This is a genomic window from Stenotrophomonas sp. NPDC047960 (assembly GCF_043204395.1).
GTDB lineage: Bacteria > Pseudomonadota > Gammaproteobacteria > Xanthomonadales > Xanthomonadaceae > Stenotrophomonas.
The window spans coordinates 114097-341427 of sequence record NZ_JBIDBX010000004.1 but is presented as its reverse complement, the minus strand read 5'-3'; the positions used below and the strand labels follow the sequence as shown (position 1 = coordinate 341427).

The 227331-nt window shown below is 67.2% G+C and carries 195 protein-coding genes, 1 pseudogene and 2 riboswitches (2 of these 198 cut by a window edge); of the genes and pseudogenes, 121 read left to right on the top strand and 75 right to left on the bottom strand.

Annotated elements, in window-relative coordinates; translation table 11 throughout:
• On the bottom strand, positions 1–755 hold the 5' portion of the coding sequence (gene gshB, locus ACGFZ3_RS11435) for a glutathione synthase (protein WP_392920758.1). It extends 196 nt beyond the left edge of the window; only the first 755 of its 951 coding nucleotides appear in the window; its start codon is at positions 753–755; its stop codon lies beyond the left edge, outside the window.
• A gap of 248 nt (positions 756–1003) precedes the next feature.
• Here gshB and pilG point away from each other — a divergent pair, with 248 nt between their 5' ends.
• From pilG to ACGFZ3_RS11400, 7 genes are all read left to right on the top strand, one after another.
• Positions 1004–1405, top strand: coding sequence for a twitching motility response regulator PilG (pilG, locus tag ACGFZ3_RS11430; RefSeq protein ID WP_068853721.1), 402 nt, complete (start codon positions 1004–1006; stop codon positions 1403–1405).
• Positions 1406–1423: 18 nt separating this feature from the next.
• On the top strand, positions 1424–1789 hold the full coding sequence (locus tag ACGFZ3_RS11425; protein ID WP_392920755.1) for a PleD family two-component system response regulator: 366 nt from the start codon (positions 1424–1426) through the stop codon (positions 1787–1789).
• Complete coding sequence (locus tag ACGFZ3_RS11420) at positions 1789–2319, top strand: chemotaxis protein CheW (protein WP_392920752.1); 531 nt, start codon at positions 1789–1791, stop codon at positions 2317–2319. Before ACGFZ3_RS11425 ends, ACGFZ3_RS11420 begins: the two co-directional genes overlap by 1 nt.
• A gap of 43 nt (positions 2320–2362) precedes the next feature.
• Complete coding sequence (locus ACGFZ3_RS11415; protein ID WP_392920749.1) at positions 2363–4399, top strand: methyl-accepting chemotaxis protein; 2037 nt, start codon at positions 2363–2365, stop codon at positions 4397–4399.
• A 94-nt stretch (positions 4400–4493) separates the two neighbouring features.
• Positions 4494–10928, top strand: a complete 6435-nt coding sequence (locus ACGFZ3_RS11410; protein ID WP_392920746.1) for an Hpt domain-containing protein — start codon at positions 4494–4496, stop codon at positions 10926–10928.
• Positions 10915–12237, top strand: a complete 1323-nt coding sequence (locus tag ACGFZ3_RS11405; protein ID WP_392920744.1) for a chemotaxis protein CheB — start codon at positions 10915–10917, stop codon at positions 12235–12237. Before ACGFZ3_RS11410 ends, ACGFZ3_RS11405 begins: the two co-directional genes overlap by 14 nt.
• A 34-nt stretch (positions 12238–12271) precedes the next feature.
• Positions 12272–12742, top strand: coding sequence for a chemotaxis protein CheW (locus tag ACGFZ3_RS11400; RefSeq protein WP_392920741.1), 471 nt, complete (start codon positions 12272–12274; stop codon positions 12740–12742).
• A gap of 196 nt (positions 12743–12938) precedes the next feature.
• Here ACGFZ3_RS11400 and ACGFZ3_RS11395 read toward each other — a convergent pair whose 3' ends face one another.
• Both ACGFZ3_RS11395 and bioA read right to left on the bottom strand, forming a co-directional pair.
• Complete coding sequence (locus ACGFZ3_RS11395) at positions 12939–13673, bottom strand: 16S rRNA (uracil(1498)-N(3))-methyltransferase (RefSeq protein ID WP_392920738.1); 735 nt, start codon at positions 13671–13673, stop codon at positions 12939–12941.
• A complete protein-coding gene (bioA, locus tag ACGFZ3_RS11390) occupies positions 13664–15055 on the bottom strand; it encodes an adenosylmethionine--8-amino-7-oxononanoate transaminase (protein ID WP_392920736.1) in 1392 nt (463 codons plus the stop codon). Before bioA ends, ACGFZ3_RS11395 begins: the two co-directional genes overlap by 10 nt.
• A gap of 62 nt (positions 15056–15117) precedes the next feature.
• Between bioA and nudE the strand changes: the two genes are divergently transcribed.
• The 9 genes from nudE to ACGFZ3_RS11345 all read left to right on the top strand — a co-directional run bounded on the left by nudE (position 15118) and on the right by ACGFZ3_RS11345 (position 21980).
• Complete coding sequence (gene nudE, locus ACGFZ3_RS11385; RefSeq protein ID WP_392920733.1) at positions 15118–15666, top strand: ADP compounds hydrolase NudE; 549 nt, start codon at positions 15118–15120, stop codon at positions 15664–15666.
• Entirely contained in the window at positions 15663–16466 is an 804-nt protein-coding gene (gene cysQ, locus ACGFZ3_RS11380; RefSeq protein ID WP_392920730.1) for a 3'(2'),5'-bisphosphate nucleotidase CysQ, read from the top strand. Before nudE ends, cysQ begins: the two co-directional genes overlap by 4 nt.
• 11 nt (positions 16467–16477) lie before the next feature.
• The gene (gene mazG / locus ACGFZ3_RS11375) at positions 16478–17290 is read left to right on the top strand and encodes a nucleoside triphosphate pyrophosphohydrolase (RefSeq protein WP_392920727.1); all 813 of its coding nucleotides are present in this window, start codon (positions 16478–16480) and stop codon (positions 17288–17290) included.
• 147 nt (positions 17291–17437) lie between these two features.
• Positions 17438–18400 carry an SPFH domain-containing protein gene (locus ACGFZ3_RS11370; RefSeq protein WP_392920724.1) on the top strand — a complete coding sequence of 321 codons (963 nt, stop codon included), beginning with the start codon at positions 17438–17440 and terminating at the stop codon, positions 18398–18400.
• 1 nt (position 18401) lies between these two features.
• Positions 18402–18833, top strand: a complete 432-nt coding sequence (locus ACGFZ3_RS11365) for an NfeD family protein (protein WP_392920722.1) — start codon at positions 18402–18404, stop codon at positions 18831–18833.
• Between the two features lie 116 nt (positions 18834–18949).
• A complete protein-coding gene (gene gcvT, locus ACGFZ3_RS11360) occupies positions 18950–20062 on the top strand; it encodes a glycine cleavage system aminomethyltransferase GcvT (protein WP_392920720.1) in 1113 nt (370 codons plus the stop codon).
• 62 nt (positions 20063–20124) lie between these two features.
• Positions 20125–20520, top strand: a complete 396-nt coding sequence (gene gcvH, locus ACGFZ3_RS11355; protein ID WP_392920717.1) for a glycine cleavage system protein GcvH — start codon at positions 20125–20127, stop codon at positions 20518–20520.
• 115 nt (positions 20521–20635) lie between these two features.
• A complete protein-coding gene (locus tag ACGFZ3_RS11350; protein ID WP_392920714.1) occupies positions 20636–20857 on the top strand; it encodes a hypothetical protein in 222 nt (73 codons plus the stop codon).
• A gap of 583 nt (positions 20858–21440) precedes the next feature.
• Complete coding sequence (locus ACGFZ3_RS11345; RefSeq protein ID WP_392920711.1) at positions 21441–21980, top strand: hypothetical protein; 540 nt, start codon at positions 21441–21443, stop codon at positions 21978–21980.
• Positions 21981–22159: 179 nt separating this feature from the next.
• Here ACGFZ3_RS11345 and ACGFZ3_RS11340 read toward each other — a convergent pair whose 3' ends face one another.
• Together ACGFZ3_RS11340 and ACGFZ3_RS11335 are read right to left on the bottom strand one after the other, a co-directional pair.
• A complete protein-coding gene (locus tag ACGFZ3_RS11340) occupies positions 22160–23557 on the bottom strand; it encodes a serine hydrolase domain-containing protein (protein ID WP_392920709.1) in 1398 nt (465 codons plus the stop codon).
• 142 nt (positions 23558–23699) lie between these two features.
• Complete coding sequence (locus ACGFZ3_RS11335; RefSeq protein WP_392920706.1) at positions 23700–25292, bottom strand: GMC family oxidoreductase; 1593 nt, start codon at positions 25290–25292, stop codon at positions 23700–23702.
• 141 nt (positions 25293–25433) lie between these two features.
• Here ACGFZ3_RS11335 and ACGFZ3_RS11330 point away from each other — a divergent pair, with 141 nt between their 5' ends.
• Both ACGFZ3_RS11330 and ACGFZ3_RS11325 read left to right on the top strand, forming a co-directional pair.
• Positions 25434–26771, top strand: a complete 1338-nt coding sequence (locus ACGFZ3_RS11330) for an NTP/NDP exchange transporter (protein ID WP_392920703.1) — start codon at positions 25434–25436, stop codon at positions 26769–26771.
• 28 nt (positions 26772–26799) lie between these two features.
• Entirely contained in the window at positions 26800–27156 is a 357-nt protein-coding gene (locus ACGFZ3_RS11325; protein WP_392920700.1) for a DUF1304 domain-containing protein, read from the top strand.
• Between the two features lie 523 nt (positions 27157–27679).
• On the opposite strand, the gene ACGFZ3_RS11320 is transcribed toward ACGFZ3_RS11325, so the two are convergent.
• From ACGFZ3_RS11320 to ACGFZ3_RS11310, 3 genes are all read right to left on the bottom strand, one after another.
• A complete protein-coding gene (locus ACGFZ3_RS11320; protein ID WP_392920697.1) occupies positions 27680–28153 on the bottom strand; it encodes a hotdog fold domain-containing protein in 474 nt (157 codons plus the stop codon).
• A gap of 64 nt (positions 28154–28217) precedes the next feature.
• A complete protein-coding gene (locus ACGFZ3_RS11315; protein WP_392920695.1) occupies positions 28218–30695 on the bottom strand; it encodes an acyl-CoA dehydrogenase in 2478 nt (825 codons plus the stop codon).
• On the bottom strand, positions 30692–31612 hold the full coding sequence (locus ACGFZ3_RS11310; RefSeq protein ID WP_392920692.1) for an alpha/beta fold hydrolase: 921 nt from the start codon (positions 31610–31612) through the stop codon (positions 30692–30694). Before ACGFZ3_RS11310 ends, ACGFZ3_RS11315 begins: the two co-directional genes overlap by 4 nt.
• Positions 31613–31788: 176 nt before the next feature.
• Between ACGFZ3_RS11310 and ACGFZ3_RS11305 the strand changes: the two genes are divergently transcribed.
• On the top strand, positions 31789–32391 hold the full coding sequence (locus ACGFZ3_RS11305; RefSeq protein WP_068853700.1) for a TetR/AcrR family transcriptional regulator: 603 nt from the start codon (positions 31789–31791) through the stop codon (positions 32389–32391).
• A 141-nt stretch (positions 32392–32532) separates the two neighbouring features.
• Here the strand turns inward: ACGFZ3_RS11305 and ACGFZ3_RS11300 are convergent, their stop codons facing one another.
• From ACGFZ3_RS11300 to ACGFZ3_RS11290, 3 genes are all read right to left on the bottom strand, one after another.
• Positions 32533–35298, bottom strand: coding sequence for a TonB-dependent receptor (locus ACGFZ3_RS11300; protein WP_392920688.1), 2766 nt, complete (start codon positions 35296–35298; stop codon positions 32533–32535).
• A gap of 368 nt (positions 35299–35666) precedes the next feature.
• On the bottom strand, positions 35667–36491 hold the full coding sequence (locus ACGFZ3_RS11295) for a hypothetical protein (protein WP_392920983.1): 825 nt from the start codon (positions 36489–36491) through the stop codon (positions 35667–35669).
• A gap of 152 nt (positions 36492–36643) precedes the next feature.
• Complete coding sequence (locus ACGFZ3_RS11290) at positions 36644–37537, bottom strand: Hsp33 family molecular chaperone HslO (RefSeq protein WP_392920686.1); 894 nt, start codon at positions 37535–37537, stop codon at positions 36644–36646.
• 83 nt (positions 37538–37620) lie between these two features.
• Here ACGFZ3_RS11290 and mtgA point away from each other — a divergent pair, with 83 nt between their 5' ends.
• From mtgA to ACGFZ3_RS11275, 3 genes are read left to right on the top strand one after another with little or no spacing between them, the layout of a single operon-like run.
• A complete protein-coding gene (gene mtgA / locus ACGFZ3_RS11285) occupies positions 37621–38370 on the top strand; it encodes a monofunctional biosynthetic peptidoglycan transglycosylase (RefSeq protein ID WP_392920684.1) in 750 nt (249 codons plus the stop codon).
• A 39-nt stretch (positions 38371–38409) separates the two neighbouring features.
• Positions 38410–39429, top strand: coding sequence for a glycosyltransferase family 2 protein (locus ACGFZ3_RS11280; protein ID WP_392920682.1), 1020 nt, complete (start codon positions 38410–38412; stop codon positions 39427–39429).
• Positions 39389–39820, top strand: a complete 432-nt coding sequence (locus tag ACGFZ3_RS11275) for a CBS domain-containing protein (protein WP_392920680.1) — start codon at positions 39389–39391, stop codon at positions 39818–39820. The genes ACGFZ3_RS11280 and ACGFZ3_RS11275 overlap by 41 nt, the downstream gene beginning before the upstream one ends.
• A 181-nt stretch (positions 39821–40001) precedes the next feature.
• Here ACGFZ3_RS11275 and ACGFZ3_RS11270 read toward each other — a convergent pair whose 3' ends face one another.
• The 4 genes from ACGFZ3_RS11270 to ACGFZ3_RS11255 form a co-directional block, all read right to left on the bottom strand.
• Complete coding sequence (locus tag ACGFZ3_RS11270) at positions 40002–41984, bottom strand: AsmA family protein (protein ID WP_392920677.1); 1983 nt, start codon at positions 41982–41984, stop codon at positions 40002–40004.
• Between the two features lie 464 nt (positions 41985–42448).
• Positions 42449–43087, bottom strand: a complete 639-nt coding sequence (locus ACGFZ3_RS11265; protein WP_392920980.1) for a hemolysin III family protein — start codon at positions 43085–43087, stop codon at positions 42449–42451.
• Between the two features lie 57 nt (positions 43088–43144).
• Positions 43145–44749, bottom strand: a complete 1605-nt coding sequence (locus ACGFZ3_RS11260; RefSeq protein WP_392920674.1) for a peptide chain release factor 3 — start codon at positions 44747–44749, stop codon at positions 43145–43147.
• A gap of 75 nt (positions 44750–44824) precedes the next feature.
• Positions 44825–45715, bottom strand: a complete 891-nt coding sequence (locus ACGFZ3_RS11255; protein ID WP_392920671.1) for a M23 family metallopeptidase — start codon at positions 45713–45715, stop codon at positions 44825–44827.
• 144 nt (positions 45716–45859) lie between these two features.
• Positions 45860–45979: riboswitch (SAM riboswitch) on the top strand.
• 78 nt (positions 45980–46057) lie between these two features.
• On the opposite strand from ACGFZ3_RS11255, the gene ACGFZ3_RS11250 reads away from it, so the two are divergent.
• Genes ACGFZ3_RS11250 through ACGFZ3_RS11240 form a run of 3 tightly spaced genes read left to right on the top strand, consistent with a single transcriptional unit; the run spans position 46058 to position 49391 of the window.
• Positions 46058–47086: a homoserine O-succinyltransferase gene (locus ACGFZ3_RS11250; protein WP_392920668.1), complete on the top strand. Its 1029-nt coding sequence runs from the start codon at positions 46058–46060 to the stop codon at positions 47084–47086.
• Positions 47083–48327 (top strand): O-succinylhomoserine (thiol)-lyase, encoded by a 1245-nt coding sequence (locus ACGFZ3_RS11245; protein WP_392920665.1) that lies wholly within the window; start codon positions 47083–47085, stop codon positions 48325–48327. The genes ACGFZ3_RS11250 and ACGFZ3_RS11245 overlap by 4 nt, the downstream gene beginning before the upstream one ends.
• Complete coding sequence (locus tag ACGFZ3_RS11240; protein WP_392920662.1) at positions 48324–49391, top strand: homoserine dehydrogenase; 1068 nt, start codon at positions 48324–48326, stop codon at positions 49389–49391. Before ACGFZ3_RS11245 ends, ACGFZ3_RS11240 begins: the two co-directional genes overlap by 4 nt.
• Positions 49392–49418: 27 nt before the next feature.
• On the opposite strand, the gene ACGFZ3_RS11235 is transcribed toward ACGFZ3_RS11240, so the two are convergent.
• Both ACGFZ3_RS11235 and ACGFZ3_RS11230 read right to left on the bottom strand, forming a co-directional pair.
• Entirely contained in the window at positions 49419–50417 is a 999-nt protein-coding gene (locus tag ACGFZ3_RS11235; RefSeq protein WP_392920659.1) for an alpha/beta fold hydrolase, read from the bottom strand.
• A gap of 49 nt (positions 50418–50466) precedes the next feature.
• The gene (locus tag ACGFZ3_RS11230; RefSeq protein ID WP_068853685.1) at positions 50467–51849 is read right to left on the bottom strand and encodes an L-serine ammonia-lyase; all 1383 of its coding nucleotides are present in this window, start codon (positions 51847–51849) and stop codon (positions 50467–50469) included.
• Positions 51850–51935: 86 nt separating this feature from the next.
• Here ACGFZ3_RS11230 and ACGFZ3_RS11225 point away from each other — a divergent pair, with 86 nt between their 5' ends.
• Positions 51936–52163, top strand: a complete 228-nt coding sequence (locus tag ACGFZ3_RS11225; protein WP_392920977.1) for a glutaredoxin family protein — start codon at positions 51936–51938, stop codon at positions 52161–52163.
• A 45-nt stretch (positions 52164–52208) separates the two neighbouring features.
• Here ACGFZ3_RS11225 and ACGFZ3_RS11220 read toward each other — a convergent pair whose 3' ends face one another.
• Genes ACGFZ3_RS11220 through ACGFZ3_RS11210 form a run of 3 tightly spaced genes read right to left on the bottom strand, consistent with a single transcriptional unit; the run spans position 52209 to position 54054 of the window.
• Complete coding sequence (locus ACGFZ3_RS11220) at positions 52209–52784, bottom strand: YceI family protein (protein ID WP_392920655.1); 576 nt, start codon at positions 52782–52784, stop codon at positions 52209–52211.
• A 2-nt stretch (positions 52785–52786) separates the two neighbouring features.
• Positions 52787–53359 (bottom strand): cytochrome b, encoded by a 573-nt coding sequence (locus tag ACGFZ3_RS11215; RefSeq protein WP_392920652.1) that lies wholly within the window; start codon positions 53357–53359, stop codon positions 52787–52789.
• The gene (locus tag ACGFZ3_RS11210) at positions 53356–54054 is read right to left on the bottom strand and encodes a YceI family protein (RefSeq protein WP_392920648.1); all 699 of its coding nucleotides are present in this window, start codon (positions 54052–54054) and stop codon (positions 53356–53358) included. Before ACGFZ3_RS11210 ends, ACGFZ3_RS11215 begins: the two co-directional genes overlap by 4 nt.
• Before the next feature lie 142 nt (positions 54055–54196).
• On the opposite strand from ACGFZ3_RS11210, the gene ACGFZ3_RS11205 reads away from it, so the two are divergent.
• From ACGFZ3_RS11205 to ACGFZ3_RS11190, 4 genes are all read left to right on the top strand, one after another.
• Positions 54197–57775, top strand: a complete 3579-nt coding sequence (locus ACGFZ3_RS11205) for an ATP-binding protein (protein ID WP_392920645.1) — start codon at positions 54197–54199, stop codon at positions 57773–57775.
• Positions 57776–57912: 137 nt separating this feature from the next.
• A complete protein-coding gene (locus ACGFZ3_RS11200; RefSeq protein WP_392920642.1) occupies positions 57913–61419 on the top strand; it encodes an ATP-binding protein in 3507 nt (1168 codons plus the stop codon).
• Positions 61416–64601 carry a two-component regulator propeller domain-containing protein gene (locus ACGFZ3_RS11195; protein ID WP_392920639.1) on the top strand — a complete coding sequence of 1062 codons (3186 nt, stop codon included), beginning with the start codon at positions 61416–61418 and terminating at the stop codon, positions 64599–64601. Before ACGFZ3_RS11200 ends, ACGFZ3_RS11195 begins: the two co-directional genes overlap by 4 nt.
• Positions 64602–64729: 128 nt before the next feature.
• The gene (locus tag ACGFZ3_RS11190) at positions 64730–68251 is read left to right on the top strand and encodes an ATP-binding protein (protein WP_392920636.1); all 3522 of its coding nucleotides are present in this window, start codon (positions 64730–64732) and stop codon (positions 68249–68251) included.
• A gap of 49 nt (positions 68252–68300) precedes the next feature.
• On the opposite strand, the gene mdtD is transcribed toward ACGFZ3_RS11190, so the two are convergent.
• The 5 genes from mdtD to ACGFZ3_RS11165 all read right to left on the bottom strand — a co-directional run bounded on the left by mdtD (position 68301) and on the right by ACGFZ3_RS11165 (position 73010).
• Complete coding sequence (gene mdtD, locus ACGFZ3_RS11185) at positions 68301–69704, bottom strand: multidrug transporter subunit MdtD (protein WP_392920633.1); 1404 nt, start codon at positions 69702–69704, stop codon at positions 68301–68303.
• Positions 69705–69910: 206 nt separating this feature from the next.
• Complete coding sequence (hemE, locus tag ACGFZ3_RS11180; protein ID WP_392920631.1) at positions 69911–70993, bottom strand: uroporphyrinogen decarboxylase; 1083 nt, start codon at positions 70991–70993, stop codon at positions 69911–69913.
• A gap of 42 nt (positions 70994–71035) precedes the next feature.
• A complete protein-coding gene (locus ACGFZ3_RS11175; RefSeq protein WP_392920628.1) occupies positions 71036–71287 on the bottom strand; it encodes a WGR domain-containing protein in 252 nt (83 codons plus the stop codon).
• 74 nt (positions 71288–71361) lie between these two features.
• The gene (aroB, locus tag ACGFZ3_RS11170) at positions 71362–72471 is read right to left on the bottom strand and encodes a 3-dehydroquinate synthase (RefSeq protein WP_392920625.1); all 1110 of its coding nucleotides are present in this window, start codon (positions 72469–72471) and stop codon (positions 71362–71364) included.
• Entirely contained in the window at positions 72468–73010 is a 543-nt protein-coding gene (locus ACGFZ3_RS11165) for a shikimate kinase (protein WP_392920623.1), read from the bottom strand. The genes aroB and ACGFZ3_RS11165 overlap by 4 nt, the downstream gene beginning before the upstream one ends.
• Positions 73011–73104: 94 nt before the next feature.
• Between ACGFZ3_RS11165 and ACGFZ3_RS11160 the strand changes: the two genes are divergently transcribed.
• Positions 73105–73308, top strand: a complete 204-nt coding sequence (locus ACGFZ3_RS11160) for a dodecin family protein (RefSeq protein WP_392920620.1) — start codon at positions 73105–73107, stop codon at positions 73306–73308.
• Positions 73309–73324: 16 nt separating this feature from the next.
• Here ACGFZ3_RS11160 and ACGFZ3_RS11155 read toward each other — a convergent pair whose 3' ends face one another.
• Positions 73325–74155: a kinase gene (locus ACGFZ3_RS11155; RefSeq protein ID WP_392920617.1), complete on the bottom strand. Its 831-nt coding sequence runs from the start codon at positions 74153–74155 to the stop codon at positions 73325–73327.
• A gap of 41 nt (positions 74156–74196) precedes the next feature.
• Here ACGFZ3_RS11155 and pdxH point away from each other — a divergent pair, with 41 nt between their 5' ends.
• On the top strand, positions 74197–74796 hold the full coding sequence (gene pdxH / locus ACGFZ3_RS11150; RefSeq protein ID WP_392920614.1) for a pyridoxamine 5'-phosphate oxidase: 600 nt from the start codon (positions 74197–74199) through the stop codon (positions 74794–74796).
• Positions 74797–74803: 7 nt separating this feature from the next.
• Here the strand turns inward: pdxH and ACGFZ3_RS11145 are convergent, their stop codons facing one another.
• Positions 74804–77332 carry a hypothetical protein gene (locus ACGFZ3_RS11145; protein ID WP_392920612.1) on the bottom strand — a complete coding sequence of 843 codons (2529 nt, stop codon included), beginning with the start codon at positions 77330–77332 and terminating at the stop codon, positions 74804–74806.
• Positions 77333–77436: 104 nt separating this feature from the next.
• On the opposite strand from ACGFZ3_RS11145, the gene ACGFZ3_RS11140 reads away from it, so the two are divergent.
• On the top strand, positions 77437–77658 hold the full coding sequence (locus ACGFZ3_RS11140) for a hypothetical protein (RefSeq protein WP_392920609.1): 222 nt from the start codon (positions 77437–77439) through the stop codon (positions 77656–77658).
• 132 nt (positions 77659–77790) lie between these two features.
• Here the strand turns inward: ACGFZ3_RS11140 and prpR are convergent, their stop codons facing one another.
• The gene (gene prpR, locus ACGFZ3_RS11135) at positions 77791–79398 is read right to left on the bottom strand and encodes a propionate catabolism operon regulatory protein PrpR (protein WP_392920606.1); all 1608 of its coding nucleotides are present in this window, start codon (positions 79396–79398) and stop codon (positions 77791–77793) included.
• Between the two features lie 157 nt (positions 79399–79555).
• Here prpR and prpB point away from each other — a divergent pair, with 157 nt between their 5' ends.
• The 7 genes from prpB to pbpC all read left to right on the top strand — a co-directional run bounded on the left by prpB (position 79556) and on the right by pbpC (position 94429).
• Complete coding sequence (prpB, locus tag ACGFZ3_RS11130; RefSeq protein WP_392920603.1) at positions 79556–80446, top strand: methylisocitrate lyase; 891 nt, start codon at positions 79556–79558, stop codon at positions 80444–80446.
• A gap of 28 nt (positions 80447–80474) precedes the next feature.
• Positions 80475–81632, top strand: a complete 1158-nt coding sequence (gene prpC, locus ACGFZ3_RS11125; RefSeq protein WP_307106561.1) for a 2-methylcitrate synthase — start codon at positions 80475–80477, stop codon at positions 81630–81632.
• Positions 81633–81707: 75 nt separating this feature from the next.
• The gene (acnD, locus tag ACGFZ3_RS11120; protein WP_392920599.1) at positions 81708–84323 is read left to right on the top strand and encodes a Fe/S-dependent 2-methylisocitrate dehydratase AcnD; all 2616 of its coding nucleotides are present in this window, start codon (positions 81708–81710) and stop codon (positions 84321–84323) included.
• A 1-nt stretch (position 84324) separates the two neighbouring features.
• A complete protein-coding gene (gene prpF / locus ACGFZ3_RS11115; protein WP_392920596.1) occupies positions 84325–85515 on the top strand; it encodes a 2-methylaconitate cis-trans isomerase PrpF in 1191 nt (396 codons plus the stop codon).
• Positions 85516–85565: 50 nt separating this feature from the next.
• The gene (locus tag ACGFZ3_RS11110) at positions 85566–87023 is read left to right on the top strand and encodes a bifunctional 2-methylcitrate dehydratase/aconitate hydratase (protein WP_392920594.1); all 1458 of its coding nucleotides are present in this window, start codon (positions 85566–85568) and stop codon (positions 87021–87023) included.
• Between the two features lie 109 nt (positions 87024–87132).
• Entirely contained in the window at positions 87133–92001 is a 4869-nt protein-coding gene (locus ACGFZ3_RS11105; protein ID WP_392920975.1) for an alpha-2-macroglobulin, read from the top strand.
• A gap of 52 nt (positions 92002–92053) precedes the next feature.
• Complete coding sequence (pbpC, locus tag ACGFZ3_RS11100; RefSeq protein WP_392920591.1) at positions 92054–94429, top strand: penicillin-binding protein 1C; 2376 nt, start codon at positions 92054–92056, stop codon at positions 94427–94429.
• A 27-nt stretch (positions 94430–94456) separates the two neighbouring features.
• Here the strand turns inward: pbpC and ACGFZ3_RS11095 are convergent, their stop codons facing one another.
• Positions 94457–95050, bottom strand: coding sequence for a bacterioferritin (locus tag ACGFZ3_RS11095; RefSeq protein WP_392920588.1), 594 nt, complete (start codon positions 95048–95050; stop codon positions 94457–94459).
• 34 nt (positions 95051–95084) lie between these two features.
• Positions 95085–95567 (bottom strand): peroxiredoxin, encoded by a 483-nt coding sequence (locus ACGFZ3_RS11090; protein ID WP_392920585.1) that lies wholly within the window; start codon positions 95565–95567, stop codon positions 95085–95087.
• Positions 95568–95845: 278 nt separating this feature from the next.
• Between ACGFZ3_RS11090 and ACGFZ3_RS11085 the strand changes: the two genes are divergently transcribed.
• The gene (locus ACGFZ3_RS11085; protein ID WP_392920582.1) at positions 95846–96742 is read left to right on the top strand and encodes a DnaJ C-terminal domain-containing protein; all 897 of its coding nucleotides are present in this window, start codon (positions 95846–95848) and stop codon (positions 96740–96742) included.
• Between the two features lie 89 nt (positions 96743–96831).
• Here ACGFZ3_RS11085 and pilH read toward each other — a convergent pair whose 3' ends face one another.
• Both pilH and ACGFZ3_RS11075 read right to left on the bottom strand, forming a co-directional pair.
• Positions 96832–97215, bottom strand: coding sequence for a twitching motility response regulator PilH (pilH, locus tag ACGFZ3_RS11080; protein WP_392920579.1), 384 nt, complete (start codon positions 97213–97215; stop codon positions 96832–96834).
• An 89-nt stretch (positions 97216–97304) separates the two neighbouring features.
• Positions 97305–98300, bottom strand: coding sequence for a YhdH/YhfP family quinone oxidoreductase (locus ACGFZ3_RS11075; protein ID WP_392920576.1), 996 nt, complete (start codon positions 98298–98300; stop codon positions 97305–97307).
• 169 nt (positions 98301–98469) lie between these two features.
• On the opposite strand from ACGFZ3_RS11075, the gene hflK reads away from it, so the two are divergent.
• The 6 genes from hflK (at position 98470) to ACGFZ3_RS11045 (ending at position 104099) form a co-directional block, all read left to right on the top strand.
• Positions 98470–99612, top strand: coding sequence for an FtsH protease activity modulator HflK (hflK, locus tag ACGFZ3_RS11070; RefSeq protein ID WP_392920573.1), 1143 nt, complete (start codon positions 98470–98472; stop codon positions 99610–99612).
• Positions 99609–100472: a protease modulator HflC gene (gene hflC, locus ACGFZ3_RS11065; protein ID WP_392920570.1), complete on the top strand. Its 864-nt coding sequence runs from the start codon at positions 99609–99611 to the stop codon at positions 100470–100472. The genes hflK and hflC overlap by 4 nt, the downstream gene beginning before the upstream one ends.
• A gap of 218 nt (positions 100473–100690) precedes the next feature.
• On the top strand, positions 100691–101983 hold the full coding sequence (locus ACGFZ3_RS11060; RefSeq protein ID WP_392920567.1) for an adenylosuccinate synthase: 1293 nt from the start codon (positions 100691–100693) through the stop codon (positions 101981–101983).
• Positions 101984–102276: 293 nt separating this feature from the next.
• Positions 102277–102534 (top strand): transcriptional regulator, encoded by a 258-nt coding sequence (locus ACGFZ3_RS11055; RefSeq protein ID WP_392920564.1) that lies wholly within the window; start codon positions 102277–102279, stop codon positions 102532–102534.
• A complete protein-coding gene (locus ACGFZ3_RS11050; RefSeq protein WP_392920561.1) occupies positions 102531–103787 on the top strand; it encodes a HipA domain-containing protein in 1257 nt (418 codons plus the stop codon). Before ACGFZ3_RS11055 ends, ACGFZ3_RS11050 begins: the two co-directional genes overlap by 4 nt.
• Before the next feature lie 87 nt (positions 103788–103874).
• Positions 103875–104099 carry a hypothetical protein gene (locus ACGFZ3_RS11045; protein WP_392920558.1) on the top strand — a complete coding sequence of 75 codons (225 nt, stop codon included), beginning with the start codon at positions 103875–103877 and terminating at the stop codon, positions 104097–104099.
• A gap of 27 nt (positions 104100–104126) precedes the next feature.
• On the opposite strand, the gene ACGFZ3_RS11040 is transcribed toward ACGFZ3_RS11045, so the two are convergent.
• From ACGFZ3_RS11040 to ACGFZ3_RS11030, 3 genes and pseudogenes are all read right to left on the bottom strand, one after another.
• A complete protein-coding gene (locus ACGFZ3_RS11040; RefSeq protein WP_392920555.1) occupies positions 104127–104666 on the bottom strand; it encodes a hypothetical protein in 540 nt (179 codons plus the stop codon).
• Positions 104667–104857: 191 nt separating this feature from the next.
• Positions 104858–105028, bottom strand: a pseudogene (locus ACGFZ3_RS11035) (HupB); the annotation flags it as partial.
• Between the two features lie 13 nt (positions 105029–105041).
• Entirely contained in the window at positions 105042–107126 is a 2085-nt protein-coding gene (locus tag ACGFZ3_RS11030) for a catalase (RefSeq protein WP_392920552.1), read from the bottom strand.
• 180 nt (positions 107127–107306) lie between these two features.
• Between ACGFZ3_RS11030 and ACGFZ3_RS11025 the strand changes: the two genes are divergently transcribed.
• Both ACGFZ3_RS11025 and ACGFZ3_RS11020 read left to right on the top strand, forming a co-directional pair.
• Positions 107307–108017: a PAS domain-containing protein gene (locus tag ACGFZ3_RS11025; RefSeq protein WP_392920549.1), complete on the top strand. Its 711-nt coding sequence runs from the start codon at positions 107307–107309 to the stop codon at positions 108015–108017.
• 85 nt (positions 108018–108102) lie between these two features.
• A complete protein-coding gene (locus tag ACGFZ3_RS11020) occupies positions 108103–109497 on the top strand; it encodes an amino acid permease (RefSeq protein WP_392920546.1) in 1395 nt (464 codons plus the stop codon).
• A gap of 282 nt (positions 109498–109779) precedes the next feature.
• Here ACGFZ3_RS11020 and gcvP read toward each other — a convergent pair whose 3' ends face one another.
• Positions 109780–112659: an aminomethyl-transferring glycine dehydrogenase gene (gcvP, locus tag ACGFZ3_RS11015; RefSeq protein WP_392920543.1), complete on the bottom strand. Its 2880-nt coding sequence runs from the start codon at positions 112657–112659 to the stop codon at positions 109780–109782.
• Between the two features lie 85 nt (positions 112660–112744).
• Positions 112745–112846, bottom strand: a riboswitch (glycine riboswitch).
• Positions 112847–113140: 294 nt separating this feature from the next.
• Here gcvP and ACGFZ3_RS11010 point away from each other — a divergent pair.
• A complete protein-coding gene (locus ACGFZ3_RS11010; protein WP_392920540.1) occupies positions 113141–114364 on the top strand; it encodes a multidrug effflux MFS transporter in 1224 nt (407 codons plus the stop codon).
• Positions 114365–114410: 46 nt separating this feature from the next.
• Complete coding sequence (locus ACGFZ3_RS11005) at positions 114411–114797, top strand: hypothetical protein (protein WP_392920537.1); 387 nt, start codon at positions 114411–114413, stop codon at positions 114795–114797.
• A gap of 46 nt (positions 114798–114843) precedes the next feature.
• Here the strand turns inward: ACGFZ3_RS11005 and ACGFZ3_RS11000 are convergent, their stop codons facing one another.
• The 4 genes from ACGFZ3_RS11000 to ACGFZ3_RS10985 all read right to left on the bottom strand — a co-directional run bounded on the left by ACGFZ3_RS11000 (position 114844) and on the right by ACGFZ3_RS10985 (position 121114).
• A complete protein-coding gene (locus ACGFZ3_RS11000) occupies positions 114844–116823 on the bottom strand; it encodes a M2 family metallopeptidase (RefSeq protein ID WP_392920534.1) in 1980 nt (659 codons plus the stop codon).
• 76 nt (positions 116824–116899) lie between these two features.
• Entirely contained in the window at positions 116900–118558 is a 1659-nt protein-coding gene (locus ACGFZ3_RS10995) for a phosphoethanolamine transferase (protein WP_392920531.1), read from the bottom strand.
• Positions 118555–119292, bottom strand: a complete 738-nt coding sequence (locus ACGFZ3_RS10990; RefSeq protein WP_392920528.1) for a phosphatase PAP2 family protein — start codon at positions 119290–119292, stop codon at positions 118555–118557. The genes ACGFZ3_RS10995 and ACGFZ3_RS10990 overlap by 4 nt, the downstream gene beginning before the upstream one ends.
• 109 nt (positions 119293–119401) lie before the next feature.
• Positions 119402–121114, bottom strand: coding sequence for an ArnT family glycosyltransferase (locus ACGFZ3_RS10985; RefSeq protein WP_392920525.1), 1713 nt, complete (start codon positions 121112–121114; stop codon positions 119402–119404).
• A gap of 137 nt (positions 121115–121251) precedes the next feature.
• Between ACGFZ3_RS10985 and ACGFZ3_RS10980 the strand changes: the two genes are divergently transcribed.
• The 3 genes from ACGFZ3_RS10980 (at position 121252) to ACGFZ3_RS10970 (ending at position 124594) form a co-directional block, all read left to right on the top strand.
• The gene (locus ACGFZ3_RS10980; RefSeq protein ID WP_392920522.1) at positions 121252–121953 is read left to right on the top strand and encodes a response regulator transcription factor; all 702 of its coding nucleotides are present in this window, start codon (positions 121252–121254) and stop codon (positions 121951–121953) included.
• Positions 121940–123235, top strand: coding sequence for a sensor histidine kinase (locus ACGFZ3_RS10975; protein WP_392920519.1), 1296 nt, complete (start codon positions 121940–121942; stop codon positions 123233–123235). Before ACGFZ3_RS10980 ends, ACGFZ3_RS10975 begins: the two co-directional genes overlap by 14 nt.
• A gap of 108 nt (positions 123236–123343) precedes the next feature.
• The gene (locus ACGFZ3_RS10970; protein ID WP_392920516.1) at positions 123344–124594 is read left to right on the top strand and encodes a DUF819 domain-containing protein; all 1251 of its coding nucleotides are present in this window, start codon (positions 123344–123346) and stop codon (positions 124592–124594) included.
• A gap of 125 nt (positions 124595–124719) precedes the next feature.
• Here the strand turns inward: ACGFZ3_RS10970 and ACGFZ3_RS10965 are convergent, their stop codons facing one another.
• Both ACGFZ3_RS10965 and ACGFZ3_RS10960 read right to left on the bottom strand, forming a co-directional pair.
• Positions 124720–124944, bottom strand: a complete 225-nt coding sequence (locus ACGFZ3_RS10965) for a YbdD/YjiX family protein (RefSeq protein WP_068853636.1) — start codon at positions 124942–124944, stop codon at positions 124720–124722.
• Complete coding sequence (locus ACGFZ3_RS10960) at positions 124944–127025, bottom strand: carbon starvation CstA family protein (protein WP_392920512.1); 2082 nt, start codon at positions 127023–127025, stop codon at positions 124944–124946. The genes ACGFZ3_RS10965 and ACGFZ3_RS10960 overlap by 1 nt, the downstream gene beginning before the upstream one ends.
• Positions 127026–127228: 203 nt before the next feature.
• Between ACGFZ3_RS10960 and ACGFZ3_RS10955 the strand changes: the two genes are divergently transcribed.
• Complete coding sequence (locus ACGFZ3_RS10955) at positions 127229–128080, top strand: pirin family protein (protein WP_392920509.1); 852 nt, start codon at positions 127229–127231, stop codon at positions 128078–128080.
• 71 nt (positions 128081–128151) lie between these two features.
• Here ACGFZ3_RS10955 and ACGFZ3_RS10950 read toward each other — a convergent pair whose 3' ends face one another.
• The 4 genes from ACGFZ3_RS10950 to ACGFZ3_RS10935 all read right to left on the bottom strand — a co-directional run bounded on the left by ACGFZ3_RS10950 (position 128152) and on the right by ACGFZ3_RS10935 (position 132815).
• Positions 128152–128613: a hypothetical protein gene (locus tag ACGFZ3_RS10950; protein ID WP_392920506.1), complete on the bottom strand. Its 462-nt coding sequence runs from the start codon at positions 128611–128613 to the stop codon at positions 128152–128154.
• A 195-nt stretch (positions 128614–128808) separates the two neighbouring features.
• A complete protein-coding gene (aqpZ, locus tag ACGFZ3_RS10945) occupies positions 128809–129537 on the bottom strand; it encodes an aquaporin Z (protein WP_392920503.1) in 729 nt (242 codons plus the stop codon).
• A gap of 61 nt (positions 129538–129598) precedes the next feature.
• Positions 129599–130462 carry a pirin family protein gene (locus ACGFZ3_RS10940; RefSeq protein WP_392920500.1) on the bottom strand — a complete coding sequence of 288 codons (864 nt, stop codon included), beginning with the start codon at positions 130460–130462 and terminating at the stop codon, positions 129599–129601.
• A 289-nt stretch (positions 130463–130751) separates the two neighbouring features.
• The gene (locus tag ACGFZ3_RS10935) at positions 130752–132815 is read right to left on the bottom strand and encodes a 3-hydroxyacyl-CoA dehydrogenase NAD-binding domain-containing protein (protein ID WP_392920497.1); all 2064 of its coding nucleotides are present in this window, start codon (positions 132813–132815) and stop codon (positions 130752–130754) included.
• A gap of 237 nt (positions 132816–133052) precedes the next feature.
• On the opposite strand from ACGFZ3_RS10935, the gene rpoE reads away from it, so the two are divergent.
• The 9 genes from rpoE (at position 133053) to recO (ending at position 141596) form a co-directional block, all read left to right on the top strand.
• Positions 133053–133673 carry an RNA polymerase sigma factor RpoE gene (gene rpoE, locus ACGFZ3_RS10930; RefSeq protein ID WP_068853630.1) on the top strand — a complete coding sequence of 207 codons (621 nt, stop codon included), beginning with the start codon at positions 133053–133055 and terminating at the stop codon, positions 133671–133673.
• A gap of 8 nt (positions 133674–133681) precedes the next feature.
• Complete coding sequence (locus ACGFZ3_RS10925; protein WP_392920493.1) at positions 133682–134500, top strand: sigma-E factor negative regulatory protein; 819 nt, start codon at positions 133682–133684, stop codon at positions 134498–134500.
• An 89-nt stretch (positions 134501–134589) separates the two neighbouring features.
• Positions 134590–136107, top strand: coding sequence for a DegQ family serine endoprotease (locus tag ACGFZ3_RS10920; protein ID WP_392920490.1), 1518 nt, complete (start codon positions 134590–134592; stop codon positions 136105–136107).
• A gap of 143 nt (positions 136108–136250) precedes the next feature.
• Positions 136251–138041, top strand: a complete 1791-nt coding sequence (gene lepA / locus ACGFZ3_RS10915; RefSeq protein ID WP_392920973.1) for a translation elongation factor 4 — start codon at positions 136251–136253, stop codon at positions 138039–138041.
• Between the two features lie 24 nt (positions 138042–138065).
• The gene (gene lepB, locus ACGFZ3_RS10910) at positions 138066–138860 is read left to right on the top strand and encodes a signal peptidase I (RefSeq protein WP_392920487.1); all 795 of its coding nucleotides are present in this window, start codon (positions 138066–138068) and stop codon (positions 138858–138860) included.
• Between the two features lie 33 nt (positions 138861–138893).
• Positions 138894–139277 carry a DUF4845 domain-containing protein gene (locus tag ACGFZ3_RS10905; protein WP_392920484.1) on the top strand — a complete coding sequence of 128 codons (384 nt, stop codon included), beginning with the start codon at positions 138894–138896 and terminating at the stop codon, positions 139275–139277.
• Positions 139267–139947 carry a ribonuclease III gene (gene rnc, locus ACGFZ3_RS10900; RefSeq protein ID WP_392920481.1) on the top strand — a complete coding sequence of 227 codons (681 nt, stop codon included), beginning with the start codon at positions 139267–139269 and terminating at the stop codon, positions 139945–139947. The genes ACGFZ3_RS10905 and rnc overlap by 11 nt, the downstream gene beginning before the upstream one ends.
• Positions 139944–140840 carry a GTPase Era gene (era, locus tag ACGFZ3_RS10895; protein WP_392920478.1) on the top strand — a complete coding sequence of 299 codons (897 nt, stop codon included), beginning with the start codon at positions 139944–139946 and terminating at the stop codon, positions 140838–140840. The genes rnc and era overlap by 4 nt, the downstream gene beginning before the upstream one ends.
• Positions 140841–140873: 33 nt before the next feature.
• Positions 140874–141596 carry a DNA repair protein RecO gene (gene recO, locus ACGFZ3_RS10890; protein ID WP_392920475.1) on the top strand — a complete coding sequence of 241 codons (723 nt, stop codon included), beginning with the start codon at positions 140874–140876 and terminating at the stop codon, positions 141594–141596.
• A 164-nt stretch (positions 141597–141760) separates the two neighbouring features.
• On the opposite strand, the gene ACGFZ3_RS10885 is transcribed toward recO, so the two are convergent.
• Positions 141761–142486 (bottom strand): response regulator, encoded by a 726-nt coding sequence (locus ACGFZ3_RS10885; protein WP_392920472.1) that lies wholly within the window; start codon positions 142484–142486, stop codon positions 141761–141763.
• A 99-nt stretch (positions 142487–142585) separates the two neighbouring features.
• Between ACGFZ3_RS10885 and rlmD the strand changes: the two genes are divergently transcribed.
• The 8 genes from rlmD (at position 142586) to ACGFZ3_RS10845 (ending at position 148745) form a co-directional block, all read left to right on the top strand.
• The gene (gene rlmD, locus ACGFZ3_RS10880; protein WP_392920469.1) at positions 142586–143920 is read left to right on the top strand and encodes a 23S rRNA (uracil(1939)-C(5))-methyltransferase RlmD; all 1335 of its coding nucleotides are present in this window, start codon (positions 142586–142588) and stop codon (positions 143918–143920) included.
• Position 143921: 1 nt separating this feature from the next.
• A complete protein-coding gene (locus ACGFZ3_RS10875; protein ID WP_392920466.1) occupies positions 143922–144410 on the top strand; it encodes a CYTH domain-containing protein in 489 nt (162 codons plus the stop codon).
• A 91-nt stretch (positions 144411–144501) separates the two neighbouring features.
• Complete coding sequence (gene nagZ, locus ACGFZ3_RS10870) at positions 144502–145509, top strand: beta-N-acetylhexosaminidase (protein ID WP_392920463.1); 1008 nt, start codon at positions 144502–144504, stop codon at positions 145507–145509.
• Entirely contained in the window at positions 145509–146063 is a 555-nt protein-coding gene (locus tag ACGFZ3_RS10865) for a hypoxanthine-guanine phosphoribosyltransferase (protein ID WP_392920460.1), read from the top strand. The genes nagZ and ACGFZ3_RS10865 overlap by 1 nt, the downstream gene beginning before the upstream one ends.
• Before the next feature lie 8 nt (positions 146064–146071).
• A complete protein-coding gene (locus ACGFZ3_RS10860; RefSeq protein WP_392920457.1) occupies positions 146072–146818 on the top strand; it encodes an S-methyl-5'-thioinosine phosphorylase in 747 nt (248 codons plus the stop codon).
• Between the two features lie 88 nt (positions 146819–146906).
• On the top strand, positions 146907–147113 hold the full coding sequence (locus ACGFZ3_RS10855) for a cold-shock protein (RefSeq protein WP_392920454.1): 207 nt from the start codon (positions 146907–146909) through the stop codon (positions 147111–147113).
• Positions 147114–147180: 67 nt separating this feature from the next.
• Complete coding sequence (locus ACGFZ3_RS10850) at positions 147181–148401, top strand: FAD-dependent oxidoreductase (protein ID WP_392920451.1); 1221 nt, start codon at positions 147181–147183, stop codon at positions 148399–148401.
• Positions 148402–148478: 77 nt separating this feature from the next.
• Positions 148479–148745, top strand: a complete 267-nt coding sequence (locus ACGFZ3_RS10845) for a hypothetical protein (RefSeq protein ID WP_392920449.1) — start codon at positions 148479–148481, stop codon at positions 148743–148745.
• Positions 148746–148769: 24 nt separating this feature from the next.
• On the opposite strand, the gene pdeM is transcribed toward ACGFZ3_RS10845, so the two are convergent.
• From pdeM to ACGFZ3_RS10825, 4 genes are read right to left on the bottom strand one after another with little or no spacing between them, the layout of a single operon-like run.
• Positions 148770–149414, bottom strand: coding sequence for a ligase-associated DNA damage response endonuclease PdeM (gene pdeM, locus ACGFZ3_RS10840; protein WP_392920446.1), 645 nt, complete (start codon positions 149412–149414; stop codon positions 148770–148772).
• Positions 149404–151851, bottom strand: coding sequence for a ligase-associated DNA damage response DEXH box helicase (locus tag ACGFZ3_RS10835; protein ID WP_392920971.1), 2448 nt, complete (start codon positions 151849–151851; stop codon positions 149404–149406). The genes pdeM and ACGFZ3_RS10835 overlap by 11 nt, the downstream gene beginning before the upstream one ends.
• Before the next feature lie 14 nt (positions 151852–151865).
• A complete protein-coding gene (locus ACGFZ3_RS10830) occupies positions 151866–153470 on the bottom strand; it encodes an ATP-dependent DNA ligase (RefSeq protein ID WP_392920443.1) in 1605 nt (534 codons plus the stop codon).
• Complete coding sequence (locus ACGFZ3_RS10825) at positions 153467–154474, bottom strand: ligase-associated DNA damage response exonuclease (RefSeq protein WP_392920440.1); 1008 nt, start codon at positions 154472–154474, stop codon at positions 153467–153469. The genes ACGFZ3_RS10830 and ACGFZ3_RS10825 overlap by 4 nt, the downstream gene beginning before the upstream one ends.
• 105 nt (positions 154475–154579) lie before the next feature.
• Here ACGFZ3_RS10825 and ACGFZ3_RS10820 point away from each other — a divergent pair, with 105 nt between their 5' ends.
• Positions 154580–156211, top strand: coding sequence for an acyl-CoA dehydrogenase family protein (locus ACGFZ3_RS10820; protein ID WP_392920437.1), 1632 nt, complete (start codon positions 154580–154582; stop codon positions 156209–156211).
• 31 nt (positions 156212–156242) lie between these two features.
• Here ACGFZ3_RS10820 and ACGFZ3_RS10815 read toward each other — a convergent pair whose 3' ends face one another.
• The 3 genes from ACGFZ3_RS10815 to ACGFZ3_RS10805 form a co-directional block, all read right to left on the bottom strand.
• Complete coding sequence (locus tag ACGFZ3_RS10815) at positions 156243–156647, bottom strand: hypothetical protein (protein ID WP_392920434.1); 405 nt, start codon at positions 156645–156647, stop codon at positions 156243–156245.
• 114 nt (positions 156648–156761) lie between these two features.
• Complete coding sequence (locus ACGFZ3_RS10810) at positions 156762–157103, bottom strand: hypothetical protein (RefSeq protein WP_102944410.1); 342 nt, start codon at positions 157101–157103, stop codon at positions 156762–156764.
• Positions 157104–157227: 124 nt separating this feature from the next.
• On the bottom strand, positions 157228–158403 hold the full coding sequence (locus ACGFZ3_RS10805; protein WP_392920430.1) for a thiolase family protein: 1176 nt from the start codon (positions 158401–158403) through the stop codon (positions 157228–157230).
• A gap of 179 nt (positions 158404–158582) precedes the next feature.
• Between ACGFZ3_RS10805 and ACGFZ3_RS10800 the strand changes: the two genes are divergently transcribed.
• The gene (locus tag ACGFZ3_RS10800; RefSeq protein ID WP_392920426.1) at positions 158583–161426 is read left to right on the top strand and encodes a S8 family serine peptidase; all 2844 of its coding nucleotides are present in this window, start codon (positions 158583–158585) and stop codon (positions 161424–161426) included.
• 70 nt (positions 161427–161496) lie between these two features.
• On the opposite strand, the gene ACGFZ3_RS10795 is transcribed toward ACGFZ3_RS10800, so the two are convergent.
• The gene (locus ACGFZ3_RS10795; RefSeq protein ID WP_392920423.1) at positions 161497–162594 is read right to left on the bottom strand and encodes a Glu/Leu/Phe/Val dehydrogenase dimerization domain-containing protein; all 1098 of its coding nucleotides are present in this window, start codon (positions 162592–162594) and stop codon (positions 161497–161499) included.
• A 293-nt stretch (positions 162595–162887) separates the two neighbouring features.
• On the opposite strand from ACGFZ3_RS10795, the gene ACGFZ3_RS10790 reads away from it, so the two are divergent.
• The gene (locus ACGFZ3_RS10790) at positions 162888–163991 is read left to right on the top strand and encodes an HDOD domain-containing protein (protein WP_392920420.1); all 1104 of its coding nucleotides are present in this window, start codon (positions 162888–162890) and stop codon (positions 163989–163991) included.
• Between the two features lie 23 nt (positions 163992–164014).
• Here ACGFZ3_RS10790 and ACGFZ3_RS10785 read toward each other — a convergent pair whose 3' ends face one another.
• The 3 genes from ACGFZ3_RS10785 to ACGFZ3_RS10775 all read right to left on the bottom strand — a co-directional run bounded on the left by ACGFZ3_RS10785 (position 164015) and on the right by ACGFZ3_RS10775 (position 166942).
• Positions 164015–165595 (bottom strand): phospholipase D family protein, encoded by a 1581-nt coding sequence (locus ACGFZ3_RS10785; protein ID WP_392920417.1) that lies wholly within the window; start codon positions 165593–165595, stop codon positions 164015–164017.
• 55 nt (positions 165596–165650) lie between these two features.
• Positions 165651–166361 (bottom strand): rRNA pseudouridine synthase, encoded by a 711-nt coding sequence (locus ACGFZ3_RS10780; RefSeq protein WP_392920414.1) that lies wholly within the window; start codon positions 166359–166361, stop codon positions 165651–165653.
• Between the two features lie 83 nt (positions 166362–166444).
• Entirely contained in the window at positions 166445–166942 is a 498-nt protein-coding gene (locus ACGFZ3_RS10775) for a YgjP-like metallopeptidase domain-containing protein (RefSeq protein WP_392920411.1), read from the bottom strand.
• Positions 166943–167014: 72 nt separating this feature from the next.
• Here ACGFZ3_RS10775 and ACGFZ3_RS10770 point away from each other — a divergent pair, with 72 nt between their 5' ends.
• Together ACGFZ3_RS10770 and ACGFZ3_RS10765 are read left to right on the top strand one after the other, a co-directional pair.
• Entirely contained in the window at positions 167015–167575 is a 561-nt protein-coding gene (locus tag ACGFZ3_RS10770) for a DUF2058 domain-containing protein (RefSeq protein WP_392920407.1), read from the top strand.
• Between the two features lie 109 nt (positions 167576–167684).
• Positions 167685–167951, top strand: coding sequence for a DksA/TraR family C4-type zinc finger protein (locus ACGFZ3_RS10765; RefSeq protein WP_392920405.1), 267 nt, complete (start codon positions 167685–167687; stop codon positions 167949–167951).
• Between the two features lie 46 nt (positions 167952–167997).
• Here ACGFZ3_RS10765 and ACGFZ3_RS10760 read toward each other — a convergent pair whose 3' ends face one another.
• Positions 167998–168579, bottom strand: coding sequence for a mechanosensitive ion channel domain-containing protein (locus tag ACGFZ3_RS10760; protein WP_392920401.1), 582 nt, complete (start codon positions 168577–168579; stop codon positions 167998–168000).
• A 92-nt stretch (positions 168580–168671) separates the two neighbouring features.
• On the opposite strand from ACGFZ3_RS10760, the gene ACGFZ3_RS10755 reads away from it, so the two are divergent.
• Genes ACGFZ3_RS10755 through ACGFZ3_RS10745 form a run of 3 tightly spaced genes read left to right on the top strand, consistent with a single transcriptional unit; the run spans position 168672 to position 170649 of the window.
• Positions 168672–169256 (top strand): RNA polymerase sigma factor, encoded by a 585-nt coding sequence (locus ACGFZ3_RS10755; RefSeq protein WP_392920397.1) that lies wholly within the window; start codon positions 168672–168674, stop codon positions 169254–169256.
• On the top strand, positions 169253–169753 hold the full coding sequence (locus ACGFZ3_RS10750; protein WP_392920393.1) for a hypothetical protein: 501 nt from the start codon (positions 169253–169255) through the stop codon (positions 169751–169753). The genes ACGFZ3_RS10755 and ACGFZ3_RS10750 overlap by 4 nt, the downstream gene beginning before the upstream one ends.
• Positions 169754–169764: 11 nt before the next feature.
• Complete coding sequence (locus tag ACGFZ3_RS10745; RefSeq protein WP_392920390.1) at positions 169765–170649, top strand: DUF4097 domain-containing protein; 885 nt, start codon at positions 169765–169767, stop codon at positions 170647–170649.
• 46 nt (positions 170650–170695) lie between these two features.
• On the opposite strand, the gene ACGFZ3_RS10740 is transcribed toward ACGFZ3_RS10745, so the two are convergent.
• The 3 genes from ACGFZ3_RS10740 to ACGFZ3_RS10730 all read right to left on the bottom strand — a co-directional run bounded on the left by ACGFZ3_RS10740 (position 170696) and on the right by ACGFZ3_RS10730 (position 172825).
• Positions 170696–170875 carry a hypothetical protein gene (locus tag ACGFZ3_RS10740; RefSeq protein WP_068853593.1) on the bottom strand — a complete coding sequence of 60 codons (180 nt, stop codon included), beginning with the start codon at positions 170873–170875 and terminating at the stop codon, positions 170696–170698.
• A gap of 11 nt (positions 170876–170886) precedes the next feature.
• Entirely contained in the window at positions 170887–171186 is a 300-nt protein-coding gene (locus ACGFZ3_RS10735) for a YkgJ family cysteine cluster protein (RefSeq protein ID WP_392920968.1), read from the bottom strand.
• A 283-nt stretch (positions 171187–171469) separates the two neighbouring features.
• Positions 171470–172825 (bottom strand): Hsp70 family protein, encoded by a 1356-nt coding sequence (locus ACGFZ3_RS10730; protein WP_392920385.1) that lies wholly within the window; start codon positions 172823–172825, stop codon positions 171470–171472.
• 117 nt (positions 172826–172942) lie between these two features.
• Here ACGFZ3_RS10730 and ACGFZ3_RS10725 point away from each other — a divergent pair, with 117 nt between their 5' ends.
• Entirely contained in the window at positions 172943–173278 is a 336-nt protein-coding gene (locus tag ACGFZ3_RS10725; protein WP_068853590.1) for a zinc ribbon domain-containing protein YjdM, read from the top strand.
• 59 nt (positions 173279–173337) lie between these two features.
• Here the strand turns inward: ACGFZ3_RS10725 and ACGFZ3_RS10720 are convergent, their stop codons facing one another.
• The gene (locus ACGFZ3_RS10720; RefSeq protein ID WP_392920380.1) at positions 173338–174471 is read right to left on the bottom strand and encodes a tetratricopeptide repeat protein; all 1134 of its coding nucleotides are present in this window, start codon (positions 174469–174471) and stop codon (positions 173338–173340) included.
• 230 nt (positions 174472–174701) lie between these two features.
• Between ACGFZ3_RS10720 and ACGFZ3_RS10715 the strand changes: the two genes are divergently transcribed.
• The 5 genes from ACGFZ3_RS10715 (at position 174702) to ACGFZ3_RS10695 (ending at position 178927) form a co-directional block, all read left to right on the top strand.
• Entirely contained in the window at positions 174702–175304 is a 603-nt protein-coding gene (locus tag ACGFZ3_RS10715; RefSeq protein WP_392920376.1) for a hypothetical protein, read from the top strand.
• A 45-nt stretch (positions 175305–175349) separates the two neighbouring features.
• Entirely contained in the window at positions 175350–175541 is a 192-nt protein-coding gene (locus ACGFZ3_RS10710; protein ID WP_392920372.1) for an oxidoreductase-like domain-containing protein, read from the top strand.
• Between the two features lie 12 nt (positions 175542–175553).
• Positions 175554–176183, top strand: a complete 630-nt coding sequence (locus tag ACGFZ3_RS10705) for a DUF998 domain-containing protein (protein WP_392920369.1) — start codon at positions 175554–175556, stop codon at positions 176181–176183.
• Between the two features lie 78 nt (positions 176184–176261).
• A complete protein-coding gene (locus ACGFZ3_RS10700; protein ID WP_392920366.1) occupies positions 176262–177626 on the top strand; it encodes a virulence factor family protein in 1365 nt (454 codons plus the stop codon).
• Positions 177626–178927 (top strand): hypothetical protein, encoded by a 1302-nt coding sequence (locus ACGFZ3_RS10695; RefSeq protein ID WP_392920363.1) that lies wholly within the window; start codon positions 177626–177628, stop codon positions 178925–178927. The genes ACGFZ3_RS10700 and ACGFZ3_RS10695 overlap by 1 nt, the downstream gene beginning before the upstream one ends.
• On the opposite strand, the gene mprF is transcribed toward ACGFZ3_RS10695, so the two are convergent.
• A complete protein-coding gene (gene mprF, locus ACGFZ3_RS10690; RefSeq protein ID WP_392920360.1) occupies positions 178890–181457 on the bottom strand; it encodes a bifunctional lysylphosphatidylglycerol flippase/synthetase MprF in 2568 nt (855 codons plus the stop codon). The two genes, ACGFZ3_RS10695 and mprF, sit on opposite strands and share 38 nt — an antisense overlap.
• 193 nt (positions 181458–181650) lie before the next feature.
• Here mprF and ACGFZ3_RS10685 point away from each other — a divergent pair, with 193 nt between their 5' ends.
• Positions 181651–181998 carry a RidA family protein gene (locus tag ACGFZ3_RS10685; protein ID WP_217537731.1) on the top strand — a complete coding sequence of 116 codons (348 nt, stop codon included), beginning with the start codon at positions 181651–181653 and terminating at the stop codon, positions 181996–181998.
• Between the two features lie 36 nt (positions 181999–182034).
• On the opposite strand, the gene rnfB is transcribed toward ACGFZ3_RS10685, so the two are convergent.
• From rnfB to ACGFZ3_RS10660, 5 genes are all read right to left on the bottom strand, one after another.
• Entirely contained in the window at positions 182035–182442 is a 408-nt protein-coding gene (gene rnfB / locus ACGFZ3_RS10680; protein ID WP_392920355.1) for an Rnf electron transport complex subunit RnfB, read from the bottom strand.
• Complete coding sequence (locus ACGFZ3_RS10675) at positions 182439–183029, bottom strand: HAD family hydrolase (RefSeq protein WP_392920351.1); 591 nt, start codon at positions 183027–183029, stop codon at positions 182439–182441. Before ACGFZ3_RS10675 ends, rnfB begins: the two co-directional genes overlap by 4 nt.
• Before the next feature lie 47 nt (positions 183030–183076).
• Complete coding sequence (gene metG, locus ACGFZ3_RS10670) at positions 183077–185155, bottom strand: methionine--tRNA ligase (RefSeq protein ID WP_392920347.1); 2079 nt, start codon at positions 185153–185155, stop codon at positions 183077–183079.
• 58 nt (positions 185156–185213) lie between these two features.
• Entirely contained in the window at positions 185214–185663 is a 450-nt protein-coding gene (locus tag ACGFZ3_RS10665) for a DUF2147 domain-containing protein (RefSeq protein ID WP_392920344.1), read from the bottom strand.
• 110 nt (positions 185664–185773) lie between these two features.
• Complete coding sequence (locus ACGFZ3_RS10660; RefSeq protein ID WP_392920341.1) at positions 185774–186166, bottom strand: VOC family protein; 393 nt, start codon at positions 186164–186166, stop codon at positions 185774–185776.
• 186 nt (positions 186167–186352) lie between these two features.
• On the opposite strand from ACGFZ3_RS10660, the gene ACGFZ3_RS10655 reads away from it, so the two are divergent.
• The 29 genes from ACGFZ3_RS10655 to ACGFZ3_RS10515 all read left to right on the top strand — a co-directional run bounded on the left by ACGFZ3_RS10655 (position 186353) and on the right by ACGFZ3_RS10515 (position 213593).
• The gene (locus ACGFZ3_RS10655; protein WP_392920338.1) at positions 186353–187030 is read left to right on the top strand and encodes a helix-turn-helix domain-containing protein; all 678 of its coding nucleotides are present in this window, start codon (positions 186353–186355) and stop codon (positions 187028–187030) included.
• 3 nt (positions 187031–187033) lie between these two features.
• Positions 187034–188722, top strand: a complete 1689-nt coding sequence (gene sctC, locus ACGFZ3_RS10650; RefSeq protein ID WP_392920336.1) for a type III secretion system outer membrane ring subunit SctC — start codon at positions 187034–187036, stop codon at positions 188720–188722.
• Positions 188703–189830: a type III secretion system gatekeeper subunit SctW gene (gene sctW, locus ACGFZ3_RS10645; protein ID WP_392920333.1), complete on the top strand. Its 1128-nt coding sequence runs from the start codon at positions 188703–188705 to the stop codon at positions 189828–189830. Before sctC ends, sctW begins: the two co-directional genes overlap by 20 nt.
• Entirely contained in the window at positions 189827–191893 is a 2067-nt protein-coding gene (locus ACGFZ3_RS10640; protein WP_392920330.1) for an EscV/YscV/HrcV family type III secretion system export apparatus protein, read from the top strand. Before sctW ends, ACGFZ3_RS10640 begins: the two co-directional genes overlap by 4 nt.
• Complete coding sequence (locus ACGFZ3_RS10635) at positions 191890–192285, top strand: hypothetical protein (protein ID WP_392920327.1); 396 nt, start codon at positions 191890–191892, stop codon at positions 192283–192285. Before ACGFZ3_RS10640 ends, ACGFZ3_RS10635 begins: the two co-directional genes overlap by 4 nt.
• A 2-nt stretch (positions 192286–192287) precedes the next feature.
• Positions 192288–193472, top strand: a complete 1185-nt coding sequence (locus ACGFZ3_RS10630; RefSeq protein ID WP_392920323.1) for an EscN/YscN/HrcN family type III secretion system ATPase — start codon at positions 192288–192290, stop codon at positions 193470–193472.
• Between the two features lie 4 nt (positions 193473–193476).
• The gene (locus ACGFZ3_RS10625; RefSeq protein WP_392920320.1) at positions 193477–193578 is read left to right on the top strand and encodes a hypothetical protein; all 102 of its coding nucleotides are present in this window, start codon (positions 193477–193479) and stop codon (positions 193576–193578) included.
• On the top strand, positions 193562–194008 hold the full coding sequence (locus ACGFZ3_RS10620; protein WP_392920317.1) for a hypothetical protein: 447 nt from the start codon (positions 193562–193564) through the stop codon (positions 194006–194008). The genes ACGFZ3_RS10625 and ACGFZ3_RS10620 overlap by 17 nt, the downstream gene beginning before the upstream one ends.
• Positions 193999–195255 (top strand): hypothetical protein, encoded by a 1257-nt coding sequence (locus tag ACGFZ3_RS10615; RefSeq protein ID WP_392920314.1) that lies wholly within the window; start codon positions 193999–194001, stop codon positions 195253–195255. Before ACGFZ3_RS10620 ends, ACGFZ3_RS10615 begins: the two co-directional genes overlap by 10 nt.
• Complete coding sequence (gene sctQ, locus ACGFZ3_RS10610; RefSeq protein ID WP_392920311.1) at positions 195252–196214, top strand: type III secretion system cytoplasmic ring protein SctQ; 963 nt, start codon at positions 195252–195254, stop codon at positions 196212–196214. Before ACGFZ3_RS10615 ends, sctQ begins: the two co-directional genes overlap by 4 nt.
• Positions 196211–196876: an EscR/YscR/HrcR family type III secretion system export apparatus protein gene (locus ACGFZ3_RS10605; RefSeq protein ID WP_392920308.1), complete on the top strand. Its 666-nt coding sequence runs from the start codon at positions 196211–196213 to the stop codon at positions 196874–196876. The genes sctQ and ACGFZ3_RS10605 overlap by 4 nt, the downstream gene beginning before the upstream one ends.
• A 2-nt stretch (positions 196877–196878) precedes the next feature.
• Positions 196879–197136: a type III secretion system export apparatus subunit SctS gene (gene sctS / locus ACGFZ3_RS10600; RefSeq protein ID WP_392920304.1), complete on the top strand. Its 258-nt coding sequence runs from the start codon at positions 196879–196881 to the stop codon at positions 197134–197136.
• A gap of 4 nt (positions 197137–197140) precedes the next feature.
• On the top strand, positions 197141–197932 hold the full coding sequence (gene sctT / locus ACGFZ3_RS10595; protein WP_392920300.1) for a type III secretion system export apparatus subunit SctT: 792 nt from the start codon (positions 197141–197143) through the stop codon (positions 197930–197932).
• A complete protein-coding gene (locus ACGFZ3_RS10590) occupies positions 197929–199041 on the top strand; it encodes an EscU/YscU/HrcU family type III secretion system export apparatus switch protein (RefSeq protein WP_392920296.1) in 1113 nt (370 codons plus the stop codon). Before sctT ends, ACGFZ3_RS10590 begins: the two co-directional genes overlap by 4 nt.
• 84 nt (positions 199042–199125) lie before the next feature.
• A complete protein-coding gene (locus ACGFZ3_RS10585) occupies positions 199126–199659 on the top strand; it encodes a SycD/LcrH family type III secretion system chaperone (protein WP_392920293.1) in 534 nt (177 codons plus the stop codon).
• Entirely contained in the window at positions 199656–201452 is a 1797-nt protein-coding gene (sctE, locus tag ACGFZ3_RS10580) for a type III secretion system translocon subunit SctE (protein ID WP_392920290.1), read from the top strand. The genes ACGFZ3_RS10585 and sctE overlap by 4 nt, the downstream gene beginning before the upstream one ends.
• Positions 201453–201490: 38 nt before the next feature.
• Positions 201491–202774, top strand: coding sequence for a hypothetical protein (locus tag ACGFZ3_RS10575; protein ID WP_392920286.1), 1284 nt, complete (start codon positions 201491–201493; stop codon positions 202772–202774).
• 7 nt (positions 202775–202781) lie between these two features.
• Complete coding sequence (locus tag ACGFZ3_RS10570; protein ID WP_392920283.1) at positions 202782–203891, top strand: IpaD/SipD/SspD family type III secretion system needle tip protein; 1110 nt, start codon at positions 202782–202784, stop codon at positions 203889–203891.
• A 110-nt stretch (positions 203892–204001) separates the two neighbouring features.
• Complete coding sequence (locus ACGFZ3_RS10565; RefSeq protein ID WP_392920279.1) at positions 204002–205033, top strand: IpaD/SipD/SspD family type III secretion system needle tip protein; 1032 nt, start codon at positions 204002–204004, stop codon at positions 205031–205033.
• Positions 205034–205192: 159 nt separating this feature from the next.
• Complete coding sequence (locus tag ACGFZ3_RS10560; RefSeq protein ID WP_392920276.1) at positions 205193–208339, top strand: hypothetical protein; 3147 nt, start codon at positions 205193–205195, stop codon at positions 208337–208339.
• Positions 208336–208584 (top strand): acyl carrier protein, encoded by a 249-nt coding sequence (locus tag ACGFZ3_RS10555; RefSeq protein ID WP_392920273.1) that lies wholly within the window; start codon positions 208336–208338, stop codon positions 208582–208584. Before ACGFZ3_RS10560 ends, ACGFZ3_RS10555 begins: the two co-directional genes overlap by 4 nt.
• On the top strand, positions 208581–209180 hold the full coding sequence (locus ACGFZ3_RS10550) for a lytic transglycosylase domain-containing protein (RefSeq protein WP_392920270.1): 600 nt from the start codon (positions 208581–208583) through the stop codon (positions 209178–209180). Before ACGFZ3_RS10555 ends, ACGFZ3_RS10550 begins: the two co-directional genes overlap by 4 nt.
• 217 nt (positions 209181–209397) lie before the next feature.
• Positions 209398–210558 (top strand): PrgH/EprH family type III secretion apparatus protein, encoded by a 1161-nt coding sequence (locus tag ACGFZ3_RS10545; protein ID WP_392920267.1) that lies wholly within the window; start codon positions 209398–209400, stop codon positions 210556–210558.
• Positions 210559–210580: 22 nt separating this feature from the next.
• Positions 210581–210907: an EscF/YscF/HrpA family type III secretion system needle major subunit gene (locus ACGFZ3_RS10540; RefSeq protein WP_392920263.1), complete on the top strand. Its 327-nt coding sequence runs from the start codon at positions 210581–210583 to the stop codon at positions 210905–210907.
• Between the two features lie 70 nt (positions 210908–210977).
• On the top strand, positions 210978–211265 hold the full coding sequence (sctI, locus tag ACGFZ3_RS10535) for a type III secretion system inner rod subunit SctI (RefSeq protein WP_392920260.1): 288 nt from the start codon (positions 210978–210980) through the stop codon (positions 211263–211265).
• A complete protein-coding gene (gene sctJ, locus ACGFZ3_RS10530) occupies positions 211262–212095 on the top strand; it encodes a type III secretion system inner membrane ring lipoprotein SctJ (RefSeq protein WP_392920257.1) in 834 nt (277 codons plus the stop codon). Before sctI ends, sctJ begins: the two co-directional genes overlap by 4 nt.
• Before the next feature lie 4 nt (positions 212096–212099).
• Complete coding sequence (locus ACGFZ3_RS10525; RefSeq protein ID WP_392920254.1) at positions 212100–212639, top strand: hypothetical protein; 540 nt, start codon at positions 212100–212102, stop codon at positions 212637–212639.
• A complete protein-coding gene (locus ACGFZ3_RS10520; RefSeq protein ID WP_392920251.1) occupies positions 212623–213309 on the top strand; it encodes a hypothetical protein in 687 nt (228 codons plus the stop codon). Before ACGFZ3_RS10525 ends, ACGFZ3_RS10520 begins: the two co-directional genes overlap by 17 nt.
• Positions 213309–213593, top strand: a complete 285-nt coding sequence (locus ACGFZ3_RS10515) for a hypothetical protein (RefSeq protein ID WP_392920248.1) — start codon at positions 213309–213311, stop codon at positions 213591–213593. The genes ACGFZ3_RS10520 and ACGFZ3_RS10515 overlap by 1 nt, the downstream gene beginning before the upstream one ends.
• Before the next feature lie 43 nt (positions 213594–213636).
• Here the strand turns inward: ACGFZ3_RS10515 and ACGFZ3_RS10510 are convergent, their stop codons facing one another.
• The 3 genes from ACGFZ3_RS10510 to ACGFZ3_RS10500 all read right to left on the bottom strand — a co-directional run bounded on the left by ACGFZ3_RS10510 (position 213637) and on the right by ACGFZ3_RS10500 (position 216982).
• A complete protein-coding gene (locus tag ACGFZ3_RS10510; RefSeq protein ID WP_392920245.1) occupies positions 213637–215550 on the bottom strand; it encodes a DUF885 domain-containing protein in 1914 nt (637 codons plus the stop codon).
• A 141-nt stretch (positions 215551–215691) separates the two neighbouring features.
• Positions 215692–216369: a DUF502 domain-containing protein gene (locus ACGFZ3_RS10505; RefSeq protein ID WP_068853557.1), complete on the bottom strand. Its 678-nt coding sequence runs from the start codon at positions 216367–216369 to the stop codon at positions 215692–215694.
• A gap of 157 nt (positions 216370–216526) precedes the next feature.
• Positions 216527–216982: a DUF4442 domain-containing protein gene (locus ACGFZ3_RS10500; RefSeq protein ID WP_392920241.1), complete on the bottom strand. Its 456-nt coding sequence runs from the start codon at positions 216980–216982 to the stop codon at positions 216527–216529.
• Positions 216983–217264: 282 nt separating this feature from the next.
• Here ACGFZ3_RS10500 and ACGFZ3_RS10495 point away from each other — a divergent pair, with 282 nt between their 5' ends.
• Positions 217265–218509 (top strand): ankyrin repeat domain-containing protein, encoded by a 1245-nt coding sequence (locus ACGFZ3_RS10495; RefSeq protein WP_392920238.1) that lies wholly within the window; start codon positions 217265–217267, stop codon positions 218507–218509.
• Positions 218510–218564: 55 nt separating this feature from the next.
• Here ACGFZ3_RS10495 and ACGFZ3_RS10490 read toward each other — a convergent pair whose 3' ends face one another.
• The 3 genes from ACGFZ3_RS10490 to trxA form a co-directional block, all read right to left on the bottom strand.
• A complete protein-coding gene (locus tag ACGFZ3_RS10490) occupies positions 218565–220205 on the bottom strand; it encodes a CHASE2 domain-containing protein (protein WP_392920235.1) in 1641 nt (546 codons plus the stop codon).
• Positions 220202–221866, bottom strand: coding sequence for a FecR domain-containing protein (locus ACGFZ3_RS10485; RefSeq protein ID WP_392920232.1), 1665 nt, complete (start codon positions 221864–221866; stop codon positions 220202–220204). The genes ACGFZ3_RS10490 and ACGFZ3_RS10485 overlap by 4 nt, the downstream gene beginning before the upstream one ends.
• Positions 221867–222004: 138 nt before the next feature.
• Complete coding sequence (gene trxA / locus ACGFZ3_RS10480) at positions 222005–222862, bottom strand: thioredoxin (protein WP_392920229.1); 858 nt, start codon at positions 222860–222862, stop codon at positions 222005–222007.
• An 88-nt stretch (positions 222863–222950) separates the two neighbouring features.
• Here trxA and ACGFZ3_RS10475 point away from each other — a divergent pair, with 88 nt between their 5' ends.
• From ACGFZ3_RS10475 to holA, 4 genes are all read left to right on the top strand, one after another.
• On the top strand, positions 222951–223562 hold the full coding sequence (locus tag ACGFZ3_RS10475; RefSeq protein ID WP_392920226.1) for a DUF998 domain-containing protein: 612 nt from the start codon (positions 222951–222953) through the stop codon (positions 223560–223562).
• 190 nt (positions 223563–223752) lie between these two features.
• Positions 223753–226407, top strand: coding sequence for a leucine--tRNA ligase (gene leuS, locus ACGFZ3_RS10470; protein ID WP_392920223.1), 2655 nt, complete (start codon positions 223753–223755; stop codon positions 226405–226407).
• A gap of 143 nt (positions 226408–226550) precedes the next feature.
• Positions 226551–227171: an LPS assembly lipoprotein LptE gene (gene lptE, locus ACGFZ3_RS10465; RefSeq protein ID WP_392920220.1), complete on the top strand. Its 621-nt coding sequence runs from the start codon at positions 226551–226553 to the stop codon at positions 227169–227171.
• A gap of 27 nt (positions 227172–227198) precedes the next feature.
• Positions 227199–227331: the 5' portion of a DNA polymerase III subunit delta gene (gene holA / locus ACGFZ3_RS10460; protein WP_392920217.1), read on the top strand. Its footprint extends 905 nt past the window's final position; only the first 133 of its 1038 coding nucleotides appear in the window; its start codon is at positions 227199–227201; its stop codon lies off the right edge, out of view.

Sequence of the window (227331 nt, the reverse complement as noted above, 5' to 3'; positions counted from 1 at the left end):
TCGCGCTCGCTCAGCGGGCGGCCTTCGCCGCGGCCGCCAGCGGCCAGGTTGCCGCGGAACTCGTCGCCCTGCGGAATCCGCGCCAGGCAGTAGTCCACCGGCTCGCCGTCGACCAGCAGGATGCGCTTGTCGCCGGCGGTGATGTCGGGGATGAACTTCTGTGCCAGGGTCAGCCTGCGCTCGCCGTCGGTCAGCGTTTCCAGGATCACGTTGAGATTCGGATCCCCGGTGCCGCTGCGGAAGATCGAGCGCCCCCCCATGCCGTCCAGCGGCTTGAGCACGGCCTGGCCGTGTTCAAGCACGAATGCCTTCAGGTCGGCATGGCGACGACTCACCAGGGTCGGCGGACAGCACTGCGGGAAGAGCAGGGCGGCCAGCTTCTCGTTGTAGTCGCGCAGGCCCTGCGGGTCGTTCGCCACCAGCGCACCGGCCTGCTGGGCCACGTCCAGCACCTGGGTGTCGTAGATGAATTCGGCATCCACGGGCGGATCCTTGCGCATCAGCACCACTTGGCCCGGGCCGAACGTGGTCTGGCAGAATTCACCGAGCGTGAACCAGTCATGCTTGTCGTCGCGCACCTGCAGCGGCGCGGTGCGGGCCACCGCGACTCCGTCACGCAGCGCCAGCCCGCCGGGGCTGACGTAGTGCAGGGCGTGGCCACGGCGCTGGGCTTCCAGCAGCATGGCGAAGGTGGTGTCCTTGGCGATCTTGATGTGGGCGATGGCATCCATCACCACGATGACGTTCAACGGCATGGTCGCAACCTGGCGGGCAGGCGCTGATGGTAGCGGCAATGCGGCCGTATTGCCCGCCCGGAGCGGCGGAACGCAGCGTCCGGCGGTCTTCACGCTTTGCGCAGTTCCGGGCCGGGCCGGTTCGCGGGGGGCGCTCCCGGCTTGGCTTCGGAAGCACACCCTTGATGACGGCCGCGTGGTGGGATATAGATACGCTTTCGCAGCGGCGCCGGACCAAAGCAGAAGCGTCGCGCGCTCGGGGAAAGGTAATGACTGAAAACATGGCTGCGGGTGGGGAACTCGCAGGGCTCAGGGTGATGGTCATCGATGATTCGAAGACCATCCGCAGAACGGCTGAAACGCTGCTCAAGCGTGAAGGCTGCGAAGTAGTGACCGCGACCGATGGTTTCGAGGCGTTGGCGAAGATCGCCGACACACAGCCCCAGATCATCTTCGTGGACATCATGATGCCCCGTCTCGACGGGTATCAGACCTGCGCGCTGATCAAGAACAACCAGCTGTTCAAGGCTACGCCGGTGATCATGCTGTCGTCCAAGGATGGCCTGTTCGACAAGGCGCGCGGTCGCATCGTGGGCTCGGAGCAGTACCTGACCAAGCCTTTCACGCGTGAAGAACTGCTGGGTGCCATCCGCACATACGTAAACGCCTGACCAGGGGGGAAAGGCACAATGGCTCGAATCGTTCTGATCGAGGACTCACCGACCGACCGGGCGGTGTTCATCCAGTGGTTGACCAAGGCCGGGCACGAAGTGCTCGAAGCCGGCAACGCCGAGGACGGCATCAAGCTCGTGCAGGAACACCAGCCACAGCTCGTGCTGATGGACGTGGTGCTGCCGGGCATGAGCGGCTTCCAGGCGACCCGTGCGCTGAACCGCGATGAGAAGACCAGGGCAATCCCGGTGATCATCGTGAGTACCAAGGCGATGGAAACCGACAAGGCCTGGGGGCTGCGCCAAGGCGCGGCCGCCTACGTGGTGAAGCCACCGCGCGAAGAAGACCTGATCGCGCAGATCAACGACCTGCTGGTGTCCTGATGCGTTCTCCCTTCGACATCCTTGAAGCCTACGAACGGCGCAGCCTGGCCCATGCGGTGCAGCTGCCCGAGCGGCAGTTCGCCCAGGACCTGTGGCGCGGCGTCGGCTACCGGGTCGGCAAGCGCCACCTGGTCTCGGACTTCCGCGAGGTGGTCGAAATCGTGCCGATGCCGCCGATTACCCCGGTGCCCGGCGCGCAGCCGTGGCTGCTGGGCGTGGGCAACCTGCGCGGCAACCTGTTCCCGGTGGTCGACCTGAAGTACTTCATGGAAGGCGAGCGCACCGTGCAGCAGGAAGGCCAGCGCGTGCTGATCATGCGCCAGGCCGGCGGCGACGTCGCCCTGACCATCGATGAACTGTTCGGCCAGCGCAGTTTCGAGCTGGACCAGGATATCGAAAGTGGTGACCTGGCCAGTGGCCGCTACGCCCACTTCATCGACCGCGCGTTCCGCGGCGACGGCCACGACTGGGGCGTGTTCTCGCTGTCACTGTTGTCGCGTACCCCCGAATTCAGGCAGGCCGCGGCGTGAACGCTGCTGCCTGCCTCACTGCATTGAAGATCGAGGTTGAACGATGAGTACTTCTTCGGAAACCGCCAAGGCCGGCAAGCTGGGCACGGTAGGAACCAATTTCTGGCTCGGCCTGCTGGCCCTGTCAATGATCGTGTTCGGCGTCAATACCGGCGTGGCCACCTGGCAGGGCAGTCGCCTGGCCGGCGCCAGCACCGGCGCGGCCGACCTCCAGGTGCTGTCGCAGCAGCTGGCCAACCAGGGCCGTGAAGCGGTGTCGGGCAACGCCCAGGCCTTCACTGCCTTCAAGGACACCAAGGCCCGCATCGAAAGCACCGTGAGCAGCCTGCAGGGCCGCTACGGCAGCGAAGCCAACGTGTCCGGTCCGCTCAACCAGCTGACCCAGACCTGGGAGCCGCTCGGCAAGAGCGCCGCCCAGCTGGTGGCCAGTGAACCGGCGGTGCTGGCGCTGGCCGGCAACGCCAACAACTTCGTCAACGGCGTTCCCGCGCTGCAGGCCCAGTTGAACGAAGTGGTGCGCGCCATGTCGGCAGGCGGCGCGCCCGCGTCGCAGGTCTACAACGCCCTGCAGCAGGTCGTTGTGGTGGGCTCGATGGCGCGCCGCGTGACCGAAATGCGCGCCGGCGGCGCCAACGCTGCCGCCTCGGGCGATGCGCTGGCCCGCGACTCGGTGGTGTTCACCCAGGTGCTGGACGCGCTGCGCAACGGCAACGAGGAACTGGGCATCGCGCCGGTCCGCAACGCCGCCGCGCTGGCCGCGCTCGAGCAGTCGCAGAAGCAGTGGGACACCATGAAGCAGGACGCCGACGCGATCCTGGCCAGCTCGCGCCAGCTGTTCTCGGCGCAGTCGTCGGCCGCGGCGTTGACCGGCGGTGCGACCAAGATGCTCGACGACAGCAAGAAGCTGTTCGAGGCGTTCTCTTCGTTCGGTTCGGTACGCGATACCCGCCTGTTCCCGAACTTCTGGCTGGGCGTGATTTCCGGCGCGCTGTCGCTGATCGCCATCATCGGCTTCGTCAGCAGCACCGTGCGCAGCCGTTCGCGCGAGCAGGAACTGCGCTACCAGACCCAGGTGGAGTTCAACAGCCGCAACCAGCAGGCCATCATGCGGCTGCTGGACGAAATCAGCTCGCTGGGTGAAGGCGACCTGACGGTGAAGGCCTCGGTGACCGAGGACATGACCGGCGCCATTGCCGACGCAATCAACTACGCCGTGGACGAACTGCGCCACCTGGTGACCACCATCAACGACACCTCGGCCAAGGTCGCCGTGTCCACCCAGGAAACCCAGGCCACGGCGATGCAGCTGGCCGAAGCGGCCGGCCACCAGGCCAACCAGATCACCTCGGCGTCGGACCGCATCGGCGAAATCGCGTCGAGCATTGAACAGGTGTCGCGCAACTCGGCCGAGTCGGCCGACGTGGCGCAGCGCTCGGTGGTCATCGCCGCCGAGGGTGCCGGCGTGGTGCGCGAAACCATCCAGGGCATGGACCAGATCCGCGACCAGATCCAGGAAACCTCCAAGCGCATCAAGCGCCTGGGCGAGTCCTCGCAGGAAATCGGCTCGATCGTGGAACTGATCAACGACATTTCCGAGCAGACCAACATCCTGGCATTGAACGCCGCAGTCCAGGCGGCCTCGGCCGGTGAAGCCGGTCGCGGTTTCGCGGTCGTGGCCGACGAAGTGCAGCGCCTGGCAGAACGCACCTCCGGTGCGACCCGCCGAATCGAAAACCTGGTCCAGGCCATTCAGGCCGATACCAACGAAGCGGTCAGCTCGATGGAGCAGACCACGGCCGAAGTGGTGTCCGGTGCACGCCTGGCCGAGGACGCCGGTACGGCGCTGACCGAAATCGAACGCGTGTCCAACGCGCTCAACAACCTCATCAAGAACATCTCGATCGCCGCCCAGCAGCAGTCGTCGGCCGCGTCGGACATCACCCGCACCATGGGCGTGATCCGTCAGATTACCGGCCAGACCTCGCAGGGCGCGGGACAGACCGCCGAGTCGATCGGTCATTTGGCACAGCTGGCGGCCGACCTGCGCCGCTCGGTTGCCGACTTCAAGCTGCCGGCGTGAGCCGCGGGCAGGGCGGAGAGGGAAGGAATCAGCAGATGATGCATCGCGATAAAGCACAGCACGACATGCGCGCCCACCTGCCGGGAGACCTGGCATGAGCACGCTGCGCGATGCCATGAGCCACGCCGCCCTGGGCTGGGTGAAGCCGGAGCTGGACGAGACCCTGCGCCAGGTGCGCAACGAGCTCGAGTACTACGCCGAAGATCCTGCCGATGGCAGTCGCATGCGCTTCTGCGCCGGCTACCTGCATCAGGTGCAGGGCACGCTGCGCATGGTCGAGCTGTATGCGCCGGCGATGGTGGCCGAGGAGATGGAACAGCTGGCCAATGCGATCGGCTCCGGGGAAGTGCCCGACCGCGACGAAGCCTGCGCCACCCTGATGCGCGGCAGCGTGCTGCTGCCCGATTACCTGGAGCGCCTGCAGAACGGTCACCGTGACATTCCGATCGTGCTGCTGCCGCTGCTCAATGACATCCGCCTGGCGCGCGCCGCGCCGGTGATCAATGAAAGCGTGCTGTTCGCCTTCGCACCGGACAGCGCCAGCGCCACCGAGGCCGAACTGGACCACGCACGTGGCAGCCTCAGCGGACGCAACCGTGAACTGCTCGACACCGTGGGCAATGCGGTCAAGGAAGAACTGCTGCGCATCAAGGACGCGCTGGACCTGCACCTGCGTACCGGTGGCGAGCCGGCCCAGCTGCAGACCCAGGTCGACGAACTGGGCGCGGTGGCCGACACCCTGGGCATGATGGGCCTGGGCGTGGCCCGCGGCGTGGTCGTGCAGCAGCGCGATGCGTTGCGTGGCGTGGTCGAGGGCGAGCAGCAGATCGATGAAACGCTGCTGCTGGATATCGCCGGTGCACTGCTGTACGTAGATGCGTCACTGGACGACCAGGTCGCCCATCTTGGCGCCGGCGGCAGTGGCGAGGACGATCCAAGCGCTGCCGAAGGTCGGCGTACCGTTGAGGTGCTTGCCCATGAGGCGATCGCCAACTTCTCGGCCGCCCGCGAGCACTTCGTCGCCTTCATTGAAACCAACTGGAACCACGAGCAGCTGCATGAGGTGCCGCGCCTGCTGGGTGAGGTCGCCGGCGCGCTGCGCATGCTCGATCTGTCCACGCCGGCCGATTACCTGCAGGGCGTGCGCCAGTACATCGCGGTCGAGCTGATTGGCCGCCAGCGCGTGCCCAGTGGCCGCCAGTTGGATACCCTCGCCGATGCGATGGCGAGCCTGGAGTATTACCTTGAAGCCCTGCGCGAGCGCCGCCAGGGTCGCGACGACATTCTCGACATCACCCGCACCAGCCTGGAAACGCTGCGCTACTGGCCGCTTCCGGACGAGAATGCCGCCCCGGCCGATGCCAGCGCCGAAGCGCTGCCGGTCGCCCCGGAGCACGTGGAGCTGACCGGTTGGGATGCGCCCGTGGTGACCCCGGTGCAGACGGCAGTGACGCCGGCCGCTCCGGCACCGGGCCAGGTGCCGTCGCCGCCGCTGCCGGACTTCACCTTCGAGCCGCTGCCGGAGGTGGCTGCTGTCGCGCCGGTTGCGCCGGCCGGCAAGCCTGCGCCGACGCTGGTGTTCGAAGCCTCGACCGCTCCGGTCGCCCCGGACGCGCCACAGTGGACGCTGCACGCTGAGCCCGTGCGTACCGATGACGCGCCCACGTTCGCCCACTTTGATCCGGTACTGGCCGAAGATGCCAGCACCGGCACGTCGTGGGAGGCCGCAGCAGCGACCGATATCGCACCGATCGCCCTGGACGGCGTGGATGCGCCGTCGTCCGCCACCGAAGCACCGGTCGCCAGCGGGTTCGACCCGGTCGCTGCCGAACACGATGCGCTGGAACTGAGCGACGAGCCGATCGAATTCACCTTCGACGAGCCGTTGCACAATGCCGGCGATGTGCTCTCGCTGCAGATCGAAGACGCGCCGGCCACCGCCAGCAGCGAGCTGGATGTGCAGGCACTTCCTGCGTTCCTGCAGGAGCAGCCCGAACCGGTTGAAGCCGCCGTGCCCGCCGACGACCGGATTGATGCCGGCGAAGCAGCGGCCCGCGAAGACGAGGTCCCGCTCGACGCAACGGCAGCGGGCAGTGTCGCTGGCGTGCAGGAAGCGGTCATCGGCAAGATCGAGCTGGATGACGAATCCGCGCGCTTCCTTGCCGAACTGGATGCCGCCGCCGCGCAGTTCTCTACCGCCCCCGCCGTCCAGGCGCCCGCCGTGGTCGATGCGCCGCTGGGTGTTGAAGCGCCGGGCACCATTGAAGCCGGCTTCGAGGACGACGGCGAGAACATCGACCAGGACATCCGCGAGGTCTTCATCGAAGAGTTCGACGAGGAGCTGGTCAACCTCGGCAACCTGCTTCCGGTCTGGCGCATGGCCCCGGACAACATGGATCGCCTGCGCCCGATCCGCCGCGTGTTCCATACCCTGAAGGGCAGTGGCCGCCTGGTGGGCGCGCGCACCCTGGGCGAGTTCAGCTGGAAGATCGAAGGCATGCTCAACCGCGTGCTCGACGGCAGCCGTCCGGCATCGCCGGCCGTGGTGGCGATGGTCACCCAGGCCTATGAAGTACTGCCGCAGCTCAATGCGGCGCTGCGCGACGGCAGCCGCGTGAGCGCGGACCTGCAGGCCATGCAGGGCATCGCCGACCGTGTGGCTGCGGGCGAGGAAACCTTCCACGTGCCCTTGCAGCGTCCGACGCCAGCCACTGCGCCGGTAGAGCCGGCGGAGGCGGTCGTGTCGGACCTCGCGCAGGACACCGCGGACGCCGAACAGGGGGCGGGCACCCCGGCCAACATCGACGAAGTGCTGCGCGAGATCCTGGAGGCCGAAGTCGAGGCCCACCACGCGACGCTGCAGGCCTGGTTGGAGCAGGCGCAGTCGGCGCCGCAACCGGTCACCGACACCCTGCTGCGCGCGGTGCACACCATGAACGGTGCGTTCGCGATGACCGACGTGCCCGAAATCACCGCAGTGACCGGCGGCGCCGAGAGCTTCATCAAGCGCTCGCTGGCGGCCGATGCAGTGCCGGGCACCGAAGGCGTGGATGCGCTGGCGGCGGCCGCCGCCGCGATCCGGACCACGATGGTGGCGCTGCAGGCCGACGCTCCGCGTATTCCGTCGCAGGCCGCGCTGGCCGAACGTCTCCATGCGCTGGCTGAAACGCTGCCTGAGGCGCGCTGGCCGGCTCTGGTCGCCGACGAAGGCCTCGACTTCGAGGTCGAGGATGTCGACCCGGTGGATGTGGTTGCCGACGCCGACAACGTGGCGGACCACGATGCCCAGGCCGATGCATCGCAGGCCGCGCATGATGTCACTGCCCACGAGCTGGCGGCCTTCTCCGCACAGTTCGATGAGCGCAATGACCATGCCGTTGCAGACGACAGCGCCGACGCCGCCGATGCCGCCGCCGACCCGCTGGTCGCCGATGAGCTGACCGGCAGCGACGATCTCTCCGCCTACTTCAATGCCGAGCTGGTGACCCCGTTCGATGCGCCGTCCAGCGCGCCGACCGGGGACCTGCCGGAAACCGTCGGGCCGGCGGCTGTCGAGCACGGCCTTGACGCGGTCGAACTGACGGCTGCGGACGACCTGTCGCGCTTCTACGAGCACACGCTGCCCGATCCGGTGGATGCCACGGACGCGGAAGCTGCCGAGCCGTCGGCGCCGGTCGGGGTCGTTGACGAAGACGTGGTGGCCGAGGAAATCGCGGTTGAAGAGCTCCAGGCCATCGAACTGGAGGCCGCGGAGCTCGAGGTTCTTCACGAGGTGATTGCGGCGGAGACCGACGCACCGGCCACCGTCGGAGACGACGACGCGTACAGCCTGGACGCCATCGAAGAAGACGAAGCCGCCGCCGCGCTGGAAGACATCATCCCGTCTCCCCCGGCGTTCGGTGAAACGGTTGAACTGCAGCAGGCGCTGGATGACGGTCTGACCATTGTCGACGGTTCCGAGACGCAGGCGTCGGCCGAGGATGCACCGGTGCTGGGTCTGGATGCCCGTCACGAGGCGCTGGATGAGCGCGATGCGTTCGCCGAGGCCGATGCCGAAGCACGCGTGTCCGATGCTGCAGACGCGTCGCCGCCGGCACCGCTGTTCGAACTCGAAGACGCCCCGATGGCGGCCACGGCCGTGGCAGAGGAGGCCGCCGCCGACGAGGAGATCGACGACGCCGGTTCGCTCGACTTCAGCGTACTGGACCGCGAGCTGGTCGATATCTTCGTCGAAGAAGGCAAAGACCTGCTCGACCATTGCGATGGCCTGATCAGCGAACTGCGCGCCGCTCCGCAGGACCGCGAAGCGATCGCCGGCCTGCAGCGCGACCTGCACACCCTCAAGGGTGGCGCACGCATGGCCGGCATCAATGCCATCGGCGACCTGGGCCACGGCATCGAATCCCTGCTGGAAGCGGTCGCCGCCAACCGTACCGATATCGACCGCAGCGACGTCCACCTGCTGGAACGCGGCTTCGACCGTCTGCACCAGATGCTGACCCGCACCGGTCGCCACCGCGACGTGGCCATGCCGGACGACCTGATTGCCGCGTTCGAAGCGCGCACGCTGGGCCGCGCCGAGCCCGAGGACGCGCCCGTCGCGGCCGCGAGCGCGGTCGATGCCGCGCCGGTGGTCGATACGGCCGTCGCCTCGGCACCGTTGTCCGCACCGGTGCCGTTGGAAGCGTCCAGCGAGGACGACAGCCTGGCCCGTCCGCAGCAGGAACAGGTGCGCGTCCGCGCCGACCTGCTGGACCGCCTGGTCAACCATGCCGGTGAAGTGGCGATCTACCGCTCGCGACTGGAACAGCAGCTGGGTGCCTTCCGCGGCGCGATGGCCGAACTGGACCGTACCAATGCGCGTCTGCGCGACCAGTTGCGCCGCCTGGACCTGGAAACCGAGGCCCAGATCGTGGCCCGTTACCAGCGCGAGCAGGAACAGGTCGACCACAAATTCGATCCGCTCGAACTGGACCGCTTCTCCACGCTGCAGCAGCTCAGCCGTGCACTGAATGAATCGGCAGCCGACCTTGGCGGCCTGCAGGGCGTACTGGACGACCTGTCGCGCCAGTACGACGTGCTGCTGCAGCAGCAGTCGCGGGTCAGCTCGGAACTGCAGGACGGCCTGATGCGTGCGCGCATGGTGCCGTTCGACGGCCTGGTGCCGCGACTGCGTCGCGTGGTCCGCCAGGCCGGCCAGGACACCGGCAAGCAGGTCCATGTGACCCTGGACGGTACCCACGGGGAACTGGACCGCAATGTGCTCGACCGCATGGTCGCGCCGCTGGAACACATGCTGCGCAACTCCGTGGCCCATGGCCTGGAGACCCCGGAGCAGCGCCGCGCCGCCGGCAAGCCGGAGGAAGGCGAGATCGCCATCCGCCTGCGCCGCGAAGGCTCGGAAATCGTGCTGGAAGTGGCCGATGACGGCGCTGGCCTGAACCGTGAGGCGATCCGTCGCCGCGCCGAACAGCGCGGGCTGGTGGAACCCGACGCGGTCCTGGGCGATGCCGAACTGGACGCGATGATCTTCTCGCCCGGGTTCAGCACCGCCGACCAGGTCAGCCAGCTGGCGGGCCGTGGCGTGGGCATGGACGTGGTGCACAACGAAGTGCGCCAGCTGGGCGGTTCGGTGGACATCCACTCGGTGCCGGGCAAGGGCGTCACCTTCACCCTGCGCCTGCCGCAGACGCTGGCGGTCACCCAGGCGGTGTTCGTGCAGATCGGCGACACCACCTTCGCGGTGCCGGTGGCGTCCGTCAGCGGTATCGGCCGGATCTCCCGCGAGCGCTTCGAGTCGGCCAACGGCGGTTACCACTACGGCGGCGAAGAATTCGCGCTGCACGATCTGGGCACGCTGGTCGGTCAGGGCCAGGCCCGTGCCGAAGGGCAGGAGCAGGTGCCGCTGCTGCTGGTACGCGCCGGTGAACTGCGCGCGGCCGTGGCGATCGACCAGGTGCTGGGCAACCGCGAAATCGTGGTCAAGCCGGTGGGCCTGCAGATCGCCTCGGTACCGGGCATCTACGGCGCCACCATCACCGGCGATGGCCGCGTGGTGGTGATCCTGGACGTCGCGCCGCTGGTGCGCCGTCACCAGGCCAACCCGCTCAAGCCGATCGCACCGGCCGCGCAGGCAGCCGACCGCCAGGCACCGTTGGTGATGGTGGTCGACGACTCGCTGACCATGCGCAAGGTCACCGGCCGCATCCTGGAACGCCACAACTTTGAAGTGGCCGTCGCCCGCGACGGTATCGAAGCGCTGGAACGCCTGGAAGAGCGGGTGCCGGACCTGATGCTGCTGGATATTGAAATGCCGCGCATGGATGGCTATGAACTGGCCACCGCCATGCGCGCCGATCCGCGCTACAAGGGCGTGCCGATCGTGATGATCACCTCGCGCAGCGGCGACAAGCACCGTCAACGCGCCTTTGAAATCGGTGTCCAGCGTTACCTGGGCAAGCCGTACCAGGAGCTGGACCTGATGCGAAACGTGTATGACCTGCTGGGGATCGCCCGTGCCCGTGAATGACCTGAACCCGCTGCCGTCGGTGGCATTGCTGGCACGGGTCGGCCCGGCGCGCGAGCGCCTGCGCGAAGCGCTTGCCCAGGCCGGCGCGATCGTGGTGCTGGAAGAGGATCCCAACAGCGTGGATCTGGAAACCCTGGGCGGTGCGGATGCCGGCGCGGTGCTGATCGCGCTGGAGCCGGCCATCGAGGAGGCGCTGGAACGCCTCGACCCCGTATTGGCCTCGCCCTCACTGACCGTCATCTTCGACGAAGCAGAGCTGGCTGCGCGTCGCGAAGGCTGGGAAGCCCAGCGCTGGGCGCGCCACCTGGTGGCCAAGCTGCACGGCCACCAGGACGTGCTGCCGCCGGGCGCCGAGCAGGAAGGCCTGCTGCAGCCCGAACCGGGCCTGCCGCAGACCCCGGCCGAACTGCATGCCGACGCGCCGTTGGAATTCCATGTGCGCGAGGCGTTCGACGCGGCCGGCGACGTGCCACCGGACAGCCTGTACCAGGCGCCGGAAGGCTACAGCGAGCCGATCTCGCTGGAAGAAGCGCTGGCCGCCATGCAGGCGCCTGTGGCCGCGCCGCCGGCCAGCGTACCGCCGCCGGTTCCGACCTCGGTGCCTGCCGTACCGCAGGCGCCACTGGGCGACCACAGCAGCTGGGCGCTGGTGGATGACGACAGCGCCGCACCCGTTGCAGCGCCAGCTGCGCCGGTCAGTGCGCCGGTCGCGCCCGACGCGTTCGACATCGATCGCCTGTCGCTGGTCGAGCTTGAACCCGACGTCGACCCGAACGGCGCCGCACCGGGCGCGGTGCTGGTGCTGGCCGGCATCGGTGGCCCCGACGCGCTGCGCCGCCTGCTGGCCGCGCTGCCGGCCGGGCTGGCGGTGCCGATCCTGGTCTACATGCGCCTGGACGGCGGCCGCTACGGCAACCTGGTCAAGCAGATGGCCCGCGTGTCAGCGCTGCCGGTCGTGCTGGCTGAATCCGACCAGCCGGTGCTGGCGGGCAATGCCTACATCCTGCCCGACGACGTGGGTGTGGCGGTGCACAACCGCGGACTGCATTTTACCGCCGACGCCAGGGGCATCCAGGTGGCCGCATTGCCGCCGGCGCACAGCGCCGTCGTGATGCTCAGCGGCAGCGACGTAGCCCTGCTGGACGATGTCCTGGCGCTGGCCGTGGCCGGCGGCTGGGTCGCTGGCCAGACCGGCGAAGGCTGCTACGACCCGGTTGCCGCCAATGCGGTGGTTGCCGCCGGCATGGCCGCCGGGGATCCGCCGCAGCTGGCCGCCGCCATCGCCGAACGCTGGGGCGTAAGCGAGTAATCGCCGCGCCGCATCACTTTCAGGAAGCAGACTCATGAGCTACGCCAGCAACGACGAAATCCGCGGGGTATTGATCCAGGCCGGCAGCGAGCGCGTGCTGCTGCCCAATGCGACGGTGGCCGAAATGATGTCCAAGGTACCGGTCACCCCCGTGGACAACGCGCCCGCATGGCTGGTCGGTGAGATCCGCTGGCAGGGCTGGGACGTGCCGCTGATGTCGTTCGCACGGCTGTCCGGGCTGGGCGAGGAAGCGGTGGTAAGCAACAACAAGGTGGTGGTGCTCAAGGCGCTGGGCGGCAACGCCAACCGCCCGTACTTCGCGCTGCTGACCCAGACCTTCCCGCAGCTGATCGCCGTGCCGCGCGACGGCCTGCTGGCTGACGCGTCCGAAGAAACCCTGCCACCGGGCGTGCACATGCGCGTGCTGCTGGGTGAGCAGAGCGCGCTGCTGCCCGATCTGGACGCGCTGGAAGCCGCGCTGGATGAAGTGCTCCCGGTGAATTGACCAGGTATCGACCAACGGTCGATACCTACCGGACATTCGAACATCACCGGACATTCGAACATCACCGGACATTCGAACATCACCGGACATTCGAACATCACCGGACATTCGAACATCACCGGAAATGCGAACATCACCGGAATTGCGAACATCACCGGAAATGCGGTAGGTCACGACCGTTGGTCGTGACGCCGCCTTACCCGAGATCCCCCAGCCGCGCCTGCATCGCTGCAATAGCGGCCAGACCAGCGGTTTCCGTACGCAGGATCCGCGGCCCCAGCTGCAACCCCTGGAACCCGGCGGCGGCCAGCGCCTGCCGATCCCGCGGCGACCAGCCCCCCTCCGGCCCGATCGCGACCACCACGCCACCGGGCGCGGCCTCCAGCGTGGACAAGCTGTGCTCGCCCAGCGGGTCCAGCGTCAGCTTGAGCGCTTCCGCCGGCATTCCCTTGGCCGCCTCCTGCACGCCCAGCGGCGCAGCGACCTCCGGCACCCGTGCACGTCCGGACTGCCCACACGCGGACACCACCACGCTGCGCCAGTGTGCCAACCGCTTCGCGGCCCGCGCCGCGTCCAGCTTTACTTCGGTGCGCTCGGCATTTACCGGCACGATCGCGGTGACCCCCAGTTCGGTGGCCTTCTGCAGGATGAGATCCATCTTTTCACCGCGCGCGATGCCCTGCAGCAGCGTGATCGACAGCGGCGATTCGTTGTCCAGCGCCTGCGCGGCGTCGATCCGCACGCGCGCATCGCGCTTGCCCGCTTCCACCAGCGTGGCGGCGTAGTCGTGCCCGTCGCCATTGAACAGCACGCAGCCTTCGCCCTCGCGCAGGCGCATCACCCGCACCAGGTGGTTGGCGACCTCGTCAGGCAGCGAGAGGGTCTGGCCGACGGCCAGCGGGGCATCTACATAAGAGCGGGTCACGCGCATGCAACAGCTTCCTCGATGGCGGCCAGGGTGGTCTGGGCCAGCAGGTCCAGGTGTTCGTCCTCCACGCAGTAGGGAGGCATCCAGTACAGCACGTTGCCCAGCGGGCGCAGCACCACGCCGCGCCGCAACGCGGCGTTGTAGGCGTGCAGCCCCACCCGCGCTTCGGCGGGGAAAGGTGTGCGCTTGTCGCCATTGCGGGTCAGCTCGAAGGCCACCACCATGCCGGCCTGGCGCACATCGGCCACATGCGCATGGTCGGTGAACGGCGCAGCCAGGCTGCGCATGACCTCGGCCGTGCTGCGGTTGCGCGCGATCACATCCTCGCCGGCGAAGATCTCCAGCGTCGCCAGCGCGGCCGCACAGGCCAGCGGGTTGCCGGTATAGCTGTGCGAATGCAGGAAGGCACGCTCGCGGCTGTCGTCCAGGAACGCGTCGTACACGGCCTGGGTGGCCAGCACGGCCGCCAGCGGCAGGAAGCCTCCGGTCAGGCCCTTGGACAGGCACAGCAGGTCGGGCATCACGCCGGCCTGCTCGCAGGCGAACAGGGTGCCGGTGCGGCCAAAGCCGGTGGCGATCTCGTCGGCGATCAGCAGGGCCCCATTGGCGTCGCACAGTTCGCGCGCGCGCTTGAGATAGACCGGGTCGTGCATGCGCATGCCGCCGGCGCACTGCAGGCGCGGTTCCAGGATCACCGCGCAGATCTCGCCCGGGTGCTGGTCGAACAGGTCGGCCAGACGATCGGCCGCTTCATGGGCGCGCGCGGCGGCATTCTGGCCGGGTTCGGCCAGGTAGGCGTCCGGCGAGGGCGCGAACAACGCCTCGGTCAGCAGCGGCGCGTACACGCGGCGGTACAGCGGAATGTCCCCGACCGACAGCGCGCCCAGGGTTTCACCGTGGTAACCGTTCTCCAACGCCACGAAGCGGGTGCGATGTTCCTCGCCGCGGTTGCGGAAGTAATGGAAGGCCATCTTCAGCGCAACTTCGACCCCGGCCGAGCCGTTGTCGGCGTAGAACACTTTGGCCAACGGCGCCCGCCCGGCCTGGCGGGGGGCGATCGCCAGCAGGCGTTCGGCCAGCTCCACTGCCGGTTCGTGGCTGAAGCCGGCCAGCATCACCTGTTCCAGCCGGGTGGCCTGGCGGGCAATGGCCGCGCCGATGCGGGGTTCGGCATGCCCGAACAGATTGGTCCACCAGCTGCTCACCGCGTCCAGGTAACGGCCTCCCGCGTGGTCGATCAGCCACGGGCCTTCACCGCGCGCAATCGGCACCAGCGGCAAGGTGTCCGGGTGCTCGCGCATCTGTGTGCACGGGTGCCACAGCACGGCCAGGTCGCGCTGCCGCCACCGGTCGGCCAACGTAAGGGGGGCTGGGTCTGCTAGCATTTCGAGCTCATGGCCACGTTTTCACCTGCCTGCATTCTATCGATCTCCAAGAGCCCGTTCGCATGACCCGTCCGCTGCCCACCATCCACCAGATCACGGACGAGGAAAGCGGCCCGTTCCAGCGCCAGCATCTGGACCTGGAGTTCTCCAACGGCGAACGCCGCCGCTTCGAGCGCCTGGTCAGCCGTGGCCACGGCGCGGTGGTGGTGGTGCCGATGCTGGATGACGACACGGTGCTGCTGGTGCGTGAATACGCGGCCGGCGTGCACCGTTACGAACTGGGGCTGGTGAAAGGCCGCATCGACCCGGGCGAAACCCCCGCGCAGGCCGCCGACCGCGAGCTGAAGGAAGAGGCCGGGTACGGCGCGCGGCGCCTGGACGTCCTGCGCGCCATGACGCTCGCCCCGACCTATATGAGCCACCTGTCGCACCTGGTGGTGGCACGCGACCTGTACCCCGAGCGACTGGTCGGCGATGAACCGGAAGAGCTGGAAGTGGTGCCCTGGAAGATCGCCGAGCTCGACCAGCTGATGCTGCGCGAGGACTTTTCGGAAGGGCGTTCACTGGCGGCGTTGTTCATTGCCCGCCAGTGGCTGGAACGCGGGGAATGATCAAACTCACCACCGATCTGCGCGAAACGGTGATTGCCATTGCCCAGGACGCCGCCGCCGCCATCATGGCGGTGTATGCCACCCCGTTCGATGTCGAAATCAAATCCGACCGCAGCCCGGTCACTGCCGCGGACCTGGCCGCCAACCAGGTGATCCTGCGCGGGCTGGGCCAGCTGACCCCGGACCTGCCGATCCTGTCGGAAGAATCGGCACACGTGCCGTGGGAGGTGCGCCGGCACTGGGGCGCCTACTGGCTGGTGGACCCGCTCGATGGAACCCGTGAGTTCGTCAAGCGCAATGACGAGTTCAGCGTCAACATCGCGCTGATCTACCAGGGCGCCCCTGCGTTCGGAGTGGTGCTGGCGCCGGTCAGCGGCGTGGCCTGGCACGCCATGCGCGGCGAGCTGGCCTACCGCCGCGACGGCATGCACGACTCGGTGCTGCGCACCCGCACCCCGGCGCTGCCGCCGCTGCAGGTGGCTGCCAGCCGCTCGCACCGCAGCCCGGAAACCCAGGCGCTGCTGGACCGCATGGGCGAGATCGAGGTCGTCGCGCAGGGTTCATCACTGAAATTCTGCCGACTGGCCGAAGGCACGCTCGATGTCTACCCGCGGCTGGGGCCGACCGCCGAGTGGGATACCGCGGCCGGCCAGTGCGTGCTGCATGCCGCAGGTGGCGCGGTGCTCTCGGCCGCCACCGGCAAGCCATTCCGCTACAACCGCCGCGAAACGCTGTTGAACGGCGACTTCATCGCGCTGGGCGACACCCGCCTGCCGTGGCGCACCTGGATTCCCGCCTGACCGGAGCACCGATGTCCGCACCCGCCGAACTGGAACGCCTGCTGGGCATCATGGCGCGCCTGCGCGACCCGCTGCAGGGCTGCCCGTGGGACCTGCAGCAGGACTTCGCCAGCATTGCCCCGTACACCATCGAAGAAGCCTACGAGGTTGCCGATGCCATCGACCGTGGCGACCTGGATGACCTCTGCGACGAACTGGGCGATCTGCTGTTGCAGGTGGTCTTCCATGCGCAGATGGCCAGCGAGCAGGGCGCGTTCGGCTTTGCCGATGTCGCCCGCGCGATCAGCGACAAGATGCAGCGCCGCCACCCGCACGTATTTGCGCAGGTGTCGGTCGATGGGGCTGAAGACGTCAATACCAACTGGGAAGCGATCAAGCGTGCCGAGCGCACTGCCAAGGGCAATCGCGACAGCTCGGCCCTGGCGGGCATCTCGCGTGGGCTGCCCGAGTGGCAGCGGGCGGTGAAACTGCAGGCACGCGCGGCCCGGGTGGGCTTCGACTGGCCCGGCCCGGCGCCGGTGCTGGACAAGGTACGTGAGGAACTGGACGAGGTGGCCGCCGAATTCGCGCGCGGCCCGGTACAGGACAACCAGGCGCGGCTGGAAGAAGAGCTGGGTGATCTGTTGTTCGTCTGCGCCAACCTGGCGCGGCATGCCAAGGTTGACGTCGGAGCCGCGCTTCGCCACGCCAACCACAAGTTCGAACGACGCTTCCGCGCGATGGAAGCCCAGGCCGCCGCTGCGGGCGCATCGCTGGCCGGGTTGGACCTGGAGGCGCAGGAGCGGCTGTGGGAGCAGGCCAAGGCCGCCGAAGCCAAGCCTTGAAGACGTGCTGCCGTTCATGGGGACCGCCAGGGCCGGGATCGTCGGCTGCTGCCCGCCGTTGTCCGCCGCCCCGGAGGCCGGGACCTGAGCGCGGTGAGAGGCGGGAACAGCGCTATATTCGGCATTACCCATGGAGAGGAGTAAGTAATGTTTCCCACCGTGCTGTTTTCGCTGATTCTGGCCTTCGTCGCCGTGGTGATCCTGTTCAAGGCCGTGCGGATGGTGCCGCAGGGGTATGAATGGACGGTGGAGCGCTTCGGGCGCTATACCCACACCATGTCGCCGGGCCTGCATTTCCTGATTCCGATCGTCTACGGGGTCGGCCGCAAGGTGAACATGATGGAGCAGGTACTGGACGTGCCAAGCCAGGAAGTGATCACCAAGGACAACGCTGCGGTGCGCGTGGACGGGGTGGTGTTCTTCCAGGTGCTCGATGCCTCGAAGGCCGCCTACGAGGTCGCCAACCTGGAGGTGGCGATGATCGCCCTGGTGCAGACCAACATCCGCACCGTCATCGGTTCGATGGACCTGGACGAATCGCTGAGCCAGCGCGAGGTGATCAACGCCCAGTTGCTCAGCGTGGTCGACCATGCCACCAATCCGTGGGGAGTGAAGGTCAACCGGATCGAGATCCGCGACATCCAGCCGCCGCGCGATCTGCTCGATGCGATGGCGCGGCAGATGAAGGCCGAGCGCGAGAAGCGCGCGCAGATCCTGGAAGCCGAAGGCTCGCGCCAGTCCGAGATCCTGCGTGCCGATGGCGAAAAGCAGGCCGCCGTGCTTGAGGCGGAAGGCCGCAAGGAGGCCGCGTTCCGTGATGCCGAAGCGCGCGAGCGCCTGGCCGAGGCCGAGGCAAAGGCGACCACGGTGGTGTCAGAGGCGATCGCACAGGGTGACGTGCAGGCCATCAATTACTTCATTGCCCAGAAGTACGTGGAAGCGTTCAAGGAACTGGCGACCTCGCCCAACCAGAAGCTGGTGCTGATGCCGATGGAAGCCAGCGGCGTCATCGGTTCGATCGCCGGCGTGGCCGAGCTGGCCAAGGAAGCATTCGCCAGGCAGGAAGAAAAGAAGACCACCCGCGCGGTGCCGCCGCGCATCGGAGGCTGAGATGCGTTGGGAAGTAGTGGGGTGGGGCGCACTGGCATTGGTGCTGTTCGCCGCTGAAGCGTTGGCCCCGGGCGCCTTCATGCTGTGGATCGGGATCGGCGCGGCCGCCGTGTTCGTGCTGGTGGCCGTGTTCGCCGACATTCCACTGCTCTGGCAGGTGGTGGCGTTCGTGCTGCTCAGCGTGGTCTCGATCCAGTGTTACCGGCAGTGGGGCCGTACGCGTGCGCGGAAGACCGATGCCCCGCTGTTGAACCGGCGGGCCGAGCAGCTCATCGGGCGGGTGGTGGCGCTGGACCAGCCGATCAGGGCCGGTGTCGGCCGCGCCAAGGTTGACGATGCGTTCTGGGTGGTGGCCGGCCCCGACCTGCCGGCGGGCACGCCGGTGCGCGTGGTCGCCGTGGAGGGCATGACGCTGAAAGTGCAGCAGGTGTGAGAGCAGACCCCATGAGATGGCGCACCGCCGCAGGCGCTGCCGGGACGGTTCTGGGATAATCAGCGTCAGTTGCCGGGCAGAACCCGGCACTGCCAATTTTTCTCCGGACCGTGGTCATGACCCAGAAGACGCTACTCAACGATACCCACCGCGCGCTTGGCGCCAAGATGGTCGATTTCGGCGGTTGGGACATGCCCATCCACTATGGATCGCAACTGGACGAGCACCACCTGGTCCGCGCCGATGCCGGCATGTTCGATGTGAGCCACATGACCGTGGTCGACCTGCGCGGCGCGCAGGTGCGGCCGTTCCTCCGCCGGCTGCTGGCCAACTCGGTGGACAAGCTGAAGGTGCCGGGCAAGGCGCTGTACTCGTGCATGCTCAATGCGCAGGGCGGGGTGATCGACGACCTGATCGTCTACTACCTGGCCGACGATTTCTTCCGGATGGTGGTCAATGCCTCCACCCGTGAAAAGGACCTGGCGTGGATCCGCACGCAGGCCGTCGCGTTCGACGTGCAGGTGACCGAGCGCGAAGACCTGGCGATCATCGCCGTGCAGGGCCCGACCGCACGCGAGCGCGTCATCGGCCTGGTGGCCGAGTCCGACCGCGCGGCGCTGCAGAAGCTGGGTCGCTTTGCCGCCATGGAAGCTACTGCCGCCAGCGGCGCGCCGCTGTTCGTTGCCCGGACCGGTTACACCGGCGAGGACGGCTTTGAAATCCTGGTCGCCCAGGACCAGGTGATCGCCTTCTGGAATGCGCTGGCTGCCGCCGGCGTGCGTCCGGCCGGGCTCGGTGCGCGCGACACCCTGCGCCTTGAAGCCGGCATGAACCTGTACGGCCAGGACATGGACGAAGCGATCAGCCCGTTCGAAGCCGCGCTCGCCTGGACGGTCGCGCTGGATGAAGGCCGCGACTTCATTGGCCGCGACGTGCTGGAAGCGCAGAAGGCTTCCGGCGACGCGCGCCAGATGATCGGCCTGGTGATGGACGAAAAGGGCGTGTTGCGCCATGGCCAGGCAGTAACCACCGCCGGCGGCACCGGTGAGATCCTGTCGGGTACGTTCTCGCCGACGCTGGGCAAGGGCATCGCGTTCGCCCGCGTGCCGGGTGGTGAGCTTGGCCAGGTGTACGTGGACATCCGCGGCCGGCAGGTGCCGGTGCGCGTGGTGAAGTTCCCGTTCGTGCGCGAAGGCCAGGCCCAACCCGGCGTGCTGGTCGAAGGCTGATCAGCGGTTGTTTTACACTACCCCCGTTTTCTGACCCCCCTGAAATTCTTCGGAGCAGTCCCATGAGCGAGATCCCCGGCGACCTCAAATTCCTCAAGTCCCACGAGTGGGCACGCGTTGAAGGCGACGGCCGCGTCACCATCGGCATTTCCGACCACGCCCAGGGCCTGCTCGGCGACCTGGTGTATGTCGAGCTGCCCGCCGTCGGCGACGAAGCCAAGGCCGGTGCGCAGATCGCGGTGGTCGAGTCGGTCAAGGCCGCCTCCGACGTGTACAGCCCGATCTCCGGTACGGTGGTCGCGGTCAACGGCGATCTTTCGGACAAGCCGGAAACGATCAACGAAGATGCCTACGGCGAAGGCTGGATCTGCGTGATCGAGCTGTCCAGCAAGGAAGAAGTCAACGACCTGCTGGATCCGGACGACTACGCCGAACTGCTGGAGGAAGAGGACAACTGAGCCTCGCCCGCCTGGAAGGAACGGCCGCCCCGCGCGGCCGTTTTTTTTTTGCCTGCGCCCGCCACCGTCCGCTTGCCGACGTCCATTACGTTATCCGTGCGTGAGGGATGGCGAGATGATCGACGCGCTCGAACCGTCGCTGCCGCGCTCATGCCGGACGGTATCCGGATGCCGACACGCAGGTCATGAGTTCGCGTCGCGGATCCCATCGATGCGCGTCGTCGCACCGGCGAACGGGTCATCGGCGCACGTCACCGGCACGAATCTGGCGACGACTACTGCCCAAAAGTTTGCGCAGTTCTGCAAATCCGGACGCAAAAAGCGTTCGCGGATGTGAAAAGTTTTCGCCCCTGTTTTGTTCCCGTGCGGGAAGCCGTTGCGATGCCGTCGCTGCGGGTGCCGGTTGTGGGCGGCAACGTCGACGAAGCCGCAGTGTCGGATACGAAAGTGCTTCTTTTAAGTGGTTTTCTTTCAGAGCGTCGTCGCTGGAGCGGATGCTCGCGCGCGCGCAACGAGTGTCGAAGGGGTGGCGCCGAGCGCTTGGGGTGGGGTTTGGCAAGGTGCGCTGAAGGGCGTCCATGTGAATTTTTTTCGCGGGGGTTGTTGACAGTGAAAAAAAGCGTGATTAGGTTTCGCCCAGCAGACCTTGCCTGCCAAAACGAGTGAGCCGAATCGACATCCAGTTGCGAAGCACAACCAGAACATCCGCCGCGCGTCCCAAGACGGTGGAGTCGGCTTCGCTACCTCCGGTGAAATGCAAGAGCACCCCGCATTCGATACCTGCCTGGCATCCTGTGGCAGGTATTCCCGTATCCGTCACGACGCGCTCGACGCGACGGCGGTCCCCGCACAGCAGTAACGGCGGGTTTGCTTTACCTGGGCGTTTCAACTCCATAGATCACTGACGAGGAGCCAATCCCATGGCAACCAAGAAAGCTGCGAAGAAAAAGCCGGCCGCCAAGAAGGCCGTGAAGAAGGTCGCCAAGAAGGCGGCTGCCAAGAAGGCCGTGAAGAAGGTAGCCAAGAAGGCGGCTGCCAAGAAGACGGTGAAGAAGGCAGCCAAGAAGGCGACTGCCCGCAAGGCAGTAAAGAAGACGGCAAAGAAGGCGGTCCGCAAGGTCGCCAAGAAGGCCGCCGCCAAGAAGACCGCAAAGAAGGCAGCCAAGAAGACTGCCAAGAAGGCCGTCCGCAAGGTAGCCAAGAAGGGCGCTGCCAAGAAGACCGCCAAGAAGGCCGTCCGCAAGGTAGCCAAGAAGGGCGCTGCCAAGAAGACCGCCAAGAAGGCCGTCCGCAAGGTAGCCAAGAAGGCCACCGCCAAGAAGGCCACCGCGCGCAAGCCGGCAGCCAAGAAGGCCTCGGCCAAGAAGGCAGTGAAGAAGGTCGCCAAGCGCAAGCCGGCGGTCCGCAAGAAGAAGGCTGCACCGGTCGCCCTGCCGGCAACCCCGGCACCGCTGATCTGATTCATTCCCGATAGCCGTACTGAAACCCCCTTCCCGGCAGCCCAGCGGGAGGGGGTTTTTTTTGCCCGCACGAAAAGCCCCTCCCGCGAGGGATCAGCCCCATGTTGATCCCGGCCGGTCATGAAAAAAAGGGCGACCCGTAGGCCGCCCTGTACTGCATGCGGTACACCTCGCTGGCGTTACCTGGGCGACGCCACCGCCCGATCCGACGACACGCCCTTGCGCTTGCCCGGGGCCGGCGTGCGGTCTTCGGTCATCAGGTTGTCGCTGCCGAAATCGGTATCCACGTCCAGCCAGCGCTGGGTGGGCAGGCCCATGGCCGCGTCGAGCACCGTAGGCAGCAGGCCGCTGGGCAGGCTGCTCTCGCCGTTCCACATGATGGCAATGCCCAGGTCGCGTTCGGGCACCAGCGCCACGAGGCCGCGATAGCCCTGCACGGCACCGGCATGGAAGATGACTTCATGCCCGGCGTAATCGAAATTGCGCCAGCCCAGCGCGTAGCCGGCCGAATTCAGGCGCTCGCGACGCCACCCCGAGCGCATCTCACCCGGAGTGTTGATCAGGGTCGAGTGCAGCGTGGCCAGCAACGGCGCAGGCAGCACGTCGGGGCGGTGGCCGGTGTGCGCCAGCAGCCACTGCGCCATGTCGCTGGCACTGGCATTGACGCCCGCAGCGGGGGCCAGCCGGTAGTAAGTCGGTTTCGGGCTCAGCGACACCCAGCCGTTGCGGCTGCGCACGTGCGGGCGCGCCCAGCGCGAGCTGGCCTGGATACCGGCCAGACCCAGGCTTGCATCGTCCATCCCCAGCGGTTTGAACAGGCGGCGTTCCACCGACTGTTCGTAGAAGCTGCCCGACGCGGCGTAGACCACGTCGCCGATCAGGCTGAAAGCGACGTTCTGGTACGCGTAGCAGTCGCCGGGCAGGCATTTGAGCGAGGTCGAGGCCAGCTTGTGGGTGAGCGTGTAGTACTCGGCGTTGGCCTCCACGTCACGATCGTAGGCGTTGTAGGGCAGGCCAACCCGGTGGCTGAGCAGATCGGCCACGGTCAGCCGCTCGGTGGCCTCGGGGCTGCTGAGTTGGAAACCGGGCACGTAGTCGGTGACCTTGCTGTCCCAGCGCAGCGTGCCGTCATTGACCAGCAGGCCGGCCATGGTGCCGGCAAACGCCTTGGACAGCGATGCCAGGCGGAACACGGTGTGCGCATCGACCATCTGGGGGTTGTTGACGTCGGTCACGCCATAGCCGCGCGCGCTGAGCACGCGGCCGCCCTGCACGATGGCCACTGCCATGCCCGGTACGCGCTCGCCATAGGTGAGCTGCTGGGCCATCGACTCGATATTGGCCACGTTGAACCCGGGCGCAGGCGGCAGCACCTTCGGGTTGGCCGTGGTGGCCCGGTACGCGGCCGGCTGCGTGTGCGGAATGGCGGACACGGCGCTGTTCTCGATGTTGACGGGGAACGCGGCCGGTGTCGCAGTGGGCGTCTGTGCGGTGGACGACATCGCGATGGGCATGAGCATGCCCAGCAATCCGGTTGCCGCCGAACGGATCGGTCGGCGCCTGCTGTTCTCTTTCATCGTTTGGGGCCCGTGCGCAACTGCTGGGGCCGATTCTAGCGCTGCTTTTCCTGATTGCACAAACGAAGCGAAGATGAATGCGTATCGCATTGAAAAGGCGCGGTTTTTGCATCGACCGGGCCGCTTGTGTCCGATGCCCTGTTCAGCCGGCGGGTACGGGCGCCCCCAGCCAGCGCGCGGCGCGTTCGGCGATCATCATCGTGGGGGCATTGGTGTTGCCGCTCACCAGGGTGGGCATCACCGAGGCGTCCACCACGCGCAGACCCTGCACGCCCCGAACGCGAAGCTGCGGGTCGACTACCGCATCGTCCCGCTGGCCCATCGCACAGGTCCCCACCGGGTGGTAAATGGTTTCGGCCTTGGCGCGGATGAAGGCGTCCAGTGCGGCGTCATCCAGGTCTTCACGGGCCGGGAAGATCGGCGCACCACGCCAGCGGTCAAAGGCGGGCTGGGCCAGGATCTGGCTGGACATGCGTACGCAGGCCTTCATCATGGCCAGGTCGTGCCCCTCCGCATCGCCCAGGTAATTGGCCTCGATCCGCGGTGCCGAGGAAGGGTCGGCATCGCGCAGCAGGATCCGTCCCCGGCTGCGCGGACGCAGGGCGCACGCATGCAGTGTGTAACCGTCGCCTGGCAGACGGTGGCGGCCATGGTCGTCCAGCATGGCGGGGACGAAGTGGAACTGCACATCGGCACCATCACCCTGCGCCAGCGGCGAGCGGGCGAAGCCGCCGGCCTCGGCGATGTTGCTGGTGCCGGCACCGCGACGCCCGCGAAGGAAATAGTCGAAGGCGATGCGCGCCTGGTTGCTGCGGTCGTAGCTGACACCCGGCCGGGTGTGTACCAGCGTGCAGATGTCCAGATGGTCCTGCAGGTTGCCGCCCACGCCGGGCAGGTCCACGCGGGTGCTGATGCCGTGCGCGCGCAGCTGCCGGTGCGGGCCGATGCCCGAGAGCATCAGCAGGTGCGGGGAGTGGATCGCGCCGGCGCTGAGGATCACCTCGGCGGCCGCCTGTGCATGCCGGTGTGCGCCACGGTGGCGGAAGTACACGCCGCTGGCGGTGTCGCCCTGGAAGCTCAGCGCACGCGCGCGGGCACCGGTGAGCACGGTGAGGTTGCGCCGGCCGCGCGCGGGGCGCAGGTAGGCGGTGGCGCTTGAGCAGCGCACGCCGTCACGCTGGGTGACCTGGTACAGGCCGACGCCTAGCTGGTGGTCACCGTTGAAGTCGTCGTTGCGCGCATGACCGGCCTGCACGGCGGCCTCCAGGAAGACATCGGAGAGGGGATTGTGGTGGCGCAGGTCGGACACCGACAGCGGCCCGGCATCGCCATGCCAGGCGCTGGCGCCGCGGCTGTTGGCTTCGCCGTGCAGGAACCAGGGCAGCACGTGCGACCAGTCCCAGCCGGTGGCGCCGGCGGCAGCCCAGCCGTCGTAGTCGGCCGCCACGCCGCGCACGTAGCACATGGCGTTGATGGCGCTGGAACCCCCGAGCACCTTGCCGCGCGGCCACCACAGCCGGCGGCCGTCCAGTGCCGGCTCGGGTTCGGTATACAGGTTCCAGTTGATGCGACGGTTGTTGACCAGGCGCGCCAACCCGGCCGGCATGTGGATGAAGGGGTTGCGGTCGCGCGGGCCGGCTTCGAGCAGCAGCACGCGGCAGTGCGGGTCGGCGCTGAGCCGGTTGGCGAGCACGCAGCCGGCCGAACCGGCGCCGACGATAATGTAGTCGTACATGTCCGTTCCCCAACGGTGATGGCATGAGCATAAGGCAGTGCACCCCTAGCGATGTTGCGGTGCATCGTTTACCGTGCGCGCTTTGCTGCCCGGAATCCCCACGATGCTGCCGCTTCCACGCCTGTGCGGGACCTGCGCGCGATGAACACCCCGGACCCGACCCCGCCGGCGCAGCCCGGCCTGCGCGCGGCGCTGCGCCAGTCGCCGCCGCTGTTCTGGGCCTGCGTGTATTTCTTCTGCCTGCTCAGTGGCTACTACGTGCTGCGCCCGGTGCGCGAGGCGATGGCGGCCTCGGCCGACCTGCAGACGGTGTTCCCGCCGGCGCTGATCGCGTGGTTCGATGGCCATGGCATCGCGCTGCAGGACTTCGTGCTGCAGGTGCTGTTCACCTGCGTGTTCGTGATCATGGTGGTGCTGCAGCCGCTGTACGGGGCGCTGGTGAGCCGCTACCCGCGGCGGGTGTTCCTGCCGGCGGTGTACGGCTTCTTCATCGTGACGCTGCTGGGCTTCTACGTGCTGTTCGACAGCGGGGTGCCGGGGCGGGGCATGCTGTTCTTCTTCTGGACCACGGTGTTCAACCTGTTCGCGGTGGCGGTGTTCTGGAGCTTCATGGCCGACGTGTTCTCCAACGTGCAGGCGCGGGCGTTCTATGGCTACATCGGGGCGGCCGGCACGATCGGCGCGTTCCTGGGCCCGACGTTGACCTCGACGCTGGTGCAGCGGGTGGGCATCGCCAACCTGATGCTGGTCTCGGCCGGCTTCCTCACGGTCTGCCTGTTCTGCATCTGGCGGCTGCGCCTGTGGGCGGTGGCGCGCGAGCAGGAGCTGCAGCTGGCCTCGGGCGAGGCACCGATGGGCGGCGGGGTGCTGGACGGGCTGAAGCTGATCGCGCGCGAGCCGCTGCTGCGCTGGTTGGCGCTGATGGTCGTGTTCGGGGTGGGCATCGGCACGCTGCTGTACAACGAGCAGGCCTCGATCGTACGCCGGCTGTACACCGACCCGGCAGCGAGCACGGCGTTCTATTCGCGGGTGGACCTGGCGATCAACGCGCTGACGCTGATCCTGCAGCTGGGTCTGACGCGCTGGCTGCTGTCGCGCTTCGGCATTGCGCCGGCATTGTTGATCCCGGGCTTTGCGATCATCGTCGGCTTCTCGGTGCTGGCCGCCTCGCCGCTGCCGATGCTGGTGGCGGTGGTGCAGGTGATGACGCGCGCCAGCGAGTTTTCGCTGGCCAAGCCGGCCCGCGAGACGATCTTCACCCGGGTGGACCGGCAGTGGCGCTACAAGGCGGGCGCGGCGATCGACACGGTGGTGTACCGCGGCGGCGACCTGACCTTCGCGTGGGTGCACAAGGGGCTGTCGCTGTTCGGCTCGCACGCGGTGTTCGCCGGCGGGCTGGTGGTGGCGTGCATCATGACGGCGGCGGCTTTCGGGCTGCTGCGCGAAGAAAAGAAGCTGCCGGTCGAGCGGCCGGAGTAAGCTTCCTCCCTCTTGCTGAGGATTGCCCATGTACTGGACCGCACTGATCCTGACCCTGGTGGTCGCGCTGCTGCACGTGTACTTCCTGGTGCTGGAGATGTTCCTGTGGACGCGCCCGCTGGGCCTGAAGACGTTCCGCAACACGCCGGAGAAGGCGGAGATCACGCGCGTGCTGGCGGCCAACCAGGGCCTCTACAACGGCTTCCTGGCGGCGGGCCTGCTGTGGGGGCTGTTTGATCACCTGCCGATGCTGGTGAACTTCATGCTGGGCTGTGTGATTGTTGCCGGCTGCTATGGCGCCTACAGCGTCAACAAGCGGATCTTCTTCATCCAGGCCGTGCCTGCGATCCTGGCGGTGATTGCCTGGCAGTTCGTGCCGGCCTGACCCGCCCTGCGGTAGGTACCGACCGTTGGTCGGTGCTCTGTCCGCCAAGAGCCAAGAGCCACAGCCCCAGGTCTGCGAACTCGCTCGCGCTGGGCCGGCGGGTGTGGGTTTGCGGGACACGCCGTGAATCCGTCCGTGGAGGCTTGTAGAAAACACCCCTGTTTTCTACAGTCCCGCAAACCCACCCCCGCCGACCCTCGACAGTGGGTTGGGGGCCACGGGAGATCAAGGGCGGCTCCGATCATTTTGATGCGTTACCGGGCGTTGGTGCGTTCCGTGCGTTCGTTCGGGAACCGAACCTACCACCGGCACAGCGTAGGGACACGCCATGCGTGTCTGCTTTTGCCCACCGCACGCGACCACCTGTCGGGGGCGGCCGGCGGGTAGCCCCCGGAGGGACTGTCAAAAACATGGATGTTTTTGACAAGCCTACATGGATGTATTCACGGCGTGTCCCGGAGCGGGGCTACCCGACGGCCGCCCCAGCTCGTATGAAGTGAGACGCTGCCGTTGGCGCAGAAAGTCAACCGCGCTTGACCGGCGACACCCACATATCAATCCGCGCTTCGAACACCACCGTTCCGGCGGTATCACGCACCTGCACATTCACCGGCAACGCATAACCCGCGTCGGCACTGACAATCGCCTGCGCAGGCGTGGCCACCGCATGCTGGGTGCCGGTCGCCTTGGCCAGGTATTTGACCTCCATGCCCTTGGGGATCCAGCGCATGCCCTTGGGCAGCGAGGCATCGACCATCAGGCCGGCGGTGAGTTCGGCCAGGTTGCACAGCGCGATCGCGTGCACGGTGCCGATGTGGTTGGTGACCTTGCGCCGGTGCGCGATGCGGCCTTCGCAGCGGCCCGGTTCGAGCAGGGTGATGCGCGGGGCGATGCTGGCGAAATAGGGCGCCTTGAAGCACACCGCACGCGAAAACAGCCACTGGCCGGCCGGCCAGCGCTGCATGCGGTGGTACAGGTTCAACAGGGGAGCTGCCACGGTGTGTCTCCTCAAAAAAACGGCGGACCGAAGTCCGCCGTTGTCGTTCATGCATGCGCAGCCGTTACGCTGCCTGCGACTGGGCGTCCTTGCGTTCGCGGTCGTAGTAGCTGGCCGAACGCAGTTCGTGCGGCTCGAAGTCGTCTACCGTGATGGTGTCCATCGTCAGCGTACGCAGTTCTTCCAGCAGCGTGCGCTCGTCCTGGGTGATCACGCCTTCGGCCACGGCTTCGTCCAGCTGGGCATTGAAGTCCAGCGCTTCGATACCCTTGGTCTTGAGCGCCTTGATGAACTTGCGCTCCACCGGCTCGGCCATGATCGCCTTGGACAGGTAGCTGTTGATGCGGCCGCCCGGGTTGTTCTCGCACGGGGTCAGGAACACGCCATTGGCCAGGCGGTCGCGGGCTTCGTTGGGCGCCATCAGCAGCGCGGCCACGCGGTGGCCCAGGCGGTCGCCCGGGGCCTCGGCGCGGCGGCCGAACGGGAAGATCAGCAGCCACATCAGCCAGCCGATCGGGCGGATCGGGAAGTTGCGCAGGGCCGCCGACAACGATTCTTCGATCTTGTGCACGCTGTCGTGGAACGCCCAGGCCAGCAGCGGCTGGTCGGCCACCGGTGCGCCTTCATCGTGGTAGCGCTTGAGCATCGCGCTGGTCATGTACACGTGGCTCAGCACGTCGCCGAGGCGACCCGACAGCGATTCCTTGAACTTCAGCTTGCCGCCGAGGGTCATCATCGAGATGTCGGCCATCAGCGCCAGGTTGGCCGAATAGCGGTCCAGCTTGCGGAAGTAGCGGCGGGTGTAGGCATCGCCCGGGGCCGCACCGAAGCGCGCGCCGGTCAGGCCAAGCCAGAACGAACGCACCGCGTTCGAGATGCCGAAGCGGATATGCCCGAACAGGCTGCGGTCGAACGCCTGCAGGCCAGCCTTGGTATCGGGGTCCTGCGCCGCCTTCATTTCCTGCAGTACCCACGGGTGGCAGAGGATCGCACCCTGGCCGAAGATCAGCAGGCTGCGGGTCATGATGTTGGCGCCTTCCACCGTGATTGCGATCGGTGCGGCCTGCCAGCTGCGGCCGGCAAAGTTGCGCGGTCCCAGGATGATGCCCTTGCCGCCGATCACGTCCATGACATCGGAGATCACTTCGCGGCTCATGGTGGTGCAGTGGTATTTGGCGATCGCCGACGGCACCGACGGCACGTCGCCGCGGTCGACCGCCGCAGCGGTGGCCTGGCACAGCGCGCTGATCGCGTAGGCCTTGCCGCCGATCCGGGCCAGCGCTTCCTCCACGCCTTCAAAGCGACCGACCGACAGACCGAACTGCTTGCGGATGCGCGCGTAGGCGCCGGTGACCACCGCGCCGGCCTTGGCACCGCCACTGGCAGTGGAGGGCAGGGTGATCGAGCGGCCCACGGCCAGGCACTCGTTGAGCATGTTCCAGCCCTTGCCGGCCTTCTCGGCACCGCCGATCAGCTGGGTGAGCGGAATGAACACGTCCTTGCCGCGGATCGGACCGTTCTGGAAGGTCGAGTTCAGCGGGAAGTGGCGACGGCCGATTTCAACGCCGGCGGTGTCGCGCGGCAACAGGCCCAGGGTGATGCCGATGTCGCGGGTGGGGCCGATCAGGCCGTCCGGGTCGTACATGCGGAACGCCATGCCGATCAGCGTCGCCACCGGGGCCAGGGTGATGTAGCGCTTGTCGAAGGTCAGCTTGACGCCGAGCACCTGCTCGCCGTTCCACTCGCCCCTGCAGACGATGCCGTAATCGGGAATCGAGGTCGCATCCGAGCCGGCGAACGGGCCGGTCAGGCCGAAGCAGGGCACTTCGCGGCCGTCGGCCAGGCGCGGCAGGTACTGGTCCTTCTGTTCCTGGGTGCCGTAATGCACCAGCAGTTCGCCCGGGCCGAGCGAGTTGGGTACGCCGACGGTGGAGCTGACCACGCTCGACACCGAGGCCAGCTTCTGGATCACCTTGTGGTGGGCCAGCGCGCTGAAGCCCAGGCCGCCGTACTCCTTCGGAATGATCATGCCGAAGAATTTGTTCTTCTTGATGAAGGCCCACAGCTCCGGGGGCAGGTCGGCGTACACGTGGGTGATTTCCCAGTCATTGACCATCGCGCACAGCTCTTCCACCGGGCCATCCAGGAAGGCCTGCTCTTCAGCCGTCAGCTGCGGCTTCGGATAGTTCAGCAGCTTGTTCCAGTCGGGGTCGCCGGTGAACAGCTCACCTTCGAAGCCGACCGAGCCGGTTTCCAGCGCGATGCGCTCGGTCTGCGACAGCGGCGGCAGCACCTTGCGGAACACCTTCATCATCGGCGCGGTCAGCAGCGGCTTGCGGATGAACGGCAGCAGCAGCGGCACGGCGATGACGGCGACGATCGCCGCCGCCACGATCGTGGCAGTCTGGTTGATGTAGGGAACGAACCAGCAGGCAGCCAGCAGCACCAGGCTGACGAGCGTCCAGGTGATCAGCCGCATCCGATGGTAGGCAACGATGGCGCCTGCCAGCAGGATGGCGAGGAAGGGAACGACAATGCTCATGAGCGTGCTCCGGTGACGTGCTCGGTTGTGGCGGACTGTGCCACGGCGGAGGCCGAGGGCAACACGTCCAGGTAGTCCAACACAGTAGCGGTAAAGGCGTTGTTGTCGTCGCCGGCGACCATGTGCGTGGCCTCCGGCAACTGCACGTGGCGTGCGTGCGGCACCAACGCCAGGAATTCGGCCACCGTTTGCGGGGTGACCAGGGTGCTGCGCCCGCCGCTGACCAGCAGCACCGGGCATTTCACCTGGCGCGCTGCGTCTGCAAGCGCGTCCTGGTGCTGTTCGCTGTCGCGCGCCAGTTCGGCAACCAGGCGCGGGTCCCAGTGCCACCGCCAGCGACCATGGCCGTCGTCGCGCAGCAGCGCGCGCAGCGCGTCTTCCGACTTGCGCGGGCGGTGCGGCAGATAGGCCGAGATCACGTCGGCCGCCTGTTCCAGTGAGGCGAATCCTTCCGGATGCGCGGTCATGAACATCAGGATCTTTTCGACCCCGGCGGTGTCCCAACGCGGGGTAATGTCCACCAGCACCATCGCTGAGAACAGACCCGGCCAGCGCGCTTCGGCGAGCAGACCGAACAGCCCGCCCATCGACGCGGCCACCAGGATCGGCGGCTGCGGCTGTTCGCCGGCCAGCACGATCAAGTCATCGGCGAACTGTTCGCCGTGATAGGGCAACGTGGCCGGGTTCCAATCGGAGTCGCCATGGCCGCGCGCATCGTAGGCCAGGGTCTGGTAGCCGGCGGCGGCCAGCGACTGCGCGGTAGCGGTCCAGGCGTGCCGGGTCTGGCCGAAGCCATGCGCGAACAGGACCGTGCCGCGGCGCCCGGGAGCCGAACGGGTTGCCGCCAGGACTGCGTCGTGCGCCGCAACGAGGCGCTCGTCGGTGGGGGCGGGCTGGAAGGGGGCGGGGGTTACCATACTTGCTAGTATGGACCTGGCTTTGGGCATGTCAATACTCTCTAGTATGGTCGGGGTCGCGCGCCAGCCACGCGGGACGTGGCGGCATGGGTACGGCCCGACGGCGCAGGGCTTTTCAGGCCGCGGTTTCGGCCAATTCCACACAAACCGACCCCGGCGTATGGTTAAATCAGGGCATGAATGAACCTGAAGCTTCCGCCGGCGAGCCACGTGCCGGCCGCAACAGCCGCCTGAGCGCGGAAGACTGGGCGCAGGCCGCCTTGGATCTCATCGCTGAACAGGGGGTCGGCGCGGTGGCGGTGGAGCCGCTGGCGCGGCGACTGGGGGTCACCAAGGGCAGTTTCTATTGGCATTTCCCTTCGCGCGACGCGCTGCTGCAGGCCGCGCTGGAGCGTTGGGAGCTGTTCGAGCAGGAGCAGGTGTTCGGCAGCCTGGAAGACGTGCCCGATCCCCGCGCTCGCCTGCGCCAGCTGTTCCAGGTGGTGGCGCACGAAGTGCAGCCGCACATCATCTACAGCGAACTGCTGAAGGCACTGGACCACCCGATGGTGCGCCCGGTGATCGACCGTGTGTCGCATCGTCGCCTGGAATACCTGGTGGCCTCGTTCCGCCAGGCCGGGTTGAGCCGCACCGATGCGCAGCATCGCGCGCGCTTGGCCTATGCGGCCTACGTAGGCTTCCTGCAGTTGTCGCTGCAGCTGCAGCAGCCGAAGCCGGCGCGTGAGGACTTCGAAGCGTACGTGGAGCATGTGATCGAGACGTTGATCCCGATCGGCTGAGCCAACGCTGCCGGCAATGCAGAAGGCCGCGGAGACGCGGCCTTTTTTCATGTCCGCAGGCCGCTGCGCACGTGGCCATGCACAAAAGACAACGGCCCCTTCCGGGGCCGTTGCTGCATCAGGTACCGATCAGTGGATCGATCAGAACTTCTGCTTGTACTGCACGTAGTAGTAACGGCCCGGCAGGTCGTACTGCGGGTCGAACATGTTGTACGACACCGAGTAGGAGACCGGCGGCTGCTTGTCCCACACGTTGTTCAGACCCAGCATGACGGTGCCGTTCCACGGGGTGTTGTAGCGGAACTGGACGTCGTGGTAGGTGGTGGCACCGATGTGGTTCTTCTGGTTGTCCGGATCCGAGCAGTAACCGCGGGTAGCCGGTCCCAGGAAGCAATCTTCGGTCATGCCGGACTTGTAGCGCAGGCCGTAGTTGACGCCGAAGTCACCGAAGGACCAGTCGACGTACAGGTTGGAACGGATGCGCCAGTACGGATCCTGGTTCAGGTAGTCGCCCTGGCGGCCGTCGACTTCAGAGTCTTCGGTAGCCTTGGTTTCCCACTTGCTCAGGTAGGTGCTGTCCCAGCTGATGCTGAACTGGCCGAACGAGGTTTCGGGCAGACGGTAGGCAATGCCCAGGTCCCAGCCTTCCACGTTGTAGGAGGACAGGTTCAGCAGCGGCATGTTGACGTTGGTGATCGCGTAATGCTCTTCCGTCGTGCCGTAGTTCGGGTCGCGGAAGATAAGGCCGCAGTACTCAGCCTGTTCCTGCGCAGTTCCGCTGTAGCAACGGGTCATGATGTCGTCGATCGACGGACGGGTGATCGAGTCTTCAATTTCGATCTTCCACCAGTCCAGCGTGACGTTCAGGCCGGTCACGAAGCTCGGGCTCCACACCAGGCCCAGCGTCTTGCTGGTCGAGGTTTCCGGCTTCAGGTTCGGGTTGGACTGCCAGGTGAACGGCTCAACGGTCTGCAACGGACCCGGTTCGCCATCGGTGTTCGGCTGGACCAGACCAGCCGGAACGCCCTGGCTCTGGCAGATCGCCAGGACCTGGCCGGTCGGGTTGTTGGCCTGGGCGCAGGGATCAGCGTAGGTTTCGAACGAGTCGGTGTCGCCGCGGTACAGGTCGTTGATGCTCGGCGCGCGGAAGCCTTCCGAGTAGTTGCCGCGGATCATCAGGTCGTCGATCGGCTTCCAGCGGAACCCGAACTTGTTGTTGGTGGTGTTGCCGAAGTTGCTGTACTTCGAGTAGCGGGTTGCCACGCTGAAGTCCAGCAGCTGGGCGCCCGGCAGGTCTGCCAGCACCGGGATCGACAGTTCGAGGTAGACCTCGTCCAGGTCGTAGCCACCCTTGGTCGGGCTGGCGCCGTTGCCGGTGCTCAGGCCCGACGCGATGAAGGCGTCCGGATCGAACTGACCGCTTTCCTTGCGGTACTCGTAACCGGCTGCGAAGGCCAGGTCACCGGCCGGCAGCGGAACGATGGTGCCGGAGATGTTGGCGTAGTAGCCCTTCGATACCTGCGACGCGGAGTCATGCGCGGTGAAGGAGGTGTAGTCCAGCGCTTCCTGCGAGATCGAGCCCAGGCCACCCAGCGGGTTGATCGGGGCGCAGCCCGGGATCACCGTGCCGGTTGCAGCCAGCGAGGTGACGCAGACCGGATTGCCGGTGATCGGATCGATACGCGACGGGCCATAGGCTTCCGCCAGGCGCGCCGTGTTGAACAGGCCGTAGGTCAGGTCGTTCTGGTCGGTCTTGTCGTAACGGTAGCCGACGTCCCAGTCGAAGGTGCGGTCAGCGAATTCGAAGAAGCCTTCGAAACCACCATAGAAGTGCCAGTTCTTGACGTTCTGGTTGAACGAACGGCCGCCGGTTTCATTGAAACGACGGTTCACGCCGGTCAGGTCGACGCCGTACGGGTTGTACATGCTGCTTGCGCTGAGACGCTGGCCGGTGACCGGCATTGCGGCCAGCAGCTGCTCGGACTTGCGCTCGTTGTACATCGCTTCCGTACGGAAGGTGATGTTGTCGGTGACGTTGTACGAACCGGAGGCGAACAGCGAGGTGCGCTCGTTCGGGGTCAACAGGTAGTTGTCCGGCGCGGTGTTGTAGCCGTGCACGTTGCTGACGAACGGGGTTTCGACGCCGTTGACGATGATGTAGCGCGAACCATTGCGGACGTACGAGCCCGGGATGCCGGTGCCGCTCTGGCCGCTGAAGAACGGCGGGCCACCGGCGGAGATCTTGCGATCACCGGCCATGACTTCGCGTTCGTTGACGTAGGAGGCGCCGATCATCACCGACGCGCGGTCGGTGGTGGTGCCCAGCACGAAGTCGGCGGCTTCACGCTCGCCGTCGCCCGCGCTGTACTGGCCCTTGTAGAAGTTCGCTTCCGCGCCGTCGAAGTCCTTCTTGGTCACGATGTTCACAACGCCGGCGATGGCGTCGGAACCGTAGATCGTCGAAGCGCCATCCTTCAGCACGTCGATGCGCTCGACCATGGCCACCGGAATGGTGTTCAGGTCGACGCTGCCGTCCAGGCCGGTGGTCCAGCGGCGGCCGTTGACCAGCACCAGAGTGCGCTGGCTGCCGAGGTTGCGCAGGCTGATGCCGGCCGAACCATCACCACCATTGTTGAAGGTGCGGTTCAGGGCGGCGCCGTTGGCGGCGACGCGCTGCAGCACATCGGCGATCGAGGTGACGCCCTGCTTGTCGATGTCCGCGCGGCTCAGGCTCAGCACCGGCTGCGAGGTCTCGATGTCGGTGCTCTTGATGCGCGAACCGGTGACCGAGATGCGGTCCAGGTTGGTCGTATTGGCGGCTTCCTGCGCCTGCGCGGTGGCGCTGCCGGCCGCGACGACCAGTGCAACGACCACTGCATCACGCAGCTTGTTGGACTTAAAGTTCATTGCTCTCTCTCTCCAAGGGAATCTTGGGTATTCACTGGGGTGTTTGCCTCAGGCGGTGCCAATAGAGAGCACCAAAGACCACGAGGCTGACTCGATAGTAACTGCCACTTGAAAAGAATTAAAGTAGCGTTAATGAAGTCTGTGATCTGTGTGAAATTCGGCAAAGTCCTTGTGGATCAAGGCCCTTGGAGGAGTTATAAGCGTCAGATGGCTCAATTGTTAATAAAATGTTAACAAAATAGTTGCAGTTGTTTTGTCACGCTCTGTATCAGGCTGGCGTGTTCAGCGACCCAGGCGGGCAGTCTGGAACGACAAAGGCGCGCCAGTGGCGCGCCTTTTGCGGTCTTGCAGGTCATCGAAAAGCGGACTCAGAGGTCCTGCTCGTACCGCACGTAGGGTACGGTGCCCTCGTCGGTGCTCTCATTGCGCGGTGCGAAAGGGTTCTTGCCGCGGGTGATCACGTTTTCCGCGCCGACCGTGAGCTGGCCGCTCCACGGGGTACGCCAGGTCAGGCCCACGCCCAGCCCTTCCCATTTGCCGGGCTGGCCGGGCACATCGACCACGCGGCCGATGATGTTGCCGCTGAAATTGCCGTAGCCGGCCCCCAGGGTGAGGCTCTTGCTGTCCCAGCGGTCCACCAGGGCCGGGGACACGTCGGACAGCGGCACCAGGCGCGCCTTGGCATACGTGCCGCCGATGGAGACGAAGCCTTCGCGGCCAATGTTCTTCTGGCCGAACACGGTCAGGTCGTTCTGCTCCGCGCGCAGCGCCGGGGACTTGTTCGGACCGGCCAGCCACGCGGGCAGGGTGTCCTTGCCGGTGCCGGCGGTAACGCCGACGCGACCGCCGGGGCGGTTGAACGCAGCGGTACCGGTGACCCGGCGGCTCAATGCGTTGTCGTCCTCGTCACCCAGGCTGGCCAGCATGCAATGGCTGGCCAGTCCGCTGATGCTGGTGCCGCGGCTGCTGTTGCAGAGCAGGCCGAGCGAATCGCCGGAGGACAGCCCGAAGGCGGCATCCAGCGAACTGCGCCCGAAGTGCCAGCGGGCGCCGGCGGCCTGTTCCCCGGTCGGTTCCAGATACAGCAGGGCTTCCACCTTGCCGCTGCCCTTGTTCCAGACCGGAATCACGGTGCTGTCCTGACGGGCCTTGGACTGCGCATAGGCGCCCGGGATCGCGGCGAGGGCGATCATCAGGGCCAGCGGTAGACGCAAAAGGGCGCGCATGGGAACTCTCAGACAGCGGTGATGAGCACAAGTTCCCGCCGGAGCGGGACACTGATCCTAGGGTGTTTATGAATTCTTAACAAGTCTTGGTTCTCCCCAGAACAAAACTCGCCCGGTCGTTACTGAAGCCGTTCAGGTGCCGGCGAGGGAACAGCGGCATCGCGGAACAGTATGTCGAATTCCGTCAACGGAAAGTGATACTCCCGTCCGCAGAATTCGCAACGGATTTCGACCGCCCCGGTGGGCTCGGCGGCAGCGCGGGCCTCGGCTTCGCCCAGTGACTGCAGCATGCCCTCCACCCGCTCGCGCGAGCAGGAGCAGGCAAAGCGGAGCGGGCGCTCGCCCAGCAGCTCGGGCGCCTCTTCATGGAACAACCGGTGCAGCAGTTCATTGCCGGCAACGTCCAGCAGCTCCTGCTTGCCCAAGGTCTCGAACAGCGCACTGGCCCGGGACCAGCCGTCGGTATCTCCCTCATCGCCGGGCAGCTTCTGGAGCAGCAGGCCAGCGGCGCGGTCGCCATCGGCTGCCAGCAGCAGGCGGGTGGGAAGCTGTTCGGACTGGCGGAAATAGTCTTCGAAGGCCTCGTCCAGGCCGGATGCGCCCAGCCCGACCAGGCTCTGGTAGCGCTGCGGTTCGCGCGGGTCCAGCCCCGGGTTCTCAATCGTGATGGCCAGCAGGGCATCCTCTCCCAACGCGGTCAGGTCGCGCGGGGCGTCGCCTTCGCCGGACAGCTGCACGATGCCGCGTAGGGTGCCGATGGCGGTGCACTCGGCAAACAGCGTGCGCATGGCGGTGGCGCTGCGCAGCTGGATCGACAGCCGGCCGTCCACCTTGGTGTGGCCGGTGAACAGGGCCGAGGCCACGGTGGCCTCGCCCAGCAGCTCGGAGGCGGCCGGCGGGTAGGTGCCGTGCGAGAGGATCTGCTGCCAGCTGGCGTCAAGGTGCACGTGTACCCCGCGCACGCCGGCATCGGGAAGCAGGAAACGGACAAGGGAATCGGTCTGGGCGGTCATCGGGTCGGTGGCTGCGCTTAAGTAATGAGGGCGTGTTGCCGGATAATGCGCCGACAACCGTGCAAGCAGAGGATGCACCAGTAATGGGGGCAGAGCGCAGCAACCACAAGGCCGAACCGGGCCTGGAACCGACCCGCCGGCGCCGCTGGCGCTGGAAACATCTGCTATGGCTGCCGGTGCTGTTCGTGGCCGGCAGCGTGCTGCAGGTAGCCGTGCTGCGCTTCATCGACCCGCCGCTGTCGACCGTCATGCTGTGGCGCTATGGCGAAGCACTGGGCCAGGGCGACTGGGGCTACCGGCTTCACTACCAGTGGCGCGATCTCGACCAGATGGCGCCGAGTCTGCCCATCTCGCTGGTAGCCGCCGAAGACCAGCGTTTTCCCGTGCACAACGGCTTCGACCTGCAGGCCATTGAAAAGGCGCGCGACCACAACGCGCGCGGTGGGCGCCTGCGCGGCGCCAGCACGATCAGCCAGCAGGTCGCCAAGAACCTGTTTCTGTGGCAGGGCCGAAGCTGGATCCGCAAGGGGCTGGAAGTCTGGTACACGCTGCTGATCGAAACGCTGTGGCCGAAGTCGCGGATCCTGGAGATGTACGCCAACATCGCCGAGTTCGGTGATGGCATCTACGGTGCCCAGGCTGCATCAAAGCAGTTCTGGAACAAGGATGCCGCGCGGTTGTCGCCGGCTGAAAGCGCAAGGCTGGCGGCGGTTCTGCCGGCCCCGCGCCGCTACAACGCCGCACGGCCCGGCCCTTACGTGCAGCGCCGCGCCGCCTGGATCCAGCGCCAGGCGCGTCAGCTCGGTGGCGACGCCTACCTGCAGCATGAGTAGGCATGCATGTCGGTGACCGCGCACCGCTACAATCCGGGCATGTCAGACGAACGCCTTACCCTGGTCATTGCCGCCCACAACGAAGCCCTGGCGCTGCCGATGCTGCAGCCGCGCCTGCGCGCGGTGCTGGATGGTCTGGAGGGTATCGAGGGCCGGATCGTATATGTCGACGATGGCAGCACCGATGCCACCTGGCAGGTCATGCTGGAACTGGCGGCGGCCGACGATCGCGTGGGCGTGCTGCGCCTGTCGCGCAACTTCGGCAAGGAGGCGGCACTCACGGCCGGGCTGGACTTCGTGGACGGCGGTGCGGTGATGATCCTCGATGCCGATGGCCAGGACCCGCCGGAGTTGATTCCGGAGTTCGTGGCGCTGTGGCGGCAGGGGTATGACAACGTATATGGCACCCGCCAGGTGCGCGATGGCGAGAGCTGGCTCAAGCGCGCCACGGCGGCGGCGTTCTATCGGGTGATAGGCCGGATGTCCAGGATTCCGATTCCGGCCGACACCGGAGATTTCCGCCTGCTGTCACCGCGCGCGCTGCAGGCGCTGGGTCAGCTGCGTGAACGCCACCGGTTCATGAAAGGGCTGTTCGGCTGGGTGGGTTTCCGCCGCGTCGCGCTGCCGTACCACCGGCACGCGCGGATGGTCGGCAACAGCAAGTTCGGGCTGTGGAAACTGTGGAACTTCGCACTGGAAGGGATCACCAGTTTCTCCACGGTACCGCTGCGCGCGGCGACCTACCTGGGGCTGGCCACGGCCAGCGTCGCGTTCGTTTTCGGGCTGTGGGTAGTGGTGAAGGCGGCACTGTACGGCGACCGGGTGGCCGGCTACCCCACGATGATGGCGGTGATCCTGTTCCTGGGCGGGGTGCAGCTGATCGCGCTGGGGCTGATCGGCGAGTACCTGGGCCGGCTGTACGAGGAGTCCAAGCAGCGGCCGCTGTATCTGGTTGACACCTGGCATGCACCGTTCGTGGCAGACTCGGCCGTGCATCCCATCGGTGGAGGGCAGCGAGATGGCCACGGTACGGCAGCTGTTGGAAGGCAAGTCCCCTGAGGTTTTCGCGGTAGGCCCGGAGTCGGCCGTGATCGACGCGATTCGGTTGATGGCCGACAAAGGCATCGGCGCCGTTCTGGTGATGGACGGCCGCAGCCTGGTCGGCATCCTGTCCGAGCGCGATTATGCGCGCAAGATCGTGCTGCATGACCGCTCGTCGCGGTCGACGAAGGTCAGCGACATCATGACCGCCAAGGTGGTGACGGTTGCGCCGTCAGAGCAGGTGGAACACTGCCTGCAACTGGTCACCGACTACCGCATCCGCCACCTGCCGGTGGTGGACAGCGGCGGCGTGATCGGCGTGATCTCCATCGGCGACCTGGTGAAATCGGTGATCGACGAACAGGCTCGGAAGCTGGACCAGCTGCAGCAGTACATCGTCGCCGGCTGAGCTGCCAGTGGCGTGGATGTCGCCGGTAGGCATCGACCGTTGGTCGATGCACTCGAAGAGCAGCGTTTCAGTCGTTCCGTGCTGGGGCGGCCGACGGGCAGCCCTCTACGGGACACGCCGTGAATCCATCCATGGAGGCTTGTCAAAAACATCCATGTTCTTGACAGTCCCTACGCGGGGTTTACTTCGCGTAACGACCACCACAATTCGAATCCTCACCCGGCCCGGTTTCAATCGTGGCCAGCAGCGCCGCCGGCGGGGCAATGCTGCCCAGCGTGAGCGCGATCGCACCACGCAGCCCCAGTGCCTTGAAGTCAGGCCGGAACGATGGATCCTTGAACGTGCCGCCGATGCGCAGCGGCGAACGCAGCGCCAGGATGCTGATGTCCTTTGGACGGGGGCGCAGCAGAAGGTCGAGCTTTTCCTGCTTCAGGTCCACCGTGCCTTCTCCAAGGATCAGCGTATCGGTGGTATCAAACGCCAGCTGCTGCGAGGTCATCAGGCCCTGCTTCACGCCGAAATCTCCCCATGCGCAGCGCAGCGGAATCTGCTTGTCACCGGTGAAAAGGAACTTCAGCGATTCGGCTACGTCCAGGCCGGCCAGTTCCATGATCAGGTTGCCGACGTGACCGCGACCGATGCCCACCGCAACACCGCCATCGGAGCTGCCCAGCATGGACGCGATGGAGTTGCCGCTGCCGCTGAGGTTGATCTCACCACTGATGCCACCGGAGGCCTGCTCGGCAAGCTTCGCGTCGGGGAACAGCCCGCCCAGCTGCACTTTGCGGATGCTGGCCTTGAGTTGGGTGGCGATGGTCGGCTTGCGCGCATCCATGCGGATGGTGCTGCGGATGTCGCCGCCGGCCACGCCGAAGTTGAGCGGTTCCAGACGCAGCAGGCCATCGTCCAGCTTCAGGTGCGCGTCCATGTCGTCCAGCGGCAGCGCCGGGGAGTTGATGCGCTGCGCTTTCCAGTGCACATCGGCATCCATTGCGCGCAGCTTGCTGAGATCATACGGGGTGTCCGGAAGCACGCGCGCCTTCACCGCGAGCGCGGCGGCCTTGGCCTTCTGTTCGGCATTGGCTGATTCGCCGGCGCCGGTCTTGGGCGGTGCGCCGACGAAGCCGGCAAGATCATCGAAGTCCAGGCGCTTGGATACCAGGTCGGCCTTGAGGAAGGGCCGCTCTCCACTGACATCGATCTGCGCGGTACCACCCAGGTCGCTGTCGCCGGCGACCCCGGTAAAGTTCTCGTACCGCCAGACATCGTTGTTGCGCTTGAGGCGGCCTTTCAGGCGATACGGCGGTGTGGAGGGGATGGCCAGGCCGATCAGGGGGTACAGGTCTTCCATGTCCTGCCCGCTCAGCGCGAAATCAAGATCGAAGGTGCGCAGCGCGAACGGGTTGGTCAGGGTGCCGCTGGCAATGGCGCGGGTACTGCCGGCACGGCCATCCAGATGGATGCGGAACGGATGATCGCTGTTGGTCAGTTCCAACGGCGATTCGGTGTTGCCCGCCAGCGTGAACGGGTTGCCCTGCCAGCGGCCTTTGCCGCTGACGAGCAACGGCGGTGCACTGTGGGCAGTGCGCGGCTTGCCACTGGAAATGGCGACCAGGATGTCGGTCTTTCCAGCGGCATCAAGGAATTTCAGGCGGCCATCGTCGACCAGCAGGCGTTGCAGGACGGGCGGCTCGCCATCGCTGGGCCCAAGAAAATCCCAGTTGCCGGGCTGGTCCTTGCCAGGCGCGGTTTCCAGCAGCAGGTCGGGGCGGGTAAGGCGGATTTCGGGAATGCGGATATTGCCGCGCAGCAGGGGCCAGGCGCGCAGGTCGATCTCGGCGCGGTCGGCGCTGGCCATTCGCGGGGTCTTGGACCATTCGGCATTGGCAAAGGTGAGCCCATCGGCGCGCACGGTAAGGGTGCGCCCGAGATCGACATCCAGATTGCCCCCGATATGGAATTCCCGGCCGGTCTTGGCCTGCACGGCGCGTTCGACGGGGCCCTTGAACCAGTTCCAGTCCCACAGCGCGATCACCAGCAGGATCAGCGCGAACAGGAACACCAGGACCGCCAGCCAGCGCTGTCCGCGCTTGCCGGGGCGGCGCAGACGCCAGCGTGAGCGGGAGGAGGGCGTATCAGGCGTAGGCGCGGGGACGGTATTCACTCACCCATCCTTGCCCGTTCATCGTGCAGGTAACGCGAAGCATTGGTAAGGATCGCGTCAGTGTGGCGCCAAAGCCAAAGCCAAAGCTGGAGCGCTTGCTATTCATTGATACATGCTGGGGCGGGCGGGGGTAGCCCATGCCGGGACACGCCGTAAACCCATCCATGGGGGCTCGTTCGCGCCATCCATGGCGCTCTACGGTCCCGGCATGGGCTACCCCCGCCCGCCCCCTCAGCAATTTCTCAGCGGTGGGTAAAGCAGAGCTCTGTGCTCTTGATCTTCCTTGCGTGCCGACCAGAAGTCGAAGGGGTGGTGTGGGTGGGTTGACGGGACCGTAGAGCGCCATGGATGGTGCGAACGAGCCTGCACGGACGTACTTGCGGCGTGTCCCGGCAACCCACCCACACCGCCCCAAACCAGTGAGCAACCGGCAACCAGCTGTTGCTCTTGCAGTTGCAGTTGCTTCAAAGAATCTGCGCAGTAACAGCGACGAAATGACAAACGCTGCCGCCGATGACGAACAGGTGCCAGATTGCGTGGGAGTAGGGGATGGATTCGCGGTGGTAGAAGTAGGTACCCAGCGTGTAGGACAGGCCGCCGGCGAACAGCCAGCCCAGGGTCCAGCCGTCGATGTGGGACCACATCGGCTTGATCGCCACCAGCACCATCCAGCCCATCGCGATGTAGATGATCGTGGACAGCAGCTTGAAGCGGCCGGTGAAAAACAGTTTGAAGATCACCCCCGCCAGTGCCAGCGCCCAGATCGCGGTGAACATCCCCCAGCCCCACGGGCCGCGCAGGCCGATCAGGGTGAAGGGGGTGTAGGTGCCGGCGATCAGCAGGTAGATCGCGCAGTGGTCGAACACCTTCAGGCGGCCCTTTGCGATCGGGTGCTGGATCGCGTGGTACAGGGTCGAGGCCGTGTACAGCAGCAGCAGGGCCACGCCGAATACGATCGCGCTGGCCAGCTGCCAGGCATCGCCATGGATCGCGGCCAGGGTGATCAGTACCGCGCTGGCGGCCAGTGCCGCCACCGCGCCCAGTCCGTGGGTCAGGGCGCTGGCGATTTCTTCACGTACGGAAGCAACAGAGGTCATGGCGATGATCGTCGCGCGGGGAGGGGGAGCCCGCTCCCCCCTATCATCGCCGGTTTCGCCAGGTCAGGCGACCGATACGCTGTGCGCCGCCTCGCGGGTGGCCGCAAAGCGCACGTCCGGCGCGCGTTCCTGCGCGAGCTGCAGATTGACCCGGGTCGGAGCCAGGTAGACCAGCTGGCCTGCCGCATCGATGCTGAGGTTGCCCGCGTTCTTTTCGCGGAATTCTTCCAGCTTCTTTGCGTCGTCGCAGGTCACCCAGCGCGCCGTGGTCACGCTGACCGGCTCGAAGCTGGCTTCCACGCCGTACTCGTCCTTGAGCCGATAGGCGGCCACGTCGAACTGCAGCACACCGACCGCGCCAAGGATCAGGTCGTTGCTCATCAGCGGGCGGAAGAACTGCGTTGCACCCTCTTCGGACAGCTGTGCCAGGCCCTTCTGCAGCTGCTTGAGCTTGAGCGGATCGCGCAGGCGCGCGCGGCGGAACAGTTCCGGTGCGAAGTTCGGAATGCCGGTGAAGCTTACCGCTTCGCCTTCGGTGAACGTGTCGCCGATGGAGATGGTGCCGTGGTTGTGGATGCCGATCACATCGCCCGGCCATGCCTCAGCGGCGATTTCGCGGTCGCTGGCCATGAAGGTCAGCGCGTTGGCCAGCTTCATTTCCTTGCCGGTGCGCACGTGGAAGGTCTTCATGCCGGCCACGAAGCGGCCCGAACACACCCGCATGAACGCCACGCGGTCGCGGTGCTGCGGATCCATGTTGGCCTGGATCTTGAAGACGAAGCCGGTCAGCTTGTTCTCCTGCGGTGCGATCTCACGGCCGGTGGTGGCGCGTGCCTGCGGTGACGGCGCATGCTCCACGAAGAAGTCCAGCAACGGCTGCACGCCGAAATTGTTCACGCCCGAACCGAAGAACACCGGCGTCTGCCGGCCCGCCAGGTAAGCGTCCAGGTCGAACGGGTGGCTGGCGCCCTGCACCAGTTCCAGCTCATCGCGCAGGTCGGCCAGCATGCCCGCGCCGATCTTCTCGGCCAGGCCGGGGGAATCGATCGACGGGAAGATGGTCGAATCCTGCCGGGTGAAATTACGGCCCTGTTCGTACAGGTGCACCTCGCCGCTGATCAGGTGGACCACGCCCTTCAGGCGCTGGCCCATCCCGATCGGCCAGGTGACCGGCGCGCACTGGATGCCCAGCACGCTCTCCACCTCGTCCAGCAGGTCGATCGGTTCCTTGCCTTCGCGGTCGAGCTTGTTGATGAAGGTCATGATCGGGGTGTCGCGCAGCCGGCACACCTCCATCAGCTTGATCGTGCGCTCTTCCACGCCCTTGGCCACGTCGATCACCATCAGCGCCGAGTCCACCGCAGTGAGCACGCGGTAGGTGTCCTCACCGAAGTCGGCGTGGCCGGGGGTGTCGAGCAGGTTGACGATCTTGCCTTCGTACGGGAACTGCATCACCGACGAGGTGACCGAGATGCCGCGCTCTTTTTCAAGCGCCATCCAGTCCGAAGTGGCATGGCGGGCAGCCTTGCGGCCCTTGACCGAGCCGGCCATCTGGATCGCACCGCCGAACAGCAGCAGCTTTTCGGTCAGCGTGGTCTTGCCGGCGTCAGGGTGGGAAATGATGGCGAAGGTGCGGCGGCGCGCAGCTTCGGTAGCGACTTCGGACATGGCGTGACGCGCCCGCCCGGGGCGCTTTTCATGGAGATGAGCCCACCAGTATACCGGGCCGCCCTGTCTGGCGGTTCAGTGGCTGGCCGCTTCACCGCTGTCGGCCTGTTCACGCGCGAAGTGCAGCTCGCCCTGGGGGGCCACGATCCGCACCGGTATCGAGCGCAACTGCATGCCGGCATTGGCCTGCACCACAAAATGCAGGTGCGGGGCGGTGCTGTAGCCGGTGTTGCCGGACACGCCGATGCGCTGGCCTGCCTCGACCCGCTGCCCGCTGCGCACCAGTACCCCGTTTTCGCGCAGGTGGGCGTAGACGGCCATGCTGCCGTCTTCATGCAGCACCCGGATGAAATTGGCGCGCTCACGGTCGCGCGCCGGGTCCTGCCCATTGCCGCTGAAGTTGCCCTGTACCTGCATCACCTTGCCGGCCCGGGCGGCCAGCACAGGCGTGCCCTCGGGCAGGGCAAAGTCCACGGCATCGTGGTTTTCCGCGTCTGTGTGGCTGAACCGCCCCTGCGGTGCCTGGCTCACCTGGAACCGGCGGGCATCGAAGGGCAGCTGGTACGCCACGTCCTGTGGCCGCGCAGCGGGGTCGCCCGGGACCGCGTCCAGCAGCAGGTTCAGGCGTTCGGTATCCGGTGGCAGCTGCAGCCGTGCCACCACCACGCTGGCCGAGCCGGGCAGCACGGTTTGAAGGGGCAGCCCGGGCAGCAGCGCGGCGCCGGCGTCCTGGCGCAGGGCGATCTGCACCGGACCGGTGAGGTGGTTGTCGACCCGCGCCTGCCAGTACGCGGCACCGCCTTCGAGCTTCACAGAGGCCAGCGTTCCGCTTCGGGCCCCCTGCGGCGCCTGGTCGGCCGGGCGCACCAATCCCCAGCCGCCGCGCCAGTCCGCTGCACCGTTCGGTTCAGCGGCCTGTGCCATGAACGGGCACGCCAGCAGGGTGAGCAGCAGGATCGGGCGCATCAGCGAACTTCCAGTAAGGGTGCGCGGACTCTACGCAACCGGGTTCGTTCAGGAAAGAGGGGGCTGCAGGCTGATGAGAAAAAACTATATCGCTTCATCCAGATGAAAGGATTGACATGCCCGGAATGTGCTGGCATCGTGGCTCCACCATCGAGACCGGCAGAGGGACAGGCCCTTTGAAGCCGGGGCAGCCCGCAGACGCGCAAGCGACCTGCGTAGGTGCCAAATCCTGCGGGGACCGTGGTGTCTTCCGAAAGATGGTTCGAACCGTGCACCGTGCGTGCGCTTCGAACGCGAGCTCCGCGAAAGCTCGATGGCCGTTTTCCTCTTCTGGATACCGCCATGAGTTTCGCCACTGCCGCCGCTGCTTCCGACTCCTTCGCCTCCTTGAGCGTTCCCGTTGATGCCGGGCGCAGCGCCGTGCGCGGCGAGATCGCCGCGATCCTGTCGATGCGTCACGGCGGGGCGCGCCCGGTGCGGTTGCGCTACGAACTGGTGGGCCGTGCCGAGGCGCCGGTGGTGGTGCTGGCGGGCGGCATTTCCGCACACCGGCATGTGGCCGCCAACGCCGAGTTTCCCGAGAAGGGCTGGGCAGAGGGCCTTGTAGCGCCCGGTCGCGCGCTGGATCCGGCCTCGCGCCGCATCCTGGCGTTTGATTTCATTGGCGCCGACGGCGCACTGGACCTGCCGATCGACACCGCCGACCAGGCCGATGCGCTGGCGCTGCTGCTCGATCACCTCGGCATCGCCCAGCTGCAGTGCTTCGTGGGTTACTCCTACGGTGCGCTGGTGGGCCAGCAGTTCGCGGTGCGCCACCCGCAGCGGTTGGCCAAGCTGGTCGCGGTCAGCGGCGCGCATCGCCCGCATCCCTATGCCGCCGCCTGGCGCGCGCTGCAGCGCCGCGCGGTTGCGCTGGGCCAGCTGCAGTGCGGCGAAAGCCACGGCCTGGCGCTCGCCCGCCAGTTCGCCATGCTCAGCTACCGCACACCGGAAGAGTTCGGCGAGCGCTTTGACGCGCCGCCCGAAGTGGTCAACGGGCGTGTCCGCGTGGCGGCCGAAGATTACCTCGATGCCGCTGGCGCGCAGTACGTCGCGCGCACCCCGGTTGAAGCCTACCTGCGCCTGTCCGAATCGATCGACCTGCACCGCATCGATCCTGCCGCGATCAGCGTGCCCACCGTGGTGGTGGCCGTTGAAGGCGACCGCCTGGTGCCACTGGCCGACCTGGTCGGCCTGGTCGAAGGGCTGGGCCCCCGCGGCAGCCTGCGCGTGCTGCGCTCGCCCTATGGCCACGACGCCTTCCTGAAAGAAACCGATCGCATCGACGCAATCCTCGCCACCGCATTTCGTACCCCGGGAGAAAACGCATGAGCCAGTCCGCCGGTTCCGAGCCGACCTGTAGCCGTGTCACCGCCGCCGTGCGCGCCGGTATCGATCGCGATACCGCGCATGGGGCGGTGACTCCGCCGATCGTGTTGTCGTCCAACTTCAGCTTCGATGGTTTTGGCAACAAGCGCCAGTACGACTACACGCGCAGCGGCAACCCGACCCGTGACCTGCTCGGCGAGGCGCTGGCAGAGCTCGAGGGCGGCGCCGGCGGCGTGATCACCTCCACCGGCATGGGCGCGATCAACCTGGTGCTCAACGCGCTGCTGGAACCGGGCGATACCCTGGTGGTGCCGCATGATGCCTACGGCGGCAGCTGGCGCCTGTTCAATGCGCTGGCGAAGAAAGGTCATTTCCAGCTGGTCACCGCCGATCTGACCGACCCGCGCTCGCTGGCCGACGCGCTGGCGCAGTCGCCGACGCTGGTGTTGATCGAAACCCCGTCCAACCCGCTGCTGCGCATCACCGACCTGCGCTTTGTCATCGATGCCGCGCACCGTGCCGGTGCCAAGGTGGTGGTCGACAACACCTTCCTGTCGCCGGCGCTGCAGCAGCCGATCGCCTTCGGTGCTGATGTGGTGCTGCATTCGACCACCAAGTACATCAACGGGCACAGCGATGTGGTCGGGGGCGCCGTGGTCGCGCGCGATCCGGCGCTGCACGAGCAGCTGGTGTGGTGGGCCAACGCGCTGGGCCTGACCGGGTCGCCGTTCGACGCCTTCCTGACCCTGCGCGGCCTGCGCACGCTCGGTGCGCGGTTGCGCGTGCACCAGGAAAACACCGCCGACATCGTGAAGCTGCTGGCCGCCAGCGATGCGGTGGCCAACGTCTACTATCCGGGACTGGCCTCGCACCCCGGCCATGCCATCGCCGCCCGCCAGCAGAGTGGCTTCGGCGCGATGCTGTCGTTTGAACTGGCCTCGTGCCCGGGCGATGACCCGCACGCTGCGGTGCGTGCGTTCGTGGATGGCCTGCGCTGCTTCACCCTGGCCGAATCGCTGGGCGGGGTGGAAAGCCTGGTCGCGCACCCGGCCACCATGACCCACGCGGCGATGACCGCCGAGGCCCGCGCCCATGCGGGCATCAGTGAGGGCCTGCTGCGCCTGTCGGTGGGTATCGAAGCCGCCGAAGACCTGGTCGCTGACCTGCAGGCCGGCCTGGAGCGGGCCCGGGCGGTGATCGACCGCCAGGCGCAGCTGGCGCAGCGCAGGCTGGTGGACGCATGAGCGTGGTACTGCCTTTCGCGCGATCGGCGCCACGTCGCTTGGCGTTGCTGGGTACGGGCACCGTTGGTACTGCGTTCGTGCAGCGCTACCAGGCGCTCGAGGCACGAGGCGTCGAGTTGCCGCAGTTCTCGTGGCTGGCCAACTCGCGCACGGCACGCGCCTGCGAACAGCAGCCGGCGCAGGCCCTGGCGCGCGCCAACGATGCCGCGCGCACGGTGCCGGCGCTGCAACCCTGGGCCGAAGCCGAAGGCCTGCAGCGCGGGGACGTGGTGGTGGACGCCACCGCCAGCGACGAGGTGGCCAACTGGCACGAGCAGTGGCTGGCCCGCGGCGTGCATGTGGTCACCGCAAACAAGCTGGGGCAGGGCGCACAGCTGGCGCGTGCGCAGGCCATTGCCGGCAGCGGGCTCGACGGTGGTGCCCGTTACGGCGACAGCGCCACGGTCGGCGCAGGGCTGCCGCTGTTGAGCAGCCTGCGCGGGCTGGTCGCCGGCGGCGACCGCATCCACCGCGTGGAAGGTGTGCTGTCGGGGTCGTTGGCGTGGCTGTTCCATCACTACGACGGTCAGCGTCCCTTCTCGGCATGGGTGCGCGAGGCGGCGGTCGCCGGGTACACCGAGCCGGACCCGCGCGTGGACCTGTCCGGCGAGGATGTGCGCCGCAAATTGTTGATTCTTGCCCGCGCCAGCGGCATCGCGCTGCGCGCCGAACAGGTGGCCGTGAACTCACTGGTGCCGGACGCACTGGCGGCGCTGCCGGCCACCGAGGCCATCAAACAGTTGGCGTTGCTGGATGCGCCGCTCCAGCGACACTGGGAGCAGGCTTCCGCGCAGAACGGCTGCCTGCGCTTCATCGGCGGCTTCGACCACGACAACGCCACGGTAGGCCTGCGTATCGTCCCGCTGGACCACCCGCTGGCCGGCGGCGCCCAGACCGACAACCGTGTGGCGATCCACAGCGACCGTTACAACGTGCAGCCGTTGTTGATCCAAGGCCCGGGTGCGGGTGCGGACGTCACCGCGGCGGCGCTCTTGGACGACGTCCTGCAGATCATCCGGGCGTAGCGACACGCCACGCGTGTCCCTACGAGGTCAGACTCCTTTCAACGCCTTCAACAAGGCGGCGTTGAACCGCTCCGGATCCTGCACCTGTGGCGAATGCCCCAGGTCGTCGAAGCTCACCAGGGTCGCGCCGGGAATGGCGGCAGTGGCGGCCTTGCCCAGCGCCGGGTAGTCGCCCAGTGTGGCCTTCAACGCGGGTGAGGCCAGGTCGCGGCCAATCGCGGTGCGGTCCTTCTGGCCGATGAAGAACGTGGTGGGAACCCGCACGTTGGGCAGTTCGTATACCACCGGCTGGTTGAACACCATGTCCGAGGTCAGCGCCTGGCTCCAGGCCACGGCCTGCTTGCCGGGGCCCGCATACATGCCGGCCTGCATCCGTGCCCAATGCTCGTACTCGGGCGTCCATTGGCCGCTGTAGTAGACGTCAAGCTGGTACTTCTTGATGCTCTCGAAACTGGTGTTCAGTTCGTTGGCATACCACGCATCCACGCTGCGCCACGGCACGCCCTTGGCCTTCCAGTCTTCCAGCCCGATCGGATTGACCAGTGCCAGCTGGCGCAGCTGCTGCGGATACATCAACGCGAACCGCGTGGCCAGCATGCCGCCCATGGAATGGCCGACCAGGTCGACCTTGCTGCTGTCCAGCTTGAGGTGGGCCAGCAGCGCTTCGGTATTGGCGGCCAGCTGGCCAAACGAGTACTGGTAGCGCAGCGGCTTGCTGGACTTGCAGAAGCCGATCTGGTCCGGGGCGATCACCCGGTAGCCGGCAGCGCTCAACGCCTTGATCGTGTCGCGCCAGGTGCCCGCGCAGAAGTTCTTGCCATGCAGCAGCACCACGGTGCCGGCCATCGGCACCCCTTCCGGCGGAACGTCCAGATAGGCCATTTCCAGCGGCTGGCGCTGCGAATCGAAGCTGAAGGTCTTGACCGGCCAGCCGTAGTCGAAGGCCTGCAGGCGCGCATCGTAGGTGTCGGCGGCGAACGAGGTCAGGGGCAGGCAGGCAAGCAGGGCGGCGGCCAGGATGCGCATGGCGGTCTCCGGTAGGGGGAGCCCCGAGGATAACCGCCCGCGCGGCCGATCAGCACTCGATGACGTTGACCGCCAAGCCGCCGCGGCTGGTTTCCTTGTACTTGTCCTGCATGTCGCGGCCGGTATCGCGCATGGTCTTGATGACCTTGTCCAGCGACACCTTGTGCTTGCCGTCACCGCGCATGGCCATGCGCGAGGCGTTGATCGCCTTCACCGCGCCCATCGCATTGCGCTCGATGCAGGGGATCTGCACCAGCCCGCCGATCGGGTCGCAGGTCAGGCCCAGGTTGTGCTCCATGCCGATCTCGGCGGCGTTCTCGATCTGGCTGGGGTTGCCCCCCAGCGCCGCGACCAGGCCACCGGCGGCCATCGAACAGGCCACGCCCACTTCACCCTGGCAGCCGACCTCGGCACCGGAAATCGAGGCGTTTTCCTTGTACAGGATGCCGATCGCGGCCGAGGTCAGCAGGAAATCGAACACGCGCTGCTCGTTGGCACCGGGGCAGAACCGGTCGAAGTAATGCAGCACCGCCGGCAGCACGCCCGCCGCGCCGTTGGTCGGCGCAGTGACCACGCGGCCACCGGCGGCATTCTCTTCGTTGACCGCCAGGGCGTACAGGTTCACCCAGTCCAGCGTGGTGAGCGGATCGCGCATGGCCGCTTCCGGCTTGGACGACAGCTCACGGTACAGCGCCGGGGCGCGGCGCGACACATGCAGGCCGCCGGGCAGGGTGCCTTCCTGGCGGATGCCGCGGGCGCAGCACTGCTGCATGGCGTCCCAGATTTCGCGCAGCTGGTCGCGGATCTCGTCCTCGCTGCGCCAGCACTTCTCGTTCTCGAACATGAGCTGGGCAATGCTCAGGCCACTGCGCGCGGTCTGCGCCAGCAGTTCGTCGCCGCTCTTGAACGGGTAGGGCAGCGGGGTTTCATCGGGCACGATGCGGTCATCGGCCGCGTCATCCTGGTTGACTACGAAGCCACCCCCCACCGAGTAGTAGTCGCGCGTGGCGATCACCTGGTCCTGCGCGTCGTACGCGGTAAAGCGCATGCCATTGGTGTGGTAGGGCAGCTTCTGGCGCTTGTTCAGGCCCAGGTCGCGCTTCTCGTCGAAGGCGATCTCATGGGTGCCCATCAGCCGGATGCGCTTGCTGCTGCGGATCCGCTCCAGCGTGCCGGGAATGATGTCCGGATCGATCAGGTTCGGGCGCTGGCCTTCCAGGCCCAGCAGCACGGCCTTGTCAGTACCATGGCCGCGGCCGGTCAACGCCAGTGAGCCATAGACGTCGGCGCGGATGCGCACCACATCCTGCAGGCAGCCCGGGTCCAGCAGCCAGCGGTGCACGAAGCGTTCGGCGGCCTTCATCGGTCCTACGGTGTGCGAGGAGCTCGGGCCAATGCCGATCTTGAAAACGTCGAACGTGCTGACAGCCATGAGTGCCAAACTGCGGGTATCGGATGGAGCACTATTCTATGCTGTCCGCGCCCGCCACCCTGGCTGCAACGCAACATATCGACCTTATGTTCATCCTTTACCAGCGCGATGACTGCCACCTCTGCGACCGGGCCCTCACAGTCCTGGCCCAGGCCCGGGTTTCCGGGCTGGACAGTGTGTTCATCGACGATGACGCGGCCCTGGAGGCCCGCTACGGCAGCCGCGTCCCGGTACTGCGCGACGGGCAGGGCCGGGAGCTGGACTGGCCCTTCGATGCCGCCACCCTGTCGGCCTGGATGAGCAACCACCGGTAGCGCCGGCGGTTGGCCGGCACCACGGACTGTCCCTCGACCAGGCAGTTACTTCGCCTGGAGCTTGACCACGGTGCTGATCGCGGTGTCATCCGGAATGGTCTTGGTGTCCTTCCAGTCGTCACCGCCGCCAACACCGAAGTCCAGGCGCTTGACCGTGGCCTTGCCGGTCAGCACCGGGTTGGCACCGGGCTTCCACTCGAAGGTGAAGATGACCGGCTTGCTCACCCCGCGCAGCGCCAGCGTGCCATTGGCCACGTACTTGTTGTCGCCGGTCTTGGTGAAGCCCTTTGCGGTGTACGTCGCGGTGGCGAACTTGGCCACGTTGAAGAACTCTGCCCCCTGCAGGGTGGAATCGCGGTCGCTGTTGCCGGACGTTGCCTTGGCCAGCGGAATGGTCACGTCCAGCGTACCGGCGGCCGGGTTGGCCGGATCGAAGCTGACCTTGGTCGAGAAGCCGGGGAAGCTGCCCGCGAACACTTCACCGTCGTACTTGGTGGCGAAGGCCAGGTGCGAGCCGGGGCCGGGCGCCTGCACGTAATCGGCGGCCAGCACCGGCGCGGTGGCCATCAGGCCGGCCAGCGCGGCAGCCACGGCGGCGGGGGAAGTGAGCTTGATGTTCATCGTCAGTCCTTCTGGGGGGAGGCGAGCCAACCCTGCGGCAGCATGCGCGCAAGCGTGGCGTCGCGTTGGAAAAGGTGGTGGTACAGCGCGGCGCCGGCATGCGCGACCACCACGGCGATCAGCAGCCAGAAGCCCCACTCATGGATGGCATGGGAGATGTCGCGCGCATCAGCGCTGGGGGCGACCAGCTTGGGTACGTCGACCAGCCCGAACCAGCGGAACGGCCGCAGGCCGCTGGCCGAATCGTAGATCCAGCCGGACAGCGGCAGCGCGAACATCAGCACGTACAGCAGCCAGTGGGTGGCGGAGGCGATGCGTTCCTGCCAGGTCGGCGTGCCGGGCACCGGTTCGGGCGCGCCCGCGTACAGGCGCCAGCCCAGGCGCAGCGCCACCAATGCAAGCACCGTGATGCCCAGCGATTTGTGCGCGGTGTAGACCCAGAAATACTTCGGGGTGCGCGGCAGTTCGCCCATGGTCAGGCCGACGATGCCCAGCAGCAGGATGAGCAGGGCGATCAGCCAGTGCAGGGCTTGGCTGACACCGCCCCAGCGGTCATGGGTATTTCGGGTGGTCATGGCGAGCGCTTCCGGGCTGGCGAAGGAGATGGGGTGTCCGAGCCGTCGATCGGGTCGGGAGTTCCCGGTTCGCCGACGGACGGTGTGTCCTGCGGATCGGTGGCGCCGCGGTCGCGCAGGGCCTCCGCTTCGATGCGCAGCTGGACCTGGTCGCCGATCATCGACGGCCACGCATCCACGCCGAACGCACTGCGGCTGAGCGTGGCGGTGGCGGAAAAGCCAGCAGTGCGGCGGAACGGAGGCATCGGGTGGCGCTTGACCGCGTTGAGCGTGACATCGAGCGCCACTTCGCGGCTCACGCCACGCAGGGTCAACTCGCCGATCACCCGTGCATGGGTGGCGTCCACCGGCTCGATGCGGGTGGAAACAAAACGCGCCTCGGGATGGCGTTCGGCGTCGAGCAGATTGCGCGCCAGGGCAGCCTTGTTCCATTTGTCATCGCCAAGATCCAGGCGTTGCAGCGGCACGCTGACCGTCAGCGCAGCGCTGGTCCAGTCGTCGGGATCGAAGGAAAGCACGCCTTCGCTGCCCGATACCGTGCCCAACGCCTGCGAGAAACCCGCATGCTCGACCGCAAACAGCACCCGCGTATGCACCGGGTCGAGGCGGTAGGTGTCAGGCGCAGCGCTCACCGCCCAGGGGGCGGTGCACAACATCAGGGCAAGGGTCAGGCGCTTGGTCACGGCCGGCTCCATTCAGGGCTGGGCCGATCATACGCGCTGGTCCGTGATGCCTGGCAGCACCATGGCTGCAACAGATCGTGGTGCGCGCCATGGGCTGCGGCGGGGGCGCTGTGCAGCGCACTGTGTGACAATCCCGGGCAACAGGGAGAACTCGATGGCGTTCAGCACGCGCAGTTGGCGGGCAGGCATCGTGCTGCTGGCACTGGCGTTGTATGGGGTGCCGACGGCGTTGTGGGCCGCAGGGACATCGGCAGAGACACCGCGCATGCGCCGCCTTGGTGCTGCCGAAGGCATGCCCTCACGCATGGTGCTGGCGCTGGCGCAGGACCGGCAGGGCTATATCTGGGCCGCCACCGATGATGGCCTGGCCCGCATCGACGGCGTCGGTCTGCGGGTCTGGCGCAATGAACCCGACGATCCCGGCTCCTTGCCCGGCAACGAGATCGAAACACTGCTGGTCGATCCGCTTGATCGGGTCTGGGTGGGCAGCAACGGCGCTGGCCTGAGCGTGCTCGGACCGGGCCGCGAACGCTTCGAACGGTTTCCCGACCTCAGCGAGCGGTGCGAGGGGCAGTTCTGGTCGCTGGCGTACGCGGGCAAGGCGCTGTGGATCGGTACCAATCGCCATGGCATCTGCCGGCGGGAGGAAGACGGAACGCTGGTGCGCTACCAGGCCAATGCCGCCGATCCAGCCGCGCTCCCCGACGACACCATCTACAGCCTGCTGTCCGATCCGCAGGGACGTGTCTGGGTGGGCACCGGAAGTGGCGTGGCGCGCTGGGATGGGCGTGGCTTCACCCGGATCGCCCCGGCTGTGCTGGGGGGGAAAAGCGTGTTCCGGTTGAGCCGTGACCCCGATGGCACCGTCTGGGCCGGTACCGAAGGGGGGCTGTTCCGGATCGACAGCGATGGCAGCGCCCGCCCGGCACCGTGGACGCTTGGCGCCGACGTGCGCGCCGCATCGGTGGTGCATGACCGGAACGGCGGGTATTGGCTGGGCACGGCCGACGGTCTGTACCGCGGCGACGAAACACAGCTGCGGCTTCTGGCCGGCGATGCCGGAAGTGGTTTCCTCACCGAGCGCAGCGGCGTGCTGGACATGCTGCAGGACCATGAAGGCGGCCTGTGGGTGGCCATGCTGACCCAGGGGCTGGCCTACCTCCCTCCGGACTGGAAGCGTTTCTCCACCTGGTACCAGCTTGATGGCAAGCCATTGGACAGCGTGTACCTGCTCGGCGCTGCCGCGGCAGGCAACGACTACTACGTGGCCGGGGCGCATGGTGTGTACCGGTTGGACGCCGGCGGGCGCCTGCGCCAGATCGCCACGGACAAACAGCTCGGCGTGGGTGCGGTCTGGTCGGTGTCCGCGCGCGCCGATGGTGCGCTCTGGCTCGGTCGGGCCGGAAGGCTGGGGCTGTTCCAGCCCCGCACCGGACAGCTGCGCGAGTGGAAAATCGGGGGCGGTGCGGATGTCCGCCAACGCATCGATCTGATCCGTGAAGCGCCCAATGGCGACCTGTGGCTGTCGATCATGAACTACGGGGTGCAGCGTCGTGACGGGCAGGGCAACCTGCTTGATGACATCCGCATCGGTGACGGCCGCGGTCTGGTCGAGGTGCCGGTGGAGCAGATGCTGTTCGACCCGCGCGGCCAGCTGTGGATCATGGGGGACATGGGCGAGCTGGGATTGCTGCGCTGGCAGGAAGATCGGTTCGAACGGGTGCCGGGCATCACACCCGGCAACATCTACGACATGGCCTGGTCCGGCCCCGATGAGGTCTGGATGGCGCGCAAGGGCAGCCTGGAGCGCTACCGCTGGGACGGGCTGAGCATGACCCTGCGCGAGCGCGTCGGGGCTGCGCAGGGCATGCCACCCGTGTCCGTGGGCGGGCTGATCCTGGGCCGCGACGGCCAGGTCTGGGCCACCACGCCGCGAGGCCTGGTGTGCTGGCATTCGCGCGAGCGCCGCCTGCGCCTGTACGGCGAACGCGACGGACTGCCCGACAGCGAATTCAGTGGACGTCCGCCGGTGGCCGCAGCCGATGGCCGGGCACTGGCGGTCACCGCCACCGGCCTGGTGGGGTTCGACCCCAACGCAGCAGACAGCGTGCTGCCGCCGTCGCAGCTGGTCATCGACAACATCCAGGTGCGCCGCGATGACGCCGAAGGCCAGCAGTCGCTGCCGGTCAATGCGCCACTGGTGCTGGGCCCGGGGGACCGCGACCTGATCATTTCGGCGCGCCTGCTGTCATATGCCAGCCCGATGGGCAACCGCTACCGCTACCGCGTGTCCGGTTACGACCAGAACTGGGTGATGCAGAATGCCGATGGCGAACGGCTGTTGTCGCGGCTGCCATCGGGCCAGTACGCCATCGACGTGCAGGCAGCGACCGCGCATGGAGAGTGGACACCGTCACGCACGATCAGTGTGCAGGTGCAGCCACCGTGGTGGCGCAGCAGCTGGGCCATCCTGGGCTACGTGATGCTGTGGCTGCTGCTGGTGGCAGCGGTGGCGGCATTTGCCCGCGCCCGGCTGCGGCGCCGCCAGCAATGGCAGCTGACCGTGCACAAACAGCAGATCGCCGAACAGGCTTCCCAGGCCAAGAGCCGGTTCCTTGCCACGCTCGGCCATGAGGTGCGCACACCGATGACGGGGGTGCTGGGCATGAGCGAGCTGCTGCTGGCCACCCCGCTGGATGAGCTGCAGCGCGGCTACGCCGCGTCCATCCAGCACGCCGGCACCCATCTGTTGCGGCTGGTGAATGACGCCCTGGACCTGGCCCGGATCGAAGCGGGTCGGCTCGAACTGGACATCCGACCGTTTGACCTGATGTCGATGCTGGCCCAGGTCGAAACCCTCATGGAGCCGATGGCGCATCACCGCGGGTTGGCGTTCGAACGCAGCTTCAACCTGTCCGGCCCGGTGCAGGTCAGCGGCGACGAGATGCGCGTGCGCCAGATCCTGATGAACCTGCTCGGCAACGCGATCAAGTTCACCGAACACGGCCACGTCGGTCTGGGTGTCGAGCTGGTGCCGGGAGGCAGCGGTATTGCCCTGGAGGTCACCGACACCGGGCCGGGCATCAACGAAGACCAGCAGCAGCGTCTGTTCCACCGTTTCGAACAGGCGGACGGCCCGCGTACGGCGTCCCGCTATGGTGGCAGTGGCCTGGGCCTGGCGATCTGCCAGGAGCTTGCCGTGGCAATGGGCGGACGCATCGCCATCGACAGCCAACCCGGACAGGGCGCCCGCTTCACCGTGCACCTGCCGCTGCCGTGGAGTGAGCGCCAGGGTGCCGCCCCGCATGCGCCGCCGCATGGCGCGCCGATTGCGCTGCCGCCGCTGCGGATACTGCTGGTGGAAGATGATGCCACCGTGGCCGATGTCATCGCCGGCCTCCTGCAGGCCCGCGGACACAGTGTCGTGCATGCCCTGCATGGGCTGGCGGCATTGTCGGAAGTAGCTGCCGGACGTTTCGATGTCGGCCTGCTTGATCTGGACCTGCCCGCGCTGGACGGCATCGCCATCGCCGGGCAGCTGCGCGCGATGGGCTACGCGCTGCCGCTGATCGCGGTGACGGCACGTTCCGATGCCTACGCCGAGCAACAGGTCCTGGCAGCCGGGTTTGATGGCTTCCTGCGCAAGCCGGTGACCGGCGATCTGCTGGTGGCGGCGATCTCGCAGGCGTTCGCCAGCCGCCGAAGCCCGTCGGGGACAGCGGCCTCTCCATAGGCTGCGTATCAGAAATCAGCAAAATCAATCCAAAGTTTGATTCGCCGCTATGTGACGTATTTACGGGTGCGCGGATGCGCCCTGGTCGCGATGGCCCTACCGTGGCCGCAATGAGAACGATGACGTTGCGGTAGACGGTGACGCCTCCGCGAGAGGCCCTGCGCGGGCAGACCGTAGCGTTGCTGCTGGCCTTGCTGATGTGGCCGGCAGCGAGCCTTGCGGGTGTCGTACATGTGCCCTCGCCACGCCTGCTGGGCATGGCCGACGGCCTGCACGAGCCCTCTGTGCGTGAAATCGCCGAAGACGCGTCGGGCTATCTGTGGCTGGCGGGCAGCGACGGGCTGATGCGTTTCGATGGACAGCAGTACCGGCTCTGGCGGCTCGAAGAAGGCTTGCCGGACCTGGACCTGCGCGCGTTGCACGTGGATGCCGTCGACCGGTTGTGGGTGGGAACGGCCACCGTGGGGCTGGTCATGATGGGCGCTGATCGCGGTGGCTTCCAGCGGCTGCCGGCATCGGCCCCGTCGGCGCTGCGACAAGGCCCGGTGCGCCAGATACGCAGCAGCGGCGATGGCCGGGTCTGGGCCATTGGCAGCGACCGTCAGCTCTATGGGCTGGCGCCGCACGATCCGCATTGGCAGCTGCATCGCTTTCCGCTGGAGGGGGGCGCGGTGAGGGCCCTTGCGCGGGATCACACGGGCGCATTGTGGGTGGCCCAGTCCTCGTCGCTTTGGCACTGGGAGGGCGAAGCGTTTGCGCGGGTGGCGCTGCCACCTGCATTTACCGCACCCATCCAGTCGCTCTGGGCCGACCCGCAGGGCGGGGTGGAAATCACCTCGGTACGCGGCACCTGGGCAGTGGACATGGCCGCGCGCACCGGTGTGCGGCCGGTGGGCGCCCGCAGCGTGCTGCGCAGCGCTGACGGCACGCTCTGGCAGCAGCAGGGCGCCGTGTTGCTGCGGCGGGAGTCCGGCCCGGGTGTGCCGTGGGCACTGCAGCCACCTCCGGGCAGCGCGCCGGGGCCGGTGGTGATCCGGCAGGCGCTGGAAGATCGCAACGGGGACCTGTGGTGGGTGAGTGAGCAACATGGCGTGTGGTGGCTGTCGGCGCGCTGGCGACAGTTCACGGCATTGCCCGCCGGTGCCGACGGCGGGCCGGGAATCGGCAGTCACCATGCGCTGGGCCTGGCGGCCTCGGGCATGCACCACGCCTGGATTGCTGGCAGCCGCGGGCGCCTGCAGCGTATTGACCTGCGCTCCGGACGCAGTCGTGACGTACTCAGCTACCCGCTGGGCGGCGCCGGTTCACTGCCTGTCGGCGTGGCCGAAGATGCGCAGGGACGGGTCTGGGTTGCCAGTGCCGATCGGCTGTTGCGCCATGACCCGCGTCAGCACAGCACGCGCGACTGGGCATTGGGGCTGGGTACGGAACAAGGGGCCATCACCCTGCAGATGTGCGCGCAGGGGCAGATCTGGCTGGCGCACCCGCAGGCGATCCAGCGGTGGTCCACAGATGGCGAGCGGCAGCACAGTGCGCCCCCGCAGAGCCTTGGCCTGCGGCCCCATGTGCCGGTGCGGCAGCTGTTGTGCACGCGTGATGGCGAGGTGTGGGCCACTGACCCGCAAGGCGTGATGCGCTGGTCTGCCGCGCGTGAGCGCTTCGAGAGGGTCCAGGGCGACGGCGACGGACCGGTATCGGCCCTCGCCGAAAGCGACGATGGGACCCTGTGGGTCAGTCGTCCGGCGGCCCTGGAACAGTACCGTCGGGCGCAGGGGCGCCTGCATGCACTCCACCGCGTCGCCGGTGCCGAGGGCTACCCGCTGTTGCGCGCCAATGCGCTGGCGGTGGGTGCCGACGGCGTGGCGTGGGCGGGAGCCGCGCGCGGTGTGGTGCGGGTGGATCCGCATACCGGCGAGGTGGAGGTGTTGGGCACCGCGCAGGGCCTGCCCGTGCAGGAAGTGCTCCCGCACCGGTTGCTTCGGCTCGGCTCGGGTGCACTGCTGGCGGGTGTACGCGAAGGCGGCCTGCTGGCGTTCGACCCACGCGCCCTGCGTGGCCCTGCGACGGTGCCAATACTGGTGATCGATGCAATGAGCCGTCGTCGTCATGGGCGGGTGATCCAGGTGCCGATTGCGGCGCAGCCGGTCATTCTGGGCACGGGCGACCGCCATGTGCGGGTCGCCGCGAAGCTGCTCGGTCGCGGCGATCCGGATCGCATCCAGTATCACTTCCGCCTGCTGGGCCAGGACCCGTCGTGGGTCGACACCGGTCCTGTCGCGCAACGACTGTTCGCCCGGCTGCCGGCCGGTGAACACTCCCTGCTGGTAAAGGCGCGGCATGCCGGCGGTGCATGGTCGGCGGTGCGCCAGGTGCAGCTGCGCGTGGTGCCGCGATGGTGGGAAACCCGGCCGGGTCGGATCGCACTGGCTGCCGGGCTCTGCGCAGCGATCGTGGGGGTAGCGCGGCTGCATCATCGACGACAGCGGCGACGCGCGCAGCGCCGGCAGGCCCGTGCCCGCCACCAGCGGGCCGAGCAGGACTCGATGCAGCGTACCCGTTTCCTGGCCGAGCTGGGACGCCAGGTGCGCGTGCCGTTGACACCGGTGCTCGGCTGGAGCGAGCTGCTGCTGCAGTCCCCGTTGTCGCCGGTGCAGCGCGAGCAGGTGGGCAGCCTTCAGCAGGCCGGTCACCACCTGTTGCAGTTGATGGACGATGCGCTGGACCTGGCGGGTATCGAATCCGGCCGCCTGCAGCTGCAACCAGCGCCCTTCGTGCTGGCCGATGTGCTGCGCGAGCTGCACGCGCTGCTGCTGCCGGTGGCCCACCGCAAGGCCCTGGCACTGCACTGGACCAGTACGTTGCCGCCTGGCGCGTGCTTCCACGGCGATGTGCAGCGGCTGCGCCAGATCCTGCTGAACCTGCTCGGCAACGCCCTCAAGTTCACGGCGCACGGACAGGTCAGCCTTGGCGCGCGCAGCGCTCCGGATGATCGTGGGCTGTTGCTGTGTGTGTCAGATACCGGGCCGGGAATGAGCCCGGCGCAGCTCCGGCGGTTGTTCCAGCGATTCAGCCAGGTCGACGGCGCCGCTCCGGTCACCCACGAGGCCGGCAGCGGATTGGGACTGGCCATCAGCCGGGAGCTGGCGCACGCCATGGGAGGGCGACTGGACGTCGACAGCCAGCGCGGGCGGGGTACCCAGTTCCAGTTGATGCTGCCCTGGCCGGTGCTGCCACCGGCAGCTGCGCCGGCTACGCCGCACCCCGGCGCATCCCCTGCAGGTCCATCGCGCTCGTTGCGGGTGATGGTGCTGTTGCCCGCGGCCGAGCGCGAGGCCGTCGAGGTGATATGCGCGCTGTTGCGCTCGCACGGCCATCGGGTGGTTGCCGTGGAGGACGCAGACGCCTGGATGCGCGATGTCGATCCGGGGCCCTGGGACCTGATTGCGGCCGATCCGGACATGCTGGTGGCCGGCGGGCGAATGAGCGCGCGGCTTCCCTGGCTGTGGCCGGGGGTGCGGCGCCTGGCGCTCACGCCACGCGCGGATGCCGGCGCCGAGCGCGACGCACGGGCGGCCGGGTTCGACGGATTTCTGCGTCTGCCCGTGACCGGAGCACGCCTGGCGGCCGCCGTGGTGGTCGCATGATCGGCAGGCTGCGGACAGCTACGCGCCTGCCGCAACGCCTGATGGCGGTGGTGCTGCCGCTGCTGCTGCTTGCGGCATCGGCACGCGCGGCGGTCCCCACGGCTCTGCGTTTCACCACTGCCGATGGGCTGCCTTCCAACGCGGTGCACCAGGTGGTGGAAGATCGCGATGGCTACCTGTGGTTCGCCACCGATGACGGCCTGGCGCGTTTCGACGGCCAGCGCTTCCGGATCTGGCGCATCGAGCAGGGTCTGGCCGACAACCAGCTGCTGGCGATGGCCACGGATGCGCAGGACCGGTTGTGGCTGGGAACGGCGCAGGGCCAGCTCATGCGGATGTCGGCCGACCGCAGCCATGTCGAGCGTTTCGACAGCCGGCGTTATCCGGCCTTGGCCGGCACGTCCATCAGCGTCGTGTTGCCGGCTCCGGATGGCGTGGTGTGGTTCGGTACCCGTGATGCCGGTCTGTTCCGGCTCGGACCGGGGCATCGGCTGCGCCAGTATCTGCCTACCGCGAACGCGGACGGCCTGCCCGACCGCCGTGTCGAGCACCTGGCGCTGGCGGCCGATGGCACGCTCTGGGTCGGAACGCCGCGCGGATTGGCGCGCTGGCGGAACGGTCACTTCCTGCCGCCTCCTTCAATGCTGGCGACTGCGCCGGTCAGCGCGCTGCTGGTGGATGCGGAGCAGCGGCTGTGGGTCAGCGGCGCGGCAGGACCGTGGCGATCGTCGGATACGGGACGGCTGGAACCGGTGGATGCACCGGCTGGAACGCGTGCGCTGGGTGTGTCGCGACGCGGTGGGCCGTGGCTCGGCGAAGATGCCACGATCTGGAAGAGTGGGGCCGCGCCGCACTCCGGGTTGAGCGTGGCGCCGTTGGGCAGCAGCGACATGCCCCGGTTCCGCAGCGCCCTTGAAGATCGCCACGGCAGCGTGTGGTTGCTCGGGCGGCATCTGGGCGTTTGGCGGCTGCCACCGCATTGGCAGCACTTTGCAGCGCTTGATCAGACACCGCCTGCGATGCCGGCGGTCAGCGGGGTACATCTGGAGCTGGATGCGCCGACGCAGCATCTGGCCTGCGCCGATGGCAGCCGGTGGCAAGTGGACGCCAGCGGAATCCGGCGATTGCCCGCAGGCGGTGCGGGTGCCCGGCAGTGGCGATGGGATGCGATCGGGCAGGCTCGTCCCCAGGGTCCGCTGGCGCTGCATTGCGATGCCGCCAATGGGGTGTGGTGGGGTGGGCGGCATGGCCTGGCGCGATGGGCCGACGGGCGCTTCGAGGCCGTTTCCGGTGTGGAAGGCGAGGTAAGTGCGCTGCATCTGGCCGCGGACGGTGCGCTGTGGGTGGCTACTCCAGGCAGGGTGCGGCGCTATCTGATCCAGGACGGCCTGGCCCGGCCGGGTGTGCAGATCGACGCACGGCAGGGGCTGCCGTCGCTCCGATTGGCGTCCTTGGCCAGCGACGTCCACGGCGCGCTGTGGGCGACCAGCGCGCGCGGCCTGTTGCGTCTTCGCCCGCGCGAGGGCCAGGTGCGGCTGTACACGCGCAGCGAAGGCGTGCCGGAGGCCGTGTTCAATGCACAGCTGCAGGCCGCTGGATCGACGATGCTGGCCGTGGATGGGCACGGACGTGCAGTGCGCTTCGATCCGACGGGACTGGCGGCATGCAGGGGCGAGCCGGCGCTGGTGGTGGAGCGCGTGCAGCTGCACCGCGACGGCAGCCTGCACCTGCTTCCGTCCGCGACGGTCCTTCCACTGCGGCCGGATGACCGGGACATCCAGGTCAGCGTCCGCCTGCTTGGCGCTCCGGTGCAGGCCCGCCAGCAGTACCGGTTCCGGCTGTGCGGCCTGGACCGGGACTGGATCCGCGTGGGCCGCAGCGGTACCCGCGGCTTCCCGCAACTGCCGCCCGGCGAGCACCGGCTGGAGTTCCAGGCACGCCTGGCCGATGGCAGCTGGTCGCCGACCCGGGCGCTGCTGCTGCAGGTGGAGCGCAGTGGCTGGCACCACCCGGTGCTGGTGGGCGCGCGGGTGACCGCCGGTGCGTTGTTGGTGGGCGGTGGGGCCTGGGCGGCGGTGCGCCGGGTCGCGCGCGGCCGACGGGCGCAGGCGTCGGCACAGCGCCTGTCGCTGCTGCTGCGCTCGGCACAGGCCAAGGCGCACTACCTGGCGACCCTGGGCCACGAAGTGCGTACACCGCTCACCGGCATCCTGGGCATGGCCGAACTGCTGCTGTCGTCGCCGCTGCACGCGGCCCAGCGGCAGCCATTGGAGCGGATACTGCAGGGCGGGCATGCGCTTCTGGAGCGGGTCAATCACGCACTGGACCAGGCGCGGCTGGAGGCCGGCTGTGCGCCCCTCCACGCTGCCGACTTTGACGTGGCGGCGGTGCACCGGCAGTGGGTGGCACGCCAGATCGTACCGTCCTGCCGTCGGGGTACCGCGCTGGCCCTGTGCCTGCAGCTGCCCGGGGACGCACGCGCGCATGGTGATGCGCCGCGACTGGTTCAACTGCTCGACGCGGTCGCACGCGTCGTGGGCAGGCACACAGGTGCCGCGCACATGGTGTTGGAGGTGGCATGGCGGCCGGGCCGCGAGGGCCTGCTGTGGACGTTCAACGCCGGCGGCCGCGCCGCGCACCCGTCCGCGGCCGGCGTCGGCAAGGCCGTGCCTACGCCGTCGATGGCGTCCCTGCGCACGGCATTGACTGCCGCCGAACGTCTGGCCGGGGCCCTTGGCGGCACGCTGTGCGTGCACGCCCTCGGCAGCGGACGGTGGCGCGTGCAGGTGGGATTGCCGATGCCGACGGTGGCGCCGCAGCCCCGCGGCCGGGTGTTGCTGGTGGACGAAGACCGCCAGGCCGCCCGTGAGACCAGTGCGCTGCTGTCGGTGCACGGCTGCGAGCTGGTGCATGCGCCGCACGCGTTGGCCGGCCTGACCGAGCTGGCCGCAGGCCGCTTCGACCTGGTGCTGGTGGACATGGAACTGTCCGGCATCGATGGGCCGACCCTGATCGGCCTGCTGTCTGCGCGGAACGTGACCGCGCCGGTGCTGGCGCTGAGCCGGCGGTCCGCGACAGAGCTGCCTGAGCGGATTGGCGCCGTCGGCGGTGCGGGAATTCTGCCCAAGCCGGTCACCGCCACGACGCTTCGGCTGGCGCTGCAGCAGGCCGGTCTGGCCTGACGGTTCGTTCCGATCAAGCGAACCGTTTACCATCCCTCCGTAACTTGTGCCTTTTGCGACAAGTCCTGCCCGGTATGCACGTCACCGGGTGACCCAGACCCGCTCCAGGAGATTCATTGGTGTTGCCCATGCGTTGGCTGCTCCTGTTCGGGATGCTGTGGATGTGGCCGTCGCTGGCGGCCGCGCAGCCGGTCCCACCAACGCCGCGCCAGCTGACCGTATTCGATGGTCTGCCGTCCAACACCGTCAACCGCATGGCCGAAGACGGGTACGGCTACCTGTGGTTGGCCACCAACGATGGCCTGGCCCGGTTCGACGGCCGCAACTACCGTGTCTGGCGCGCAGAAGACGGCCTTCGCGACAACATGGTCTGGAGCGTGCACGTGGATGCGCGCAACCAGCTGTGGATCGGTACCGAAAATGCCGGGCTGGCGATGATGTCTGCCGACCGCCGCGAGCTGCGCTTCTTTGACCGTGCCAGCAATCCGGTGATCGGCAGCAACACGATCTGGAGCCTGGCTTCCACCGGTGACGGGGCGGTCTGGTTCGGCACCTACGAAGGCGGGCTGCACCGGCTTGACCGTAATGGCGTGATCACCCGCTTCATGCCGGAACCCGGCAACCGGCGCAGCCTGCCGGCTGCATCGGTGACGCATATGGCCACCACCCGGGACGGCAGCCTGTGGGTCGGTACCAAGGCCGGGCTGGCGCGCTGGACCGGGCGCGACTTCGAGCGGGTGCCTGCGTCCAAGCTGCCCACGCCGCTGGTCAACGGGCTGACCGCCGAACTGGATGGCAGCCTGTGGATCAGTACCAACGCAGGCACGGTGGTGCGACGGCCGGATGGCAGCTTCACTCCGGCGCCCTGGAAGGTGGACGCCGGCGACCAGGTGCTGGGCATGATGCTGCGCGATGAGCAGGGCGGGTACTGGCTCGACACCCGGTCCGGTCTTGGACGCGCCTACCAGAACCGGTTCCAGCAGGTTCCGCTTTACAGCGCGGTTGCCCGCGGCCAGGTGCGCCCCAACTGGACTGGCGCGTACGAAGATCGCGAAGGCGGCATATGGCTGGCCAGTACCAACAGTGGCCTGTGGCACCTGCTGCCGCGCTGGTGGCAGTTCTCGGTGCTGTCACGGCTGGAGGACGACCCGGCCTCGCTTCGCAACGGTTACGTGCTGGGCATGGCCGCATCGGCCAACGGTGGTGCCTGGGCCGTGGGTACCCACGGTGCACTTGACCGCTTCGATCCGGTCACCGGCCGGGTGGAACAACACCGGACCTGGGTGGATGGTGCCCAATGGTTGTTGTCCGTAGTGGAAGACGCGCGCGGACACGTCTGGATCGGATCGCATGAGGCGCTGCTGCGCTACGACCCCGATACCGGGGCCCTGCAACGCTGGGGCAGCGATGCGGGCCTTGATGCGGCGATGGAGGGCGACGTGGATACGCTGATGCTCTGCGACGGCGGCAGCGTCTGGAGCGCGTCATCCGGCGGACTGCAGCAACGCAGCCTGGACGGCCGCGTACGCCAGCGGATCGCGGCCGGCACGGCAGGATTGGTGCCCGGACAGCTGGTTTTGGACCTCATGTGTGGTCCACAGGACCATCTGTGGGTGGCAACCAACCAGGGCCTGATGCAGTGGGTGCCCTCGCGTGCGCGGTTCGACGGGGTGCCGGGCGCGGCGGCCGTCGCCAGCCATGCCCTGGCGCGGGCCAACGATGGCACGGTGTGGGTATCGGAAGATGGACGGTTGATCCGCTATCGCTGGACCGGGAAGCGGCTCGCGCGGGAGGCACAGATCGGGCCCGAAGAGGGCTTCCCGCAGCTGTCGGCGACGGGATTGGTGGTTGATGCCCAGGATATCGTGTGGGCCGCCAGCTCGCGCGGCCTGATCCGCGTCGATCCCAACCAGGGCAGCGTGCGCCAGTACGGCGTACGTGATGGGCTGCCCAGCCAGGAGTTCCGCCGCGGCACGCTGGTGCGTACGGCCAGCAACCACATCGCCGGCGGGACACCGGCCGGCGTGGTGCTGTTCGATCCGGACCAGGTACGCCCGGCGACCCGGCGCGCCCCGCTGGTGATCGAGCGCGTGGAAGTGCGCCGAGGCGAGCGGGTGCTGGACCTGACCCATCTTGCCCCGCTGGAGATCGCCGATGCCGACCGCGATCTGCGCATCGTGGCGCGGCTGCTGTCCTTTGCCGACTCGTCGTCCAACAGCTATCGCTACCGCCTGGCCGGCTACGACCCGGATTGGGTGGAAGTGGGACCGGGTGGCGAGCGCGTATTCTCGCGGCTGCCGCCCGGACGTTACCGGCTTGAGGTGCAGGCACGCTCGGCCGACCTGGTCTGGTCGCGGGTACAGGTGCTTGAGTTCCGGGTAATGCCCCCCTGGTGGCGCAGCGTATCGGGGCTGCTGGTGATGACTTCGATCGCCTTGTTGCTGCTGAGCCTGTGCGCCTGGTTGTACCGCCGCCGCGTGCAACGCCGCCACGCCTACCAGCTGGCGCTGCACAAGCAGGAACTGGCCGAGCAGGCATCGGCTGCCAAGACACGCTTCCTGGCCAACCTGGGCCATGAAGTGCGCACGCCCATGACCGGCGTGCTGGGCATGAGCGAGCTGCTGCTGGGGTCGCCGCTGAACGCGCAGCAGCGCAGTTACACCGAATCGATCCGGCATGCCGGCGAGCACCTGCTGCACCTGGTGAACGACGCGCTGGACCTGGCCCGGATCGAATCGGGGCGGCTGCAGCTGCAGACGCAGCCGTTTGCGCTGCAGGGCGTGATTGATGATGCCTGCACCCTGATGGCGGCGCTGGCAGAGCAGAAGGGGCTGCGCTTCGTGGTCGACAACGAACTGCCGGCCGGGCTGTGCAGCGTGGGCGATGCGGTGCGGGTGCGTCAGATCCTGCTCAACCTGCTGGGCAATGCAGTCAAATTCACCAGCAACGGCGAAGTGCGGTTGAAGGTGTATGCGCTGGCGCCGGGGCGTGGGCTGTACTTCGAGGTATCCGATACCGGGCCGGGCATCAGCAGCGACCAGCAGCAGCGCCTGTTCCGGCGCTTCGAGCAGGCCGATGGTGCGCGCACCGCCGCGCAGTACGGCGGCAGCGGCCTGGGCCTGGCGATCTGCCGCGAGCTTGCGCTGGCCATGCAGGGCCAGATCAGCGTTGAAAGCCAGCTCGGCGTGGGCACGCGCTTCAGCGTGACGTTGCCGCTGCCGCTGCAGATGGCCGATGCGACGGTCGGAAGCGCCGGCGTTGCCGAGGGCCAGCCCCTGCCGCCGCTGCGCCTGCTGCTGGTCGAGGACGACCAGACGGTGGCCAGCGTGATCATCGGCCTGCTGAGCGCGCGCGGACACGAGGTCGTGCACGCCGGGCACGCATTGGCCGCGCTGCGCGAAGTGAGCGATGCGCCGTTCGACGTGGTGCTGCTGGACCTGGACCTGCCCGGCCTGGGCGGCCTGGAACTGGCTGGACATCTGCGCAACCAGGGCTATGCGATGCCGTTGCTGGCGGTGACCGCGCGGACCGACCCGGGCATCGAACACCAGGTCCGCGAGGCGGGCTTCCAGGGCTTCCTGCGCAAGCCGGTGACCGGTGACCTGCTGGAACAGGCGATCGCGCGGGTGGTGGTGGAGGGGCGGGGGTAAAAATTTTTTAAAGGTCATCGGACCAACGGTCCGCTGCTACCGAGGTCGCCTATTCGGCGACCTCTTCTACATCGCGGGGGGAGGGGCGGGTGTCGGGCAGCTGCCAGAAGATCAGCGTGGAGGTGAGCGTGATCGCACCCACGCACACGAACGTGGCATGCAGGGCAGCGGTAGCGCCGCGCAGGGTGTCCAGATGCTCGAACGCAGCCAGCAGGCTGCCTGCAGCCGCGGCGCCGAAGCCGGTGGCCAGCATCATCACCATCGACAGCAGGCTGTTGCCCGAGCTGGCGAAATCACGGTCCAGGTCGCGCAGCGTCACGGTGTTCATTACGGTGAACTGCAGCGAATTGACTGCGCCGAATGCCGCCAGCTGCACCACGCGCAGCCCCATCGGCTGACCGGGGACCATGAAGATGAAGCTGGCCATCGCCAACCCGACCAGCACAGTGTTGACCATCAATACCCGGCGGTAGCCGAAGCGTTCCACCAGCTTGACCGCGTAGCGTTTGGACAGCATGCCGGCGGCTGCCACGGGAATCATCAGCAGCCCGGCGTTCATCGGACTCATGCCCATGCCCACCTGCAGCAACAGGGGGATCAGCAGCGGCATCGCGCTGCTGCCGATCCGCGAGAACAGGTTGCCAAGGATGCCGATGCGGTAGCTGGGCACGTGGAACAGCGCCAGAGAGAACAGCGGCGCGGTGGAGTTGGCCGCATGCAGCCAGTAGCCGACCAGTGCAGCCAGTCCGGCCACGGTCATCAGCATCACCAATGCGTGCGGCGTGGCCATGCCGGAAATGCCATCCAGTGCCAGTGACAGCACCACCATGCCGAATGCCAGCATCAGGTAGCCGGCGATGTCGAAGCGGGTGCGGTGTTCGGCGTAGTGGTCGGGCATGATCTTCAGCGCGGCCACGAAGCCGATCACGCCGATGGGCAGGTTGATCAGGAACACCCAGTGCCAGGACGCCACCTCCACCAGCCAGCCCCCCAGGGTCGGGCCGATCAGCGGCCCCACCAGGGCCGGGATGGCGATGAAACTCATGGCCCGCAGGAACTGCTCGCGCGAGACCGAGCGCATCACTGCCAGGCGCCCGACCGGCAGCAGCATCGCGCCACCCACGCCCTGCAGCACGCGCGCACCGACCAGCTGGTGCAGGGTCTGTGCCAGCGCGCAGGCGAGCGAGCCGAGGGTGAACAGGATGATCGCCGCCAGGAAGGTGCGGCGCGTGCCGAAGCGGTCGGCGATCCAGCCCGAGGCGGGAATGAACGTCGCCACTGCCAGCGCGTAGCTGAACACCACCGACTGCATCTGCAGCGGGCTCTCGCCGAGGCTGCGCGCCATGGCGGGCAGGGCGGTGTTTACGATGGTCGAATCCAGCATCTGCATGAAGATCGCCAGCGACACCAGCCACAACAGGGGCCGGAACGAGGCATAGCTGGGGGTCGTCATCGTGTGCACCTTCATCAACGAGGTGCACATGATCGCAGATGCGGGGCAATGCCCGGTGATGGGCACCGCGCTGGCTCGGGCACGTGCGCAGGATCATGGCTTTGACACGCATGGCTCGGGCACGTGCGCAGGATCATGGCTTTGACACGCATGGCGTGTCACTACGATCCTTGGTCGCTCGATCTGGGGGTCGCGCGGTCGTTGGATCAACGGCGGCTGTGGGAATGTACGGCTTCTACCAGTACCTGCACATGTTCAGGGTTCATGTCGGGCGACATGCCGTGGCCGAGGTTGAACACGTGGCCCTCGCGGGAGCCGCCATTGCCGCGCGCATAGCTGTCCAGCACCTGCCCGGCGGCACGTTCGATCGCCGCCGGGTTGCCGTACAACGTGGCCGGATCGAGATTGCCCTGCAGCGCCACGCGTCCGCCGGTACGTGCCACTGCGTCGGCCAGGTCCAGGGTCCAGTCCACGCCCAAGGCATCGGCGCCGGTGTCGGCGAGGTCAGCCAGGTGCAGGCCGGTGCCCTTGCCGAACAGGATCAGCGGGGTGCGCTGCTCGCCTTCACCGCGCTCCAGTTCACGCGCGATGCGGGTCAGGTAGCGCAGCGAGAAGTCGCGGTACATGGACGGGCTGAGCACGCCGCCCCAGGTATCGAACACCTGCAGCACCTGCGCGCCGGCCGCGCGCTGGGCAGCCAGGTAGGCAACCACCGCATCGGTCACCACCGACAGCAGCTGGTGCAGTGCGGCCGGCTCGTTCAGGGCCATGGCCTTGATGCGGGCGAAATCCTTGCTGCCGCCGCCCTCGACCATGTAGCACGCCAGCGTCCACGGGCTCCCGGAGAATCCGATCAGCGGTACGCGGCCATCCAGCTCGCGGCGGATCACGCGGACTGCATCCATCACATAGCGCAGCTCGGTCTCCATGTCCGGTACTGCGAGCCGGGCGATGGCGGCGGTGTCGCGGACCGGGTGGCGGAACTTCGGACCCTCGCCTTCGACGAAATACAGCTCCAGGCCCATCGCATCGGGAATGGTCAGGATGTCCGAGAACAGGATCGCCGCGTCCAGGTCGAACCGGCGCAGCGGCTGCAGGGTGACTTCGCAGGCGATGTCCGGGTTCTTGGCCATGGCCAGGAAACTGCCGGCCTTGGCGCGGGTGGCGCGATACTCGGGCAGGTAACGGCCGGCCTGGCGCATCAGCCAGACGGGCGTGCAGTCCACCGGTTCGCGGCGCAGGGCGCGCAGCAGGCGATCGTGGCGGGGGGGGCTGGTCACGGGATGCATCCTTGGAAACGGGTGGCGCAGGGCCGGGGGAGGCGAGGCCGCTCAGCGCGGCGGCACGCCGCGGGTATAGGTGATCTGGTAACCGCGCTTGAGCTCGCTGTCGCGTGCCTTCTCAAACGCGGCTTCTGCCTGCGCCTGGTCCGCGAAGAACTGGCGGTGCAGCTTGGCGCTCCTGCCGATCTGGCCCGACTCGCGCAGCAGTTCCCAGCCGCCGAACAGGTCCGGTTGCAGGGTGAGCTGGAGGTAGCCGGCCGGATCGGTGCCGCTGGCAGGTTGCTGCAGGAAGATGCGCATGGCCGCGATTGTAGCCGCGAACCGGCAACGGGTCCGTACCGGCCCGCTGGGCGGCCGCGGCAAGCGGTCGCAGCTCAACCCGTGGCCAGCACGCGCAGGACGTCGGCTTCGTCGATGTCGGCGACCACTTCGGCGCGGCCGATGCCCCGCCACAGCACCAGCCGCAGGCGCCCGGCCACGTTCTTCTTGTCAAGCCGCATGCGCGCCAGCAGGGCCTCGGGCGCAAGCCCGGCCGGAACGGCGACCGGCAGCTCGTAGCGCAGCAGCAGTTCGCGCAGGCGGGCGGTGTCCTCGTCGCGGCTCATGCCCAGCTGCGCCGACAGCCGCGCGGCGAGCACCATGCCCACCGCGACTGCTTCGCCGTGGTTGAGGTTGTCATTGCCGGGCGCACCGTAGCCCTGCTCGGTCTCGATCGCGTGCCCGAAGGTGTGGCCCAGGTTCAACAGGGCCCGCTCGCCGCGTTCCAGCGGATCGCGCGCGACGATCTCGGCCTTGTGCTCGCAGCTGCGCGCGATGGCCTGGGCCAGCGCCGCATCGTCACCGGCCAGCAGTGCGGCATGTTCGGCCTGCAGCCACTGGAAGAACAGCGGGTCGCGGATCGCGCCGTACTTGATCACCTCGGCCAGGCCGGCGCGCAGTTCGCGCGGCGGCAGGGTGCGCAGCGCGGCGGTATCGGCAATCACCGCACGAGGTGGGTGGAAGGCGCCCACCAGGTTCTTGCCTTCGGGAATGTCAACGGCGGTCTTGCCGCCCACTGACGAATCGACCATGGCCAGCAGCGAGGTAGGCAGCTGCACGCAGTCCACCCCACGCATCCAGCAGGCCGCGGCAAACCCGGCCAGGTCGCCGGCCACGCCGCCGCCCAGGGCCACCACGCACGCGTCGCGGGTAGCGCCGAGCGCAGCCAGCGCGGTGATCGCCGCGCCGAAGTTGGCCAGTGTCTTCGAGGCTTCGCCGGCCGGCAGCACCAGCTCGCCGATCAACAGTTCCGGTCGGGCATCCCGCAGAGCCTGCTTGACTCCCTCCAGGTATAGCGGTGCCACTGACGAGTCGCTGAGCAGCAGTACGTGGCGGCCGCGTACGTAACCTGCCAGCAGTTCGCCGCGGGCAAGCAGGCCGGGGCCGATATGGATCGTGTAGGGGGTGTCGCCGCCGACGGCGACGGTGCGGGGGGGCGCGCTCATGCGTGAGGTTCCAGTCGCTGCCATTGCGAGGCCAGCCGCAGCACCAGCTGCGCGGTCGCCTCGTTGGGCGTGTACAGATCGGTATCGAGGGTGAGGTCGGCCAGGCCTTGGTACAACGGGTCGCGCACGCCGGCCATCGCGTGCAGCACCTGCTCGCGGTCCGGTCGTTGCAGCAGCGGCCGGCCCCGGTCGCGGGCCAGCCGCTCCAGCTGCGCCGGGACGCTGACCCGCAGGTAGACCACGAAGCCACGCTGCGCGATTGCCTCGCGATTGCCCGCATCGAGCACGGCACCGCCGCCGGTGGATATCAGCTGCCCCTGACCGGCGAGCAGCCGCTGCAGCACCTGGCGTTCATGCTGGCGGAAGCCGGCCTCGCCCGAATGTTCGAAGATGGTGGGAATGCTCGCCCCGGCCGCGTCCACGATGGCCTGGTCGGCGTCCACGAAGTCCAGCGTGAAGCGCTCGGCGAGACGGCGGCCGATACAGGTCTTGCCGGCGCCCATCGGGCCCACCAGAATGAGGTTTGGAGCAGGATTCATTACCCGGAATGCTAACACCTCCATGTCGCGGCCTTTACGCACCGGACCCCATCGTGGGCGGCGCGGAATGTCCCGCACGCACCCGGAGCACCCCATGTCAGTGGCCAAAATCATCGAGATCAATGCCTCTTCGTCCACCAGCGTCGAAGACGCGGTGCGCAGCGGCCTGAAAAAGGTGTCCGAAACGGTCAAAGGCATCCAGGGGGCCTGGATCAACGAAACCAAGGTGGTCACCGACGGCGAGGGCAACATCACCGAATGGCGGGTCAACCTGCGTGTGACGTTCCTGGTCAGCTGAGCGGGCGGGAAAGGCTTCAGCCAGGCGCCGGCACGATCCGGCGCTGGTCGTCCAGCATCACCACCCGGTCGGCCAGCGCCGGCAGCGTCCGCAAGGCCTGCCGACTGACCCGCTCGTAGTACTGCACGAACCGCTCCAGCTGGGCGCGGCTCATGCTGCTGCGCTCGGGTTGGGCGGCCTGCAGGTTCTGCTCCTGCTGCCAGCGCCACCGCGGCACCACGGCGAAATCCGGGGGCTGCAGGAACCATAACAGGTCGCACCGCTGCCACAGCGGCGGGTAGTCCCGGGCCAGGGCCTGGTTGCACCAGCGGCGCCACCGGCCCCCGGCGTCGGCGTCGCGCTCGAGCGCATTGAGCGGGGCGTCCAGTTCGTCCTCCCGCTGCGCCGGGGTGCCGAGGAACCAGCCTTCAAAAACCAGCAGGTCCAGGCCATCGTTGAGGTGCGCCCAGTGCGCGTCCGGCACGCGCTCGTCGGCCAGCTTGTCGAACCGGGGCAACGCCACGGGCTGCCGCGCGGTAATCGCGTCCAGGGTGGCGTGGGCGAGGGCCAGGTCATGTGTTCCGGGTGGCCCGCGGGTCAGCAGCAGGGGATGCACCTGGCGCGCCAGGCGCTGGCGCTGGGCGCGGGTGAGGTAGAAGTCGTCGATGGACAGTGCCGCCGCACGCAGCCCCCGTTGCCGGGCCAGGGCCACCACCTGGGCCGCCAGCGTCGATTTGCCGCTGCCCTGCAGGCCGCTGATCGCCAATACTGGCACCGTGGCCGTGACGGCCAGCGCGTCATCCAGCGCCTGCGCGACCAGTGCATCGGGAAATCCCTTGTTCCGGGGCATGTACGCAGCAGCGGGCATGCGCAGACAATAAACCCAAACCGAGCCGCAAGAAACCGACCATGACCGATCTCTACGCTGAAGCGCTGTCCACCTTCGCCGCCCTGTACGACGAAGCCAGGGGCAGCGCTGAAATCGAACCCAATGCGATGACCGTGGCCACCGCCACGGGCACCGGACTGCCCTCGGCGCGCACGGTGCTGCTGAAGGCGTTCGATGAACGCGGTTTCGTGTTCTATACGCACCTGGACAGCCACAAAGGCCGTGAGCTGCAGGCCAACCCGCACGCCGCACTGCTGTTCCTGTGGCGCAGCCTGCGCGAGGCCGGCATCCAGGTGCGCATCGAAGGCACCGTGGAACAGGTCAGCAACGAAGAAGCCGACGCGTACTTTGCCTCGCGTCCGCGCCTGAGCCAGATCGGCGCGTGGGCGTCGCTGCAGTCGCGCACGCTGGCCTCGCGCGAGGAATTCGATACGCGCGTGGCCACCGCCGAAGCCAGCTTCGCCGGCCGCGATGTGCCGCGGCCGGAGGGCTGGAGTGGGCTGCGTGTGGTGCCGCGCCGCATCGAGTTCTGGTACGGCGCGCAGTTCCGCCTGCATGAGCGCTGGTGCTATGAGATCGACGTCAACGGGCAGTGGGGCAAGCGCCTGCTGTACCCGTAAGCGTCGCTCAGCCGACCACCGGCAGGGTCAATGCGCCGATCAGCGACGACATTGCCTTCTGCCGGGTGGTGATGGCCCCCACCGCCTCGAACAGCGCATACAGCTGGGCGCGCCGGGTCTCGGCATCGGCGGCCTGCTTGAACGCGTCCAGCGTGCTGGTATCGGCGTTTTCACGCCGGGTGGTGGCACCGCCCGTCGTGGTGGTGGGCTCACGCTGAAGCCAGTAGCGCGCTTCGTGCGCGGGGACCGAATCGGGGTCGGTCAGTGCGTTGGCCAGCCGGTCCAGGTCGGCGCCATGCGACTCCAGCAGCGCGGCCCAGGTTTCGGGACGGGGCTGGGTAGCCGAGCACAGCGACAGGTATCGCATCAGGGCACTGGTCAGCGTGCCTTCGCCCAGGCGGTCGTAGCGGGTGAACTGGGTGGAGCGGCTGTGCTGCACCGACAGGGTGGGCGACAGCCCCGGCAGCACGGGGACGGGCACGGTCAGATCCACCGTCTGCGCGGTGCCAGTGGCCACGCGCACTGCGTGCAGGTGATTGCCGCGCGCTGAGGCGGGGAAATCCGGGTCGGTCTGGTAGGACGGCCGGAAGAATCGCACCATGCACTGGGCGGTAGCGTTGACCCCGAGCTCGGCCGACAGCGGGGTAGTGAGGGCTTCCGCCTCGCGCAATGGCAGCGCGCCCCAGTCCGGCAGTTGCCGTTCGACTTCGCTCAGGATCGTGCCAAGCGCGGGTGCGAGATTCGACTCGAAGGTCAGTTCCAGGTAGTAGCCCGCCCGCAGCGGATCGGGATCCTGTCGGACGTGGCGTGCAAACCTCACCCCTCCGGTGGCAGTGAGCAGGGGCAGCGTCGCCGAGAGCGACAGGGTGCCACTGAGTGTGTCGATTTTCTGGATCTGCTCACGGAACGCATGGGTGGCCCGATACACCCACGCGCGGTCGTGCGGCAGGAGGGTGTCGTGGATGCGCCGCGCCTGTGCCTGGACGGTGCGCTGCAGCCGGGTCCAGTCCGCGTGCGCGGCGGGCGAGCCGGGATCGGGTGCGGGCACTGCCTGCAGCCAGGCAAGCGTGTCGAGCAGGGCGATCATCACCGGCTCGGGCGCGGTGCTGCTGCCGCCCCAGTCGCGTGCCAGCGACGCCAGCGGCGCGCGTGCCTGTTGCGGCGCCCGCAGCGACAGCGTGGTCAGCGCCTGCAGGTGATCGAACGCGGCACCCACGTGGTCCACCGCCTCCAGCCGCCGTTCCAGGTTGTCGGGGTCCCGCGGCGCCGCCATGAGCTGCTGGACGATCTGCAACGCGTGTGAACGAGGCTGGTCGCCCACCCGATGCGCCACGCGCGTGTCCAGCACCGTGCGGATGCCAAGTTCCTTGCTGGCGGGCAGGCCGTCGTTGCCGAGTTCGGTCAGCCGGGTGGGCAGTGCCGCGCGCAGCTCGGTTCGGCTCGCCGCGCCGGTGGCGCCGAGCTGGCCAACCCCGTATCCGGCACTTGCCGACAGCGCACCGCCGTGGGTGGTCAGGCCCGCGGTGATCAGCAGGCCACGCGTGCCAAACGCCAGCGGTTGCGCTAGCGCCGGTGCGCCGAGCAGGACCGGCAGTTTCGATTGCCAGGCCATTGCGCGGCTGGCGCGCTCGTCGTAGCGGTCCCGCCGTGGCTCGGTCACACGCTTGAACGCACGCTGCAGGGCGTTGCCGCCCAGCCGGCGGGCGACCGATGCATGCGCCAGCCGCAGCACGCGCGTGCGCATGGACATCGAAATGTCCGCATCGCCTTCGGTGGAGTAAGCGCTCAGTCCGCCTTCCACGCCTACCCGGGGCGCGACGGTGGCCTGGACACTGGCTTCACCCGTTACCGTGGCGCTGCGGATGGTGGCGATGGTCAGGTCATCGAACGTGGCAACGCTGCACTCCTGGCGTGCCCCGGCCGCCGCCCCCGCATGCACGCCACTGGGCAATCCGAAGCGGACGCCCAACATGCCGCCGTTGCCGACGCTGCGCTGCGAACCCGGCAGCACGTTGATGCGTTCGCGTTCGGTATGCCGTGCGATCTGCTCGTGCAGCATCGCCTCGGCGCGTGCTGCGCGGACAAGGTCATACAGCGCAGTGCGCACGGCCTTCTGCCGTTCGGAAACATGGCTGCCACCGGGCAGGCGCTTGATCGCACGCAGCAACGCGCTGCTCTGTCTGCGGGTCAGCGGCCGGCGCGGGTCCAGGGCCAGCGTGTCCAGGGCGTTGGCAAAATCCGCGGGCGCGTCGGCGCGGCACACCGCCAGCAGTGCATGGATCTGTCCGCTCAGCACCATCAACGCATGCTCGGAAGGGCCGGCAGCGCGGGGTGCATCCTCCGCGCCCTGCTCGGTATTGGCGGCGGCCGATGGCATCCGCCATACCCGGGTGGGCGCAGCCTGCGCGCAGCTGGCGTGATTGCTTATGCCGGTCAGCGGGATGGCGCCCGCAGCACCGCGCTGCCTGCGCAGGAGCAGTGCGGTGCCGCGGGTGACGAGGGTGGAGATCGGCCTGGCGTGCGTTGCTGGGAACATGCGGTGTCCTCGGTGATGGGCGGGTCGTCGCTCTGGAACCTAGCGGCGCCGCAGGCCGTTGGACATTGCTGCGTTCGCCGGCAGTTCACCCGGGATTCCCGTTGATGAACCCTCCCGGCGGACGGCAGAACGTTTTCTCTCTTGACCTCATCGATGACATCTATCGGATCGTGCGTCGCGACGCCGCACCGGAACCCCTGCTCTGCTGCGGAATTGCTGTGTTCACCAGACATCTGCTGCCGGCCGTGTCGCGTCAGGGCGGCCCGTATGCAAGGCCCCTGGATGTCCCACGCTGTCAGTTCCTGCCCGCGCACCAGGCAAAATGATGAACACGTTGCACAACCGGATATCCGCATTTGGCTTTAGGAATTTCCCCAATGCGTTGTCGGTTGAAGCCTGAACTGCGTATCAGGGATGTCGTCGCTGGCACGCGGTGCGCAGAGCCCGCGCGCTGGACCTCACCCCGAAGGCTGCCGAAGCCAACGCCATAGCGTGGTGCGCGATACCCCCAACCGGGCGGCCAGCTGCTCGCGGTTGCCGTGGTGTTCCAGCAACCAGTGCTGCAGCGTGGCGGCCGAAGGTCGCGTCGGCAGGGGTCCGGTACGCGATACGGCGGCGTCTGCGGCGGGTGCGTCGGTCGTGCCTGGCAGCAGTTCGGGCAGCCATGACTGCAGCTGTTCCAGGCCCAATACGCCTTGGTCGCTTCGCCAATGGATGCGGAGTCGATCGACCAGATTGCGCAGCTCGCGCACGTTGCCCGGCCACGCGTAGACGCACAGCCGGTGTGTGGCGGCTGCATCGAGCGGTGAAGGGCGCTGCCCCAATTGCTGGAAGAAGTGCTCCAGCAGCAGCGGCACATCCCGAGGGCGCTCACGCAGGGTCGGCAGCGCGATCCGCAGCGCGGCCAGGCGATAGTAGAGGTCGCGCCGGAAGCGCTGCGCCTCTACCAGCGATTCCAGGTTCTGCAGAGTGGCCGCCACCACGCGCACATCCACTGCGGTGGGCTCGGTGGCGCCCACGCGCAGCACTTCGCGCTCTTCCAGCACCCGCAACAGGCGGGTCTGCAGCGGCAGTGGCAACTCGCCGATCTCGTCCAGGAACAGCGTGCCACCGTCGGCCGCTTCGACCAGCCCGACCCGCCCCCCGCGCCGCGCGCCGGTAAAGGCGCCCTCGGTGTAACCGAACAGCTCGGCCTCCAGCAGAGATTCACTGATGGCGCCGCAGTTGAGTGCCACGAAGCGGCCACTGCGGCCGCTGGCCGCATGCAGCTGGCGCGCCACCAGCTCCTTGCCGGTGCCGGTGGCGCCGGTTACCAGCACGGTGCTGTCGTGGGGGGCATACAGCGCGATCCGCTCGCGTACCTGCTGCATTGCCGGGCTGTCGCCGAGCAGGCGGTGTTCGACCGGACGCAGCCGGGTCGGCGCACGCCGGCGCGGCGCCGCAACGCCGGAGCGCGCCAGGGTCTGGGTCAGTTCAAGCGCATGTTCGAACGCCTGGCGCACCGAATCGGCCGAATACAGCAGCACCCCGGGCAGTCCCACGCGCTCGGCGTGGTCGATGGCCATGCCGGTGCCGACGATCACCTCGATGCCGTTGGCGCGCATGTCGGCGATGCAGTCGCGTGCATCTTCACGGGTCACGAAGCGCCGATGTTCGATATCCAGCCCGAAGCTGTGCTGGAAGCTGCCGAAGCTGGGTACGTCGGTGGCATGGGTGACCAGCCCGATCCGCGGCGCGATCCGCCGGGCCCGCGCCAGCGCTTCCATCAGGTCGAAGCCGTTGGCCTGGATCGGTACCAGCGGTACCTCCAGGCGGCTGCGCAGGTACGCCGCGTTCGAGCCGCCGGCAATGACCACGTCGCAGTGCTCGCGGCGCAGACGCTGCCCGATCACGTCCACCGCCTCCTCGAAGCCGAGGTTGATCGGCACGATGCGGGCGCGGCGGTCGAACTCCGGAATGACATCGCCGAGCAGCCCGGTCAGCCGCGACACGCTGACCGTCCAGATCACCGGCAGCGCGCCGGGGTCGGGGTCGGGCAGACGGGGGCGGGGCAGGCGGATCGACATGGACGGTAGCTCTGTTTCAGTTCCATCCATGTTACAGCTGTTTCAATGTTTCAAAGTGAAACAGGCCGGACCGGTAGCCGCGCTAATGAAATCAATCACTTGGGAGTTGGCACGCGCCTTGCGGCTGTTCTCCGTCATCCTCGATGGAATGTTCCCCATGACCACTGCTGTTTCCTCCGCCGGCGCCCGCTTCCGCGCCGCGCTGGCCGCCGAATCGCCCCTGCAGGTGATCGGGGCGATCAACGCCAACCACGCACTGCTGGCCAAGCGCGCCGGCTACCGTGCCATCTACCTTTCCGGCGGCGGCGTCGCGGCCGGTTCGCTGGGCCTGCCCGACCTGGGCATCAACACCCTGGAAGATGTGCTCATCGACGTGCGCCGCATCACGGACGTGTGCGATCTGCCGCTGATGGTCGACATCGACACCGGCTTCGGCCCCAGCGCCTTCAACATCGCGCGCACCGTGAAATCGCTGATCAAGACCGGCGCGGCCGCCTGCCATATCGAAGACCAGGTGGGCGCCAAGCGCTGCGGGCATCGGCCGGGCAAGGAAATCGTCACCCAGGGCGAGATGGTGGACCGGGTCAAGGCAGCGGCCGATGCCAAGACCGATCCGGACTTCTTCCTGATCGCGCGCACCGATGCCATCCAGGTGGACGGCGTGGATGCAGCCATCGAGCGCGCCATCGCCTGCGTGGAAGCGGGCGCCGACGGCATCTTTGCCGAGGCCGCCTACGACCTGGCCACCTACCGCCGCTTCGTGGAAGCGGTGAAGGTGCCGGTACTGGCCAACATCACCGAATTCGGCAAGACCCCGCTGTTCAGCCGCGACGAACTGGCCTCGGCCGGCGTGGCCATCCAGCTGTTCCCGCTGTCGGCGTTCCGTGCGGCCAACAAGGCCGCCGAGAACGTGTATGAGACCATTCGCCGCGACGGCCACCAGAAGAACGTGGTGGACAGCATGCAGACGCGCGAGGAACTGTACGACCGTATCGGCTACCACGCCTTCGAGCAGCAGCTCGACGCGCTGTTCGCCGCCAAGAAGTAACGTCGCACCATTGTTTTCTGGAGGGATCATGAGCGAAGCAACCACCGCCCCCGGCTTCAAGCCGAAGAAGTCCGTCGCCCTGTCGGGCACCGCCGCCGGCAACACGGCGCTGTGCACCGTCGGCCGCAGCGGCAACGATCTGCATTACCGCGGCTATGACATCCTGGACCTGGCCAACACCAGCGAGTTCGAGGAAATCGCCCACCTGCTGGTGCACGGCAAACTGCCGACCCGCGCCGAGCTGGTCGCCTACAAGGCCAAGTTGAAGTCGCTGCGCGGCATCCCGGCGGCGGTCAAGGCCGCGCTGGAAGAGCTGCCGCCGTCGGCCCACCCGATGGACGTGATGCGCACCGGTGTTTCCGTGCTCGGCTGCGTGTCGCCGGAGAAGGACGACCACAACCACCCCGGCGCGCGCGACATCGCCGACAAGCTGATGGCCTGCCTGGGCTCGATGCTGCTGTACTGGTACCACTGGAGCCACAACGGCCGCGCGATCGACGTGGAGACCGACGACGACTCCATCGGCGGCCACTTCCTGCACCTGCTGCACGGCGAGAAGCCGCAGGATTCGTGGGTGAAGGCGATGCATACCTCGCTTATCCTGTACGCCGAGCACGAGTTCAACGCTTCAACGTTCACGTGCCGCGTCATCGCCGGTACCGGCAGCGACATGTACAGCTGCATCACCGGTGGCATCGGCGCGCTGCGTGGGCCGAAGCATGGCGGCGCCAATGAGGTGGCGTTCGAAGTACAGAAGCGCTACGACTCCCCGGATGAGGCCGAGGCCGACATCAAGGCCCGGGTCGAGCGCAAGGAAGTGGTGATCGGCTTCGGCCACCCGGTCTATACGGTCAGCGACCCGCGCAACAAGGTGATCAAGGACGTGGCCCGCGAACTGTCCAGCGAGCAGCAGAACCTGAAGATGTACGACATTGCCGAGCGCCTGGAATCGGTGATGTGGGACATCAAGAAGATGTTCCCGAACCTGGACTGGTTCAGCGCCGTCAGCTACCACATGATGGGCGTGCCGACCGCGATGTTCACCCCGTTGTTCGTGATCGCCCGCACCTCCGGCTGGAGCGCGCACGTGATCGAACAGCGCATCGACGGCAAGATCATCCGCCCCAGCGCCAACTACACCGGCCCGGAAGACCAGGCCTTCGTGCCGATCGACCAGCGCCGCTGAACGAAGGGCCGGCCCCCGGGCCGGCCTTTCCCGTTTGCAGCACGGCCCGCCAAACAGAAGCAGTTATCGCCAGCCATGAATACTGATTACCGCAAGACCCTTCCCGGCACCTCGCTGGACTATTTCGATACGCGTGCGGCCGTTGATGCGATCGCCCCGGGCGCCTATGCCACGCTGCCGTATACCTCGCGCGTGCTGGCCGAAAACCTGGTGCGCCGCTGTGACCCGGCCACCCTGGAGGCCTCGCTGCGGCAGCTGATCGAACGCCGCCAGGACCTGGATTTCCCGTGGTACCCCGCGCGCGTGGTGTGTCATGACATCCTGGGGCAGACCGCGCTGGTCGATCTGGCCGGTCTGCGCGATGCCATTGCCGACGCCGGTGGCGACCCGGCCCAGATCAACCCGGTGGTGCCGACCCAGCTGATCGTGGATCACTCGCTGGCGGTGGAATACCCCGGCTTCGACAAGGCCGCGTTCGAGAAGAACCGCGCCGTTGAAGACCGCCGCAACGAAGACCGCTTCCACTTCATCAACTGGACCAGGAAGGCGTTCAAGAACGTCGATGTGATTCCGCCGGGCAACGGGATCATGCACCAGATCAACCTGGAGAAGATGTCGCCGGTGATCCAGGTGCGCGACGGGGTGGCCTTCCCCGATACCTGCGTGGGCACCGACAGCCACACCCCGCACGTGGACGCGCTGGGCGTGATCGCCATCGGCGTGGGCGGCCTGGAAGCGGAGAACGTCATGCTCGGCCGCGCCTCATGGATGCGCCTGCCGGACATCATCGGTGTCGAGCTGACCGGTCGCCCGCAACCGGGCATCACCTGCACCGACCTTGTGCTGGCGCTGACCGAGTTCCTGCGCAGGGAGCGCGTGGTGGGGGCGTGGATCGAGTTTTACGGTGAAGGCGCCACCGCGCTGACCATTGGCGACCGCGCCACGATTTCCAACATGACCCCGGAGTTCGGCGCCACCGCCGCGATGTTCTCCATCGACCAGCAGACCCTGGACTACCTGCGCCTGACCGGCCGCGAGGAAGCGCAGGTGCAGCTGGTGGAAACCTACGCCAGGACCACCGGCCTGTGGTCGGATGACCTGGACCAGGTCCAGTACGAGCGCGTGCTGCAGTTCGACCTGTCCAGCGTGGTGCGCAACATGGCCGGGCCGTCCAACCCGCACAAGCGCGTGGCCACCAGCGAACTTGCCGCGCGCGGCATTGCCGACGAAGCCAAGCTGGCCTCCGGCAAGCTCGAACAGGAACAGGGCCTGATGCCCGATGGCGCGGTGATCATCGCCGCCATCACCAGCTGCACCAACACCAGCAACCCGCGCAACGTGATCGCCGCCGCGCTGTTGGCGCGCAACGCCAACCGTGCCGGGCTGAGCCGCAAGCCGTGGGTGAAGAGCTCGCTGGCCCCCGGTTCCAAGGCCGTGCAGCTGTACCTGGAAGACGCCGGCCTGCTCGGCGACCTTGAGCAGATGGGCTTTGGCATCGTGGGCTTCGCCTGCACCACCTGCAACGGCATGAGCGGCGCGCTGGACCCGAAGATCCAGCAGGAAGTGATCGAACGCGACCTGTATGCCACCGCGGTGCTGTCGGGCAACCGCAACTTCGACGGGCGCATCCATCCGTATGCCAAGCAGGCCTTCCTGGCCTCGCCGCCGCTGGTGGTGGCCTACGCCATTGCCGGCACGGTGCGCTTCGACATTGAAAAGGATCCACTCGGTTTCCGCGACGACGGCAGCGCGATCACCCTGAAGGACCTGTGGCCGAGCGATGCCGAGATCGATGCGGTGGTGGCTGCCAGCGTCAAGCCGGAACAGTTCCGCCAGGTCTATGAGCCGATGTTCACCTTCAAGGTCGAACATGGCGCGCCGGTCAGCCCGCTGTACGCATGGCGCCCGCAGAGCACCTACATCCGCCGCCCGCCGTACTGGGAAGGGGCGTTGGCCGGCGAACGCGGCCTGCAGGGCATGCGCGCGCTGGCGGTGCTCGGCGACAACATCACCACCGACCACCTGTCGCCGTCCAACGCGATCCTGGCCAGCAGCGCCGCCGGTGAGTACCTGGCGAAGATGGGCCTGCCCGAGGAAGACTTCAATTCCTACGCCACCCACCGCGGCGATCACCTCACCGCGCAGCGGGCAACCTTCGCCAACCCCAAGCTGATCAATGAAATGGCCGTGATCGATGGCCAGGTCACGCAGGGCTCGCTGGCGCGTATCGAACCGGAAGGCAAGGTCACCCGGATGTGGGAAGCAATTGAAACCTACATGGAGCGCAAGCAGCCGCTGATTATCATCGCCGGTGCCGATTACGGTCAGGGCAGCTCGCGCGACTGGGCCGCCAAGGGCGTGCGCCTGGCCGGCGTGGAAGCCATCGCCGCCGAAGGGTTCGAGCGCATCCACCGCACCAACCTGATCGGCATGGGCGTGCTGCCGCTGGAGTTCAAGCCGGGCGTGAACCGCCTGTCGCTGGGTATCGACGGCACCGAAACCTTCGACGTGGTCGGCGAGCGCGTACCGCGCGCGGAGTTGACCCTGGTGGTCAACCGCCGCGACGGTGAACAGCTGCGGGTGCCGGTCACCTGCCGCCTGGACACCGCAGAAGAAGTCTCGATCTACGAAGCGGGCGGGGTACTGCAGCGTTTTGCGCAGGACTTCCTGGAATCCTCGCAGGTGGCATGACATGACCCATCTTCCCCAACTCCGCATTCCCGCTACCTACATGCGCGGCGGTACCAGCAAGGGGGTGTTCTTCCGCCTGCAGGACCTGCCGTCTGCCGCGCAGATGCCGGGCCCGGCACGTGATGCGCTGCTGATGCGGGTTATCGGCTCACCCGATCCGTATGGCAAGCATACCGACGGCATGGGCGGGGCAACGTCCAGTACCAGCAAGTGCGTGATCATCTCGGCGCCATCGGTGCCCGACCACGATGTGGACTACCTCTACGGGCAGGTGTCGATCGACACCGCGTTCGTGGACTGGAGCGGCAACTGCGGCAACCTCAGCACCGCCGTGGGACCGTTCGCGATCAGCAACGGTTTCATCGATCCGACCCGCGTTCCACGCAACGGGGTCTGCACGGTGCGGATCTGGCAGGCCAACATCGGCAAGACCATCCTGGCCCACGTGCCGGTGGTGGATGGGCAGGTGCAGGAAATCGGCGATTTCGAACTTGACGGGGTGACCTTCCCGGCGGCGGAGATCGCGCTGGAGTTCCTCGATCCGTCCGACGACGGCGAAGGCGAGGGCGGTTCGATGTTCCCGACCGGCAACCTGGTCGACACGCTCGACGTGCCGGGCGTGGGCAGCTTCCAGGTAACCATGATCACCGCCGGCATTCCCACGATCTTCCTCAATGCAGCGGACCTGGGTTACACCGGTACCGAACTGCAGCCGGCGATCAACCAGGACAAGGCCGCGCTGGCCCGGTTCGAGGCGATCCGCGCACACGGCGCGGTGCGCATGGGCCTGATCGACAGCATCGAACAGGCTGCCACCCGCCAGCACACGCCCAAGGTTGCTTTCGTCGCCCCGGCGCAGGACTACGTGTCCTCCAGTGGCAAGCAGATCGCGGCGGCCGACATCGACCTGCACGCCCGCGCGCTGTCGATGGGCAAGCTGCACCACGCCATGATGGGCACTGCGGCGGTAGCCATCGGTACCGCCGCGGCCATTCCCGGCACGCTGGTCAACCTGGCTGCCGGTGGCGGGGAGCGCGGCGCGGTGACCTTCGGGCATCCGTCCGGCACGTTGCGGGTCGGTGCCGAGGCGCGCCTTGTTGACGGGCAGTGGACGGTGACCAAGGCCATCATGAGTCGCAGCGCACGCGTGCTGATGGAGGGCACGGTGCGGGTTCCCGCCGATACGTTGTAAAAGGCAGCCGGGCAGGGCCCGGCTCCACCCGTCCGGACAGGAGCGCAGCGATGTCCACAGGCAGTTCTCCTACCAACGACCGCGTTGCCTGGGACACGGTCATGGTCGACATCGTCGACTACGTACGCGATTACACGGTGACCTCGCCGTTGGCGTTCACCACCGCCCGGCACTGCCTGATCGACACGCTCGGCTGCGGGCTGGCGGCACTGGCGTTCCCTGCCTGCAGCAAGCTGCTGGGCCCGCTGGTGCCCGGCAGCCGCGCGGTCAACGGCGCGCGCGTGCCAGGCACCCGTTTCGAACTGGACCCGGTGCAGGCCGCCTTCAACATCGGCGCAATGGTGCGCTGGCTGGATTTCAACGACACCTGGCTGGCCGCCGAATGGGGCCACCCGTCGGACAACCTCGGCGGCATCCTGGCCACCGCCGACTGGCTCAGCCGCAATGCGGTGGCCCTGCGCCGGCCGCCGCTGACGATGCGCGACGTACTGGTGGCGATGATCAAGGCGCACGAGATCCAGGGCTGCCTGGCGCTGGAAAACGCCTTCAACCGGGTCGGGCTGGACCACGTGGTGCTGGTCAAGGTGGCCTCCACCGCCGTGGTCGCGCACATGCTGGGCCTCGACCGCGAGCGGATGCTCAATGCCGTCTCGCTGGCCTGGGTCGACGGGCAGGCGCTGCGTACCTACCGGCACGCGCCCAATACCGGCTCGCGCAAGAGCTGGGCCGCAGGAGATGCCACCAGCCGCGCGGTGCGGCTGGCGCTGATGGCGGCCACCGGCGAGATGGGCTACCCCAGCGCGCTGACCGCGCCGACCTGGGGTTTCTACGACGTCTCCTTCGGCGGGCAGCCCTTCCGCTTCCAGCGCCCCTACGGCAGCTACGTGATGGAGAACGTGCTGTTCAAGATCAGTTACCCGGCCGAGTTCCATGGCCAGACTGCCGTCGAGGCGGCGATGCAGCTGCACGCACGGCTGCGTGCGGAAGGGCGGCGCATCGACGACATCGCGCACATCACCCTGCGCACCCAGCAGGCCTGCCTGCGCATCATCGACAAGACCGGTCCACTGAACAATCCGGCCGACCGCGACCACTGCGTGCAGTACATGGTGGCCATCGCGCTGCTGTTCGGGCGGCTGGTGGCGGAAGACTACGAGGACGACGTGGCCGCCGATCCGCGCATCGACGCGCTGCGCGCGAAGATCCGCTGCGTCGAAGAGCCCCGGTTCACTGCCGATTACCTGGCCCCGGACAGGCGCAGTATCGCCAATGCACTGGAGCTGCAGTTCCTCGACGGTGATCGGCTGGAGGCTACCGTCGAGTACCCGCTGGGTCACGCCCGCCGCCGCGCCGAGGGGATCCCGCGGCTGGAAGACAAGTTCCGGGCGCACCTGGCGGCCACCTTCCCGACCGCCCAGCAGCGTCGCATCCTGGAGGTATCGCTGGACCCGGTTGCGCTGGAAGCGATGCCGGTCCACGAATACGTCGCGCTTTACGTCCCCGATTGACCGAACCCGCCTGGCTGCGCCCCCTCTATACTGGAGCCCTTGTTCAAGGAGTGACGTCATGGCTGCGCACCATCGGGTCGGGCAATGGAGCTGGAAAGGAATCCTGGGCATGGCGCTGGTCGCCGGCCTGGCACTGGGAGTCGGGGGCTGCAAGCGGAACGACAGCGGCCAGCTGCCGACGCCGTCCGGCGCGCCGATTGCCGCCAAGGCCGAAGCCGTCAGCGAGTTCACCCTGGTGCGGGCTTTCCCCGACCAGAAGAGCGACGGCCTGTCGCTGGCACTGGAGTTCTCGCGGCCGCTGGTCGGCACCCAGGATTTCGACAAGCTGGTCCGCTTCGGCGAGAAGGTCGGCACCGAGGACAGCAGCTGGACCCTGTCCGACGACGGCAAGACCCTGCGCTACCCGTTCGTGGAAGCGGCCAAGGAATACACCCTGATCGTTTCGGCGGACCTGCTGGCCGCCGACGGCAGCCGGATCGGCAAGGAATTGCGCCAGAAGGTGTTCAGCGGTGAGCTCAAGCCGGTAGCTGGCTTCGCCTCGCAGGGCAGCGTGCTGCCCGCGCGCGAAAGCCGCGGCCTGCCGGTGGTGTCGGTCAACGTGAACGAAGTGGACGTGGAGTTCCTGCGCGTGCGCGACAAGGAACTCTCCCGCTTCTTCAGCCAGTACCAGCGCGGCGGCCGCCGTGGCAGCTGGGAGCTGGACAGCGAATACGGTGACAAGACCCCCATGTCGCAGCTGGCCGAGCCGGTCTACGTCAACCGCTTCGTGCTGGGCGGCAAGCAGAACGAGCGCGTGCTGACCTACCTGCCCACCCAGGACATCAAGGAGCTGCAGGAACCGGGCCTGTACTTCGCCGTGATGAAGCGCAGCGGCTCGTTCGACAGCGAGTTCGACACCGCCTTCTTCACCGTCAGCGACATTGGCCTGCACACCCGCGCCTACAAGGACACCCTGTTCGTGCACACCGCCTCGCTGCAGAGCGGGGCCGCGCTGAAGAAGATCGACCTGCGCATCATCGACGCCAAGGGCGAGGTGGTGCTCAAGGGCAGCACCGACGGCAATGGCAACGCGCTGCTCAATTACACGCTGGATGCGGGCCATGTGCTGATTGCCAGCAGTGGCGCCGATACCTCGATGCTGCCGTTCAACCAGCCGGCGCTGGACCTGAGCGAGTTCGCCGTGGCCGGTCGCGACAACGCCTGGTTCGACGTGTTCGCCTGGTCCGGCCGCGACCTGTACCGCCCCGGCGAGACCGTGCGCATTTCCGCGCTGCTGCGCGACAACGACGGCAAGCCGGTCAAGCCGCAGCCGGTGTTCCTGCGCCTGAAGCAGCCGGACGGCAAGACCTTCCGCGAAACCCGCCTGCAACCGGGCGAGCAGGGCTACCTCAGCTTCGAACAGACCATCCCGGTGGAAGCGCCGACCGGGCGCTGGCAGGTGGAGTTCCGCACCAACCCGGCCAGCAAGGAAGCCATCCAGGGCATGACCCTGCGCATCGAGGAGTTCCTGCCCGAGCGCATGAAGCTGGACCTGGACAGCCCGCAGAAGACCCTCAAGCCGGGCGAGCCGCTTAAACTGCAGGCCGATGCGGCCTATCTGTATGGCGCGCCGGCCGACGGCAACCGATTCACCGCGCGCCTGGCCGTGGCGGCCGAACAGTCACCGGTGGAATCGCTGCCGGGCTACTTCTTCGGCGACCCGACTCTGGAACTGCCGCGCGAAGCGCGCGATGTGATCGATACCGAGTTCCCCGCCGACGGCAAGCTGCGCCAGGACGTGGAGCTGCCGGCCGAGGTCAAGGCCAGCGCCCCGGTGGCGGTGGTGCTGTCCGGCAGCGTGTATGAAACCGGGGGCCGCACGGTCAGCCGCACCCTGAAGCGGGTGCTGTGGCCGGCCCCGGTGCTGGTTGGCGTACGCCCGCTGTTCAACCCCGAAGACGGCGCCGATGCCAACAGCAACGCGCGCTTTGAAGTCCTGCGCGTGGATGCGGCCGGCAAGCCGCAGCCGGGCAAGGGCCTGAAGGTCACCTTGGTGCGCGAGCTGCGCGATTACCACTGGACCTTCAACGACAACCGTTGGGATTATGACTTCAGCCGCCGCTTCGAGAACAAGGAAAGCCGTACGGTCGATGCCGGCAGCGCGGCGGTGGGCGTGGACTTCCCGGTGGAGTGGGGCGAGTACCGCCTGGATGTGTTCGACCCGGCTACCGGGCTGACCAGCCGCTACCCGTTCCACGCCGGCTGGAGTTGGAACGACGAAAACCGGGGCCTGGATGCACGCCCGGACAAGATCAAGCTGGGCCTGGACAAGACCGGCTACAAGGCCGGCGACAAGGTGCGCGTGACCGTCACCCCGCCGCACGCCGGCAAGGGCGTGCTGATGGTTGAAAGCGACAAGATGCTGTACGTGCAGGAGATCGATGCCAAGCCGGGCAGCACCTTCGACATCCCGGTCACCGCCGAGTGGGAGCGCCACGACGTCTACATCACCGCGCTGGTGTTCCGCGGTGGCAGTGCGCCCAGCAAGATCACCCCGGCCCGCGCGGTCGGCGTGGTGCACGTGCCGATGGACCGCAAGGCACGCCAGATCGCGGTGGGGCTGTCGGCGCCCAAGCAGATGCGGCCGGAGCAGACCCTGCCGGTGACGGTGAGCGCGCCGCAGCTGGCGGGCAAGCTGGCGCATGTCACGGTGTCGGCAGTGGACGTGGGCATCCTCAACATCACCCGCTTCCCGGTGCCGGATGCGGCCGGCCACTTCTTCGCCCAGCGTCGCCTCGGCGTGGATGCGTACGACATCTACAGCCGCGTGATCGAAAGCTTCGATGGCAGCAGCGGCAAACTGAAGTTCGGTGGCGACATGGCCTTGGCCGCGTTGCCGCAGGCCAAGCGCCCCACCGCGCGCGTGCAGACCGTGGACCTGTTCTCCGGCCCGGTGAAACTGGATGCCAAGGGCATTGCCCGGATCGCGCTGAAGGTGCCGGATTTCAACGGCACCCTGCGCGTCTCCGCGCTGGTCTACGCCGATGACCAGTACGGCAAGCGCGATGTGGAAACCGTGGTGCGCGCGCCGATCCTGGCCGAAGCCAGCATGCCGCGCGTGCTGGCGCCGGGCGACCGCAGCACGGTCACCCTGGATGTGCAGAACTTCACCGGCAAGCCGGGCGAGTTCAAGGTGCAGGTGGACGGGTTGGGTCCGCTGACCCTGGGCGAGCCCAGCCGGGCGCTCAAGCTCAACACCGACGCCAAGAGCACGCTCAGCTTCCCGCTGGTGGCGCGCGAGGGCTATACCGTGGCCAAGGTGCGGGTGCGGGTGGAAGGCAACGGCTTCAAGGTCGACCGCCGCTATGACCTTCCGGTGCGTGCGGCGTGGCCGCAGGTACTGCGCGCGCAGACCCGCACGCTGGACCCGTTGGCCGACGTGGAGATGGGGGTCGGCCTGGCCGACGGCCTGATGAGCGATTCGGTCACTGCGCGCATGCTGGTCAGCGCGCTGCCGCCGATTCCGTTCGCCAGTGCGCTTGATGGGGCCTTGAAGTATCCGTACGGCTGTGCCGAACAGACCACCAGCAAGGGCTACGCCGCGCTGATGCTCGATGAGGCCACTTCGGCCATGCTCGGTGCCGATGGCCTGGACGCCAGATCGCGCCGCGAACGCATGGAAGGCGCGTTCGGTCGCCTGGCGTCGATGCAGGTGGCCAACGGCAACTTCTCGATGTGGGGCGATGACGGCTATGTCAATCCGTGGCTGACCCCGTACATCGCCGAGTTTCTGCTCGATGCCAAGGACGCCGGGTTCGCCGTGCCCGATGGCGTGTTGCAGAAGGCGCTCAACCGCCTCAGCGAGGACCTGCTCTCTGGTGGCAACCAGTTCTACGGCGAAGACCGCCGCGAGAACCTGAAGTTCGCCAACCAGGCGTACTCGGGTTACGTGCTGGCGCGGGTCAACCGGGCCCCGCTGGGCACCCTGCGCGCGCTGTACGACAACGAACGCAGCAAGTCGCTCACTGGGCTGTCGCTGGTTCATCTGGGAATCGCGCTGTCACTGCAGGGCGATCACAAGCGCGGCGATGCGGCCATTGCGGCCGGCTTCGCCAAGCCCAGCAGCGAGCGTCCACAGTACTTCGGCGATTACGGCAGCGCGGTGCGTGACGATGCGTTGATGATCGCGCTGCTGCACGAGCGCAAGCTGTCCAAGCCGGCCTACGACGCCCGCGCGGTGGAGCTGGGGCGTGCGCTGGATGCCCGCCGCAACAACGGCTGGATGTGGCTGAGCACACAGGAACAGGTGGCCATTGCCCGCCTCGGCAAGGCGCTGGCGGCCAACCAGACCAAGCAGGTATCCGGTGAGCTGGTCATCGGCGGCGAGGTGGACGCGATCGCCGCGCGCCGCATGTTCGGCCGCAGCTTCGACTACGCTGCGCTGGCCAAGGGCGTGCGGTTCAGCCCGAAGGGCGAGCCGCCGATGTTCGCCAGCCTGGAAGTGGCTGGCATTCCGCGCACTGCGCCGGAACCGGACAGCCGTACCCTGGGTGTCGAACGCAGCTGGTTCACCACCGACGGCAAGCCGTGGACGCCGCGGGCGCTGAAGGAGGGCGAAGCGCTGATCGTGCGGGTCAGCGTCACCCCGAACGTGGACATGCCCGATGCGTTGCTGACCGATCTTCTGCCGGCCGGGCTGGAGATCGAGAACTTCAACCTCGGCGATGCCAAGCAGTGGGCCGACGTGGTGGTCGATGGCCTGCGTGTGGAAGACCGTGGTGAGGCGGCCACGCTGCGCCACGAAGAGTTCCGCGACGACCGCTACGTGGCCGCGCTCAAGCTGTCACGCGGCAGCACCGCCAAGGTGTTCTATCTGGTGCGTGCGGTGACCCCCGGCACCTATACCGTGCCGCCGCCGCTGGTCGAGGACATGTACCGCCCCGACCTGCGCGGGGTGGGGCGCAGCAACCCGACCACCCTGACGGTGGTCCAGCCGTGACCGATGGCGGGTCCCGGCCGATGCCGGGGCCCGCGATGCCGGCCGTACTGGAATGACAATCCTTCGCTCCCGACTGCAGTGGAACCGGTGGCGCCCCTGGCTGTGGCCTGCGCTGCGCTGGGGCACGGCGGCGCTGCTCGCGGTGCTGCTGGTGCTGGACCTGGCGTTCCCGCCGCCGCTGCCGCGGCAGCGCGACACCAGCACGCTGGTGGTCGCTGCCGATGGCACGCCCTTGCGTGCATTTGCCGACGCCGATGGCGTGTGGCGCTATCCGGCCTCTGCCAGCAGCGTGTCGCCGCTATACCTGCAGGTCCTGCTGAACTACGAGGACCGCTGGTTCTGGCGGCACCCCGGGGTCAATCCGTGGGCGTTGCTGCGTGCCGGCAAGCAGTGGGTGCTGGAACGGCGGATCGTTTCCGGCGGCTCCACCCTGACCATGCAGGTGGCGCGCATCCTCGACCCGCACTCGCGCACGCCGTGGGGCAAGGCCAAGCAGCTGCTGCGCGCGGTGCAGCTGGAACTGCACCTGGACAAGGCGCAGATCCTTGCGCTGTACCTGGAGCGCGCGCCGTACGGCGGCACCATCGAAGGCGTGGAAGCGGCCAGCTGGGCGTATCTGGGAAAACCGGCGGCGCAACTGTCGCATGCCGAAGCCGCGCTTCTGGCGGTACTGCCGCAGTCGCCCAGCCGGCTGCGCCCGGACCGCCACCCGGAGGCGGCACGGGCTGCGCGCGACAAGGTGCTCGAACGCATGGTCGCGTTGGGCGTATGGACCCGCGAGGAGGTGGACGACGCCCGCATCGAAGCGGTGGTGACCCGCGCGCTGCAGCCGCCGCTGCACGCGGCCCTGCTGGCGCAGCGGCTGCACGCCGCGCAGCCGCGTGCAGCACGCATCCAGAGCACGCTGGACAGCGGGCTGCAACGCACGCTCGAAGAACGCGTGGCGTCGTACTTTTCGCAGCTGCCCGAGCGCACCTCGGCCGCGCTGCTGGTGGTGGACAACCGCACGCTCGAGGCACGGGCCTACGTCGGTTCGGTGGCGTTCGGCGACAAGCAGCGGCTGGGGCACGTGGACATGGTGCAGGCCTGGCGTTCGCCGGGTTCCACGCTCAAGCCGTTCCTGTATGGCATGGCCATCGATGACGGCCTGATCCACTCTGAAAGCCTGATGGTGGATGCACCACAGAGCTTTGCCGGGTACCGCCCGGGCAACTTCGATGCGGCCTTCAATGGGCCGGTCAGTGCCGCTACGGCATTGCGTTTGTCGCTCAACGTGCCGGCGGTGGATCTGCTGGACCGGGTCGGCTCGGCGCGCTTTGCCGCCCGCCTGTCGCATGCCGGCATCACCCTGCGCTTTCCGCACGGCAGTACGCCCAACCTGTCGCTGATCCTGGGCGGCACCGGCGCGCGGCTGGAGGACCTGGTCGGCACGTTCGCCGCGTTCAACCGCAACGGCATTGCCGGCCGCGTGCGCTATACGCCCGACGATGCGGTGATCGAGCGGCGGCTGATGTCGCCGGGCGCTGCATGGATCACCCGCGAAGTGCTCGAATCCAACCCTCGGCCGGGGTACGGCGCGGGCACCTTCGATGTGACCGGGCGCCCGCGGGTGGCCTGGAAAACCGGCACCAGCTACGGCTACCGCGATGCCTGGGCGATCGGCACCACCCGCCATTACACGGTAGGCGTGTGGGTGGGGCGACCGGACGGCACGCCGCTGCCCGGCCAGTATGGCGCGGTCACCGCATTGCCGCTGATGTTCGAAGTAGTCGACAGCCTGCCGCGTCAGCGTGGCGATGCGGCCGCTGCACCGCTGCCAGCCAACGTTACCCAGGCGGAGGTGTGCTGGCCGACCGGCGAACGCGCGGAAAACACCCCGCCCGCGCTCTGCCAGCGACGCCTGCATGCCTACGTGCTCGATGACGTGGTGCCGCCGACGTTCGCCGAGCGCGATGCCCGGCTGTGGCAGGCCGGCCGGCAGACATTCGACGTGGATGCCCGCACCGGTCTGCGGCTGTCACCGGAATGCGCATTGCCGCACGAGGCGCAGCAGCGTGAAATCGCACGCTGGCCGGCACTGGTTTCGCCGTGGCTGCCACTGGCGCAACGCCAGGCCGCGCAGTTGCCGGCGTTGTCGCCGGACTGCCGCGATGATGGCCGCAGCAGTGCGGGCAGCCTGCATATCGAAGGCCTGAACGACCGCGCCACGCTGGCGCGCGCGCCCAATGCCGAACACGGCGTGCGGCTTCAGCTGCGTGCACTGGGCAGCGAGCAGTCGGTGGACTGGTTGCTGGATGACCGCTGGATCGCACGCAGCGAAGGCGCGCGCAGCTTCCAGCGCGATTTCGACGAAGCCGGCGAACACACCCTCACCGCGCTCGCCGCCGATGGTGCCTGGACCCAGGTGCGGTTCCGGATCCTGCACTAGTGGGCCGCCCGGCGATCGGCGCGAGGCCTACTCGCCGATCCACCCTTCCAGCAGATCAGCGAACTCGTCGGCGTGCTCTTCTTCCTGGGCGAGGATTTCTTCCAGGATCCGCTTGGTGGTGGTGTCCTTGTCGCCCACGAAGTTGATCATTTCCCGATAGCTGTCGATGGCGATGCGCTCGGCGATCAGGTTCTCGCGCACCATGTCGCGAAGATCCTTGCCTTCCTTGTACTCGGCATGCGAACGCTGGGTCAGCGTGGCCGGGTTGAGGTCCGGTTCGCCGCCCAGCTGCACGATGCGTTCGGCCAGCTTGCCCGCATGCGCCTGTTCCTGCTGCGCGTGCTCGAGGAACTCGCCCTTGACCGCGTCGGCCAGCATTCCCTTGGCCATGAAGTAGTGGCGGTAGTAGCGCAGCACGCACACATACTCGGTGGCAAGTGCATCGTTGAGCAGCTTGATCACGGCTTCGCGGTCGGCCGTGTAGCTGTCGGTGATGGCGCCGTCTTCGATGTCTTTGCGGGCCTTGGCGCGCAACGTAGCGGTATCGCTGATGCCCGGCGGCCGACCGCGGCTTTCGTTGGAGGAGGGAGTGTTCGACTGCTGCTTGGCTGGCTTTGACATGGCTGGCCGGGTTCCTTTTGTTGCGTGAAAGGGATCAGCTGGGCAGGTGCGCCAGCACGTACTGCGCCGAAGAGACGTCGAACCTGCCGGGCTCTTCGATGAAGGTGTCGCGCACCACGCCGTCTTCGACATACAGCGCGAAGCGGCGGGACCGCATGCCCATGCCGGAACTGCTGGCATCCAGTTCCAGGCCGAGCGCACGGGTGAATTCGCCGTTGCCATCGGACAGCAGCTGCAGGCCGTCGGGCACCTGCTGGCTTTCGCCCCAGGCCTTCATCACGAACGGGTCGTTGACCGCCATGCAGAACACGTCAATGCCACGGTGGCGGAAATCGGCAAAATGCGCCACGAAGCCGGGCAGGTGCTGGGCCGAGCAGGTTGGGGTGAAGGCACCCGGCACGGCGAACAGAACCGCCTTTCGACCCTCGAACAGGGCATGCGTGTCCAAGGTCTCCATGCCCTCGCGGATGCGCTTGAGGGTGACTTCGGGAATGCGGTCGCCAACGTGGATGGTCATGGGAGCTCCGGGTTCAAGGGCAGGGTAGTGAGGGCGATGGAAGGGCGGCGTCAAAATGTTGAAACCGGCCTGTTCATTCCCATATCGGGAGCCGGCGCGGCCCGTCGGCGATGGGTCGGGACCGGCCGTCGGTCGAATTAATGCCACCGTAGCCAATGAGCCAGACTGCTGCATTGCGCAGGATCATCCGCCCGATCACGGCGACCGGGCTGGCAGCCGCTAGAATTGCGCGACGGCGCCCGCTGGCCCCGGCGGCCGAACTTATTCGAGGTGTATGGATGGAATTCAAGGATTACTACGCCACGCTGGGTGTGGAACCCAGCGCGGGCGATGCCGAAATCAAGACCGCCTACCGCCGGCTGGCGCGCAAGTACCACCCGGACGTGAGCAAGGAAACCGGCGCGGAAGAGAAGTTCAAGGCGGTCAACGAGGCCTACGAGGCGCTGCGTGATCCGCAGAAGCGCGCGGCCTACGACCAGCTCAAGGCCCAGGGCTACCGCCCGGGCGAGGAGTTCCATGCCCCGCCGAACTATGGCGGCGCGCAGGGCTTCGATTTCGAGGAAGTGTTCGGCGGCGGCGCCGGTGGTGGTGGTTTCAGCGACTTCTTCGAGAGCCTGTTCGCCCGCCAGCGCGGCGGCGGTGCAGGCCGGGCCAGCGGCTTTGGCGGCACCGGGGCTGGCCCGCAGCCGGTCCGCGACACCCGCGCCAAGCTGTCGGTGCCGCTGGAGGCGGCCTATGGCGGCGACAGCCTGCGCATCACCGTCAACGGCAAGCAGCTGGATGTGCGCGTGCCCAAGGGCATCCGTCCGGGCCAGGTGATCCGGCTGGGCGGGCAGGGCACCAACGGCGGCAACCTGCTGCTGGAAGTGGAATATGCCGCGCACCCGCAGTTCGAGGTCGACGGCCGCAATATCCTGTACACGCTGGATGTCACCCCGTGGCAGGCCGCACTGGGGACCTCGATCAGCGTGCCTACCCTGGGTGGGGCGGTTGAACTGAAGGTGCCGGCCGGTTCGGATGCCGGGCGCAAGCTGCGCCTGCGTGGCCGCGGCCTGCCGGGCAACCCTGATGGCGATCAGATCGTGGAAATCGAGATCATCGCGCCGGCGCCGACCGATGAGGCGCAGAAGAAGGCCTACAGGGCGCTGGCCAAGGCGTTCGGCGAAAAAATCTGATGGGCACGGGTACCGACCACCGGTCGGTACCTACCCCCGGGGACATCGCGGCAGGTATCGACCGTTGGTCGATACGGCACCGCCCGCGATCACACCGCCGGCGATTCCTTGTTGCTGAAGACCCGCTCCAGCACTTCGGAGAGCTCGTCTTCGGAGAACGGCTTGGTGATGTAGGCCTTGGCCCCCTGGCGCATGCCCCACATGCGGTCGGTGTCCTGGTCCTTGGTGGTCACCAGGATCACGGGGATGTGCCTGGTGGTGGCTTCGCGCGCGAGCGTGCGGGTGGCCTGGAACCCGTTGAGGTTGGGCATCACCACATCCATCAGCACCAGGTCAGGAAGCTCGGCCTTGGCCACCTCGACCCCGGCGGCGCCGTCTTCGGCGGTCAACGTCTCGTGCCCCAGCTTCTCGACGATGCGCTTGATTGCCAGTTGCTGCGACTGCGAATCGTCGACGATCAGAATGCGTGCCATGTTGTTCCCCGTGTGATGCCCGCAGTGTAGAGCGGCGCCCGTGTCATCGTGAAGCATCCGCCGCGCCGTCCGTCGCCCAGCTGCAACGCTCAGTCGATCCGCACCACGGTGCGGCCCAGCGCGCCGCCGGCCAGCATCCGCTTGAACGCGGTCGGCAATGCATCCAGACCGATCTCGCCGGTACAGATCGCGTCCAGGTGACGCGGCTTCCACTCACCGCCCAGCTTCTTCCAGACCTGCTCGCGCAGCACCCGGGGTGCCGAAGACGACGACACGCCCAGCAGCGACACGCCCCGGATGATGAACGGCATCACCGTCATGTCCAGCACCGGGCTGGCGGCCAGGCCTGCGCTCACCACGCTGCCGTAGGGCGCGGTCTGGGCCAGCAGGCTGGCCAGCATCGGCCCGCCGGCATTGTCGAGGCCGCCACCGAAGCGGGCCGACGCCATCGGCTTGGTCGTGGCCAGGCTGTCGCGCGCCAATACCTCGTGGGCGCCGAGCCCGCGCAGGTAGTCGGCCTGGTCGGCCTTGCCGCTGATCGCGTGGACCTCGAACCCGGCGCGGCTGAAGATGTCCACGGCCAGCGATCCGACCCCGCCGGTGGCACCGGTCACGGCCAGTGGACCGTGGTCCGGGGTGAGACGGTTGTCGAGCATGCGCAGCAGGGCCAGCGCGGCGGTGAAACCTGCAGTGCCCACGATCATCGCCTCGCGCGCGCCGAGCCCGGGCGGGCGCGCGATCACCGCACTGGATTGCAGCCTTACGTACTGGCTGTACCCGCCATCGCGGGTTTCGCTGAGGCCGCAGCCGGTGGCCAGCACCGCATCGCCCTCGCGCCAGGCCGGGTCGGTGGAGGCGACCACCGTGCCGGCCACGTCGATCCCGCCCACCAGCGGGAAGCGGCGCAGGATGCGCCCCTCGCCGGTGCCGGCCAAGGCATCCTTGTAGTTCACCGACGACCATTCCGCGCGGACCACCACCTCGCCCGGGTTGAGCTGGCCCAGGCCGATCGGCTCCAGGCCGCTGTGATGGCCCTGCTCGTCGTGGTGGATGCGGAAGGCGGTGAACCGGTCGGGGATCGCCATGGGGGTGGCCTGCAGGATGGGGGGTTCCACCTTACCGTGATGAATCGCGACCTGCGCCGGGTGACCCCTTCCAATCCTGTCGGTCAGCCCCATCTAGTAGAATCGGGCGGGATTCAACGGTTGACGGTGCGGGACTGGCCCGCAGGCAACCTTTACTGATGGAGCGTGCATGGCCTGGAATACACCCGGCGGCAACAAGGGCGGACAGGGTTCCGACGAGAATCGACGAGGGCCGTTTGGTCCGCGCGGTGGCGGCGGTGGTGGCGGTTGGGGCGGGTTGCCCGGACCGCTCAAGGACCTGTTCGATGGCGGCATCCTGCGTTGGGTGGCGGTGGCGGTGGTCCTGCTGCTGCTGTTCTCCAGCTTCCAGCTGATCGGCGAACAGCAGCGCGGCGTGGTGCTGCGCTTTGGCCAGTTCTCGCGCATCCTGCAGCCCGGCCCGAACTTCAAGCTGCCCTGGCCGATCGAGTCGGTGACCAAGGTCAACGCGACCCAGATCAAGACCTTCAGCAGCGAAGTGCCGGTGCTGACCCGCGACGAGAACATCGTGCGCGTGTCGCTCAACGTGCAGTACCGCATCGACGACCCCCGCCTGTACCTGTTCGGCACGATCGCGGCCGACCAGGTGCTGGAGCAGGCCGCACAGAGCGCCGTTCGCGAACAGGTCGGCCGTGCCGACCTCAACGCCGTGCTCAACAACCGCGGTCCGCTGGCCGTGGTGGCGCAGGAGCGCCTGCAGGCCGCACTCAAGGCGTACCGCACCGGCCTGGTCGTGACCGGCCTGACCCTGCCCGATGCCCGTCCGCCGGAAGAGGTCAAGCCGGCCTTCGACGAGGTCAACGGTGCCCAGCAGGTCAAGGAACGCCTGATCAACGAAGCCCAGGCCTACGCGGCCAAGGTCGTGCCCGAAGCCCGTGGCCAGGCCTCGCGCGCCCGGACCACGGCCGAAGGCTTCAAGCAGGCCGTGGTTGCCCGCGCGCAGGGTGATGCCGAGCGCTTCAGCCTGCTGCAGGCCCAGTACAAGGACGCCCCGGAAGTCACCCGCAAGCGTCTGTGGCTGGAAACCGTCGAGAAGGTGCTGGCCGAAAACCGCAAGGTCATCGGCGGCGATGGCCGCCAGCTGATCTACGTGCCCATGCCCGACAACCGTGCCGGCACTGCCGCTGGCAACAGTGCGACCCCGCTGGTGACCCCGGAAGTGATGATGCCGTCGCTGCCGGCCAGCACCCCGGTCGACGGCGTGCGCAACGCCGAGCGCCCGACCACGCGCCCGACCACTCGACCGACCGGTAGCGAAGGAGCCATCCGATGAAGAGTCCGCTTTGGATTGGGCTGGCCGTTGCCGTCCTGCTGGGCCTGCTGGGCTCGGTGTTCGTGGTCCGTGAGGACCAGACCGCCATGGTGCTGAACCTGGGCAAGGTGGTCCGTTCCGACATCAAGCCCGGCCTGCACTTCAAGCTGCCGCTGGTGGAAACGGTGCGGGTGTTCGACCGGCGCTTCCAGGTGCTGGCCACCGCCCCGGCCCGTTACTTCACCGCCGAGCAGAAGGACGTCAGCGTCGACTTCTTCGCCATTGGCTACATCTCCGACGTGCGGGCGTACTTCCGTGCCACCGGCGGCGACGCCAGCGTGGCCTCGGCGCGCCTGGCACCGATCATCACCGACTCGCTGCGCAACCAGATCAACTCGCGTTCGTTGCAGCAGCTGGTGTCCGGCGACCGCAGTGAACTGATTGCCGGCCAGCTGACCGGCATCAACGAGGCGGTCAAAGGGTTGGGGATGCAGATCATCGACCTGCGCATCAAGCAGATCGACCTGCCGACCGACAGCCAGGTGATCAACGACGTCTACGAGCGCATGCGCGCCCAGCGCAAGCAGGAAGCGGCCAAGCTGCGTGCCGAGGGTGAAGAGCAGTCGCTCACCATCCGTGCCCAGGCCGACCGCGAAAGCACGGTGATCGTGGCCGAAGCCGAGCGCGACGCCCAGCGCCTGCGTGGTGCCGGCGACGCCGAAGCGGCCCGGATCTACGGCCAGGCCGGCTCGGCCGACCCGTCGTTCTTCTCGTTCTACCGCAGCCTGGAGGCCTACCGGAACTCCATGACCGACGGCAACGGGGTGATCGTGCTGGACAAGAACGACCCGTTCCTGCAGTACCTGAAGAACGACCGCTGACCGCCGGTTGAATCCGCCCCCCTGCAGGGTGGCGGTCGACCCCGGAAACCCGGATAATGCACAAAAGCCGGACGGGCCTCCCCGTTCGGCTTTTTCCGTGTCTGGGCCTGCCTTCGCCGACCGCTCCCCGATTGGAGCCGTCACCTCCGCGCTGGCCGGCCCTGCTACGGTTTACCCGTCCGCGGCCCCGATGGCCGCAACAATTCGAGGAGCCCGTCATGGGTCAGTCTGTCGTAGTGCTTGGTGCCCAGTGGGGCGATGAAGGCAAGGGCAAGATCGTCGATCTGCTCACCGAGGAAATCGGTGCCGTAGTGCGTTTCCAGGGGGGCCACAATGCCGGCCATACGCTTGTCATCAATGGCAAGAAGACCGTGCTGCACCTGATTCCGTCGGGCATCCTGCGTGAAGACGCGCTGTGCCTGATCGGCAACGGCGTGGTGATCTCGCCGGCCGCCCTGCAGAAGGAAATCGCCGAGCTGGAAACCTCTGGCGTGGAAGTGCGTTCGCGCCTGAAGATCTCCCCGGCCGCGCCGCGGATCATGCCGTACCACATCGCCCTGGACCAGGCGCGCGAACGCGCCGCCGGCGGCAAGGCGATCGGCACCACCGGCCGTGGCATCGGCCCGGCCTATGAAGACAAGGTGGCGCGCCGCGGCATCCGCATCGCCGACCTGCATTACCCGGCCCAGCTCGAAGAGCTCCTGCGCACCGCGCTGGATTACCACAACTTCGTGCTGACCAATTACCTCAAGACCGATGCGGTCGACTTCCAGAAGACCTACGACGAAGCCCTGGCCTTCGGCGAATACGTCCAGCCGATGAAGTCCGACGTGGCCGGCATCCTGCACGATCTGCGCAAGCAGGGTAAGCGCGTGCTGTTTGAAGGCGCGCAGGGCGCGCTGCTGGACATCGACCACGGCACTTACCCGTACGTCACCAGCTCCAACACCACCGTGGGCGGTGCGCTGGCCGGTGCCGGCGTCGGCGCCGACGCGATCGACTACGTGCTGGGCATCGCCAAGGCGTATGCCACGCGCGTGGGCGGCGGTCCGTTCCCGACCGAGCTGGACGACGAGATCGGCCAGGGCATCCGCGACCGCGGTGCCGAGTACGGCGCTTCCACCGGCCGTCCGCGTCGTTGCGGCTGGATGGACATCGTCGCGCTCAAGCGCGCCGTGGCCATCAACGGCATCAGCGGCCTGTGCATCACCAAGCTGGACGTGCTGGACGGCATGGAGAAGCTGAAGGTCTGCATTGCCTACGAATACCGTGGCAAGCGCACCGAATACGCACCGCTGGACGCGCAGGGCTGGGAAGAGTGCACCCCCGTGTACCTGGAATTCCCGGGCTGGAACGAGAACACCCACGGCATCACCGAATGGGACAAGCTGCCGGTGGCCGCCCGTGCCTACCTGCGCGCCCTGGAAGAGCTGGCCGGCTGCCCGATCAGCATCGTCTCCACCGGCCCGGACCGTGACCACACCATGGTCCTGCAGGACCCCTTCGCCTGATCCAGGCGCCGGGCCACCCCCGGCACCCCCCGGCGTAGTGCCAGGCCCTGCCTGGCAACCAGAAGCCCCGCGAAAGCGGGGCTTCTGCGTTTTCGAAGTGCTTCGAAAATGCCCAATTTGGGTAGAGGTCTACCCAATATGGGCATCCCGTCCACATTTCGAAGCTACTGTTTAGTTTTCGATGATTCGCTCGGTGTTTGCCCTAAATTCGAAGCTACTGCTTAGAATTCGTTGCAAATAACCGTATCGCGCTGCATCATGTAAACAACTGCTTAGATTCGGTGGCAACGGCCGTGATCGACATCAAGGTGAAAACCCCCGGGGACATTGGCGAGATCATTCGCCGCGTCCGCCGCAACCAAGGTATCCGCCAGGACGACTTGGCTGCCTACATTGACTCCAGCCACGTTTTCATGCGCGATGCCGAACATGGAAAGCCTTCGGTGCAACTGGGAAGAGTGCTGCGTGCGCTGGACGAACTGGGCATCAAAGTGACCCTGCAGGTGCCCGACGCCTTCATGCAGCCTAAATCCAAGCGATTGGACAAATGAACATCCCCGCCCCACGCCTATTGTGTGTCTGGCTGGATACCGAGCTTGTTGGTCGCCTTTCCGAACAGGGAAACCTGTGGCGATTCGACTACGACCCCGCATGGCAGGGCGGTGATTTGTCGCCTGCGATCCCGCGAGCTCAAGGCTCGATCATCGACGGCGCTTCGCTGCGCCCGATCCAGTGGTTCTTCAGCAACCTCTTGCCGGAGGAGGGCGCAAAGGTCCTTCTGGCTCGCGATGCACGCGTGGATGCTGCCGATAATTTTGGTCTGCTCCACTACTACGGCCGCGAGTCGGCAGGTGCGCTCACGCTGCTGCCAGACGGCGAGGGCATCGCACCGGCCGGCCTTGAGCCCTTGTCAGATGAGGCGCTCTCGCAGCGCATTCGCCGCCTTCCCCAGGTGCCCCTGAGCCACGATGCGCCCAAACGGATGTCCTTGGCTGGCGCCCAGCACAAGCTCGCCGTGACCCTGCGTGATGACCGGCTGTATGAGCCTGTCGGCTCGGAACCTTCCACCCACATCTTGAAGCCCGATCATCCGCAACTCGACCACTACTGGCAGACCACCATCAACGAGTGGTTCGTGATGCGGTTGGCGTCGGCCGTTGGAATGGATACTGCGGAAGCATCCATCAAGCGAGTTCCCGAGCCGGTTTACCTGGTACGTCGCTTTGACCGTACCTTCCGTACGCCCCCAGGCAGATTGCAGGTGCTCGATGGGTGCCAGATGCTCTCGTTGGACGCCCTCTACAAATACAGCGAGGCGACCTCGGAAGCTTTCAATGCCCTGATCGATCTCTGTGTATCCAGGGCCGATACGCGCGCCAGGCTGTACCGGTGGTGGCTGTTCAACCTGGTCACCGGCAATTCCGATGCCCATCTGAAGAACCTCAGTTTCTTCGCCAGTTCAGACGGCTGGGTACTGGCGCCGCACTACGACTTGATCTGTACCAGCATCTACGCAGCTGGCAATGCCTGGGGCGATGATGTCCCGGTCACTCCACCGGGAGGCCTGCCTTACAACAGGCAGGACCGAGGTAGTGCCATCGCGTTTGGCTCAACCGTCGGCATCAACGCCCGTGCAGCAGAACGTGAGCTGGACTTCCTTCTCGAACGCATTAAAGCGCATGTCGGCAGACTCTACGACGAGTATGAAGCCGGCGCCGCTCACGGCGTTGATCCCGGAGAAGCTCGACTGCTCAGGGGGATCATCCATGGCCCAGTAAAAGAGATGCTCGCGCAGCTGCAGTAGGACATGCAGGGTTGAGCTCAACTTCCCATCATGGTTCCATCAATACCCACCGCCAAAGGCGTTGAACAACATAGGCAAGAAGGCCACATGGCTGGCAGGAATTTCGGGCTCACCAACATCTATCTGAAGTTGGGGCTGGGCATGATGCTGTTGGGGGCTGCGATCTTCGCGATTGGGGTAGTGCTGGGCCCGCGTATGGACCAGTTCCCATGGCTGGCAAATCTCGCCTTGGTGCTGATCCCCGGCGGCGTGGTGGTCTATGTGATCGGCCGCATCGCCAAGGCCGTTGCCGGATTGCGCTCAAGTCCCTGACCGGTGGCGCCACGCCGACTGATGCGGTCAGCGCATCTCAAACGAAGACTGCAGCGGAATAGTGACGTTGCGCAGCGTGTCGTGCACGGTGATCGCCACTGTCCAGGTCCCTTTGGGGTCGCCGGCTTCAGCAGTGAACTTCATTCCAACTGAAGACAGATAGACACTGTTGGGATCGGTATCGAGGTGGGTAACGAAGCAGGGCAGGTCATGCTCGTCGCCGCTCAGGCTGCCGTCGGGCCGGGTGATCCGCAGGTCGCAGCGCACCTGCGCCATGCCGGCGGCGTCCAGCTTCGGGTTGGTCAGGAAGGACAGGATGTAGAGCGAGCCGCCTTCCTTGACCTCGGTCGCCAGTTCGAAGCGAGGCACCCCGTTGACCGGGTTCTCCCACTTCTGTTGCCATTCCGGGTCCGCGGTAACCACCATCGACGCCGAGAAGCCTTCGCTGGATTTTGCCGAGGACGTATCGGGCAGGGCATTGCCCTGGCCATCATGGACGGCCGTCTGCGCCAGTGCGGACAACGGCATCAGCAGGGCCAACACGGCCAGCGTGCGTGCAGATTTCATCTAGTGGTTCCCCCTGTCCGCATCCTGCGGTGATGGCCGAGTATCGCCCATCCGCCGCACAGGACGTCAAGCGAAAAACGGGGTGCCGGTGTCTTCCGGCACCCCGTTTCGGGGATCAACGTCTGCTGCGGTTCGAGGTAATGCGTTGTCGGGGGGCTGCTACGAACCCGGTGATGTGGGAATCGCCCTTACCGATGCTTGGCTGAGTGCTTCCTGCCGCCGCCGTCCTGCTTGTTGACGGTGGCCCAGGCAATGCGCTCGGCCGCTTTATCGCTGCGGCCCTCAGCCTTTTCACTTTCCTCGATGTGTGCGGCCTGGCGCTTCTGCTTGTCGGTGTAGCTGGATTTTTCTCCACGGGGCATGGTGGGGTCTCCTTCAGGCAAGGGTGCGGACCTTCGGTTCACGGGTCCACTGGCGGGTGGCGGCGGCGGTGACAAACCCCTTGGCGTCTTCTGCCTCGACTACACCGTTGTCTTTGCCGACGCGGGCGGTCTTGAGGAGCAGTTGCGCTCCTTCGTCCGCAGCGATTGCCTTGAGGTGGGCCCAGGCGTCGGCGGCGAAATCGATCGCGGCCGATTCCTTGGTCAGGCGCTTGGCGGCGTCGGCGCTCAGTACGATCGCCACGGCGTCAAACACCACCGAGGGCGTGCCGGCAAGCTGGCCATCGGCAGGCTGCAGCCTGCCGTCGCTGAGCTTGCCGCCGCCGACCTTGGGCGCAACCAGCTTGACCTTCGCGCCCGCTTTCTCCGCTGCCTTGCGCAGGTTGCCAATCAGCCCGGCGTCGGAGCCCTCATCGAACAGGATGCCGACACAGCGGCCCTTCAGCAGATCCTTGTTGCGACCGATTACGCGGACTTCCGGGGCCTTGGGCATGTCTTTGGCCGGGGTAGCGGTAGGTGCAGGATCGGGCAGGGCGGGCATCGCCAGGCCATCGGCCACGCGCTTGGCCAGCGACTCGTCGATGTTGCGAAGGTGGCTGACAGTGCGTTCGCGCACGGCCACCGTTTCCACCTTGGAAAGCTCAAACACCAGGGCGGAGGCCAGATGGGCCTGCTCCGGTGCTTCCAGGCTGCGGAAGAACATGCGCGCCTGGCTGTAATGATCGGCGAAGCTGGCCGCCCGCACGCGTCCCTTGCGGCCGTCGTCGGCCGGGGTGGCGTGGCTCGGGAATCCTGCGGCGGTTTCACGCGGGCTGTCGCCCTGCAGCGAGCTGGGGTCATACGCCACCCGGCCCTTGGGGATGTTCATCTGCATGTGGCCATCGCGCTGATGGTTGGCGAACGGGCACTTGGGGGCGTTGACCGGGATCTGGTGGAAATTCGGGCCACCGAGGCGGCTGAGCTGGGTGTCCAGGTAAGAAAAAAGCCGGCCCTGCAGCAGCGGGTCGTTGCTGAAGTCGATGCCCGGTGGAACGTTTGCCGGGCAATAAGCCACCTGTTCGGTTTCGGCGAAGAAGTTGTCGGGCCAGCGGTCCAGCACCATCCGCCCGATCACGGTCAACGGCACCAGCGATTCGGGGATGATCTTGGTCGAATCGAGATGGTCGAACGGGAAGGCTTCGGCTTCCTGCTCGGTGAACAGTTGTACTGCCAGCTCCCATTCGGGGAAGTCGCCGCCGGTGATCGCCTCGAACAGGTCGCGGCGGTGGAAGTCGTTGTCGGCGCCCTGCAGTTTTACTGCCTCGTCCCACACGGTGGACTGCAGCCCCAGTTTCGGCCGCCAGTGGAACTTGACGAAGGTGGATTCGCCGGCATCATTGATCAGCCGGAAGCTGTGGATGCCGAAGCCTTCGATGGTGCGCAGCGACCGCGGAATGGTGCGGTCGCTCATCGCCCACATGATCATGTGCATGGACTCGGGCATCAGCGAGACGAAATCCCAGAATGTGTCGTGGGCGCTGGCGGCCTGTGGGAAGGCACGGTCCGGCTCCATCTTCACCGCATGGATCAGGTCGGGGAATTTGATCGCGTCCTGGATGAAGAACACCGGGATGTTGTTGCCTACCAGATCCCAGTTGCCTTCCGGCGTGTAGAACTTGACCGCAAAGCCGCGCACGTCGCGCGGCGTATCGACCGAGCCTGCGCCGCCGGCCACCGTCGAGAAGCGGGTGAACACCGGGGTGCGTACGCCGACCTCGGTCAATACCCGGGCACGGGTGTACTGCTGCAGCGAACGGGTCAGTTCGAAGTAGCCGTGGGCAGCGCTGCCCCGCGCGTGCACGATGCGCTCCGGGATCCTCTCGTGGTCGAAGTGGGTGATCTTCTCGCGCAGGATGAAGTCTTCCAGCAGCGTCGGCCCGCGCGGGGTATCGCGCAGCGAGTTCTGGTTGTCGGCGACCGGGATGCCTTGATTGGTGGTCAGCGCAGGGTGGCCTCCGCCGGCACGCTGGTGCAGTTCGTCACCCTCGCCGCGCGCATCGGCCGAGGGGAGGGACTTGGTACGTTGCTTGCTGGTGGCCATCAGGCGACTCCGGGAGCGGGCAGGGGTTCAATCCCCGAGACTGGCGACCGGCGCGTTAATCGCCGGTCGGAGAATCCGACATGGCTTGCACCTGCGCTTCACGCCGGGCGCCGGGGGCGGAACCGGCCGGCGGCAGGGCGGGTATCCTTGTCACCGTGTCCACCCTCCAGCCGCCCCCGCATGCGCGTTGAACCTGCCGACATCGAAGCCCTGTTCGATGCGATCCCCGACGTACTGTTCTTCATGAAAGATCGTGAAGGGCGCTACACGCACATCAACCAGACCATGCTGCGCCGTCTGGGGCTGAAATCGCGCAAGGAGGTGATCGGGCGCACCGCCGCCGAGATCTACCCCACCGGGCTGGGCGCGGACTACGCTACCCAGGATGCGCAGGTGCTGGCTGGCAAGGTGATCGAGAACCTGATGGAGCTGCACCTGTTCGCCAACCGCGAGCCGGGCTGGTGCCTGACCTGCAAGCGGCCGCTGCTGGTGGACGGGCAGATCCGGGGGCTGATCGGCATCTCGCGCGACCTGGGGCAGAAGGACAGTCTGGGCACCCACTATGAGCAGCTGCGGCTGGCGCTGGCGCACCTGAACGCGCATTACGCCGAAAACGTGCGCATGCAGACGTTGCTGGATATCACCGGGTTCTCGCTGTCCAAGCTGGAACGCACCTTCCGCAGGGTGTTCCAGATGACCCCGCAGCAGGTGCTGACCCGGTTGCGTATCCAGATGGCCGTGCATCTGCTGCACGGCAGCGATACCATCGCCAGCATCGGCCAGGCCTGCGGGTTCACCGACCAGAGCGCGTTCACCCGCAAGTTCAAGGCCGAGGTCGGGGTGTCGCCACGGGCCTATCGCGCCCAGATCGCGGAGCGCGCAGAGGCCTGATTACAGGGGCATGGGCACTGCCCCTATCCCGTCTGCCGGCTGGACAAGGTATGGTGTCGCACCTGTTGCCCGCCAATCGATTCCGATGCCCGCATCCCAGATTCCGGCCTCCGCCGCCGCACCCGCCGACACCCGCCTCGGGAGCTCACTCAAACCCCGCCAGCTGATCATGATGGGCCTGGGCAGCGCCATCGGCGCCGGCCTGTTCCTGGGTTCCGGCGTGGGCGTGCAGGCCGCCGGACCGGCCGTGCTGCTGTCCTACCTGGTCGCCGGTGCGTTGGTGATCATCGTGATGAACGCGCTGGGTGAGATGGCCGCGGCCAAGCCGACCAGCGGCGCGTTCTCGGTGTACGCCGCCGACGCCATGGGCGCCACTGCCGGCGCCACGGTGGGCTGGTTGTGGTGGGTGCAGCTGGTGATCGTGATCGCCGCCGAAGCGGTTGGCGCGGCCGGCCTGCTGGCCACCGTGTGGCCGGTCATTCCGGTACCGATGGCGGCGTTGGCCTTCATGCTGTTCTTCACTGCGATCAACCTGCTGGGGGTCAAGAACTTCGGTGAATTCGAGTTCTGGTTCGCCATCCTCAAGGTGGCCGCCATCATCGGGTTCATCCTGATCGGCGTGGCGCTGCTGATGGGCTGGCTGCCGGACGTGGTCTCGCCGGGCCTGAGCAACTTCACCCAGCACGGTGGGTTCGCCCCCAACGGCCTGGCCGGGATCGGCGCGGCGCTGCTGGTGGTGGTGTTCGCTTTCGGCGGCACCGAGATCGTGGCGGTCGCCGCGGCCGAAACCGAAGACCCCGAGCGCAGCATCGCCCGTGCCATCCGCACCGTGGCCTGGCGCATCCTGGTGTTCTACATCGGCTCGCTGAGCGTGATCATCGCCGTGGTGCCCTGGACCAGCGAAGCGCTGAAGTCGCCGTTCGCCGCCGTGCTGCAGGTAGCCAACATCCCGGGGGCGGCCACGGCCATCACCCTGATCGCGGTGATCGCGCTGCTGTCGGCGCTCAACGCCAACCTGTATGGCGCCTCGCGCATGATGTACTCGCTGGCGCGCCGCCGCGAAGCCCCGGCGGTGCTGGGCTGGACCGACCCACGCCACGTGCCGATCATCGCGGTGCTGGCCAGCGTGCTGTTCGGCTTCGCCGCCACGGTGATGGAGCTGCTGTTCCCCGACAAGGTATTGCCGGTGCTGCTTAACATCGTGGGCTCCACCTGTCTGCTGGTGTGGACGATTTCGCTGCTGTCGCAGCTGATCCTGCGCCACCGCGCCAACCGCGACGGCACCCGCCTGCCATTCCGCATGGCCGGCTACCCGTACCTGACCGTACTCGGCCTGTGCGTGCTGGCGCTGATCTTCGGCCTGCTGCTCTCCGAAGCCCACACCCGCGTGCAGTTCCTGTCGATGGCCGCGCTGACCGCGGTGATCGCGATCACCAGCGAAGTGGCACGGCGGGTGCGTCGGAACCGGCAGGACGTCTAACGCCTGCAGGATGGAAATGACACGGCCCGCGAATGCGGGCCGTTTCGTTTTCAGCGCTCCTGCAGGCAATCCGTTTGATCACCGCCGGATGTTGTGTGCACCATGGGAATCAGCTCAATGCAAAGGGCCTCGCAGGCTGGCGTTGTTCGCGTTGTGCTTCTTGCATGAATCCATCGGCATCTGGCGCCGAGCAGCAGCCACGCAGGGCGTGGCCCTATGCGTCCTGGTAAACAAAAACGGCCCGCTTGCGCGGGCCGTCTTCGTTTCACCAGGCTGGAGGAATCAAACCTCCACGCCCTCGTCTTCCTTGTACGCATCCACCGGGATACAGGCGCACATCACGTTCTTGTCGCCGTACACGTTGTCCACGCGCGCCACCGGCGGCCAGTACTTCTGCTGGCGCAGGCTGGCCAGCGGGAAGGCGGCCAGTTCACGCGGGTAGGCGTGCGACCACTCGCTGGCCGACACCGCCGTGGCGGTGTGCGGGGCGTGCTTGAGCGGATTGTCTTCGCGGTCCAGGCGGCCGTCTTCGATTGCGGCGATTTCCTCGCGGATCTGGATCATCGCGTTGATGAAGCGGTCCAGCTCATGCAGCGATTCGCTTTCGGTGGGTTCGACCATCAGCGTGCCGGCGACCGGGAAGCTCAGGGTCGGGGCGTGGAAACCGAAGTCGATCAGTCGCTTGGCCACGTCTTCCGCGCCCACGCCGGAGGTCTTCTCCAGCGGGCGCACGTCCAGGATGCACTCGTGCGCCACCAGCCCGTTGCGGCCGGTGTACAGCGTCTTGAAGTGCGGGGCCAGGCGCTTGGCGATGTAGTTGGCGTTGAGCAGGGCGACCTGGGTGGCCTTGCGCAGGCCTTCGGTACCCATCAGCGTGATGTACATCCAGCTGATCGGCAGGATCGAGGCGCTGCCGAAGCTGGCCGCGCTGACCATGCCCACCGGGCCGTTGTCGCCCAGCTTGCCCGGCAGGAACGGGGCCAGGTGCGACTTGACCGCACACGGGCCCACGCCCGGGCCGCCGCCGCCGTGCGGAATGCAGAAGGTCTTGTGCAGGTTCAGGTGCGAGACGTCCGAGCCCCATTTGCCGGGCTTGGCCACGCCAACCAGGGCGTTCATGTTGGCGCCGTCGGTGTACACCTGGCCGCCGTGCTTGTGGATGATCTCGCAGATCTCGACCACTTCTTCCTCGAACACGCCGTGCGTGGAGGGGTAGGTCATCATGATCGCGGCCAGGCGGTCGCTGTACTTCTCGGCGTTGATGCGGATGTCTTCCACATCGACGTTGCCATTGCCGTCGGTCTTGGTCACCACCACCTTCATGCCGCACATCTGCGCCGAGGCCGGGTTGGTGCCGTGCGCCGAATCGGGAATCAGGCAGACATCGCGGTGGCCTTCGCCGCGTGAGCGGTGGTAGGCGCGGATCGCCAGCAGGCCGGCATACTCGCCCTGCGCACCGGAGTTCGGCTGCAGGCTCACCGCGTCATAGCCGGTGCACTCCACCAGCATCGCTTCCAGCCCGTCGATCAGTTCCTTGTAACCGGCGGCCTGGTCGGCCGGGGCCAGCGGGTGGATGTTGGCGAATTCCGGCCAGGTCACCGGGATCATTTCGGCGGTGGCGTTGAGCTTCATGGTGCAGCTGCCCAGCGGGATCATGGTGCGATCCATTGCCAGGTCCTTGTCAGCCAGCGAGCGCAGGTAGCGGAGCAGCTCGTGTTCGCTGTGGTGCGTGTTGAACACCGGGTGGGTCAGGAACGCGCTGGTGCGGACCAGGCCGGCCGGCAGGGCGTCGGCAGTGGTCGCGTCCAGTGCTTCCACGTCGACGTCGGCACCGAACAGCCGGCCCAGCGCGATGATGTCGGCACGGGTGGTGGTTTCATCCAGGCTGATGCCGACCGCTTCGCTGTCGATCGCACGCAGGTTGATGCGGGCGGCGGCGGCCTTGGCGTGGATCGCTGCGGCGTCGATGTCCTTGACGTGCAGGGTGTCGAAGAACTGCTCACCGACGTTGACGCCGGCGGTGCGCAGCGCGGCCGCCAGGATCGCGGCCAGGCGGTGGGTGCGGCGGGCAATGCGGGTCAGGCCATCGGGGCCGTGGTACACGGCGTACATCGAGGCCATCACCGCCAGCAGTACCTGCGCGGTGCAGATGTTGGAGGTGGCCTTCTCGCGGCGGATGTGCTGCTCGCGGGTCTGCAGGGTGAGGCGGTAGGCCGCATTGCCCTGGGCATCGACCGACACGCCGATCAGGCGGCCCGGCATCGAGCGCTTGTAGGCATCCCGGCAGGCCATGAACGCCGCGTGCGGGCCGCCGAAGCCGAACGGCACGCCGAAGCGCTGCGAGTTGCCCACCACGATGTCCGCGCCCCATTCGCCGGGGGCGGCGATCAGGGTCAGCGCCAGCAGGTCGGTGGCCACGGCGACCAGGCCGCCACGCGCGTGCACGGCATCGGCCAGTGCCTTGTAATCGCCGATGTGGCCGAAGGTGTCCGGGTACTGCAGCAGCACGCCGTAGGCTTCGGCTTCCATGGCCTCGGCCGGGGTGCCCACGCGCAGCACGATGCCCATCGGCTCGGCGCGGGTGCGCAGCAGTTCCAGCGTCTGCGGGTGCACGGCATCGTGCACGAAGAAGGTGTCGGACTTGCTCTTGGCCGAACGCTTTGCCAGGGTCATCGCTTCGGCCGCGGCGGTGGCTTCATCCAGCAGCGAAGCGTTGGCGATCTCCATGCCGGTCAGGTCGGCGCACAGGGTCTGGAAGTTGATCAGCGCTTCCATGCGGCCCTGCGAGATCTCGGCCTGGTACGGCGTGTAGGCGGTGTACCACGCCGGGTTTTCCAGCACGTTGCGCAGGATGACGTTCGGGGTGAGGGTGCCGTAGTAGCCCTGGCCGATGAAGGTGCGGAACACCTGGTTCTTGTCGGCGATGGCCCGGATCTTGGCCAGCGCTTCCACTTCGGTCAGCGAGCTGGGCAGCGCCAGCGCGGCCGGCGACTTGATGCCCGACGGCACGATGGCGTCGGTCAGTGCGTCCAGCGAGGCGTGGCCGACCACGTCGAGCATCTGCGCGATTTCGGCGTCGTTGGGGCCGATGTGGCGTTCGACGAACGCGTGGTGGTGTTCAAGCTCGCGCAGGGAGGGGGTGTTCTGGGACATGGCTGGCATCCAAAAGAGTGGGCACGCACGTTCGGAAGCGCGGACGGGGGCGTGTCGTGGGCGACAACGGTCCACCAGACCCTGCGGTCTTCCTGGGTGCCCCTCTGTCCTTTTGCCTGAGAGTTTAAAAGCGCGCGGCTGCGTGCTTCGTGCCCCTTCGGCGCCGGCACTGGCCGGTCTCTCCAGAGTTTTGGTGCGGGTGGTATCGGGCCTGAGCGATTACGGGCGTTGCGCCTTCGGCAGCGGGGCTTCAATACAAAGCGCCGCTTCTCCCACCAGTAGCCCGGCGATTATAGCCCAGAGCCCCGCCCATCAACGGCCGTCCGGCAAATGAACAGGGGGTGCAGACCGCTCCATCACCGGCTGCCGGGCATGGTGCCAGGCAGGCGGACGGCCTATCATGGCCTGATCCTCGTATTCATCAGGCGCCACCGCAGGCTGCGGCCGGCGCCTTCCGTGCGTTCACGCGCGGCCGCTGACGGAAGACCCGATGACACCCGCCTCACCTTCTACCCGCCGCCTGGCCCTGCTGCTCGCCGGCCTGGCCATGTTCGGCCCGTTCTCGATCGACACCATTTTCCCGGCGTTCCTGCTGCTGGGCGAGCGCATGCAGGTCGACCAGGTCGCGGTGCAGCAGACGGTCAGCGTGTATTTGCTGTTCTACGGCCTGATGAGCCTGGCGCACGGCCCGCTGTCGGACGCGTTCGGTCGCCGGCGGGTGATCCTGGGCGGGCTGGTGCTGTTCATCGCTGCTTCGATTGGCTGCGCGCTGTCGCGCGACCTGACCACGCTGCTGGTGTTCCGCGCGCTGCAGGGCGTGACCGCCGGGGTGGGCGTGATCGTCGGTCGTGCGGTGATCCGCGACCTGTACCATGGCGCCGACGCGCAGCGGTTGATGAGCCAGGTCTCGATGATCTTCGGGATTGCGCCTGCGATCGCGCCGATCATCGGGGGCTGGATCCTGCTCGGCGGCGGCGACTGGCCGCTGATCTTCTGGTTCCTGGTGGCGTTTGCGCTGGTGCTGCTGGCGGCTACCAGCAAGTGGCTGCCGGAAACGCACCCGGTCGAAGCACGCACGCCGCTGTCCACCGGCGCGCTGCTGCGCAGCTACGTGCAGATGGGTACCAACCCGCGGCTGCTGCGCCTGGCTGCGGCCGGTGCGTTCAATTTTTCCGGCATTTTCCTGTATATCGCCTCGGCGCCGGTGTTCGTGATGCAGCACCTGCAGCTGGGCGAGGGCGGCTTTGCCTGGCTGTTCATTCCCACCATCGGCGGCATGACCACGGGTTCGTTCCTGTCCGGGCGCATGGCCGGGCGGATGACGGCGGCGCGCCAGGTCGGGATCGGGTTCAGCCTGTGCGCGGTATCGGCGTTGGTCAACCTGGCCTATGTGCTGGCAGTGGGCCAGATCGCGCTGCCGTGGGCGGTGCTGCCGATCTTCATCGGCGGCGTGGGCATGGCGCTGATCTTCCCGATCCTGGCGCTGGCGGTGCTGGACATGTACCCGCACCAGCGCGGCCTTGCCTCGTCGATGCAGATGTTCCTGCAGTTGATGATCAACACCGTGGTGGCCGGGGTGGTCTCGCCGCTGCTCAGCCATACCCCGCTGCACCTGGCATTGGGCTACGCCGGCTTCTTTGCCATAGGCGCCAGCTTCTGGTTCTGGGAGCGCCGCTGCGAACGCCGCCGCGAGGCCCTGGCCGGGCTGGCCTGAGCCGGTGCGCTATCCTTTCCCCATCTGTTGAAGTCCGGAAGTCCTGATGTCGACCACCTCCAAGCTGCGCCGTGATCTGCGCAAGCGCCGCGAAACCGAAGCGGCCAATCGTGAAAAGGCCAACGCGTCGCCGGTGGAGCCGCATGCCGAACTGCGCGACCAGCAACGCACGCTGCTGGCCGGCGTGGTCCGCCGCGATGGCGAATGGGTGCTGGGCATGGACGGCCGCATCGCCGGGCAGACCCCCAGCGCCGCCCGCGTGCTGGCGCTGATCATGCAGGCCGCCGAACTGCATGAGCGCCAGGGCACCCCGGTGCGCCTGGTGTATTCGGATGCGCTGAAAGACGCCGCGCACGCCGAGGCCAAGGCCGAGGGCAAGGATTTCGAGCAGTTCAAGACCGAGCTGGCCGCGTCGTTGAAACCGAAGTCCTGACAACCAACCGCGCAAAAAAAAACCGGCCAATGGCCGGTTTTTTCGTTTACGGAGCTTTCGGCGCTGCCGCCGCTGCGGCGGGTGGCTGCCACCCGCACATCTGGCCCTGGTTCTGCTGCTTGAGCCAGTCGTTGACCGGGGTGAAGTACTCGATCATCGGGCCGGCATCGAGCTTGTCGCCCCCGGTGATTTCCTTCAGCGTGGCCTGCCACGGCTGGCTGGCACCCTTGCTCAGCATCGCCCAGAACTTCTGGCCGGCTTCCTTGTTGCCGTAGAAGCTGCACTGGTGCAGCGGGCCCTTGTAACCGGACGCATCGCACAGGCCCTTGTAGAACTGGAACTGCAGGATGCGCGCCAGGAAGTAGCGCGTGTACGGGGTGTTGCCCGGGACGTGGTACTTCGCGCCGGGATCGAAGAACTCCTCGCCACGCGCCGAGGCCGGGGCCACGCCCTGGTACTTGGCCTTCAGGTCCCACCACGCCTTGTTGTACTGGTCCGGGGTGATCGAGCCATCGAACACGCCCCAGCGCCAGCGGTCGATCATCAGCCCGAACGGCAGGAACGACACGCCGCTCAGGGCCATGCGCATCTGCGCGTTGATGGTCGCCTCGCGGCTTTCCTGCGGCTTGTCGACCAGGCCGATCGAGTTCAGGTACTGCGGGGTCATCGCCAGCACGATGGTGTCGCCGATCGCTTCGTGGAAGCCATCGTTGGCACCGCCCTGGAACAACGGCGGCAGCGGGTTGTAGGCCAGGTCGTAATAGATGTGGCCAAGCTCATGGTAGATGGTGGTGAAGTTTTCTTCGTTCGGCTTGATGCACATCTTGGTGCGCACGTCGCCTTCCATGTTCATGTCCCACGCGCTGGCGTGGCAGACCACGTCACGGTCCAGCGGCTTGATGAACTGGGTCTTGTCCCAGTACGACTTCGGCAGGGCGGGCATGCCCAGCGACACGTAGAAGTCCTGCGCGCGTTCGGTCATCTGCTTGGCGGTACGCAGTTCGGCCTCCCGCTGCGCCTTGTACAGCGCTTCCACGTTCGCGTTGCTGCCGCCGGCCTTGGCCAGCGCGCCGCTGAGGTTGGTCTGGTACTGCTTCTCCAGCGCGGCGGTGATGTCCAGGCTGCCCGCGCCCGGGTACGGCTCAAGCTGATCCCACAGGTTGGACCAGTCCTGCTGCCACATGTTGCCCAGCAGGTGCGCGGCGATCAGGCCACCTTCGGTTTCGGCCTTGTCCTTGCCGTAGGTGCCGTCCAGCTTGGTACGGGCGTAGCAATGCAGCTGCTCGTACATCGGCTTGACCTGTTCCCACAGGCGGTCGGTCTCCGGGCCGATCTGCTCGGGCGGCATGTCGTAGCCGCTGCGCCACATCTGGCCGGCATCGGCAAACCCCATTTCCTTGGCCCCTTCATTGACCAGGCCGACGAAGCGCTGGTAATCGGCGCGCATCGGCTTGGTGGTGGCGTGCCAGCCTTGCCAGGCGTCCAGCTGCTTGTCGTAGTCGCGGCTGCTGGCAAGCACCTGTTCGAGATCGCCGAGCTGGCGGCAGGTGGCCGGGTTGGCTTCATCGGTGCAGTACCTGCCCGAACCGTAAGCGCCTTCCATGCGGCTGGCGATGCGGGTCAGTTCGCCCAGCTTGGCCGGGTCGCGCGGCGCCGGCATGGCGGTCATCAGTTTGAGCAGGTGGATCTGGCGCTTGGTGTCCTCGCTCATCGGCTGGCCGTCGTACTTGCCGGCCTGGGCGATCCAACCATTGAGAATGGTCAGCCAGCGTTCGTTGGCCTTGGCCGCCACCCGCTCGGAATCGTCATTGATGTAGGTCGAGGACAGCCACTGGGCCGAGGTCATTTCCGGGTACAGGGCCTTGTACTCGGCGTTGACGCGGGCGATGAACTGGTCCGCGGTTTCGGTCGGCGCGGCGGTGCCTGCGGCCGGAGCATCGGCCGGGGACGGTTCCTTCTGGCAGGCCGCCAGCGTCAGTGCGGCAGCACCGACAGCCAGGGCCAGCAGGAGCGGGCGGTGTTTCACGGGGACATCCTTGGGTGGTGACAGACCGGCGAAGGCTAGTGGGGCCGCCGCCGCACCGCAAGGGCCACAGGTCCCGTCAGCGCCCGCAGCCGGCGAACAGGTCGCGGTCGCGCTGGTACAGCGAGGTTTTCACCTGCATCAGGCCGAGCACCGACGGGAATATGTTGTCATGGTCGGTGTACTGGCTGGCGCGCCGGCGCAAACAGGCCAGGTCCAGGCCGCGGCTGGCAGCGAAGCTGGGCGAGAACCACATCGTCATCGGCACCCGGGTCTGTTCCTGCGGGGCGATCGCGTACGGCACGCCGTGCAGGTACAGGCCCTTCTCGCCGAGCGATTCACCATGGTCGGACAGGTAGATCATCGCGGTGTCGTAATCCTGCATGCCCTGCAGCGTGCCGATGGTGTGGGCCAGCAGCTGGTCGGTGTACAGCAGTGCGTTGTCGTAGCTGTTGGTGATTTCCTGGCGGCTGCACTTGCCCAGGTCCGGGGTGTCGCAGGTCGGCGTGAAGCGGCGGAAGCGGGCGGGGTAGCGCTCGAAGTAGCTGGGGCCGTGGTTGCCCAGCTGATGCAGCACCACCACGCGGTCGCCCGGCCTGGCACGGACCTGTTCGGCGAGTTTGTCGATCAGGATCTCATCCATGCAGCGCCCGTTGGCGCACAGGGTGGGGTGGGTGGCATCGTCCAACGCCTGCATCGGCAGGCCTTCGCACACGCCCTTGCAGCCGGACTGGTTGTCGCGCCACAGCGTGGCGATGCCGGCATGGTCGAGCACGTGCAGCAGCGACTGGTGCGCGCGGATCTTCTTCTCATCGTAATCGTGGCGGCCATAGGGCGAGAACAGGCATGGCAGCGACACTTCCGTGCTGGTACCGCACGAATGCATGTCCGGGAAATTGATCGCACTGGTCTGCGCCAGCTGCGGCGTCGTCTGCCGGGCGTATCCGTTCAAGCCCCAGTTCTGCGCGCGTGCGGTTTCGCCCATCACGATCACCAGCAGCCGCGGCTTGCTGTCGGCCGCGCGCGGTGTTGCTTTGGCATCCAGCCCGATCGGCAGCTTCGGTGCGCGCTGGATCGGGTTGTCGCCGCGCAGCGCCTTGGGCAGGCCCAGCAGGTAGTTGCCGGGCGTGGCCAGGTAACGCACTTCGCGCTGGTTGCGCATCAGCGCCGACATTTCCTGGAACGACAGCAGTGAACCGCCCAGTGCAATGGCCGCCGACAACAGCAGGAAGCCGGCACGCCACAGCAGTGCCTTGCTCCAGCTGCGGCGCAGCAGCTGCACGCGCGACAGCACAACCATGGGCAGCGCCGCCAGCAGCACCAGCGGGGCGATCAGGCTGGGGGTGATCAGCTCGCGGCTTTCCTTGTGGTCGGTTGCCAGCACGTTGCGCAGCATGTCCGCATCCAGGTAGATGTGGTAACTGCCCATGTAATGGGCAGCCATCGCGGTGCCCAGCAGCAGCACGCCGATCATCACCTTCGCATTCCAGCGCCACACCAGCAGGCCCATCAGCAGGCTGTGCGCGCCGACCAGCAGCAACAGCAGCGACAGGGCGAAGCGCAGGCTGCCCGGGTGGGTGGCCATCGCGCTGTGCCAGAACAGGGCGTTGCAGGCCAGCGCGAAGAACACGCTGGTGAGGGCGATCAGGGTTTCGGTGGACCAGGTTGGGCGCCAATGGCGCAGGGCGGACAGCGAAGCAAGGCGCGGCAGGCGCGAGGCGATGGCATTGGCATTCATGCGCGTGCTCCCGCAATGCGGCGTACCAGCAGGAACAACAGCAGCGACACCGTCCAGCAGGTTGCCAGCGTCCACAGGTCATGCGACAGGAAATGCGCGCCGCGCAGCTGCTGCGCGATACCGAACACGCCGCCGGCAACCAGCCCTGCGGCAAGGCCGCGCCAGCGCCACGCCGGACGTACCAGCAGCGCAAAGAAATACAGGCTGACCCAGGCAAAACCGGCGCTGGAATGCCCGGCCGGAAAGCACGCGCCGCGCGGCATGCCGTGCGGGCGGGTGGCGAACAGGCCCACGTAGTCGCGCATGCCGCCGTAGCGCGCCAGGTCCCACGGGCAGTCCATGTTGGTCATCGACTTCAGCAGCGACACCACGCCGGTGCCCAGTGCGACGGCCAGCACCAGATACAGCAGCGGCCAGCGCCATGCAGCGGCGCGTTGGTGGCGCCATGCATGGAAGCACAGCACGATGGCCAGCAGCGTTGCCGCTGCGCTCAACCACTTGCCGCCCTTGTGGATCAGCTGGCTGGTGGCCCATGCATGCTGCAGGAGCCAGTGATGGCCCTCCATGCGATAGAACTGATCGGCCAGCCACTGGTCGCCACCGCCGGCCATGAGCAGTGCGCTGGTGGCCAGCACCGCCAGCAGCGGCCACGCGAGGTGGCTGCGCAGGAAGCGATGGGTGCCGGAAGGGTCATGCGTGGCGAGCGGAAGGGACGCAGCAGGAACGGGAAGCATGAAGTCGGAGCCGGCGGGAAAACCGGCGCCATGGTCGTCAGCGGCGTGTCGGAGACCGGTCGGAGCGATGTTCCCCGCGCGTTAATCGGCCGCGCCGTGCATCTGCGATTCAGTCGCCGTCGTCCACGCCGGCGGCTGCATCCTTGGACAGCTCCGCATGGCAGGCCGCCTTCCACGCGGTGCCGGGCACGAGCCACCACTGGTTGCGGTTGGCGCTGCCGATGTTCACCGCCTGCGCGCGGTCCACGCACGGACTGATCGCCTGTTCCAGTACCAGCAGCCAGCGGTTGTGCGGCGCCTGCGCCAGCCAGGGGCCAGCGTCATGCCATTGCTCGTCCCACGGGCGCTTGAACCCGAAGTCGGTCACCGGCCGGTCGGCCTGCAGCAGGTTCTGCTCGCGCCAGGCGAGTGCGCCCAGCTCGGCCGACGGGCCGATCCGCTCGCCCACCTCGTGCATCAGCGCGGACGACGAGCTGTAAGGCCCCAACGCAGGCATCAGGCCCCAGCCATGCAGGTTCCACAGCAACAACGTGGTCAGCACCGCGAGCGCGCCGGCACGCCGCTGGCGCAGCCATGCGGCCAGCAGCAGCACCACGACGCCGAAGCCGAGCAGCCAGCCGCCCAGCACCGGCAGCAGGGTCTGCGGCATGCCGCGCCGGGCCAGCTGTGCATGCGCCCAGGCGCCGTCGCCAAGCAACTGCGCGCCGATGCCCAGCGCCGCCACGCCCAGTACCAGGACGTAGGCCAGCAGCAGCCAGCGCGGGCCCGGGCGGCGCAGCAGGCCGGGCAGCAGCGGCGCGGCGGCCACGCACAGTGCCGGCAGCATCGGGAAGATGTAGACCTCGCGTTTTCCGGGGCTGGCAGTGAAGAACAGCAGCACCAGCAACGCCCAGCCCAGCAGCAGCCACCAGCGGCCATCGCCCCGGCGCAGGCGCCGCCACCAGCCCGGCAGCAGCGCGGGCAGCAGCAGGCTGCCCGGCAGCCACAGCGTGGCAATCACCTGCAGGTAGTACCAGGCCGGCTGCACGTGGTGCCAGGCATTGGCATAGCGGGTGCCGGTCTGCTTGAACAGCAGTTCGCGGGCATAACCCTGCAGCTCGGGCGAGGGATCATTGAGCAGTGCGATCCCAAGTGGGCCCAGCCACACGGCGGTGCCGAGCAGAAAGGCGGGTATCAGCCACAACAGGGACCGCGCGCGGGGCAGGGCAGTGCCAGGCCGCGGTTGGCCCTGCCAGCGCCACAGCGCCCACGGCAGCAGCACCAGCAGTGGCAGGAAGCCCACGCCCTTGGTGACCGTGCCGAGACCGGCGGCGATGCCGGCCACCCACAGCATCGGCGTGTTCGGCCGTTCCAGCAGGTGGCGCAGCAGCGCCCACAGCGACAGGGTGGTGAGCGCAACCAGCACCATGTCGATCTGCGCGCGCTTGGCCATCAGCCCGAACTGCAGGCAGCTGGCCAGGGCCAGCACCGCCCACCACGCGATGCGCCGGTTCCACAGGCGCCGGGCCAGGTCCCCGCTCAGCCACAGCGTGGCCAGCGCGGCCAGCAACGAGGGCAGCAGGAAGGCCAGGTTCCAGTGGCCGATCAACTGGTAGGTGGCCGCCTGGATCCACATGAAAACCGGCGGTTTTTCGGCGTAGAGTTCGCTGCCCCGGTGCGGCAGCAGCCACTGCCCGGTCTCGACCATGGCCCGTGCGGCCAGCACGAAACGGGGTTCATCCGGCGGGGTAGGGGCGCGCAGGCCGATTCCCGCCGCAAGGGCCAGCAACAGGGCAAGGCAGGTGAGCAGGTGCCACCGATGGCGCGTCAATTGTGTCGGCAAGGAGGGCACGGAGTTCCCGGAAGAGCAGGCACTTTCGCCGAAGCAATGTAAGAAAAGCGTCGAATCGGGGCAATTGCGACTGGATTCCGACATTCCCGGGGCTACCATGGCGGCCATCACCCCCGAGTTCCGGACGCATGCGGCTCCTGGTCATCGAAGACAACCGCCAACTGGTCGCCAACCTGTTCGAGTATTTCGAAGCGCGTGGTCACGTCCTCGACGTCGCCCCCGATGGCGTCACCGGCCTGCACCTGGCCGCGACCCAGAACTACGACGCGCTGATCCTGGACTGGATGCTGCCGCGCATGGAAGGGCCGGACGTATTGCGCCGCCTGCGCGTCGAACACGGCTCGGAAGTGCCGGTGATCATGCTCACCGCGCGCGACGATCTGCCCGACAAGATCGCCGGCTTCCGCGCCGGTGCCGACGACTACCTGACCAAGCCCTTCGCCCTGCCCGAACTTGAAGTCCGCCTGGAAGCGCTGCGCGTGCGCGCGCAGGGGCGCAACCCGCGCAAGGTGCTGGAAGTGGCCGACCTCACCCTGGACCTGGCCACGCTGGAGGCGCAGCGCGATGGGCAGGCCCTGCACCTGTACCCGGCCTGCCGCAAACTGCTGGAAGTGCTGATGCGTGCCAGCCCGGCGGCAGTCACCCGCCAGCAGCTGGAATTCGCGCTGTGGGGCGATGAATTGCCTGACGGCGACCTGCTGCGCTCCCATATCTACGAACTGCGCCGCAGCGTGGACGGCCCGTTCCAGCGCAAGCTCATCCACACCCTGCCACGCGTGGGCTATCGGCTGGGCGCGGCAGCCGCTGAAGGCGCCGATGAAACTGCGTAAGCCTGCGCCGCTGCATCGGCGGCTGGTGTGGTGGCTGCTGGGCTACCTGGCGATGATCTCGCTGGCAGTGTTCAGCGTCGGCAACTACGTGCACGAACACGCCGAGCACTCGGCGTGGCGCGCGCTGCTCAACTCCGAACTGGACAGCATTGTCAGCCACATCGAACACGAACCGCACTACCGCTGGCAGGACTCGGACACCCTGCGCCTGTTTACGGTCGATGACAGTCCCGAGCTTCCGCCGATCCTGCGCACCCTGCACCCGGGGCTGCATGACGGCGTCGAGATCGCCGGTCGGGCCAGCGCGGTGATGGTGCGCGACACCCCCGGGCAGGGCCGTCTTGCACTGGTGCTGGACATCAACGACTTCCACGACCTGGAAGAATTCGCCACCCGCTGGGTGATGCTGGCCAGCGTGGTGATGATCGTGGTGACGGTGGTGATGGCCTCGTTTGGTGTCAGCCGCCTGGTCAGCCCGCTGCGCTCGCTGGCCCGTCATATCGACGGCCTCAAGCCCGGCGTCCCCGGGCAGCGTGTCGAGGTTGATCCGCGCGGCAGTTCCGAGTTGTACGTCATCGCCGCCGCGCTCAACGACTACCTGGCCCGCAACGAACAGTTCGTCGAACGCGAACGGGTCTTCATCAGCACCGCCAGCCATGAACTGCGCACCCCCATCGCGGTGATCACCGGCGCGGCCGAACTGGCGCTGGAGCAGCCTGCGCTGCCGGACCGCGCGCGCCAGCAGATGCAGCGCGTCCATCGCACTGCCCAAGGCGTGGAACAGCTGATCCAACTGCTGCTGGTGCTTGCGCGCGAACCGGCGCGCCTGGCCGCGTTGAAGGAGCGCATCCCGCTGCACCAGCTGGTGCCGGACATCATCGAAGACCACCGCCACCTGATGGGCGACAAGGACCTGCAGATCGCCGTGCAGGGTCTGGCCAACGTGGACATCATCGCGCCATTGGGCGTGGTCCAGGCCGCCATCGGCAACCTGCTGCGCAATGCCATCGAGAACAGCGGCCGCGGCACCATCACCATCAACGTATCCGAACGTGCCGTGGTCACCCTGCAGGACCCGGGCGAAGGCATGAGCCCGGAAGAAATCGCCGCGGTCTACGCACGCCTGGCCCGCGGTGATCGCAACGGGCAGAGCGGCATCGGCCTGGAACTGATCAGCCGCCTGTGCGAACACCTCGGCTGGGCACTCACCATCGAACAGAGCGAACCGCGTGGAACGCGCGTCATCCTCGATCTGAGCGCATCGCTGCCCGGGCACAGCTAGCCATTGCGCGGCAGCGCAACGTGGCGCGAAGCAGGGACAATGTTAAGCTCAGGAAAGCGTCGCCTCATGCGGCGCTTTTTTTTGCCCTTTCGATCGACAGAGGATCGCATGCCGACCGAACCCAGTACTGCCCTCATCACCAACGACATTGTGGGCCTTGGCCTTATCGCTGCCACCCTGGCCTTGATTTTCTGGGCCGCCAGCGGCCCGACCCCATTGCTGAAGAAAATCTTCGCGTGGGTTCCCGCATTGCTGCTGTGCTACTTCATCCCGGCCATCTACAACACCGCCGGCGTCATCGACGGGCACAACACCGCCCTCTACAACCCCATCGCCCGCGACGTGCTGCTGCCCGCCGCCCTGGTCCTGCTCACCCTTTCCATCGACCTCAAGGGTATCCTCAAGCTCGGCCCCAAGCTGCTCATCGTGTTCTGCGCCGGCACCTTCGGCATCATGCTCGGCGCCGTGGTTTCCTTCCAGATGATGTCCTGGATCCACCCCGAAACCATGGCCGGCGATACCTGGGCCGGCATGGCCGCACTGGCCGGCAGCTGGATCGGTGGCGGCGCCAACATGGTCGCCATGCGCGAAGTATTCGGCACCGACGCCACCACCTTCGGCCAGTTCGCTGTCGTCGACGTCGCCTGCGCCAGCCTGTGGATGGCCGTCCTGCTGTTCCTTGCCAACCGCGCCACCCAGATCGACACCCGCAACGGTGCCGACACCCGCGCCATCGACGAAATGAAAGCGCGCATCAGTGCCTACGAGGCCCAGAACGCCCGCATTCCCAGCCTCACCGACCTCATGCTGATCGTCGGCGTCGCCCTCGGTGGCGTCGGCCTTGCCCACGCCATCGCCGCCCCGCTGAGCGCCTGGTTCAAAGCCAACATCAGCTGGGCCAGCCAGTTCAGCCTCGACAGCGCCTTCGTCTGGGTGGTCCTGCTTTCCACCCTGGTGGGCCTGGGCCTGAGCTTCACCCGTGCACGCAGGCTCGAATCGGCAGGCGCATCCCGCCTGGGCACCGTGTTCCTGTACTTCCTCATCGCCTGCATCGGCATGCAGATGAACCTGCTGTCCCTGCTGGATCGCCCGTGGCTGTTCCTGCTCGGGGTGATCTGGATGCTCACCCACATCCTGGTGCTGTGGACCGTCGCCAAGCTGGTCAAGGCGCCGTTGTTCTTCTTCGGCATCGGCTCGATGGGCAACATTGGCGCAGCCGCATCAGCACCAGTGGTGGCAGCGGCGTTTCATCCGAGCCTGGCGCCAGTCGGTGTGTTGCTGGGCACCGTTGGCTACGCCACCGGCACGGGGTTGGCATATGTGACGGGCTTGATCCTCAAATGGATGGCTGGAGCGTAACGACAGCGCCATTGGCGATAGAAATGCAGAGCTAAAAGAAAAGGCGGCGCGAATGCGCCGCCTTTTCGGTTTTGAAGCCGTCCCGACCAACGGTCGAGACCTACCGTTTCAAGAGAACAACCGTTTCAACAGCAGCGACCGCCGTTACGGCCGCCGTAACGCGCTTCCTGACGCTCGCGGAAGAACGTCTTGTAGTCCATCGGCGTGCGGTCCGGATGTTTCTCCAGCACGTGCCGCACGTAGTTGTCGTAATCAGGAATCCCGCAGCACAGACGTGCGGTCTGCACCAGGCGCCGCCAGATGCGGCGGTGCGCCTGGTACTGCCCGACCGGAACCAGACCCGTACTCATCACAGGTCCGCCATCTGGTGCGGCTGCAGCGCCACGTATTCCGTCTCACGGTCCGTGCGTTGCGGCGTACGACGGGCCACCATGATCGTCTTGATCGCATAGGCCAGGATCGCGAACACCACGAACAGGAACAGCACCGTCAGCCCCGTGTTCACGTACGCATTCACCACGATCTGCTGCATCTGCCCCACCGACTTGGCCGGTGCCGTGATCGTGCCACTGGCGATCGCATCCTGGAACTTGTGCGCCTGTGCCAGGAAGCCCTGCGCCGGATTGCTGTCGAAGATCTTGATCAGCCCCGCATACGTCGTGCAGATCAGCAGCCATACCGCTGGCACTGCCGTCACCCACGCATAGCGGTCACGCTTCATCTTGAACAGCACCACCGTACCCAGCATCAGCGCGATACCCGCCAGCATCTGGTTCGAGATGCCGAACAGCGGCCACAGCGTCTGGATGCCACCGAACGGATCCACCACGCCCGTGTACAGCAGGTAGCCCCACAGCGCAACGCAACCTGCCGTCGCGATGATGTTCGCCGTCCACGATTCGGTCTTCTTCAGCGCCGGGATGAAATTGCCCAGCAGGTCCTGCAGCATGAAGCGGCCCGCACGCGTACCCGCATCCACCGCCGTCAGGATGAACAGCGCCTCGAACAGGATCGCGAAGTGGTACCAGAACGCCATCATCGCGTTGCTGCCGCTGGGAATGGCCTGGTGCAGGATCTGCGCGATACCGACCGCCAGCGTCGGCGCGCCACCGGCACGGTGCAGGATCGTCGGCTCGCCAATCGCCGCCGCCGTCGCCTCCAGCTGCTCCGGCGTGATCGTGAAGCCCCACGTCGTGGTGATGTAATGCGCCGCCGAGACCGCATCGGCGCCAATCACCGCCGCCGGGCTGTTCATCGCGAAGTAGATGCCCGGATCGATGATCGATGCCGCCACCAGCGCCATCACCGCCACGAACGATTCCATCAGCATGCCGCCGTAACCGATGTAGCGCATGTGGCGCTCATTGGCCAGCAGCTTGGGCGTGGTACCCGAGGCGATCAGCGCATGGAAGCCCGACACCGCACCACACGCGATGGTGATGAACAGGAACGGGAACATCCCGCCCTTCCACACCGGACCATCGCCGCTGGCCGCGAACTGGGTCAGCGCCGGCATCTTCAGCTCCGGCATCACGATCAGGATGCCGATCGCCAGCGCTACGATCGTGCCGATTTTCAGGAACGTCGACAGGTAATCGCGCGGTGCCAGAAGCAGCCACACCGGCAGCACCGATGCCACGAAGCCGTAGCCGATCAGCATCCACGTGATCTGGATCCCGGTGAAGGTGAAGGCGGGGCCCCAGACCGGGTCTGCCGCCACCTTGCCGCCGTACCAGATCGCCAGCAGCAGCAGGATCAATCCCACCACCGAAATCTCGCCGATCTTGCCCGGCCGGATGTAGCGCATGTAGATGCCCATCAGGATCGCGATGGGCATCGTCGCAATCACCGTGAACATGCCCCACGGGCTTTCCGCCAGTGCCTTCACGACCACCATCGCCAACACCGCCAGGATGATGATCATGATCAGGAAGGCGCCAAACAACGCGATGGTGCCGGGCACCTGGCCCATTTCCTCGCGCACCAGGTCACCCAGTGAACGCCCGTTGCGGCGGCTGGAAATGAACAGGATCATGAAGTCCTGCACCGCGCCGGCCAGCACCACGCCCACCACCAGCCACAGCAAGCCCGGCAGGTAGCCCATCTGCGCCGCCAGCACCGGGCCTACCAGCGGCCCTGCACCGGCGATGGCCGCGAAGTGGTGGCCGAACAGCACGTGCTTGTTGGTCGGCACGTAGTCCAGGCCATCATTGTTGATCACTGCCGGGGTGGCCCGGGTGGGATCGAGCTGCATCACCTTGTCGGCAATGAACAGGCTGTAGAAGCGATACGCGATGAGGTAGATGGAGACTGCGGCGACCACGATCCACAGCGCGTTGATGTGTTCGCCCCGCCGCAATGCGACGGTGCCAAGACAGAATGCGCCGAGCAGCGCGAGCGCCGCCCAACCCAGCTTGGAAAAACCTTTCATGAGATTGCGTCTCCCTGAAGAACTCCGTAAGGGTCCGCCCTGGCAGTGACCGGGTCAATGCGCGTGCGGAGGCTTGCCGCTAGTACTTTGGTCGTACACGGGTACGAAACACCACGCTTGGAACAATCGGTTGCGGGCATGACGGTTGGCGCCTCCGGGCGCCGCGCCCATCTTGTACCCAGTATCCTCTTGCCGGAGTCAACATGAGCAGCCCAACCCCGGTGCGCGTGACGCGCACCATCCGTGGCATGGCCACCTCCGACGGCGCCGGCGTGCGCCTGACCCGGGTGATCGGCGGCCCCTCGCTCCCCGACCTGGACCCGTTCCTGCTGCTGGATGAATTCGGTACCGACCGCGCCGAAGACTACATTGCCGGCTTCCCCAGCCACCCGCATCGCGGCTTCGAGACCGTGACCTACATGCTTGATGGGCGCATGCGGCACAAGGACAACCACGGCAACGAAGGCCTGCTCACCCCGGGCAGCGTGCAGTGGATGACCGCCGGCCGTGGCCTGGTGCATTCGGAAATGCCCGAGCAGGAATCGGGGCAGATGCGCGGCTTCCAGTTGTGGGTGAACCTGCCGGCGCGCGACAAGATGATCGACCCGAAGTACCAGGAATTCGCGCCGGACCGCATTCCGGTGGCGCAGCCTGCGCCGGGCGTGCAGGTCAAGGTGATCGCGGGGCAGGTGGGCGACACGGTCGGCCCGATCGTGCAGCCGGCGACCGATCCGCTGTACCTGGACGTGCAGCTGGACGCAGGGACGGCGTGGGACTACGTGCTGCCGGAAGGGCATAACGCCTTCGCCTATGTGTTCGAAGGCGGGCTGACGATTGGCGACGGTGATGACGCGCGGCCCGTTGACCGGCAGGAAATGGCGGTGCTCGGAGGCGGCGAACTGCTGCAGCTGCGCGCCGCCGCAGGGGGGGCGCGATTGATTCTGGTCGCCGGCAGGCCGCTGCGCGAGCCGGTCATGCGCCATGGTCCGTTCGTGATGAACACCAGGCAGGAACTGATGCAGGCCTTCGTGGATTTCCAGGAAGGCCGGTTCTGAAACACGCTGGTGCCGGCCGTTGGCCGGCCCCGGCGATCGGTGTGCCGGCCAACGGCCGGCGCTACCGGGTGTCACCGCTCCGCAGCGACCGCCGACGGATTGAGGTTCATTCCCTGCGACAACGTCTGCAGCGTCCGCAGTTCGCTGGCGTCGGCGGGGTACAGCGAAATCTGCGCATAACGGTTCTTGTCGAACTTCACCACGGTCATCCGGCGGGTGGCATACCCCGGCGGCTGCTGTCCGCCCAGGTCGGGCTGGTACCAGTACAGGGACTCACCGGCGAAGGCGCCCTTTTCCTGGCGTAGCGGACGCGCCAGCGGAATATCCGGGTCGCGCCCGGTGAGCATCATTGTCATGACCTCGCGCCCGTCTGCCGCGGTCGCCTTGCAGAGCACGTAGGTAGCCTCGGACTGTTCCTGCCATTGCAGGCCGCTGGTTTCGGGCAGGGTCGGGCATTTGGCCACCGATTGCGCCGAGGCGATGCCGGCCGTCAGTGACAAACCAAGGAATATCAAAGCGTGCAGGATCTTCATGCGTTCCCCCAAGTGTGCAAGTAGCCGTGCCGTTCCCTGCGGGCGCTTCCGGTGGCCAAGTGTTCCCTGGCCGATGCGCTGCGCATGCCCCATGCGCGTACCGGAAGGACCCGTCAGGTGACGGCCTGGTGATTTCGACCTTAACGGAATGTGACCGGATCTTCAAATAACCGTTTCAAATGTTCCTGAATCCGGCTAGCGGGGTGGGGGATCGACGCCGATCCACTTATAGGCGATGCCGCCGATCAGGCCGCCCAGCAGCGGGGCCAGCCAGAACAACCACAGCTGGCCGAGCGCGCCGCTGCCGGCAAACACGGCCACTGCAGTGGAGCGGGCCGGGTTCACGGACGTGTTGGTGACCGGGATGCTGATCAGGTGGACCAGGGTCAAGGCCAGGCCGATGGCGATCGGGGCGAAGCCGGCGGGCGCGCGGCCGTGGGTGGCCCCCATGATGACGACCAGGAACAGGGCGGTGAGCACGACCTCGCACAGGAAGGCGGCCGCGACGCTGTAGCCTCCGGGAGAGAGTGCGCCGTAACCGTTGCTGGCAAAGGCACCGGCCTGGCTGCCGTCGATCTGGAAGCCGGGCGCGCCGGAGGCAATCTGCAGCAGGATGAAGGCGGCCAGCAGGCCGCCCAGCACCTGGGCGACGACGTAGGGCAGCAGGTCGCGCGCGGGGAAGCGGCCGCCGGCCCACAGGCCGACGCTGACAGCGGGGTTGAAGTGGGCGCCGGAGATGTGCCCGAAGGCATAGGCGCCGGTCAGTACCGTCAGGCCGAAGGCCAGGGCGACGCCGAGGAAGCCGATACCCAGCGGGTTGCCCTCCCCGCCGAAGTTCGCGGCGAGGACGGCGCTGCCACAGCCGCCAAGGACCAGCCAGAAGGTGCCGAGGAATTCGGCGGCCACACGCTTGCCCATGCTCATTGAAGATCTCCACGGATGCCCAGGGGGAATCACGTCGGAAATCGGACGTTGCGGCGCGCGCTCAGCGATCCGGCAGTGGAATGAATTCCTTGTCGTCGCCGGGAATGGTGCCGAAAACTCCCGATTCCCAATCGTGCTTGGCCTGCTCGATGCGTTCCTTGGAACTGGAGACGAAATTCCACCAGAGGTGGCGCGGTCCATCCAGGGGTTCACCACCGAGCAGCATGGCCTTCAACGGGGTCTTGGCACGCAACCGGCCACGGGCACCGGTTTCGGGGATGACCAGGTGCTGGGCGGGCAGGTCGACGCCGTCGAGCTGGGCCTCACCTTCAAGGATGTAGAGGGCACGTTCGACGTGGTTGGTATCGAGATCCAGTTCAGCGCCGGGGTCGAGGTCGATGGCGACGTTGAGGGTGTCGGCGAACACGTTCACCGGCGACTCTTCGCCGTAGGCGCGGCCGGCGATGACGCGCAGCCAGGCACCGTTGCGGCGCTGCTCGGGCAGGGTGGCGGCCGCATGGTGGTAGAAGGCGGGTGCGGTTTCTTCGAACTCCTTCGGCAGGGCGACCCAGGTCTGCATGCCGTGGATGGGGTGGTCGTGCTCGCGTTCGACCGGCGGGGTGCGTTCGGAGTGGGCGATGCCGCGGCCAGCGGTCATCCAGTTGACGTCGCCGGGGCGGATCACCTGGTCGGAGCCAAGGGTGTCGCGGTGGCCGATCGCGCCGGACCAGAGGAAGGTGACGGTGGCCAGGCCGATATGCGGGTGCGGGCGGACGTCGATGCCGGCGCCGGCACCCATGACGGCGGGGCCCATCTGGTCGACGAACACGAATGGGCCAACGCTGCGCGCCTGGATGCTGGGCACGGCGCGGCGGACTTCGAGGCCGCCGATGTCGTGGACGCGCGGGGCGATGATGGTCGACATGCGGGCTTTCTCGCTGGCGGGGACAGGTCGAAAGGATGGCATGCGGGTCGGCCCGGTGCATGGCCCGTTCGGGTAACAGGTTGTTTCGTTTGCAGTGGCGTTACGACCCCGGTAGGTACCGACCGTTGGTCGGTACTGCTCTTTGCGCAGTCGTGCATCACGCGAACGGCCCTGGTCTGCGAGTGTCCCAGGCTTGGGCCGGCGGGGGTGGGTTTGCGGGGGGCGCCGTAAACCCATCCATACAAAAACGCCACCTTTCGGTGGCGTTTCCGCTTCCATCAATCGATTTTTAAATCACCGGTTCGCGCAGCACCGCGGCGTCCCAGCCCGGGCGCGGGGCGAAGCGGTCGCCGTGGCGCTGCTGGAGCGCCTTCAGGCGTTCTACCAGCGCATCGGCGCCGGTCGCGCGGATGTACTGGATCGGGCCGCCGCGGAACGGGGCGAAGCCGGTGCCGAAGATGACGCCGGCGTCGAGCAGGTCGGCATCGGCCACGACGCCTTCGTGCAGGCAGGCGACGGCTTCGTTGAGCAGGGGCAGGATCAGGCGGTCTTCCAGGTCGGCCGGGGCCTGGTAGTTGGCGGGCACGTCGGGCTTCTGGGCGCGGCCGTTGTCCCACGTGTAGATGCCCTGGCCATCCTTCTTGCCGCGCTTGCCCGGTTCGACGGTCTGCAGGGCCGCGGGGATCTGCAGGCCCAGGAACGGGGCCAGTTCCTTGCCGACCCCGGCGGCGACGTCCAGGCCGACGGTGTCGAGCAGTTCGATCGGGCCCATGGGCATGCCGAACTTGACGGCGGCTTTGTCGATGACCGGGCCGGGCACGCCTTCGGCGTAGGCGGTCGCCGCTTCGAGCATGTACGGGAACAGCACGCGGTTGACCAGGAAGCCGGGGGTACCGGCGACGGGCACGGGGAACTTGCCGAGGGCCTTGCAGAAGGAGGCGAGGCGGCGTTCGGTTTCCGGGGCCATGCCGTCGTGGTGGATGATCTCCACCAGCGGCATCTGCGCGACCGGGTTGAAGTAGTGCAGGCCGGCGAACTGGGCCGGGCGCTGGATGTGGTCGCGCAGCTCCACCAGCGGGATGGAGGAGGTGTTGGTGGTGAGCAGGGCGTCGGCCTTCATGTTCGGCTCGAGCGTCTGGTACAGGCCACGCTTGGCGTCGGCGTCTTCGATGATGGCTTCGATCACCAGGTCGGCCACGGCCACGCCGTCACCGGCGAGGTCGCCCTTGAGGCGGGCGGCGACGGCCGGGCGCTTGCTCTCGTCCCGCACCTTCTTGGCGAACAGGGCCTGGGCGCGTTCGATGGCCGGATCAATGAAGCGCTGTTCGCGGTCCTGCAGCGTGACCTCGAAGCCCTTGTAGGCCGACCAGGCGGCGATGTCGCCGCCCATCACGCCGGCGCCGACCACGTGCACGTGGCGGATGCCGTGATCCTTGCCGCCAAGCGCCTTGAGGCGCTCGGTCAGGAAGAAGATGCGGATCAGGTTGCGTGCGGTCGGGGTGCCGGCCAGCTTGACCACGGCGCGGCGTTCGGCGTCCAGGCGGGCCTGGATGCTGCTGCCACCCGTGCGTGCCCAGGTGTTGATCAGCGCATACGGGGCCGGGTAGTGGTCCTTTTTGGCCTTGCGCGCGACCTGCTTGGCCATCTGCGGGGCGAGCAGCTTGCGCGCCAGCCAGGTGTTGGTGGCCCAGGCGGTCAGGCGCTGCCTGAACGGACGGGTGGTGCCGGACAGGCCCAGTGCGACGGCGGTATCGAGCAGCACGGCCGGGGCAACCACCTTGTCGACCAGGCCGATGTTACGGGCGGCCGATGCCGACAGGTTGCGGCCGGTCAGCATCATGTCCATGGCGGCGGGGGCGCCAACCAGGTGGGGCAGGCGCGCGCTGCCACCCCAGCCCGGGAAGATGCCGAGCTGGGTTTCGGGAAGGCCGATCCGGGTGGAGGGATCATTGGAGGCCACCCGGTAGCGGCAGGCCAACGCAAGCTCGGTGCCGCCGCCGAGGCAATGACCGTGGATGGCCGCCACGGTCGGGCAGGGCAGCTCGGACAGTTTCTGGTATGTGGCCTGGCCGCGGCGGATCGCGTCGTTGACGGTGCCGCGGCGATCGAATTCCTGGAATTCCTTCAGGTCCGCGCCGGCGATGAAACCGGCCGGTTTGATCGACTGCACCACCACCGCCTTGGGCGGGTCCAGCGCCAGGCGTTCAAGCAGATCGCCCAGTTCCAGCAGCACGTCCTGCGACATCGCATTGACGCTGCTGTCGTGGCGGTCGAGGCTGAGCACCACGACACCATCGTCACGGATCTCGGGGTGCCAATGTGAGAAGCGGAGCCCATCGAAGCCTGAGAGCATGGAGTCGTTCCATCCGGTTGTGTATGGAGAAGGGGGCTATGATCCAGAGGTTGTTTCCTCCCCGTCAAATCCCTATAGCTTGGGGGTAGGTGCACCCGGTTCATGGCCGTGATCTGCAACCTTAACGGAACGGTGGTTAAAAGCTGGTACGGCGTGCGGTGATCGGCGCTGAACTTTTCCCGGGATTGGCAGTCTCATTGCCCGACGTCGGTTGGGCTGACAGGAGTGCGGCCCCCCATGGCCGAGGTTGAAACACCACAGGAGCTGGACCTGGAGCTGGTCCGGCGCGTGCAGCGCGGCGAAAGCGCGGCGTTCGATGTGCTGGTGCGCAAGTACCAGCATCGGATCGTCGCGTTGATCGGGCGCTACATCGCCGACTGGAGTGAATGTCAGGACGTTGCCCAGGATACGTTCGTACGCGCTTACCGCGCGATCGGCAGTTTCCGGGGCGATGCCCAGTTCTATACCTGGTTGCACCGGATCGCCGTGAATACTGCCAAGAACCATCTAGCCGCCCACAACCGCCGCCCGCCCACCGATGACATCGAGATCGGGGACGCCGAACAGTTCGACAGCGGCACCCGCCTGCGCGATACCGACACGCCCGAACGCGAGTTGATGCGCCAGGAGCTGGAGCAGACGGTGATGAAGGCGGTATCGGCGTTGCCGGAAGAACTGAGATCGGCCATCACCCTGCGCGAGGTGGAGGGCCTGAGCTATGAGGAAATCGCGCAGAAGATGGGGTGCCCGATCGGCACCGTGCGATCGCGGATTTTCCGCGCCCGCGAGGCGATCGACACTGAACTTCGGCCGCTGCTGGATGTTGGCAGCGCCACCCGCGAGAAGAGCCGCGTATGAGCCACGAGATGCCTGACAAATTCGATGTCCACCACCGCCAGCAGTTGTCCGCGCTTATTGATGGGGAACTGCCGCTGGAAGAGGCGCGGTTCCTGCTGCGCCGGCTGGAGCACGACGAGGACCTGTCCGGCTGCCAGGAGCGCTGGCAGCTGCTGGGCGATGTCCTGCGCGGGCGCGCCTGTGCGCCGGCCCCGCAGGGCTTTGCCGAGCGGATCCAGGCGGCTGTGGCGGCCGAGCCGGCCCCCGTTGCCGCGGCAATGCCGGCGCCGCGCCGGCGCCGGGGCGCTCTGCTGCGTTGGGGCGGCGGAGGCGCGCTGGCCGCCTCGGTGGCCGCCATCGCGCTGTTCATGAGCCGCCAGGAGTTGCCAGGGCAGGCCCCGCTGGAGCAGCCCACCACGATCATTGCCAGCCAGGCGCAGCTCCCGCCGGCCCCGCCGCGTGCGCCGCTGGACACCCGCGGGGTGGCAGATGCCGCCGTGGCCGTAGCTGCCGTGCCGGCGGCCGCCGTGACGGCGCGCCGTGCCAGCGCCACCCGCACCCAGCAGGTGTCCACTCGCCGCGTGGCCAGCCGCAGTGAACCGGTGCGTGCACTGGCCAGCCAGCCTGCACTGGCCCCGGTGGTACCGGCGGCCGCTGCGCGCACCCTCCCGTTTGGTGAGGTCGGCGCCCTGCAGGCGCGACCATGGCCGCGCTCCACGGTCGGCAGCAGCGGCGCGCTCAATACCAGTTTCTCGCCGCAGGAGCCGCAGGCCGCGTTCTATCCGTTCGAGCCGCGCCTGCAGGAAGAGGTGTCCGGCACGCCGCCGGCACGCCGCGGACGCGACTGACGTTTGCCTCGATTTCCGCCATCCAGGCGCTGCATGCGACGCGCAGCGCCCCCATCCCTTGATATTCCTGACCCGGAGGTTCGAGTCTGATGACCGCCCGTATCCGTACGCACGCCATGGCCCTGCTGGCCATCACCCTTCCCTTGGTGGCCTGTGCCCAGTCGCCCAGTCCGAGCGCCCCCGCCGCGGTAGCCGCCGCTCCGCGTGCGCCGGCCACGCCGCTGGTCAGTGGCCTGCCTGACTTCACCAACCTGGTGGAACAGGTGGGGCCGGGCGTGGTCAACATTGAAACCACCATCGTGCGCAGCAACCGCCAGGCGCGCGGCCCCGGTCCCGGCCCCGGCGATGACGAGATGCCGGAATTCTTCCGCCGGTTCTTCGGGCCGGACTTCCAGATGCCCGGCCAGCCCGGCGGCGATGAAGGCCCCAGCATCCGCGGCCGTGGCATGGGCTCTGGCTTCATCATCTCGCCCGACGGCTACGTGCTGACCAACCACCATGTGGTGGCCGACGCCGGCGAGGTGAAGGTCAAACTGGGCGACCGCCGTGAATTCACGGCCAAGGTGATCGGCAGCGACCAGCAGTACGACGTGGCCCTGCTGAAGATCGATGCGAAGAATCTGCCGACCGTGCGGGTCGGCGATTCCAATACGCTCAAGCCGGGCCAGTGGGTGGTCGCGATCGGCTCGCCGTTCGGTCTGGACCACTCGGTCACCGCCGGCGTGGTCAGTGCGGTCGGGCGCAGCACCGGCGGCCAGGACCAGCGCTACGTACCGTTCATCCAGACCGACGTGGCGATCAACCAGGGCAACTCGGGCGGCCCGCTGCTCAATACCCGCGGTGAAGTGGTCGGCATCAACTCGCAGATCTTCTCTGCCTCGGGCGGCTACATGGGCATCAGCTTCGCGATCCCGATCGACCTGGCCATGGGCGCGGTCGACCAGATCAAGAAGAACGGGCGCGTGAGCCGTGGCCAGCTCGGCGCCATCGTCGGCGCCATCACGGGCGACGTGGCACAGGGCTTCAACCTGCCCGACAGCCGTGGCGCGCTGGTCAACGAACTGGTTCCGGGTAGTGCTGCTGCCAAGTCCGGGCTGGAAGTCGGCGATGTGATCCGTTCGGTCAATGGCACCCCGATCAACACCTTCAGCGACCTGCCGCCGCTGATCGGCGCCCAGGCCCCGGGCAGCAAGGTCCGCCTGGGCGTGCTGCGCGACGGCCGCGAACGTGAGATCACCGCGACCCTGACCGAGCTGGCCGAAGACGCGCAGCGCGGCACTGCCGCCCCGGCGGCGGCTGACGCCGCGCCGCAGGCCGGTGCCAATGCCCTGCTGGGCCTGGACGTGGCCGACCTGACCGCCCCGCAGCGCCAGCAGCTGGGGCTGGACGCGGGCGAGGGCGTGCGCATCACCAACGTCAAGGGCGAGGCTGCCCGCGATGCCCGGTTGTCTCCGGGTATGGTGATCCTGCAGGTCGGGCGCACCCCGGTCGGCAGCGTCGCCGCGCTGAACAAGGCGCTGGGGGGCTACAAGAAGGGCGATGTGGTGATGCTGCTGGTTCGCGCCGGCGGCAGCAGTGCCTTCGTGGCGGTCAAGACCGGCCAGTAGGCCCCGCCTCTGCTGCGTTTCCGGGCCCGCTTCGGCGGGCCCGGTCGTATTTGGCCCGCCGGCACGCGGGGAGGGGCCGGCCATGCGATAATGTGCCGTTATCCTGACGACGCGCCGCGCCGCCACCTATGTCCTCTGATTCGATGCGGAACATCCGCAACTTCTCCATCATCGCCCACGTCGACCACGGCAAGTCCACGCTGGCCGACCGCATCATCCAGCTTTGCGGTGGCCTCCAGGCCCGCGAGATGGAGGCGCAGGTGCTCGACTCCAATCCGATCGAGCGCGAGCGCGGCATCACCATCAAGGCCCAGTCGGTGTCGCTGCCGTACGTGGCCAAAGATGGCCAGACCTACCACCTGAACTTCATCGACACCCCCGGGCACGTCGACTTCTCCTATGAAGTCAGCCGCTCGCTGGCCGCCTGCGAAGGTGCGCTGCTGGTGGTGGATGCCGCCCAGGGCGTGGAAGCGCAGTCGGTCGCCAACTGCTACACCGCTGTGGAGCAGGGCCTGGAAGTGGTGCCGGTGATCAACAAGATCGACCTGCCCACCGCCGACATCGAGCGCGCCAAGGCCGAAATCGAAGCCGTGATCGGCATCGACGCCACCGACGCGGTGCCGGTCAGCGCCAAGACCGGCCTGAACGTGGTGGACGTGCTGGAAGCCATCGTGCATCGCATCCCGGCCCCGCAGCCGCGCGATACCGACAAGCTGCAGGCGCTGATCATCGATTCCTGGTTCGACAACTACCTGGGCGTGGTCTCGCTGGTGCGCGTGATGCAGGGTCAGATCAAGGCCGGTGACAAGCTGCAGGTGATGTCTACTGGCCGCAACCACCAGGTCGACAACGTGGGCGTGTTCACCCCCAAGCGCAAGGTCCTGCCGGCCCTGCGTGCGGGCGAGGTGGGCTGGGTCACTGCCAGCATCAAGGACGTGCACGGCGCGCCCGTGGGTGACACCCTGACCTTGGCCGCCGACCCGGCCCCGGCGGCGCTGCCCGGCTTCCAGGAAATGCAGCCGCGCGTGTTCGCGGGCCTGTTCCCGGTCGACGCCGAAGACTACCCGGACCTGCGCGAAGCGTTGGACAAGCTGCGCCTGAACGACGCAGCGCTGCGCTTCGAGCCGGAAAGCTCCGAAGCGATGGGCTTCGGCTTCCGCTGCGGCTTCCTCGGCATGCTGCACATGGAAATCGTGCAGGAGCGTCTGGAGCGCGAATACAACCTGGACCTGATCAGCACCGCGCCGACCGTGGTCTACGAGGTCCTCAAGACCGACGGCAGCATCATCAACATGGACAACCCGGCCAAGCTGCCGCCGGTGAACATGGTGACCGAGATCCGCGAGCCGATCATCCGCGCCAACGTGCTCACCCCCGAGGAGTACATCGGCAACATCATCAAGCTGTGCGAGGAAAAGCGCGGCAGCCAGATCGGCATCAACTACCTGGGCAGCCAAGTGCAGATCAGCTACGAGCTGCCGATGGCCGAGGTGGTGCTGGACTTCTTCGACAAGCTCAAGTCGGTCAGCCGCGGCTATGCTTCGCTGGATTACCACTTCGTGCGTTTCGACGCAGGTCCGTTCGTCCGCGTGGACGTGCTGATCAACGGCGACAAGGTCGATGCGCTGTCGCTGATCGTGCACCGCAGCCATGCCGACCGGCGCGGCCGCGAGCTGTGCGAGAAGATGAAGGAACTGATTCCGCGGCAGATGTTCGACGTGGCCATCCAGGCCGCCGTCGGCTCGCAGATCATCTCCCGCACCACGGTCAAGGCCATGCGCAAGAACGTGCTGGCCAAGTGCTATGGTGGCGACGTTTCGCGCAAGAAGAAGCTGCTGGAGAAGCAGAAGGAAGGCAAGAAGCGCATGAAGCAGGTGGGCCGCGTGGAGATCCCGCAGGAAGCCTTCCTCGCCGTGCTGCAGATGGACAAGTAAGGCTCCCGTTCCCAAGGACACTGCATGAAACTGTTTGAAATCCTGCTGGTCGTACTGACGCTGGCCTCGGGCCTGATCCTGCTGGCCGACAAGCTGTACTTCGCCAAGCGCCGCGCGGCGCGGGCCGGCCTTCTGGACAGCGAACCGGTACTGGTGGACTACTCCCGGGCATTCTTCCCGGTGCTGGCCATTGTGCTGGTGGTGCGCAGCTTCATTGCAGAGCCGTACAAGATCCCGTCCAGTTCAATGATGCCGAACCTGCTGATCGGCGATTTCATCCTGGTCAACAAGTTCGCCTATGGCCTGCGCCTGCCGCTGAACAATGCCAAGATCGTCCCGATCGGCGAGCCGGCGCGCGGCGACGTGGTGGTGTTCCACTTCCCGGGCCACGCGGAGAACGACCCCAACAAGGGCGAGAATTTCATCAAGCGTGTGATCGGCATCCCGGGTGACGAGATCGCCTTCCAGGGCGATGGCGTCATCCTCAACGGCACCCCGCTCAAGTATGAGAGCAAGGGGTTGTATGCTGGGCACCGTGGCCAGGGGGAGGGCGCCTCACTTCTGGTGGAGCACCTGCCGGGCCGCACCCATACCGTGCTGGAGACCGATTACCCGCGTGGCGAGGGCCAGTGGACCGTGCCGCCGGGCAAGTACCTGGTGATGGGCGACAACCGCGACAACAGCGATGACGGCCGTTTCTGGGGCCTGCTGCCGGAGGAAAATCTCCGCGGCAAGGCGTTCCTGATCTGGCTGAACTGCTCGGGCTGGTTCTGCAAGGATGGTTTCGAGCCGTCCCGCATCGGCACCGGCATCAACTGATTCCATGACAACCGCGTATCTGGGGAGAACGCAATGAAGAGAATGAGCACGCAGCGTGGCATGACCCTGACCTCGTTCCTGATCGTGCTGTGCGCGGTCGGATTCGTGCTGTACATCGGCATGAAGCTGTTCCCGATGTACTCGGAGTTCTATGCGGTGAAGTCTGCCCTGAAGGGCGTGGCACAGGAACCGGGCGTGGCCAACAAGGAGCCGGGGCAGGTACAGGAAATGTTCTTCCGTCGCCTGTACATCAATTATTCCGAAACCGTGAAGCCGTCCAACGTCAAGTTCGAACGCGTCAGTGGTGGTTGGAACATGAAGGTCAACTACGAAGTCCGTCGCCCGCTGATCGGCAACCTCGACGTGGTTGGAAAGTTTGAAGCACACCAGGAATTGACCCTCAGCGGTGCCGACTAAAACCTATCAACGTGGTGACCGCATCGGTCACGCTTTCCAGGATCCGGGCCTGCTGCAGCAGGCCCTGACGCATCGCAGTGCCGGCACGCCCAACAACGAGCGGCTGGAGTTCCTCGGCGACAGCATCGTCAACATGATGGTTGCCCAGGCGCTCTACCAGCGCTGGCCGAAGGCTGACGAAGGGGCGCTGACCCGCGCCCGCGCCGAGCTGGTGCGCGAGGGCGCGCTGGCGGTGATCGCCCGCGCACTGGAGCTGGGCGAACGGCTCACGCTGGGCCCGGGTGAAATGAAGTCCGGGGGGCATCGGCGCGACTCGATCCTGGCCGACGCGCTGGAAGCTGTGGTGGCCGCGATCTACCTGGATGCCGGCTTCGCCGCCTGCCAGGCCGTGGTACTGCCCTGGTTCGGTCCTTCCATGGAGGCGCTGCCGGCTACCGGCAAGCCCGAAAAAGACCCCAAGACCCGCCTGCAGGAATGGCTGCAGGGCCGACAAAAGGCATTGCCGGTGTACGAATTGGTGTCAGAATCAGGCGACGATCACGCCAAGACCTTCCGGGTGCGCTGCGGCGTAGCCGATCCCGCTGTCAGCACCGAAGGCGAAGGTGCCTCGCGACGGCTGGCCGAACAACAGGCGGCAGCTGCCGCCCTCGAGCAACTGGATTCCAAGTGAGCGAAGCAATTCCCCATCATTGCGGCAGCGTGGCCGTCATCGGGCGCCCCAACGTCGGCAAGTCGACCCTGACCAACGCCCTGGTGGGCGCCAAGGTCAGCATCGTCTCCAACCGGCCGCAGACCACCCGCCACCGGTTGCTCGGCATTGCCAGCTATCCGGAAGGCCAGCTGGTGCTGGTGGACACCCCCGGCCTGCACCGCGTGCAGAAGCGCGCCATGAACCGGGTGATGAACCGCGCCGCGCGCGGCTCGCTCGAGGGCGTGGATGCGGGCATGCTGGTGATCGAGGCCGGCCGTTGGGACGAAGAAGACACGCTGGCGTTCAACGTCCTCAGCGACGCCGGCGTTCCGGTGGTGCTGGTGGTCAACAAGGTAGATCGCCTGAAGGACAAGGCAGCCCTGCTGCCGTTCCTGCAGCAGGTCACCGAAGGTCGTACCTTCGCCGCCGTACACCCCATTTCCGCGCAGAAGCGCAACGGCCTGGACGCGCTGGTGCGCGACCTGCTCAAGCTGCTGCCCGAAGCCCCGCCGATGTTCGGTGAAGACGAAATCACCGACCGCAGCCAGCGTTTCCTCGCCGGCGAACTGGTCCGCGAGCAGCTGATGCGCCAGCTCGGTGAAGAGCTGCCGTACGCCACCACGGTGGAGATCGAGCGGTTCGTTGAAGACGGCAACCTGCTGCGCATCGGCGCGGTGATCTGGGTCGAACGCGAAGGCCAGAAGGCGATCGTGATCGGCAAGGGCGGCAGCCGCCTGAAGGACATCGGCGCCAAGTCGCGCATGCAGATGGAGCGGCTGTTCGACGCCAAGGTGTTCCTGGAAACCTGGGTCCGCGTGCGCGAAGGCTGGTCGGACGACGAAGCCGCGCTGAAGGCCTTCGGCTACGAGTAAACCCGGCAGGGTTGCTGCTCAACGCCCCTGGCCATGCGTATCGACGACGAACCGGCCTTCGTGCTGCATGCCCGCTCCTGGCGGGAGACCAGCCTGCTGGTTGAGGTCCTGACCGAACAGCATGGGCGGATCGGGGTGCTGGCGCGTGGTGTGAGCAGCCCGCGCAGCCAGGCGCTGCGCGCTGCCCTGCAGCCCCTGCAATGGATCCGCCTGGCGGCCGTGCAGCGGGGCGAGCTGGCCCAGCTGCGCGGGGCCGAGGCGCTGGATGCCGCGCCGCGACTGAGCGGCGAGGCGATGCTGGCCGGCTTCTATGTCAATGAACTGGTGATGCGGCTCGCGCCCCGCCAGGACCCGCTGCCCGAACTGTATGACCACTACGCGCAGGTGCGCCAGCGGCTGGGGGCCACCGGGCCCTTGGCCTGGACCCTGCGACGGTTCGAACGCGACCTGCTGGAGGCGCTGGGGTTTGGGTTCGATCTGGAACATGGCAGCGATGGCGAGCCGATCGACCCTGCCGCCCGCTATGAACTGGACCCCCAGGAGGGGCCGCGGCGGCTGCTCAGCGAGCGCGGCGTGGACCCGCGGCGGGGGACGGCGACCGGGAGCGCGCTGTTGGCATTGGCCAACGACGTCCTGCCCGGGCCGGATGACCTGGCCAGCCTGCGCCGGGGCATGCGCGCGGTGCTGCTGCACCATCTGGGCGGGCGCGGCCTGAAATCGTGGGAGATGCTGGAGGATCTGGCGCGGCGGCGGTGATGAAGGTACCCCGCAGACACGCACGGCGTGTCCCTACGAACCGGGTGCAGCCAACAGCAACGTTCGACCCAAACCCAGGCGACCAAGGGTCGTAGTGACACGCCATGCGTGTCAAAGCCGCGCCCCTGCGCACATGAACCCGCCCATGCGAGTCTGCGGGGTGCCTAATGCAACAGGGACTCTACGGCCGCCTTGAACTGGGTGTGTGCGCCGTTGGATTCCGGGGCCTGGTGCAGCTGGCGCACCGCGCGGGCCAGGCGGGCGGCGCCCACGAAGCCGCAACTGGCCTGGAGCCGGTGCAGCTGGCCCTTCAAGGTGCCCACATCGTGCTGCTGCACGGCTTGGGCGACCGCGTCGCGGACGCCGGGCAGCTCGGCCAGGAACAGCTCACGCAGGGCGATCAGGTGGTTCCGCTGCCCGTTCAGGGCGGCCAGGGCGGTGATTTCGTCCCAGTCTTCACGCTCGCCATCGGTACCGGCACCAGCCGTCGGGGTCGCGCTGCCCGGGCTGTTGACCAGCGCACGGCGCACGGCCTGGAGCAGCTGCTCACGGCTCAGTGGCTTGACCAGGGTTTCGCTGAATCCGTCATCACGCAGGCGGGCGTGGATGCTGGTGTCGCCATCGGCCGTGTGAGCCAGTGCCGGCGTGTGCGGCCGCGACAGGCGCAGGGCATGCAGCAGCTGGCTGCCATTGCCGTCCGGCAGGTTCACGTCGATCAGCCACAGGTCGTGTTCGCCGTGGCGGCCCCGTTCCAGGGCGCTGGCCAGCGAATCGGCGGTGTCCACCTGCGCGGGCAGGGTTTCCAGCGCGGCCCGGAAAAAGCCGCGGCTGACGGTGTCGTCCTCGACGAGCAGGAAACGGGGCATGGAAGCCCTCGGGGTCATCTGCATTGCGGCTGCCTCCATGTCAGCTATGTGCATATTAAACACGATATGGCGTCCTGCAAGCTGCGACAATACGCACCCTTTTTGCCCGCAGCCTGTTGCCACGTGGCCCGATCCCGTTCCCGCCTCGACAAGACCCCGTTCCAGACCGCCATCCTCGACCTCAGCCATGACGGCCGCGGCGTCGCCCGCCGTGAAGGCGAGGGCGGCAAGGTCACCTTCATTTCCGGCGCCCTGCCGGGCGAAGTGGTGCGCGCCGAGCCCACCGCCCGCAACCGCCATTTCGACGAGGCGCGGACCGTGGAGGTCCTGCAGCCCTCGCCGCAGCGGGTCACCCCGCGCTGCCCGCACTTCGGCGTCTGCGCCGGCTGCGTGCTGCAGCACCTGGAAGAAAGCCAGCAGATCGTGGCCAAGCAGCGCGTGCTGCTCGACAATCTGACCCGGATCGGCCACGTCAGCCCGGGCACGGTGCTGCCCCCGCTGGTCGGCGAAAGCTGGGGCTACCGTCGCAAGGGCCGCTTCTCCGTGCGCCGGGTGGAAAAGAAGGACAAGACCCTGGTCGGCTTCCGCGAGCAGGATCCGCGCTTCGTGGCGGATCTGACCCAGTGCCTGACCGTGATCCCGGAAATCGGGCTGAAGGTGTCGGCGCTGTCGGCGTTCATCGAAACCCTGGACGGCAAGCGCGACATCCCGCAGGTCGAGTTCATTGCCGGCGACGACGCGATCGTACTGACCATCCGCCACATGCTGCCGCTCAGCGATGCCGACAAGGCTGCCTGGGCCGCGTTCGGTGGCGAGCACGGATTTGCGATCTTCCTGCAGCCCGGCGGGGTCGAGTCGGTGCACCCGCTGGTGCCTGGCGAGGTGCCGCTGTCGTTCCGGCTGGCGCCCTGGGACGTGGAGCTGGCGTTCCGGCCGCTGGATTTCATCCAGGTCAACGCCAACCTCAATGAAAAGATGATTGCCCTGGCGCTGCAGCTGCTCGACGCCGGCCCGGACGAGCGGGTGCTCGATCTGTTCTGTGGTCTGGGCAATTTCACCCTGCCGCTGGCGCGCACCGTGCGCGAAGTGGTGGGCGTCGAAGGCGAGGCCGGGCTGGTGGCGCGGGCCAGGGACAACGCTGCACGCAACGGCCTGGACAACGCGCAGTTCTTCGCCGCCGACCTGACCCAGGACCAGCGCCAGACCGCGTGGATGCGCCAGGGCTTCGACAAGCTGTTGCTGGATCCGCCGCGCTCGGGCGCGATCGAAGTGCTGCAGCAGCTGCCGCTCAAACAGTTCAAGCGCATCGTCTATGTCAGCTGCCACCCGGGCTCGCTGGCCCGTGACGCCGGCTATCTGGTCAACGAGCAGGGCTTCACCCTGGTGTCGGCCGGTGCGATGGACATGTTCCCGCACACCGCGCACGTCGAAAGCATCGCCGTCTTCGAGAAGCGTTGAGATGGGCATCGAGATCGAGCGCAAGTTCCTGGTGACCGGCGATGGCTGGCGCGCTGCCGCGCACGCGGTGATTCCGATGGCACAGGGCTACATGAACGACGCTGCCTCGATCGACAGCGGTGCCCAGAAGGCCTCGGTACGGGTGCGCATCCAGGGCGACGACGCGTTTCTCAACATGAAATCGCGCGAGATCGGGCACACGCGGCAGGAATTCGACTACCCGATCCCGGTCGAGGACGCCCGCGCGCTGCTGGCCCTGTGCGTAGGGGGCCTGATCGACAAGCGGCGGCACCTCGTCCACCACGGCGGGCTGCTGTGGGAAGTGGACGAGTTCCTGGGCGACAACGCCGGGCTGGTGGTGGCCGAGGTCGAACTGGACCAGGCCGACCAGGCCATCGATCTGCCTTCCTGGATCGGGGAGGAGGTGACCGATCAGGCCCGGTACTACAACCTGGCCCTGGCCGCGAACCCCTACAACCGCTGGCCCTGAATACGCCGCCCGCGCCCGTGGCCTCCGATACGCGCCTTCTGCGACAATGCGGCAGTGCGCCATCACGGCGCCCCGCTTTGGAGATCGACCCATGCTCGTGATCGGCGTTGCCGGGACCGAACTTACTGCCCAGGAACGCGATTGGCTTCAGCACGACGCCGTGTCCGGCGTCATCCTGTTCAAGCGCAATTTCGCCTCGCGCCAGCAGGTCGCCGAGCTGTCGGCCGCGATCCGCGCTGCCGCGCCGCGCCCGCTGTTGATCTGCGTGGACCAGGAGGGCGGACGCGTGCAGCGCTTCCGCGAGGGCTACAGCGCACTGCCGCCGCTGCAGGGTTTCGATACGCTGTACGCGCAGGATCCTGAAGCCGCGCTTGTGCTCGCCGAGCAGCACGCCTGGCTGATGGCCAGTGAAGTACGCGCCAGCGGGGTAGACCTCAGTTTCGCCCCGGTGGTCGACCTGGGCCGCGGCAACCGCGCCATCGGCGACCGCGCCTTCAGTGCCGACCCGCAGGTGGTGGCCGCCTTCACCCGCGCCTACGTGCGCGGCATGCACAGCGTCGGCATGGCCGCCACGCTCAAGCATTTCCCGGGCCATGGCAGCGTGCTGGAAGACACCCACGTGGCGGCCGCCAGCGACCCGCGTGACCTCGATGCGCTGCGCGCGCTGGACCTGGTGCCGTTTGCCGCGGGCATCGATGCGGGCGCCGACGCGGTGATGATGGCCCACGTGGTCTACCCGCAGGTCGCACCCGAACCGGCCGGATACTCGTCGCGCTGGATCCAGCAGATCCTGCGCGGAGAGATGGGCTTCCGTGGCGTGGTGTTCTCCGACGACATCGGCATGGCCGCCTCGTTCTCCGCCGGCGGCGTGCAGGCACGCGTGCATGCGCACCTGGATGCCGGCTGCGACGTGGTGCTGGTCTGCCACCCGGAACTGGTCGATGAGGCGCTGCGCGCGGTCGACGGCCGCCCCCTCAACACTGCTGCGCTGCTCGGCCTGATCGGCCGTGGCGCGCTCGGCTGGGACGGCCTGCTGGCCGATGCCCGCCATGGCACCTCCCAATCCCGTTTGCTCGACACCCTTGGAAGAACCGTCTGATGCCCAACCTCACCATTTCCCAGGCCCTGGCCCAGGCCGACCTGCTGGTCGACCGTCCCACCATCGATGCCGCCATCGCAGCCATCGCCGATGCCATTGCGGCCGACTACAAGGGCGAGGTGCCGCTGTTCCTGTCGATCATGCACGGCGCGCTGCCGTTCGCCGGCCAGCTGGCGCTGGAACTGGGCGCACGCGGCCAGGACCTGCAGTTCGATTACCTGCACGCCACCCGTTACCGCGGTGAGACCACCGGTGGCGATCTGGTCTGGAAGCACAAGCCGGCCACCTCGCTGTTCGGCCGCCGCGTGCTGCTGGTCGACGACATCCTGGATGAAGGGTTCACCCTGCAGGGCGTGCGCACCTGGTGCCTGGAGCAGGGCGCCACCGACGTGCGCATCGCGGCGATGACGGTGAAGAAGCATGATCGCGCGCTGCCCGACGTCAAGGCTGACTACGCGGGTGTGGAACTGCCGGACCGTTACGTGTTCGGCTTCGGCATGGACGTCAATGAAGCGCTGCGTGGCGTGCCGGCCATCTACGCGATGAAGGAATAAGCAGCACCATGGAATCTATTGCCCTGGCCGTCATCGGCGGCACCGGTGTGTACAAGCTGGCCCAGCTCGATGACGTGAGCAGCCACGCGGTCGAAACCCGTTACGGCACACCGTCCGGCCCGATCCGGGTCGGGACGCTGCTCGGCCAGCGCGTGGCGTTCCTGGCCCGGCATGGCGAAGGGCATTCGCTGCCGCCGCACAAGATCAACTACCGCGCGAATCTTGCTGCGTTGCACCAGATCGGTGCCACCCGCGTGCTGGCGCTCAACACTGTCGGCGGCATCACCGAGCACTTTGGTCCGCGCGTGCTGGCCTGCCCGGACCAGCTGATCGATTACACCTGGGGAAGGATCTCCACCCTGAGCGAAGAGCCGGGCACCGAGGTGCTGCATGTGGACTTCGGCCACCCGTACACCCCGATGCTGCGCAGCAAGGTACTGGCGGCGGCCAAGGTCACCGGCGTGCGCCTGCGCGACGGCGGTTGTTACGGCGCCACGCAGGGCCCGCGCTTGGAGACCAACGCGGAAATCGCGCGGATGCGCCGTGATGGCTGTGACCTGGTCGGCATGACCGGCATGCCCGAAGCAGGCCTGGCCCGCGAGCTGGGCCTGGACTATGCCTGCCTGGCCATCGTCGCCAACTGGGCGGCCGGCTGCGGCGACGGCGATGAGATCACGATGGCCGAAGTGTTGGCCAATGTTGACGCGGCTTCCGCCGGATTGCCAGAACTGATTGGCGAATTGGCACGCGGATGATTGTCATTGCCTGACAAGCTTTGCATACTCCGCCAGTGCGCTGGTTGAGCGTACACCACCCATTCATTGAAGAAGGTCTTGCATTACCATGCCGAACGGTACCGTCAAGTGGTTCAACGACGCCAAGGGATTTGGCTTTATCTCGCCGGATGACGGCAGCGCTGATGTCTTCGCGCACTTCTCCGCGATCAACTCCAAGGGCTTCCGCAGCCTGCAGGAAGGCCAGAAGGTCACTTATGAAGTGAGCCAGGGTCCGAAGGGCGCCCAGGCCTCGAACATCGCGCCGGTCGAGTAATCTCCATCGCTGCGCAAGGAGAACCCCGCTTCGGCGGGGTTTTTTTTAATGCGGGACAGGACGTCAGATGAAAAAACGCACGATCGCCATCGTTGGCTACGGCACTGCGGGCCAGGCGCTCTCGATTCTTCTTTCACGTGACCATCACGATGTGCATGTGTTCGAACGCGCGGCCCGCCCCGGGCCGGTGGGTGCAGGCTTCCTGCTGCAGCCCAGCGGGCTGGACGTGCTGTGGCAGATGGACCTGCTGCCCGGCGTGCTCCAGTACGGCGCGCCGGTGCGCCGGCTGTACGGTGAAACGCCGTGCGGGCGTGCGGTCATGGACATGCGCTATGCGGCGCTGCACGCGCACCTGCATGGCATCGGCATGCAGCGCGGCGCGTTGTTCTCGCTGTTGGCGCAGGCCTGGGAGTACCCGGACAACCTGCAGGCCGATACCGCCATCGTCGACGTGGATACCGTCCGGGGCCGTGTGCGCGACGCACGTGGGCACTGGCACGGCCCGTATGACCTCGTGATCGCCGCCGATGGCTCGGCATCGTCGCTGCGCACCCGGGTGCAGGGCACCCGACTGGATCGCGAATATCCCTGGGGGGCCCTGTGGTGTCTGTTGCCGCGCGGCGACTGGCCACACCCTGACGAGCTGCGGCAGCGCTACGTGGCGGCGCGCAAGATGATCGGGCTGTTGCCGGCCGGCACGCGCCCCGACGATGCACAGCCGCGCCTGAGCTTCTTCTGGAGCCTGCCGCGAGCGCAGTTCGACCAGTGGGAACGGGATGGCATGCAGCGGTGGCTCGAGGAGATCGCCGCGTTGTGGCCGCAGGCCCACCTGCGCCTGCAGGACGTGCGCGACGGCGCGCAGCTGGCACGTGCCGGCTATCGCGATGCGGTGATGACGCGCTGGCACCGCGACCGGCTGGTGCTGGCCGGCGATGCGGCGCATGCGATGAGCCCACAGCTGGGACAGGGCGTGAACATGGCGCTGATGGACGCGCTGGCGCTGCGCGATGCGCTGCGCGCGCACGATGCCGCCGATGCCGCGCTGCAGGCCTATCAGGCGCAGCGCAGCGCGCACGTAGGCATCTATCAGTTCTGGAGCCGCTGGCTTACCCCGGTATTCCAGTCCGAGCGCGACCTGCTGGCGCACGCGCGCGATGTGCTGTTCCGGCCCATGGGGCGGCTGCCGGGCGGCCGTGGTCACATGCTGCGTGTGCTCAGCGGAACCCAGCAGGGCTGGTGGGGCAGGTTGGGATTGTCGCCCGGCTTCGTAGCGGCGATGAGTACATGAATGGCCGCCATTGACGGCAGGGTCACTCCGCATGTGGCACAAGAAGACTGCTGAGTTGTTGCCCCAAGGAGAAAGACATGCTGTTTCCGGCCGACGTTCTCGATTCTGAAATCCGCAAACTGCGCGGGTTGCTGCAGATGCTCCACGAGGATCAGCCGGATGTCATGGAAGATGTGTTCGATTTCCATGTCACCAGTCTGATCACCCATGCCGCCCCTGAACACCACGCCCGCATCCGCGCCGCGGCCCGTTCCATGCTGGTCGAGGTGCAGCGTGGCCCGGTCCGGCGTAACCCCGACGGCCCCGAAATCCTGCTGATGGAGGCGCTGCCTTCGGCAGCCTGAGCGCCATACGCCCGCCTGCCGGCATCAACGTATCGGCAGCGCAATCGCGTCGTCTTCGACGCAGGCGACCAGTTGCTCGCCGGTCGCCACGACCGGTGCAATGCCCGCGGTGAACCGCGAATACGCTGGCAGCACGGTCAAGCGCTCGCGCAACCAGAAGGCTGGCCAGCGCCGCTGCATGCCTGGCAGTCGCGCAAGCGGATGCAGGTGGCCGCACAGGACGTGCAGGGTGGGATGCGGCTGCGGATCATGCCGCAGCAGGAACGGACCTTCCTGCACGCGTTCGCCCAGCAGGGTGATGCCCAGGTCGGCCTTGGGCAGCACGCGGTCATGGTTGCCGGCCACTGCGCCTATCTCCAGCCGTGGATGCTGCTCCCGCCAGGCCTGCCATTGCCGGTACCACGCGGCCCGATGCGCGGGGCCATGCAGCACGTCGCCCAGGATCCGCACCGTGCGGACCGGGCGTTCGGCAACCAGTTTCGACAGCCGTGCCAGATCGTCCCCGGTGCCGCCGCTCGGCAACCCGATGCCCGCGCGCCGGAACAGATCGGCCTTGCCAAGGTGCAGGTCGGCAATCAGCAGCGCCTCGCGCGCCGGCCAATACAACGCGCGCGCGCCGAGCAGGTGGACCTGCTCTCCGGCGAGCGCGACCGGGACATCAATCGGCATGGCGTTTCTCCAGCTGGCCAACAGCGCGCAGAACGCGTGTTTTCCAGTCTTCGTTGCTGAGCTGGCCGCGCAGGCGCTCGGCCCACAGCGGGAAGGACAAGGGGCCTAGGGTAACCGGGTGCTGCACGCACACCGTGCGTGACTGGCAGCGGCGCAGCGTGTCGGCAAGGCAGGCCAGGTCGAGCTGATCATGGATGACCTCGCGCTCGGCCAGGCCGAGCAGGATGTGCCCGGGATCATGCTGGCGCAGCACGTCATACAGCAGGCCTGCCGAGGCCTGCAGCTGGCGCAGGCTGCGCGGTGTGCGCCCCGGCAGGGCCGGGATCAGCAGCCCGGAGACGCGCGCGATGTCGCGGAACTGACGTCGCGCCAGCTCACCAAGGTTGAGGCTCTCGCGCAGGTCCTCGAACAGGCCATCCGGCCGAAGCAGCGCCGCAACCTGCACTGCATCCACCTCGACCGCGCGTGCTGGCGCAAGCACGAACCCGTAATCGTTGGCGGCGTAGCCGAAGGTGTTTGCCTGTACCCGGGTCCATCGCATCGCCATGAGCGCGGCCAGCCCCTCGTTGACCTGGCGCCCGGCAAACGGATACACGAACACGAACTGTCCTTCGCGGCGGCGCACGCTTTCCACCAGCAGCAATGAAGGGCCGGGCAGCGCGGACACGCGCGCCTGCAACTGCAGCAGGGGTGCCAGCCACCGCATTTCCGGGCTGTCGGGCGCAGATGCGAGCACGGTTTCCATTTCGTGGCCCAGCGCCTCCGACAGCGGCAGTCGACCGCCCTGCCAGCGCGGCACCACGCCGTCACCGCCACGTGCCATCTTGACGTAGGCGGTGAGGTTCTCCAGCCGCACCAGTTCCAGCAGCCGGCCGGCGAACTGGAAGCGGTCGCCGGGGCGCAGGCGGCCGACGAACTGTTCCTCCACGCTCCCAAGCCTGCCGCCGCGCATGAACTGCACCATGACGCTGCCATCACTGGTGATCGTGCCGATCGACAGCCGGTGGCGCAGCGCCACACGTCGGTCATGTACGCGGTAGACGCCATCCTCGTCGCGCACCACCTTGTGGAAGTCCGGATACTGCGCCAGCGCCTGGCCACCCTGCACGATGAAATCCAGCACGCCCTGCCACTGCGCCTCATCCAGCGAGGCAAATGCGTGCGTGCGACGCACCTGTTCGAGCAGCGCCCCGGCATGGAAGCCGCCGCCCAACGCACAGCTCACGCAGTGCTGCGCCAGTACATCCAGCGACAACCGCAGCGGGCGCCGCGCCTCGATCACGCCGTCGGCCAGAGCGCGACGTGCCGCAGCGTACTCCACCAGCTCCAGCGCGTGCGACGGCACGCAGATGATGTGGCCGGATTCGCCCGGGCGGTGCCGTGCGCGCCCGGCGCGCTGCACCAGCCGTGCGATGCCTTTCGGGCTGCCGATCTGCAGGACCTGGTCCACGGCCGGGAAATCCACCCCAAGGTCGAGGCTGGAAGTGGCCACCACGCAGCGCAACGCGCCGTCGCGCAGGCCCTGCTCGACGATGCGGCGCTGGGCCGGATCCAGCGAGCCGTGATGCAGGGCCAGCGTGGCCGGGTCTTCCGGCCACACCGCTGACAATGCCTGGTGCCACAATTCGGCCTGCGCGCGGGTGTTGGTGAACAGCAGGCTGGTGCCGACCGCAAACAGCTTCTGCTGCACGCGCTGCAGCTGAGACAGACCCAGGTGGCCCGCCCACGGGAAGCGTTCGCCGTGCGCGGGGATGAGTGTTTCCACCTGCACCGGACGCGGTCGCACCCCGGACACCGTCGGCGCGTCGGGCACATCCGGCAGCAGAACTCCGCGCGCTTCGTCCAGGTTGCCCAGCGTGGCCGACAGGCCCCACAGCTGCACCGCAGGCAACGCATCGCGCAGGCGGCGCAGGTTCAACTGCAGAAGCACGCCACGCTTGTTGCCGAGCAGTTCATGCCACTCATCCACCACCACGCAGCGCAGCCTGCGCATGCGCTCGAGCGTATCGGGATAGCTCAGTAGCAGGGCCAGCGACTCCGGCGTGGTGACCAGCACATCAACCCGGCCTTCGCGGGCCAGGCGTTTGTCACGCGCGCTCGCGTCGCCGGTGCGCAGCCCGACCTGCCAGTCCAGCCCAAGCGCCGCCAGCGGTTCACGCAGCGCACGCGCGGTATCGCTGGCCAGCGCGCGCAGCGGCGTGATCCACAGCACCTGCAAGGCCGGCACGGTCTTGCCCGCGCGCGCGCCCGGTGTGCGTGGCAACGGATCGACCATGGCCTGCAGCAGCGGTCCGCCGAACATTGCCAGCGTCTTGCCGCTGCCGGTAGGGGTGTGCAGCAGTCCGGATTGGCCGGCCAGGTAATGCCGCCACATCGTTTTCTGGAACGGCAAGGGCGACCAGCCGCGGCTGGCGAACCACGCGGCCAGGCGCGCCATCGCCTCGCGTCTTGTCACCGCGCCAGCGCCTGCAGCTGGGCCAGTGTGTCGGCTTCGCTGGCCGGCTTGTCGTGGCGCCAGCGCAGGATGCGCGGGAAGCGCACGGCAATACCCGACTTGTGTCGGCTGCTGCGGTTGACCGCTTCAAAGCCGAGTTCGAAGACCTGCTCGCCCTGGACGCTGCGCACCGGCCCGAAACGTTCGATCGTGTGTGCGCGTATCCAGCGATCCAGCGCCATGATCTCCTTGTCATCCAGTCCCGAATACGCCTTGGCCACCGGCACCAGCCGTTCGCCATCCCATACCCCGAAGGTGTAGTCGGTATACAGCGTGCTGCGTCGGCCATGCCCGGCCTGCGCGTAGATCATCACTGCATCGATGGTCAGCGGCTCGATCTTCCACTTCCACCAGTCGCCGCGGCGACGGCCGCTCTGGTACACCGAGGCGCTGCGCTTGAGCATCAACCCTTCCACACCGCGGTCGCGCGCCAGTGCCCGCTGCGCGGCCGCCTCGTGCCAGTCCGCCGCATCCAGGGTGGGCGACAGCACCACCCGTGGGTCGTCGAGCGTGGCGAGTACCTCGGCCAGGCGGGCGCGTCGTTCGGCCAGCGGCTGCTGGCGCAGATCGTTGCCATCGAGCTCGAGCAGGTCGTAGGCGAGCACGCGCACCGGCGTATCGCGCAGGGTCTTCGGACCGGGCTTGCGACGCTGGATGCGGGTCTGCAGGGCTGTGAACGGAAGCGGTTGGGCATCGTCCCCGCGCCAGGCCAGCAACTCGCCATCGATCACGGTACCGTCCGGCAAGGTCATTGCAGCTGCTTCGATTTCCGGAAAGCGGCCATCCAGCCGCTCTTCACCGCGCGACCAGAGTGCAACCTCGCCTTTGCGCCGCAGCAGCTGCAGGCGGATCCCATCCCACTTCCATTCCAGTGTCCACTCGCTGATGGGCCCGAGGCTGTCGACCTCTGCCTCCAGCGGCGATGCGAGGAAAAACGGATAGGGCTGCTGCCGGTCCTCAGGACGTTCCTCTTTGCTGAGCAGGTCGGCAAGCAACCCTGGTGAGGGAACCCATTCCCCCAGCATGCGTTGCGCGATGCGGGCGATGTCCATCCCCGACAGTTCAGCCAGCGCCTGCTGCACCAGCCGCTGCGACACCCCGACGCGCAGCGCGCCGGTCAGCAGCTTGTTGAACACCAGCCGCTCGGCGGCAGGCAGCTGCATCCAGCCCGCTTCCACCGCAGCGCGACGTACCGGTTCGGGCTGGTTGGCCACGGCCAGCAGATGGTCTTCGATCCACTCTGCAAGGGGACGGTCCACCGCGCTCCCGACCGGATCATCCAGCAGCAGGGTCAGGGTTTCGGCCAGGTCGCCGACCTGGTCGTAACTGTCGGCGACCAGCCAGGCCGGCAGGCCAGAGGCCTCGGCGATCCATGCACGCAGCTCGCCGCTGGCTGCGATTTTCCGCCTTGCGCCCCCCACCTTGCCGCCGCTGAGCAGGTACAACGCCCACGCTGCATCATGCGGACGCGCATCGCGGAAGTAGGCCACCAGCGCGGCGCGCTTGTCCAATGTAGCAGTGCTGCGGTCCAGACGCTGGTAGAGCGCGGCGAACGCCTTCATTCTTCGCTCCCGAAATCGGTACGGAAGGCTTCTGCGGCGACGCCACGTTCGCGCAGGAATGGAATCAGCGCATCGGTGTTGCCGTGGGTAGCGATGACCCGGCGCGCACCGGTCTGTTCGATCGTCTGCAGCAGTGCGGGCCAGTCCGCGTGGTCGGACACCACGAAGCCACGGTCGTAGTTGCGCCGCCGCCGGTTGCCGCGCAGCCGCATCCAGCCTGAAGCGAACCCCAGCTGATGCCTGCCGAAACGGCGCACCCACGTGGTTCCTGCCGCAGAAGGCGGTGCCAGGATCAATTTCCCCGCCGCATCGGGCTCGCGGCCCTGTTCGGCCACCGTGCGTGTTTCCAGCATCGCGACGCCGGCCTGCCGATACACCGCAACCCCATTGGCGATGGCGCCGTGCAGCCAGGCCGGCTGATCATCCAGCGGCAGCAATTCGGCCAGCACCCGTTGCGCTTTACCCAGCGCGTAACACAGCAGGATCGCCGCTTCCCCGCGCTGCTCGCACTCGCGCCGCCATGCCACGATCTCGGCGGCAACCTCGCGGGTCTCCTGCCAACGGTAAATCGGAAGGGCGAACGTCGCTTCAGTGATGAACACATCGCAGGGCACCACCTCGAATGGGTCGCAGGTGGGGTCTGACTGACGTTTGTAGTCTCCAGAGGCCACCCACACCTGCTGGCCGTCGTCGATGCGCACCTGCGCCGAGCCCAGCACATGACCTGCTGAATGCAGCGATACCTGCACGCCACCCAACGTGAAGCGTTCACCGTAGTCATGCGCCTCCAGTTCCACATCCCCCAACCGCCAGCGCAGGATCGGCACGCTGCCGGTACTGCAGTAGTACCGGCCCATGCCGCCGCGCGCATGGTCGCCGTGGCCGTGGGTGATCACCGCGCGCGGCACCGGGCGCCATGGGTCGATATGGAAATCGCCGGCAGGGCAGTACAGGCCCTCGGGGCGGAGCACTACCAGGTCACCGTTTGCAGAGCGCGTCGTCATGCCTGTACTGTGCCGCCGCGTTCGTGCACGAGGTGAGAATCCGCCTGAACAGCACGCCGCATGCGGATGCGGCAGAATTGCCGGGTCCGCCAGGAGGCCCGCACGATGACGTCCGTATTGCCTGTATTCGAGACCCACGAGGTGGCCAACCAGCCCCCGCCGTTCGGCGGGCGCAATCTGTGGGCCGACGACGTGGCGTTGAGTGAAGCCGTGCAGCGCGAGGGCGGTGCTGCATTCATTGGCCAGCTGCAGGCGTACGGCGCCATCGCGGGCGACACGCTTTACCAGTGGGGCTTTGACGCCAACCGTGACCGGCCACGGCTGCGCACGCATGACGCGCAGGGGCACCGCATCGACACCGTCGAATTCCATCCGGCGTACCACCAGCTGATGGAGGCGGCCAAACGACATGGGGTGGCAGGATTATCCTGGCAGCAGGGCGGCCACGGCGCGCACGTGGCCCGCGCCGCACTCAGTTTCCTGCACCACCAGGCCGACGCCGGCACCAGCTGCCCGCTGACCATGACCCATGCCGCAGTGGCGGTACTGCGCCAGGACCCGTTGCTGGCGGAGTGGGCCGAAAAGGCCGCGGCGCCGGTGTACGATCCGCGCGACGTGCCAATGGCCGACAAGGCCGGCATCACCCTGGGCATGGGCATGACCGAGAAGCAGGGCGGCTCGGACGTGCGCAGCAATACCACCCGCGCCGAGCTGCGCGAAGACGGCAGCTACGCACTGGTGGGACACAAGTGGTTCTTCTCTGCCCCGATGTCCGATGCGTTCCTGGTGCTGGCGCAGGCGCCGGGTGGACTCACCTGCTTCCTGATGCCGCGCCGGCTGGCCAATGGCAACCGCAACGCGTTCCGCCTGATGCGGCTCAAGGACAAGCTGGGCGACTGGTCCAATGCCTCCAGCGAGATCGAGCTGTGCGGGGCCTGGGCGCGCAGGGTCGGCGCCGAAGGGCGTGGGGTGGCGACGATCATCGGGATGGTGATGATGACGCGGCTGGACTGCATGCTGGGCGCGGCCGCGGAAATGCGCATGGCCTTGGCGCAGGCGCTGCACCACACCCGCCACCGCAGCAGCTTCGGGCGCCGCCTGTGTGAACACCCGTTGATGGCCAACGTGCTGGCCGACCTGGCGATCGAATCCGAGGCAGCCACTACCTTCGCCATGCGCGTGGCCCGCGCGGTGGACCAGGCATCGCAGAATGCGCAGGAAGCCGCGTTTGCGCGTATTGCAACGGCGGTGGGCAAATACTGGATCTGCAAGCGCGCGGCGGTGTTCGTCAACGAGGCACAGGAATGCCTGGGCGGGGCCGGTTACGTGGAAGAGTCCATCCTGCCACGCCTGTACCGGCAGGCACCGTTGAATTCGATCTGGGAGGGGAGCGGCAACATCCAGTGCCTGGATGTGCTCCGGGCGCTGGCGCGTGAGCCGCAGGTGCTGCCGGTGCTGGATGCGGAGCTGGACGCGGTGGCCGGGCGCGATGCCGACTACGACCGCGCATTGTCCTCATTGCGGGGGCTGCTCGCCGCTACGCCATCTGAAGCCCAGGCGCGGGTGGTGACCGAGCGTCTGGCGTTGTTGCTGCAGGCCGCCGTGCTGCTGCGTGCGGGCAGCCCGGTTGCGGCTGCATTCGCGCATTCGCGGCTGGGCGGTGCGCATGGAGCGGCGTTCGGGACGCTGCCGGATGAGGTAGACCTCGGCGCGGTGCTGGCGCGGGCGTTGCCGTAGCGCCGGGCAGGGCCCGGCGCTACGCAACGTCTCAGCGCTTGGCGGCGTCTGCGTTCTGCTTGGCGTCTTCGGCCACGTCGCGCGCCTTGTCAGCCACCTTCTCGGCGGCGTTGGCCGTCGCCTCGCTGGCATGCGCTGCCGCATCGCGCGCGGCAACCTTGGCATCGGCTGCGGCCGCTGCACTGGCGTCGGCGGCACGGTCCAGCGCCGGCTGCACGTCGGCGGCGGCGCGTTCGGAAGCGGCCGCTGCTTCATCGGCGGCATCGCGGGTGGACGCAGCCGCCTTGTCCACGGCGGCACGGGCGGCTTCGCCGGTGCTGTCTGCGGCCTGCGCGGCATCGGCACGCGCCTGTTCGGCTTCCGGGCCCTTGCAGGCCGCCAGGGCCAGCAGCAGCGAGGCGGCCATCAGCGGGGTGGTGATCGAACGAATCTTCATGGCGCTCTCCGTCAGGTCTCAGGGAGGCCGATCGTATTCATCCAGACGTGAAGCCAAAGAAAAAGCCGCTGGCGAACCAGCGGCTTCTTCAGACTTGCTTGAAGAAAGAAGTTATTACTTCTTGGCTTCTTCAGCAGCGTCCTTGGCCTGCTCGGCGGTGGCTTCACCGGCCTTGGCAGCGTCGGCAGCAGCGTCGGCGGTTGCGTCGGTGGCAGCGCCAGCAGCCTGGGCAGCGGCGTCAGCCGAAGCGTCAGCAGCGGTGGTGGCGGTGTCGGCGGCAGCCTGGGCAGCGTCGGCGGTCTGGGCGCCAGCAGCAGCGGCCTGGTCGGCAGCGACCTGGGCGTCGGCAGCAGCTTCGTTGGCCGAAGCGGCGGCGTCAGCAGCCTGCTCCTGCTTCGAGCAGGCGGTCAGAGCCAGGCCCAGGGCCATTGCGATCAGCAGCTTGTTGATGCTCATTTGTGTGAATCCTCGTCGTTAGATTAGGCAACGCGCTATTGCGCGCCCGGCAACATGATGACAAGCCACGTTGGGCTGTCAAGCGATCCCGCATTCAGTTTTGCGAAACGGGTGTTAAAACCAATCAAATCAATTCGATGGCGATGGCCGTTGCTTCCCCGCCACCAATGCACAGTGTAGCAATTCCGCGCTTTGCATCACGCTTGCGCAAGGCATTGACCAGCGTCACCACCAGCCGGGCGCCCGAGGCGCCAATCGGGTGGCCCAGTGCGCAGGCGCCGCCGTTGACGTTGACCTTCGCCGGGTCGAGGCCCAGTTCGCGGATGGGCGCCATGGCGACCACGGCAAATGCCTCGTTGATCTCGAACAGGTCCACCTGGTCCAGGCTCCAGCCGGCCTTGTCCAGCACCTTGTGGATGGCGCCGATCGGGGCCGTGGTGAACCACTCCGGTTCCTGCGAGTGGGTCGCGTGGGCCACGATCCGGGCCAGCGGCTGCACGCCGCGGGCGGCGGCGGCGTCTTCGGCCAGCAGCACCACCGCGGCGGCGCCGTCGGAGATGCTCGACGAGCTGGCCGCAGTGACCGTGCCATCCTTCTTGAAAGCCGGACGCAGGGTCGGGATCTTGGCAACATCCGAACGGCCGGGCTGTTCGTCCTGGGTGTACTCCACCTCGCCCTTGCGACCGGCGACCTTCACGGCGACGATTTCGTCGGCGAAGGCACCGGACGCCTGCGCGGCCTGCGCGCGGCGTACCGATTCGATCGCGTAGGCGTCCTGCTCCTCGCGGCTGAACTGGTACTTGTCCACCGCGCATTCGGCGAATTCGCCCATGGCCTTGCCGTCGTAGGCATTGACCAGGCCGTCGTGAGCCATGTGGTCCACCGCCTGGAAGTTGCCGAAGCGGTTGCCGGTGCGGGAGTTGGGCAGCAGGTGCGGGGCATTGGACATCGACTCCATGCCGCCGGCCACCACGATGCTGGCCGAGCCGGCCTTGATCAGGTCGTGGCCCAGCATGATGGCCTTCATGCCCGACCCGCAGACCTTGTTCAGGGTGGTCGCGCCGGTGGCGTAGGGGATCCCTGCGGCAACCGCAGCCTGGCGGGCCGGGGCCTGGCCCAGGTTGGCCGGCAGCACGCAGCCCATGATCACTTCGGAGACGTCCGCCGCCGGCACGCCGGACTGTTCCAGGGCGGCGGCAATGGCCACGGCACCGAGGGTAGGGGTGGGCACGCCGTTGAACTGGCCGAGGAAGGAGCCGATGGCGGTCCGCTTGGCAGCGGCGATGACAATGTTGGGCATGGCAATCTCGTTATTGCGTGAGCGATTTACGAAAAGGAAACGCTGGGCATGGTATGGCGGCGCGTTTCCCGGCAGACTGCGTGGGGGTGGCCCAGTATAGAGGGTCGGGGTTTGCCACCGGTGCCGGCCGAAACGGCGGGACGCCACGCGTGGTTTCAATTACGTTTTGGGGAGCAGGGATGAAGCAGGCAATATTCGCCAGGAACATGTTGGCCGGTGCGCTGGCCGTGGCATTGAGCGCGTGTGGGGGCGGCGGCGGTGGCAACACGCGGGGGGACCTTCCGGTGGCGCCGGTTGTTCCGCCGGTCACCCCGCCGGTTGTGACGCCGCCGGTCACGCCACCTCCGGTCAAGCCGACGCAGCCGGCAATCGATGCGCATCTTTCCCTGATCAATGGCAAGGACCGGCAGGGTCTGACCGGCGCGGGGGTCAAGATCGGCGTGGTCGATTCCGGGGTCAACCGGGCTCATCCCACCCTGGCCGGCCGGGTCGTCGCCAGCCACAGCTATGTGAATCCGGGCGCCAACAACCTGGCCGTGGACGACGTGGTCGGGCATGGCACCACGGTGGCGTCGCTGGCCGCGGGCCGCGCCTTCGGCAGCTGGCCAGGTGGCGTTGCCACCGACGCGCAGATCGTGTCGGCGCGCATCATCGCCGACAAGGCTCCGGTCGATGACGGTACCGGCAACGGCAACCAGGTCGATGGCGCGCTCGGTCTCGCCGAGGTGCACCAGGATCTGATCGCCGATGGCGTGAAGGTCATGAACAATTCCTGGGGCGGACTGTACTGGACCAACCCGGCCGCCACCGCCTCCATCGCAGCAGAGTACCGACCCTTCATCACCTCCAACAATGGCCTGGTGGTGTTTGCCACCGGCAACGAAAGCAAGCCGGACCCGTCCAACATGGCCGCGCTGCCGAGTCAGGCCGGTCCGAACGGCTCCCGTCCGGCTGCGGACCTGGAGCGTGGCTGGCTGGCGGTGACCGCGATCAATTCCAGCCAGCCCGACAGCCTGGCGTCCTACGCCAATGCCTGTGGTGTGGCAGCCAGTTATTGCCTGGCCGCGCCAGGCGAAGCGGTGTTCGTCGATCCAAAAAGTACTGCCAGCAGCACGCCCAGCTATCTGTGGGGCGGTGGTACGTCCTATGCGGCGCCCCTCGTTTCCGGCGCGGCCGCGCTGGTCTGGCAGAAATACCCGTATTTCAGCAACGACCAGGTGCGGCAGACCCTGCTTGGTACCGCCACCGACCTGGGCGCGGCCGGGGTGGACAGCGTGTTCGGATACGGCCTGCTCAACGTCGGCAAGGCGATCAACGGCCCTGGACGGTTTGATTGGGGCGACATGGTGGTGAACGTTCCGGGGTCGTCTTCCCCAAGCGTCTGGAACAACGACATCAGCGGTGCCGGCGGACTGGTGAAGTCCGGCGCGGGTACGCTTGTCCTGGCAGGCAGGAACACCTACACCGGTCAGACCGACATCCGCCAAGGCGCGCTGTCGCTGCGTGGCGGGGCCTCGCTGACGTCCAACGTGCAGGTCCAGGGCGGCGGACTGCAGTTCCGCCCCGGCACCACCCGCATCACCGGCAACGTGGTGAACAACGGCGTGCTTTACCTGTTCGAAGGCGGCATCAATGCGGTCATCGAGGGGAACTACACCAACGAAATCGATGGTTTCTTCAACACCGCACTCGGCGCGCAGGCGCTGCAGGTAACCGGCAAGGCCACGCTCAACGGCGGCGACGTGGTCATCGACCGGGCCGTTGCCGGTTACGTCCCGCAGGACGGTACCCGGCAGGCGCTGATCGTGGCCGGTCAGGGGCTGACGGGTGCCTTCGACAGCTACTCGCATGTCGGCAGCGTGGTGCTGCTGGACGCGACCCTGTCCTACGACGCCAGCACCGCGTGGCTGAACATCAATCGCGTCAATGTCAGCGCGGCGGCGATGTCAGCAGGGCTCAATGCCATCTCGACCGCCTCGGCCCTCCGCGTGGAACAGGCGTTCGACCTGCTCGACACGGGGACCGGCAACGGCGCGCCCGGGTTTGCCGATGCCGCAGGCGATCTGCAGCGGGTACAGGGCCAGGCCGCGCTTGCCGCCAGCCTGGAAAGCCTGTCCGGCAAGGCGCACAGCCTCGCCAATGGCATGACCTTCGACAACCTGGACATGAATCGCCGCGCGCTGTCCACCCGCTTCGATGCCGTGTCCGCCGCGCCGCGCCTTCGCGGCGCGTGGCAGAGTGCCTTGGGCGAAGCCGGTCAGGGCAGCTTTGCCGGCAGCGGCTTCCAGACCCAGGGCTGGATGATGGGCCAGGACATGGCGCTGGGCAGCAACGGCGTCATGGGCTTTGCCTTTGGCGAAACCCGCAGCAACAGCAGCCGCGAGTGGGGCGGCGACAGCGGTCGTGACCGCCAGTCGCAGGCGCAGCTGTACGCGGGCTGGAACAGCGGTGCGGCTTACACGCTGGCGCAGCTGGGCGCCGGCCAGTTCACCCGCGAAATTGACCGGCAGCTGCTGCTGGGCGCGGGGCAGTACGGGGTCAATGCCCGTTACGGCGGCAACTTCAGTACCGCAAGCGTGGAATCGGGCTACCGCTTCGGCGGCGCTGCGGCATCGTTGACGCCTTACCTGGGGGCGGACTACGCACGCCTGGACAGCGACAGCTTCAGCGAAGACGGCGGTTTTGGCTTCGGCCTTCGCGCCCACAGCCGCGCGTCCAGCCGCAGCCAGGCGCTGGCCGGCCTGCGTGCGGAAACCCGCCTGCGTGGCTGGTCGCTGCGCGGCTACGCCGAATGGCAGCAGACATTGTCCAGCGATGGCCTGGCATTCGATGCCAGCTTCGTTGGCGTCGATGCCTGGGCGCCGGTGGCCGGGCTGCAGCCAGCGCGCTCCGGCGGCCTGTTCGGCCTGTCGGTGCAGTCCTGGCTGACGCGCAACTCGCAGCTCTCGTTCGGCTACGACCAGCGCTTCGGCCCGCGAGGCGACCTGAGCCAGGTCGCGCTGCGGTACGCCGCCGCGTTCTGATCCAGACGCGACAGGCAACAAAAAAGGGCGCGGGATGATCGCGCCCTTTTTCTTCATCTACCCGCTGGGATCAGCCGCCGCGCAGCGTGCCCAGTCGCGGTCGCGCCCGGCCCAGCGGCATCTTCAGCTTGCCGATCGACTGGATGCGGGTTTCGGCGATGCGGTCAGCCGCGCGCTGTGGCGCGATGCCTTCCTGCTGGGACAGCGCGAAGACGCGGCCCAGGTTGTGATAGATGCTGCGGATCAGGCGCATCGCACGCTCGCGGTTGTAACCGTCGATTTCCAGCGATACGTTCATGACCCCGCCTGCGTTGACCGCGTAGTCCGGAGCGTAGAGGATGCCGCGCGCGTGCAGCTCATCGCCGATTTCTGGAGTGGAAAGCTGGTTGTTGGCCGTGCCGCAGACGATCCTGCACTTCAGGCGCGGCACGGTCTGCGCATTGATCGCGCCTTCCAGCGCGCACGGCGCGAATACATCGGCGTTGACATCGTAGATGTCGTCGGGCTTGACCGCCTCGGCGCCGTACTCGGTCACCGCACGTTCGACCAGGGCAGCGTCGAGGTCGGTGACAAACAGCTTGGCGCCACGATCCCGCAACAGCTTGACCAGTTCCATGCCGATGTGGCCAAGGCCCTGCACCGCGATGCTCACCTTGCCTACTTCCTCGTGTCCCAGCTTGTGCTGCATGGCCGCCATGAGCGCCTGCAACGCGCCATAGGCGGTGAACGGGGCAGGATCGCCCGAGCCGCCGTGTACCTGGTGTACGCCGGTGACGTACTCGCTTTCGAGGTAGATGTTCTCCATGTCATTGACATCGGTGCCGACATCCTCGGCGGTGATGTAGCGCCCGCCCAGCGAATCCACGTAACGGCCGAAGGCGCGGAACAACACCTCGGTCTTGTCCCTGCGCGGGTCACCGATGATCACCGCCTTGCCGCCGCCGACATTCAAGCCCGCCAGCGCGTTCTTGTAGGTCATCGTGCGGCTGAGCCGCAGGGCGTCGGCCAGCGCGTCGTCGGTGCTGGCATACGGGCGCATGCGCACGCCGCCGAGCGCCGGGCCCAGCGTGGTGTTGTGAATGGCGATGATGGCCCTCAGACCGGCATCGCGGCTGTGGCAGAACACCACCTGTTCATGGCCGGACGTTTCGAGGGTTTCAAATAACATGGTGACTCCGATGGTGCGAACGGCGGCAAACGCCGGCGAACTTACCAGCAAAAAGAGGGGTGCAAAATAAAAAAAGCGACGTCGTCGGTTCGGCAGGACGGGTCGCGCGGCGCCATTCTAGTGCATTCCGCCGGACGGTGTTGTCAGGGCCGGGTGACCATGACGCGCTAAAGTTGGCCCGTTCCGGGCCGATGCCGTGGCAACGGTGCGCGGTACCGGCAAGCCAGGACGGAACAGGTGGGTGGAGTGGCGACAATTCGGCTGTGGTGCCGCACCGGCAGGGGCGCGGCCCGATGATGGCAATCCTGGCCGGCGCGGCGGGTGTGCTGATCCTGGCGTTTCTGGGCTGGGGACTGTATCGCCGCCCGGCGGGGGCGGGGGCGGCGCAGCCGGTGCCGGGTGCCGCCGGCAGCCGCAGCCGGGCGCAGCCGCAGGCTGCTTCGCCCGCGCCACCGAACGGCGATGGGGGGGAGGTGCTCCAGGCAGGCCTGCATGCGCTGGCGCTGCTGCCGGGCGCCGGCACCGCGCGGGCAACGGGCGTGCAGGACACGGCCCTGCTGGCGGCGGTGACCGCCGCGCTGGACGCGCAGGACTGGTCGGCCCGGCACCTGCCACGCCGGCCGCAGCTCCTGCCGCAGTTGATCCAGACGGTCAACGACAGTGATGCGTCGGCACGCAGCATGGCCTCGATCATTGGCCAGGACGCGGTGTTGACCGGTAACCTGCTGCGCATCGCCAACAGCCCGGTGTACCGGCTGCAGGCCAAGCCGGTGGACAGCCTGCAGCGCGCGGTCACGCTGGTGGGGACCGATGGCATCCGCCAGATCATCAGTGCGGTGCTGGTGCAGCCCGTCATGCAACTGCACAGCGACGCCTTTCCGCAGTTCGGTACGGTGGTCTGGGAGCATGCGTTGCTGGCCTCGCGGGCCGCAGCCGATCACGCCCGCCTGGTGACCCATGAGGACGGATTTGCCGCGCAGTGGATGGGGCTCACCCAGGGCCTGGGCGCGGCCCTGGTGATGCGGCACCTGCTTGACGTGGCCCGCGACCAGGGTGCAGCGCCATCGCCGCCGTTGGCCAGCGCGCTGCTGGATGCGTGGACGCTGCCGGTGGCCAGCCGCATCGCGGCCGCCTGGGAGCTTCCCACGTCGGTGCACGAGGCGCTGCTCCGCGAGGCAGACGCCCCCGGCGGTGGACTGGCCGCCAGCCTGCACTTCGCCCGCGCAGCGGCATCGGCCAGCCTGCTGTGCCGGCATGGCCGGATCAGCCAGGCCCAGGCGCTGGCACTGCTGGAGCAGTTGCAGGACACGCCCGCGCATGCGCTGCAGTGGATCTGGCGGCGTCTGCATGGGCGCGCCGTGGAAACGCTGGAGGCTGACGAACCGGCCGATGCGTAGAGCCACCGCTTGCGCGGCTGCTTCTAGAGCTGTGATTCCAACGGCAACCAACTGATGACGCGCGCGCTGGCGCGCTGCCAGAATGAGGTGTCGGGCTCTTTGTCCAGCAATACCGGCGGCTGCTCCGCCCGGTCCAGCCAGCGCACCTGGTCGTCCTGTCCAAGCGTCACCCAGTAGCTCTGCTTTGGATCGGCCAGGCGCAGGTATTCGGCGCGCAGTTGCGCGGCCAGTTCCCGATCATCGAACAGCACGCCCATCTCGGTGTTGAGATACGCAGAACGGGGGTCCAGGTTGAACGAGCCGACGAAACCGCGCTGGTCATCGATCAGGAACGCCTTGGTGTGCAGGCTGGCGCCACTGCTGCCGAACAGGCCACCGCTGCCACCGCCCGCGCCGCGCGAGCGCAGCTCATACAGGTGCACGCCATCGCGCAGCAAGGGAGCGCGGTAATGCATGTAGCCGCTGTGCACGGCGGCCACGTCATTGGCGGCCAGCGAGTTGGTGACTACGCCCACGTAGGCGCCACGCTCCACCATCGCAGCCATTCCGCGCGTGCCTTCCTCGCCCGGCACGAAGTAGGGCGAGATCAACAGTGCTTTACGGCGCGTGGCTTCAAGCTCGCGTACCAGCCGGGTGACCAGCCAGTTGGCGGGGTCGTCGCGGCGGTGTTTCATCGCCGGATCGGACACGATCTCGACGCGTGGCGACCAGTGCAGGGCTACCGCATCGGTGTAGAACGAACGCGCCGCGGGCGAACGCTCGACGCGCTCCAGGTAGGGTCTGGCGGCTTCCAGCTTGGCTTCGTGCGCCGATTCAAGCATCAGCAGGCGCAGCTGGGCCGGGGTGTGGAAGGCCAGCGCGGCCACGGGTACTGCCGCTTCGCTGTTCCAGTATGCATCGAAGATCGTGTTGGCCTGATCAACGGCTTTGCCGGCCACGATCAGGTCCAGGTCGCGGAAGTTCACATCGCTGCGGGCACTGAAGTACTCCTCGCCGATGTTGCGTCCGCCCACGATGGCGACCCGTCCATCGGCTATCCACTGCTTGTTGTGCATGCGGTGGTTGACGCTGAAGAAACGCTGGACCATCTCCACCAGCCGCCACAAGCCGTCGCGGTTGCGGAACGGGTTGTAGAGGCGGATTTCGATGTTGGGGTGCTCATCGAGCGCCATCATCAGGGCATCCTTGTCCTGCGCGTTCATGTCATCCAGCAGCAGACGCACGCGCACGCCGCGCTCGGCCGCCTGGTAGAGCTCCCGCGCCATCAGGTGGCCGATCAGGTCGTCCTTCCAGATGTAGTACTGCAGGTCCAGGCTGCGCGCGGCATTCCGGGTGATCACCGCGCGGGCGGCATACGCATCCAGGCCCTCGGACAGGAAGGCAACGCCGGACTGGTCGGGATGCCCAGCCTGCAGGCGCACCACCTCCCGGTCGATCGCACTCTGCGCTGGCTGCAGGGGCAGCACGCGGCTGTGCGGCCCCATGGCCTTGGGGGTGAGATGGTCGCCCAGCAGCAGCCCGCTGAGAACCAGCAGGACCATGATCGCCAGCAGGATGCCCGTGCCCCGCACCAGGCGCCGCCAGAAGAGTTTTTGCTTGGTCATGCCGCGATCCTAAGCCGGCCGCGCGTGCACCGCGAGTGCAGGGGCCGCGTGCGGATCAGAAGCGTTCGTCCGGGGCAAGGTAGCGCCACTGGCCCGGGGAAAGCTTGCCCATCGCCACCCGGCCGATGCGCAGGCGGCGCACGCTCACGGCCTCCAGCCCAACCTGCCGGCACATGTCGCGCAGCTGGCCGGGGACCACCGGCTTGATCGCGAAGCGCAGCCGGGTTTCGTTCTGCCAGCTGACCTTGCACGGGGGCAGCGGCCAATTACGGAAGCTCAGGCCGTGGGCCAGCCGCTGCATCCCATACGGCACCAGCTCGCCGCTGACCTCGACCAGGTATTCCTGTTCCAGCGTCGCGCCACGGTCCTTCAGATGCGACACCACCCGGCCGTCCTGGCTGACCACCACCAGGCCGCTGTCTTCGTCGGCCAGCGGCATCACCAGCTGCAGCGCGTGGAAGTGCCGCTGCAGCAGGGCCACGCCGGTGGCATCCAGTTCGCTGCGGCTGTCAGGGGTCACCAGCGCACAGAGTTCATCGGCACGCATGCCGGCCGGCTTGTGCAGCAGCATGCTGACAGTCTCGGCGCGGGTGGCCTCGGCGTTGTCGCGCAGTACCACCTCCTCATCGGTGACCATGGCCTGTGGTTGCTCGACCACCACGCCATTGACGGTGACCCAGCCCCCCTCGATGTAGCGCTGGGCGTCGCCCCGGGAGCAGCCGATCAGGCGGGTCAGGCGTTTGTCGAGTCGGATCGGATCGGTCATCAGGCAGGCAGCACAAAGCGGGACGCGGGCGGGGAGTGTACTGGCTCGGGGCCGGGCCTGCGCGTGACGGGGCCGCGAGCGCGTCAGCCGCTTGCCCGTTCCAGGTGGGTCAGGTACAGGCGCAGGTCGAACTCCAGCTGATGGTAGTCCGCTTCCATGTGCGTGCACAGCTGGTAGAACGCCTTGTTGTGGTCCGATTCCTTCAGGTGCGCCAGTTCGTGCACCACGATCATCTTCAGGAACGGCGCCGGCGCCTCGCGGAACACGCTGGCGATGCGGATCTCGCGGCTGGCCTTGAGCCGGCTGCCCTGCACCCGCGACACGGTCGTATGCGTGCCCAGCGCATGCTTGAGCACCTGCAGCCGGCTGTCATAGATCACCTTGGACAGCGGCACTGACTGGCGCAGATAGCGCTCCTTCAGCGCCTGGGTGTAGTCGTACAACTGACGGTCGTTGCGCACCGTGTGCAGCTCGGCGTAGCGGCGTTGCAGCCAAGGTCCCAGGCGGTCGGCAGCGATCAGCTCGCGCACCTGCTGCTGCAGCGCGTCGGGGTAGCCGGCGAGGTACTTCAGGGCAGTCATGCGGCGGTTGGGGAGCAGCGGTGGGGGCAGTATGATGGCCCCTGGAATCCCGCACCAACAGATGCAAAGGCAATGGCGAAGGCAAATCCCCTGCAGGAACAGCTGCTCAAGGCCGGGCTGGTCAAAAAGTCCCAGGTGTCCCAGGCCGCGCGAGAACAGGTGAAGGCCCGCCACGGCAAGGCCCCGGTGGCGCCCACCGACAGCCAGCGCGAGGCCGAGCGCCTGCGGGCGGAAAAAGCCGAGCGCGACCGCGCGCTGGAAGCCGAGCGCAAGGAAAAGAACCGCCTGCAGGAGCTGCAGGCCCAGGTGCGCCAGATCATCGACAGCAACCGGGTCAAGCGCGAAGGCGAAAGCGAGTACCGCTTCAACGACGGCACCCTGATCCGCACGATGCTGGTCAACGAGATGCTGCGGCGCCAACTGGCCGCGGGCAGCCTGGTGATCGTGCGGCTGGGTGAGGGCTTCGAGCTGGTACCGCGTGCGGCCGCCGACAAGATCCGTGAACGCGATCCGGCCGTGATCGTGCTCGATAACGGCAAGGATCGCGCCGCGTCCGCCGAGCCCAGTACCGGCAATGCCGAGGACGATGCCTACTATGCGCAGTTCCAGGTGCCCGACGACCTGATCTGGTGATGCCGGGCTGAACGGTTCACCGCAGGCGGCGGGTGTTCAGCCCGCCGTAAACCGGCGTCGCCCGGCCGGATCTATGCTGGTGGTCCGGCAACGGCATGGGAGATGCGGCATGGCCACAGGTTGGGCAGGCGACGGCGCCGTCCAGGACCAGATCGATGCGACCGTCGATGACGCCATCCAGCGCGCCCGCGCGCAGCTGCGCCAAGGTCCGGGTCTCACCCATTGCGAGGAATGCGGAGCACCGATTCCGGAGGCGCGCCGCCGTGCCGTGCCTGGGGTCCGCCTGTGCGTGCGCTGCCAGGAAGCCGAAGACGCTGCACACCAGGAGGCCGGCACCTACAACCGGCGCGGCAGCAAGGACAGTCAGCTGCGCTGACGGTTCATCCGCAACGACGAACGGTCATCGCCTGTCGGGGGATGGATCAACCGTCGCCCTGGATGCCGCCGGGTGCCTGCGAAGGGTCGCGCCAGCGGCGCACCGTGCGCTGGAAGAACATGTTGTTTGGAATCTGCAGCACCGTGCCCTCGTGGCCACCGTTGTGTTCCTGCAGCGTGGTGTAGATCAGGTTGACGTCGATCACACGCCCTTTCAGTCCAGGCTTCTCGCCGTTCTCCAGCACTTCGATGTAATCGTGCAGCCGGAACGGCCGGGTGGTGAAGATCAGCAGCGTGCAGAAGATGTTGGACAATACGCTCCATGCGGCGAAGAACGCCACTGCGCCCACGGCGGCAAAGCCGGTGAAGGCCGTCCACAGCACGCTGGCCTGCACGCCGATGATCTGCAGCACCACCAGCAGCACGGCGAAATAGACCACGAAGCTGAACACCCGGCGGGCACCCATGATCATTTCCGGCGGCAGCGTGTAGTGCTCGCCGACGCGGCGCAGCAGCCGGCGTGCGACCAGGCGCAGCAGCCAGGCCACCAGCAGGGTCAGCAGGATCTGCAGGGCAGGGACCCCGTAATGCAACCACTCATGGGTCCAGGCGGGCAGATGCTCTTTCATGGAATACGCGGTTCCTTGCAGCGGTGATATCGGGGAAGCGCAGTTTACCGTGCGGGTTTAAACCTTTTCGAACGCCGCCGCATCCAAGGGATATGCTCGATACGACCATGTCCGCCCTCCGCACCGCCAACGACGCCGACACCCGCGACGAGTCAGCGTGGGTGCGGGCGGCGGTGGCCGGCGACACCGCCGCCTACGAGCGCATCTACCACCGGCACGCGCCGCGCCTGTATGCGGTGTTGTGGCGGCTGTGCGGCGGTCATGCGGCGCGTGCCGAGGATGCGCTCCAGGAAGCGTTCCTGCAGGCCTGGCGCGCACTGCCCGGGTTCCGCTTCGACAGCAGCCTGGGTACCTGGCTGCACCGGCTGGGGGTGAATGCGGCACTGATGGAGCTTCGCGCCAATGCCGCCCGCGACGCGGGCGACAGCGGCGAAGAAGATTGGGACCTTCTGGCGGCAGTGCCGGCAGTGGATCGCTGCGCGGGGACCAGCCTGGACCTGGAGCGCGCGCTGGAGACCCTGCCGCCGCGCGCCCGGGCGGTGCTGGTGCTGCACGACATCGAAGGATGGAAACACCAGGAGATTGCCGACCAGCTGCAGATGGCGGTGGGCAGTTCCAAGGCACAGTTGCACCGCGCGCGCGGCCTGTTGCGCGCGCGTCTGGGAGAACCGGCATGAACGACAACCACGACCTCGATTCCGATCTGCAGTCGCGACTGCGCGCGCTGCCTGCCGAACGATTGCCGCCCGCGGATGCCTGGCAGCGGATCGCTGCGCAGCTTCCGCCGCGCGTGGCTGCGCTGCCAGCCTCTGCGCCGGCTGCGCGCGCGCACCGTTGGTCGCTGCGGGTCGGCCTGGGCCTGGCCGCCGCGCTGACGCTGCTGGCCGTGGTGCCCACCTCCACGCCGCCTGCGCCGCGCGCATCGCCCCTGCAGCGGCAGGCCGACGTGATCGCCGCCGAATACCAGCAGGCGATGGCCACGCTGCCCGAGGTGCCGATCGGCGCGGACTGGCAGCCCGCACTGCATGAGCTGGATACCAGTGCCGTTTACATCCGCGCGGCCATCGCCGAAAACCCGCGCTCGGGTTACCTGCTTGCCCAACTGCAGCGCACTTACGCGCTGCGTCTTGAACTTACCCAGCAGGCCGTCACCGCCGCTGGCCTGCCATCCTGAAGGAGAGTTCCATGCGAAATACCCTGCGTTTCACCGCTGCCCTGGCACTGCTGCTGCCATTGGCCGCGCAGGCTGCCACCCGCGTCGACGAGCGCCATCCGCTGGCGGCGGGCGGGCGCGTTGAAGTCAGCAATATCGCCGGCAAGGTCACCGTGCGCGGGTGGGATCGCAATGAAGTGGCGTTGACCGGGAGCATGGCCGATGGCCTGCGCCTGCAGCAGGACAAGAGCACCAACCGGGTGCGTTGGGAGGTGATCTACCCGCGCAATGGCAACAATGGCAGCGCCACGCTGGAACTGCGCGTGCCCCGCTCGGTGGAAGTGCAGCTGGGCTCGGTCAGCGCCGACATCGACGTGGCCGAGGTGGACCTGCGCCGGCTGCAGGCCAACGCGGTGAGCGGCGATATCTCGGCGGCCGGTCGCACTGCCGAAGCCAGCCTCAGTACCGTCAGCGGCGACATCCGCGCACAGGTACAGAGCCAGCGCATGGCGCTGCGAGCGGTCAGCGGCTCGATCCAGGCCGGCGGCGGCATGGCCGGTGAGGTGTCGGCGGAGACAGTGTCGGGCAGCATCCGCCTGGACACAGCGCAGGTGCAGCGCCTGGCCGCCGAAGCAGTGTCGGGCAGCCTCACGGTTGCATCGTCCGGCCTGGCGCCGGGCGGCAAGGTGACATTGCAGACGGTGAGTGGGTCGATCGCATTGCGTTTGCCGGCCAAGGTATCGGCGCGGCTGGCAGTGAAGACCTTCAGTGGCGACATCCAGTCCGATGCCGGCCAGGTAGAACGGCCGCGTTACGGGCCGGGTCGCAGCCTGGACACACGCCTGGGGGGCGGCGACGGCGATATTTCGATCAATGCCCATTCGGGCAACGTGCGGGTGTCTCTGGGCGGCCGCTGAGTGCGGCCCCCGCACCGGCCTGGGGCCGGTGCGGACGGCAGCGGCGTCAGCCGGCCTTTTTCAGCGCCAGGGTATTGCCGAGTACTTCGATCTTGCCGCCGCTCTTGCGGAATGCAGCCAGATCGGCAGCGATGCTGGCGCTGCTCAGTGCGGTATTGGAACCCTGCTTGCGGTCAACGCGAACGGTGTTGCCTGCCTTGGGGGAGGTCTTTGGCGAACGGGCCATGGATGCTCCTGTCATGGGTGTAACGTGGAAAAAATCGTCGACGCATCATGCTGTTGTCGACGGTAGTCCTGCCGCACGCTGCGGCAGTCATCGCCGCCCATCGCAAACTGGCGGCAGATCGCAGGGCGCTGCGAATAAATCGTGCAGCGCAGGTGATAGGGGTCGATCGCGGCGCACCAACCCTCGTCGTTGCGCGCCATCACGGTGCGGCCCGCTTCGTCGGTATCCAGCAGGTAGCCGGGTACCGCATCGTCGGGCATGACAGTGACCGACAGCCGGCAGCAGACCGCGTCGCAGCGGCGGCAGTCGATGGGGTCGGGCTTGGCGATTTCGCCCAATCGAATCTCTCTTGGCGGCTCAGGGATGCTGCGTGCTGGGAACGAGCCGGATCACAGCGATAGACGATCCCAGCGCCACGGACGGATCCGGACGGCGGCGGTATCGGTGAGGATGATGGCCTCGAAGAGGCTGGGTACGACATGCGCATTGCGCATCAACGCGGAAAGATGATAGCGCTTTCGGCGTAACGTTTTGTTAATACCAAGGTTCCACGGGCTGAATCCCTTGCGCCGCAAGGACTTCGGGATTACGGACTCAGCCTGCGGCGGCCAGGGCCAGGCCGTGCACCACGCCGAACGAGGGGTTGCCGCGCACCAGCGTGGCGCCGGGGAAAGCAGCCGCCACCGCCGCCTGCAGATAGCCGGCGCGCGACATGCCGCCGGTGAGGAAGATCGCCGCCGGATCGCGCCCGATATCGGCGCGGACCTGTTCCAGCAATCCGGTCAGCTCGCCCAGATAGCTGCCGGCGGCGGCTTCCAGGCGGGACGGGTCAACGTCCACGCCGAGGTCGCGTTCAATGAAGTCCAGCGCGCTTGCATGGGTGGGTGCGCTGCTCAGGGCGATCTTGCAGCGCTCCACCTCGCGGTACAGGCGCGCGGTGTTGCCGGTGTCCTGCAGGGCCTGCAGGCGCTTGCCCCATGGCGCCTCGGCCTCACGGTAGTTGTGCTGGCGGAAATCGCGCTGGCGGGTCATGTCCTGCACCATCGCCGCCTCTACGTAATGGTGTGCCGGCACGCGACTGTGGCCGCGACCGAACAGCGGCATGTACGCGCCCAGGCTCAAGGCGAGGTCGATATCGGTACCGCCGCGCGCGATACCCCAGGCGCGATGGATTTTCGGAGCCTGTACCCCGCCGACCCGCGCATGGGCGACATCGGTGGTGCCGCCGCCGATGTCGACCACCACTGCGTCGTGTTCCTGCGCGCTTTCAGCGTGGTAATGCATCGCTGCGGCGGCGGGCTCCTCAAGGAAATCGACGCTGTCGAAGCCTGCCGCGATGGCGGCGGTATGCAGGATGTCCAGCGCCTGGTCGTTGCCGGCCGCGCCGATTGAGCTGCGGAACTGCACCGGGCGGCCCAGCGTGGCGGTGCGCACCGCCACGTCGAGCTGGCGCGAGGCGGTCAACCGGATGTGCTCCAGGATATGCGTGGCGATGCCGGTGATGGTCTGGCGTGCGCGCGGGTGCAGGTTGTAGCCGAGCATCGATTTCGGGCTCTGTACCAGGTTGCCTTCGTTCTCCTCGAAGTAGGCTTCCAGCGCCTCGTCGCCGTAGACCGCGTTCTGCAGCAGCCTGGTCGAACTGAGTGGCGCGCGCATCTGCTCTTCCATCCACTGCCGGCGCACTACGCGCAGGGCCTCGCGGCGCAGCGCGTCCGGCGCGCGCTCCTGTCCGGCAGCACGGGCATCGCGCGCGGCGGCGTCGATCAATCGAGCCAGTTCGTGCTCCAGCGCCGGGGTCAATTCGAAGTCGTTCGGATCACGCATCACTTCCGGGAAGTACACCGTGGTGCGGAACTGTTCGGCGTCACCAAACCGGATCGGTACGACCCGGCCGTCCACTACGGCGGCGGCGGCGGAGTTGCTGGTGCCAAAGTCGATGCCGATTTTCATGCGGGGCCGGGCCGGAGGTCAGGGGGCGCGCACTGTGCGGCAAGCGGGCCGCCGGTGCAAGGCCTGCCCGGGCCGGGCGGTTACAATGGGGGTTGTTCCGAACCTGAAGGCTTCACCATGTCCGCCGCACCCGCCTGCCCGCAATGCACCCTGGAAAACACCTATGCCGATGGCGCGCTGTGGATCTGCGCCGACTGCGGCCATGAGTGGGCGGCCGGCGATGAAGGCGGCCAGGGCTTGGTCGTGCGTGACAGCAACGGCAACACGCTGGCCAGCGGCGACACGGTCACCGTGATCAAGGACCTGAAGGTCAAGGGTTCGTCGATCCCGCTCAAGCAGGGCACCGTGATCCGCAACATCCGCCTGGTCGAAGACGATGCCGAGCACATCGAAGGCAACTCGGACAAGATCAAGGGCCTGGTCCTGAAGACCTGTTTTTTGAAGAAGGCGTAAACGCCTGCGTGCGTGGTTGCCGGCCAACGGCCGGCGCTACCGTTGGCCACCCTGAAGCTTCAATTGGTTGTTCGTTGCCGCCATTTCTGCAGGCTGTCCAGCTTGGCCTGGTAGGTCGCCCGCAGCACGTCGGCATCTTCACCGGCCAGGTCGCGGGCGCGCAGCATTTCCAGTGACGCGCGGCGGGTGTCGCCGGCCAGGAAGTAGGCGCGCGCCAGCCCGAAATGGAACTGGTGCGCGCTGCTGTAGAGGCGCACCGCCCGCTGGTAGTACTCGATGGCCTGCGCATAGTCGTGGCGCTGTTCGGCTTCGTTGCCGAAGCGGAACTGCGCGAACGGATCGCTTTTCTGCACCTGTTCCAGCCGCTTGGCCAGCACGTCAGCCCGGCGCGCATCGCCCAACCTGCGATACAACGCGCTGGCGTTGGTCAGCGCCGCTGCATGCCGCGGTTGCAGCTGAAGGGCCTGTTCGTAATCCTTCCGGGCCTGGTCCAGGCGACCTTCGCGGGTATCGAGCACACCCAGGTTGTTCCAGCCGGCAGGGAAGGCCGGTGCGACCGCCAGCGCAGCATCCAGGTAGACGCGCGCCTGCGCGGTGTCCCCCCCGGCCATATGCTCGGCGCCGCGGTTGTTGTAGAAGTGCGCCATGGCGCGCTCTTCGGTGATCGGGCGCGGCCCGTAGCGGTCATAGAGCACGTTGCGGTCCAGGTCCACCACGGCGGTGCGTCCGTTGAGGTTGAGCCCCACGTTGACGTGGCCCACGTTGTAGATCACGCCCTGGTCCTGGTGCCAGGTGACCACCTGCGCCACCTCCTGCACCCGGGCATCGATGCCCGCCGCGCGCGCCAGGGTGACAAACATCAGGGTGAAGGACAGGCAGTTGGCGCGGTGGGTCTTCCACGTTTCGGCCAGGGTGTGGGTGGCGTACGGGTCGTACTCCAGGTGCATGGCATCTTCGTCGAAGATCAGGTGCACCAGCTGCACCAGCCGCTGCTCGCGCGAGCTGAACGGGGCAATCACCCGTTCCTGCAGCAACGCGCGCAGATCCGGCGGGATGGCCAGGATCTGCTCGGGGGAGGGAATGGGCTCGACTGCCGGGACCTGCGCGGCAGCGCCTGCCGGCCGCGCGGCCAGCGCAGGAAGCGATGCGGCAGCCAGCAGGCCCAGCAGGGCAAGGGATTTCCAGCCGTTCATCGCGTCACCTCGCAGGCATGACGAAGCTGTCGTGCCTCCAGTCTAGGCCAGCGCCCGGCGCCCGGCGCACCGCTTGTCGGCGTGGCGTGCCATCCACAGCGGATGTGGACCAGCCGCGGGTAAACCTGTGGGTAACCGTGCACAGCCCCCGCCGCGCGGGGGACTGCAGCCGGTGGTGAAAGATTCGCCGCTGCTTGCCATTCGCCATGGGGCCGGCCAATGATGCCGCCATGACCTTTTCCCCGCTCTCATTGCCGGCGGCCATGCAGGCCGACCTGGAATCCGCCTACGCCACGCCCCCGCGGGCCTATCACGGCTACCCGCACGTGCGCGCGGTGCTGGTGCACTGCCAGGCGGTGGCGGACGGCCCGGGTTGGGTGCATCCGCGCGAAGTGCAGCTGGCCGCGCTGTACCACGATGCGATCTACGAGGCCGGGCGCAACGACAACGAAGCGCGCTCGGCGGCGTTGGCGCGTGCGCAGGTGGAGCGTTGGCTGCCGGGCGCCGGCGTGGACGTGTCCAGGATCGAACAGCTGATCCTGTTGACCGCACGCCACGGCACCCTGGCCGCCAGCGATGTGGACCCCGAGGCAGCTTTGTTCCTGGACTGCGACATGGCCATCCTGGGCGCGCCGGCCGAGGTGTTCGATGCCTATGACCGCGGCATCGCCGAGGAATACGCCGGCCATGTACCAGGCTTGCTGTTCCGGCTCAACCGGCGGCGGTTCCTCAAGCACCTGCTGCGCAGTCCGCGCATCTTCCTCAGTGATTTCTTCCATCAGCGCCTGGATGCCGCGGCACGGGCCAACCTGCGACGTCGACTTGGGCACTGACACGGGTCGATTACACTGCAGAGGTTGACCGCCGTCCCTCACGCCATGCCCGTTCCCCTCCCGTCCGCCACGCCTGATCCCGATCCGCGCCCGCAACCGCCGGAACAACCCGGCCCCAACGAGTGCTGCGGCAGCGGGTGCCCGTTGTGTGTTCTTGATCTGTACAGCGACGAGCTGCAGCGCTATCGCGCGGCCTTGTCCGCCTGGCGGCTGCGTCATCCCGATGCCGAGCCCTGAACCCTGCCCGCGATGAAGCTTCCTGCCCACGCTCATGTGGCCCGCCTGGCACTGCTGGCGCTGGCCGGGTTCGTGCTCACTGCCTTGTGGACGCAATGGGCTCGCCAGGACCTGGACTGGGTGCAGGCGACGTTGAGCCTGTATCTGCATGGTCCCTGGGGCCTGGCGTTGCGGACGGCGTACTGCGTGCTGGCCGTGGCGATCATGCTGCTGGCCTGGTCGTTGCATGCCGCCAGCCGCTCGCCCCGGCGCAGTGCGGCAGCGCCCCTGCTGTTCTGCGTGGCGGGACTGGGCCTGATGGGTGTGGCCATCGGCGACAGCTGGTTGCCTGAGCTGGCACCGCTGCTGGCGCCATTGGTCCATGGCCTGGCGGCCAATACGGCGTTCCTGTGCGTGAGTGTGGCGATGCTGCTGCAGAGCTGGTACCTGCGTGCCGATCCGCAGTGGACGCGCTGGGCCAGCGCAGCGTGGTGGTGGGCCTGGCTGTGTTTCGCGTTGCTGTGGCTGCACGTGCTGTGGCGCGGCCCGCCGCGCGGGGCCGGGCAGAAGCTGGTCATCGCCGCCGTGGTGCTGTGGCTGGTCGTCGCCGCGCTGCAGCTGTGGCGACATGCACGATGTGAGAATGCTGCCCGTCCGGACTAGGTGCTGCGGCCAGCCTGTGTACATGCCGTTGGCCGTGGACAGGCGTATCGTTGATCCACTTTTCCAGGATGCGTGACGATGCGGCGAGCCAGTGTGGGCAGGGGACTGGGCGTGGTGCTGGGCCTGGTGTCGATGATTGGGGCCGCCGCGGCCCCGGCGGCGCCGCAGCAGGTCAGCCACGGGCGCTTCAACGACGTCCCGATCCACGCGCCGGAAGGCCGCCCGCAACGCGTGGTGGTCTGGTTCGATGGCGGCAGTGAACCCCAGCGCACGCGCGAGCGCATCGAGGCCCTGCGTGCGCAGGGCGCCCTGGTGGCCCAGGTCGATGTGGCCCGGCTGCGCAAGGGACTGGCGCGCGAAGGCGGCGGGACCTGCAGCTTTGGCGCGGGCGACGTGGAGAATTTCTCGCGCTGGTTCCAGGCGTACCTGCACGTGCCGGGCTACCACCTGCCGCTGATCGGCGGCGATGGCAGCGGCGCCGAGCTGGCCTATGCGGTAGCGGCACAAGCGGATGCCCAGGTCTTTGCCGGCCTGGTCACCACCGGCGTCTGCCCCGACCAGGCGCGCGAGCGCGCGGTGTGCGGCGCCGGTGTCAGCCATGGCCGCCTGCAGCCGGCGGAGCTGGCGTTTCCGTGGTTGAACGCCGCAGGTGACCGCAGGTGCGCGGCAGGTGACGCCACCGCGTTCGTGCACAAGGTGGAGATGGGGCGGCAGTTCCAACGTACCGGGCGTGGCGATGACCTGCCAGGTCTGCTCGCCGCCGCCCAGGTCATCGGCGCGCAGAAGGGCGTCAGCCTGGCGCCGCCGCCGGATGACCTGGAGGGGCTGCCGGTGGTGGAAGTGCCGGCGCGGAAAGCAGGCGATACGCTGGCCATCTTTGTCTCCGGCGACGGCGGCTGGGCCGGTCTGGACAAGGATGTGGCCGGCGCGCTGAGCGAAAGCGGCATTTCGGTGGTCGGCCTGGATTCGCTGCGCTACTTCTGGACCGAGCGCACGCCGGAAGGCTTTGCCCGTGACCTGGAACGCATCGCGCGGCATTACGGTAACCAGTGGCAGCGCAAGCGGCTGTTGCTGGTCGGCTTCTCGCAGGGCGCTGACGTGCTGCCGGCCGCGATCAACCAGCTGGATCCGGCCACGCGCGGGTCCGTCGCCCTGATTGGGCTGATGTCGGTGGGGCGCAAGGCCGATTACGAGTTCCATGTCAGCAACTGGCTGGGCGGTGGCGGTGGCGGTCTGCCGATTGCGCCGGAAATCGCCCGTCTGCCGGCCGGGCGCACGCTATGCCTGTACGGTGAACAGGATGACGACGCCTTGTGCCCAGAGCTGCCCAGCAACGGGGTCACGGTGCTCGCCCTGCCCGGCGATCACCACTTCAAGGGCGACTACGACCTGCTGGCGAAGTCGTTGCTGGAGCATCTGCCGGCGTCGCCCCGGACGCCCTGATGGGCCGGAACGCCGACATCGAGGCACAGCTGTTCCAGTTGTTGAGGGCTGATGGTGCCACCGCGCGCGACGCGCCCGCCTCGGCTGCACAGCGGATGGCCGACGCCCTGGCGATGCAGCAGGCGGGGGACGACGCCGACGCCGCAGGCCGGCTGTTCTGCGCAGCCCTGCTGGAGACACTGGCGTGGCTGGTCAAGGAACACGATGTCGAGTTGCGCAGGGCGATGGCCTGGCAGCGATCGGCCGAGGTGCGCCGCTATACCCAGCTGCTTGACGGTACGCCGTACGCGGCAGCGCGGCGCGCGGCAAAGAAACTGGCCGATGTGGCCTACCCGGCCCGGATCGAACGCGAACCGGATCCGGACCGGCAGCAGCGGCTTGTGGCCCTGGCCAGCGCGGTCAACGACGCCCGTGGAGGAGCGGGCACCTGGGCGCAGGTGCTGGCGCGCGCGGCGGCACTGCATGCGGAGTCTGCCGCCGCGTTCGCCCCGCATGTGGCGGTGCTGGATGAGAAGGCGGCGTTGGATCGGGACGCCGCTGTCAGCGCCTGGTTGGCCCTGCGGGCGGCGACCCGGACGGTCAGCGGCGGCGCTGCACGTGGCCGGGACGTGGAGGACCATGTCGGGGCATCGCTGGCGCGGTTGTGCGCTGCCATGAACGAGGCGGCCGGTGACGCCCCCGAAGCGGGGTACCGCATTGCCAGGGGCGCCCATGTGCCTGCCGGACTACGGCCGGAGAACGGGCGCCACGTCAAAGGCGAAATCGACTTCCTGCTGATGCACGGCAGCGAGGTGGTGCTGGTGGGGGAAACCAAGGCGGGTGGCGCGACCGCCATCGCCGCCGATTGCGTGAAGTTCCGCAACGGGGTGGTCGAGATGGCTGCACGTGCCCGCGAGGACATGACCTACGCGTTCGCCGCAGCGAGCGACAAACGCCTGCCACAGGTCCTGCACATCAGTGGCGCGTCGCTCAGGCGGCTGGGCCGGACCCACTCCGCATGGCCCATGGCTGCCCGCTATTTCCTGCCGGAGCCGGTGGCCGCCATCCCGCTCTCGCCCCGGGCGATCGCATACATCACGCAGCAACCCGCGGGTATCGCGGTGGCCGAAAAGTTGATGGCCGGCGAAACGGTGCCATCCGACGCCCTGCTGGACGTGTGGCAGGACCTGACCGGCAGCGCACGGCTGGCGTGGATCCGGGAAGAGCGGATGCTGGCAGCGGAGGCACTGCATGCCATCCATGGCAGCAGCAGCGTGGCGCGGTTTACCGACGTGTTTGCGCGGAGGGCGGCAGCGATATGAGCCGCGTTGCATCCAGCAACGCCGCAGGCAGGTGCATGCCGCCCGGCGCAGCCAGGTAGCGGGCGCGCCACTGCGGTGCGAACTTGGATTTGAAACGGCGCAATCCGCTGAAGCCGTAGAAGCGTTCGCCATGGCGTGCAACCACATTGGCAAAACGGTTCCAGCGTCCGGCCAGCCGATGCTGGGCAAGTCCCGACAGCGGCGCCATGCCCAGCGAGAAACGGTGGAAACCCTGCGCGCGCCCCCACAGGAACAGCTCGATGAACAGGAAATCCATCGTGCCTTTCGGTGCATCGTCGACGTGCCGCATCAGGTCCACCGACAGCTCGCGGCCGGCAGGGGCCTGCCACAGATTGGCGAAAGCGACGATGCGCCCGTCAGCCTCCACCAGGGCCATCGGGAACCGTGCCAGGTAGGCAGGATCGAAACTGCCCAGCGAAAAGCCCTTTTCATCGCCCGCCTTGTCGTCCAGCCATTGCTGCGAGACCTGGGCGAGCGCCGGCATGAGGGCAGGCACCTCATCTGGCGCGGCCACGCGGAAGCTGAGGCCCCCCCGCTTGCCCCGGTTCCAGGCCTGGCGCAGGTCGGCACGTTCGCGCCCTTCCAGCCCGAAATCCTGCAGCGGCACCATGGCTTCCTCGCCAAGCTTCACCAGCGTCAGCCCAAGGTCCAGGTAGGTCTGCCAGTACGCCTCACCGACTTGATAGAACACCGGGCGGAGACCGAGCCGGTCCGCCTCTTCGCGGAAACGCCAGATCAATGCGCGGGCCACATCCGGGGGGCCGACCGGATCGCCCATGGCGATCAACGAACCGCCATAGCGCTGCATCATCACGAAGCCGCCGCCTGCCTCATCGCGCAGCACCGCCTTGTCGGCGGTGAGTACCAGGCAGGCCTGGGTGTCCTGTGCCGCGAGCAGCACCGGTGCCAGTGCATCGAGCGTAGCGGCGTCAGCCGCCGGCAGCGGTGTGCGGGTACTGTGCAGCAGCCGCGCCAGGCCGAAGATGGCCAGCGCGATGGCCACCACCAGCAGCGCCCGCAGTGCACGCGGCGCGTTGCCTTGGGCGGCGAACTGCCACCACAGCTCGTTCTGGTATTCGACATGGCTGTACACGAAGAACAGCAGCCAGATCACCGCCACCAGAACCAGGCCAAGGTTGCGGATCCACGGCCACGACCACGCTTCGTCGAGCAGCGCGCCCTGCCGGTAGAACTCGCGGCGCGACGCCCACAGCGCCATCGCCACCAGCACCGAGGCCAGCGCGATCAGCACCTGCCCGCCGCGCAGCCAGATCGGCAGCGGCGCGATCACGCAGATGGCCATGGCCAGCATCCATGCCGCATGGCTGCGCCGCTGCAGGCCCTGGCCGATCAGCAGCAGCACCACGCCCGCCAGGCTGCCGAGCAGGTGAGACGTTTCCAGGATCGGCAGCGACGCGTGCAGCAGGTGCCGGCGCGGCGTTGGCAGGGTGCCGTCAATGACCAGCGCTGCCCCCACGCTGAACACGGCCAGCGCAATGATCTGCGGCAACCACGGGCGCAGCGCGGTCCAGCCCGCACGGGTGGCCCCCGCGCCCACGCGCAGCGGGCGGCGCAACGCCGGCGCCACGGCCAGCACGGTGGCCAGCAGCAACGGCAGCACGTAGTAGGTGACCCGGTAGATCAGCGCCGCTGCCAGCACGGCCGCAGGTGCTACCTGCGGCAGCAGCTTGAGCAGGCTCCACTCGAAAACGCCCAGCCCAGCCGGCACGCTGGAAATCAGCCCGGCAAGAACCGCCACCAGATACAGGCCGACAAAGCCGGGCAGGCCGGTCGGGGTGTCCATCGGCAGCAGCACGTAGAACGCCGCGCTGGCCAGTACCAGTTCAACCACGCTGAGCACGGTAACGCCCAGCATGGTGCGGCGATCAGGCAACCACAGCGCATGACCGCGGATCTGGAAGCTGCGGCCCTCACGCCCGACCACCAGCACCGTGCCTACGTAAGCAAGCAGGCCCACCGCGCCCAGGACGCGCACGGCCTGCGCCGACACGGGCAATGCAAGCGCAGCGGCGCCCGGCTCCAGCAGGAAGGCCAGCGCCAGCAGCAGCCAGGCACCGAGCACGAAGCCGAGGGTGCTCATCAACACCACCTGGCCGATTTCGGCCAGGCTCAGCCCGGCGCCACCGTAGCCGCGCAGGCGCACTGCACCGCCGGTCAACGCCGCAAAGCCCAGCGTCTGCCCCAGGGTGTGGGCGAGGAAAGCGGTGATGCCCACCCGCGCGGGGTGCAGGCGCTTGCCGCTGCGGCGGAGGCCGATGGCATCGAAGCCGATCAGGCAGGCATAGCTGGCCAGGCCCAGCACCACGGTCAGTGCGATCTGGCCACCGCTGAGCTGGTGGAAAGCGTCGCGAATGGCCCGATAACCATGATCGTCGAACTCGTTGGCAAGGCCGTGCAGGGCCAGCGCCAGGATCCCCAGGCTGAAGATGACGGTCGCCGCGCGGCGCCAGCCGACGCGGGACGGAGGGGCAGGGGCGGGGTCGGTCATCGGGACAGCATGCTCCGGGGAGGCGGGGAAAGAGTCAAAACACCCTGCGGTGCCTTGCGGGCGAATCGTGCGCCTCCGGCAGGCGCTTGCCAAGCAGGGGCGCTGTGCGGTCTGTGGCCGTTTTGATCGGGCGCAACGACGGCACTACCCGGCATCGGTGACAATGGGGCACCATCACAGAGGAGCCATCGCCATGTTGGAACGTTTCGACGTCGGTCCGCGCATGTCCGAAATGACCGTGCACAACAAGGTTGCCTACCTGTCCGGCCAGATTCCCGAAGACACCAGCCAGGACATCACCGGCCAGACCCGGCAGGTGCTGGCCGAGATCGACAAACTGCTGGCACTGGTGGCCAGTGACAAGCAGCACGTGCTGCGCGCGGAGGTCTACCTGGCCGACATCGGCGACTTCGCCGGCATGAACGCCGCGTGGGACGAATGGGTGGTCAGCGGCATGACCCCGGCGCGTGCGACGGTGGAGGCCAAGCTGGCCGACCCGAGCTGGAAGGTGGAGATCGTGATCACGGCCGCGTTGCCCTGATCGTCCGCGCAGCCACGCCTGCGTGGCTGCGCCGTATCAGGCGACCAACACCAGTTCGATGCAATCCACCGGGCAGGGTGGAATGCACAACTCGCAACCGGTACACAGATCGGCAATCACTGCGTGCATGTACCTGGCGCCGCCCACGATCGCATCCACCGGGCAGGCCTGGATGCACTTGGTGCAGCCGATGCAGTCGGCTTCGATCACCCGCGCGACCTGCGCGGGCTTGTGCTCACCACGGCGGCGGTCGAATGGCAGTGCTGGCACACCCAGCACCCGTGCCAATGCACGTGCACCCTGATCACCCCCGGGCGGGCAATGGTCCACGCCCGCCTCGCCGCGCGCCATCGCCTCGGCGTAAGGACGGCAGCCGTCGTAGCCGCATTGCCCGCACTGGGTCTGCGGCAGCAGGCGGTCGAGGCGTTCGATCAGCGTGTTCATTTCAGGGGTTTCCCGCGATACCAGCGTTCCTGCGCCAGCGCCAGCATCGGGCGATCTTCGCGGCTGTCGCCGTAAGCGTGGATGCGTAGATAGCGCGACAGGTCGTAGCGTTCGCGGATGCGGTCCACCTTGTGCGGCGCGCAGTCACCGTCGGCATAGCGCCCGGTCAGGCGGCCATCCAGGCTTTCAAGACGGTTGCAGATCAGGTCCACGCCCATTGCCTCGCACCACGGCCGCAGGTACAGGTCCAGCGAACCGGACACGATCACCACCGTGTGCCGCTGCTGCAGGTGCCAGCGGATCTGTTCCAGCATGCTTGGACGCACCACCTCCGGCAGTACCTCGCGGGAGAAGCCCGACGCCTGCGTGGCGATGTCGTCTGCATGCCGATCACGCAGGGTCAAGCGAGTGACCCGTGCCCGGATCCGTTCGGCGGAAATCAGCTTCAATCGATAGGCCAACAGCCACGGTCCCACCTTCCACCACGCCTGCGCCAGCTGTTCGGGCGTGGCCACGCGGCGCAGGAAGCGCCCGTACGTATCGCAGGTGGTGACGGTATGGTCGAAATCGATGAGCGCCAATTCCACGCCAATTCCCCCGGTAGGCCACGACCGTTGGTCGTGGCCCGTCGCCATCAACGAACCGGCATGCCCGGCAGGGCGCTGCTGTCGGCATCAAGCAGGGCCAGCGCGCCGCCATCGAAACCGGCCGACAGGATCATGCCTTCGCTCAGTCCGAAGCGCATCTTGCGCGGCGCCAGGTTGGCGATGAACACCACGCTGCGGCCAACCAGCGCTTCCGGCTCGCCGTAGCTGGCGCGGATGCCGGAGAAGATCTGGCGCTTGCCCAGTTCGCCGGCATCCAGCTCGAAGCGCAGCAGCTTGTCCGAGCCGTCCACGAATTCGCAGGCCAGCACCTTGCCGATGCGCAGGTCGAGCTTGGCGAAGTCCTCGATGCCGATGTAGGCCGGGCCTTCCGCAGGCGCAGCTGCAGCGGCGGCCGGCGCGGCGGCCGCTGCCGCCGGCTTGGCGGGCTTGGCCGGGGCCGCAGGGGCGGGGGCGGCGAGGGTGTCCTTGGAAGCGTCGGTCATGGCGTCAATCATTTTCGGGTCGATACGGGTGAACAGCGGGCTGTACACGGCGATGGTGTGGGAAAGCAGCGGCGAGGCGATGTCGGTCCAGCGCGGCACCGGGGCGGCCAGGAACGTTTCGGCCTGCGCGGCAGTAGCCGGTAGCACCGGCTTCAGTGCGGTCACCAGCACGCGGAACAGGTTCAGGCCCTGGGTGCACACTGACTGCAGCTGCGTATCGGCGCCTTCCTGCTTGGCGATCACCCACGGCTTCTGCTCGTCGATGTAGCGGTTGGCTTCGTCGGCCAGCGCCATGGTCAGGCGCAATGCGGCGGCCGGATCGTTGCGCTCGTAGGCCTCGCGCACCGGTGCCAGCGCGGCCACGAAGCGCTCGTACTGCGCGGCATCGGGCAGCGCATCGGCCAGGCGACCGTCGAAGCGCTTGCTGATGAAGCCGGCGCAGCGGCTGGCCAGGTTGACGAACTTGCCGACCAGGTCCGCGTTGACGCGTGCGACGAAGTCGCCCAGGTTCAGGTCGAGATCGTCGACGCCGCCCGATGACTTGGCCGCGAAGTAATAGCGCAGCGCCTCCGGCTCGAGGCCGGCATCCAGGAAGGTGCGGGCCATCACGAAGGTCCCGCGTGACTTGGACATCTTCGCGCCATCCACGGTGAGGTAGCCGTTGACGTGCAGGCGGGTCGGCGCGCGGTGGCCGGTACCGTGCAGCACCGCTGGCCAGAACAGGCCGTGGAAGTTGACGATGTCCTTGCCGATGAAATGATGCAGCTCGGTGCTGGTGCCGGCGCGCAGGTGCGCCTCGAAATCCTCGCCGTTCTTCGCGCACAGCGCCTGGAAGCTGGACAGGTAGCCGATCGGCGCATCCAGCCAGACGTAGAAATACTTGCCGGGGTGGCCCGGAATCTGGAAGCCGAAGTACGGCGCGTCGCGGGAGATGTCCCACGCGCGCAGGCCGCCCTCGGCATTGAGCCACTCGCCCAGCTTGGCCTTCACCCCGGGCAGGGCCACGTCGCCAGCCAGCCACTCGCGCAGGAACGCCTCGAAACGGCCCACCTCGAAGAAGAAATGCTCCGAATCGCGGATTTCAGGCGTGGCGCCAGAAATGACCGAACGCGGGTCCTTGAGGTCGGTCGGTGAGTAGGTGGCACCGCACACTTCGCAGTTGTCGCCGTACTGATCGGGCGTGCCGCAGTTGGGGCAGATGCCCTTGATGTAGCGGTCGGGCAGGAACATGCCCTTGGCCGGGTCGTAGAACTGGGCCACCGAACGGCGCGTGATATGCCCTTCCGCCTCGAGCTTGAGGTAGAACGCTTCGGTGAGTGCCTTGTTGCCGGCCGAATTGGTCGAGTCGTAGTGGTCGAACGCGACCCCGAACGCGGCGAAATCACGCTCGTGGCTGGCCTGGATGTTGGCGATGAAGGCTTCCGGGGTCACCCCGGCCTTCTCGGCCGCCAGCATGATCGGCGTGCCGTGGGTGTCGTCGGCGCACACGAACCAGGTCTTGCCGCCACTCATCCGCCGCGCGCGCACCCAGATGTCAGCCTGGATGTAGCCGACCAGGTGGCCCAGGTGCAGCGGGCCGTTGGCGTAGGGCAGTGCGGTGGTGACAAGAGCGGTGCGGGTCATGATCTGCGCGGGTGCGGGGGGAACGCGGGATTATCGCACGCTCCCCCCGGGCCAGCGCTTACTCGCGGATCCAGGTCTGGGCGCGGCAGATGAACGCCACGCAGCCGGACATGTCCAGCTTCTTGCCGCCCGGCTGCAGCTCCAGCTTGGACTTGTAGGTCTTGCCGTTGGCCGGATCCAGCACGGTGCCGCCCGACCACTGGGTGGTGCTGCCCTTGTCCTGCTTCAGGTTCCACAGGATGGTCATGCCTTTCACCGGCTTGCCCTTGTTGGCGCCAGTGCAGTCGTCGCAGACCGGGTTGGGGCCCTTGTCCGAGTGCAGCACTTCCACCACCTTGCCGCTCAGCGTGCCATTGCTGGCCTGGGTGATCTCCACGATCGACTTCACCTTGCCGGTCTTGTCGTCGATGGTCTTCCAGCGGCCCACCGCGCCGTCGGCGGCCGAAGCGGACAGGGCGGCCATCATCAGTGGCAGCGCCAGCAACAGGGTCTTGAAGGTCTTGCGCATGGTTCCCCTCCCAGGGATGTACGTGAATGCCGGCGTGCGGCCGGGACAGCTGGACTGTATACCCATTCGCTCTGGTACGGAACGTAGGGCGCCGCCCCGCCACAACCTATTCAGTTGGATTCGTACAGCTCCAGTGGCAGCCCGTCCGGGTCGGCGAAAAAGGTGAAGCGCTGGCCGGTGTATTCGTCAACGCGGACCGGTTCGCAGGGCACGCCTTCAGCGGCCAGCCGCTCGATCATCGGCTCCAGCGCGGCCACCCGGAATGCCAGGTGGCGCAGCCCCTGGGCTTCGGGGCGGCTGGGCCGGGGCGGGGGCGACGGGAACGAAAACAGCTCCAGCTGGCCACCGTCGGGCAGGGCCAGGTCCAGCTTCCACGAGTCGCGCGCGGCGCGGTGGTGTTCCGCCCTGACCGTGAGGCCCAGCACGCGGACATAGAAGTCGCGCGAGCGGTCGTAATCGGCACAGATCAGGGCGACATGGTGGATGCCGAGCAGCGGTGTCATGGGATCGATTCCTGGTGGCGCCTGCGCGCAACCGTCTGGATGGGGTCGCTACAAATACCGCAACTCGGGGCGGCTTTCTAACTTCTTGTAGAGCCTTGCCCCCCTGTCGTCTCCAACATGCAGCCCTCATCGAGCAGGGCCGCAGACCGCGTCCCGCCTCGGCAGTACCTGAACGGGAGTGGTTGGATGCACGTCATCGTCAATGCAGGGCAGGGCTCCATCGACCTCAACGTCGGCGGGCGGGCCGTTTGCCTGTCGGCCGGTGACCGCCTGCTGCTGGCCGGCCTGCCGCTGCCGCGCGACAGCGGGCTGGGCATCATCGCGCTGGCCGGCGGCGGCATGGCGCGCGCGCTGGCCCACTTTGACCATGCCAGCAACGTGCTGCGCCCGACCGCCGAGCCGCAGCCCGTGTGCTGGGTGGTACCGGCAGCGCTGGAGGACCCGGATGTAGCGTCCGCGTGGCTGATCGACCAGCTGGCCCGCGGTGCCGGGCAGCCTGACGACAGCCAGGCCGCCCACCTGCTGCGGCACCTGGCGCGCAGCGAAAGCTACGGACTGATGCGGTTCCTGCTGGACGAAGGCGGCGAAAACACCGTCGCCGCGCTGGCCCAGCGCTACGGTCTGTCCTCGGCGCAGTTCCACCGCCGTTGTCGGCAGGTGCTGGGCCGCCCGCTCAAACGCGAGCTGCGCATCCAGCGCGCTGCGCGCGCGCTGCTGGCCTATCCCGGCCGCGCGCGCTCGTTCACCTATCTCGCCGCCGATCACGGCTATGCGTCGCTGTCGCACTTCTGCACCGACGTCAAATCGCTCATCGGCTGTTCGCCCCTTTCCGTCTACCGGGCCGTCTCGACGCCCAACGAGTGATCCATGCGTTCCCTGACGTTGTATCTGTTGCTGTTGATCGTCCCCTCCCTTGCCTTCGCCCAGACCCCGCTGGAAGGCACCGCGATCCAGGATCGCGCAGACCTGCCTCACGCCTCCGGTTTCGTTTCCCGCGCCGACAACGCCAGCCACCTGCTCAACGCCCTGGGTGCGCGTGCGCGCCAGGCGGTGGTGATCAGCCCCAAGGCCAACAAGAAGAAAGTCAGCGGCAGCTTCGACCTGGCGCGGCCGTTCGACGTGCTGGCCAAGGTGTCGGCCGAACTGGGCCTGGTCTGGTACAGCGACGGCCAGTCCATCTACGTGTACGACGCCGATGAGCAGAAGAATGCGGTGGGCCGGCTGCGGCATACCTCGATCGCCACGCTGTCGGACTTCCTGCGCAAGGCACGGCTGTCCGATACGCGCTATCCGGTGCGCGGCGGAGGCGCCGACGGCACGTTCTACGTGGCCGGTCCGCCGGTGTACGTGGACATCGTGATGAACGCGGCGCGCTACCTGGACGACCTCTACGAGGGCGCCGATGCCAGTCCACACCACGTGGAGGTGATCAAGCTCGAGCACAGCTTCGTCAACGGGCGTCGCTACGGCCTGCGCAACACCGAAGTCCCGCTGCCCGGCCTGGCCGACGTGTTGGCCAGCGTCCTCCAGCTGGGCGATTTCGGCGCCGTGGTGAAGCAGCCATCGCTGCCGGCTGATCCGGCCACCATTACCGAAGAGACCCTGCCGGTAAACCCCGCAGCGCAGCCGACGGCGCAGGTGGCGAGCTCGGTGCCGGTCGGCCCGAGCCCGGCCGTGGTGATGGCGTATGCGGAAACCAACAGCCTGGTCGTTCGGGGGACGCTGGCGCAGATCGAACAGGTCAAGCGCCTGGTCGGCGAGCTGGACGTGCCGCGCAAGCAGATCGAAATGTCGCTGTGGATCATCGACATCAAGAAGACCGAGCTCGATCGCCTGGGCGTGAACTGGAGCGGTGGCATCAACATCGGCAACCGGCTGGCGATCGGCATCAACCAGTCGCCCTCGGTCAGCACGCTCGACGGCAGCCGCTTCCTGGCCTCGGTGCAGGCCATGGCAAGCAAGGGCGACGCGCATATCATCTCGCGCCCGGTGCTGCTGACCCAGGAGAACATCCCGGCGTATTTCGACAGCAACCAGACGTTCTACACCCAGCTGGTGGGTGACCGCGCGGTGTCGCTGGAACAGGTGACCTACGGCACCCTGATCAGCGTGCGCCCGCGTATTTCCAGTGGCAACGAAGTGGAAATGCAGTTGAAGGTCGAAGACGGTGCGGTCGATGCCACCCGCTCGGTCGATGCGTTGCCGGTGGTCAACCGTACCGTGATCGACACCGTGGCCAGGGTGCCGCAGGAGCTCAGCCTGCTGGTGGGCGGCTACACCCGCAGCCAGTCCGACACCGGCTACAGCGGCATTCCCGGCCTGCGCCGCATACCCGCGGTGGGCAAGCTGTTCGGCCAGGACAGCCGCTCGGCCGAAAGCCTGGTACGCGTATTCCTGATCCAGCCGCGCCTGCTCACCGGCAGCGATCCGGTCGATGGGCGGCGCATGCCGGAGATCTACGGCCCCGAGGTGGGCGACAGCGTGCGCGACACCATCCGCGCCGTGCACCCGCACCTCAACGCTGCGGAGGGCGCACATGGCACTGCCGGCCATTAACCGACACGTCACCACGCCGCTGCCGGTCACGCCGCGCCAGGCCAGTACGCAGGGCGACCGTGACGATACCGCGAAAGACCTGCTGTCCGGGTTGGGCAAACCGTCCAGGCCGGGCTCGTTGGCCACCGCCATGTCCATGCAGGACGACCTGGCTGCGTTGGTGGCCTCGTTGCAGCGCCGCCGAGATGGGCAGCGCAGCACCGGCGCCGGCGAATCGCAGGCGTGGATCGACCACGTACTGGATGATGAGGTGTACAGCAAGGTCACCGACCTGCGCGCACTGCTGGACGGCATGCGCAGCCCGGTACAGCTGCTTGCGCTGCTCAGGCAGCTGTTTCCCGACCCCAGTGACATGCTGGCAGTGCTGCGCTCGCTGATTGCCGATGACGAACTGCAGGAGCTGCGCGAGCTGTTGCAGCAGTCGCTGGAGCAGCTGCTCACCGACGAGGCCGCGCAGGGCAATGCCGCAGCCGCCCGCGGCGGCCTGAACGTGGCGATCAAGGCGCGGTTGGCCGCGCGCGGCAGCCAGTTTTCGGCGCGTGCACTGCGCCAGAGCTACCGCGACTTCATCGGCAACCACCAGGACTGTGTCGGCGAATACGCCGGCTGGATCGCGACGTACGGCTTCGAGCGGCGCGCGCAGGTGGTGGATTTCATGGAACAGGCGATCGGCGCGGACATGTATTCGCTCGACCCCAGTGCCTCCCACCTGGAGTTCGGCCGGCTGTTGCGCCAGGTGCGCAACCTGGCCGTACTGCGGTCCACCGACCACCTGCTGGTGCAGGAGGCAAACCGCGACCGGCTGCTGGCGCGGCTGTCCACCACCGCCGAGGCCGTGGTCGGCGGGCTGCTGGATGTGGTGCGCGGCCTGCAGGACTGGGCGGCCCTGTTCGCCGGGCCGTTGGCAGATGCGCGCGTGGCGTTGTCGGCGGTGGAGCGCGCGCGCCTGGTGCAGGCGCTGCGCCGCGCGCTGGGCGGGTTGCCCGACGCGGTATGGAGCGATGACGTCGCGCGCGAGCGCGCAGCGAAGTCCCTGGAGGTCATGGTGGTGGAAAGCATGAAACGTGAGCATTGGCATGCCGGCCACGCCGGCGGGGTAAGCGTATGAGCAGCCGTGCCACTACCGCCGTGAGCGGGCTGGGCGCGCGCGCCCGCGGCATCCTGCGCCCGGAAATGGCGCTGGTGGTGCTGATGGCCGTGATCGTGGCCATGCTGATCATCCCGCTGCCCACCTTCCTGGTCGATCTGCTGATCGGCCTGAACATGGCCGTGGCGATCGTCATCTTCCTCAGCTCGTTCTACGTCGAGCGCATCCTCAACTTCTCCACCTTCCCCTCGGTGCTGCTGTTCACCACCCTGATGCGGCTGGCGCTGTCGGTCAGCACCAGCCGGCTGATCCTGCTGGATGCCGATGCCGGCCACATCATCAGCGCCTTCGGCGACTTCGTGGTGGGCGACAACCTGGTGGTGGGCGCGGTGATCTTCGCCATCATCACCCTGGTCCAGTTCATCGTCATCACCAAGGGTTCCGAGCGAATCGGTGAAGTGGTCGCGCGTTTCTCGCTTGATGGCATGCCCGGCAAGCAGATGAGCATCGATGCGGACCTGCGCGCTGAAGCGATCACCTCGGAAGAGGCACAGCGACGTCGCCGCGATGTCGAGCGCGAAAGCCAGCTGTATGGCTCGTACGACGGCGCCATGAAGTTCGTCAAGGGTGACGCCATCGCCGGCATCGTGATCGTGTTCGTCAACCTGTTCGGCGGCATCGCCGTGGGCATGCTGCAGCATGGCATGGCATTCTCGCAGGCGCTCAACACCTTCACGCTGTTGACCATCGGCGACGGCCTGGTCGCGCAGATCCCGGCGCTGCTGATCTGCATCAGCGCCGGTTTCATCGTCACCCGCGTCAGCGGCGAGAGCAACAACCTGGGCGCCAACATCCTTGGCGAACTGTTCAACAGCAACGTGGTGCTGGGCACCGGCGCGGTGCTGGTGCTGCTGCTGGGCCTGCTGCCGGGGTTCCCGCTGCCGGTGTTCGCCGGTCTCGCCGTGGGCCTGGCCGCGGTGCTGGTGTGGCGCCTGCGCCACCGCAGCACCGCAGAAGGCAGCGCGGCGCAGGCATCGGGGCAGGGCGGCGCACCGGCACCGGCCGGCAAGGGCGACACCGCCACCGCGCGCCTGACCAGCGAAACCCTGCCGCTGATCCTGTTGATGCCACCGGCCCTGCACGAGGCGGGCGTGGCCGGGGAGTGGGAGGAACAGCTTCGCCACGACGCCTTCGTCAACACCGGCATGCAGCTCGCACCGTTGGTCCTGCGCAGCCACGTGCCCGCCAGCGAGCACGAGGTAAAGGTGCTGATCAACGAGATTCCGGCTGCCTCCTCGAGCGTGGTGAGCGGGCACGTCCGCGTCTGGGGCCGGCAGGAAGAGCTGGAGGCGCTGGGCATGGGCCTGGTGGTGCCGCACGAAGGGGGCACTGCGCGCTGGGTACCGGCCGGCGCCGACGAAGACGTCCGGGCGCTGGGCTGCGAGGTCTCCAGCGATTACGAGGAACTGCGCCGCATGGTGCACGGCGCGGTGCTGCGCAACGTGGGCGAGCTGTTCGGCATCCAGGAAGCCAAGCACGTGCTGGACGCCCTGGAAAAGCGCTTCCCGGAACTGGTCAAGGAAACCTACCGGCACATGCCGATCCAGCGCGTTGCTGAAGTACTCCAGCGCCTGCTGCGCGAAGACGTGTCCATCCGCAACATGAAAGTCGTGCTGGAAACCCTGGCGCAGTGGGGCCAGCGCGAAAAGGACGTGATCCTGCTCGTCGAACATGTGCGGGGTGCGCTGTCGCGCTACATCTCCGCGCGCTTCGCCCGGGAAGGGCGCATCCCGGCCGTCCTGGTTTCCAGCCCGGTCGAAGACCAGATCCGTGCCGGTATCCGCCAGAGCCAGGGCGCGGCCTACCTCAACCTCGAACCGGCCGCAGCCGGCGAGCTGCTGGACCGCATCGCGCTGCACGTTGGCGAGGTGACCGCGCATCGTCCCGACACGGTGCTGATGGTGGCGCCGGACATCCGCCGCTTCGTGAAGCGCTTCATTGAAAACCGCCTCCCCTCGACCCCGGTGCTCTCGTTTGCCGAGATCTCCGACACGGTCACCCTTGATGTGATGAGAAGCATATGACCTCCCTGCTAGATACCCTCAACGCCGCCCTCCAGGAGCTGGGCTGCGACCCCTCGCGGTTCCAGTTCGACACGCATTCGTCCGTTGTGATGGGCTTTGCCGATGTGGGCGAGCTGCTGCTCGATCCGGTTGATGACCTGGTGTACCTGTGGGGGCGCCTGGAGACCTCGCCGGCCGAGCGCTTCAGCAACCGTGCCGACGAACTGCTTACCGCGCTGTCGGCGCCGGCCGCGCACTTCGCCAACGGCTGCCTCGCCCTGCGCCAGCTCGAAGAGGGGTGCCTGGTGGGCGGCGCGCTGCAGCCGGACTGCCAGCGTGAATCCAGCCTGCTGGCTGCGGCCATCGAAGGCTTCCACGCCCGCGTGCTCGAACTGCAGGGCCTGCTGCGGTGACAATGGCCACGCCCTGCTGGCGCCCATGTGCAACGCCGGTGGCGATGCGCGCCGGTGAGCTGCGCGTGCCGCTGGCCGATGTCGCCGTGGGCGAGCATTGCCACGTACGCCGTTCGGCGCGCGATGATCGCGTGTTGACCCATGGCGTGGTCACCCGGGTTGACCATGGGGTGGCCACCCTGGCCTTGATCGGCGCCCCGGTACGCCTGGCGGCCGACGTTGTCGTGGCCGCCACCGGGCGGCCCCTGCAGGTGGCGCTGGGCACGCATCTGCTCGGCTGCGTGCTGGACGGCTTCGGCGTGGTCGTGGAGCGCCTGCAGACGGGTGAAACGGTGGATGACGCGGGCGTGTCCAGCCCGGTGCAGGCTGCCGCGCTGGACTACCGCCAGCGGCGCCCGATCCAGGTCCCCTTTGCCACCGGCATCCGCGCGCTTGATGCGCTGCTCACCGTCGGCGAAGGCCAGCGCATGGGCATCTTCGCCGCCGCCGGCTGTGGCAAGACCACCCTGGTGGAAATGCTGCTGGCCAATGCGGACTGTGATGTGCGGGTAGTGGCGCTGGTGGGTGAACGCGGCCGCGAGGTGGCATCGTTCGTAGATGCGATCCGCCAGGGTCCGGCCGCCGCGCGTACGATCATCGTCCAGGCCACCTCGGATTCCTCACCGGCCACCCGGGTCAACGCGGCCATGGTCGCCACCCGCATCGCCGAGTACTTCCGCGACCAGGGCAGCCGCGTGCTGCTGGTGATGGACTCGGCCACGCGCTACGCCCGCGCGCTGCGCGACGTGGCATTGTCGGCCGGCGAGCCGCCGGCGCGGCGGGGTTTTCCCGCCTCGGTATTCGAAGCGCTGCCGCGGCTGGTGGAACGCCCCGGCAATGCCGAATCCGGCAGCATCACCGCGTTCTACACGGTGCTGCTGGAAGACGATGCCGACCCCGACCCGGTAGGCGAGGAAGTCAAATCGCTGCTCGACGGGCATGTGTACCTCAGCCCGCGCCTGGCCCAGCGTGGCCATTTCCCGGCCATCGATGTGCTGCGCAGCGCCAGCCGCCTGTTCCCGCAGCTGGCCAGCAGAAACCAGGCTGCTGCCGCCAGTGTGGTGCGCGCGGTCATGGGGCGGCTGGATGACCTGCAGCTGCTGCGCGACATTGGCGAATACCGTCCGGGTGCAGCCCGAGCAGGATGATGCCGTGGCCCGTGAACCGCGCCTGCTGGCCTTCCTGCAACAGGGCATGCATGAGCCGGTGACGCTGGATGCCGCGCTGGAGGCACTCGATGCGCTCGCCCGCTGATCCGGTGCGCCTGGCCACGCTGCTCGACCATCGCGCGCATCGGCTGCGACGCGAAGCACGCGAGCAGGCAGAGCATGCCGCCCGCCGCGAGCAGGAGGCCGCGGGACTGCGCAAGGCTGCTGACGAGCGCCTGCGGCAGGCGCAACTCGGCGAAGAGCACGGACTGGACCGCCAGCGCCTGTTCGAGCGCCTCCGCGGTGTTGCCATCGCCCGCGCCCATGTCCTGGAGTGCGAGCTGCGCGCCGGCCATCTGCGCGAGCAGGCCGGCGACGCGCGCGAGCAGGAGCAGCAGCTGCGCCACGACGCAGCCGGCCATCACTCACGCGCACGCCGGCTGCAGGCCGTCGGCGCCCACATCGACCAGAAGCACCGGCAGGCGCGCCAGCGCCGCCAGGAGCGTCAGATCCAAGAGGAATACACATGTCGTTGATCATCCACGAACACCCGTCGGCGGTACTTGCGTCGGCATTGGAACTGCCCGCGCCGGTGAGCCTGAGCGACCGCGTGGCGCGTCACCCGCGGCAACCGCACGCGATGGACGACGCGGCCGGCGCATCCGGCGCATCCGGCGAGGCACCCGACGCCGCGTCCGGCAAGGCATCCGACGCGGCATCGCCGCAGGATCCGCCACCGCAGGCCGTAGCGGAGGCCGACGATGGCTGGAACGGCGCGGAGCTGGAGCCGCCGCTGCCGCCGGAACACATCGATGTGGTCATGTCGCGCGAACAGCTGCAGCCCCGCGATGAGGACCGCGGCCCAACGCCGCACAAGCCACGCGAACGCGTGCCGCTCCTGAGCGCGCCGGTCGCCGTGCCGTTGCCTGCAAAAGACACCGTGCAACGTCCGGAACCGTCGCCGGCCGTACCGCGCATGGCCGCCGCCGCATCGTCCCAGCTGCTGCCCGGCGGCGACGCCGGCGCCTCGGCTCCGGTTCGGACCGAGCCCGGCATCGGCACCGGTGCAGCGCCGGGCGCAGTTCCGCAGCCCGCTTCCTCCACGGCGGCGGGCCCATCCCATGCCGTCGCGGGCGGCGCCGGCCCTGGATCCGTGCTGCCGGTGCCGGTTGCAGCAGGTGAGCCGGCCATCACCCGCACGACGGCCACGCCTGCGGCAGCGCCAACGACACCCGCCCCGCTGCAGCAGCACGCGCCGCGGAAAGCCACCGGCGCATCCGGCAACCCCTCAGCGTCGGCACCCGCAACGCCGGCGTCGTCTCCGGTCGCATCGGCTGCCCCGTCATCAACCGCCGACCAGCCGATGGCGCCGGACACGACGCCGCCGGCGAACGTTGCCAGCAGTCCATCGACGCCGTCCCCGCCACCTGCCGACGCAGGCGACGACGGCCAGACCCGGGCCGAGTTGCGGCGTGAGGAGGCCAACCTCGGTACGCGCCACCACGCGCGTACGGTACGCCAGGCCAACCTGCAGATCGCCAACGCACCGCGCGCCGACGCTGCCAGCCATCTCAATGTAGCCTTCAGCAGCTGGGGCCCGGGCCATCGGGTACGTGCGGTCCTGGAGGGCGGTCGGCTGCACATGCAGGCCTCGTCGGCCCGCGTTGGCCAGGCGCTGTCGTCAGCATCGGCGCCGCAGGGCACCGAGCTGCAGATCGCCGTGGACAGCAGCGACCACGCCACCGATGAGCGCCGTCGTCGCGGCCGCCAGGGCCACGCATGAACGCGCAGCGTTGGCCCTTCCCCAGCGTGACGGCGGCCGCAGCAGCGCAGGCCGCCACCCTCGCGGCCTGCGCACGCGCGGGCATCACGCCCGCCTGGGAGCCACTGCCGGCGCGTGGCGCCATGCTGCGCTTCGACGTCAGCGGGCAGGGCGGCGCGCTGCGTCTGGCGGTGGCGGCCGACCAGTGGTGCCCGGCGATGCTGCCGGCCTTGGCCAGCCTCGCCTGGTCCGAACTGGTCGACCACGCCGCGCTTGCATGCTGGTTGCCCGACAGGCCGTTGCTGGACATCGCCGCCGCCCCGTTCCACGCCGCCCAGGCCAGCCTGCGCGAGGTGGTGCCGGTGAATGCGCTTGGGTTCGGCAAGGGCCCGCAGCCCTGCCTGCCCACTGCCCAGGGCATGGCCTGGATCGAACACGCCGAAAGCGCCGCCGGTGCCTCTCTGGCACCCACCACCCTCCGCCTGCGCGTGCCGGTGGAAGTGGGCATCGCACGCTTGTGCCTGCCGCTGCACCGCCTGCGCCGCCTGGCCCCCGGGGCGGTGCTGCTGCTTGACCTGCTGCAGCCGGTGGCGCGCAGCGGCGCACGCCGCCTGTACTCCTTCGACTTCACTCTAGAGACCATCTCCGTGAATACACCTTTCGACTTCCTCGACGACGATGACGGCTGCGCCGACATCACACCCTCCGCCCCGCCCGCAGCGGAAACCGCCAACCCCGCCAGCAGTCCGGGCATCGACATCAAGCGCCTGCCGGTCAACGTGGATGTGGTGCTGTGCCAGCTGCAACACGCCATCGGTGAACTGGATGGCCTGCAGCCCGGTACCGTGTTCAACCTCCCGGCCGATGCCTGGAAGCAGCTGCAGCTGCGGGTCAACGGCCAGGTCATCGCCCGGGGCGAACTGGTGCAGGTGGGTGAACAGCTTGGCGTGCAGCTGGCGCAGGCGCCCGTGCTGCCATGAACTTCGTCAACAACGACATCTCGCTGATCGCGGTCATGTCGATGGCCGCGCTGCTACCGTTCCTGATCGCGGCCGGCACCTGTTACCTGAAGTTCTCGGTGGTGTTCGTGCTGCTGCGCAACGGCCTCGGCCTGCAGCAGGTACCGTCCAACATGGTGCTCAACGCGCTGGCGCTGATGCTGGCGTTCTACGTGATGCAGCCGATCGTGCAGAACATGTACGACGCCTACCTCGCGCTGGAGGCCCCGCTGAACTCGGTTGCCGCCGTGGTCACCTTCCTCGACAGCAGCCTGGACGGCTACAAGGTCTACCTGGCCACGTATTCGGACCCGGAGCTGCTGAAGTTCTTCGAACGGGCCCGCCATGCCGGAGACGGCGTGCCGGTGCCGGACCTCGAACCGCATGAGCGCTCACTGTTTGCGTTGATGCCCACCTATGCCCTGAGCGAGCTGAAGGATGCCTTCCGCATCGGCTTCTACCTCTATCTGCCGTTCGTGGTGATCGACCTGGTGGTGTCCAGCGTGCTGCTGTCACTGGGCATGATGATGATGAGCCCGGTGACCATTTCCGCGCCGATCAAGCTGATCCTGTTCGTGGCGATGGATGGCTGGAGCCTGCTCTCGCAGGGTCTGGTGCGCCAGTATCTCGACGTGCCGATGTAGCCATGGACGCGATCATGTTCATGGGCAACAAAAGCCTGCTGCTCATCCTGCTGCTGTCTGCCGCGCCCGTGGCTGTGGCAACCATTGTCGGCCTGGCCATCGGCCTGTTCCAGACCGTCACCCAGCTGCAGGAACAGACCCTGCCCTATGGTGCCAAGCTGCTTTCGGTCATCGCCTGCCTGCTGGTGCTGATGACCTGGATGTCGGCGCGCATGCTGGATTTCGCCCGGCTGGCGCTGCACACCGCACTGAACGGGTAGGGCAGTGCAGCTTTCCGCGCTAGACACCGAACTGGTCGCGCTGGCCCGCGACCATGGGTTGCCGGCTCTGCTCGGCATGGCCCGCATCGGCGCCTGCCTGGTCTGGATTCCGTATCTGTCGCCGGGAATCATGCCGGCGAAGATGACCCGTTCAGTGGTGGCGGTCATGATTCTCATCGGGTTGTGGCCAGCCACGACCGGTGCCATCGTGCCGCCCGACATCCTTTCCACCGCTGGCGTGGTCCTGCGTGAGGTGCTGATCGGCACCGCGATCGGACTGGTGGTGGCCCTGCCGTTCCACATCTTCCACGGCATGGGCGCCATCATCGACAACCAGCGAGGTGCCGGCATCGGCGCCATGCTCGACCCGGTCAGCGGCATGGAGGCCACCGAAACCTCCAACCTGCTGCAGTTGATGAGCGTGGTGGTGTTCCTGGCGACCGACGGCATGATCGTGCTGCTGGAAGTGATCCAGGACAGTTACACGCTCATTCCGATGGGAGGCGTGCTGGCGCTGGACCTGGCCCGTGTGCAGGACTTTGCCGGCACCCTGCTGGCTGGCGCGGTGCGCATGGCGCTGCCGGTGCTGCTGCTGCTGTTCCTGGTGGAAGTGCTGCTCGGCGTATTGTCGCGCTTTGCCCAGCAGATGAATCCGTTCTCCATCTCGTTGGCGGTGAAGTCCTACATCGCCTTCATCGCGCTGCTGTTCTACCTGATGCCGACCGTGGCCCAGCAGGTGCCGTTGATCCGCGACAGCACCGATGCCCTGCAGTTGCTGCTGGCGGTGCCCAGGTGAAAACCGAAAAGCCCACCCCGCATCGCCTGCTCAAGGAATCGAAGAAGGGCAAGAGCTTCGTCAGCCGCGACCTTGCCGGGCTGACGGTGCTGGTGGCCGGGCTGGTGGCCATGACCACGATGATCTCCAGCCGGGCGCTGCATGGCTTCTACCGCGGCATGGCCGAGCGTGGTTTCAGCCTCACCCCGGCCGACGCCGCGTGGCAGGCCACCGTGGCATTCCTGTGGATCGCGGTGCCGGTGGGTGCTGCCGCCATTGTCGCTGCCGTGCTCATCTCGCTGGTGCAGAGTCGGGGCGTGATCGCCGCCGAAGCGGTGCGCATCGATCTGGCCCGGGTCAACCCGATCTCCGGATTCAAGAACCTTTTCTCGCTCAAGACCATCAAGGGGCTGGTGACCGCCGTGCTCTACCTGCTGGCGGGCATCATCTTCGCGGTGCTGGCCTGGAAACTGTTCGCGCCCACCCTGTTCGCACAGGTGCAGATGCCGGACAAGGCCGCCGGCCCGCTCTGGCACAGCGTCGGCTGGCGCAGCACCGCGCTGCTGCTGGCGGTGCTGTCGCCGATCGCGCTGGCCGCCGCGTTTGTCGAATACCGGCTCTACATCCGCGAAATGCGCATGGAGAAGCACGAGGTCAAGCAGGAGCACAAGGACCACAACGGCAACCCGGAAATCAAGCAGCGTCGCCGCCAGATCGGCGAGGAACTCTCGGGCCAGGTGCAGGCGGACGTGGCGGGTTCTTCGATGATCCTGGCCAACCCCACCCACATTGCCGTCGGCATCTTCACCCACCCGGATTACCCCGGCGTGCAGTTCGTCTCCGTGCGCGAGCGTGGCAACCGCGCGCGCAAGGTCATTTCGCTGGCCGAAAAATGGGGTATTCCGGTGGTCCGCGACATTCCGGTCGCGCGTGCGGTGTACTTCAAGGTACGCCGTTACCAGTTCGTGCCAGCGGAGCTGACCGCGCCCATCGCGCGGATCCTGGCATGGCTGAAGGATATCGAGCGCAATCACGCCGAACCGCCATCAGATTCCGCTCCTGAAACCAATACCGGCTCGAAGCCGACATCCGGTCTTGACGACATCCCTCCTCATCCGCCTGCCGGATGAGGGAAACCCGAAAGTCCCCCCTTTGCAACCCCGCCACACTGTGCTTGTCCTGCAGCGCCGTTGGCACCAACCCGGTACACCACCATGAACCATGCCCCCGACGCCCCCGCTGGATCCGAAATCGAACAGGCCCAGCTCGATGAACTGGCCCAGCTGTTGTTCGAAGGCGCCCAGACCGGCGCCGCAATCAAGGATCTGAAGGGGGTCAGCGATGACCTGCTGGAAAGCGTGTACGCCTACGCGCACCGCTTCTACACCGACGGCCGTCTGGACGAGGCCGAGACGTTCTTCCGCTTCCTGTACCTGTACGACTTCTACAACGGCGATTACGCACTCGGCCTGGCCGCAGTGCTGCAGATGAAGAAGGAGTATGCCAAGGCCATCGACATGTACGCACTGGCCTACGCGCTGCTCAAGAGCGACGAACGGCCGATGCTGCATGTCGGCCAGTGTCACCTGGCCATGGGCAAGCTCGCCATGGCCAAGGGCTGCTTTGAAACGGTGCAGTTGCGTTCCACCGATCCCGCCCTGCTTGCACGGGCCAAGGTCTACCTGCAGGCGCTGGCCAGCAATGGCGAAACGCCGCCCGATACTACCGAGGAAACCGATTCCGCATGAACATCTCCGCTTCCCCCGGCCTGACGCCGTTGGCCATTACCTCCACGCCTGCCGCGCGCGCCCATGCCGCGGCCGTCGCCGCCGGCTTTGGTGCGGCATCAATCGTCCAGATTGAAGCCATCAGCCGACAGGCGCAGGATCTGTTGGCCAAAGCCGCGGAGGAGCGGCTGGTTGCGGCAGACGGGACAGAAGCGCAGGATCCGAACAAGCCCACGCTGCGCCTGGCCGACATGGCGCGGGTGATGCGCGCTGCAGCAAGTGGCGTGCCGCAGGCCCCGTTGACGCCGGAGGCGGCGTTGGCCAAGTTGCTGATGCAGCTGAGCGAAGTGATCACCACCGAAAACGGCCGCAGCCTGGCCTCGCAGCTGGAACTGGTCAAACAGCGTCTGGCCCAGCGCGCTGCGTCGGCCGCCGAGCTGTCCGAAGCCATCCGCCTTGCCCAGGCGCTGGTCGAATCGGCGATGGCTGACGTGGGCACCGCCGAAGGCGAGCTCGCCGCCGCGCTGGAAGCATTGAAGCAGGCCGAGGCCGAAGTGGCCCGGCTGGAGCAGGCACTGGCCGACGCCCCGCCGGAGGAACAGGAGGCCATCCGCGCCCAGCTGGAGGCAGCCAAGGGCAAGGTCGCCGAGCAGCAGGTCCAGGTGGAGGCTGCCACCAAGGCACTGTTCGAAGCGGGTGCAGTGCTGGACAAGGCGCTGGCCGATCTGGAGCAGTTCAAGAGCGAAGCGGACAAGCTTGACCCCAACGGCAGCGTCAGCGCCCGCGGCGACGAAAAGGCCCGGACCAATGCCGCCATGCTCAGCGAACTGCTGGCCGTGCTGCAGGAAATCATTGGCAAGGCCAACGACGCCAAGCTGGAAGCAGACACCAAGCTGGTGCAGGAGGTGCTGAAGCTGCGCGAGGCAGAAAACATGCGCCGCTCACGGGAGTACCAGGAAGAACTGGCCAAAGCCGAAGCGGCCCAGAAAAAGATGGGCTGCATTGGCAAGATCGTCGGCTGGGTGGTCGCGGTGGTGGCGGTGGTCGCGGCGCCGTTCACCGGCGGCGCCAGCATGGTGCTGGCCGGCGTGGGGCTGGCGCTGGCTATCGGCGAAGAGCTGGGCCTGGACATCATGGGCAAGATCATGGAACCCATCATGAAGCTGGTCATGGAGCTGGTGAAGCAGGTCGGCAACGTCATCGGCGACATCCTCACCTCACTGGGAGTCTCCTCCGCGTTCGTGGACAAGATCAAGGACGTGCTGGGCGTGATCGCGGTGGCCGCCATGATCATCGCCGCCGTGGTGCTGACCAAGAAGGTCGCTGGCACTGCTGCCGTGCAGCAGTTGGCCAAGGCCGTCACCCGTGCGGTGTCCGAGGCGATCAGCAAGGCATTGCCGCAGATGATCAAGGCTGCCGCACGTTCGGTGAGCCAGACCGTGGACGACGTAGCCAAGGCAATCAGCAAGACCGCTGCCAAGGTCACTGGAAGCAACGCCGATACCCTGGCCACGCGCGCGGGGTATGCCATGAAAGCGTCTCACACGCTGCAGTTCGCCAATCAAACCAGCCAAGGCATTGGTGCGGTCGTCATCGCCGAGATGCACATCGATGCCGCAAAGCTGCTGGCACAGCTGGAAGTCGGGTTGGCCGACAGCGCGATCTTCCGTGACCTCATCCAGAAGATCCTGGAGTACTTCATGCAGACCAACAACCTGGTGGCCGACCTGTTCCAGCAGATGACAAACGTCCAGGAATCGGAGCACGACACTGCCCGTTTCGTCACCGCACGCATCGGCAGCGCGACTGCCTGACCCGGCCACCCTTCCACCATACACATAGGGCACATTTGATGACCACATCCATCCTCCCCACGCCATTGACCCTGGCGCCGATCCAGCCTTCGCTGGGCAAGCAGACCGCAGGCAGTGAAGCTGTCGCGCGCGGCACCCCCACGGCAATGAACGCCGACACCATCCGCACGCTTACCGACGCTGTTGCCGCCCGGATGCTGGCCGGCACCGGGGCCGGTGAAGGGCGCACTGGTCCGGCACCGGTGGCGGAGCTGCGTCCGTCTACCATTCCGGTGCGCGAAGCAGGTGAACGTCTTGCCGGCATTGTGAGCAAGCTGCCGCAGATGCTGGCAGCCCTGACGGCGAGCCAGGATCCGATCAGGAGCGAAGAGGGCGCAGCTGCCCGTGCCAGCGAAGGTGCGGTGACGCAGGCCACCGACCGGAACGCCCGTGAGAGTGCGACGGCCGCCTCGGCTCCGGTCCCGGCGACAGGCCTGGACGCCGACATCGGTGAACGGTCAGCGAACGCGGGCGCGTGGATCACGTCCAGTCCGTTCAGCCATCTGCTTGCGATGCTGCGGCATCTGCTGCTCAAGTTCGAAAAGATGGATCGCGACAACAGCACGGAGATGGTGGTGATGCAGCGCGAGATCACCATCCTGGCGGGCAACAAGGGCATCGAGAAGGCGCGCGAAGGCCTGGGTGGTGCCATCGGTGCAGCGGTGATGACCGGTGCGATCGGCGGCGCCGCCCTCAAGCAGACCTTCAAGTCGACGTCCATGCAGGTGAAGTCGGCTGAAAAGAATGTCATGGGCGGAAACAAGCTGGATTCGGCTGTGAAAACATCCAGCGGCGGCGCAAAGGGCAACACTACCCCGGCGTCCGAGATGCGTCCTGCCCGTGAGCTGGACGGGAAGCCCGCGCAGATCGGCCAGCGTGGTGATCGCCTGAGCGCTGCGGTTGAGGCAGACGCAGGCGCTGACACGTCGATGAAGCATGTCGCCCGGGCACAGGCGGGCGAGCCCGGGGTGGATGATCTCCGCTCTGATAGCCCGGAGGTGAACGCACGCGCCCAGATTCCCGCCAGCAACGCGATGATGCTGAACATGCTCGCCCCTTCCATCGGCGGAACCGTCTCCGCCGGTGTCAACATCGAAGCCGAAATGACCGAAGCCGAGCGTCAGTTGGCGCTGCTGGTGGCCGATGTCTTCCGCCGGATCGCCGACGAACAGCAGGATCAATCGGTAAAGACCCGCGATATGCGGGACGCAGCCGCCCAACTGTTTGAAAGCCTGTTGAACCTGGTGTCCAGCACCAGCGCACATATCATCGGAAAGTACTGATACCGCCATGACCACCGGAATTGATACCGCTGCAGCGCCCAAGGCGCTGTGGCACCTTCAGACCATCCAGAGCGAGGTAAACGCCGCCGCCCTGGACACGCCCGCCCTGCACCCTGAGATCCTGTCCCGCCTGCAACAGTTCGCCCGCTTGGCGCGCGGTGCCGGCGCAGCTGCCGTCCGCCAGATCGAGCTGGGCGAAGAACTGAGGGCTCTTCGACTCGGCACCCTGGGTCCCGCGAGCACGGAAGTGCTGAGTGACGCCGTTGCTCTGGAAGAGCTGAAGCGCAGGAAGCAGAAGGAGTCCGAACTTGGGGCGGCACTGGAACAGGCGCTGCAGGATTCCAGGCGAACCCAGGCGGATCTGCTGCGCGCGTTCCCCTTCCTGATGCCGCAGATCGTGCTGGAGGATGAGAACAGCATTGGCATCCCCGGATTCCAGTCGCCGATGAAGAATCCGGCCGATATGGACACCAGTGGCCTGGTCTGGAATTCGCATGCCGATTTCTTTGCACAGATCAGCGCACTGCTGGAGGTGCTCAAGACCGAGTGGCTGAGCAAATACCAGGACGCCTTGGCAAAGTTCCTGGAGTTCTATCAGGAATTCTCCGACATCATGGAAGACTTGAAGCCCGTCGCAGAGGGCGACAAGGGCGATGTCAATCCAAATTTCAGCACCGTTTATTACAGACTGGTAGCCCTCGCAGAGAAGTACGGAACGGACCCCAGCGTAGCAAATGCGTTGGCCTCATTCTCCACCCAGGCGGCGGCCGAGAACTTCATCAAGTCCATGGGCCTTCCAGGCCTGAAGGTGATGCGGGGCGAGGACGGTAAGTACCACGTCATGATGGATGTTTCGGCGGTTGAACAGATTGCCGATAGCATGGTGTTTGTAAACACGCCCGTGGGTCCGATTCTCAAGGGTACGATGGATAGCGCTGCCTACAACGCGTGGGTCTCCTCGAAGGACAGCAACATGGAGCAGGTCAAGCACGTCAGCAAGGTGCTCGGCGAGAAGCTCAATGAGATGACCCAGAAGTTCGACAATATCGTGAAGATCCTGAGTTCGTCGATCGACAAGATGTCCGAGGCCAATAACGCCTACGTACACAACACCTGAGTCCACGTCACCCGGCGCGGCTGTCCAATCCCACCACAGTTGCCCGTCAGCAGGCTGGCACCGGCGCCCGGTGCCAGCGCCTTCTTTCATCTGCAGTGAGGAAAATCGTCATGGAAAGAATCGCGGAAGCTCCGATAGCCGTCTTTGCGGCCAGGCCGGTCTTGGCCCGGACCGCGGCTGTTCCGGCCGTGTCGATCGCCGCGTTCGCACTGGACGCTGACGCCATGTCCAGGCTGAAGCAGCTTGCCTGCGTCCTCAATCTGGCCAGTCGCGACGCAGCCACCTTCGCCAGCGTCGCCACCTCGGATGCAGCCGGGCGGGCGGGGGAGGACACGGCCTTGATGATGGAGGCGAGCCTTGACGCATCACGTTGTTCGAGGGCCGATTCACTGCGTGCGCTCTCGATGGTGCTGTCGGCTGCGTCTCCCGACGAGGGATCCGTGCAGGCGCAGGTGATCGACGCGATAAGCCAGTCGGCGGAAAAGCTGGATGCCGGCGGCTTGGTGTGGCAGTCGAATGCGGATTTCTTCGAGCAGATCGGTGCCCTGTTGACGATCCTGAAGACCGAATGGCTGAGCAAATATCAGGACTCGCTGGCCAGGTTCCTCAAGTTCTACACCTCCTTCTCCAACATCATGGAGATGCTCAAGCCCGCAGCGTCCGGCGACAAAGGGGCGGTCAAGATCGACTTCACCGCGGTTCACCAGAAGCTGACGCTGCTGTCCTGGGACTACGCGCTGGACCGGAATGCACTGGCCGGCTTTCCCTCGCGCGCGGCTGCGGAAGCCTTCCGGGTTTCTCTGGGCCTGCCGGGACTGGGTGTCACCGGCCCCGGCAGCGGAGGGCTCTACTACGTGAAGATGGACCTTTCAGCCGTCAAGGGATTGATTGCGAGCATGGAGGACGGCACCGAGCAGAACGCCGGAAATCCGCTTCCGAACGATCATGTGATGGACAGCAGTGCGTACAACGCCTGGGTGAACCAGAAGGACAGCAACGTCGAGCAGATCAAGTTCGTCAGCAAGGTGCTTGGCGAGAAACTCAACGAGATGACCCAGAAGTTCGACAATATTGTAAAGATTTTGAGCTCGTCCATCGACAAGATGTCCGAGGCCAATATGAGTTACGTGCGCAACACCTGATGGCGCACATCCAGGAGATTGAGAATGCCCAGAATTCCGCAGGCGTCAGCCCCCATCGCCCCGCAACGGTCCAATCAGTTTGATCTTGGGCGCGCCGTAAGGAAGGTCCCCCTTGATACAGTCGGCAACTCGCCAAGGACGAATTCCGCACAGTCCCAGATGGCGAGGGTGATCGGCGTACACCATCGCAGCGCGCACAGCAATGCGATCAGTGTGTCGTACGACATCATGGCCGCTGCCCGCGACAAGCTGTCCCGGTCAGAGCAGAAGGCCATGGATCGCACGCTGACGCTGCTTGGGCCGGAGACAACCGAGCATTTCGGCAATCTTCTTCTCATGCATCTGACCGCGTTGGGGGCAATGCATGCCAGCCTGGCGACGCGCATTGATCCGGATTCCCCCGACCCGGTGGTGATGCGATGCATGAAAAAGATCGAGAAGTCCCTCATCGAGATCGGCATCAAGGCAGGCCGTTGCACGACCGTTCCGGATGGTGGGTACCACGGCGACAGCAGCAGCGATAAGCTGACCGATGCCATGAAGGTGGCGCGGCAGCGCATGCTGGAGTGCGCGAAGGATGAATCCGTCGCGAGTCTGCTTGAGCGCGTTGCGTCTGCGATCCTGCCAGGCCCGTTGATGGCCAGCATAGAAGAGCGGCAACGGGATCCTGGGCGCTTCCTCAGTAACGACCGTTCGGCTGATCCGATGGAGGTCCTCCAGAAGCAGATGTGCGACGACCTGGAGAAGATCGTGCAGACGCATATCGACAGCGGCGGCGCCGAACACCTGATCGTTGCCATTCTGGATATATTGAAACTCCCGGAGTACGTGCTTCAGGGCGACCCCGGTCGAACGGGCGAACAGCCGGGCGCGACGGGGCGTGACGCACCTCCTCAGCTCCCGCAGTGGGCGCTTGATGACCGCCGTGCACCGATCGCGTACAACAACGTGAGGATCAACAATGATTTCGCTGATCTGGTCCGGCATCTGAACAAGCCGGCACCGCCGTTGAACCACGTCAACAACGTCGATCTCGATCGGCTGATCGAGGAGATGCGCAGGGACGCGTACACGGTTGGCAACCGGGACGCGCAGATCGAGCATCTTACCCGGCGAAATGAGAAGCTGGAAAAGCGGAACGAGAAGCTGGAAGAGCGCAGTTCCCGGCTTGAACGGCAGTATGACCAGCTCTTGGAGAAGTTCCTCAATCAGACGGACCGCCTGAACGTCTGGTCCAACGGTCCGGGTGTGTCGCGCGTACCCGACCTGGTGCCGAAGCCGAAGGGCGTGGACAACGGCAATGATATCCAGCGTCAGGATGCAGCTGTCCAGACCGACCCCGATGTTACGCGCGATCATCGCGATTCGCGCTCGCTTCGCAACGCGTCCACCCCGACCTTGCCGCCGGAAGGTACGCTGCGCCGGCTTGACGACCAGCGCGTGCCAGACCGTGGACGAGCGCAGCAGACCCCGTTGAGAGCCGATGGTAATGGCGATGGTGGGCCGCGCAACAACACGCGTGCACCCGATCCGGACCTGGACACGTCGCGCCAGAACCGCTCGAACACCGCGCTACTGCCCCCGGATGGCGTCCTGCGCGATCTGAATCGGAATCAGCAGAATGACCAGCGCCGTGCAGAGCAGCGGGTCCATGGCGATGGCAACGGCAATGGTGGTCCGCGCAACCCGAGACAGGACGATAGCCGGAACCAGCTGGGCGGAACCCAGCAGCTCGATCAGCGCCAGCGGAACGAGCAGAATCGCCAGGTGCAGCAGAATAAGGGTCCCAACCGTCCCGGTGGCACTGATGACAGCGCCCCTGGTTACCACGAGTACACCGGTTTTCTGCAGGCGGCCGGCTACCAGGAAAGGACGGAACCGCGCGATGAGCACGAGCCGCCCACTGAGCGTAGAAAAGACCCGAATGTGGTTAAACCGTCGGCGGTGGAGAAGTACGTCAAGGAGCGAAGCGCCAGGGCCGGCACGCCGTATGTCCCGGCAACAGCGAAGCGTCTCCCGCCGGTAGTCTCGTCACCCGGGCGCTTCAATGAACTGATTCAGCTGAACGGCGCGAAGCCGATCCTTCCGAGCTTTGTGGCCGGCAAGGAGCGCACCAAGGGAGAGACCCGTGAGGGTTTCCCCGCATTGCCGGAGAAGACCGCCTTGCAGATTGGGACCGATCGCTTCGTCGAGAGGAACAAACTGAAGGCCGCTGAGCGCGCGCGGCGGGATCCCGGCACGACCGCTGCGACGTCCTGGGACCTGACCCGGTCGCGGGCGTCTGCGGCACTGAAAATCTCACTGGAGGCGGGCGACCGATCAGCGGTGCGCTCCGGATCTGGCTCCAGCAACTCACGTGCAACGCTGTCGGGTTGGTCGGAGTCCAGTCGCGCTATTTTCAATAGCGGTCAGGGAAGGGCAATCGGCTCGACCGTTGATCCGGAGCCGACGGCGTCACCGGCGCGGCCGGATAGCCGGATGATCAGCGGTGTCGCACAGGGCTCACCCATCGCGCGTGCGCTGTCGCTGCCGCTCTCCGTCGAAACCCGGAAGGTGCAGGGGCTCGACCGCTCGAACTCGGTCCCCAGCATCAACATTGACATTACCTCCGTCGCGGACCCGCTGCGCGCTCCGATTCTGGACGCCTCCAAGCGGGCAAGCGGTGAGCTTCCGGGCCTGCTGCAGCAGGAGGAGCGTCTGGATGCCCGCAACCCTGACGTCCCTGCGGCAACCGGTCCGACGCCGGCGTTCATGGGGCCCTCCTCGCTGATCGCGCGCAGTACCTCGATCGAAAGCCTGGATTCAGACGATGGCTCTGCCGATGAACTCAGGTGGAAGATCATCGAGGCCAATCGACGTTCGCGTGCCACACTTCGCCAATCGCAGGATACCGCGACGGCAGCTCCGATACGCTTCACGTCGACTCGCTTGAAGGAGGCATATGCCAGCCATTTGGCAAAGCAGGATTCTGTCGATGATTCGACCTCGCGCGCTTTGACTGGCCTCGATGATGAGCTGCCCGACGTCAGCGCACCACGGGAAGGATTCACCTCGGTGGATGACAGCGATGATTCCGGCCATGCATCGCCGACCCTCACCGGGGGCACGGATGGGGATGATCCGGCAATTAAGGTGGGTGACCGGCAGACTGCATTGTTCAAGACCTTGCCGGATGACGATTTGAACCGACTCATTCGGAACCTGCAGGCGAGGGCGCGGGCCGCCGACGCTCCGGCCGTACCATCCACCACCAACTTCGCCTCACATTTGGAAAGGGTCGTCGCCCGGAAGCAGGCCAGCTCATGAAAGCGGTGCTGAGCCTTCAGGACATCCGCAAACTGGCAGCCGCCCATCTCGGGCGGCCGCTGGAAGAGGTTGGCTCCCAACAGCGTCTGGTCGAAGATCTGGATGTGGACTCGCTGGAAATGCACGCGCTGCTGATCCAGATCGAGGAAGCCGGCGGCACGCTGCCGGACGCCGAAGCCCTGCGTGATGTGGTAACGCTTGCCGACCTGCACCTCGCGATTGCCGGTCCGGACGCGCTGGCGTGAGGCGTTGGAGTGTGGGGCTGGTGGTGGCGCTGGCCGCCACCGCCCTGCCGGCCGGTGCCAGCCAGGTATTCGCCACCCTGGATCGCAACGGCCAGCTACAGGTCTCCGATGCCCCCCTTGCGGGGGCAAAGGCGTTTGATCCGCACCGGACCTACGTGCCAGCGCCCGTTCCGCGTGCGCCAACCCCAGCGTCGCGTCCAAAGGCCGCGTCGCGCTGGAGCCCGCTCATTGACCAGGTGGCCGCCGAACACGGCGTGGACGCACGGCTGCTGCATGCCATCGTGACGGTGGAGTCCGCCTACGACCCCCAGGCCCGATCCCACGCGGGAGCGCTCGGCCTGATGCAGGTGATTCCCGCCACGGGCAAACGCTTCGGCGCGAAAGACCTGCTCGATCCCCTGCAGAATCTCCGTGCAGGCACCGCGTACCTGGTCTGGCTGAAGCGTCGCTTCGACGGTGACCTTACCCTCATGCTGGCTGCGTACAACGCAGGTGAGGGCGCCGTGCAACGCCATGGCAACCGCGTGCCTCCCTTCAACGAAACCCGCCAGTACGTGCGCAAGGTCACCGCGCTGTACCACGGCCGGTCGAACTGAGCGAACGGGATACGGCTGCTTGATGATTCGTGTAACGCATTGCGTCTGCACCGTGCGATAGGCACCACTACAAGAAAGTGCAGTGCGCGGACATTGAAATTTGTTTCATGGAGGGGGTTCGGGGGAGCTGTCAGTCTGCGCGTCGTCGCCGCAATGCCTTGTGCACCGGCACTTCCGATCCCGCATTCCCCGGACTCCAATGCTCCCCGCGCACAAGTTGAAACTGCTTTCCGGCCAGCTCGATGGCGTGGAATTCACCCTCTCTCCCGGCGACACCGTCTTCCACGTCGGCCCGGCCCGCACCCTGCACCAAGGCCAGCTCGGCGCCACGTTGGCAAACGCGGACAACGTGTTCTACATCCCCGGCGATCTGGCCCCGGCCTCGTTCCGCTTCCACCTGAGCGACGACAGCATCACGCTGGAAGTGCGCGCTGAAGGAGCTGACCTCTGGAATCCGCAGGACCTGCCACTGAATTCGGTGGTGCGTGTTGCAGGCCTCGCGCTCGCCGTGCGCGCCGACACCGAGACGTGGTCGGCGGCCGTGTTGGACCACCGCCTGCCGGTGCTGGTCGACGAAGGTACGCCCCATACCCCGGTAATGCGCCCCACGCGCGCTACCGGCGCCCGCCGCTGGATTGCCGTCGCCGCACTGGTGATGGCGGTGGGCGCCGGCGGCTGGTGGCTCTACGACCGCCAGCGGCCGGCCACGCAGGTCCGCACGCTGGAAGCGGTACTGGCGAAGTCGCCCTACAACTACACCGTGGTGCATGACGCCGAAGGACGCCTGTACGCCTTCAGCGACAGCGCCGAGGCCGTGGCCTGGGGCCAGCGTGCCAGCCAGCGCGCCGGTCGCCTGCAGGACCAGTACCGCGAGCGCCACGTGGAGGCCGCACGCATCGGTGCCGTGCTCGACAGTGCCAGCGTGCCCTACGCGGTGATCCGCCTGCGCACCCCGCAGCGCCCGGAGGTGGTGATCACCGCCCTGGGCCTGAATGACGCCGAGCGCCAGCGCCAGGTGCAGGCGTTGCTGGTGCCGCAGATGCCCTACGCGGCCAGCATCGATGTGCGCCTGGTAGGCGATGGCCAGCTGGTGGCGATCGCGCGTGACGAGCTGCGCGCACGGGGCATCACCACCCGCACCGGCAGCCAGGCCGGCCGCGCCAGCATCTCCAACGATGTATTCCTCGATGACGCATCGCTGCACGCCATGGCGCAGTACCGCGATGACTTCGTGCAGCAGTGGGGCGAGCGCCGCGTGCGCATCAGCATCCGTTTGTGGGACGACCTGCTGAAAGGCCGTTCCTACCAGTATTCCCAGGACCAGTTGCTTTCTGTAGGCGAAGGTCGCTGGGATTTTTCCACGGCAGGCAGCCGTTGACCTTTCTTCCGGAGTAACTGTAATGACTACACCAACCGTTGGTACAAAGCCCGTTCCGGGCGACGATTTTGATGGCGATGTCCAGGGGCCGCAGTGGGGCTGGCTGGGCGACCACAGCGATCGATTTGATCAAGGCGTAAGAACGTTGAAAGAGGCGCTGGACAAAGCGTTCAAGAAGATCGCCGGTGATGGTGTTGAAGGCGGCGATGAGGGCGATCCGACCAATCCGGCGTACCTGGCCGACTATCAGACTGCCCTGTCGGCGTACACCACCTACCGCACGCTGCAGTCGAATTCGGCCAAGAGCCTGTCGGACATGCAGAAGCAGAACGCCCGTAACCTGGGTTGATGAACTCCTTCGCCGGCAGCAGTGCTGCCGGCGCCAGGACTTTATGCGGGAAACCGCAGGAGATGCCCCCGTGCAAGTGACACAGATTGCCACCGAGATTGACGCGGTGGGCGGCGCTGAAGGCGCTGCCGTTCCACTTTCTGACCGCATGAGCCAAGCGTTGGCCAACGGTTATGTCAGTGCTGGCAATGACCTGGCCGCGATCCAGGCCGCCAGCAACAACCCCGCTACCGCGTCCAGCCCGGCGGCCCTGTTCGAGTTGCAGCTCAATCTGGCCGACTACAGCAAACGCATGATCGTAGCCGCGGGCTTGGCCAACCATGCCAACAAGGCGGTGGAGACGCTGCTCAAGTCATGAACAAGCCGCCTCTTGCGGTTGCCGTACGCCGCCTCAGCCGGTGGCGTGTGGTGCTGCCCCTGCTTGCGCTGGTGGTTCTGGTTGGCTGCGCGCGCAAGCCACTGCTGGAGAACCTGGACGAACGCCAGGCCAATGAAGTGATTGCCGTGCTGCTTCGCCACAACATCGACGCCGAAAAGCTCAATCTCGGCAAGGGGGCATATCAGGTCCAGGTCGGGCCACGCGACCTGCCCGAAGCCATTGAGCTGATGCAGCGCAACGATCTTCCGTCGGCGCCGCGCAGCCAGGTATCGGCGGCATTTCCGGCCGATTCTCTTGTCAGTACGCCGCTCGGTGAGCGTGCGCGGCTGATATCGGCGGTGGAGCAGCGGCTGGAAGAGTCGCTGCAGCTGATCGATGGTGTGCAGTCCAGTCGCGTGCACCTGAACTACGATGCCAACCTTGGCACCGAAGGCCGACGTGCCGAGCGTCGTCGTATGCACGTGGCGGCCGTGGTCGCGCATGAGCCCGGGGTCGATGCCGAAGTGCTGTTGCAGACCGTAAAACGCTTCCTGCGCAACACCTTCGATGGCGTGGAGTACGACAACGTCTCGGTGATTCTTACCGAAGTAGAAGGGCCGCGGACCCTGGCCGTGACCGCGGGCAGTGAGCGCAGCGTGCCAGTGGCCTGGATGGTGCTGTGCGGTGCCATTGCACTGCTGTTGCTGCTGGGTGGATGGGTGCTGATCCGCCTGGTGCCTGCGGTAGGGAACCGCGTAAGCAAGGCGTTCCAGCGCGTTTCCGCCCGACGCGATGGACCCGCCGGCTGGAGGCGGTGGCGCGGTGCATGAGGCCATGCACATTGCGTATGCCCCGGCCGCGTACTACCGGCCCTGGCGGGAGGCCTATGCCAGCGCAACGGTGGATCAGCAACGCTGGCTCAACGCCACGCTGATCCGCCAGCGGCGTCTGCCGATGCCCGCTGCGCGGGTGGACCCGGCGGATATGGTGACGCGCCGGTTGCTGGGCCTGTGGCCGAACCTGCCGCAGATTGCCACGCTGATGGCGGCCGCCCGGCTGGCCGCGTGGCTGCCGTCCCAGCGGGGGTATGCGGCGTTGCCCGCCACGGTGCAGGCGTTCATGCGGGCAGGCCATGTGCCGCAGCCCGTTGCCCGTGTGCAGGACCCGGCACCGGCGGATCTTGCCGGCGTGCTGCTGATCTGGGGCGGCGTGGAGCTTCAGCCGTTGGCACCATTGCTGCCCGCCTGGCTCTCCGCGCGGCTCTCGCTTCCGTTTGCGCCCATGGCAGGCGATGGGCTGCGCCCGCTGCCGCGCGAACGGATTGATATGGACCTTTTCTGGACGGCGGTGACCTATGTTGAAAAGCTTTCCTGAGCACGTGCTGGCGCACGCGCAGGGCGGGGTGATCGCGCCCAGCGCGCTGGGCCAGGCCGCGCGGGCCGACCAGCTCGAATCCGCCGCGCGGCGTCGCGCCTCCGCCGTACTGGGGGCGTTGCCGGAGCAGGTGGACGCCGCCATTGCACAGGCGCGCGTTGATGGATTCGGCCAAGGCTACGCCGACGCCATTGCCGAGGCGGTGCCATTGCTGGCGGCCGCGCTGGGCGACGTACAGGCCACGCGTCAAGCGGTACTCGGCCAGGTGCGTGATGTGATCGCGGCGAGCCTGGCTGCAGAAGGCGTGGAGGCGGCATTGGTCGTGCGCCGCTGCGAACAGTTGCTGGGTGCAGCCGAGGCCGGTCTGGTGCTGTACGTCCCGGAGCGGATGCCGGCACTGGGTGAAGCCGTACTGGCGCAGTTGGCAGCCAAGGCCGAAGCGCCGCCTGTACAGATCGTGGCGGCGCGCTCTGCGTTGCCGATGCTCAAGGCCGGCCCGTTGTTGTTTGAACTGGACCCGGTGGGCGCGATGTCTTCCGCCGTGGAAGCCAGCGTGGATGCCGATGCACTGGAAGCAGCGGCGCGCCAGCGCGCCGGCGCATACGTCAGCGGGATCGATGCCCGGCTCAAACAGTTGCCCTTACCCCTGAATCCGATTGGAGTAGATTGATGATGCTGGAAAAACTGGGAGCGATGGCGCCCTTCAACACGACCTCTGTCGAGGGCCAGAAGCAGACGCTGATGCAGCGCGTGCAGGCCTCGCTGGACGACCCCTCGACCAAACCGCCGGGGCCCGAAACGCTGCCGTCGCTGCCGGACGTCGACAAGAAGCCGATTTTCGACGCAGCCGCGACAACCCGCGAGATGGCGCGTAAATGGTGGTGCAACGACTTCCTGCAGACGATGATCTTCGGCGACGAAGAGAAACTCGGCGCCAAGCCGGAAGAATACTGAGGCATGACGCGGGCCGCTTGACGCGGCCCGCTTCTTTTTCCGTTCAGCCGCCCGGCGCCGCCTGGCCCGCCGGCGCCGCAATCCAGCGATCGATCTTCGCTTCCAGGATATCCAGCGGCATCGAGCCATCGCGCAGCACTTCGGCATGGAACCGGCGCGGGTCGAACGCCGCCCCCTGTGCCGCCTTGGCCTTGTCCCGCAACTCGATCATCTTCAATTCGCCCAGGCCATTGGCCAGGGTCTGGCCGGGCAGGGCCATGAAGCGCTCCACTTCTGCCGTGGCATCTTCCACCGGCATGTCGGCGGTCTTGACCAGATAATCCACCGCCTGCTTCTTGCTCCAGCCCTGCGCATGCACGCCGGTATCGGCCACCATGCGCGCACTGCGGGTCAACGCACCCTGCAGGTAGGCGATCTTCGCGTAGGGGTCATGATAGACCCCCAGTTCATCGCCCAGCGATTCGGCATACATGCCCCAGCCTTCGACAAACGCGACGTCGCCGCCGAGGCGACGGAAGCGCGGCAGCTTGTCCAGTTCCTGCTGCAGACCCAGCTGCACGTGGTGGCCGGGAATGCCTTCGTGCAGGTACTGCGCCGGCGCGGACCAGGTACGTCGGCTGGGCAGGGCATTGGTGTTCACATACAGCGCGGCCGGGCGCATGCCATCGGGCAGCGACGGCTGGTAACTCACGGCCGCCGCACTGGCCGCGCGGTCGGCTTCCACCGGGCGGATCTCCAGCGGAGCCTTGGGCAGCGTATCCAGCAGCGAAGGCAGGCGCGCGCCCACCTGCTGCTGCAGCTGCTTGTAGCGCATCACCAGCGCATCGGGCGTGGCGTACTGGAAGTCCTTGTCGGTGCGCATGCTGCGCATCAGCTTCTGCTGCGAACCGCGGATGCGGTTCTGCTTCATTACCGCCGTGATCTGCTCCTGCAGGCTGGCCACGCGCTGTTCGCCCAGCGCGTGGATCTGCTGCGGGGTGAGCGTGCTGGCCGTGCTCTGCACGATGTTCTGCGTATACCAGGCCACGCCATTGGGCAGCGCGGACAGGCCATCGGTTTTCCGCGTGGCCGGCAGGTATTCGGTGGCGATGAAGCCGCGCAGGGCGCGATAGGCTGGCATCAGCCGGTACTCGATCATGCGCTTGTACTCGGCGGTGATGCGGGCCTTGTCCGCCTCGGGGAAATCGTCGGGCATGTTCCGCACTGGCGCCCAGAAGATGCTTTCTTCGGCGGTGGGCTTGATCACCGCATCCAGCTGCGGCAGCACCTTTTCCATCAGGTCGCGCGGCTGCACCACGCCGGCGCGCATGCCCTCGCGCATGTTGGCGATGGCCTGGTCGAACAGCGGCGGGATGCCGAGCGATCGCTTGGACCAGGTGTCGTAGTCCTGCACGGTGTTGAACGGTTGCGCGCCCGAGCCCGACCCGAGGATGGCCATGATGCTGCCCAGGTTGTAGTACTGGCTCACCGGCAGCATCCAGGCGGGGTACTTTTCGGCAGCCAGCGACATGCGCGCATCGCGCACGAAGATCTGGTAGCTCAGCAGGTCCTGCCCGGTCAGGCCATCGGGGCCGATCTTCTCGACCTTGCCCAGCCACTGTTCGGTGAAATCGTGCGACTGCTGGCGGTAGGCCGGCGAGAGGATGTTGGGCAGCTGGTCGTTGTGGCGGGCATCGCCCTGGAAGGTGGCCTGGAGCGGGTTGAGCCGCATCGAGGCGTCCCAGTACTCATCGTAGATGCGCTCGAGCTGGGCGGCCTTGGTCTGCTGGCGCACCAGCGGCTGCCGCGCGGGGGCGGCGGCGGGGCGGGCGCGGGGTTTGGCCTTCGGCTTGGCCTGGCGCGTCTGTGCGGCGGCGGGCCGGTTGGCCTTCTTCTTGGCGGCTTCGGCCGGGGCAGCGGCGCTGAAGACCAGCAGTGAGGCAATCACGAGCGCCAAGGCACGGGCGGGGTGGGGCATCGAATGCTTCCGTAAATCCTATACAGACCCGGGAGCTTGCCTGATTCAGCCGGCCACAACCACCTCGGCGCCCGCGCCATACAGCGTAGAGACACGCCACGCGTGTCCCACGCAGCCCGGCCCGAGGGCCGGAACGCCTATTCAGCGCTCCCCAGCCCGCGTAAACGGCACGGTCTCAGGCGCCACGGCGCCGCCGGAGATGATGAAGCTCATCGCCTGGTCCACCGTCCAGTCGGTCGGGGTCAGCAGCTCCACCGGTACGATTTCCAGGTACCCCGACGTCGGGTTCGGCGTGGTCGGCACATACACCGCAGCCAGCTCGCGCCCGGTGCCCTGTTCACGGATCACCCGGGTGACCAGGCCGACGGCCTTCATGTCCCGGTGCGGGAAATCGATCAGCACCACGCGCTGGGTGGTGCCCGGCTCGGTCTGCAGCATGTCCAGCAGTTTCTTGGCGCTTTCATAGATGATGCTGGCCAGCGGAATGCGCTTGATCACCGCCCCGAACCAGCGCAGCAGGCGCTGCCCGATCACCCGGCGGCTCAGCACGCCCACGCTCAGGATCACCAGCAGCGTGGCCAGCAGGCCGAACACGTTCTGCATCCACTCCACCTTGACCCAGCCCAGGTAGTGCGGGAACGAGGCGGCGATCTGCGCCGACAGCGGCACCACCACCGGGCTGCTGATGCCCGACAGCAGCACGAACACGAATTTGATCACCACCCAGGTCAACCAGATCGGCAGCAGGGTAAGCAGGCCGGTCAGGAACAGGCGCTGCAGGGAGGGGCGCGGAACGAGGTGGGGGGCTTCTGGTGACATCGGCGCATTGTAGCGGGGCGCGGGCCCGGTTTACGCGGCCAGCCGCCGCAGAATGCGTCCTGTCGGGAGATGCTGTGTTGACCGCGGTGAAACGGGCCGCATCACGATTGCCGCTCCAGCCGGCAGGTATCGACCGTTGGTCGATACGCGCCACGCGTCAACCGCGCGCCTGCGGCTTCAACCGGATGTACACCTGCTTGCGCACCCGGGCCACGACTTCACCCTGTGCATCAACAATGTCATTGCTGAACCAGTGCAGATATTTCTCACCACTGGCGGTAGCCGCCCGCAACTGATCCAGCAGTGCTTCATCCAGCCGGAACTCGGCGGTAACCGTCCCACGGCCAGGCTTGAGGAACTCGATCTCGCCCGCCCGGTCCCACACGTAATAGTCGCGCCCCAGGTTCTGCATGACGGTGAGCATCCAGAACGGATCGGTCATCGCAAACAGGCTGCCCCCAAAGTGTGTCCCCACGTAGTTCCGGTTCCACGGCCGCATCCGCAGCTCCACCCGGACGAAGCGGTAATCGGGCGTGACCTCGGTGACATGGATGCCGGCAAACAGAAACGGCGGCCACAGATTGAGTCCATGGCGGAACAGGCTGGCCTTCATAGCGTGGTCAAGGGGGCTGGGGAGGTGCGGAAAGCTTACCATCCGCACCCGTATGGTGCGCAATCCACCTCCCGCCGTGCCTCCCCGCCGGACGAAGAAGTCGCTTAATGCAGTCACCGCTGGATGGCGCTTCGTAATGGTCGGTGCGGTGGCGACACAGAAATGTCGCGACTGATTTGATGCTGCGCGTTTCCTGGAATCCACTCCGCCCGACGACTGCGAGCATGCGCGGCAGGCCGTTCATTGCGTCTGCGGCCATCCCCAAAACAGGAAAACGTCGTCATGATTTCGCAAACCAGTGGTGCAGGAGCGCTGATCAAGCCCGTCCTTCGGTCCGAAAACGCACAGATCACTCCCGCCGCCACTAATGTCGCCGCCCCGGACCACGTAGGGAATGGGACCATGCCGGTATTCGAGCCTTCGGCTCAGACTGCCCTGCAGTCTGCAACCAGGGCAGGCGACAGGGCTGCCGTCTCCGCACTTCTGAAGACGGGCGTGGATGCAGACGGTGTGACCACCAGCGACGGTCGTCCCGGTGCCTCCCGAGAACTACTCCGTGCGATCGAGTGGGGCGATGCCGATGCAGTCGGCACGCTGCTCCAGGCCGGCGCGAACCCGAACAGTACTGGCCGCCACCATCAATCGGCGTTGTGGCTGGCCGTTGAAGACCGGCACCTCGAGAACGTGAAGCAGCTGTTGAATGCCGGTGCGGACCCCAATGTGGCCAGTACCTGGGATGGCACCACGCCCTTGTGGAACGCGGTCAAGCACCGGGACGCGCCCATCGTCGAGCTGCTGTTGCAGCATCCCGGCATCCACTTCAGGTCGACGGCGCACGATGGGTCCACGCCGCTCGGACGCGCGCGCTCAGAGGCGTGCTACGACCAGACGGGGCGGATCCTGGAGCTGTTCGAGCAGCGTGAGCGGGATCGTTCGCATCCTGCCTCCAGGGAATGGATGCGGGCCGCCATTGCCGGCGATGTGACGGTGCTGCAGGAGATGGTCGACACCCATGGCCGCGACTCCCTGGACTGCATCGCCACGAGTGGATGTACTGCGTTGCATCGGGCGGCTTCGCACGGTCATGTGAATGCGGTCAGGCAGCTGCTTGGCTGCGGTGCCAATGTCAATCAACATGACGGTGACGGTCAGACTGCATTGAGCGCGGCGGTGATGAGTGGGCACCTGGAAGTGGTGAAGGTGCTCATCGCGCATGGTGCGGATCCCAATATCCTCAAATCATCCGGCGACACCCCGCTGTATGACGCCGCATTCCATGGCCGCGAGGCCATTGTGGAAGCGCTGCTGGATGGCGGTGCCGACATCAATCTGGCCGTGGAAAGGCCCCGCTCGACTCCAACAGCGCTGCAGGCGGCGGTGTGGCAGGAGCATCATGGTGTGGCCGCACTGCTCCTCCGTCGCGGCGCCAATCCGCACTCGGCAGGCCCCGGTGGATTGACGACGGCCACCTGGGCGGTTCGGTTTGGCACACCGGAAATCAAGGCCATCTTCGCAGCCCACGTGTAGCGCCACGCCCTGCGTGGCTACGCGGTCACGAACAGCAGCCACGCAGGGCGTGGCTCTACGATTCGTAGGCGTCGTTGCCGTCGCCGGTGGCGTAGCCGTCGCGGCCTGCGGCCTTGGCGCGGTACAGCGCCGCGTCGGCGCCTTCGAAGTAATGGCGCGGTTCGCTGCTGGCATCGGGGGTGCGGGTGTACAGGCCCACGCTGAGGGTGATCTGCGCGTGCAGCGGCGGCCCGGGCGACAGATGCATGCCGCGTACCGCGGCGATCAGGTCTTCGACCACCTGCACTGCGCCTTCCGATGTCGTATCGGGCAGCACCAGCGCGAACTCATCTCCACCAAACCGTGCGGCCATGTCGCGCGGTCGCCGCGCATGCGCGCGGATCTCGTTGGCGATCCGGCGCAATACCGCATCGCCGGCGTGGTGGCCGTGCAGATCGTTGTGCTGCTTGAAGTGATCCACGTCGATCAGCACCAGGGTCAGCGGGCGGCCGCTGCGGCGGCCGGCATCATGTTCCTGTTGCAGCGTCTGTTCGAAACGCAGGCGGTTGCCCAGCCCGGTCAATCCATCGCTGTTGGCCTGCCGGCGCCATGCCGCGATCCGCCACAGCACCCACGCGCAGATGACCGCCAGCATGCAGGTCAGCGCAGCGGCTGGCGCGAACCACAGGTGGCCGCCGCGCAGCAGGACGAAACTGGACAGCAGCGCCAGCGGCAGGGCGAGCAGGGCACTTGCCACCGCGCGCGGCAGGGTCAGCCCCAGCGCGCACAGCGCCACCAGCACGCCGCTCAACACCGCCTGCCATGATGGCGCCAATACGTTGACAACATTGCCGGTGAGCAGCATCGACGCCACGTTGGCCTGGTATTCGGTGCCGCTCATCCAGCGCTCGCGCGTGGTCGGGGTGAGCAGCCGTGGGGCGATGCCGCTGGCGGTCATGCCGACCAGCACCAGACGGTCGCGCAGCAGCCCGGGGTTGACGTCACCATTGAGCACCTCCGCATACGACACCTGCGGGACGCGCTCGGGCGGGCCGGCGAAGCGCACCCGCACGTAATGGTTGCGATGCCACTGGTAGGGCGCGTCATGCCGAGGGCGGGTATCGATCAGTCCGGGAAGCGGCCCGCGCGTGTTGGCCAGCGCCAGGCCCAGCGCTGGCCAGTGTGGTGAGCCGATGCCTGCGGTGAGATACAACCCGCGGGTAACGCCATCGGCGTCCACTTCCACATCGGTATGACCCAGCATCGAGGCGTTGGCGGCAATCAACGGAATCGGCAGCAGTTCCTCGGCCATCCGCGGCCCACTGGAGGGTGCCGCCAGCACCGGCAGCACTACGTGGCCGTTGCGGCGGATCGCAGCAGCCAGTTCGGCATCCTGCGCGCTGTCCTGGCGGTCCGGTTCGGACAGCAGCAGGTCCAGCGCTACGCGCTGGCTGCCAGCGGCGGTCAGGCGGTCCAGCAGCCGCGCATGGGTCGAGCGCGGCCACGGCCACTGACCGAGCTGCTGCAGGCTGCTGTCATCGATGGCCACGATCAGCAGGCGGGGATCTGGCGCGTAGTCCCACGAGCCAGCGTAGGTGTCGTAGATCGCTTCATCCTGCTTCCAGAACCACTGCCCGTGGCTGGCCGCTGCCGCCACTACGCCCACCAGCACCGCAAGTACGATGCGCCGCGGCCAGGAGAGCGTAAGCGGTCTCACAGCAGCAGGAGCAGCAGCAGGGCGCCGGCACCGGCGCCACGACAGGTGCGGCACGGCAGCTTGACCTGCTGCGCGGGCGAGAATGGGCCGGCATGGCCATCGTCATCGATGTACTGCACGCGCACGTGCAGGGTGCCGTGCCACGGACGCTTGAGCGTGACCTCGGGTTGGTCCACCTGCCGGTCAAGGAAGGGATGGGCGAAATCGCCGCGCTTGTCCAGCTGCACGCGGTAGCGCTGGCCGGGCTCGCCCGCCTGCCAGCGCAGGGTCAGCTGCCCCTTGGCTGCCTGCGGTGGCTGCAGCGCAGGGTCGACCGGCGCATCGCGGATGCCCAGCGCCACCGGTTGGCCGAAGCGGCCGCGGTGACCGTTGTCGTCGCGTGAGGCCACGCGCCAGAAGTACGCGCCCGGGGGCAGGTCGCCGTTGGCGCGCATCCGGGTGCCGCGGCCTTCCTGCTCCAGGATCGGCTGCAGGAACTGCGGCTCGGTGGCGACCTGCAGTACCGTGCTGGCGGCGCCGTCGACCTGGCTCCACTCGAAGCGTGGGCGCGCGCTGGCCAACGCTTCTCCGTTGACCGGGCGCACCGTGAGTGGCGGCGCCGGCTGGTCGCGGACCTCGACATCGGCCTGCGCGTCCATCCCTTCCACGCCGTCGGCACTGACCGCACGCACCAGCAGCCGCAGCACGCCGGCAGGCAGGTCGGGCACGGTCATGGTGGTGTCGGCGGTGTCCCTGGCGAACAAGAGGATCTCCGGCTGATCGGCGCGCACTACTTCTACCCGGTACCGGGTGGCCTGCGCTACTGCTTCCCACGCCAGTTGCGCCGGCAGCGGGTCCAGGCGCAGCCCGCTGCGGGCCAGAACCGGGGCGGGCAACAGGGCTTCCGGCGGGCCGGGGCGGGCATCCGAGGTCCGGTTCCGGGTGGCGTGACCGGGGGTAACCAGTTGCTGCCCGCGCCGGTTGCCGACCTGCACGCGTCCTTCCAGTACTTCAGTGGCGGCCATGCGGCCCTCGCCGCCGGCACTGACCCGGAACTGCGTGCCGCGCACGCTGCTGGTCGCGGTGGGGGCATCGATGATGTAGCGCGAAGCCGGGCCCCTGGCGGGGGTGACCCGGTTGCTGCTGCGGCCCTGTTCCAGGCGCAGTCGGGTGTCGACCATGCCGGTGTGACCGTAACGGCTGAGCTGGTCCAGGCGCAGGTGCGAGTGCTCGCGCAACTGCAGGCGCGAATCATCGGCGAAGACGAGAGTGACACTGGCGTCGCTGCCGGTAACCACGTGCGTGCCGATGCCAAGCTGCTCGCCTTCCACGACATCACGCAGAGGCCCGCTGTCGCCCGGCCGTGCCTGCACGCGGCCGCGTACGGCCAGCACGCGGGCAGGCGCCGGCTGCACCAGCAGCCAGGCAATGGGGAACCTGAGCTGGCTGCCGGGCGGCAGCCGGTAGGGGTCGCTCACGCGGCTATGCGCCTGCAGTCGCTCCCACGGCACGCCCGGCTTCAGGTAACGCGCCCCAAGATCCCACAGGGTGTCGCCGGGACGGACCCGGTAGGTCCAGTCCTGGGCCAGCAGCGGGAACGCGGAAAGCAGCAGTGCCAGCAGCACCAGCAGGCGGGCAGAGCAGGCGCGGGCGCGTGGAAAGCGGGTCGAACTCACGGTCATCTGTGCCCTGAAGGCGGGGCCCAGCCGTGCGGCCCCCATGGCCAGACCGCATCCCCCCGAATGGATCGCGGCTAAAAGAGACCGCGATCACATTATTGCCCGGCCCCGGTACAGGAATGCTGAACGCCGGGTACCGACTCAGAACAGCAGTGCGGCCATCGAACGGCGGTAACGGCCGACCAAGGCGGCGTCGTCGATCACCTTGAAGGCGTCAATCAGCAGTTTGCGTGGCAGGCCGTCACTATAGGAACGATCTTTCTGCAACATGGCCAGGAACTGCTCCAGCGCGGCTTCGTCTTCGCCGCCGAGCAGCTGCTGCACGCCACGCAGGTGGCGGGCCTGCAGGTCACTGCCATCGGCAGCGATGCGCGCCTCCAGCTGCTCTGGCGCGGGGGCGTCCTGCAGTGCCTTGGCGAAATCCAGGCGGGCGCGGGCGCGCACGGCGCGGTCGTCGGTGGCCAGACTGGCCGGCAGCGCCTCGATCAGCGCACTGGCTTCGGCGGTGGCGCCGGTCTGCAGCAGGGCCAGGGCCAGGTCGAGCTTGAGCTCTTCCTTGTCCGGCTCGGCGGCGATTCCCGCGCGCAGCACGTCAACGCGCGCCTGCGGGTCCAGCGGTGCGGGCTCATCGGCCGCGGCCTCGGCCGCCTCGGCCGGGCTGATGCCGTGCTGGGTCAGGAACTCACGCAGCTGGCTTTCCGGAATCACGCCGGGGAAACCATCCACCAACTGGCCGCCCTTGACCAGGAATACGGTCGGCACCGAGCGGATCTGGAAGGCGGCTGCAATCTGCTGCTCCTTGTCCACGTCCACCCTGGCCAGTTCGAAGGCGCCGTTGTATTCGCCGGCCAGTTTTTCCAGCATCGGGCCCAGGGTCTTGCAGGGCTCGCACCAGGTGGCCCAGAAATCGACCAGCACCGGCGTCTGCAGCGACTTCTGCAGCACCTGGGCTTCGAAGGTTTCGGTGGTGGCGTCAAAGACGTGGGGCAGTTCGCTCATGGTCTGGGAATCAACGATTAAAGATGTACCCAGTGTATGGTGCCGGCCATATTGAGAAGCAACCCCAATGGTGGGTGGAGAGGGCCCGATGAAGACCGTGCAACGTTTCGACCCCCTGTTCGGCGCCGCCGGCGCTGTGCTTTTCCTGGCTTCGGTGCTGGGTTTCGGCGCCGTGTTGCCCGGTTACCTGCCGCTCGGCCATCCGGTGGCGCTGCTGGGGGCGACCGGGGTGCCGCGTGCGGTGGCGTTCGACCTGTTCGGCTTCGTGCTGCCGGGTCTGCTGGCGGTGGTGGTGGCGCTGCGCCTGCTGGCACGCGTGCCGGTCACCGCGCCGTGGACGATGCGGGTGGGCGGGCAGATGCTGGTGCTGTCCGGACTGGCCTTCGCCGCGATGGGCGTGCTGCCGCTGGATGCGACCGACATCGAGAGCCTGGCCAGCCAGTACCACGCCAGTGCGTGGATGATCTGGGTGTTGGCGTTCGTGCCTGGCGCGCTGATGTCCGGGCTCGCCGCGCGGCGTTTGCCGGGCTGGGGAAGGCTGGCGGCGCTGCACGTAGCAGCGGGCCTGGCGGTGCTGGTGGGGGCGTTCGTGCTGCAGGCCGTCATGCCGGCCCCGGTGGCCCAGCGCCTGGCATTCGTGGCGTGGGTGGTGTGGCTGGCGGCCGCGCTGCCGCTGGCAGCCAAGGTCCGCCCCGGGTGAATTGACGGGTTCGACCGCAATCCACGCGCGGGTGCGCGGGGGAGGGCGGTCGTGGATAAAACGGGCACGGGTAATTCCGTGATTTATCAACAGGATGCCATTTCGGTCCGCTATTGGCGAAGGCGATGATTGGAGCCGTTTGCCGCACTGCGGTACGCTGTGCCGCTTTGCCGCCGCAACTGTGTTTTCCATGACCAGCGTCGAACCCAACGTATACGATCCGCAGCAGGTTGAATCCGCCGCCCAGAAGTTCTGGGACGCCACGCGCGCCTTCGAGGTGAACGAGGCCTCGGACAAGCCGAAGTACTACTGCCTTTCGATGCTGCCGTACCCGTCGGGCGCGCTGCACATGGGCCACGTGCGCAACTACACGATCGGCGATGTGATCAGCCGCTACAAGCGGATGACCGGCCACAACGTGCTGCAGCCGATGGGCTGGGATGCGTTCGGCCTGCCGGCGGAAAACGCGGCGATCAAGAACCGCACCGCGCCGGCCAAGTGGACCTACGCCAACATTGAGCACATGCGTGGCCAGTTCAAGGCCATGGGCTATGCGATCGACTGGTCGCGCGAGTTCGCCACCTGCACGCCCGAGTACTACGTGCACGAACAGCGCATGTTCACCCGCCTGATGCGCAAGGGCCTGGCCTACCGCCGCAACGCGGTGGTGAACTGGGATCCGGTCGACCAGACCGTGCTGGCCAACGAACAGGTCATCGACGGCAAGGGTTGGCGCTCGGGCGCGCCGGTGGAAAAGCGCGAGATCCCGCAGTGGTTCCTGCGCATCACCGATTACGCCCAGGAACTGCTCGACGGCCTGGACGAACTGCCGGGCTGGCCTGATTCGGTCAAGACCATGCAGCGCAACTGGATCGGCCGCTCCGAAGGACTGGAGATCCAGTTCGACGTGCGCGATGCCGACGGCAGCGCGCTGGATCCGCTGCGCGTGTTCACCACCCGCCCGGACACGGTAATGGGCGTGACGTTCGTGTCCATTGCCGGCGAACACCCGCTGGCCCTGCACGCGGCCAAGAGCAACCCTGCCCTGGCCGCGCTGCTGGCCGAGATGAAGCAGGGTGGCGTGTCCGAAGCCGAACTTGAAACCCAGGAAAAGCGCGGCATGGATACCGGCCTGCGCGCGATTCACCCGGTGACCGGTGCCCAGGTACCGGTGTGGGTGGCCAACTTCGTGCTGATGGGCTACGGCACCGGTGCGGTGATGGCCGTGCCGGGCCACGACCAGCGCGACAATGAATTTGCCAACAAGTACGGCCTGCCGATCCGCCAGGTCATCGCGTTGAAGTCGCCGCGCAAGGACGACGCCGCCTACGACGCGACCCGCTGGCAGGACTGGTACGGCGACAAGACCCGCGAGACGGAGCTGGTCAACTCCGACGAATTCGACGGGCTGGACTTCCAGGGCGCCTTCGAGGCGCTGGCCGAACGTTTCGAGCGCAAGGCCCAGGGCCAGCGCCGGGTAAACTACCGCCTGCGCGACTGGGGCGTGAGCCGCCAGCGCTACTGGGGTTGCCCGATTCCGGTGATCTACTGCCCCAAGTGCGGCGCACTGCCGGTGCCGGAAGAGCAGTTGCCGGTGGTACTGCCGGAAGACGTCAACTTCGTCGGCACCGGTTCGCCGATCAAGGCCGACCCGGAGTGGCGCAAGACGACCTGCCCCGATTGCGGCGGCGCGGCCGAGCGCGAAACCGACACGTTCGATACCTTCATGGAATCGAGCTGGTACTACGCGCGCTACACCTCCCCCGGTGCCCGTGACGCGGTGGACAAGCGCGGCAATTACTGGCTGCCGGTGGACCAGTACATCGGCGGTATCGAACACGCGATCCTGCATCTGATGTACTTCCGTTTCTTCCACAAGCTGCTGCGTGATGCACGCATGGTGGACAGCAACGAACCGGCGCAGAACCTGCTGTGCCAGGGCATGGTCATCGCCGACACCTACTTCCGCCAGAACCCGGACGGTTCCAAGGACTGGATCAACCCGGCCGACGTGGACGTGAAACGTGACGAGCGCGGCCGCATCACCGGTGCGGTACTGATCGCCGACGGCCAGCCGGTGGAGATCGGCGGCACCGAAAAGATGTCCAAGTCCAAGAACAACGGCGTGGACCCGCAGGCCATGGTGAGCAAATACGGAGCCGACACGGTCCGCCTGTTCTCCATGTTTGCCGCACCGCCGGAGCAGTCGTTGGAGTGGAACGAAGCCGGCGTGGATGGCATGGCGCGCTTCCTGCGCCGTCTTTGGACCCAGGTGGAAAAGCACGCCGCCAGCGGGGTGATGGATGAGCTGTCCCTCACGGCAGCACTGCAGCAGGCGCTGACTGCCGAGCAGAAGGCGCTTCGTCGCAAGACCCACGAGACGATCCAGAAGGTCAGCGATGACTACGGTCGCCGGCACAGCTTCAACACCGCCATCGCCGCAGTGATGGAACTGATGAACGCGCTGGCCAGGTTCGATGACGGCTCCGACCAGGGCCGCGCGGTCCGCCAGGAAGCGCTGCAGGCCACCGTCCTGCTGCTCAACCCGATCACCCCGCATTCCAGCCATGCGTTGTGGCAGGTGCTGGGCCATGGTGAAACGCTGCTGGAAGACCAGCCGTTCCCGCAGGCCGACGCCAGCGCGCTGGTGCGTGATGCGGTGACCCTGGCGGTGCAGGTCAATGGCAAGCTTCGTGGGACCATCGAGGTGGCCGCCGATGCCCCGCGCGACCAGATCGAGGCACTGGGCCTGGCCGAGCCGAACGCGGCGAAGTTCCTGGACGGGTTGACCGTGCGCAAGATCATCATCGTGCCGGGCAAGATCGTGAACATCGTGGCCGCGTGACCGGGATCGCGTAGCGCCACGCCCTGCGTGGCTGCGCAGGGCGATGGCGCTGTTTCTCAAGCGGTGTTCACGTGGGGTCGGGCATCGTACGGGTAACCCTTTTTCCTGTTGCCGGGCGAGCCCGGCTCATCCAGACTGTGCCCATGACCCGATTCCTGCTTGCCCTTGTTCTGACCGCGACCCTCGCCGGGTGTGGCTTCCACCTGCGCAACAAGCTGATGCTGCCGGCTGATACGGCGGCGGTGAAGGTGGTATCCACCGCACCCTACAGCGAACTGGCCAAGCTGCTCCGGCGTGGCCTGCAGGCATCGGGCGCGACGCTTGCCGATGCCGACAGCAAGGAGCCGGCTGCGCAGCTGCAGGTCGTGTCCGAGCGTTGGGGCGACCTGCCCATCGCCATCGATGCGCAGGGCCGCGCGCAGGAGTTCAGCCTGCGCTACGCGGTGATCTTCGTGTTCCGCCGCGAAGACGGCAGCGACCTGGTGCCGCAGCAGGTGATCGAGCTGTCGCGCGACTACGTGTCGCCGCCGACCGACTCCACCGGCACCACCACCGAGCGCGAGATCCTGGCTGACGAGCTGCGCCGTGAGATGTCCGCGTCGATCATGCGCCGCATCGACAGCGTAGTGCGCGCCCAGCTGGAGCGGGGTCAACTCAACGCGCCCGCCAGGCCCGCCGTCGATCCGGCAGCAACGCCTGCCGGCGTACCGCCGACCACGCCGCCGGCCGACGTACCGGCCGTCAAGCCGCCGCAGGCCGGCTGACCGGTCCGCTGGCGGACCGGCCGCACGATGGAACTGCGCCCCGAACAACTTGCCAGCCAGCCGGCCAGCCAGGCCTTGGCGCCGGTGTACCTGATCGCCGGCCCGGAAACGCTGCGCGTACTGGAAGCGGCCGATGCGGTGCGCGCGCGCGCGCGCGCCG

What these genes read in the sequence shown, in the direction of transcription:
- pilG (WP_068853721.1), top strand. Translation starts at nt 1,004, where the DNA reads ATGACTGAAAACATGGCTGCGGGTGGGGAACTCGCAGGGCTCAGGGTG.
- ACGFZ3_RS11425 (WP_392920755.1), top strand. Translation starts at nt 1,424, where the DNA reads ATGGCTCGAATCGTTCTGATCGAGGACTCACCGACCGACCGGGCGGTG.
- ACGFZ3_RS11420 (WP_392920752.1), top strand. Translation starts at nt 1,789, where the DNA reads ATGCGTTCTCCCTTCGACATCCTTGAAGCCTACGAACGGCGCAGCCTG.
- ACGFZ3_RS11415 (WP_392920749.1), top strand. Translation starts at nt 2,363, where the DNA reads ATGAGTACTTCTTCGGAAACCGCCAAGGCCGGCAAGCTGGGCACGGTA.
- ACGFZ3_RS11410 (WP_392920746.1), top strand. Translation starts at nt 4,494, where the DNA reads ATGAGCACGCTGCGCGATGCCATGAGCCACGCCGCCCTGGGCTGGGTG.
- ACGFZ3_RS11400 (WP_392920741.1), top strand. Translation starts at nt 12,272, where the DNA reads ATGAGCTACGCCAGCAACGACGAAATCCGCGGGGTATTGATCCAGGCC.
- ACGFZ3_RS11395 (WP_392920738.1), bottom strand. Translation starts at nt 13,673, where the DNA reads ATGCGCGTGACCCGCTCTTATGTAGATGCCCCGCTGGCCGTCGGCCAG.
- bioA (WP_392920736.1), bottom strand. Translation starts at nt 15,055, where the DNA reads ATGCTAGCAGACCCAGCCCCCCTTACGTTGGCCGACCGGTGGCGGCAG.
- nudE (WP_392920733.1), top strand. Translation starts at nt 15,118, where the DNA reads ATGACCCGTCCGCTGCCCACCATCCACCAGATCACGGACGAGGAAAGC.
- cysQ (WP_392920730.1), top strand. Translation starts at nt 15,663, where the DNA reads ATGATCAAACTCACCACCGATCTGCGCGAAACGGTGATTGCCATTGCC.
- mazG (WP_392920727.1), top strand. Translation starts at nt 16,478, where the DNA reads ATGTCCGCACCCGCCGAACTGGAACGCCTGCTGGGCATCATGGCGCGC.
- ACGFZ3_RS11370 (WP_392920724.1), top strand. Translation starts at nt 17,438, where the DNA reads ATGTTTCCCACCGTGCTGTTTTCGCTGATTCTGGCCTTCGTCGCCGTG.
- ACGFZ3_RS11365 (WP_392920722.1), top strand. Translation starts at nt 18,402, where the DNA reads ATGCGTTGGGAAGTAGTGGGGTGGGGCGCACTGGCATTGGTGCTGTTC.
- gcvT (WP_392920720.1), top strand. Translation starts at nt 18,950, where the DNA reads ATGACCCAGAAGACGCTACTCAACGATACCCACCGCGCGCTTGGCGCC.
- gcvH (WP_392920717.1), top strand. Translation starts at nt 20,125, where the DNA reads ATGAGCGAGATCCCCGGCGACCTCAAATTCCTCAAGTCCCACGAGTGG.
- ACGFZ3_RS11350 (WP_392920714.1), top strand. Translation starts at nt 20,636, where the DNA reads ATGATCGACGCGCTCGAACCGTCGCTGCCGCGCTCATGCCGGACGGTA.
- ACGFZ3_RS11345 (WP_392920711.1), top strand. Translation starts at nt 21,441, where the DNA reads ATGGCAACCAAGAAAGCTGCGAAGAAAAAGCCGGCCGCCAAGAAGGCC.
- ACGFZ3_RS11340 (WP_392920709.1), bottom strand. Translation starts at nt 23,557, where the DNA reads ATGAAAGAGAACAGCAGGCGCCGACCGATCCGTTCGGCGGCAACCGGA.
- ACGFZ3_RS11335 (WP_392920706.1), bottom strand. Translation starts at nt 25,292, where the DNA reads ATGTACGACTACATTATCGTCGGCGCCGGTTCGGCCGGCTGCGTGCTC.
- ACGFZ3_RS11330 (WP_392920703.1), top strand. Translation starts at nt 25,434, where the DNA reads ATGAACACCCCGGACCCGACCCCGCCGGCGCAGCCCGGCCTGCGCGCG.
- ACGFZ3_RS11325 (WP_392920700.1), top strand. Translation starts at nt 26,800, where the DNA reads ATGTACTGGACCGCACTGATCCTGACCCTGGTGGTCGCGCTGCTGCAC.
- ACGFZ3_RS11315 (WP_392920695.1), bottom strand. Translation starts at nt 30,695, where the DNA reads ATGAGCATTGTCGTTCCCTTCCTCGCCATCCTGCTGGCAGGCGCCATC.
- ACGFZ3_RS11310 (WP_392920692.1), bottom strand. Translation starts at nt 31,612, where the DNA reads ATGGTAACCCCCGCCCCCTTCCAGCCCGCCCCCACCGACGAGCGCCTC.
- ACGFZ3_RS11305 (WP_068853700.1), top strand. Translation starts at nt 31,789, where the DNA reads ATGAATGAACCTGAAGCTTCCGCCGGCGAGCCACGTGCCGGCCGCAAC.
- ACGFZ3_RS11300 (WP_392920688.1), bottom strand. Translation starts at nt 35,298, where the DNA reads ATGAACTTTAAGTCCAACAAGCTGCGTGATGCAGTGGTCGTTGCACTG.
- ACGFZ3_RS11295 (WP_392920983.1), bottom strand. Translation starts at nt 36,491, where the DNA reads ATGATCGCCCTCGCCGCGATCCCGGGCGCCTATGCGCAGTCCAAGGCC.
- ACGFZ3_RS11290 (WP_392920686.1), bottom strand. Translation starts at nt 37,537, where the DNA reads ATGACCGCCCAGACCGATTCCCTTGTCCGTTTCCTGCTTCCCGATGCC.
- mtgA (WP_392920684.1), top strand. Translation starts at nt 37,621, where the DNA reads ATGGGGGCAGAGCGCAGCAACCACAAGGCCGAACCGGGCCTGGAACCG.
- ACGFZ3_RS11280 (WP_392920682.1), top strand. Translation starts at nt 38,410, where the DNA reads ATGTCAGACGAACGCCTTACCCTGGTCATTGCCGCCCACAACGAAGCC.
- ACGFZ3_RS11275 (WP_392920680.1), top strand. Translation starts at nt 39,389, where the DNA reads ATGGCCACGGTACGGCAGCTGTTGGAAGGCAAGTCCCCTGAGGTTTTC.
- ACGFZ3_RS11260 (WP_392920674.1), bottom strand. Translation starts at nt 44,749, where the DNA reads ATGTCCGAAGTCGCTACCGAAGCTGCGCGCCGCCGCACCTTCGCCATC.
- ACGFZ3_RS11255 (WP_392920671.1), bottom strand. Translation starts at nt 45,715, where the DNA reads ATGCGCCCGATCCTGCTGCTCACCCTGCTGGCGTGCCCGTTCATGGCA.
- ACGFZ3_RS11250 (WP_392920668.1), top strand. Translation starts at nt 46,058, where the DNA reads ATGAGTTTCGCCACTGCCGCCGCTGCTTCCGACTCCTTCGCCTCCTTG.
- ACGFZ3_RS11245 (WP_392920665.1), top strand. Translation starts at nt 47,083, where the DNA reads ATGAGCCAGTCCGCCGGTTCCGAGCCGACCTGTAGCCGTGTCACCGCC.
- ACGFZ3_RS11240 (WP_392920662.1), top strand. Translation starts at nt 48,324, where the DNA reads ATGAGCGTGGTACTGCCTTTCGCGCGATCGGCGCCACGTCGCTTGGCG.
- ACGFZ3_RS11235 (WP_392920659.1), bottom strand. Translation starts at nt 50,417, where the DNA reads ATGCGCATCCTGGCCGCCGCCCTGCTTGCCTGCCTGCCCCTGACCTCG.
- ACGFZ3_RS11230 (WP_068853685.1), bottom strand. Translation starts at nt 51,849, where the DNA reads ATGGCTGTCAGCACGTTCGACGTTTTCAAGATCGGCATTGGCCCGAGC.
- ACGFZ3_RS11225 (WP_392920977.1), top strand. Translation starts at nt 51,936, where the DNA reads ATGTTCATCCTTTACCAGCGCGATGACTGCCACCTCTGCGACCGGGCC.
- ACGFZ3_RS11220 (WP_392920655.1), bottom strand. Translation starts at nt 52,784, where the DNA reads ATGAACATCAAGCTCACTTCCCCCGCCGCCGTGGCTGCCGCGCTGGCC.
- ACGFZ3_RS11215 (WP_392920652.1), bottom strand. Translation starts at nt 53,359, where the DNA reads ATGACCACCCGAAATACCCATGACCGCTGGGGCGGTGTCAGCCAAGCC.
- ACGFZ3_RS11210 (WP_392920648.1), bottom strand. Translation starts at nt 54,054, where the DNA reads ATGGAGCCGGCCGTGACCAAGCGCCTGACCCTTGCCCTGATGTTGTGC.
- ACGFZ3_RS11205 (WP_392920645.1), top strand. Translation starts at nt 54,197, where the DNA reads ATGGCGTTCAGCACGCGCAGTTGGCGGGCAGGCATCGTGCTGCTGGCA.
- ACGFZ3_RS11195 (WP_392920639.1), top strand. Translation starts at nt 61,416, where the DNA reads ATGATCGGCAGGCTGCGGACAGCTACGCGCCTGCCGCAACGCCTGATG.
- ACGFZ3_RS11190 (WP_392920636.1), top strand. Translation starts at nt 64,730, where the DNA reads ATGCGTTGGCTGCTCCTGTTCGGGATGCTGTGGATGTGGCCGTCGCTG.
- mdtD (WP_392920633.1), bottom strand. Translation starts at nt 69,704, where the DNA reads ATGACGACCCCCAGCTATGCCTCGTTCCGGCCCCTGTTGTGGCTGGTG.
- hemE (WP_392920631.1), bottom strand. Translation starts at nt 70,993, where the DNA reads ATGCATCCCGTGACCAGCCCCCCCCGCCACGATCGCCTGCTGCGCGCC.
- ACGFZ3_RS11175 (WP_392920628.1), bottom strand. Translation starts at nt 71,287, where the DNA reads ATGCGCATCTTCCTGCAGCAACCTGCCAGCGGCACCGATCCGGCCGGC.
- aroB (WP_392920625.1), bottom strand. Translation starts at nt 72,471, where the DNA reads ATGAGCGCGCCCCCCCGCACCGTCGCCGTCGGCGGCGACACCCCCTAC.
- ACGFZ3_RS11165 (WP_392920623.1), bottom strand. Translation starts at nt 73,010, where the DNA reads ATGAATCCTGCTCCAAACCTCATTCTGGTGGGCCCGATGGGCGCCGGC.
- ACGFZ3_RS11160 (WP_392920620.1), top strand. Translation starts at nt 73,105, where the DNA reads ATGTCAGTGGCCAAAATCATCGAGATCAATGCCTCTTCGTCCACCAGC.
- ACGFZ3_RS11155 (WP_392920617.1), bottom strand. Translation starts at nt 74,155, where the DNA reads ATGCCCGCTGCTGCGTACATGCCCCGGAACAAGGGATTTCCCGATGCA.
- pdxH (WP_392920614.1), top strand. Translation starts at nt 74,197, where the DNA reads ATGACCGATCTCTACGCTGAAGCGCTGTCCACCTTCGCCGCCCTGTAC.
- ACGFZ3_RS11145 (WP_392920612.1), bottom strand. Translation starts at nt 77,332, where the DNA reads ATGTTCCCAGCAACGCACGCCAGGCCGATCTCCACCCTCGTCACCCGC.
- ACGFZ3_RS11140 (WP_392920609.1), top strand. Translation starts at nt 77,437, where the DNA reads ATGAACCCTCCCGGCGGACGGCAGAACGTTTTCTCTCTTGACCTCATC.
- prpR (WP_392920606.1), bottom strand. Translation starts at nt 79,398, where the DNA reads ATGTCGATCCGCCTGCCCCGCCCCCGTCTGCCCGACCCCGACCCCGGC.
- prpB (WP_392920603.1), top strand. Translation starts at nt 79,556, where the DNA reads ATGACCACTGCTGTTTCCTCCGCCGGCGCCCGCTTCCGCGCCGCGCTG.
- prpC (WP_307106561.1), top strand. Translation starts at nt 80,475, where the DNA reads ATGAGCGAAGCAACCACCGCCCCCGGCTTCAAGCCGAAGAAGTCCGTC.
- acnD (WP_392920599.1), top strand. Translation starts at nt 81,708, where the DNA reads ATGAATACTGATTACCGCAAGACCCTTCCCGGCACCTCGCTGGACTAT.
- prpF (WP_392920596.1), top strand. Translation starts at nt 84,325, where the DNA reads ATGACCCATCTTCCCCAACTCCGCATTCCCGCTACCTACATGCGCGGC.
- ACGFZ3_RS11110 (WP_392920594.1), top strand. Translation starts at nt 85,566, where the DNA reads ATGTCCACAGGCAGTTCTCCTACCAACGACCGCGTTGCCTGGGACACG.
- ACGFZ3_RS11105 (WP_392920975.1), top strand. Translation starts at nt 87,133, where the DNA reads ATGGCGCTGGTCGCCGGCCTGGCACTGGGAGTCGGGGGCTGCAAGCGG.
- pbpC (WP_392920591.1), top strand. Translation starts at nt 92,054, where the DNA reads ATGACAATCCTTCGCTCCCGACTGCAGTGGAACCGGTGGCGCCCCTGG.
- ACGFZ3_RS11095 (WP_392920588.1), bottom strand. Translation starts at nt 95,050, where the DNA reads ATGTCAAAGCCAGCCAAGCAGCAGTCGAACACTCCCTCCTCCAACGAA.
- ACGFZ3_RS11090 (WP_392920585.1), bottom strand. Translation starts at nt 95,567, where the DNA reads ATGACCATCCACGTTGGCGACCGCATTCCCGAAGTCACCCTCAAGCGC.
- ACGFZ3_RS11085 (WP_392920582.1), top strand. Translation starts at nt 95,846, where the DNA reads ATGGAATTCAAGGATTACTACGCCACGCTGGGTGTGGAACCCAGCGCG.
- pilH (WP_392920579.1), bottom strand. Translation starts at nt 97,215, where the DNA reads ATGGCACGCATTCTGATCGTCGACGATTCGCAGTCGCAGCAACTGGCA.
- ACGFZ3_RS11075 (WP_392920576.1), bottom strand. Translation starts at nt 98,300, where the DNA reads ATGGCGATCCCCGACCGGTTCACCGCCTTCCGCATCCACCACGACGAG.
- hflK (WP_392920573.1), top strand. Translation starts at nt 98,470, where the DNA reads ATGGCCTGGAATACACCCGGCGGCAACAAGGGCGGACAGGGTTCCGAC.
- hflC (WP_392920570.1), top strand. Translation starts at nt 99,609, where the DNA reads ATGAAGAGTCCGCTTTGGATTGGGCTGGCCGTTGCCGTCCTGCTGGGC.
- ACGFZ3_RS11060 (WP_392920567.1), top strand. Translation starts at nt 100,691, where the DNA reads ATGGGTCAGTCTGTCGTAGTGCTTGGTGCCCAGTGGGGCGATGAAGGC.
- ACGFZ3_RS11050 (WP_392920561.1), top strand. Translation starts at nt 102,531, where the DNA reads ATGAACATCCCCGCCCCACGCCTATTGTGTGTCTGGCTGGATACCGAG.
- ACGFZ3_RS11045 (WP_392920558.1), top strand. Translation starts at nt 103,875, where the DNA reads ATGGCTGGCAGGAATTTCGGGCTCACCAACATCTATCTGAAGTTGGGG.
- ACGFZ3_RS11040 (WP_392920555.1), bottom strand. Translation starts at nt 104,666, where the DNA reads ATGAAATCTGCACGCACGCTGGCCGTGTTGGCCCTGCTGATGCCGTTG.
- ACGFZ3_RS11030 (WP_392920552.1), bottom strand. Translation starts at nt 107,126, where the DNA reads ATGGCCACCAGCAAGCAACGTACCAAGTCCCTCCCCTCGGCCGATGCG.
- ACGFZ3_RS11025 (WP_392920549.1), top strand. Translation starts at nt 107,307, where the DNA reads ATGCGCGTTGAACCTGCCGACATCGAAGCCCTGTTCGATGCGATCCCC.
- ACGFZ3_RS11020 (WP_392920546.1), top strand. Translation starts at nt 108,103, where the DNA reads ATGCCCGCATCCCAGATTCCGGCCTCCGCCGCCGCACCCGCCGACACC.
- gcvP (WP_392920543.1), bottom strand. Translation starts at nt 112,659, where the DNA reads ATGCCAGCCATGTCCCAGAACACCCCCTCCCTGCGCGAGCTTGAACAC.
- ACGFZ3_RS11010 (WP_392920540.1), top strand. Translation starts at nt 113,141, where the DNA reads ATGACACCCGCCTCACCTTCTACCCGCCGCCTGGCCCTGCTGCTCGCC.
- ACGFZ3_RS11005 (WP_392920537.1), top strand. Translation starts at nt 114,411, where the DNA reads ATGTCGACCACCTCCAAGCTGCGCCGTGATCTGCGCAAGCGCCGCGAA.
- ACGFZ3_RS10995 (WP_392920531.1), bottom strand. Translation starts at nt 118,558, where the DNA reads ATGAATGCCAATGCCATCGCCTCGCGCCTGCCGCGCCTTGCTTCGCTG.
- ACGFZ3_RS10990 (WP_392920528.1), bottom strand. Translation starts at nt 119,292, where the DNA reads ATGCTTCCCGTTCCTGCTGCGTCCCTTCCGCTCGCCACGCATGACCCT.
- ACGFZ3_RS10980 (WP_392920522.1), top strand. Translation starts at nt 121,252, where the DNA reads ATGCGGCTCCTGGTCATCGAAGACAACCGCCAACTGGTCGCCAACCTG.
- ACGFZ3_RS10975 (WP_392920519.1), top strand. Translation starts at nt 121,940, where the DNA reads ATGAAACTGCGTAAGCCTGCGCCGCTGCATCGGCGGCTGGTGTGGTGG.
- ACGFZ3_RS10970 (WP_392920516.1), top strand. Translation starts at nt 123,344, where the DNA reads ATGCCGACCGAACCCAGTACTGCCCTCATCACCAACGACATTGTGGGC.
- ACGFZ3_RS10965 (WP_068853636.1), bottom strand. Translation starts at nt 124,944, where the DNA reads ATGAGTACGGGTCTGGTTCCGGTCGGGCAGTACCAGGCGCACCGCCGC.
- ACGFZ3_RS10960 (WP_392920512.1), bottom strand. Translation starts at nt 127,025, where the DNA reads ATGAAAGGTTTTTCCAAGCTGGGTTGGGCGGCGCTCGCGCTGCTCGGC.
- ACGFZ3_RS10955 (WP_392920509.1), top strand. Translation starts at nt 127,229, where the DNA reads ATGAGCAGCCCAACCCCGGTGCGCGTGACGCGCACCATCCGTGGCATG.
- ACGFZ3_RS10950 (WP_392920506.1), bottom strand. Translation starts at nt 128,613, where the DNA reads ATGAAGATCCTGCACGCTTTGATATTCCTTGGTTTGTCACTGACGGCC.
- aqpZ (WP_392920503.1), bottom strand. Translation starts at nt 129,537, where the DNA reads ATGAGCATGGGCAAGCGTGTGGCCGCCGAATTCCTCGGCACCTTCTGG.
- ACGFZ3_RS10940 (WP_392920500.1), bottom strand. Translation starts at nt 130,462, where the DNA reads ATGTCGACCATCATCGCCCCGCGCGTCCACGACATCGGCGGCCTCGAA.
- ACGFZ3_RS10935 (WP_392920497.1), bottom strand. Translation starts at nt 132,815, where the DNA reads ATGCTCTCAGGCTTCGATGGGCTCCGCTTCTCACATTGGCACCCCGAG.
- rpoE (WP_068853630.1), top strand. Translation starts at nt 133,053, where the DNA reads ATGGCCGAGGTTGAAACACCACAGGAGCTGGACCTGGAGCTGGTCCGG.
- ACGFZ3_RS10925 (WP_392920493.1), top strand. Translation starts at nt 133,682, where the DNA reads ATGCCTGACAAATTCGATGTCCACCACCGCCAGCAGTTGTCCGCGCTT.
- ACGFZ3_RS10920 (WP_392920490.1), top strand. Translation starts at nt 134,590, where the DNA reads ATGACCGCCCGTATCCGTACGCACGCCATGGCCCTGCTGGCCATCACC.
- lepA (WP_392920973.1), top strand. Translation starts at nt 136,251, where the DNA reads ATGCGGAACATCCGCAACTTCTCCATCATCGCCCACGTCGACCACGGC.
- lepB (WP_392920487.1), top strand. Translation starts at nt 138,066, where the DNA reads ATGAAACTGTTTGAAATCCTGCTGGTCGTACTGACGCTGGCCTCGGGC.
- ACGFZ3_RS10905 (WP_392920484.1), top strand. Translation starts at nt 138,894, where the DNA reads ATGAAGAGAATGAGCACGCAGCGTGGCATGACCCTGACCTCGTTCCTG.
- recO (WP_392920475.1), top strand. Translation starts at nt 140,874, where the DNA reads ATGCGTATCGACGACGAACCGGCCTTCGTGCTGCATGCCCGCTCCTGG.
- ACGFZ3_RS10885 (WP_392920472.1), bottom strand. Translation starts at nt 142,486, where the DNA reads ATGCAGATGACCCCGAGGGCTTCCATGCCCCGTTTCCTGCTCGTCGAG.
- ACGFZ3_RS10875 (WP_392920466.1), top strand. Translation starts at nt 143,922, where the DNA reads ATGGGCATCGAGATCGAGCGCAAGTTCCTGGTGACCGGCGATGGCTGG.
- nagZ (WP_392920463.1), top strand. Translation starts at nt 144,502, where the DNA reads ATGCTCGTGATCGGCGTTGCCGGGACCGAACTTACTGCCCAGGAACGC.
- ACGFZ3_RS10865 (WP_392920460.1), top strand. Translation starts at nt 145,509, where the DNA reads ATGCCCAACCTCACCATTTCCCAGGCCCTGGCCCAGGCCGACCTGCTG.
- ACGFZ3_RS10860 (WP_392920457.1), top strand. Translation starts at nt 146,072, where the DNA reads ATGGAATCTATTGCCCTGGCCGTCATCGGCGGCACCGGTGTGTACAAG.
- ACGFZ3_RS10855 (WP_392920454.1), top strand. Translation starts at nt 146,907, where the DNA reads ATGCCGAACGGTACCGTCAAGTGGTTCAACGACGCCAAGGGATTTGGC.
- ACGFZ3_RS10850 (WP_392920451.1), top strand. Translation starts at nt 147,181, where the DNA reads ATGAAAAAACGCACGATCGCCATCGTTGGCTACGGCACTGCGGGCCAG.
- ACGFZ3_RS10845 (WP_392920449.1), top strand. Translation starts at nt 148,479, where the DNA reads ATGCTGTTTCCGGCCGACGTTCTCGATTCTGAAATCCGCAAACTGCGC.
- pdeM (WP_392920446.1), bottom strand. Translation starts at nt 149,414, where the DNA reads ATGCCGATTGATGTCCCGGTCGCGCTCGCCGGAGAGCAGGTCCACCTG.
- ACGFZ3_RS10835 (WP_392920971.1), bottom strand. Translation starts at nt 151,851, where the DNA reads ATGGCGCGCCTGGCCGCGTGGTTCGCCAGCCGCGGCTGGTCGCCCTTG.
- ACGFZ3_RS10830 (WP_392920443.1), bottom strand. Translation starts at nt 153,470, where the DNA reads ATGAAGGCGTTCGCCGCGCTCTACCAGCGTCTGGACCGCAGCACTGCT.
- ACGFZ3_RS10825 (WP_392920440.1), bottom strand. Translation starts at nt 154,474, where the DNA reads ATGACGACGCGCTCTGCAAACGGTGACCTGGTAGTGCTCCGCCCCGAG.
- ACGFZ3_RS10820 (WP_392920437.1), top strand. Translation starts at nt 154,580, where the DNA reads ATGACGTCCGTATTGCCTGTATTCGAGACCCACGAGGTGGCCAACCAG.
- ACGFZ3_RS10815 (WP_392920434.1), bottom strand. Translation starts at nt 156,647, where the DNA reads ATGAAGATTCGTTCGATCACCACCCCGCTGATGGCCGCCTCGCTGCTG.
- ACGFZ3_RS10810 (WP_102944410.1), bottom strand. Translation starts at nt 157,103, where the DNA reads ATGAGCATCAACAAGCTGCTGATCGCAATGGCCCTGGGCCTGGCTCTG.
- ACGFZ3_RS10805 (WP_392920430.1), bottom strand. Translation starts at nt 158,403, where the DNA reads ATGCCCAACATTGTCATCGCCGCTGCCAAGCGGACCGCCATCGGCTCC.
- ACGFZ3_RS10800 (WP_392920426.1), top strand. Translation starts at nt 158,583, where the DNA reads ATGAAGCAGGCAATATTCGCCAGGAACATGTTGGCCGGTGCGCTGGCC.
- ACGFZ3_RS10795 (WP_392920423.1), bottom strand. Translation starts at nt 162,594, where the DNA reads ATGTTATTTGAAACCCTCGAAACGTCCGGCCATGAACAGGTGGTGTTC.
- ACGFZ3_RS10790 (WP_392920420.1), top strand. Translation starts at nt 162,888, where the DNA reads ATGATGGCAATCCTGGCCGGCGCGGCGGGTGTGCTGATCCTGGCGTTT.
- ACGFZ3_RS10785 (WP_392920417.1), bottom strand. Translation starts at nt 165,595, where the DNA reads ATGACCAAGCAAAAACTCTTCTGGCGGCGCCTGGTGCGGGGCACGGGC.
- ACGFZ3_RS10780 (WP_392920414.1), bottom strand. Translation starts at nt 166,361, where the DNA reads ATGACCGATCCGATCCGACTCGACAAACGCCTGACCCGCCTGATCGGC.
- ACGFZ3_RS10775 (WP_392920411.1), bottom strand. Translation starts at nt 166,942, where the DNA reads ATGACTGCCCTGAAGTACCTCGCCGGCTACCCCGACGCGCTGCAGCAG.
- ACGFZ3_RS10770 (WP_392920407.1), top strand. Translation starts at nt 167,015, where the DNA reads ATGGCGAAGGCAAATCCCCTGCAGGAACAGCTGCTCAAGGCCGGGCTG.
- ACGFZ3_RS10765 (WP_392920405.1), top strand. Translation starts at nt 167,685, where the DNA reads ATGGCCACAGGTTGGGCAGGCGACGGCGCCGTCCAGGACCAGATCGAT.
- ACGFZ3_RS10760 (WP_392920401.1), bottom strand. Translation starts at nt 168,579, where the DNA reads ATGAAAGAGCATCTGCCCGCCTGGACCCATGAGTGGTTGCATTACGGG.
- ACGFZ3_RS10755 (WP_392920397.1), top strand. Translation starts at nt 168,672, where the DNA reads ATGCTCGATACGACCATGTCCGCCCTCCGCACCGCCAACGACGCCGAC.
- ACGFZ3_RS10750 (WP_392920393.1), top strand. Translation starts at nt 169,253, where the DNA reads ATGAACGACAACCACGACCTCGATTCCGATCTGCAGTCGCGACTGCGC.
- ACGFZ3_RS10745 (WP_392920390.1), top strand. Translation starts at nt 169,765, where the DNA reads ATGCGAAATACCCTGCGTTTCACCGCTGCCCTGGCACTGCTGCTGCCA.
- ACGFZ3_RS10740 (WP_068853593.1), bottom strand. Translation starts at nt 170,875, where the DNA reads ATGGCCCGTTCGCCAAAGACCTCCCCCAAGGCAGGCAACACCGTTCGC.
- ACGFZ3_RS10730 (WP_392920385.1), bottom strand. Translation starts at nt 172,825, where the DNA reads ATGAAAATCGGCATCGACTTTGGCACCAGCAACTCCGCCGCCGCCGCC.
- ACGFZ3_RS10725 (WP_068853590.1), top strand. Translation starts at nt 172,943, where the DNA reads ATGTCCGCCGCACCCGCCTGCCCGCAATGCACCCTGGAAAACACCTAT.
- ACGFZ3_RS10720 (WP_392920380.1), bottom strand. Translation starts at nt 174,471, where the DNA reads ATGAACGGCTGGAAATCCCTTGCCCTGCTGGGCCTGCTGGCTGCCGCA.
- ACGFZ3_RS10715 (WP_392920376.1), top strand. Translation starts at nt 174,702, where the DNA reads ATGACCTTTTCCCCGCTCTCATTGCCGGCGGCCATGCAGGCCGACCTG.
- ACGFZ3_RS10710 (WP_392920372.1), top strand. Translation starts at nt 175,350, where the DNA reads ATGCCCGTTCCCCTCCCGTCCGCCACGCCTGATCCCGATCCGCGCCCG.
- ACGFZ3_RS10705 (WP_392920369.1), top strand. Translation starts at nt 175,554, where the DNA reads ATGAAGCTTCCTGCCCACGCTCATGTGGCCCGCCTGGCACTGCTGGCG.
- ACGFZ3_RS10700 (WP_392920366.1), top strand. Translation starts at nt 176,262, where the DNA reads ATGCGGCGAGCCAGTGTGGGCAGGGGACTGGGCGTGGTGCTGGGCCTG.
- ACGFZ3_RS10695 (WP_392920363.1), top strand. Translation starts at nt 177,626, where the DNA reads ATGGGCCGGAACGCCGACATCGAGGCACAGCTGTTCCAGTTGTTGAGG.
- mprF (WP_392920360.1), bottom strand. Translation starts at nt 181,457, where the DNA reads ATGACCGACCCCGCCCCTGCCCCTCCGTCCCGCGTCGGCTGGCGCCGC.
- ACGFZ3_RS10685 (WP_217537731.1), top strand. Translation starts at nt 181,651, where the DNA reads ATGTTGGAACGTTTCGACGTCGGTCCGCGCATGTCCGAAATGACCGTG.
- rnfB (WP_392920355.1), bottom strand. Translation starts at nt 182,442, where the DNA reads ATGAACACGCTGATCGAACGCCTCGACCGCCTGCTGCCGCAGACCCAG.
- metG (WP_392920347.1), bottom strand. Translation starts at nt 185,155, where the DNA reads ATGACCCGCACCGCTCTTGTCACCACCGCACTGCCCTACGCCAACGGC.
- ACGFZ3_RS10665 (WP_392920344.1), bottom strand. Translation starts at nt 185,663, where the DNA reads ATGCGCAAGACCTTCAAGACCCTGTTGCTGGCGCTGCCACTGATGATG.
- ACGFZ3_RS10660 (WP_392920341.1), bottom strand. Translation starts at nt 186,166, where the DNA reads ATGACACCGCTGCTCGGCATCCACCATGTCGCCCTGATCTGTGCCGAT.
- ACGFZ3_RS10655 (WP_392920338.1), top strand. Translation starts at nt 186,353, where the DNA reads ATGCACGTCATCGTCAATGCAGGGCAGGGCTCCATCGACCTCAACGTC.
- sctC (WP_392920336.1), top strand. Translation starts at nt 187,034, where the DNA reads ATGCGTTCCCTGACGTTGTATCTGTTGCTGTTGATCGTCCCCTCCCTT.
- sctW (WP_392920333.1), top strand. Translation starts at nt 188,703, where the DNA reads ATGGCACTGCCGGCCATTAACCGACACGTCACCACGCCGCTGCCGGTC.
- ACGFZ3_RS10640 (WP_392920330.1), top strand. Translation starts at nt 189,827, where the DNA reads ATGAGCAGCCGTGCCACTACCGCCGTGAGCGGGCTGGGCGCGCGCGCC.
- ACGFZ3_RS10635 (WP_392920327.1), top strand. Translation starts at nt 191,890, where the DNA reads ATGACCTCCCTGCTAGATACCCTCAACGCCGCCCTCCAGGAGCTGGGC.
- ACGFZ3_RS10630 (WP_392920323.1), top strand. Translation starts at nt 192,288, where the DNA reads ATGGCCACGCCCTGCTGGCGCCCATGTGCAACGCCGGTGGCGATGCGC.
- ACGFZ3_RS10620 (WP_392920317.1), top strand. Translation starts at nt 193,562, where the DNA reads ATGCGCTCGCCCGCTGATCCGGTGCGCCTGGCCACGCTGCTCGACCAT.
- ACGFZ3_RS10615 (WP_392920314.1), top strand. Translation starts at nt 193,999, where the DNA reads ATGTCGTTGATCATCCACGAACACCCGTCGGCGGTACTTGCGTCGGCA.
- sctQ (WP_392920311.1), top strand. Translation starts at nt 195,252, where the DNA reads ATGAACGCGCAGCGTTGGCCCTTCCCCAGCGTGACGGCGGCCGCAGCA.
- ACGFZ3_RS10605 (WP_392920308.1), top strand. Translation starts at nt 196,211, where the DNA reads ATGAACTTCGTCAACAACGACATCTCGCTGATCGCGGTCATGTCGATG.
- sctS (WP_392920304.1), top strand. Translation starts at nt 196,879, where the DNA reads ATGGACGCGATCATGTTCATGGGCAACAAAAGCCTGCTGCTCATCCTG.
- ACGFZ3_RS10585 (WP_392920293.1), top strand. Translation starts at nt 199,126, where the DNA reads ATGAACCATGCCCCCGACGCCCCCGCTGGATCCGAAATCGAACAGGCC.
- sctE (WP_392920290.1), top strand. Translation starts at nt 199,656, where the DNA reads ATGAACATCTCCGCTTCCCCCGGCCTGACGCCGTTGGCCATTACCTCC.
- ACGFZ3_RS10575 (WP_392920286.1), top strand. Translation starts at nt 201,491, where the DNA reads ATGACCACATCCATCCTCCCCACGCCATTGACCCTGGCGCCGATCCAG.
- ACGFZ3_RS10570 (WP_392920283.1), top strand. Translation starts at nt 202,782, where the DNA reads ATGACCACCGGAATTGATACCGCTGCAGCGCCCAAGGCGCTGTGGCAC.
- ACGFZ3_RS10565 (WP_392920279.1), top strand. Translation starts at nt 204,002, where the DNA reads ATGGAAAGAATCGCGGAAGCTCCGATAGCCGTCTTTGCGGCCAGGCCG.
- ACGFZ3_RS10560 (WP_392920276.1), top strand. Translation starts at nt 205,193, where the DNA reads ATGGCGAGGGTGATCGGCGTACACCATCGCAGCGCGCACAGCAATGCG.
- ACGFZ3_RS10555 (WP_392920273.1), top strand. Translation starts at nt 208,336, where the DNA reads ATGAAAGCGGTGCTGAGCCTTCAGGACATCCGCAAACTGGCAGCCGCC.
- ACGFZ3_RS10540 (WP_392920263.1), top strand. Translation starts at nt 210,581, where the DNA reads ATGACTACACCAACCGTTGGTACAAAGCCCGTTCCGGGCGACGATTTT.
- sctJ (WP_392920257.1), top strand. Translation starts at nt 211,262, where the DNA reads ATGAACAAGCCGCCTCTTGCGGTTGCCGTACGCCGCCTCAGCCGGTGG.
- ACGFZ3_RS10525 (WP_392920254.1), top strand. Translation starts at nt 212,100, where the DNA reads ATGCACATTGCGTATGCCCCGGCCGCGTACTACCGGCCCTGGCGGGAG.
- ACGFZ3_RS10515 (WP_392920248.1), top strand. Translation starts at nt 213,309, where the DNA reads ATGATGCTGGAAAAACTGGGAGCGATGGCGCCCTTCAACACGACCTCT.
- ACGFZ3_RS10510 (WP_392920245.1), bottom strand. Translation starts at nt 215,550, where the DNA reads ATGCCCCACCCCGCCCGTGCCTTGGCGCTCGTGATTGCCTCACTGCTG.
- ACGFZ3_RS10505 (WP_068853557.1), bottom strand. Translation starts at nt 216,369, where the DNA reads ATGTCACCAGAAGCCCCCCACCTCGTTCCGCGCCCCTCCCTGCAGCGC.
- ACGFZ3_RS10500 (WP_392920241.1), bottom strand. Translation starts at nt 216,982, where the DNA reads ATGAAGGCCAGCCTGTTCCGCCATGGACTCAATCTGTGGCCGCCGTTT.
- ACGFZ3_RS10495 (WP_392920238.1), top strand. Translation starts at nt 217,265, where the DNA reads ATGATTTCGCAAACCAGTGGTGCAGGAGCGCTGATCAAGCCCGTCCTT.
- ACGFZ3_RS10485 (WP_392920232.1), bottom strand. Translation starts at nt 221,866, where the DNA reads ATGACCGTGAGTTCGACCCGCTTTCCACGCGCCCGCGCCTGCTCTGCC.
- trxA (WP_392920229.1), bottom strand. Translation starts at nt 222,862, where the DNA reads ATGAGCGAACTGCCCCACGTCTTTGACGCCACCACCGAAACCTTCGAA.
- ACGFZ3_RS10475 (WP_392920226.1), top strand. Translation starts at nt 222,951, where the DNA reads ATGAAGACCGTGCAACGTTTCGACCCCCTGTTCGGCGCCGCCGGCGCT.
- leuS (WP_392920223.1), top strand. Translation starts at nt 223,753, where the DNA reads ATGACCAGCGTCGAACCCAACGTATACGATCCGCAGCAGGTTGAATCC.
- lptE (WP_392920220.1), top strand. Translation starts at nt 226,551, where the DNA reads ATGACCCGATTCCTGCTTGCCCTTGTTCTGACCGCGACCCTCGCCGGG.